The sequence below is a fragment of the Paenibacillus athensensis genome, from assembly GCF_004514475.2.
Taxonomy (GTDB): domain Bacteria; phylum Bacillota; class Bacilli; order Paenibacillales; family NBRC-103111; genus Paenibacillus_AL; species Paenibacillus_AL athensensis.
On record NZ_MYFO02000001.1, the window covers coordinates 345,365 to 576,050 of the forward strand.

At 52.2% G+C, this 230,686-nt stretch carries 222 protein-coding genes, 3 pseudogenes and 1 riboswitch (2 of these 226 cut by a window edge); of the genes and pseudogenes, 137 read left to right on the forward strand and 88 right to left on the reverse strand.

All coding sequences use genetic code 11. From position 1 onward, the window contains the following. Window positions 1–688: the 3' portion of a DMT family transporter gene (locus tag B5M42_RS01535; RefSeq protein ID WP_209280640.1), read on the forward strand. The gene continues 257 nt to the left of window position 1, outside the view; 688 of the gene's 945 nt are visible here — the last part of the coding sequence; its start codon lies off the left edge, out of view; it ends in the stop codon at window positions 686–688. 15 nt (window positions 689–703) lie between these two features. Here the strand turns inward: B5M42_RS01535 and B5M42_RS01540 are convergent, their stop codons facing one another. Next, a complete protein-coding gene (locus B5M42_RS01540) occupies window positions 704–1,882 on the reverse strand; it encodes a M20 family metallopeptidase (RefSeq protein ID WP_134748964.1) in 1,179 nt (392 codons plus the stop codon). A 147-nt stretch (window positions 1,883–2,029) separates the two neighbouring features. Here B5M42_RS01540 and B5M42_RS01545 point away from each other — a divergent pair, with 147 nt between their 5' ends. The 5 genes from B5M42_RS01545 (at window position 2,030) to B5M42_RS01565 (ending at window position 8,170) form a co-directional block, all read left to right on the forward strand. Continuing rightward, a complete protein-coding gene (locus B5M42_RS01545) occupies window positions 2,030–2,347 on the forward strand; it encodes a hypothetical protein (protein ID WP_209280639.1) in 318 nt (105 codons plus the stop codon). Window positions 2,348–2,473: 126 nt separating this feature from the next. Further along, entirely contained in the window at window positions 2,474–5,455 is a 2,982-nt protein-coding gene (locus tag B5M42_RS01550; protein ID WP_134748962.1) for an EAL domain-containing protein, read from the forward strand. A gap of 41 nt (window positions 5,456–5,496) precedes the next feature. Beyond that, window positions 5,497–6,243, forward strand: coding sequence for a metallophosphoesterase family protein (locus B5M42_RS01555; RefSeq protein ID WP_134748961.1), 747 nt, complete (start codon window positions 5,497–5,499; stop codon window positions 6,241–6,243). Window positions 6,244–6,528: 285 nt separating this feature from the next. Then, window positions 6,529–7,434, forward strand: a complete 906-nt coding sequence (locus B5M42_RS01560; protein ID WP_167689547.1) for a MerR family transcriptional regulator — start codon at window positions 6,529–6,531, stop codon at window positions 7,432–7,434. A 76-nt stretch (window positions 7,435–7,510) separates the two neighbouring features. Continuing rightward, a complete protein-coding gene (locus B5M42_RS01565; RefSeq protein WP_167689545.1) occupies window positions 7,511–8,170 on the forward strand; it encodes a GDSL-type esterase/lipase family protein in 660 nt (219 codons plus the stop codon). Between the two features lie 64 nt (window positions 8,171–8,234). Here B5M42_RS01565 and trhA read toward each other — a convergent pair whose 3' ends face one another. Next, complete coding sequence (gene trhA / locus B5M42_RS01570) at window positions 8,235–8,858, reverse strand: PAQR family membrane homeostasis protein TrhA (RefSeq protein WP_134748955.1); 624 nt, start codon at window positions 8,856–8,858, stop codon at window positions 8,235–8,237. A 98-nt stretch (window positions 8,859–8,956) separates the two neighbouring features. Beyond that, on the reverse strand, window positions 8,957–11,119 hold the full coding sequence (locus tag B5M42_RS01575; RefSeq protein ID WP_134748953.1) for a HelD family protein: 2,163 nt from the start codon (window positions 11,117–11,119) through the stop codon (window positions 8,957–8,959). Between the two features lie 183 nt (window positions 11,120–11,302). On the opposite strand from B5M42_RS01575, the gene B5M42_RS01580 reads away from it, so the two are divergent. The 4 genes from B5M42_RS01580 to B5M42_RS01595 all read left to right on the forward strand — a co-directional run bounded on the left by B5M42_RS01580 (window position 11,303) and on the right by B5M42_RS01595 (window position 13,798). Further along, complete coding sequence (locus B5M42_RS01580; RefSeq protein ID WP_134748951.1) at window positions 11,303–11,782, forward strand: glutathione peroxidase; 480 nt, start codon at window positions 11,303–11,305, stop codon at window positions 11,780–11,782. Between the two features lie 143 nt (window positions 11,783–11,925). After that, window positions 11,926–12,804, forward strand: a complete 879-nt coding sequence (locus B5M42_RS01585; RefSeq protein ID WP_134748949.1) for a prohibitin family protein — start codon at window positions 11,926–11,928, stop codon at window positions 12,802–12,804. Between the two features lie 15 nt (window positions 12,805–12,819). Further along, the gene (locus B5M42_RS01590; protein WP_134748947.1) at window positions 12,820–13,533 is read left to right on the forward strand and encodes a PIG-L deacetylase family protein; all 714 of its coding nucleotides are present in this window, start codon (window positions 12,820–12,822) and stop codon (window positions 13,531–13,533) included. 61 nt (window positions 13,534–13,594) lie between these two features. Further along, complete coding sequence (locus B5M42_RS01595) at window positions 13,595–13,798, forward strand: hypothetical protein (RefSeq protein ID WP_134748945.1); 204 nt, start codon at window positions 13,595–13,597, stop codon at window positions 13,796–13,798. Window positions 13,799–14,111: 313 nt separating this feature from the next. On the opposite strand, the gene B5M42_RS01600 is transcribed toward B5M42_RS01595, so the two are convergent. The 3 genes from B5M42_RS01600 to B5M42_RS01610 form a co-directional block, all read right to left on the reverse strand. After that, the gene (locus tag B5M42_RS01600) at window positions 14,112–14,999 is read right to left on the reverse strand and encodes a fructose bisphosphate aldolase (protein WP_134748943.1); all 888 of its coding nucleotides are present in this window, start codon (window positions 14,997–14,999) and stop codon (window positions 14,112–14,114) included. Window positions 15,000–15,266: 267 nt separating this feature from the next. Beyond that, on the reverse strand, window positions 15,267–16,994 hold the full coding sequence (locus tag B5M42_RS01605; protein WP_134748941.1) for a vWA domain-containing protein: 1,728 nt from the start codon (window positions 16,992–16,994) through the stop codon (window positions 15,267–15,269). A gap of 14 nt (window positions 16,995–17,008) precedes the next feature. Next, window positions 17,009–18,310, reverse strand: a complete 1,302-nt coding sequence (locus B5M42_RS01610; RefSeq protein ID WP_134748939.1) for an AAA family ATPase — start codon at window positions 18,308–18,310, stop codon at window positions 17,009–17,011. A 166-nt stretch (window positions 18,311–18,476) separates the two neighbouring features. On the opposite strand from B5M42_RS01610, the gene B5M42_RS01615 reads away from it, so the two are divergent. Next, on the forward strand, window positions 18,477–18,974 hold the full coding sequence (locus B5M42_RS01615; RefSeq protein ID WP_134748937.1) for a metallophosphoesterase family protein: 498 nt from the start codon (window positions 18,477–18,479) through the stop codon (window positions 18,972–18,974). A 163-nt stretch (window positions 18,975–19,137) separates the two neighbouring features. Here B5M42_RS01615 and B5M42_RS01620 read toward each other — a convergent pair whose 3' ends face one another. After that, the gene (locus B5M42_RS01620; protein ID WP_134748935.1) at window positions 19,138–19,860 is read right to left on the reverse strand and encodes a cupin domain-containing protein; all 723 of its coding nucleotides are present in this window, start codon (window positions 19,858–19,860) and stop codon (window positions 19,138–19,140) included. A gap of 110 nt (window positions 19,861–19,970) precedes the next feature. Here B5M42_RS01620 and B5M42_RS01625 point away from each other — a divergent pair, with 110 nt between their 5' ends. The 3 genes from B5M42_RS01625 to B5M42_RS01635 all read left to right on the forward strand — a co-directional run bounded on the left by B5M42_RS01625 (window position 19,971) and on the right by B5M42_RS01635 (window position 24,346). Further along, the gene (locus B5M42_RS01625; protein ID WP_167689543.1) at window positions 19,971–21,194 is read left to right on the forward strand and encodes a hypothetical protein; all 1,224 of its coding nucleotides are present in this window, start codon (window positions 19,971–19,973) and stop codon (window positions 21,192–21,194) included. Between the two features lie 122 nt (window positions 21,195–21,316). Next, entirely contained in the window at window positions 21,317–23,617 is a 2,301-nt protein-coding gene (locus tag B5M42_RS01630) for a type IA DNA topoisomerase (RefSeq protein ID WP_134748929.1), read from the forward strand. Window positions 23,618–23,653: 36 nt separating this feature from the next. After that, window positions 23,654–24,346 (forward strand): uracil-DNA glycosylase, encoded by a 693-nt coding sequence (locus B5M42_RS01635; protein WP_134748927.1) that lies wholly within the window; start codon window positions 23,654–23,656, stop codon window positions 24,344–24,346. A gap of 149 nt (window positions 24,347–24,495) precedes the next feature. Here B5M42_RS01635 and B5M42_RS01640 read toward each other — a convergent pair whose 3' ends face one another. Beyond that, complete coding sequence (locus B5M42_RS01640) at window positions 24,496–25,437, reverse strand: zinc dependent phospholipase C family protein (RefSeq protein ID WP_134748925.1); 942 nt, start codon at window positions 25,435–25,437, stop codon at window positions 24,496–24,498. 149 nt (window positions 25,438–25,586) lie between these two features. On the opposite strand from B5M42_RS01640, the gene B5M42_RS01645 reads away from it, so the two are divergent. Beyond that, window positions 25,587–27,983, forward strand: a complete 2,397-nt coding sequence (locus tag B5M42_RS01645; protein ID WP_134748923.1) for a PAS domain S-box protein — start codon at window positions 25,587–25,589, stop codon at window positions 27,981–27,983. Window positions 27,984–28,118: 135 nt separating this feature from the next. On the opposite strand, the gene B5M42_RS01650 is transcribed toward B5M42_RS01645, so the two are convergent. Next, the gene (locus B5M42_RS01650) at window positions 28,119–28,352 is read right to left on the reverse strand and encodes a hypothetical protein (RefSeq protein WP_134748921.1); all 234 of its coding nucleotides are present in this window, start codon (window positions 28,350–28,352) and stop codon (window positions 28,119–28,121) included. Window positions 28,353–28,544: 192 nt separating this feature from the next. Here B5M42_RS01650 and B5M42_RS01655 point away from each other — a divergent pair, with 192 nt between their 5' ends. From B5M42_RS01655 to rocF, 5 genes are all read left to right on the forward strand, one after another. Next, entirely contained in the window at window positions 28,545–29,600 is a 1,056-nt protein-coding gene (locus B5M42_RS01655; RefSeq protein WP_134748919.1) for a DUF3900 domain-containing protein, read from the forward strand. A gap of 322 nt (window positions 29,601–29,922) precedes the next feature. Next, a complete protein-coding gene (gene rocD / locus B5M42_RS01660) occupies window positions 29,923–31,122 on the forward strand; it encodes an ornithine--oxo-acid transaminase (RefSeq protein ID WP_134748917.1) in 1,200 nt (399 codons plus the stop codon). Window positions 31,123–31,133: 11 nt separating this feature from the next. Then, window positions 31,134–32,684 carry an L-glutamate gamma-semialdehyde dehydrogenase gene (gene pruA / locus B5M42_RS01665; RefSeq protein WP_134748915.1) on the forward strand — a complete coding sequence of 517 codons (1,551 nt, stop codon included), beginning with the start codon at window positions 31,134–31,136 and terminating at the stop codon, window positions 32,682–32,684. A gap of 76 nt (window positions 32,685–32,760) precedes the next feature. Then, complete coding sequence (locus B5M42_RS01670; RefSeq protein ID WP_134748913.1) at window positions 32,761–33,690, forward strand: proline dehydrogenase family protein; 930 nt, start codon at window positions 32,761–32,763, stop codon at window positions 33,688–33,690. A gap of 24 nt (window positions 33,691–33,714) precedes the next feature. After that, window positions 33,715–34,623, forward strand: coding sequence for an arginase (gene rocF, locus B5M42_RS01675; protein ID WP_134748911.1), 909 nt, complete (start codon window positions 33,715–33,717; stop codon window positions 34,621–34,623). Between the two features lie 173 nt (window positions 34,624–34,796). Here rocF and B5M42_RS25215 read toward each other — a convergent pair whose 3' ends face one another. Then, the gene (locus tag B5M42_RS25215) at window positions 34,797–34,931 is read right to left on the reverse strand and encodes a hypothetical protein (protein ID WP_268999023.1); all 135 of its coding nucleotides are present in this window, start codon (window positions 34,929–34,931) and stop codon (window positions 34,797–34,799) included. Between the two features lie 145 nt (window positions 34,932–35,076). Next, window positions 35,077–36,192, reverse strand: a complete 1,116-nt coding sequence (locus tag B5M42_RS01680) for an aminopeptidase (RefSeq protein WP_134748909.1) — start codon at window positions 36,190–36,192, stop codon at window positions 35,077–35,079. Between the two features lie 299 nt (window positions 36,193–36,491). Between B5M42_RS01680 and B5M42_RS01685 the strand changes: the two genes are divergently transcribed. After that, entirely contained in the window at window positions 36,492–37,040 is a 549-nt protein-coding gene (locus B5M42_RS01685) for a hypothetical protein (RefSeq protein WP_134748907.1), read from the forward strand. 101 nt (window positions 37,041–37,141) lie between these two features. Here the strand turns inward: B5M42_RS01685 and udk are convergent, their stop codons facing one another. Both udk and B5M42_RS01695 read right to left on the reverse strand, forming a co-directional pair. Next, window positions 37,142–37,771 (reverse strand): uridine kinase, encoded by a 630-nt coding sequence (gene udk / locus B5M42_RS01690; protein WP_134748905.1) that lies wholly within the window; start codon window positions 37,769–37,771, stop codon window positions 37,142–37,144. Window positions 37,772–37,945: 174 nt separating this feature from the next. Further along, a complete protein-coding gene (locus tag B5M42_RS01695; RefSeq protein WP_134748903.1) occupies window positions 37,946–38,263 on the reverse strand; it encodes a hypothetical protein in 318 nt (105 codons plus the stop codon). Window positions 38,264–38,573: 310 nt separating this feature from the next. Here B5M42_RS01695 and B5M42_RS01700 point away from each other — a divergent pair, with 310 nt between their 5' ends. From B5M42_RS01700 to B5M42_RS01750, 11 genes are all read left to right on the forward strand, one after another. Continuing rightward, window positions 38,574–38,954 carry a hypothetical protein gene (locus B5M42_RS01700; RefSeq protein ID WP_134748901.1) on the forward strand — a complete coding sequence of 127 codons (381 nt, stop codon included), beginning with the start codon at window positions 38,574–38,576 and terminating at the stop codon, window positions 38,952–38,954. Between the two features lie 56 nt (window positions 38,955–39,010). Continuing rightward, window positions 39,011–40,501 (forward strand): sensor histidine kinase, encoded by a 1,491-nt coding sequence (locus tag B5M42_RS01705; RefSeq protein ID WP_134748899.1) that lies wholly within the window; start codon window positions 39,011–39,013, stop codon window positions 40,499–40,501. After that, entirely contained in the window at window positions 40,494–42,086 is a 1,593-nt protein-coding gene (locus tag B5M42_RS01710) for a DUF3369 domain-containing protein (RefSeq protein WP_134748897.1), read from the forward strand. Before B5M42_RS01705 ends, B5M42_RS01710 begins: the two co-directional genes overlap by 8 nt. Window positions 42,087–42,156: 70 nt before the next feature. Beyond that, entirely contained in the window at window positions 42,157–42,294 is a 138-nt protein-coding gene (locus tag B5M42_RS01715; protein WP_167689541.1) for a hypothetical protein, read from the forward strand. A gap of 101 nt (window positions 42,295–42,395) precedes the next feature. Beyond that, window positions 42,396–42,641, forward strand: a complete 246-nt coding sequence (locus tag B5M42_RS01720; protein WP_134748895.1) for a TM2 domain-containing protein — start codon at window positions 42,396–42,398, stop codon at window positions 42,639–42,641. 122 nt (window positions 42,642–42,763) lie between these two features. Beyond that, window positions 42,764–43,627 (forward strand): patatin-like phospholipase family protein, encoded by an 864-nt coding sequence (locus B5M42_RS01725; protein ID WP_230632566.1) that lies wholly within the window; start codon window positions 42,764–42,766, stop codon window positions 43,625–43,627. 319 nt (window positions 43,628–43,946) lie between these two features. Next, window positions 43,947–44,990, forward strand: coding sequence for an ABC transporter substrate-binding protein (locus tag B5M42_RS01730; protein ID WP_134748893.1), 1,044 nt, complete (start codon window positions 43,947–43,949; stop codon window positions 44,988–44,990). Between the two features lie 36 nt (window positions 44,991–45,026). Further along, window positions 45,027–45,320, forward strand: coding sequence for a thiamine-binding protein (locus B5M42_RS01735; RefSeq protein ID WP_134748891.1), 294 nt, complete (start codon window positions 45,027–45,029; stop codon window positions 45,318–45,320). After that, window positions 45,317–46,078: an ABC transporter permease gene (locus B5M42_RS01740; RefSeq protein WP_134748889.1), complete on the forward strand. Its 762-nt coding sequence runs from the start codon at window positions 45,317–45,319 to the stop codon at window positions 46,076–46,078. Before B5M42_RS01735 ends, B5M42_RS01740 begins: the two co-directional genes overlap by 4 nt. Window positions 46,079–46,100: 22 nt before the next feature. Beyond that, window positions 46,101–46,877: an ABC transporter ATP-binding protein gene (locus B5M42_RS01745; protein ID WP_230632568.1), complete on the forward strand. Its 777-nt coding sequence runs from the start codon at window positions 46,101–46,103 to the stop codon at window positions 46,875–46,877. After that, window positions 46,864–47,649, forward strand: a complete 786-nt coding sequence (locus tag B5M42_RS01750; RefSeq protein ID WP_230632570.1) for a TatD family hydrolase — start codon at window positions 46,864–46,866, stop codon at window positions 47,647–47,649. Before B5M42_RS01745 ends, B5M42_RS01750 begins: the two co-directional genes overlap by 14 nt. Window positions 47,650–47,900: 251 nt before the next feature. On the opposite strand, the gene B5M42_RS01755 is transcribed toward B5M42_RS01750, so the two are convergent. Both B5M42_RS01755 and B5M42_RS01760 read right to left on the reverse strand, forming a co-directional pair. Continuing rightward, complete coding sequence (locus tag B5M42_RS01755; RefSeq protein ID WP_134748883.1) at window positions 47,901–48,197, reverse strand: hypothetical protein; 297 nt, start codon at window positions 48,195–48,197, stop codon at window positions 47,901–47,903. Between the two features lie 123 nt (window positions 48,198–48,320). Then, complete coding sequence (locus B5M42_RS01760; RefSeq protein WP_134748881.1) at window positions 48,321–49,298, reverse strand: YpdA family putative bacillithiol disulfide reductase; 978 nt, start codon at window positions 49,296–49,298, stop codon at window positions 48,321–48,323. 411 nt (window positions 49,299–49,709) lie between these two features. Here B5M42_RS01760 and B5M42_RS01765 point away from each other — a divergent pair, with 411 nt between their 5' ends. Together B5M42_RS01765 and B5M42_RS01770 are read left to right on the forward strand one after the other, a co-directional pair. Then, complete coding sequence (locus tag B5M42_RS01765) at window positions 49,710–51,140, forward strand: RtcB family protein (RefSeq protein ID WP_134748879.1); 1,431 nt, start codon at window positions 49,710–49,712, stop codon at window positions 51,138–51,140. Continuing rightward, window positions 51,141–52,421: an AAA family ATPase gene (locus B5M42_RS01770; protein WP_134748877.1), complete on the forward strand. Its 1,281-nt coding sequence runs from the start codon at window positions 51,141–51,143 to the stop codon at window positions 52,419–52,421. Between the two features lie 209 nt (window positions 52,422–52,630). On the opposite strand, the gene B5M42_RS01775 is transcribed toward B5M42_RS01770, so the two are convergent. Next, on the reverse strand, window positions 52,631–52,807 hold the full coding sequence (locus B5M42_RS01775; RefSeq protein WP_167689539.1) for a hypothetical protein: 177 nt from the start codon (window positions 52,805–52,807) through the stop codon (window positions 52,631–52,633). Between the two features lie 200 nt (window positions 52,808–53,007). Between B5M42_RS01775 and B5M42_RS01780 the strand changes: the two genes are divergently transcribed. Next, on the forward strand, window positions 53,008–53,313 hold the full coding sequence (locus B5M42_RS01780) for a Dabb family protein (protein ID WP_230632572.1): 306 nt from the start codon (window positions 53,008–53,010) through the stop codon (window positions 53,311–53,313). A 155-nt stretch (window positions 53,314–53,468) separates the two neighbouring features. Then, window positions 53,469–54,149, forward strand: a complete 681-nt coding sequence (locus B5M42_RS01785) for an NUDIX hydrolase (protein ID WP_230632574.1) — start codon at window positions 53,469–53,471, stop codon at window positions 54,147–54,149. Between the two features lie 122 nt (window positions 54,150–54,271). Here the strand turns inward: B5M42_RS01785 and B5M42_RS01790 are convergent, their stop codons facing one another. Together B5M42_RS01790 and B5M42_RS01795 are read right to left on the reverse strand one after the other, a co-directional pair. Beyond that, window positions 54,272–54,436 carry a hypothetical protein gene (locus tag B5M42_RS01790; RefSeq protein ID WP_167689537.1) on the reverse strand — a complete coding sequence of 55 codons (165 nt, stop codon included), beginning with the start codon at window positions 54,434–54,436 and terminating at the stop codon, window positions 54,272–54,274. A gap of 14 nt (window positions 54,437–54,450) precedes the next feature. Continuing rightward, entirely contained in the window at window positions 54,451–54,705 is a 255-nt protein-coding gene (locus tag B5M42_RS01795) for a DUF2533 family protein (RefSeq protein ID WP_134748875.1), read from the reverse strand. 176 nt (window positions 54,706–54,881) lie between these two features. Between B5M42_RS01795 and hrpB the strand changes: the two genes are divergently transcribed. The 18 genes from hrpB to B5M42_RS01885 all read left to right on the forward strand — a co-directional run bounded on the left by hrpB (window position 54,882) and on the right by B5M42_RS01885 (window position 69,694). Beyond that, complete coding sequence (gene hrpB / locus B5M42_RS01800) at window positions 54,882–57,647, forward strand: ATP-dependent helicase HrpB (protein WP_230632632.1); 2,766 nt, start codon at window positions 54,882–54,884, stop codon at window positions 57,645–57,647. 11 nt (window positions 57,648–57,658) lie between these two features. Continuing rightward, on the forward strand, window positions 57,659–58,372 hold the full coding sequence (locus tag B5M42_RS01805; RefSeq protein ID WP_134748873.1) for a hypothetical protein: 714 nt from the start codon (window positions 57,659–57,661) through the stop codon (window positions 58,370–58,372). 42 nt (window positions 58,373–58,414) lie between these two features. Further along, the gene (locus B5M42_RS01810; protein WP_134748871.1) at window positions 58,415–58,678 is read left to right on the forward strand and encodes a hypothetical protein; all 264 of its coding nucleotides are present in this window, start codon (window positions 58,415–58,417) and stop codon (window positions 58,676–58,678) included. Between the two features lie 425 nt (window positions 58,679–59,103). Beyond that, window positions 59,104–60,108, forward strand: a complete 1,005-nt coding sequence (locus tag B5M42_RS01815; RefSeq protein WP_134748869.1) for an aldose 1-epimerase — start codon at window positions 59,104–59,106, stop codon at window positions 60,106–60,108. Continuing rightward, a complete protein-coding gene (locus B5M42_RS01820) occupies window positions 60,108–60,326 on the forward strand; it encodes a hypothetical protein (protein WP_134748867.1) in 219 nt (72 codons plus the stop codon). Before B5M42_RS01815 ends, B5M42_RS01820 begins: the two co-directional genes overlap by 1 nt. Window positions 60,327–60,432: 106 nt before the next feature. After that, entirely contained in the window at window positions 60,433–60,771 is a 339-nt protein-coding gene (locus B5M42_RS01825) for an ASCH domain-containing protein (protein ID WP_134748865.1), read from the forward strand. Window positions 60,772–60,847: 76 nt separating this feature from the next. Continuing rightward, a complete protein-coding gene (locus tag B5M42_RS01830) occupies window positions 60,848–61,291 on the forward strand; it encodes a DUF2269 family protein (protein ID WP_134748863.1) in 444 nt (147 codons plus the stop codon). Window positions 61,292–61,406: 115 nt separating this feature from the next. Further along, window positions 61,407–62,219 carry an IucA/IucC family C-terminal-domain containing protein gene (locus B5M42_RS01835; RefSeq protein ID WP_134749093.1) on the forward strand — a complete coding sequence of 271 codons (813 nt, stop codon included), beginning with the start codon at window positions 61,407–61,409 and terminating at the stop codon, window positions 62,217–62,219. A 356-nt stretch (window positions 62,220–62,575) separates the two neighbouring features. Continuing rightward, entirely contained in the window at window positions 62,576–63,418 is an 843-nt protein-coding gene (locus tag B5M42_RS01840; protein WP_134748861.1) for a metallophosphoesterase, read from the forward strand. Between the two features lie 102 nt (window positions 63,419–63,520). Then, window positions 63,521–63,892 carry a DUF2500 domain-containing protein gene (locus tag B5M42_RS01845; protein ID WP_230632576.1) on the forward strand — a complete coding sequence of 124 codons (372 nt, stop codon included), beginning with the start codon at window positions 63,521–63,523 and terminating at the stop codon, window positions 63,890–63,892. A gap of 135 nt (window positions 63,893–64,027) precedes the next feature. After that, the gene (locus B5M42_RS01850) at window positions 64,028–64,231 is read left to right on the forward strand and encodes a hypothetical protein (RefSeq protein WP_134748859.1); all 204 of its coding nucleotides are present in this window, start codon (window positions 64,028–64,030) and stop codon (window positions 64,229–64,231) included. Between the two features lie 121 nt (window positions 64,232–64,352). Beyond that, window positions 64,353–64,607: a DUF1450 domain-containing protein gene (locus B5M42_RS01855; RefSeq protein ID WP_134748857.1), complete on the forward strand. Its 255-nt coding sequence runs from the start codon at window positions 64,353–64,355 to the stop codon at window positions 64,605–64,607. 94 nt (window positions 64,608–64,701) lie between these two features. Beyond that, entirely contained in the window at window positions 64,702–65,208 is a 507-nt protein-coding gene (locus tag B5M42_RS01860; RefSeq protein ID WP_134749089.1) for a ferritin, read from the forward strand. Between the two features lie 137 nt (window positions 65,209–65,345). Continuing rightward, window positions 65,346–66,170: a DUF5995 family protein gene (locus B5M42_RS01865; protein ID WP_134748855.1), complete on the forward strand. Its 825-nt coding sequence runs from the start codon at window positions 65,346–65,348 to the stop codon at window positions 66,168–66,170. Between the two features lie 42 nt (window positions 66,171–66,212). Then, complete coding sequence (locus B5M42_RS01870; RefSeq protein WP_134748853.1) at window positions 66,213–67,058, forward strand: VanW family protein; 846 nt, start codon at window positions 66,213–66,215, stop codon at window positions 67,056–67,058. Further along, a complete protein-coding gene (locus tag B5M42_RS01875; RefSeq protein ID WP_134748851.1) occupies window positions 67,058–67,819 on the forward strand; it encodes a cyclase family protein in 762 nt (253 codons plus the stop codon). Before B5M42_RS01870 ends, B5M42_RS01875 begins: the two co-directional genes overlap by 1 nt. A 36-nt stretch (window positions 67,820–67,855) precedes the next feature. After that, a complete protein-coding gene (locus B5M42_RS01880; RefSeq protein WP_134748849.1) occupies window positions 67,856–68,557 on the forward strand; it encodes a class I SAM-dependent methyltransferase in 702 nt (233 codons plus the stop codon). Between the two features lie 120 nt (window positions 68,558–68,677). Next, window positions 68,678–69,694: an SDR family oxidoreductase gene (locus B5M42_RS01885; protein WP_134748847.1), complete on the forward strand. Its 1,017-nt coding sequence runs from the start codon at window positions 68,678–68,680 to the stop codon at window positions 69,692–69,694. A 62-nt stretch (window positions 69,695–69,756) separates the two neighbouring features. Here the strand turns inward: B5M42_RS01885 and B5M42_RS01890 are convergent, their stop codons facing one another. Further along, a complete protein-coding gene (locus B5M42_RS01890) occupies window positions 69,757–70,308 on the reverse strand; it encodes a hypothetical protein (RefSeq protein ID WP_134748845.1) in 552 nt (183 codons plus the stop codon). Between the two features lie 204 nt (window positions 70,309–70,512). Between B5M42_RS01890 and B5M42_RS01895 the strand changes: the two genes are divergently transcribed. The 7 genes from B5M42_RS01895 to B5M42_RS01925 all read left to right on the forward strand — a co-directional run bounded on the left by B5M42_RS01895 (window position 70,513) and on the right by B5M42_RS01925 (window position 76,335). Then, entirely contained in the window at window positions 70,513–71,025 is a 513-nt protein-coding gene (locus B5M42_RS01895; protein WP_134748843.1) for an acyl-CoA thioesterase, read from the forward strand. Between the two features lie 28 nt (window positions 71,026–71,053). Next, complete coding sequence (locus B5M42_RS01900; protein WP_134748841.1) at window positions 71,054–71,482, forward strand: SRPBCC domain-containing protein; 429 nt, start codon at window positions 71,054–71,056, stop codon at window positions 71,480–71,482. Window positions 71,483–71,547: 65 nt separating this feature from the next. After that, window positions 71,548–71,817 (forward strand): YqkE family protein, encoded by a 270-nt coding sequence (locus B5M42_RS01905; protein WP_134748839.1) that lies wholly within the window; start codon window positions 71,548–71,550, stop codon window positions 71,815–71,817. A 49-nt stretch (window positions 71,818–71,866) separates the two neighbouring features. Then, entirely contained in the window at window positions 71,867–72,697 is an 831-nt protein-coding gene (locus B5M42_RS01910) for a sugar phosphate isomerase/epimerase family protein (protein ID WP_134748837.1), read from the forward strand. A 67-nt stretch (window positions 72,698–72,764) separates the two neighbouring features. Next, window positions 72,765–73,397 carry a class II aldolase/adducin family protein gene (locus tag B5M42_RS01915; protein ID WP_209280636.1) on the forward strand — a complete coding sequence of 211 codons (633 nt, stop codon included), beginning with the start codon at window positions 72,765–72,767 and terminating at the stop codon, window positions 73,395–73,397. A 319-nt stretch (window positions 73,398–73,716) separates the two neighbouring features. Further along, the gene (locus B5M42_RS01920) at window positions 73,717–75,018 is read left to right on the forward strand and encodes an ankyrin repeat domain-containing protein (protein WP_167689535.1); all 1,302 of its coding nucleotides are present in this window, start codon (window positions 73,717–73,719) and stop codon (window positions 75,016–75,018) included. 636 nt (window positions 75,019–75,654) lie between these two features. Beyond that, window positions 75,655–76,335, forward strand: coding sequence for a hypothetical protein (locus B5M42_RS01925; protein ID WP_209280635.1), 681 nt, complete (start codon window positions 75,655–75,657; stop codon window positions 76,333–76,335). Here B5M42_RS01925 and B5M42_RS01930 read toward each other — a convergent pair. Further along, entirely contained in the window at window positions 76,317–77,282 is a 966-nt protein-coding gene (locus tag B5M42_RS01930; RefSeq protein ID WP_134748833.1) for an SPL family radical SAM protein, read from the reverse strand. The two genes, B5M42_RS01925 and B5M42_RS01930, sit on opposite strands and share 19 nt — an antisense overlap. 240 nt (window positions 77,283–77,522) lie before the next feature. Between B5M42_RS01930 and B5M42_RS01935 the strand changes: the two genes are divergently transcribed. Both B5M42_RS01935 and B5M42_RS01940 read left to right on the forward strand, forming a co-directional pair. After that, window positions 77,523–79,187, forward strand: coding sequence for a M91 family zinc metallopeptidase (locus B5M42_RS01935; protein WP_134748831.1), 1,665 nt, complete (start codon window positions 77,523–77,525; stop codon window positions 79,185–79,187). A gap of 20 nt (window positions 79,188–79,207) precedes the next feature. Beyond that, entirely contained in the window at window positions 79,208–79,777 is a 570-nt protein-coding gene (locus tag B5M42_RS01940; RefSeq protein ID WP_134748829.1) for a hypothetical protein, read from the forward strand. A 151-nt stretch (window positions 79,778–79,928) separates the two neighbouring features. Here the strand turns inward: B5M42_RS01940 and B5M42_RS01945 are convergent, their stop codons facing one another. The 3 genes from B5M42_RS01945 to B5M42_RS01955 form a co-directional block, all read right to left on the reverse strand. Next, window positions 79,929–82,364, reverse strand: a complete 2,436-nt coding sequence (locus tag B5M42_RS01945; RefSeq protein WP_134748827.1) for a GH36-type glycosyl hydrolase domain-containing protein — start codon at window positions 82,362–82,364, stop codon at window positions 79,929–79,931. A gap of 120 nt (window positions 82,365–82,484) precedes the next feature. Further along, window positions 82,485–83,534: a LacI family DNA-binding transcriptional regulator gene (locus tag B5M42_RS01950; RefSeq protein ID WP_134748825.1), complete on the reverse strand. Its 1,050-nt coding sequence runs from the start codon at window positions 83,532–83,534 to the stop codon at window positions 82,485–82,487. A 421-nt stretch (window positions 83,535–83,955) separates the two neighbouring features. Then, a complete protein-coding gene (locus B5M42_RS01955) occupies window positions 83,956–84,213 on the reverse strand; it encodes a hypothetical protein (RefSeq protein ID WP_134748823.1) in 258 nt (85 codons plus the stop codon). A 238-nt stretch (window positions 84,214–84,451) separates the two neighbouring features. On the opposite strand from B5M42_RS01955, the gene B5M42_RS01960 reads away from it, so the two are divergent. The 38 genes from B5M42_RS01960 (at window position 84,452) to B5M42_RS02145 (ending at window position 125,858) form a co-directional block, all read left to right on the forward strand. Further along, on the forward strand, window positions 84,452–87,118 hold the full coding sequence (locus B5M42_RS01960) for an EAL domain-containing protein (protein ID WP_134748821.1): 2,667 nt from the start codon (window positions 84,452–84,454) through the stop codon (window positions 87,116–87,118). 227 nt (window positions 87,119–87,345) lie between these two features. Beyond that, a complete protein-coding gene (locus tag B5M42_RS01965; RefSeq protein ID WP_167689533.1) occupies window positions 87,346–90,027 on the forward strand; it encodes a carboxylesterase family protein in 2,682 nt (893 codons plus the stop codon). Between the two features lie 40 nt (window positions 90,028–90,067). Further along, on the forward strand, window positions 90,068–90,331 hold the full coding sequence (locus B5M42_RS01970; protein WP_134748817.1) for an acyl carrier protein: 264 nt from the start codon (window positions 90,068–90,070) through the stop codon (window positions 90,329–90,331). Further along, window positions 90,328–91,659 carry a hypothetical protein gene (locus tag B5M42_RS01975; protein ID WP_134748815.1) on the forward strand — a complete coding sequence of 444 codons (1,332 nt, stop codon included), beginning with the start codon at window positions 90,328–90,330 and terminating at the stop codon, window positions 91,657–91,659. The genes B5M42_RS01970 and B5M42_RS01975 overlap by 4 nt, the downstream gene beginning before the upstream one ends. Before the next feature lie 27 nt (window positions 91,660–91,686). Beyond that, on the forward strand, window positions 91,687–92,808 hold the full coding sequence (locus B5M42_RS01980; RefSeq protein ID WP_134748813.1) for a glycosyltransferase family protein: 1,122 nt from the start codon (window positions 91,687–91,689) through the stop codon (window positions 92,806–92,808). Window positions 92,809–92,828: 20 nt separating this feature from the next. Continuing rightward, window positions 92,829–94,004 (forward strand): radical SAM/SPASM domain-containing protein, encoded by a 1,176-nt coding sequence (locus B5M42_RS01985; protein WP_134748810.1) that lies wholly within the window; start codon window positions 92,829–92,831, stop codon window positions 94,002–94,004. A gap of 3 nt (window positions 94,005–94,007) precedes the next feature. Beyond that, a complete protein-coding gene (locus tag B5M42_RS01990) occupies window positions 94,008–95,006 on the forward strand; it encodes a Gfo/Idh/MocA family protein (RefSeq protein WP_134748808.1) in 999 nt (332 codons plus the stop codon). A 30-nt stretch (window positions 95,007–95,036) separates the two neighbouring features. Beyond that, entirely contained in the window at window positions 95,037–96,023 is a 987-nt protein-coding gene (locus tag B5M42_RS01995) for an ABC transporter ATP-binding protein (RefSeq protein ID WP_134748807.1), read from the forward strand. Next, the gene (locus B5M42_RS02000) at window positions 96,020–96,823 is read left to right on the forward strand and encodes an ABC transporter permease (RefSeq protein WP_134748805.1); all 804 of its coding nucleotides are present in this window, start codon (window positions 96,020–96,022) and stop codon (window positions 96,821–96,823) included. The genes B5M42_RS01995 and B5M42_RS02000 overlap by 4 nt, the downstream gene beginning before the upstream one ends. 3 nt (window positions 96,824–96,826) lie before the next feature. Next, window positions 96,827–97,639: an ABC transporter permease gene (locus B5M42_RS02005; protein WP_134748803.1), complete on the forward strand. Its 813-nt coding sequence runs from the start codon at window positions 96,827–96,829 to the stop codon at window positions 97,637–97,639. A 30-nt stretch (window positions 97,640–97,669) separates the two neighbouring features. Continuing rightward, on the forward strand, window positions 97,670–97,924 hold the full coding sequence (locus tag B5M42_RS02010) for an acyl carrier protein (protein ID WP_134748802.1): 255 nt from the start codon (window positions 97,670–97,672) through the stop codon (window positions 97,922–97,924). A 13-nt stretch (window positions 97,925–97,937) separates the two neighbouring features. Further along, complete coding sequence (locus B5M42_RS02015; RefSeq protein WP_134748800.1) at window positions 97,938–98,978, forward strand: BtrH N-terminal domain-containing protein; 1,041 nt, start codon at window positions 97,938–97,940, stop codon at window positions 98,976–98,978. Between the two features lie 187 nt (window positions 98,979–99,165). Further along, window positions 99,166–100,140, forward strand: a complete 975-nt coding sequence (gene msrB, locus B5M42_RS02020) for a peptide-methionine (R)-S-oxide reductase MsrB (protein WP_134748798.1) — start codon at window positions 99,166–99,168, stop codon at window positions 100,138–100,140. Between the two features lie 118 nt (window positions 100,141–100,258). Then, on the forward strand, window positions 100,259–101,578 hold the full coding sequence (locus tag B5M42_RS02025) for an MFS transporter (RefSeq protein ID WP_134748796.1): 1,320 nt from the start codon (window positions 100,259–100,261) through the stop codon (window positions 101,576–101,578). Window positions 101,579–101,704: 126 nt separating this feature from the next. After that, a complete protein-coding gene (locus B5M42_RS02030; RefSeq protein WP_134748794.1) occupies window positions 101,705–102,319 on the forward strand; it encodes a DUF2231 domain-containing protein in 615 nt (204 codons plus the stop codon). A gap of 390 nt (window positions 102,320–102,709) precedes the next feature. Continuing rightward, on the forward strand, window positions 102,710–104,209 hold the full coding sequence (gene abc-f / locus B5M42_RS02035; protein ID WP_134748792.1) for a ribosomal protection-like ABC-F family protein: 1,500 nt from the start codon (window positions 102,710–102,712) through the stop codon (window positions 104,207–104,209). A 139-nt stretch (window positions 104,210–104,348) separates the two neighbouring features. Further along, entirely contained in the window at window positions 104,349–105,242 is an 894-nt protein-coding gene (locus B5M42_RS02040) for an ADP-ribosylglycohydrolase family protein (protein ID WP_230632578.1), read from the forward strand. Window positions 105,243–105,321: 79 nt separating this feature from the next. Then, on the forward strand, window positions 105,322–106,086 hold the full coding sequence (locus B5M42_RS02045) for a DUF975 family protein (protein ID WP_167689530.1): 765 nt from the start codon (window positions 105,322–105,324) through the stop codon (window positions 106,084–106,086). A 111-nt stretch (window positions 106,087–106,197) separates the two neighbouring features. After that, a complete protein-coding gene (locus tag B5M42_RS02050; RefSeq protein ID WP_134748788.1) occupies window positions 106,198–106,980 on the forward strand; it encodes a helix-turn-helix domain-containing protein in 783 nt (260 codons plus the stop codon). Window positions 106,981–107,081: 101 nt separating this feature from the next. Continuing rightward, window positions 107,082–108,491, forward strand: a complete 1,410-nt coding sequence (locus tag B5M42_RS02055) for an MFS transporter (protein ID WP_134748786.1) — start codon at window positions 107,082–107,084, stop codon at window positions 108,489–108,491. A gap of 27 nt (window positions 108,492–108,518) precedes the next feature. Further along, a complete protein-coding gene (locus B5M42_RS02060; RefSeq protein ID WP_134748784.1) occupies window positions 108,519–108,818 on the forward strand; it encodes a DUF2277 domain-containing protein in 300 nt (99 codons plus the stop codon). A 173-nt stretch (window positions 108,819–108,991) separates the two neighbouring features. Beyond that, the gene (locus B5M42_RS02065) at window positions 108,992–110,017 is read left to right on the forward strand and encodes a BtrH N-terminal domain-containing protein (protein WP_167689528.1); all 1,026 of its coding nucleotides are present in this window, start codon (window positions 108,992–108,994) and stop codon (window positions 110,015–110,017) included. 179 nt (window positions 110,018–110,196) lie between these two features. Then, window positions 110,197–110,940, forward strand: coding sequence for a phytanoyl-CoA dioxygenase family protein (locus B5M42_RS02070; protein ID WP_134748780.1), 744 nt, complete (start codon window positions 110,197–110,199; stop codon window positions 110,938–110,940). Window positions 110,941–110,978: 38 nt separating this feature from the next. After that, window positions 110,979–111,782 carry a helix-turn-helix domain-containing protein gene (locus B5M42_RS02075; RefSeq protein WP_134748778.1) on the forward strand — a complete coding sequence of 268 codons (804 nt, stop codon included), beginning with the start codon at window positions 110,979–110,981 and terminating at the stop codon, window positions 111,780–111,782. A gap of 116 nt (window positions 111,783–111,898) precedes the next feature. Beyond that, window positions 111,899–112,612 (forward strand): polysaccharide deacetylase family protein, encoded by a 714-nt coding sequence (locus B5M42_RS02080; RefSeq protein WP_134748776.1) that lies wholly within the window; start codon window positions 111,899–111,901, stop codon window positions 112,610–112,612. 375 nt (window positions 112,613–112,987) lie between these two features. Continuing rightward, the gene (locus B5M42_RS25450; RefSeq protein WP_167689526.1) at window positions 112,988–113,659 is read left to right on the forward strand and encodes a response regulator transcription factor; all 672 of its coding nucleotides are present in this window, start codon (window positions 112,988–112,990) and stop codon (window positions 113,657–113,659) included. Between the two features lie 129 nt (window positions 113,660–113,788). Then, on the forward strand, window positions 113,789–114,310 hold the full coding sequence (locus B5M42_RS02090) for a MauE/DoxX family redox-associated membrane protein (protein ID WP_134748771.1): 522 nt from the start codon (window positions 113,789–113,791) through the stop codon (window positions 114,308–114,310). A gap of 13 nt (window positions 114,311–114,323) precedes the next feature. After that, window positions 114,324–114,896: a TlpA family protein disulfide reductase gene (locus B5M42_RS02095; RefSeq protein ID WP_134748769.1), complete on the forward strand. Its 573-nt coding sequence runs from the start codon at window positions 114,324–114,326 to the stop codon at window positions 114,894–114,896. A gap of 23 nt (window positions 114,897–114,919) precedes the next feature. Next, window positions 114,920–116,734: an ABC transporter ATP-binding protein gene (locus tag B5M42_RS02100; protein WP_167689524.1), complete on the forward strand. Its 1,815-nt coding sequence runs from the start codon at window positions 114,920–114,922 to the stop codon at window positions 116,732–116,734. 248 nt (window positions 116,735–116,982) lie between these two features. Next, window positions 116,983–117,294 carry a hypothetical protein gene (locus B5M42_RS02105; protein ID WP_134748765.1) on the forward strand — a complete coding sequence of 104 codons (312 nt, stop codon included), beginning with the start codon at window positions 116,983–116,985 and terminating at the stop codon, window positions 117,292–117,294. 65 nt (window positions 117,295–117,359) lie between these two features. Then, a complete protein-coding gene (locus tag B5M42_RS02110; protein WP_134748763.1) occupies window positions 117,360–118,070 on the forward strand; it encodes a YebC/PmpR family DNA-binding transcriptional regulator in 711 nt (236 codons plus the stop codon). Window positions 118,071–118,135: 65 nt separating this feature from the next. Further along, window positions 118,136–118,885 carry a class I SAM-dependent methyltransferase gene (locus B5M42_RS02115; RefSeq protein ID WP_134748761.1) on the forward strand — a complete coding sequence of 250 codons (750 nt, stop codon included), beginning with the start codon at window positions 118,136–118,138 and terminating at the stop codon, window positions 118,883–118,885. 22 nt (window positions 118,886–118,907) lie between these two features. Next, the gene (locus B5M42_RS02120; protein ID WP_134748759.1) at window positions 118,908–119,753 is read left to right on the forward strand and encodes an ornithine carbamoyltransferase; all 846 of its coding nucleotides are present in this window, start codon (window positions 118,908–118,910) and stop codon (window positions 119,751–119,753) included. 187 nt (window positions 119,754–119,940) lie between these two features. Then, window positions 119,941–120,339 (forward strand): SRPBCC family protein, encoded by a 399-nt coding sequence (locus B5M42_RS02125; protein ID WP_134748757.1) that lies wholly within the window; start codon window positions 119,941–119,943, stop codon window positions 120,337–120,339. 152 nt (window positions 120,340–120,491) lie between these two features. Then, entirely contained in the window at window positions 120,492–122,747 is a 2,256-nt protein-coding gene (locus B5M42_RS02130) for an ATP-binding cassette domain-containing protein (RefSeq protein WP_134748755.1), read from the forward strand. Between the two features lie 185 nt (window positions 122,748–122,932). Then, the gene (locus B5M42_RS02135; protein WP_134748753.1) at window positions 122,933–123,283 is read left to right on the forward strand and encodes a DoxX family protein; all 351 of its coding nucleotides are present in this window, start codon (window positions 122,933–122,935) and stop codon (window positions 123,281–123,283) included. Between the two features lies 1 nt (window position 123,284). Continuing rightward, window positions 123,285–123,833: a VanZ family protein gene (locus B5M42_RS02140; protein WP_134748751.1), complete on the forward strand. Its 549-nt coding sequence runs from the start codon at window positions 123,285–123,287 to the stop codon at window positions 123,831–123,833. Window positions 123,834–124,223: 390 nt separating this feature from the next. After that, a complete protein-coding gene (locus B5M42_RS02145) occupies window positions 124,224–125,858 on the forward strand; it encodes a P-loop domain-containing protein (protein ID WP_167689522.1) in 1,635 nt (544 codons plus the stop codon). A 943-nt stretch (window positions 125,859–126,801) separates the two neighbouring features. On the opposite strand, the gene B5M42_RS02150 is transcribed toward B5M42_RS02145, so the two are convergent. Both B5M42_RS02150 and tcmP read right to left on the reverse strand, forming a co-directional pair. Then, window positions 126,802–127,533 carry a DUF5131 family protein gene (locus B5M42_RS02150; RefSeq protein ID WP_134748747.1) on the reverse strand — a complete coding sequence of 244 codons (732 nt, stop codon included), beginning with the start codon at window positions 127,531–127,533 and terminating at the stop codon, window positions 126,802–126,804. Between the two features lie 55 nt (window positions 127,534–127,588). Continuing rightward, window positions 127,589–128,866 carry a three-Cys-motif partner protein TcmP gene (gene tcmP, locus B5M42_RS02155; RefSeq protein ID WP_167689520.1) on the reverse strand — a complete coding sequence of 426 codons (1,278 nt, stop codon included), beginning with the start codon at window positions 128,864–128,866 and terminating at the stop codon, window positions 127,589–127,591. A 116-nt stretch (window positions 128,867–128,982) separates the two neighbouring features. Between tcmP and B5M42_RS02160 the strand changes: the two genes are divergently transcribed. From B5M42_RS02160 to B5M42_RS02170, 3 genes are all read left to right on the forward strand, one after another. Beyond that, window positions 128,983–129,771 (forward strand): hypothetical protein, encoded by a 789-nt coding sequence (locus B5M42_RS02160; protein WP_230632582.1) that lies wholly within the window; start codon window positions 128,983–128,985, stop codon window positions 129,769–129,771. A gap of 533 nt (window positions 129,772–130,304) precedes the next feature. Next, the gene (locus B5M42_RS02165) at window positions 130,305–130,463 is read left to right on the forward strand and encodes a hypothetical protein (RefSeq protein WP_167689518.1); all 159 of its coding nucleotides are present in this window, start codon (window positions 130,305–130,307) and stop codon (window positions 130,461–130,463) included. A gap of 247 nt (window positions 130,464–130,710) precedes the next feature. Then, on the forward strand, window positions 130,711–132,180 hold the full coding sequence (locus B5M42_RS02170; RefSeq protein ID WP_134748741.1) for a protein kinase family protein: 1,470 nt from the start codon (window positions 130,711–130,713) through the stop codon (window positions 132,178–132,180). An 87-nt stretch (window positions 132,181–132,267) separates the two neighbouring features. Here B5M42_RS02170 and B5M42_RS02175 read toward each other — a convergent pair whose 3' ends face one another. Next, the gene (locus B5M42_RS02175) at window positions 132,268–132,612 is read right to left on the reverse strand and encodes a helix-turn-helix domain-containing protein (protein ID WP_134748739.1); all 345 of its coding nucleotides are present in this window, start codon (window positions 132,610–132,612) and stop codon (window positions 132,268–132,270) included. 136 nt (window positions 132,613–132,748) lie between these two features. Between B5M42_RS02175 and B5M42_RS02180 the strand changes: the two genes are divergently transcribed. The 15 genes and pseudogenes from B5M42_RS02180 (at window position 132,749) to B5M42_RS02235 (ending at window position 152,873) form a co-directional block, all read left to right on the forward strand. Continuing rightward, entirely contained in the window at window positions 132,749–133,738 is a 990-nt protein-coding gene (locus B5M42_RS02180) for a DGQHR domain-containing protein (RefSeq protein WP_134748737.1), read from the forward strand. A gap of 793 nt (window positions 133,739–134,531) precedes the next feature. Further along, window positions 134,532–135,206 (forward strand): hypothetical protein, encoded by a 675-nt coding sequence (locus B5M42_RS02185; RefSeq protein ID WP_134748735.1) that lies wholly within the window; start codon window positions 134,532–134,534, stop codon window positions 135,204–135,206. Further along, window positions 135,184–137,151 carry a hypothetical protein gene (locus B5M42_RS02190; protein ID WP_134748733.1) on the forward strand — a complete coding sequence of 656 codons (1,968 nt, stop codon included), beginning with the start codon at window positions 135,184–135,186 and terminating at the stop codon, window positions 137,149–137,151. The genes B5M42_RS02185 and B5M42_RS02190 overlap by 23 nt, the downstream gene beginning before the upstream one ends. Window positions 137,152–137,162: 11 nt before the next feature. After that, on the forward strand, window positions 137,163–138,158 hold the full coding sequence (locus B5M42_RS02195; protein ID WP_230632584.1) for an ATP-binding protein: 996 nt from the start codon (window positions 137,163–137,165) through the stop codon (window positions 138,156–138,158). Window positions 138,159–138,179: 21 nt separating this feature from the next. Further along, entirely contained in the window at window positions 138,180–139,745 is a 1,566-nt protein-coding gene (locus B5M42_RS02200) for a TniQ family protein (RefSeq protein ID WP_167689516.1), read from the forward strand. 175 nt (window positions 139,746–139,920) lie between these two features. Further along, complete coding sequence (locus B5M42_RS02205) at window positions 139,921–140,994, forward strand: hypothetical protein (protein WP_134748730.1); 1,074 nt, start codon at window positions 139,921–139,923, stop codon at window positions 140,992–140,994. A gap of 123 nt (window positions 140,995–141,117) precedes the next feature. Beyond that, window positions 141,118–141,447, forward strand: a complete 330-nt coding sequence (locus B5M42_RS25675; RefSeq protein ID WP_134748728.1) for an SAVED domain-containing protein — start codon at window positions 141,118–141,120, stop codon at window positions 141,445–141,447. A gap of 288 nt (window positions 141,448–141,735) precedes the next feature. After that, a complete protein-coding gene (locus B5M42_RS25680; RefSeq protein WP_167689514.1) occupies window positions 141,736–141,879 on the forward strand; it encodes a pPIWI-associating nuclease domain-containing protein in 144 nt (47 codons plus the stop codon). A gap of 104 nt (window positions 141,880–141,983) precedes the next feature. After that, window positions 141,984–143,048 carry a hypothetical protein gene (locus tag B5M42_RS02210; protein WP_134748726.1) on the forward strand — a complete coding sequence of 355 codons (1,065 nt, stop codon included), beginning with the start codon at window positions 141,984–141,986 and terminating at the stop codon, window positions 143,046–143,048. A 102-nt stretch (window positions 143,049–143,150) separates the two neighbouring features. Further along, window positions 143,151–143,403: pseudogene (locus B5M42_RS25845) on the forward strand (transposase); the annotation flags it as partial. A 316-nt stretch (window positions 143,404–143,719) separates the two neighbouring features. Next, complete coding sequence (locus B5M42_RS02215) at window positions 143,720–145,030, forward strand: hypothetical protein (protein WP_134748724.1); 1,311 nt, start codon at window positions 143,720–143,722, stop codon at window positions 145,028–145,030. A gap of 2 nt (window positions 145,031–145,032) precedes the next feature. Continuing rightward, window positions 145,033–146,991, forward strand: coding sequence for an McrB family protein (locus B5M42_RS02220; RefSeq protein ID WP_134748722.1), 1,959 nt, complete (start codon window positions 145,033–145,035; stop codon window positions 146,989–146,991). After that, entirely contained in the window at window positions 146,981–148,798 is a 1,818-nt protein-coding gene (locus B5M42_RS02225) for a COG3415 family protein (RefSeq protein WP_134748721.1), read from the forward strand. Before B5M42_RS02220 ends, B5M42_RS02225 begins: the two co-directional genes overlap by 11 nt. A 204-nt stretch (window positions 148,799–149,002) precedes the next feature. After that, entirely contained in the window at window positions 149,003–151,135 is a 2,133-nt protein-coding gene (locus B5M42_RS02230; RefSeq protein ID WP_134748719.1) for an ATP-dependent nuclease, read from the forward strand. Window position 151,136: 1 nt separating this feature from the next. Further along, window positions 151,137–152,873, forward strand: coding sequence for a UvrD-helicase domain-containing protein (locus B5M42_RS02235; RefSeq protein ID WP_134748717.1), 1,737 nt, complete (start codon window positions 151,137–151,139; stop codon window positions 152,871–152,873). A gap of 76 nt (window positions 152,874–152,949) precedes the next feature. On the opposite strand, the gene B5M42_RS25455 is transcribed toward B5M42_RS02235, so the two are convergent. Then, the gene (locus B5M42_RS25455) at window positions 152,950–153,153 is read right to left on the reverse strand and encodes an ATP-binding protein (RefSeq protein ID WP_167689512.1); all 204 of its coding nucleotides are present in this window, start codon (window positions 153,151–153,153) and stop codon (window positions 152,950–152,952) included. 70 nt (window positions 153,154–153,223) lie between these two features. Between B5M42_RS25455 and B5M42_RS02245 the strand changes: the two genes are divergently transcribed. From B5M42_RS02245 to xerS (B5M42_RS02270), 8 genes are all read left to right on the forward strand, one after another. Next, window positions 153,224–154,306: a coiled-coil domain-containing protein gene (locus B5M42_RS02245; RefSeq protein ID WP_167689509.1), complete on the forward strand. Its 1,083-nt coding sequence runs from the start codon at window positions 153,224–153,226 to the stop codon at window positions 154,304–154,306. A 195-nt stretch (window positions 154,307–154,501) separates the two neighbouring features. Then, window positions 154,502–155,203, forward strand: coding sequence for a hypothetical protein (locus B5M42_RS02250; RefSeq protein WP_134748713.1), 702 nt, complete (start codon window positions 154,502–154,504; stop codon window positions 155,201–155,203). Between the two features lie 89 nt (window positions 155,204–155,292). Further along, window positions 155,293–155,427 carry a hypothetical protein gene (locus B5M42_RS25225; RefSeq protein WP_268999024.1) on the forward strand — a complete coding sequence of 45 codons (135 nt, stop codon included), beginning with the start codon at window positions 155,293–155,295 and terminating at the stop codon, window positions 155,425–155,427. 60 nt (window positions 155,428–155,487) lie between these two features. After that, window positions 155,488–157,083 (forward strand): HNH endonuclease, encoded by a 1,596-nt coding sequence (locus B5M42_RS02255; RefSeq protein WP_134748711.1) that lies wholly within the window; start codon window positions 155,488–155,490, stop codon window positions 157,081–157,083. 39 nt (window positions 157,084–157,122) lie between these two features. Further along, window positions 157,123–157,728 (forward strand): DUF2441 domain-containing protein, encoded by a 606-nt coding sequence (locus B5M42_RS02260; RefSeq protein ID WP_134748709.1) that lies wholly within the window; start codon window positions 157,123–157,125, stop codon window positions 157,726–157,728. Between the two features lie 72 nt (window positions 157,729–157,800). Next, window positions 157,801–158,286 (forward strand): DDE-type integrase/transposase/recombinase, encoded by a 486-nt coding sequence (locus tag B5M42_RS02265; RefSeq protein ID WP_134748707.1) that lies wholly within the window; start codon window positions 157,801–157,803, stop codon window positions 158,284–158,286. After that, on the forward strand, window positions 158,282–158,428 hold the full coding sequence (locus tag B5M42_RS25685) for a hypothetical protein (RefSeq protein ID WP_407946108.1): 147 nt from the start codon (window positions 158,282–158,284) through the stop codon (window positions 158,426–158,428). Before B5M42_RS02265 ends, B5M42_RS25685 begins: the two co-directional genes overlap by 5 nt. 25 nt (window positions 158,429–158,453) lie before the next feature. After that, complete coding sequence (gene xerS, locus B5M42_RS02270) at window positions 158,454–159,539, forward strand: tyrosine recombinase XerS (protein WP_407946099.1); 1,086 nt, start codon at window positions 158,454–158,456, stop codon at window positions 159,537–159,539. A gap of 378 nt (window positions 159,540–159,917) precedes the next feature. On the opposite strand, the gene B5M42_RS02275 is transcribed toward xerS (B5M42_RS02270), so the two are convergent. The 9 genes and pseudogenes from B5M42_RS02275 to B5M42_RS02315 form a co-directional block, all read right to left on the reverse strand. Further along, window positions 159,918–160,244: a hypothetical protein gene (locus B5M42_RS02275; protein WP_134748703.1), complete on the reverse strand. Its 327-nt coding sequence runs from the start codon at window positions 160,242–160,244 to the stop codon at window positions 159,918–159,920. Next, window positions 160,238–160,561 (reverse strand): hypothetical protein, encoded by a 324-nt coding sequence (locus B5M42_RS02280; RefSeq protein WP_134748701.1) that lies wholly within the window; start codon window positions 160,559–160,561, stop codon window positions 160,238–160,240. Before B5M42_RS02280 ends, B5M42_RS02275 begins: the two co-directional genes overlap by 7 nt. A 19-nt stretch (window positions 160,562–160,580) precedes the next feature. Then, window positions 160,581–161,321: an ABC transporter permease gene (locus B5M42_RS02285; protein ID WP_134748699.1), complete on the reverse strand. Its 741-nt coding sequence runs from the start codon at window positions 161,319–161,321 to the stop codon at window positions 160,581–160,583. After that, window positions 161,308–162,051, reverse strand: a complete 744-nt coding sequence (locus B5M42_RS02290; RefSeq protein ID WP_134748697.1) for an ABC transporter ATP-binding protein — start codon at window positions 162,049–162,051, stop codon at window positions 161,308–161,310. Before B5M42_RS02290 ends, B5M42_RS02285 begins: the two co-directional genes overlap by 14 nt. A gap of 81 nt (window positions 162,052–162,132) precedes the next feature. Continuing rightward, on the reverse strand, window positions 162,133–163,068 hold the full coding sequence (locus B5M42_RS02295) for a hypothetical protein (RefSeq protein WP_134748695.1): 936 nt from the start codon (window positions 163,066–163,068) through the stop codon (window positions 162,133–162,135). A 271-nt stretch (window positions 163,069–163,339) separates the two neighbouring features. Beyond that, window positions 163,340–163,948 carry an undecaprenyl-diphosphatase gene (locus B5M42_RS02300; protein ID WP_134748693.1) on the reverse strand — a complete coding sequence of 203 codons (609 nt, stop codon included), beginning with the start codon at window positions 163,946–163,948 and terminating at the stop codon, window positions 163,340–163,342. Between the two features lie 89 nt (window positions 163,949–164,037). Continuing rightward, on the reverse strand, window positions 164,038–165,435 hold the full coding sequence (locus B5M42_RS02305) for a sensor histidine kinase (RefSeq protein WP_134748691.1): 1,398 nt from the start codon (window positions 165,433–165,435) through the stop codon (window positions 164,038–164,040). Beyond that, window positions 165,432–166,106 (reverse strand): response regulator transcription factor, encoded by a 675-nt coding sequence (locus B5M42_RS02310; protein WP_134748689.1) that lies wholly within the window; start codon window positions 166,104–166,106, stop codon window positions 165,432–165,434. Before B5M42_RS02310 ends, B5M42_RS02305 begins: the two co-directional genes overlap by 4 nt. After that, a pseudogene (locus B5M42_RS02315) lies at window positions 166,103–166,318 on the reverse strand (DedA family protein); the annotation flags it as partial. The gene B5M42_RS02310 and the pseudogene B5M42_RS02315, both read right to left, overlap by 4 nt. Before the next feature lie 196 nt (window positions 166,319–166,514). Here B5M42_RS02315 and B5M42_RS02320 point away from each other — a divergent pair. Continuing rightward, a complete protein-coding gene (locus B5M42_RS02320) occupies window positions 166,515–167,720 on the forward strand; it encodes a COG4705 family protein (protein ID WP_134748687.1) in 1,206 nt (401 codons plus the stop codon). Window positions 167,721–168,262: 542 nt separating this feature from the next. On the opposite strand, the gene cntE is transcribed toward B5M42_RS02320, so the two are convergent. The 3 genes from cntE to B5M42_RS02335 all read right to left on the reverse strand — a co-directional run bounded on the left by cntE (window position 168,263) and on the right by B5M42_RS02335 (window position 171,208). Next, window positions 168,263–169,456: a staphylopine family metallophore export MFS transporter CntE gene (gene cntE, locus B5M42_RS02325; RefSeq protein ID WP_134748685.1), complete on the reverse strand. Its 1,194-nt coding sequence runs from the start codon at window positions 169,454–169,456 to the stop codon at window positions 168,263–168,265. Window positions 169,457–169,577: 121 nt separating this feature from the next. Then, window positions 169,578–170,033 (reverse strand): Fur family transcriptional regulator, encoded by a 456-nt coding sequence (locus B5M42_RS02330; RefSeq protein ID WP_230632586.1) that lies wholly within the window; start codon window positions 170,031–170,033, stop codon window positions 169,578–169,580. 119 nt (window positions 170,034–170,152) lie between these two features. Then, window positions 170,153–171,208 carry a CobW family GTP-binding protein gene (locus B5M42_RS02335; protein ID WP_134748681.1) on the reverse strand — a complete coding sequence of 352 codons (1,056 nt, stop codon included), beginning with the start codon at window positions 171,206–171,208 and terminating at the stop codon, window positions 170,153–170,155. A 350-nt stretch (window positions 171,209–171,558) separates the two neighbouring features. Between B5M42_RS02335 and B5M42_RS02340 the strand changes: the two genes are divergently transcribed. The 3 genes from B5M42_RS02340 (at window position 171,559) to folE2 (ending at window position 174,045) form a co-directional block, all read left to right on the forward strand. Beyond that, the gene (locus tag B5M42_RS02340; RefSeq protein ID WP_134748679.1) at window positions 171,559–172,566 is read left to right on the forward strand and encodes a CobW family GTP-binding protein; all 1,008 of its coding nucleotides are present in this window, start codon (window positions 171,559–171,561) and stop codon (window positions 172,564–172,566) included. A 104-nt stretch (window positions 172,567–172,670) separates the two neighbouring features. Continuing rightward, on the forward strand, window positions 172,671–173,090 hold the full coding sequence (gene sufU / locus B5M42_RS02345) for a Fe-S cluster assembly sulfur transfer protein SufU (RefSeq protein ID WP_134748677.1): 420 nt from the start codon (window positions 172,671–172,673) through the stop codon (window positions 173,088–173,090). 55 nt (window positions 173,091–173,145) lie between these two features. After that, window positions 173,146–174,045, forward strand: a complete 900-nt coding sequence (gene folE2 / locus B5M42_RS02350) for a GTP cyclohydrolase FolE2 (protein WP_134748675.1) — start codon at window positions 173,146–173,148, stop codon at window positions 174,043–174,045. A gap of 368 nt (window positions 174,046–174,413) precedes the next feature. Here folE2 and B5M42_RS02355 read toward each other — a convergent pair whose 3' ends face one another. The 20 genes and pseudogenes from B5M42_RS02355 to B5M42_RS02450 form a co-directional block, all read right to left on the reverse strand. Then, entirely contained in the window at window positions 174,414–175,208 is a 795-nt protein-coding gene (locus B5M42_RS02355; protein WP_134748671.1) for a (2Fe-2S)-binding protein, read from the reverse strand. 16 nt (window positions 175,209–175,224) lie between these two features. Next, the gene (locus B5M42_RS02360) at window positions 175,225–175,734 is read right to left on the reverse strand and encodes a GNAT family N-acetyltransferase (RefSeq protein WP_134748669.1); all 510 of its coding nucleotides are present in this window, start codon (window positions 175,732–175,734) and stop codon (window positions 175,225–175,227) included. 41 nt (window positions 175,735–175,775) lie between these two features. Continuing rightward, window positions 175,776–176,915: a cysteine synthase family protein gene (locus B5M42_RS02365; protein WP_134748667.1), complete on the reverse strand. Its 1,140-nt coding sequence runs from the start codon at window positions 176,913–176,915 to the stop codon at window positions 175,776–175,778. After that, on the reverse strand, window positions 176,912–178,552 hold the full coding sequence (locus B5M42_RS02370; protein ID WP_134748665.1) for an ABC transporter ATP-binding protein: 1,641 nt from the start codon (window positions 178,550–178,552) through the stop codon (window positions 176,912–176,914). The genes B5M42_RS02365 and B5M42_RS02370 overlap by 4 nt, the downstream gene beginning before the upstream one ends. A gap of 51 nt (window positions 178,553–178,603) precedes the next feature. Next, window positions 178,604–179,440, reverse strand: coding sequence for an ABC transporter permease (locus tag B5M42_RS02375; protein WP_230632588.1), 837 nt, complete (start codon window positions 179,438–179,440; stop codon window positions 178,604–178,606). Continuing rightward, window positions 179,424–180,392: an ABC transporter permease gene (locus B5M42_RS02380; RefSeq protein ID WP_134748663.1), complete on the reverse strand. Its 969-nt coding sequence runs from the start codon at window positions 180,390–180,392 to the stop codon at window positions 179,424–179,426. Before B5M42_RS02380 ends, B5M42_RS02375 begins: the two co-directional genes overlap by 17 nt. Window positions 180,393–180,404: 12 nt before the next feature. Then, a complete protein-coding gene (locus tag B5M42_RS02385) occupies window positions 180,405–181,985 on the reverse strand; it encodes an ABC transporter substrate-binding protein (protein ID WP_134748661.1) in 1,581 nt (526 codons plus the stop codon). 50 nt (window positions 181,986–182,035) lie between these two features. Further along, on the reverse strand, window positions 182,036–182,833 hold the full coding sequence (locus B5M42_RS02390) for a class I SAM-dependent methyltransferase (protein ID WP_134748659.1): 798 nt from the start codon (window positions 182,831–182,833) through the stop codon (window positions 182,036–182,038). Continuing rightward, window positions 182,823–183,443 (reverse strand): Rossmann-like domain-containing protein, encoded by a 621-nt coding sequence (locus tag B5M42_RS02395; protein WP_230632638.1) that lies wholly within the window; start codon window positions 183,441–183,443, stop codon window positions 182,823–182,825. The genes B5M42_RS02390 and B5M42_RS02395 overlap by 11 nt, the downstream gene beginning before the upstream one ends. A gap of 224 nt (window positions 183,444–183,667) precedes the next feature. Further along, a complete protein-coding gene (locus B5M42_RS02400) occupies window positions 183,668–184,921 on the reverse strand; it encodes an ATP-grasp domain-containing protein (RefSeq protein ID WP_134748657.1) in 1,254 nt (417 codons plus the stop codon). Between the two features lie 181 nt (window positions 184,922–185,102). Next, the gene (locus B5M42_RS02405) at window positions 185,103–186,305 is read right to left on the reverse strand and encodes a GTP-binding protein (RefSeq protein WP_134748655.1); all 1,203 of its coding nucleotides are present in this window, start codon (window positions 186,303–186,305) and stop codon (window positions 185,103–185,105) included. 262 nt (window positions 186,306–186,567) lie between these two features. Continuing rightward, window positions 186,568–187,440 (reverse strand): AAA family ATPase, encoded by an 873-nt coding sequence (locus B5M42_RS02410; protein ID WP_134748653.1) that lies wholly within the window; start codon window positions 187,438–187,440, stop codon window positions 186,568–186,570. Window positions 187,441–187,442: 2 nt separating this feature from the next. Continuing rightward, window positions 187,443–187,934, reverse strand: a complete 492-nt coding sequence (locus B5M42_RS02415; protein WP_134748651.1) for a hypothetical protein — start codon at window positions 187,932–187,934, stop codon at window positions 187,443–187,445. Window positions 187,935–188,021: 87 nt separating this feature from the next. After that, on the reverse strand, window positions 188,022–188,171 hold the full coding sequence (rpmG, locus tag B5M42_RS02420) for a 50S ribosomal protein L33 (protein WP_134748649.1): 150 nt from the start codon (window positions 188,169–188,171) through the stop codon (window positions 188,022–188,024). 22 nt (window positions 188,172–188,193) lie between these two features. Next, on the reverse strand, window positions 188,194–189,408 hold the full coding sequence (locus B5M42_RS02425; RefSeq protein WP_134748648.1) for a GTP-binding protein: 1,215 nt from the start codon (window positions 189,406–189,408) through the stop codon (window positions 188,194–188,196). A 123-nt stretch (window positions 189,409–189,531) separates the two neighbouring features. Further along, window positions 189,532–190,500: a metal ABC transporter substrate-binding protein gene (locus B5M42_RS02430; protein WP_134748646.1), complete on the reverse strand. Its 969-nt coding sequence runs from the start codon at window positions 190,498–190,500 to the stop codon at window positions 189,532–189,534. A 48-nt stretch (window positions 190,501–190,548) separates the two neighbouring features. Beyond that, a complete protein-coding gene (locus B5M42_RS02435; RefSeq protein ID WP_134748644.1) occupies window positions 190,549–191,427 on the reverse strand; it encodes a metal ABC transporter permease in 879 nt (292 codons plus the stop codon). Next, window positions 191,373–192,080: a metal ABC transporter ATP-binding protein gene (locus B5M42_RS02440; protein WP_134749070.1), complete on the reverse strand. Its 708-nt coding sequence runs from the start codon at window positions 192,078–192,080 to the stop codon at window positions 191,373–191,375. Before B5M42_RS02440 ends, B5M42_RS02435 begins: the two co-directional genes overlap by 55 nt. 278 nt (window positions 192,081–192,358) lie before the next feature. Then, window positions 192,359–192,784, reverse strand: a complete 426-nt coding sequence (locus tag B5M42_RS02445; protein ID WP_134748642.1) for a Fur family transcriptional regulator — start codon at window positions 192,782–192,784, stop codon at window positions 192,359–192,361. 120 nt (window positions 192,785–192,904) lie between these two features. Further along, window positions 192,905–193,033 (reverse strand): annotated as a pseudogene (locus B5M42_RS02450) (L,D-transpeptidase); the annotation flags it as partial. A gap of 302 nt (window positions 193,034–193,335) precedes the next feature. Between B5M42_RS02450 and B5M42_RS02455 the strand changes: the two are divergent. After that, window positions 193,336–194,064: a YheC/YheD family protein gene (locus tag B5M42_RS02455; protein WP_167689507.1), complete on the forward strand. Its 729-nt coding sequence runs from the start codon at window positions 193,336–193,338 to the stop codon at window positions 194,062–194,064. A gap of 165 nt (window positions 194,065–194,229) precedes the next feature. Then, window positions 194,230–194,646, forward strand: a complete 417-nt coding sequence (locus B5M42_RS02460) for a VOC family protein (protein WP_134748638.1) — start codon at window positions 194,230–194,232, stop codon at window positions 194,644–194,646. Between the two features lie 76 nt (window positions 194,647–194,722). On the opposite strand, the gene B5M42_RS02465 is transcribed toward B5M42_RS02460, so the two are convergent. From B5M42_RS02465 to B5M42_RS02475, 3 genes are all read right to left on the reverse strand, one after another. Then, entirely contained in the window at window positions 194,723–195,148 is a 426-nt protein-coding gene (locus tag B5M42_RS02465) for an SRPBCC family protein (protein ID WP_134748636.1), read from the reverse strand. Window positions 195,149–195,224: 76 nt separating this feature from the next. Further along, window positions 195,225–196,184 (reverse strand): sigma-70 family RNA polymerase sigma factor, encoded by a 960-nt coding sequence (locus B5M42_RS02470; protein ID WP_134748634.1) that lies wholly within the window; start codon window positions 196,182–196,184, stop codon window positions 195,225–195,227. Window positions 196,185–196,266: 82 nt separating this feature from the next. Next, window positions 196,267–196,980, reverse strand: coding sequence for an SDR family oxidoreductase (locus tag B5M42_RS02475; protein WP_134748632.1), 714 nt, complete (start codon window positions 196,978–196,980; stop codon window positions 196,267–196,269). 173 nt (window positions 196,981–197,153) lie between these two features. Between B5M42_RS02475 and B5M42_RS02480 the strand changes: the two genes are divergently transcribed. Beyond that, the gene (locus B5M42_RS02480; RefSeq protein ID WP_134748630.1) at window positions 197,154–197,492 is read left to right on the forward strand and encodes a winged helix-turn-helix transcriptional regulator; all 339 of its coding nucleotides are present in this window, start codon (window positions 197,154–197,156) and stop codon (window positions 197,490–197,492) included. A gap of 374 nt (window positions 197,493–197,866) precedes the next feature. Here B5M42_RS02480 and B5M42_RS02485 read toward each other — a convergent pair whose 3' ends face one another. The 9 genes from B5M42_RS02485 to B5M42_RS02525 all read right to left on the reverse strand — a co-directional run bounded on the left by B5M42_RS02485 (window position 197,867) and on the right by B5M42_RS02525 (window position 210,815). Then, entirely contained in the window at window positions 197,867–198,526 is a 660-nt protein-coding gene (locus tag B5M42_RS02485) for a response regulator transcription factor (RefSeq protein WP_167689505.1), read from the reverse strand. Beyond that, window positions 198,495–201,707, reverse strand: coding sequence for an ATP-binding protein (locus tag B5M42_RS25460; protein ID WP_167689503.1), 3,213 nt, complete (start codon window positions 201,705–201,707; stop codon window positions 198,495–198,497). The genes B5M42_RS02485 and B5M42_RS25460 overlap by 32 nt, the downstream gene beginning before the upstream one ends. A 133-nt stretch (window positions 201,708–201,840) precedes the next feature. Further along, window positions 201,841–202,113, reverse strand: a complete 273-nt coding sequence (locus B5M42_RS02495; protein ID WP_134748625.1) for a hypothetical protein — start codon at window positions 202,111–202,113, stop codon at window positions 201,841–201,843. A gap of 189 nt (window positions 202,114–202,302) precedes the next feature. Beyond that, window positions 202,303–205,581, reverse strand: a complete 3,279-nt coding sequence (locus tag B5M42_RS02500) for a glycoside hydrolase family 44 protein (protein WP_134748623.1) — start codon at window positions 205,579–205,581, stop codon at window positions 202,303–202,305. Window positions 205,582–205,756: 175 nt separating this feature from the next. Next, window positions 205,757–206,770 carry a tetratricopeptide repeat protein gene (locus B5M42_RS02505; protein WP_134748621.1) on the reverse strand — a complete coding sequence of 338 codons (1,014 nt, stop codon included), beginning with the start codon at window positions 206,768–206,770 and terminating at the stop codon, window positions 205,757–205,759. 245 nt (window positions 206,771–207,015) lie between these two features. Then, on the reverse strand, window positions 207,016–207,945 hold the full coding sequence (locus B5M42_RS02510) for an NAD-dependent epimerase/dehydratase family protein (protein ID WP_134748619.1): 930 nt from the start codon (window positions 207,943–207,945) through the stop codon (window positions 207,016–207,018). 21 nt (window positions 207,946–207,966) lie between these two features. Next, window positions 207,967–209,679 carry a B12-binding domain-containing radical SAM protein gene (locus B5M42_RS25465; RefSeq protein ID WP_167689500.1) on the reverse strand — a complete coding sequence of 571 codons (1,713 nt, stop codon included), beginning with the start codon at window positions 209,677–209,679 and terminating at the stop codon, window positions 207,967–207,969. 82 nt (window positions 209,680–209,761) lie between these two features. After that, window positions 209,762–210,127 carry a hypothetical protein gene (locus tag B5M42_RS02520; protein ID WP_134748614.1) on the reverse strand — a complete coding sequence of 122 codons (366 nt, stop codon included), beginning with the start codon at window positions 210,125–210,127 and terminating at the stop codon, window positions 209,762–209,764. Window positions 210,128–210,464: 337 nt separating this feature from the next. Then, window positions 210,465–210,815, reverse strand: a complete 351-nt coding sequence (locus B5M42_RS02525; protein WP_134748612.1) for a hypothetical protein — start codon at window positions 210,813–210,815, stop codon at window positions 210,465–210,467. A gap of 217 nt (window positions 210,816–211,032) precedes the next feature. Between B5M42_RS02525 and xerS (B5M42_RS02530) the strand changes: the two genes are divergently transcribed. After that, entirely contained in the window at window positions 211,033–212,118 is a 1,086-nt protein-coding gene (gene xerS / locus B5M42_RS02530; protein WP_134748610.1) for a tyrosine recombinase XerS, read from the forward strand. A 5-nt stretch (window positions 212,119–212,123) separates the two neighbouring features. Here the strand turns inward: xerS (B5M42_RS02530) and mgrA are convergent, their stop codons facing one another. The 11 genes from mgrA to B5M42_RS02590 all read right to left on the reverse strand — a co-directional run bounded on the left by mgrA (window position 212,124) and on the right by B5M42_RS02590 (window position 224,470). Continuing rightward, entirely contained in the window at window positions 212,124–213,113 is a 990-nt protein-coding gene (mgrA, locus tag B5M42_RS02535; protein WP_134748608.1) for an L-glyceraldehyde 3-phosphate reductase, read from the reverse strand. A 154-nt stretch (window positions 213,114–213,267) separates the two neighbouring features. Then, on the reverse strand, window positions 213,268–214,323 hold the full coding sequence (locus B5M42_RS02540) for a phosphotransferase enzyme family protein (protein WP_134748606.1): 1,056 nt from the start codon (window positions 214,321–214,323) through the stop codon (window positions 213,268–213,270). A gap of 88 nt (window positions 214,324–214,411) precedes the next feature. Continuing rightward, a complete protein-coding gene (locus tag B5M42_RS02545; RefSeq protein WP_230632590.1) occupies window positions 214,412–215,752 on the reverse strand; it encodes a hypothetical protein in 1,341 nt (446 codons plus the stop codon). A 352-nt stretch (window positions 215,753–216,104) separates the two neighbouring features. Continuing rightward, a complete protein-coding gene (locus tag B5M42_RS02550; protein ID WP_134748602.1) occupies window positions 216,105–217,574 on the reverse strand; it encodes a hypothetical protein in 1,470 nt (489 codons plus the stop codon). A 178-nt stretch (window positions 217,575–217,752) separates the two neighbouring features. Next, on the reverse strand, window positions 217,753–218,259 hold the full coding sequence (locus B5M42_RS02555; RefSeq protein WP_134748600.1) for an ADP-heptose synthase: 507 nt from the start codon (window positions 218,257–218,259) through the stop codon (window positions 217,753–217,755). 165 nt (window positions 218,260–218,424) lie between these two features. Then, window positions 218,425–219,027, reverse strand: a complete 603-nt coding sequence (locus B5M42_RS02560; protein WP_134748598.1) for a ribonuclease H-like YkuK family protein — start codon at window positions 219,025–219,027, stop codon at window positions 218,425–218,427. Window positions 219,028–219,105: 78 nt separating this feature from the next. After that, complete coding sequence (locus B5M42_RS25470) at window positions 219,106–220,056, reverse strand: C40 family peptidase (protein ID WP_134748596.1); 951 nt, start codon at window positions 220,054–220,056, stop codon at window positions 219,106–219,108. Between the two features lie 169 nt (window positions 220,057–220,225). Beyond that, window positions 220,226–220,319: riboswitch (cyclic di-GMP riboswitch) on the reverse strand. Between the two features lie 130 nt (window positions 220,320–220,449). Continuing rightward, window positions 220,450–220,743 (reverse strand): hypothetical protein, encoded by a 294-nt coding sequence (locus tag B5M42_RS02575; RefSeq protein ID WP_134748594.1) that lies wholly within the window; start codon window positions 220,741–220,743, stop codon window positions 220,450–220,452. 83 nt (window positions 220,744–220,826) lie between these two features. After that, complete coding sequence (locus B5M42_RS02580; RefSeq protein WP_134748592.1) at window positions 220,827–223,130, reverse strand: thiamine pyrophosphate-dependent enzyme; 2,304 nt, start codon at window positions 223,128–223,130, stop codon at window positions 220,827–220,829. A gap of 36 nt (window positions 223,131–223,166) precedes the next feature. Next, window positions 223,167–224,177 (reverse strand): 2-oxoacid:acceptor oxidoreductase family protein, encoded by a 1,011-nt coding sequence (locus B5M42_RS02585; RefSeq protein WP_134748590.1) that lies wholly within the window; start codon window positions 224,175–224,177, stop codon window positions 223,167–223,169. A 113-nt stretch (window positions 224,178–224,290) separates the two neighbouring features. After that, complete coding sequence (locus B5M42_RS02590; protein WP_134748588.1) at window positions 224,291–224,470, reverse strand: hypothetical protein; 180 nt, start codon at window positions 224,468–224,470, stop codon at window positions 224,291–224,293. Window positions 224,471–224,739: 269 nt separating this feature from the next. Here B5M42_RS02590 and B5M42_RS02595 point away from each other — a divergent pair, with 269 nt between their 5' ends. Beyond that, window positions 224,740–225,993: a sensor histidine kinase gene (locus tag B5M42_RS02595; RefSeq protein ID WP_134748586.1), complete on the forward strand. Its 1,254-nt coding sequence runs from the start codon at window positions 224,740–224,742 to the stop codon at window positions 225,991–225,993. Between the two features lie 78 nt (window positions 225,994–226,071). Then, window positions 226,072–226,470, forward strand: coding sequence for a hypothetical protein (locus tag B5M42_RS02600; protein WP_134748583.1), 399 nt, complete (start codon window positions 226,072–226,074; stop codon window positions 226,468–226,470). A gap of 76 nt (window positions 226,471–226,546) precedes the next feature. On the opposite strand, the gene B5M42_RS02605 is transcribed toward B5M42_RS02600, so the two are convergent. The 6 genes from B5M42_RS02605 to B5M42_RS02630 form a co-directional block, all read right to left on the reverse strand. Next, window positions 226,547–227,020 (reverse strand): low molecular weight protein-tyrosine-phosphatase, encoded by a 474-nt coding sequence (locus tag B5M42_RS02605; protein WP_134748581.1) that lies wholly within the window; start codon window positions 227,018–227,020, stop codon window positions 226,547–226,549. Beyond that, window positions 227,017–227,751: a phosphonate ABC transporter ATP-binding protein gene (locus B5M42_RS02610; RefSeq protein WP_134748580.1), complete on the reverse strand. Its 735-nt coding sequence runs from the start codon at window positions 227,749–227,751 to the stop codon at window positions 227,017–227,019. Before B5M42_RS02610 ends, B5M42_RS02605 begins: the two co-directional genes overlap by 4 nt. 72 nt (window positions 227,752–227,823) lie before the next feature. Next, entirely contained in the window at window positions 227,824–228,291 is a 468-nt protein-coding gene (locus B5M42_RS02615) for a RicAFT regulatory complex protein RicA family protein (protein WP_407946100.1), read from the reverse strand. A 24-nt stretch (window positions 228,292–228,315) separates the two neighbouring features. After that, window positions 228,316–229,797: a tRNA (N6-isopentenyl adenosine(37)-C2)-methylthiotransferase MiaB gene (gene miaB, locus B5M42_RS02620; RefSeq protein ID WP_134748578.1), complete on the reverse strand. Its 1,482-nt coding sequence runs from the start codon at window positions 229,795–229,797 to the stop codon at window positions 228,316–228,318. Between the two features lie 125 nt (window positions 229,798–229,922). Further along, the gene (locus B5M42_RS02625) at window positions 229,923–230,492 is read right to left on the reverse strand and encodes a phosphate propanoyltransferase (RefSeq protein ID WP_134748576.1); all 570 of its coding nucleotides are present in this window, start codon (window positions 230,490–230,492) and stop codon (window positions 229,923–229,925) included. Between the two features lie 98 nt (window positions 230,493–230,590). Next, window positions 230,591–230,686, reverse strand: the 3' portion of a protein-coding gene (locus tag B5M42_RS02630) for a 2-oxoacid:ferredoxin oxidoreductase subunit beta (protein ID WP_134748574.1). The gene runs 771 nt beyond the window's last position; only the last 96 of its 867 coding nucleotides appear in the window; its start codon lies beyond the right edge, outside the window; its stop codon occupies window positions 230,591–230,593.

Genomic DNA, 230,686 nt, shown 5'->3' on the forward strand with positions numbered 1-230,686 from the left:
CTGGATGGATTCGCTGAATTACACGACGGTGGCCAGCTCGACGGCAATTCTGACGCTGGAACCGATTCTGGTAACGATCGGGGCGTATATGCTGTTCCGGCAAAAAACCGGCTTCGTGGCGCAAATCAGCATGACGGTGGCGATTATCGGCGCGATCTGCATCGGCTGGGGCGATTTCCGCTTTTCCGGCAGCGCGCTGCACGGCGACCTGCTTTCCTTTCTCAGCACGGTCGCGGTAGCCGTCCATATGCTGCTTGGCAAAAGCCTGCGCGCCCGCATCTCCGCGTTTGTCTACAGCTTCTTTGTCTTTCTGTATGCGGGCGGGGTGCTGCTGGTCTACAATCTCGCCCTCGGCTCGCCACTGCTTGGCTATCCGGCCCGGGAATGGGGCAACTTCCTGCTGCTGGCCATTGTGCCGACCGTCTTCGGGCATTATATTTTCAACTGGCTGCTCAAATATATGAAAACGGCCTCCGTGTCAATGATCGTGCTCGGCGAGCCGCTTGGCGCAACGCTGCTGGCGTATATGTTGCTCGGCGAGCGAATTACGCTGCTGCAGTTGGGAGCCGGCGCCATCCTGCTGGTTGGCGTGGCCTTCTTTCTGCGCAGCAGCGAAGGGGAGGAGCCGACGCCGGCAGGCTCGGCCAAGCAGGAGCCTGCGGCAGAGCCGCTGCGCCAGACCGACTGAGCCGCGCCCGCCGGTTCAGCTGCCGCTTTGGCCCGTCATCGCTGCAAACTCCGCGCGCACCGCTGCGAGAAGCCCCGGGTCGCAGAGCACGTCGCAGGCCGTACCGGCCAAAGCTTTGGCCGTCAAAATCATGTTGTCGAGCGCCGGCTCCTGCTGCGCCAAATCGCGAAACTCGCGCGTATGCAGCGAATGCCGCTCGCCTACGGTGCGCACAAACGGATGGATGGTCGCACAGCGCGTCGAGACGTTGCCCAAGTCGAGCGAGCCGTGATCATTCCCGTCGGCAATGTCCGCAGCCGGAATGCCCAAAGCCTCCAGATTGCGGGTAAACGCCGCAGATAACGTTTCATTCGTCCGCAGCTCGTCATACGAATATTCATAATTGGAAATCTGCAGCGTACAGCCGGTTTGCAGCGCTGCGCCCTCAGCGCAGGCTTTGACCTTGCGGGCTACAAGGTCCGTATAAGCGCGGGAGGCAGAACGCACGTAGAACTGCGCCGACGCATAATCGGGAATGATATTGGGCGCTTGACCACCGCTGTTGATAATCCCGTGAACGCGGGCGTCAGGCTGCAATTGCTGGCGCAGCGCATTCAGCCCGTTAAACAGCTGCAGCACCGCATCCAGCGCATTGACGCCTTCTTCGGGATTGGCTGCCGCATGAGCCGCCCGGCCGAAAAATTCAAACTGCAGCGCATCCATAGCCAGCGAGCTGCCAGACCGCTCATAGCGGTAGAACGGATGGGCCATCAGCGCAATGTCGACATCGTCGAACAGCCCGGCCTCGGCCATCGGCACCTTGGCGCCCTTCGTCTCTTCGGCCGGCGTGCCATAGACGCGCAAGCTGCCGCCGGTTTGCCCGATCACCGACTTTAATCCGACCGCAGCCCCGATACTCATCATGCAAATCAAATGATGACCACAGGCATGGCCAAGCTCCGGAAGCGCATCGTATTCCGCCAAAAAAGCGACGACAGGTCCCGGCTTGCCGGAATCGTAGGTCGCGATAAACGACGTTTCTATACCCAGAATGCCGCGCTCCACTGTAAAACCGTGTTCAGCCAGTTCATCGGTTAATCGGGCCGCGGCCAGAAACTCCTCATGCCCGAGCTCCGGATTTGCGCCGATAAAGCGGGAAATGGCTTTGAACCGTTCCGCGTGCCGGTCGATTGTCTCGAAAATGGTCGATTTCATGCTGCCAGCTCCTTGCTACGGTAATTTAGTTCCTATTGTAGTCGATTCGGCGGCAAACTGCCATAAGATCGGCTGTTTAGCAACGCATGCACGAGCCGTTAAAGCGGCAGGCAACACCTGAACTCACAACAAAGGAGTCGATTCGCGATGATGAAATATGGACAAGAGCCAGCAGAGCACCGCTTTTCCCTGCAGGTCATGGAGGTGGAGACGCGCGGTCAGTGGCTGGATATTTACCTCCGTCTGATTCAGGAACCGGACGCTCCGCTGCCGGAAGAGCTGGAGGACCCGGGCGTGCTGCTTATTTGCACCCGGCAGGGCGAGCCGGTTCAGCTCGTCGTGCAGGATGGGGGCTGCGACTGCGAATTTCAGCTGACGCCAAGCGAGAAGGAGCGAATCGAAAGCTTTGCAGCCGAAGCGCCGCTCGTACGCCAGACGATGGCGAGAAACACGGCTTCGCTGTAGCCGCGATTGGTTTTATGCAAAATTTTGCACTTACATACCTTTGCAAGCAGGGAAATTCTCTTTGGGCTGCGAAGTAATTAAGCTATCGGAAGGTTCAGATGCTCAAAAGAGGGTGAGAGCAGCACAATGAAAAAACGGACAATCGGCGTTTTGAGCCCGTTGCTGGACGGTTTTTACTTCAACGGCATTCTCCAGGGCATCCATCAAATCGCGGTAGAGCAGCATGCCAATCTCGTGCTGATTCAAACGATGGATTCCATCATGTCCAAGGTAACCTATCAATGGCATTTGGCCGCGGACTATATCGACGGCTGGATCATCATCCTCAACGCGGTAACCGACAAGGAATACGTCAAGCGAATTGAGCTGATGCAAAAGCCGATCATCTGCACGCCCAATCTGAGCGATTTCGGCGCAGCGACCACTTTTTTGCTGGACAACGTGCTGGGTGGGTATATGACGACCAAACATCTGATTGAGCACGGACATCGCGAAATCGCTTGCATTTATACAAAAATCAATCCGGAGAGCGTCGATCGCTTTCATGGCTACATTCGCGCGCTGGAAGAGCACGGCATTCCCGTTGATCCGATCCGCATTTACGAAGTCGACAGCTTGTGGGAAGAGAGCGGCGTCGCGGCTGCTGCAGAAATGCGCCGTCGCGGCTTCCCGCTCACGGCAGTGACCGCCAGTTCCGATATGGTCGCCATCGGCTTGATGGACGTGCTGCGGCGCTGGGGCAAGAGGGTCCCAGAGGACATCGCCGTCATCGGCTTCGACAATCTGGATCTGGCCCGCCGTATTTCACTATCGTCGGTCAATCAGCCGCTGTTCGGGCGCGGCATGCGGATGGCGTCCCGCCTGCTGGAGGAGATCGAAGGGCTGCCTACAGCGGGGGCGCGGCACATTTTCTCTGAAACCGCTTCGCTGGTGCTGCGCCATTCCTGCGGCTGCGAGCCGGTCAATCCGAGCGAAGGACTGGTCGAGATTCACCAGAACGGATTGGAGACGATCGACTACCTGTCGAGCGTCATCCAGCGCAATCATCAGATCGGACGCGATCTGGTCAAGGCCAATTCCCAGAATATCAAGGATTTGTCCTGGCTGTCGTCAACGGAATATACATGGGGCTGTTTGGCGTTATGGTCCGCAGAAGGACGGCTGCAGGTTGAGAGCGTTTACAGTAAAAAAATGGAGCCGGTGCTGCAAAAAGGAGAGCTGTACGAGGAAGGCACCTTCCCGCCGTCTTCCGTCTACGATATGCTGACCGACGAAGAGGTCTTGTCGATCTACACAATTCGCACGGAAGCTCGCAATTGGGGCTTTATCCTGCTGATCGGCAAGGTGAACGACAAAAACCGCACCAGCAATTATCAATACGATACGATGACGCATAGTCTCGATTTGCTCGCTTACGCGCTGGAGCGCGAAGTGATGTACGAAAATGCGCGCGAACGCGAAACCCGGCTGGAGATTGTTTCTTCAACGACGAACGACGGCATTTTTGACTGGGATCTGGCTTCCAATACGATAGCGTGGAATCGTAAAATCCTGCGCATGCTCAGCACGGGCGGAGATACGACGATGACCACTCGCGATTTTTTCGGGCGGATTCATGCTGATGATATCGAAGGGCTGCAGGAGCAGTTTAACCTGCACTTGTCCGACAACGAGCCGTTTCATACGGAATTTCGGCTGCTCAGCGATGAACAGTCGTACATTTGGGTCGAAGCCGCCGGTGAAGTCGTGCGCGACGCAGACAAGCAGCCCGTGCGGATGATCGGATCTATTCGCGATATCACCGAGCGCAAGGAAGCGGAAGAGCGCATCCGTTACATCGCCTATCACGACGCGCTGACCGATCTGCCCAACCGCCGTTATTTCAATGAGCGTATCGACAAGCAAATCGAGCGCACCGGGGCTTCATTTGCCTTGATGCTGCTCGATCTCGACCGATTCAAGCTGATCAACGACAGCCTTGGTCATACGGCGGGCGACTTGCTGCTGCAACGCGTTGCGGCCATTATTACGGAGCAGCTGCGGCCGGAGGATACCGTTGCCCGGCTTGGCGGCGACGAGTTCATCTTGCTTTGCCCGTATGTAACCGATCCGCAGGAGCCGCTGCGGATTGCCGAACGCATCTTCGCCGCCCTCAGCACGCGTCATATGCTGAATGGCCACTCCGTTCACGTCACCTGCAGCATGGGCGTGAGCTTGTATCCGGAGCACGGCCAAGATCACGAGACGCTGGTGCGCAATGCCGACATTGCCATGTACGAGGCGAAAAGCACCGGTAAAAACCGCATCCAGATTTACCGTGAGCAGATGAGCGTCGTATCGCGGGACAAGCTCCGCATGGAGAATTGCCTGCGCGGCGCGCTTGATTCTGGCGAATTCGAATTGTATTACCAGCCGCAATACGATGTCAAGGGCGAGCAGGTGATCGGCATGGAGGCGCTGATTCGCTGGTTCTCGCCGGAGCTCGGCGCGGTCCCGCCAATGAGCTTTATCCCGTTGGCCGAAGAAACCGGCCTGATTAATGCCATCACAGCTTGGGTACTCCGTACTGCGTGTCTGGACAATAAACGGCTGCTGGATGCCGGGTTTGCCCCGATGCTGGTGTCAGTCAATATTTCGGCGCTCGATTTCATGGAGGCGGATTTTGTCAGCCGGGTGAGGGAGATTGTGGAGGAAAGCGGCCTGCCGCCGCACCTGCTCTGTCTGGAGCTGACCGAAACGGCAGCCATTCAGAATCTGGAATTGACCATTCGGCAGCTGCGTTGCCTGATGGACTGCGGCATCAAAATCGCGCTTGACGATTTCGGCACAGGCAACTCTTCGCTGTCGCTGTTGAAGATGCTGCCTCTACATCGGATCAAAATCGATCGCTCCTTCGTCAAGGACATGGCCCAACAAGACGCCAACCGGGCGATTTTCAGCACAATCGTCGGACTTACCCGCGGCTTGAAGCTGGAAAGCTGCGCCGAAGGCATAGAAACCGAAGAGCAATACGAGATTATCCGCGAAATGGCGTGCAGCCTCGTCCAAGGCTACTACATTGCCAAACCGCTGCCTTTTGGCGATTTTCAGCGATTTTTGCAAGCCTGAGCAGGGGAAACCGGCATCTGAAGAGAAAGGGCGAAGCGCTTATGAAGAAAAAACAAAGAACGCTGGTGATCAGCGATATTCACGGCTGCTTGCAGCCCTTCCGGGCGCTGCTTGCGCGTTGCGGCTACGACCCGCAGCACGACCAGCTCATTCTGCTGGGCGACTTTGTCGATAAGGGCCCGCAGAGCAAGGAAGTCGTCGATCTGGTGCGGCGCATGGTCCGCCAGGAAGGCGTGGTCGCGCTGCGCGGCAATCACGATCAGCGGCTGCTGGATATTGCGCGCAGCAAGGACACAGCGGCTGTTGCCAAGTTCATGCAGCACGGCGGCAAAGCGACGGCTCAAAGCTATCTGGAGGACGATCTGTCGAATGAACGCGAGCTGAGCGAGCGGTTGCCCGATCTGCGGCGCACGCTGCAAACCGATTACGCCGAGCATATCGCCTTTTTACAGGGCTTGCCTTACTATTTTGAGGGACCTAACCATATTTTTGTACATGCGGGACTCGATCCGGCTTATCCGGATTGGCGCAGGCAGCCCGTCCGGCAGTTTATGTATATCAAGGAATCATTTTATCGCCACCCGACGCATGTGGCCAAAGTCGTCGTGTTCGGCCATACCAAAACGGTCGATTTGCACGGCAAACCCGATATTTGGTTCGGAGGCGACAAAATCGGCGTGGACGGCGGCTGCTCCAGCGGGCTGCAGCTCAACGCACTGGCCATCGGGGAGGATGGCGCGTACGACACGTTCGCTGTGCCGGCTAACGTCCGGGAACAGCGGAAGTAACGGGCTTTGATTCAAAAAAGCGCTGTCGCTCCCGCGCTGTGCTGGCTCCGCCGTCTGACCGATCCGGCTTATGAGGGGGGCGCATTTACGGCTTCGCGGCATGAACGGCTTGCGCCCGATCCACATAGGCGACCCGGAAGCCTCCCTTATCGGCGGGCTTTTTTTTATCAACTCTGTACAATCTTTGTACAATATTCGTAGAATTTAACTCCAAAACAGTCTATAATAAGCAAGATCAGGAAATTATCGTAAATGGTTAAAGCCGGAAGGAGAAGCTTGAAGCGAATGTACAACATCAAGGCAGTTTCAACTATGACCCACATTCCCGCAACGACAATCCGTGCCTGGGAAATGCGCTATGGGGCAGTGTCGCCGCTGCGTTCCAAAAGCGGTTACCGGCTTTACTCGGAAAGCGACATCGAAGATTTGCGCTGGCTCAAGCAGCAAACCGAGCTGCAAGGCATCACTATTAGCCAGGCTGTGCAGCAGCTAAGGGAAAGCAAGCAGAGACGCGAGCAAGGAACGCCTCCGCGGAAGTCACAGCCGCAGCCTGCCCTTTCCTTTGAAAAGCTGATCCAACAGCTCTACGAAGCGCTGGCCGCGTTTCGCGTCGATGAAGCGAATCGGCTGCTTGAAATCGGCTTTTCGATGTTTGCCTATCAGGAGCTGTTTATTCAAGTGCTCGCTCCGCTGATGCGGCGCGTTGGCGAGGATTGGGAGGGCGGACGGCTTAGCGTCGCGCAGGAGCATCTGGTCAGTCAATTCGTCACCCAGCGATTTTTCCAATTTTTCCGTCTCTTTCCCGTTGACCCGGCGCTGCCGCATGTGCTGGCGTTTTGCCCGCCGGGCGAGCATCATCAGATCGGGCTGCTGCTGTTCACGTTATTTCTGCGACAGAACCATGTCGAGGTGCTCTATTTGGGACCGGACACGCCGTTCGACGGACTGGTCGAGCTGATTGCCGCCAAGGACATTTCCATCGTCAGCATCTCCGTGACGCGCGAAGAAAGCGTGGCGGATTGCTTGCAAATCATTGAAGGATTAACCCGGAAGTTTCCAAGGCTGCGCTTTGTGCTCGGCGGGCAGGCGGCCGGCAGTTTGGGAAGCAAGCTGCAGCGCTTTGTGCTGGACGCAACTCACGAAAGCTGGCGGGAGTGGTTTGAGCAGCACGTGAAAAATTTCCGCGGCTAACTCGACCCGGACATTCCCAATCTGGGCGCTCCTGCATACACTGGTACTACGTCACAGCTTCGGGGAGAGGATTACGGTGGAGAAGACGATCCATTATGTCGCGTGGGGAGATTCATTAACCGTAGGCTACGGCGCGCCGCCGGGCGGAGGCTTCGTACCGCTATTTCGCAAGCAGGCGGAGCAAGCGCTCAAGACGCCTGTGCAGCTGGTGAATGCCGGCAGAACCGGCGCGACAACCGGCCAGCAGCTGGCGACGCTGGAGAATGACCCCAAGCTGCAGGAGCAAATCAAAGAAGCCAGCCTGATTACCGTGACGGCTGGGGGCAACGATTTGATCCAAGCGGCCATCCCTTATTTTTACAGCAATAATACCGATCATTTGAAGCATGCGCTGCACACGTATGCCGTTAACTACGCCAAGCTGCTCGCCCGCATCGAAAGCTTGCGCAATTCGCCCGCCCAGCCGCGCCTGATCGTGCTGATCGGCTTGTACGACCCGCTGCCGCAGGTCGCGGATGCCGCTTATTGGGTGGGGCGGTTTAACCTGTTTTTGCGCAAGCTGCGCAAGCCGCACGTCCGCGTCGTTCAGATCAAGCGGGCATTCGAAGGGCGAACGGGCGACTACTTATCCGAAGACTACATTCATCCGAATCAGTTGGGCTATGCGGCCATTGCCGACCGGCTCGCACAAGCGTTACCCGACGAGCTGCTAAGGCGGCTGCTTGGCCGGCTGTAAACAGCACAAAAGCACGCAAGGCTCCTGAAGCGGACCCGACGTGCTTTTTTGGTGTCGATACTTTTCAAACGTAGCAATAAATCGCGATAAAATGCGCAGCGCTGCCCGCCAGCACAAAAACGTGCCAGACAGCGTGATGATGCGGGACGCGGCGCCATACATAAAACAAGCTGCCAAACGTGTACAAAATCCCGCCGGCGACCAGCCAGGCGATACCGCCCGTAGGCAAGCCCGCCACCAGCGGCTTGAACGCCAGTACGATCAGCCAGCCCATCGCAATGTAGGCCAGCGTCGACAGCAGCACAAATCGTTTGACATAAAACAGCTTGAGCACAATGCCCGTTGCGGCCAGACCCCAGATGACGCCAAAAAAGCTCCACCCCAGCGGCCCGCGCAGCGTCACCAGCAAAAACGGCGTATAGGTTCCGGCAATCAGCACATATATCGCCGCGTGATCCAGCACTTCGAACACGTCCTTCAGCCGTGGGTTGCGCATGCTGTGCAGCAGGGTGGAGCATACGTAAAGCAGCAGCAGCGCTGCGCCGAACACAATCGCCCCGGCCAGGTGCCAGCCGTCGCCGCCCAGCGCCGCTTGTAAGGTCAACGCGGCCAGAGCCGCTGCGCTTAGCGGAACGCCGAGCCCGTGCGTAATCGCGTTTGCTTTTTCCTCGCGGAGTGTGTATTCCATGACCTTTCCTTCTTTCCGGCCGTTGAACACGGTCCTGACTAATTAGACGGCAAGGGAAGGGAGAGCCCTTCATTCATGGTGCATTTCGCCACGGCAGCCTACAACGCCGCCGGCCAAGGCTCCTGCACACAGTCCGCCGTGTGGACCAGCGGCGACAACTCGCCGGCAGCGACCAGCCACAGCTCGTGCAAAGCCCGCGTGCATCCGACGTACAGCAGCTTGGTGTCCAGCAGATTTAATGCATAGCCGCGCGCCGTCACATCGGCCAGCAGCACTGCATCAAACTCCAGCCCCTTGGCCAAATATACCGGGAGGACGGACAAGCCGCCGCGGTATTCGCGATGCGCCGCTGTGATCAGGTTCGCCTCAATGCCGGCCGCGGCCAGACAGGCGCTGATCTCCTCGCATTGTTTTTCCGTGCGGGCCATGACGGCAATCGTCGAAGCGCTGCCAGCGCGCAGCCGCTGAACGGCATAAAGCAGCGCATCAAGCCGTTCACCCGACGGCGAGACGAGCAGGCGGACCGGATCGCCGCTTCGGAATACCGGTACGGCGAGCAGCGGGCGATCTACGCCGCGCTGCAACACGCCGTTCGCAAACTGAATAATTTCCATTGTCGAACGGTAGCTGCGTTCCAGCTCGAAATAACCGCTTTCCCGGCCGGCAAACAAATCGAGAAATTCGCTCCAGGCAACGATGCCCTGATAGGCGTGAATCCCTTGGCTCAAATCGCCAAGAATCGTAAACGACTGATTTCGCGTGTATTGGTCGAGCACGGACACCTGAAAGGGCGAAAAATCCTGCGCTTCGTCGATCACCGTATGATCGAACATTGCGTCAGCGGAAATTCCGTGCAGACGGGTATGAATGTAAACAAGGGGAGCGAGATCCTCCAAAGCCGCCAGCTTCTTTTTCAGCCCCTTGGCCGTAGCTGCGGCAAGCTCGGGCGGAATAGCGGCGAACAGCTCAGCCGGCAAGCTGGCCGGGCGTCCGCTGCTGTCAAACAGCAGCTTATAAAAGCTAAGCGGCGTCACCTCCGGCCAAGCCTGCAAATAGGCGCGCAGTCGGGCAGAAGCTTTTTTCTTCAATTCCTTCTTGCGCGAAGCTTCCCTGATTTTATCCAGCTCCATCTCCAGCCAGCGTTTGATGCGGGCCGCGACGCGCTCGCGGCGCTTGGCCAGCGGATAGTGGCGATTCTCCACGAAAAACCAGTCGCGGATCGTCGCCAGCTTCAGTCTTGCGCCCTCCCAAGGCGTGAAATCGCTCTCCGGTGCATAAGCGGCTTCGAACAGGTCCAGGCAGCGCTCCACGAGATCGCGAAAAACGATCGAACCCTTGAAGCGGCCCGGGGCCGTATCGTCGAGCGGCGGGCGCTTGCTGCTTTCGGCAAACCAGACGGCCAGCGACTGCGCCGGATCGGCCAGCTTGACCTCGTGCTCAAGCAGCTCCAGCGCCCAATCCGTGAACGTGCTTTGCTGAATGCTGCCGACGCCCAGCTCGGGCAAGACGCCGGAAATATAGTCCAGAAACATCCGGTTCGGGGCAAAAATAATCATCCGTTCGGCACGTACCTGCTCGCGGTACTGATAGAGCAAATAGGCGAGCCGATGCAGCGCCACCGTCGTTTTACCGCTGCCGGCAACGCCCTGTATGAAAAGTGCTGTATTTTTGCCAGCGCGGATAATGCGGTCCTGCTCGGCCTGAATCGTGGAGACGATGTCCCGCAGCTTGTTATCCTTGTTTTCTCCCAGCCGGTAGAGCAGAAATTCATCGTGTGCGCCAAGCGAATCGCCGCTGCGGTCGAACGTGTCGACAACCCGCTGCAAAATCTTTTTGCGAATAACCAGATTGCGCTTTAAATAGACGAGCCCGGCCACTTCGCCGTCCGGGGATTCGTAGGAGGCCGGGTCCAGACCGCCGGTAAATGAATAAAACAAGCTGGCGACCGGAGCCCGCCAATCGACGACCAGCAGCTTGCCCGTCCGTTCGTCTTCGACGCCGGCTTTGCCGATATACAGCGGCGACGGCTCGCCCGCGCCTTCCTCGGCGAAATCCAGCCGGCCGAAATACGGCTCCTCGACGGCTTTGCTCAAGCTGCGCCGGCTATGCTCGCGCACCGATTCGAGCACCTGCTCAGTTAAATCCGTCCCGTGATAGACGGGCGCGGCATTCAGCTCGGCCAATCGCCGGTCGATTTCACGGCCGGTCGCTTCCAATTGCTGCAATTCCTCTTGATAGGCACTTTGAGTCTTTGTGTCCAAGATCAGTTACCTCCTAAGATTGCTCATATAAGGATCTTTTGAAAAGACAGAATAACAACTATAGCATAGAGGGCAGCCACAGGCAACTTTTTCCTGCAGCGCTTGGGGACCGGGCAGCGGGCATGTTATAATGGAAGCGAGCTTGACGCCTATTTTATGAACTGTGAAAAAGGAGACGAAACGATGTCTGTGTACGATTTTACTGTAACGACCATCGACGGCGGGAGCCAATCGCTGGCCGATTACAAGGGCAAGGTGCTGCTGATCGTCAATACGGCCAGCGCCTGCGGCTTGACGCCGCATTACAAGGGGCTTCAGGAGCTTTATGAGCAGTACGCCGATCGGGGCTTTACCGTGCTGGGCTTTCCGTGCAACCAGTTTGCCGGCCAAGAGCCGGGAACCGATGAGGAGATCAAAAGCTTTTGCGAGCTGAACTACAAAGTCAGTTTCCCCCTGTTTTCCAAAATCGATGTGAAGGGCGACCATGCGCACCCGCTGTACACGTATCTGGTCAATCATGCGCCCGAGCCTTACCGTACCGGCGATATTGAATGGAATTTCGTCAAATTCCTGATCGACGCCGAAGGCCATGTGGTGAGGCGATACAGCGCGCCCACCGAGCCTGCCGCCATCGCCGCCGACATTGAAGCACTGCTGCCTTAACCCCGAGCTTTGCGCTTGCAGGTGGAAGGAGCGCCGGAAAAATCCGGCGTTTCCGGCTATATTTGTCGCATGAAACAAACATGTCACCAATATGCTACAATGATCATGTAATCTTGAGCCCGATCAGGGAGAGGGGAGCGAATATGGAAACTCCATTAAACGCGAAAATACCGCGAAAGGCGCCGGTCGGACGGATCATCACGTCAGCCGCGATTGGACTGGTCGTACTGATTGTCGCCGTCAACAGCTTTTCTACCGTACAGTACGGCAATGTCGGCTTGTACAAAACGTTCGGCAAGCTGACTGACGAGGTGCTGAATCCGGGGGTGCACATCAAAATTCCGTTCGTGCAGTCGATTATTCAGGTCAATACGCAAGTCACCAAGGCCGAGTCGGACACCTCGGCGTCGTCCAAGGATTTGCAGCCGGTATCGACGCACGTCGCCGTCAACTATTCGATCAACAAGGCGTCGGCCTACAATTTGATGAACAATATCGGCGGCAATTTCGACGCAGTTATTATTTCCCCGGCCATTCAGGAAATCGTCAAGGAAGTGACGGCACGCTATGCCGCCGAAGATCTGATCGCCAAGCGCGACGTCGTCGCGACGGAAATTCATGACGCGCTGACCAAACGGATGCTGAAATATGATCTTGTCGTCAACGACATCAACATCGTCAACTTCAAATTCTCCGATGCGTTCAACCAGTCGATTGAAGCGAAGCAGGTCGCGCAGCAGCAGGCGCTCAAGGCAGAAAACGATTTGAAGCGCGTGCAGATCGAAGCGCAGCAAAAGGTCGCGCAGGCGCAAGCCGAAGCCGAGTCGCTCAAGCTCAAAAAGCTAGAGGTCACGCCCGAGCTCGTCCAGCTCAAGCAGATCGAGGTGCAGGAGAAGGCGCTGGAAAAATGGGACGGACGGCTGCCGACCGTTACCGGCGGCGCTACGCCATTCATTGACTTGAATTCTCTAGGCAGCGGCGCAGCCGGATCAAGCGCGTCGTCTGGCCCGAGCAGTCCGTAAAAGGGGAAGGAGCCGATGAGGGCTGCATCCATCGCCTTTGTTTATGCGCATCCTGATGACGAAACGTTTTTGAGCGCAGCGCTGATTCGCCGTCTCGCGGACCGTGGGGCGCAGTCGGCGCTGCTGCTGGCGACGAGCGGCGACGCCGGACGCAACGGTCCGTTTGCAGAGCTGTCGCCAGCCGAGCTCGGCGTGCGCAGGGAAGCGGAGATGGCCCGGGCAGCGGCAATTCTCGGCGTGTCGCGCGTCGACTACCTGCGCCGGCCCGACGGCAAGCTGGCCGAGGTCGACCGCGAGACGCTCGCGGAAGACGTTGCGGCATTTGTCAACGCCACGGACGCGCAAATTGTCGTGACGTTTCCCGCTGACGGCGGCAACGGGCATCCCGACCATCGAGCGATTTCCGCAGCGGCAACGGCTGCTGTAGTGTCCGGCCGCTGCCCTTGCGTGCGTGAGCTGTATCAGATCTACGCCGGCGCGCTGCGCGAGACAGACGTTCAGCCGGCCCTGCAGCTCGACACCGCGCCCGATTGGCCGATGAAAGCCGCCGCTCTGCGCGCGCACGAATCGCAAGCCGCAGCTATCGAGCGCTACTTCGGCCCGCTGGGCCCGGAAGCCCCTGAACGCGTACGTTATGAAGCGTTCGCTTTGCGCTGGCGGGACGGGCGCGACTGGCCGCAAGCCGATGAACCGGCGCTGCTCGCACAGATTTTGCAAGCGACCCCCTGAAACCGCCAATCGCCGTCGAATGCTTCTAGCAAAGAAGTCAGACGGACGGGGGGCGAGACGCATGTCGCTTTGCAACTGTATCCAATGCGGCCGAATATTTCTCACCGCTTACGAAAAACGCTGCAAATCCTGCTCGCAGCTTTTGCTGGACGATTCGCGCAAGGTGAAAGCGTATGTACTCGCTCATCCGCGGGCGTCACTGATGGAGGTTTACCATCAGACCGGCGTGTCACTCCTTACGATCAAGGAGCTGACGGGGCGTTGAACCGGCTGTGACGGATTTGCCGGTCGGCAAACCCGCTGCCCGTGAATCTCCGACAGACGGTTAGACGCATCGATCAAGATCAATAAGTAATAAATGCCCAAGCAGCGGCAGTCCAGGAAGCGAAGCATTTCCTTCCGGGCTGCCGCTGTTGTTGTTGTTCAAGCAGACGTTGCCCTCAGAGGGCGAAGAACTGCCGCAACAAACGCGCTTGCAGGCTGTGGGCCAAGCTGTGCGCGTGGAGAACCGGCCGCAAGCCGCGCAAAAACGCGCAAAAGCCCGCGCCATTGAGCGCGGGCCGGAAATACGGTTCTGATCAGGTAATCGACGCCTCATAAATCGAGCGGATCGTGCCGCTCAGCAGCTCGTTGAATTGCTCGTCCGATTGCTGATCGGACAAGCCCTCCGCCAATGCGCGGGAGAAGCTGGCAATCAAGCCATGATTGCGGGCCAGCAGCTCATTGGCTTCTTCGCGCTCGTAGCCGCCGGAAAGAGCGACAACGCGGGCCACATGCGGCTCGTCCATCAGCTCGCGGTAGAAATTATCCTCGCTCGGAATTGAAAGCTTGAGCATGACGGTGACATCGGGCTCAAGCGCAGCCAGCTGCTTGAGGATTTCGGCTTTCAAGAGCCGCTCCGATTCCAGCTTGTCGGCGCTGTGGATGTCGACTTCCGGCTCGATGATCGGGACAAGACCGGCTGCCCAAATTTGCTTGCCCAGCTCGAATTGCTGCTCCACGACCTGGCGAATGCCTTCCGGATTCGCTTCGTGGATGACGGAACGCATCTTCGTGCCAAATACGTTGCGCTGAACCGCACGCTGCAGCAAATCGTCCAGCTCCGGCATCGGCTTGAGCAATTGCACGCCGTTTTCTTGATCCGCAAGGCCTTTGTCGACCTTCAAGAAGGGCACGATACCTTTTTGCTCCCACAAATAATCGGCTGTAAACAACCCGTCGATCTGCCGGTCCATCGTGTTCTCGAACAAAATTGCGCCGAGAATGTATTGGGCATCAAATGCAGGGCTTTTGATGATGCGCGTGCGCATCGCGTGAACAAGAGCGTACATTTCTTCATCCCCGTTGTAGCGGTCCGACTCGATGCCATATTGCTGCAGCGCCTTTGGCGTACTGCCGCCGCTTTGGTCGAGCGCTGCAATGAAGCCCTGACCTGTACGAATACGTTCCAGTTGCTTGTTATTCATCTGCAAAAAACCTCCTTGAAATTTCCTTTTTTCAATAGTGTACATCAAATCGTGTCGTAATGGAAAACCTGCGCCGCTAGCTGGTCTTTCGCGCCGTGGGCAGCTTGCCCGCGCAGCCCCGGATTGCCGGCAGCGCACGGCTGTCAGAGCGCGCTGCATGAGCGGACAGCTGGGCGGGGAAGCGCAATGATCGACCCGCGCACCGCGAGCAGATCAGGCATACGGACCGGCAGCCACGAGCCGCTCGACGTGCGCGTCGCTGCTGCTTTAACGCGGTCGGACACCGCTGGCAGAAGCGAAGACGTCGAGCAGCAGCTCGTCCTTGGCTGCATCCTGCGTATCCCAAGCCGCCGCAAAGCGCACCTCGTGCGACACGCCGAGAATGTCGTAGCGCTGCGCCAGATGCTGGCGCGCCGAGCCGACAATCAGCGTATGCAACCGCACGTGCTGGCGCGCGCCCAACTCGGCAAGCTCCTCGCGGACCGGCGGCGTAATTTGCCCGACGCCGTCGGTCACCATCACGAAGTCGGCGCCGGCAAAGCGGCTGCTCGTCCGCACCAGCTCGATGCCGCGGCGGATGGGCGCATCAAAAAACGTGCCGCCGCCGAAAGCAAGCTGCGCAAACCCGTAAAAACGCTCCCAATCCGGGCGTTTATGGTACAGCACATGCTCGATCAGCTCGCCCTTGGCGCCGAACAGCAGCAGCGCGAAATCGCGCCGCTCCAGCAACGCAAACGAAGCGAACGTTGCGACAAACAGCTGGGCCAGCCGCAGCTTCGCGCCGCGCATCGAATGCGACGTGTCGAGCATGCAGATGACAGGACCCGTTTGCGGCTGCTCGTCGACGCCGCTGACGCTGTAGGTCATCAGCTTGCGTTCCAGCCATTTCACCAGAAAATACGGCTCGAAATCGTCGTCGGCCAGCAAACTGGCTTCACTGGGCAGCAGGTAGGCGATATCCCCGGACTGCCGCAAATCGTCAAACGCCTCAGGCGTGTAGGAAGTGCGTATTTGGCGGCGCTTCACCTTGAGCCGGTGGACAGTGCGGCCGACCTCCTGCAAAAACGCCAGCAAATCCTTGCTGCGCTTGAGCTTGTCTACCCACAGCATATATTGCTCGAACGTCTGGCGGCGCAGCTTGCCCAGCTCGCTGCCCCAGCGGCGGTTGGCCAGCCGCTGGCTAATCTGCATCAGCGCGTGCACGTCGAAGCTGTCGGCGTCCTCGACGGACAGCGACGCCTTCAGCGAACGGCTCAGCCAGTCGCCAAGCTCGTCTTCAATCGCTTGCATCGCCGCCGCTTCACGCTCCGTCATCCGCGCCATCTGCCGCTCGCGCCGCTCCAGCTCCTCCTCGGCCTTGCGGAGCCTGGTCTTGAGCTTGTCACGCTTCATGAATTCCGTGCGCATTTGCTCCTGCAGCTCGCGGATGCGCTCGCGCAAAGCGCGGATTTCTTCAGCGACAAGCGGGCGGGAGTCGGCTTCAGCTTGCTTGTCCTCGACGGTTTTTTTGCCCATTTGCAGCGTATAACCGACAAGCCTTAGCTTTTCCAGCTGCTTGTCCGTCAACGCGTCGCTGACGGTCGCCGCTTCGGCGCCGCTGGTCATCTGCTTTTGATCGAGGCCGATCCCGAGCTGCCGCTGCTCCTTGCTGCGCCGCAACGTCTCGGCTTCATACGATTCGGCCAGCCACATCAGCGCCTTGAGCGCTGTTTTGAAGGAAGCATTGACCTGTCCGACCGTTCGCGGATGAATCGTCATATAGAAGTGCTGCTTGAGCAGCGTCAGCACCAGCCAGCGGTGGAAGGGCGCATCCTCCGAGCCGCCGTCCGGCTCCGGCTTCACCAAATAAAAGCACATGAAAAAATCGGCAAACAGCTCCAGCCCGAACCACGGCGCCTGCCGGGCCGCTTCACGCATCCATTCCTGCGCCACGCGGGAGGAGTGGACATAGCCTTCAAACACATAGCGGTCAACGCGCGTGCTCCGAATGATCATGACGACCGCCCTTCTTACAGCGTGTAATCGTAGTGGATGCCGGGAATTTCCTTATCGAACAACGTGCGGTACAGCCCCTGTACAGCTTGCAGCTGCCGTTCGCCCTGAATGCGCAAATGCGTAAATTTGACCGCATACAAATCCGGATGGAGCACAAACACGCTTTGACCCGCAACCCACTGCGGCAGCTGCTTTTCCTTTTCCTGCCAAGCGATCAGCCTGCCGCGCAGCGAGCGCGCCGTCTCCTCCAGCTCCGACCGGCATGTCTCCAGCGAAGCCTTGAGCCGCTCCGCCGCGTCCTTGTTCAACGAACCGCCAACCTCGCGCTTGAACTGGAAGGCGTGCAGCTCGTCAACCTTGTCGAGCCATTTTTGCGTCGTTTGCTGATAGCGGGACAGCGGCAGCTCCTGTTCCATTTCCCGTTTCAGCAGCTCCTGAAAAACCCCATCGAACAACCCGGCAAGCTCCGGCAAATCCTCGGGAAAATCCCACAGCATGTGCGGCGTCAGCACCGTATCCCAAGCGCCGACCTCGGTGCGGCCGTGAATCGCCGCAGACACCTTCCAGACATGGCCGATCTTGTGCCAGCGCCGGTCGGAAATGACGTATTCCTTGGCTTCCATCGCTGTTTTCAGCTGGAACATCATATAGACGATCGATTCGGGAATCGTCACCTCCTCGGCCGCATAGCGGACCTGGCGGACCAGCTCGGGCGTAAACAACGCCGGCGGCGGGGAAGAGGGGGCTTGAAACATCAGCTCGAAGCTGGCGATTTGCTTGACGTATTCGACCTCGTAGCGGAACAGGAAGCGGTCGTACAACGCAGCCAGCTGCTCGTTGTCTTCAGGCAGTTCATTAGAAGCGGCCATCAAAAACAGCAGGGGAACCTCTTGCTTGAGCTTTCCGTTAAAAAACACCCGTTCATTCAATATCGACAGCAGCGAGTTCAAAATCGCACTGTTCGCTTTGAAGATTTCATCGAGAAAAGCAAACCGCGCCGTCGGTAAATACCCGTCCGTCTGCCGGACGTATTGATCCTCCTTGAGCTTTTGCAGCGATACCGGCCCGAACAGCTCGTCCGGCGTTGTAAACCGGGTCAGCAAATAATCGAAGCCGATATCGGCGCCGAACAGCTGTGAAGCGGCGCGGGCCAGCTGCGACTTGGCCGAGCCGGGAGGCCCGACGAGCAGAATGTGCTCGCCGCTCATCAGCGCCAACAGCAGCAGGCGAATCAGCTCCTCGCGCTCCATGAAGCGTTTCTCCAGATGACTGGCCGCTTCTCGCAATTTATTTTGAATGGCAATCGTTTCCTTCATCGGCAGCGACTCCTTCTGTAAAATGAATGGGGCTATACATAATTGTATCAAATTGCCACCCAAACATCGAATCGCGGGAACTATAGGCGCGTTCTGCCGATTATGGTATGCTGATAAAACATCACTTGATCTGTCAGCTTGGATCGAAAATAAAGGAGTGCGGCTCATGCGCATTGGCGTTATTGCCGATACACATTTATCGGCGCGGGCGGAGAAGCTGCCCGACGCTTTATTGAAGGGACTCGAAGGCGTATCGCTGATTTTACACGCCGGCGACTGGATCAGCCCGCACGTTGTCGGGCTCGTCGAGCAAATCGCCCCGGTCGAGGCGGTGGCCGGCAACAACGACGGCGCGGAGCTGATTGCGCGCTTTGGCCGAAGCAAGCTGCTGAACATCGGCGGCGCGCGGATCGGGCTCGTCCACGGCGACGGCTTCCGCAAAACGACGGAGGAGCGCGCGCGCGACACTTTCCTGGCGGAGAAACCGGACATCGTTGTGTTCGGGCATTCACATATTCCGTTCCTGCAAGACATCGCCGGCATGAAGCTGTTCAATCCCGGCTCGCCGACGGACAAGCGCCGGCAGCCGCGATATTCTTACGGATTGATCGAGCTGGGAGTGGAACTGCGCGCCTGGCATACGTTTTACGACGACAAAAGCTGAAGCTCAGTCCGTATGAAGGCTGCCGCTCGCTCCGGAAGAAAGCCGCCGGGGCCGCCGGACTGCGTGGTCGTGGCGAGTAAGCGACGGGCCGTGTGCCGCGAGGCGTCAATCTATGCGGCCGTCTGATGCATCGGCATGCGTAAGCCGCAGCCGTCGCCGCAGCTCACGGCTGCCCGTAGTTGAGGCCGTTGCCGATCGTCGGCCGCGCGACGCCTGAAGATGCGCCAGACGGCCGAACCGGCGGCGCGGCATACGGCGCATTCAAATCCCCGACCGCGGCATACGGCGCGGCAGGGGCGCTGCGCGGCTCCGGGACAGCCGGCGACGGCCAGTGCTGTGCCTGATGGCACGCGGTACAGCTTGCCGGCGGAGCGATCAGCGCCGATTCGGTCAGCGGCGCAAGCGCTTCGCGGATTTGGGCTTCATTGAGGCAATAAATGTGGGCCAGAGCGTTACGCGGGGCCAAGCGCAGGAAATCGGAGATGGCGATGTACTCAGGCGCGGGCGCGTCGAATATCGCCAGCACATGCGTATTGTCTTCCGTGGCCACCTCCCAGTGAATCCAGCCCTGAGGAATGCTCACGGCCTGCTGGGGCAGCAGCGTCTGATTGACGATCTGACTGGTGAACGGATTCAGAATCGAGATAGTCATGGCCCCGCTGACGCCATACACAAGCTCGGTTGCATTCTGGTGAAGGTGCGGCTCAACAACGTTGCCCGGACTGAGAAAAATATCGAGCAGCGACTGGTTGCCCAGCGTATTCAGCTGCCGGACGCCGAGTATGTTGATATAATTCGCCTGATCTTTCGTGTAGAATCGATTGTGACTCACATCGCTGAAAAATTGCACGTAAGGCGAGCTGAAATCCATATAAGAAACCGCCATTTTCATCCCTCCGTTTGCGAGACTCGAAACGAGGCCCGACATTCATTGTTCTAACATATTCGCACCGGGCATGGCCCATGATAGAAGCAGCCGAGAAGGAGCATCCGCGTATGCACATGACAAAAACCTGGGCGCTGCTGCTGGCGCTGGCCGCTGTATGCGGCTGTCAGGCGCAGCAGGAGACGCCGGCACCCGCAACAGCAACAGCAACAGCAACAGCAACAGCAACAGCAACAGCAACAGCAACCCCCCTTGCGACATCGTCTCCGCAGGCGACGACTACAGTTTCCGCCGCTCCGGCGACGACAGCGCCGCCTTCTGCGGATCCGCCAGCCAAGCAGACGGCTGCGCCCAGCGCCAAGCCGCCCGAAGCGTCCGGCGCGCCGATGGCTGGCATCTATAGCGGCGCGGCAGCCAGCGACTTGAATGTCCGCCAAGCGGAAGTCACGGACAAGGGCGGCGGCTTGTACCATATTCACGTTTGGGTCACTTGGGGCTTCGCCCACAACATCGGGGACATTGATAGTGATTTCCGGCTTGTCAACGGCATTTACACGGCCGTGGACCGGGAGCAGTATCCCGACGTTACGGCATCGTTTGCAGCAGGCAGCCTGACCATCGACTACCCCGATCTCGGCTACGGCGGCATGAACGCCGAGCCTAAGGGCGTGTACTACCTGTCGGCACAGCCACGAAGCCTGTCGCCCTATTGGACGAAGCTGACGGAAGCCGCTCATGTCCCTGCCGACTTCCGCAAGGAAGGTCTGGAAGCCGCCGTAATCGCCCTTAACGACAAGGAGCAGAAGCTTGTGCTGATGCGGTTCAAGGGAGCTGCGGACCAACCCGATTATTTCTGGGAAGCGATTGTGCTGCACGGTCCGGCACCCGGTGCGTTCGTGCCGCTCGGCGACGTCAGCGACATTACGCGCAAGGCGCTCGGGCCCAAGCTGGCCGCATACGGCTTCGACGCCGACACGCAATATGCCGCGCTGCGGCGCGACGAATATTTGCGCTTCATCGAGACGCTAATCATCCGCCGCGACAGCGGCGAAGCGCTGCCTGACGATGACGGCGGCCAGCCGCTTAGCGAGCAGGAGGCCTTTTATATTGCTACCGGCCATGCGAATACGACGTCAGTTGCGGTCGATCGCCGCGATGCAAGCAATATCGGCTCGATTTTCAAAAGCGAAGTCGACCATAGCGACGCAGACACCGTAGTCATTCATATCTACGAGGATGTGCGCAATAATGCAACCGACGAGCATACGGCCACGCTCGACTGGCTGCAGGTTGACCGCCGTACCGGACGGGTCAGCGGACAGTTCGACGAGTAGCCCGCAAGCGCGGTTGGCGAAGCGCAAGAGGGCGGCAGCCGACGGCAAGCAGGATTTTGCCGGTTACGGCGCGAATACAGACTTGTTACGAATCCATAGCATGATCGACAAGAGGGTTGCATGTGAAAACTTTGGTAATTGCCGAAAAACCGGATATGGGCCGCAATATCGCCGCGGCCATCGAGCCGAAGGCGGTCAATAAGCGCGCTTATCTGGAGGGCCAGGACTACATTATTACGTGGGCCATCGGTCATCTGATCGAGCTCGCCGAGCCGGACCAATACGACGATAAATATAAAAAATGGAGCATCGAGCACCTCCCGATCATTCCCGAGGAATTCCGGCTGGTTCCGAATCCGCGCACCTTCGATCAACTCAAGGTGATCGATGAGCTCGCCAAGCGCTGCGACCGGCTGGTCAATGCTTGCGACGCCGGGCGCGAGGGCCAGCATATTTTTTCCTTGATCCAGCGTCATCTCGGGCTGCGTCATCCGGTCAAACGACTGTGGATTTCCGATTTGACGGGCGAAACGATCAAACGCGGCTTCGAGACGATGAAGGACGGCGCGGAATACGACAATCTGACGCGGGCGGCGCGTTCGCGCAGCGAAGCCGACTGGCTGATCGGGATGAACGGCTCGCGCGCCTTTACAACGCGGCATAACGTGCTGCTGTCTGTGGGACGGGTACAGACGCCGGTGCTGGCGCTAATTTACGACCGGCAGAAACAGATCGAGGCGTTTACGTCGCTGAAGTTTTTTGAGCTGGAAGGCCATTTTACCCAGGAAGAAACGACCTACAAGGGGATGTGGCAGGGCGAACGGATGACCGACCGGACCAAAGCCGACGCGCTGGCCGCCAAGGTGAAGGGCAAGCCGGCGGGCATCGCCAGCTATGAAGTGAAAGACACGAAGGAATATCCGTTCAAGCTGTACGATTTGACGCTGCTGCAGCGCGAAGCGAACGGCAAGTTCGGCTTTTCCGCCAAAAAAACGCTCGACACCGCGCAAGCGCTGTACGAGAAGCACAAGGTCATTTCGTATCCGCGGACAAACTCCAACTACGTGACCGAGCAAAACATTCCCGAAATGCATCGCGCGCTGTCGGCTTTGCAGGGGACGGCTTATGACGAATGGGTCAAGGGCGCGGACCGTGGACTCGTTCACAAAAACAACAAATACATCTGCAATCCGGCCAAGGTTGAAGACCATCATGCGATTTTGCCGACCAACCGCAAGGCCAGCGGGCTGACGCCCGACGAAATGAAGCTGTACGATTTGATTGTGCGCCGCTTTCTATCGCAATTTTATCCGCCCGCGGAGTACAAGGTGCATACGGTGATGACCGAGGTCGAGCAGGAGCTGTTCAAGACAACGGTCAAGGAGCTGCTGCGCTTGGGCTGGAAGGTGCTGTACGCCGATCAGAAGAAGGAGAAGCCGAAGGGCGGCAAGGGCAAGGACGACGAAGAGGACGAGGAAATCGAGGTCAACGAGCCGTTTGCCGTGCAGGCGCAGCTGGCGGCGGTGTGCAGCGATGCCATCGTCAAGGAGAAGGATACGCAGCCGCCCAAGTCATATACGGAGGGCACGCTGCTCAAGGCGATGGAAAGCGCCGGCAAGCAGATCGAGGACGAGGAGCTGCGCGACGTGATGAAGGATTCCGGGCTGGGCACGCCGGCGACGCGCGCGGCGACGATCGAGCGGCTGAAGAAGGTCGGCTACATCGATATGCAGGGTAAAAAAATCGTCATCACGCAAAAGGGGCGAACGGCCGTCGAGCTGATCCGCGGCGCGGGGATTGAGCTGCTCACTTCGCCGGAAATGACCGGCCAGTGGGAGCGCAGGCTCAATGAAATTTCGCGCGGCAGCGCTTCGGACGAGCAGTTCATGTACAACGTGAAGCGGTTTGCGACCTTGATCGTCGACAAGGTCAGAAGGCAGCCGAAAGCGGCGAAGACCGCTTTCGAGGGGGCTGCGCCCGCGGCGGCAAAGCCGCGGGGCAAGGGCGCTGCCCGCGGCAAGGGGACGGACGGCGAAGCCGCGTCCCCGGCCGTCAGCGCCGGCTCCGGGGGCGGCCGCACGGCAGCCGCCACGGCGGCCAAGCCTCGCGGCGCGAAGCGCGAGGCGGCTGCAGCCACGACGGCGGGCGGAGCGCCGGTCGTGGCCGCTTGCCCCCGGCCGGGCTGCGGGGGCTCGCTGTTTATGGGCCGCAAGGGCTACGGCTGCTCGCATTACAAGGAAGGCTGCGGCTTCGTTATCTGGAAGGAAAGCTTCGGCCGCCAGCTGACGGACGCCCAGGTGAAGGCGCTGGCCGAGAAGGGCCGGACGGCCAAGCTGAAGCTGACGCTGCCGGACGGCACAGCGGCCGAGGGCCGTATTGTGCTGACCGATCCGGCTACAGGCGCACTGGGCGCAGAGACGTGAGGCCTGAAACAAGCAATAAGGAGAGACGTGACGTTTATGACGATTCTGAAAAACGACTGGGCGCCGCTGCTCGAAGCGGAATTCCAGAAGCCTTATTATTTGGCGCTGCGGCGCTTTCTTGTGGACGAATACAATGAGGGGACCGTATATCCCGACAAATTCGATTTGTTTAACGCGCTTCATTACACCTCCTATGCTGACACAAAGGTTGTCATTCTCGGACAAGACCCGTATCACGGTCCCGGGCAGGCGCATGGCTTGAGCTTTTCGGTCAAGCCCGGCGTCCCGACGCCGCCGTCGCTGCAAAATATGTTTCAGGAGCTGCAAAGCGATCTCGGCTGCCGCGTGCCGAATAACGGCTATTTGGTCAAATGGGCCGAGCAGGGCGTCCTGCTGCTGAATACGGTGCTCAGCGTGCGCAAGGATTCCGCCAATTCGCATAAGGGCAAAGGCTGGGAAACGTTCACCGATCGGGTGATCAGCCTGCTGAACGAGCGGGAGCGCCCCGTTGTATTTCTGCTATGGGGCAGCAACGCGCAAAACAAGCTCGGCTTGATCGACACCGCGCGTCACCGCGTCATCAAATCGCCGCATCCGAGTCCGCTGTCGGCGTATCGGGGATTTTTCGGCAGCAAGCCGTTTTCTCGCGCCAATGCTTATTTGCTGGAGCTGGGCAGCGAGCCGATTGATTGGCAGATCGAGGATATACAGCCCGCAGTTCAAGGGTAAAGATGAGGCGAGCTCGCCCATACCGCGCCGCAGACGGTGCAAAAACTGAAAAAAGCGCAAAAAAAAGGCGCAGCTTGATGTTTTTTTCAAGCCTGCGCCTTGCCAATTTATGGAAATTTTTGCTATAGTAAAAGAAAGTAAAGAGAGCTTCACAGAATCGGATTGACATAGACGATGCGTGCGCCGCTTTCGCAGGGTTTACCCGTTTCGTAAGAGCGGTTGCCAAGCGCTTGCATGAACGGCTCGTAATCCGTATCTGCTACCGGCTTGCCGCTTTGCAGCGCCCGCACCGCCTGCTCCAGCACCGTCCGCCCGTCGGCCAGCGCCCGATCCCATAAATCCCATATGCTGCTGTCGTACACCTCGTCCTGCGAGGTCGGACAGTTCCAGACGCTACGGGATTCGTTCAGGTAATCCAGACCAGGCAGCTTTCTCGTATACACCAGCGGGGCGATATAGCCGAAAGTCAGCGCCCGCTTGACGCCATGCGGATCGTGAAACAGCCGCTGCGCGCGAAGCATGTCGCGGTACGCCTCGTTCCAGTCCGCTTCAGTCAGCCCCGCCGCCAGCTGCGGATAAAGCTTGTGCGCAGCGGTATTCATCGCGGCGGCCAGGCCAAGCGGCAGTGCGGGACCGGCATCGAGCAGCTTCCAGACGGGCGTTTTCCACGTTTCCAAGCCGAGCCTGGCGCGAACGACAAGCGTATCTACAGCAATTTCAAAGCGCTGATGATTCCATTTTTTGAATCCCGATTTATAAAAAATGTACGGGTGCATGTTGCGATCCAGAATATGATGCGTAATAAAGCCGAGCGCAAAGACTACGGCCGGATTATACAGCGGGCGGCCCTGCAGCTGCTGAAGCAGCTCCAGCACGTACGGACCGCAGGCTTCCGCGTGCATCGCGCTGCCAAGCGCCGGGAGGCCCTTTCCCTTTTGCCAGGGCAAAAAGCGGTGATAAAACAGAAAATCCGGTCCCTGGCAGCCCATGCGGAACACGCGCTGCAGGTTGCTATCGCCGAGCATCCCCGACAAGCCCGCTTGCCCGACCAGTTCTTCTCCGAAAATCAAATGCGTCCAAATATTTGGCATGCGCCGTCCTCCTGTCAGCGGCCTGAGCCGGTGTGCAAGTTGATCTGCAAGCTATATTGTAGCATAAAGCCGGCCGCTGGCAACGGGCCTCATCAGCTTTCACCCGGTCGCAACGGCTGACGGGAACGGCAGAAGGAATTTTTTAGGAGATGTCGAATGATTATGGAATAGCTCTTGCAGATTCGGCAAGCTTTGAACAGATGGAGGAAACGATGATGAACCAATCTCCCGATTTGAGGACAAGCACGATCCCGCAGCCGACCGCCGGGCCGCTTCGCGGCAGTGAGCCTATGTTTGGCGCAGCCTTCGAATACGCCGCCATCGGCATGGCGCTCATCTCGATCGACGGACTGTGGATTCGGGTGAACAGCTGCTTCAGCGCCATTACCGGCTATTCCCGAGACGAACTGCTGTATACGAACATTCACGACATCTCCTTGGCTGAGGACGTCGAGCATCACAAAACCTGCATGGAGCAGCTGCTGAGCGGAACCATTGAATCATACCAGCTCGAAAAACGCTTTGCCCATAAAAGCGGCGCCGTTGTCATGGCCGAGCTCAGCATGTCGCTGGTGCGCGATACATTTGGCAGTCCGCTGTATTATGTCGCGCAAATCAAGGACATTTCCCAGCGAAAGCTGATGGAGCAGCGGCTGGCTGAAAGCGAGCAGCGCTACAAATCGCTGATTGCGCACAATCCCGCCGGTATTCTCACCTGCGACATGAACGGCTTGATCGTCAGCTTGAATCCGGCGATGGAACGCATCCTTGGCTATACGGAGCTTGAAATGGCCGGCTATACGATCAACCGTTTTTTCAATAAAACGGACATCGAAGGAGCGGAAGCCTGCTGGTTTTTGCTGGAAACGGACAATTATATGCTGCAGGTAGAGCACAAAAACGGCGATATCATCGATCTCGGCCTTAAAAACGTGCCGATCATTGTGAACGATACGATGGAAGGCGTCTACATCATCGCCAGAGACATCACCCAGCATAACAAGGACCGCGAATCCTTGCGCATCGCTCAGCAGGATTTGCGCGAGACCCTGCGCCGCCAGCAGGGCATGACCTTCAAATTTCGGCTGATTCAGGACGAATTCATACATACGTTATGCGACGGAGAGCTGCTGCATCGGCTCGGGTATAAGCCGGGCGATATGCTTGGCAACAGCTTGCAGCAAATTTGGCCCGAGCCGCTGGCGTCGACGATGGACAGCTATTACCGCCGTGCCTGGAACGGGGAAGAAAATGTGATGTACGAAACGACGTTTCGCAGTATTACATATCTGACATCGCTGCGTCCGATCAGCGAGCGGGGCTACGTATTCGAGGTGATCGGCTCCTCGGTGGACATTACCGAACGCAAGCGGATGGAGGTCGAGCTGTGCGAGACGAAGGAGCTGCTGGAATCATTTATTAACAACACGACCGATGCGATTTGCGTGACGGACGTGCAGGAGCGGGTGCTGTCGGTCAATGCGGCTTACGAGCGTGTTTTCGGCTGGAAGGCAGAGGAGCTGATTGGCCGGCGGCTGCCGATTTACCCGTCCTTTCTGGAGGAGCAACGGTTGGAAATTTACACGAGCCTGCGTGAAGGACGGCAAATTTCCGCGCTGGAAACCGTACGCGAGCGCAAAGACGGATCGATTATCAACGTCAGTGTGACCAAGACGCCGATCAAAAACGAGGAAGGCGACATTATCGCCTTTGCCGGTATAACGCGCGACATTACCGAACGCAAGCGAACCGAGGAGCTGCTGCGCAAATCGGACAAGCTGTCCGTAGCTGGTCAGCTCGCTGCCGGACTGGCTCACGAAATCCGCAATCCGCTGACCTCGCTGCGCGGTTTCTTGCAGCTGCTGCAAAACGAAATGCAAAGCAAGCAGTATTATTTTGAAATTATGCTGTCCGAGCTGGATCGGATCAACTTTATCGTCAGCGAGTTCCTCGTCATTGCCAAGCCCGAAGCGATTCAATACAAGCGCAGCAGCCTTGCCAATATTTTGCAGTCGGTCATTGCGCTGCTGGAAACCCAGGCGCTGTTATGCAACGTCGAGCTGAGTCTGGAGATCGAGGAAGCCATTCCCGAATTGATTTGCTCGGAAAAGCATCTCAAGCAGCTGTTTATCAATCTGGTGAAAAACGCCATTGAAGCGATCCAGAAGGGAGGTATCATCCGGCTGGCCGTGTCCATGCAGGATGCGTCGCATATACGCGTGCGCACGCGCGACAACGGCTGCGGGATTCCTGACGAACGGGTGCGGCAGCTTGGAGAACCGTTTTATACGACCAAGGAGAAGGGGACCGGGCTGGGACTGATGATGTGCTTCAAAATCGTCGAAGCGCACAAGGGCACCATGCACATTGAAAGCGAAATCGGCGTCGGCACGACGATTGACGTTCTTTTGCCCGTACAGCTGGATTTGGAAGCTGCAGGCCATACGGCTGTACAGCCGCCATTCGGACGGGGCCAGGAGAAGCGCAAAACGGAGACCCGCTCGAATCCAGAGCCGCTGACAGCGGCCGGGCCGTTCGCCCTGTAAATAGGCCGGGAGCATAGACCAAAAGCTCCGCAACCGGGGGGCAAGCCAGCCGGCGGGAGCTTTCGGGATCGGGCTTCATAAACATAAAGAGTCGGGGACGCGGCGATTGGGCTGGCCGCACCTGACTTTTGCTTTTTACACGGAGCGAATGCTGAATTCGCAAGATTCGCGGGGATAGAGAATCCGTTTGCCCGGCTCCTGCTCGCTGCGCACACGGACGTAGTCCGGGGTAAACTTCTCAATAATGCCGGTACCGACCTGGAAAAAAACGCCATAGGTGTCAAGCGACCATACGTAAACAGATGTTTGCGAAAGCGCGGCGGCAAATAGTTCAGTATCGGTGTCCAGCAGCTTAGTTCCGTAAATCATTATGTGCACCCCTGTAATTTTAATTTGTGGTCAATATCGAGCTCATTATGTATGACATCGCGACGCGGAAGGTTATCACGCAAACATTCGCATTTTTTGTAAATTTACATCGGATTGGCTGACAGGCGCTCATTTGTGCAGTACAATCGTTGGGTGTCTTGTTAATCCTATGCCCAGATCAAGGAGCCCAACATGAAATTTTCCGTGCAGTTTTTATCTTTTTTTGTCATACAGGACGAAGCTTCTTCAAAAACCTACAAGCACTTTCAGACGATGGATGAAGCGGATTACGAGGAAAGCGCGCTACAGCAATTTTTGGACGGCGAATTTGCGCGAATTGCCAAACGCAAGGTCGAACGCAACCCGCGCGTCGAGCAGGTTCCGACAAAAATCGGGCGATTTGCCCTCGAAGAAGGCTTTCCGCTGGAAAGCAATCCGAACTTCAACTGGTTCGCCAAGCTGCGTTTTGCCCCGGATAAGCAATCGTTTCTGAATGTGGCCGACGAGGTGCTGAACGCTTATTTGCATACAAGCGCCGTGCGGGGCGGTGTTTTTATTGTTGCCAGCGCCAAGCTGAATCAATATTTCGACGATCCGTTTGTTTTTATTCTCAAATGCGATTTTGAGCCGAAAATCGCCCGCATTACCGATGAGCGCAGCCTGTTGAATCAGGTGGAAATGGCGATTAACGCCAAGAACATGAAGTCGATTCAATATCCCTACATGCCGGAGGAAGGGATGCTGGAGGAAGCAGAGCTCAAGATCCACCAGTCCTCGCACGCCCGTTACTTCGAGGATTTTCTCAAATTTGTCGAATACGAGAAATCGATGCCGGAAATTTTGCAGCATCAGGTTCTGGGACTTGTGCATCAGCAGCTGGATGAACAATACGCTCATCTGCCAGAGGAACGGGAGCGCGAGGAGCGCGACATTGAAATGTGGGCGGCCAGCGACAAGCGCGAGCTGCAGGAGAAGTGGACGCCGGTGCAGGTGATGGAAGCTGCATCGTATCTCGTTGAGCAGAAGCCTGATCTGGAGCTGCGGCTGAAGCTCGATCATATGACCGTGCGCGCCCAACTCGCCGATTTTGGCCGTCAACTGCACATCGCCAGACAGGGAGACCGCTATTTCGTGCTGCTCGCCGGAGACTATTTGCATTTTGAAAAAGGCGTGTCGCCGATCGAGCTGCTGCGCCCCGACGATTTGCACGAGGTGCTGGAGCGGCTGAGCGCCGACAGGGACGAGTAGCAGGGCAGCTGACGCAGGGGTGGAGCGAGCGGGCGACAGTGGAGCGCTCGGACTGCGACAAGGCGCCGGGCGGGGGAGCGCAGACGCAGAGCAGAGCTCGTGGGCGCAGCGCAGAGGTTGCGGGCGGGGCCGCGGCAAAGGGAGCGCAGAGTGGGCGAGCGGTTAGGACTAGGCGCCTGGCCAAGCCGCGGCCGATTGCACGAGGCGGGGGCGAAACCGGAGCGCATTGCCGAGCCAGCCGGACGCAGGGACGCGCTTGCCGCAAGCGCAAGCATACAACGTCATTTCCGTTCGTACATATAGAAGAACGGGGGTGATGACGATGCAGCCGACGGAGGAATCGATCCGGCTAACCGAACAGTACGGCGCGCATAACTATGCGCCGCTGCCGGTAGCCGTCACAAGCGCGGCGGGCGCATGGGTCGAGGACGCAGAGGGGCGACGGTATCTCGATATGCTAAGCGCATATTCGGCGCTCAACCTGGGTCACCGCCATCCGCGCGTTATCGACGCGTTGCGGCGTCAGGCTGACTGCGTGACGCTGACGTCGCGGGCGTTCTATGATGCCCAGCTTGGCCCGTGGCTGGTGCTGATGTCCGGACTGACCGGCAAAGGCCGCATTTTGCCGATGAATACCGGAGCCGAAGCCGTGGAAAGCGCGATAAAAATAGCCCGGCGCTGGGCCTATGAAGTGAAGGGCATACCGTCCGAGCTGGCGGAAATTATCGTGTGTGAAGGCAATTTTCACGGCAGAACCTTGAGTGTTACGTCATTCTCATCGAACCCGGAGTATAAGCGGAGCTTTGGCCCTTTTACGCCGGGTTTTCGCATGGTTCCTTACGGCGACGCAGCGGCGCTGGCACAAGCGCTGACCCCAAACACAGCGGCGTTTCTCGTCGAGCCGATTCAGGGCGAGGCCGGCATCCGGCTGCCGCCGGACGGTTATCTGCGCGAGGCGGAGGCGCTTTGCCGGGCGCACGGCGCACTGCTGATTGCCGATGAAATCCAGACCGGACTGGGACGCACCGGCAAGCTGTTCGCTTGCCAGTGGGAGGGCGTCACGCCGGATCTGTATGTGCTCGGCAAGGCGCTTGGCGGCGGCGTGCTGCCGATCTCCGCCGTTTGCGGCGATGCCGCCGTGCTTGACGTGCTGGAGCCTGGCTCGCACGGCTCCACGTTCGGCGGCAATCCGCTCGCCTGCGCGGTGTCGGCTGCCGCCGTGCAGGCGCTGCTTGACGAGCGGCTGTGCGAGCGCTCGGCCGAGCTGGGCGCGGCGCTGCTGGCAAAGCTGCGCCGCGAGCTGACCCACCCGCGCATTCGCGAGGTGCGCGGGCGGGGGCTCTTCATCGGCATCGAGCTGGCGGAGCCGGCCCGGCCGATGTGCGAGCGCCTGCTGGCCGCCGGGCTGCTGACGAAGGATACGCACGTGCATACAGTGCGTCTGGCTCCGCCGCTCGTGCTCAGCGACGCCGACGCGGCGTGGGCGCTGGAACGGCTCGTGCCTATTCTCAATCAAGCTTAGGAGGGATGCGGATGATTCCTTACAGGCCCGAACCGTTAACCGACTTCCGCAGCGCCGACGCCGCTGCGGCGTTTGACACAGCCTTGGCTGCCGTAGAGCGCCAATTGGGCGTCGAAACGCCTCTGGTCATTGGCGGCCGGCGCATCATGACAGAGCGGCGGCTTCGCTCGATCAACCCGAGCGCTAGGGACGAGACGGTCGGCTTGTCCGCTCAAGCCGACGCAGCGCTGGCCGAGCAGGCGCTGCTCGCCGCAAATCGCGCGTATGCCGACTGGTCGCGGCGAACCCCGCAGTTCCGCGCCGACCTGCTGCTCAAGGCTGCGGCGCTGCTGCGGCGGCGCAAGCACGAGTTCTCGGCGTGGCTGCTGCTGGAAGCCGGCAAAAGCCGCGGCGAAGCCGACGCCGATACGGCCGAAGCGATCGACTTCCTTGAATACTACGCCCGGCAGGCGCTGCAGCTGGAGCTGCGCGCCGCCGCCGAGCTGGTGGCGCTGCCCGGCGAGAACAATCGGCTTAGCTATCTACCTTTAGGCGTCGGCGTCATCATCGCGCCGTGGAATTTCCCGCTGGCGATTCTCGTCGGCATGTCGATGGCCGCCGTCGTTGCCGGCAATACGGTCGTTGTCAAGCCGGCCAGCGCCACGCCGATTATTGCTGCCAAATGGCAGGAGCTGCTGGAGGAGGCAGGGCTCCCGGACGGCGTCGTGCAGCTGCTGCCGGGCAGCGGCAGCGAAATTGGCGACTACCTCGTCACGCACCCGCTGACGCGCTTTGTTTCGTTTACAGGCTCGCGCGATGTCGGCGTGCACATCGCCGGCCTGGCGGCACAGCTGACGCCCGGGCAAAAATGGCTCAAGCGCTACGTCGCCGAGATGGGCGGCAAGGACGGCATCGTGGTCAACGCCGACGCCGATCTTGAATTAGCTGCAGCCGGGATCGTGGCTTCGGCCTTCGGCTACTCCGGGCAAAAATGCTCGGCTTGCTCGCGCGCCATCGTTCACGAAGCAGTTTACGACGAGCTGCTGGAGCGCTGTACGGCGCTGACCGCCAAGCTGACTGTCGGCGATGTCCGCGATCCGCACGTCTATACCGGCCCCGTGATTGACGAAAGCAGCCAACGCAAAATCGCCGGCTATCTGGCGCTCGCTCCGCAGGAAGGGCGGGTCGTGGCCGGAGGACAACTGCTCGAGGGAACGGGATTTTTCGTTCAGCCGACCCTGGTTGCCGATGTTGCGCCCGATGCGCGGCTCATGCAGGAAGAGATTTTCGGTCCGGTGCTTGCGTTCGCCAAGGCGCGCGACTGGACCGAGGCGCTGCGCATAGCTAACGATACCGACTACGGGCTGACAGGAAGCGTGTATACGCGCAGCCGGGCAGCCGTCGAAGCAGCGATTCGCGAGTTTCATGTCGGCAATTTGTACATCAACCGCAAATGCACAGGCGCCGTCGTCGGCGCCCATCCGTTCGGCGGCTTTAACATGTCCGGCACCGACTCCAAAGCCGGAGGACCGGATTACCTGCAGCTGTTCACTCAGCTCAAGCTCGTATCGGAACTGCTGTAAGCGCGCTACCGCTCGTTCGCTGTGTTCCAGCGAAGCCTGCGCGCAAGTTGATCCCTAAGATAAGGGGGTGAGCCGTATGGCGTTCGACGCTTTTTTGCGCAGCCGGATTTTGTCCGCAGCGGGCAGACCCGGCGTCCGCAGCTGGTTCGAGCGAAACGGCGATCGTCTGGGCGTTAGCCGGTTTGTCGCCGGACCGAACCTGGAGGCGGCGGTTGCGCCGGTTCAGGCTCTCAATAGTCGCAAGCTGGCGGCTACGCTCGATTTGCTCGGCGAGCATGTCTATGAAACGGAGCAGGCGCAAACAGCGGCCAGCCGGATCGCCGCTGCCTTACAGGCCATCTGCGAGCTTCGGCTGGACTCGCACGTGTCCGTCAAGCTGACTCAGCTTGGTCTGTGCATGGACTTCGGCTACTGTCTGGAGCTGATGCGCGGGCTTTGCCGCGAAGCCCAATCGCGCGGACTTTTTATCCGGATTGATATGGAGGATTCCGGCATCACCGAGCTTACCGTGCGGTTGTTCCGCAGACTGCTGGAGGAATTCGGCCCGCGGACGATTGGCCTTGTGCTTCAATCCTGCCTGTACCGCTCATTGGCCGATGTTCGCGATCTTGGACGGCTCGGGGCCAATTTGCGCATCGTCAAAGGCGCTTACCGGATGACGTCCGATGTAGCCTATACGCGGCGCAAGGATATCGAGAGCAACTACATCCGGCTGGCCAGACTGCATATGGAGAGCGGCAGCTATACCGCCATCGCCACCCATGACCGGGGCATGATCGATCCGCTCCGGCGATACGCCGACGAAGCCGGCATTTCCCGGGACCGCTTCGAATTCCAGCTGTTATACGGCGTGGCAAGCCGTTTGCAGCAAGAGCTGGTCGATGACGGATACCGCGTCCGCATCTATACGCCATTTGGCGATTGCTGGTATCCGTACTTTACCCGGCGGATCGCCGAGCGTCCGGCCAATCTGATGCTTGCGCTAAAAGCCATTCTCGGCAAATAGCCGCTCACAAGGAGGTGCTGCAGGATGAATCCGCAGCAATACCCGGACATCGCCGTGATCGGGGTGCCGATGGATCTCGGCGCGGACCGTCGCGGCGTCGATATGGGGCCCAGCGCGATTCGCTGCGCCGGATTGGAACGGCGGCTCGCCCAGCTCGGCTACCGCGTCCACGACGAGGGCGATTTGTCCGTGCGGCGGCAGCCGACGGCTGCGAGCGCCGACAAGCTCAAATATGTCGACGAAATCGCCAAGGTCAACGCCGAGCTGTGCCGGTCCGTAGAAGCGTCGCAGCAAGCCGGACGCTTTCCGCTGGTGCTCGGCGGCGATCACAGCATCGCCATCGGCACACTCGCCGGGATGCGCCGCCGCCATCCGGCGCTCGGCGTCATCTGGTTTGACTCGCACGGCGATGTCAACACCGCCGACACGTCGCCGTCCGGCAACATCCACGGCATGTCGCTGGCCGTGGCGCTTGGCTTCGGCGACCCGCGGCTGACCGCGGTCGGCGGGGCCGCGTCCGCGCTGCGCCCCGAGCACGTCGCCATCGTCGGCGCGCGCTCGCTGGATGCCGGAGAACGCGACTTTCTCCGGCGACAGGGCATCCTCGTGTTCACGATGCACGAAATCGACCGGCTCGGCATGGCCAGCGTCATGGAGCAGGCGATCGATCGCGTGTCTCGCGGCACGAGCGGCATTCATCTGAGCCTCGACCTCGATGGGCTCGATCCGGCTGCGGCGCCTGGCGTCGGGACGCCGGTGCCGGGCGGGCTCACCTGCCGGGAGAGCTATCTGGCGATGGAGCTGCTTTGCGAATCGGGCCGGCTGGTGAGCGCCGAGTTCGTCGAGGTGAACCCGATCCTCGACCACTGCAACCAAACGGCGCAAATCGCCGTTTCCCTGATCGCTTCGCTGTTCGGTGAGCGCATTCTGTAGCGTTCACCAGTGCGCAACAGTCGGCCGGCGAATAAAGTTAACCACATTAAATACCCCCAACCGCCCGCGATACACGAGCGATTGGGGGTATTTGTCGGCAGCTGCGGCATCGTCGCTATCCGAACGAGACCTTCTCATCGGGAGCTGCCGCAAGCCCGTTCAGCAACATTTTGTCAGCAGCCGCCGGGCTTATTTCGGCGTTTGCTTTCCTGTTTTTCCTGCTCTTCCGCTTTTTCCCCGAACTGATCAAGCCGGGAAGGGCTGGCGGCAGGACCGTTGTTTTTCGGATGGTTGTTTCGGCCGCTCATCGTGATTCACCTCCCGTCGCTACACAGCTTGTGCGAGCGGTGAAAGGGACATACGCGGGATCATTTGCCAGCCGCTTCGCTCCGCCAACGACCGGATTTTCGTTCCTTGGTCATCGGACAATCAGCGCCTTGCGCAGCTTTCATTCTACTTCAACCGTTCGGGATTCAGCCCTTCCAGCTCCGGCAGAACAAAACGTCCGTCCCGGCGCACCAGCACGTCGTCAAAATAAATATCGCCGCCGCCGTATTCGGGCCGCTGGATCAGCACCATATCCCAATGTACCGAGGAGCGGTTCGTATTGTCCGCAGTTTCGTACGCCTGACCGGGAGTAAAGTGGAGGCTGCCGTCGATTTTTTCATCAAACAAAATGTCCTTCATCGGGTGTTGAATATAGGGATTGACACCGATCGCGAATTCGCCGATATACCGCGCGCCTTCGTCCGTATCGAGAATTTCGTTCAGCCGCTTCGTGTTGCTGCCCGTCGCTTCGACAATCCGCCCATTTGCAAAGCGCAGCTCGATCTGCTCGAACGACGTGCCGGCATAAATCGTTGGCGTATTGTAGCGAATGACTCCGTTCACGGAATCCTTGACCGGAGCGGTGTACACTTCGCCGTCGGGGATGTTGCGGCGTCCGGAGCAAGGCACGGCGGGAATATCCTTGATCGAGAACGACAGGTCGGTTCCCGGAGCGACGAGCCGTACCCGGTCAGTGCGGTTCATCAGCGCCACCAGCGGCTCCATCGCCGCAGCCATTTTGCTATAATCCAGATTGCACACTTGAAAATAAAAATCCTCGAACGCTTCCGTACTCGTGCCGGACAATTGCGCCATCGATGCGTTCGGATAGCGCATGACGCACCATTTTGTATGATTGATGCGTCGGGCGAACACCGGCCGCTGAACATAAGTTGCATACAGCTTCATCTGGCTCTCCGGCACGTCGGCGAGCTCGGTCACGTTGTCTCCGCTGCGAATCGCAACGTATGCGTGCATTTCGCGCATGCGCGTCAGCTCGAATTCGGCCCATTGGGCGAATTGCTCCGCGCTGCCTTGCAGCTGCAGGCTGCGGGTAAGGGAGGGGTGTCGCAGCTCCAGGAACGGTCGGCCGCCGGCTGCATAGGCCTCTTCAATCAGGCATTTGCCGACTTCCGGATCGGGGACGCCGATCAGCTCGATCAGAATATTTTCACCGGGCTGCAAATCGACGGAATAACGGATGATGTTGCGGGCGAACGTTTGAAGACGCGGATCTCTCATAGGCTGCTTCTCAGCTCCTTGTCTGTGGATGGCAGGATGCCTTTATTATAGCCAAACCGCCGAACGGAAGCGAATCAGGACAACCGCCCGGAAAGGATGGGAGGGGGTTCCGGGGTTCCAGGGTTCTGTACAGTACAAGCACCAGCGCGGCGGGTAACGCCATCTTGCAGGGTTTTCCCGACCCGCCATCGAATCAATAGCGTAAAGTCCGAGCGCCGGGTTGAATGGAGAACGCCGCGATTGCGGAACCTAACCAAAACGAAACGAAGCGCTGCTGCATGAAAGGGGAGTGAAACGCTATGGCTCACCGTCAAGAAAAGGTGCCTTTCGGCTACGAACCGCCCAAGGCGTCGCGCCGGGGATGCTTGTTCGTGTTTGAAACGTTCGAGGATTGGACGGAAGAGGAGGTCCTTGCGCTGGTTGCTTGGGCCGCATCGCGCAAATTCGCACGCGTGGTGCTGTATCCGCAGCATGAAGAAACGTTGCGTCGCATGGGCATAGCTTGCGCGAGTCCATTCTACAGCCGCGTCAAACAGCTGCAAACAACCATCGAAGCTTGTGCGCTTCCGATTCCCGTCGAGCTCGATCAATGGGAGGGCAAGCGCAAAAAATATACGCCGCTGGACACCTCGCTGCGCTTTTTGACCGAAAAACATCACGGTCCGTTTTTTCTGGCTTTAAGCGACCGTTATGCCAATTTGTTCGTGACGTATCCGAGCTTTCAGGAATGGATCAAGGAGCTGCGGCTGCTGATTGTTCCGCGATTCCATGTCCCGCTGCACCCCAAGCTGGAAGCGTGGAGCCATCGTTGGGAGCTGATCCTGCCGGGGGAGCCCTTGCATTCCTGATCATCCCTTTGCCGGACAGACGCACGCCAACAGAAAGCGGCCCTGACTTCTGCTTATGCAGGAGCCAGGGCCGCCAGCTATGTCGGTATGGAAAAAAGCGTTCAGGTCAGCTGCGCAGCCCGATCATCAAGCAGCCGCTCAGTCAATGAAGTCAACATGCAGATGCCGATTTCGTTTTGCCCGCCTTCGGGAATAATGATGTCGGCGTATTTCTTCGACGGCTCAATAAAAGCGTCATGCATCGGCTTTACCGTGGTCACGTATTGCTCGAACACCGAATGAAACGTCCGGCCGCGCTCTTCGATATCCCGGGCCACCCGGCGCAAAATGCGGATATCCGGATCCGTATCGACGAAAACCTTGACATCCAGCGCCTGCCGCAGCGCTGCATCAGTCAACACGTGGATGCCTTCGATTACGACGACAGGCTTGACCTCGATCCGGATCGTGTGACCGGCGCGCAGATGCCGGGAAAAGTCATACACGGGAATTTCCACGCTGCGCCCGGCGCGCAGCTCCTGCAAATGAGCAAGCAGCAGCTCATTTTCAAAAGCGTTCGGGTGGTCGTAATTAATCCGCTCGCGCTGCTCAAGCGTCAGCCCGTCGCGGTTCGCATAATAATTGTCTTGAGAGATCAGCGTAACTTGCGCTGGTCCCAGCCTGTCCATAATCGAACGGGCCACCGTTGTTTTTCCCGACCCGGTGCCGCCGGCAATACCGATCACGAGCATGCGCCCCTAAGCCTCCCCGCATTACTTGATTAAGCCACTCACTCAGTTTAACATAATCTTCATAAAGTGAAAACGGATTCCGCACCGGCGCTGCGGGCGTCTGAATGAATCTTGTACCGCCTGCAAATACGAAAAAAACGATCGCAAAGCGACCGCTTTTTCACCGTGTAGCTGTTACCGAATCTGCTTGGGCGTCGTGGATTTGGCTTGGTTGACGTCCAGATCCTGGGCGGCCTGATGCAGCTGCTCAAGCGTCTGTTTGATTTGCTGCGCGTATGGCTCCTTATTGTAGGCGTCCAGCTGGCTGTTGGCATCGGCAACCTGCCGTTTGGCGTGACCGAGCTCGGCTTGGGCCGAAGCAATCGCCTGCGGATCGGCTTGTGTCATGGCCGCCTGCAGTTTGCGCTCCGCTTCCTGAGCGAGCAGAATCGCATGCTCGGCCGCGTCCAGCGCATGCTGCAGCGGCTGCTGATGCTGTCGGGTATCGACCATCGGCGCTTCCTCCTCACGTCATTGTCATGATGTCGGGCATTACCTTACTACATTGCGCCAAAAGGGAGCAAATCATGCACCATTTCCCGAAAAACCGGCTATTTCCCGGGCAAGCGCAAAATCCGCCCCCGGCTCCGCAGATTCGACAGCAACGACTTGCGCTTTGGCGCAGATTGCGCAGGGATTTTGCCGAGATGCCGCGAATCAACAAGAGGATGGACAAATCGGACGATTCTTTTTAAGCTAATAATCATCTAATCATCTGCGCATGCAGTCTGCCGATTTACAAAACGACAAGGAGATGTTCCAAATGAAATGGATTTCCGCGATTTGCATCCTGACCTGCGGATTGACCATACTGACAGGCTGCAGCAGCACACCAACCAATGGCACTCAGGCCGGAGAGAAGAAGCCGTATCTTGAGGCAACCGTCACCGTGAATGGCACGACGGCTGCAATCGCCATCAAGACCGATCTCATTATTTCCAAAGAGCACTACAATCAGGAGCGCGTGCCCGGCGAAGGCCATATTCATATGTCCGTCGACAACGGCGAGAATATCATCGTGACCGAGGACCATACCGAGCTGACCGACCTGTCCCAAGGCCCGCATAACGTCAAGCTGTCGCTGCACAATAACGATCACACCCCGTATGACGTCAGCCAATCGATCGATTTTGAAGTAAAGTAGGGGAGCGCGTGCGAGTCTTTCATACAAGAACCAGTTTGCAAAAAAGGATCGTGCTCATGGTCACCGTCACGACGCTGCTCATGTTGTCCATCATCATGGGCGCGGATACGATGAGCTTGAACAATGCGGTCAAGCAAGCCAACGTCAGCCAAATCAGCGGCATGACCATCGCGATCAACGGCCGGTACGAGGAATCGCGTTCGGTACAGGACGTCCAGCAGATTTTTGATTACATCAAGTATAAAAACAGGCGCGTGCTTGCGCTAAAGCTTTATAACAAAGACGGACTCATTCTGGCTTCCTCCAATCGCAATGAAATCAACCGCTCGCTTGCTCCGGACGAGGTGCGGCTGCCCGAGCAGGACACGACGCTTGTCGATCGGCTGCCCATGAACATACGCGGCATTCCGACGATCCGGCTCATCGCGCCGCTGCTGGAGGACGGCCAGGTTGTCGGCGCCGTCGAGGTGCTGTTTGACAACGCCGAGGAAGCCGCGCTCCTCAAACGCCGTGTGACCAGCAACGTGATTGTCGGGGCCGTCTCCGCGGGCCTGCTGCTGATTCTACTCTGGCTGATCATCCGGCAAATCGTCATCGTGCCGCTGACCAAGCTGCGTCAAGCCGCGGTGCTCGTCAAGCAGGGAGAGGCGCTGCCGCGTCTGGCATTCGTAGCGTCGCCGGAAATCGAAGAGGTATCCGACGCCTTCAACGATATGGTGACGAACCTCAAAGATCGTTACCGCGAGCTGCAGCTGGCGCTCGATACCCTGCAGCATACGCAGGCTCAGCTGGTTCAGTCGGAGAAGATGGGAGCGCTGGGCAGTCTGGTCGCCGGCGTTTCGCATGAAATCAATACCCCGATCGGCATCGGCGTGACCGCTGTTTCCTATCTGGAGCAAAAAACGAAGGAATTCGCCGAGCTGTTTGCCGGCGGGAAAATGAAAAAATCCGATCTGGAGCATTTTCTGGCGACGGTCAAGGAAACGAACGATATGGTGCAAGCCAATCTGCAGCGCGCATCGGCGCTGATCCGCAGCTTCAAGCAAATTTCCGTCGATCAGAGCGTCGAGGTCAAACGGACGATCCAGCTCAGCGAATATCTGCGGGAAATCATTATCAGCCTCAAGCCGACGATCAAAAAAACCAAGCAGCGGGTCACACTGCAATGTCCCGACAACCTGACCGTTTATACGTATCCCGGCGCGGTGTCGCAAATCGTCACCAATCTGGTCATGAATTCGCTGAATCACGCCTTTGACCCGGAGGAAGAAGGCAATCTGACGATCCGCGTGCAGCTGACGCAAGATCGGGTTCATCTCGTATACGCCGATGACGGCCGGGGGATGAAGCAGGACGTGCTGGACAAAATTTTCGACCCGTTTTTTACGACCAGCCGTGCGCGCGGCGGCACCGGACTTGGCATGAACATCGTGTACAATCTGGTGACTCAATCGCTGGGCGGCTCGATTACGTGCACGAGCACGGTTGGCAAAGGAACGCTGTTTGATATCGATTTCCCGAAGGAGGAGGAACCCGCCCATGTCTAATGTCAACGATTCGCCTGACGACGAGCTGTTGTTTGCCGATGAAGAAGATACGCTGCTGTTTGCCGACGAGGATGCAACAGCGTTCGAGCCAAGCGACCGCGCCGACAAGGGCGTCTGGAAGGTGCTGCTGGTCGACGACGAAAAGCAGATTCATCAAGTCACCCGCATGGTGCTGCACGATTTTGAATTCGATGGCAAAAGGCTGATCTTCCACAGCGCCTATTCGGCTCAAGAAGCGAAAAAGCTACTGCACGATCATCCTGACGCCGCTTTGATCCTGCTCGATGTCGTCATGGAGCAGGACGATTCCGGCCTGCAGATCGTCAAATATATCCGCGAAGAGCTGAATAACCGCGCGATCCGTATCATTTTGCGCACCGGCCAGCCCGGACAAGCTCCCGAGCAGACGATTATCATGAACTACGACATCAACGATTACAAGGAAAAAACCGAATTAACCTCGCAAAAGCTGTTCACCACGGTCGTTTCGTCGCTCCGCTCGTACCGCGATATTCGAACGATCGAGAGAAGCCGGCTTGGCCTGGAGGAAATTATCAAATCGTCGGCTGCGCTGTTTGAGCTGCAATCGATGAAAAAATTCGCCTCCGGCGTGCTGCTGCAAATGACGTCGATTGTCGGCGTCAGCCAAAGCGCGCTGCATTGCGGACTTGCCGTCACCCGCGGCCAGGAAGACATCTATATCCTCGCAGCCAGCGGTGACTATGCCTGCCAAAGCGACCGCAAAGCGCGCGAGGTCGCGCCTCCGGCAGTTATGGAAGCGATTGAGCGGGCATTTCAGACGAAAGCCAGCTGCTACAGCTCCGACTGCGTCGTCATTTATTTTCAAAGCAAAATGGGCGTCGAAAATGTGGTCTATATGGACGGCTTCCAGCAGCTCGGCGAATGGGAGCGTTATCTCATTGACATTTATTGCGCCAACGTCTCGGTCGCCTTCGAGAATTTGTATTTGAACGAAGAGCTGGAAAGTACGCAAAAGGAAATTATTTTCACAATGGGTGAAATTACGGAAACCCGTTCCAAGGAAACCGGCCATCATGTCAAGCGCGTCGCTGAATATTCGCGGCTGCTGGCTTTGAAATACGGCTTGCCCGAATCGGAGGCCGAAGTGATCCGGCTGGCATCGCCGATGCATGATGTCGGCAAGGTAGGCATTCCCGATGCAATTCTCAATAAGCCCGGCAAGCTGACGGAGGAAGAGTTTGCGACGATGAAGACGCATGCCGCCATCGGCTACGAGATGCTCAAGCACTCCAACAAGCAGGTGCTGACGGCTGCTGCAATCATTGCCCGCCAGCATCACGAGAAATTTGACGGAAGCGGGTATCCGCAAGGGCTCAAGGGAGAGGACATTCATTTGTACGGGCGGATTACAGCGCTGGCCGACGTATTTGACGCCTTATGCAGCGACCGGGTGTACAAAAAAGCGTGGGAGCTCGACCGCGTGCTAGCACTGCTCCAGGAAGAGCGCGGCCGGCACTTCGATCCGGCGATTGTCGATTTGTTTCTCAACCATCTCGACGAATTTCTGGCCATCAAGGAGATGTACAAAGAAAATCCGTCCTGAAGCAGCGGCGCAAGCGGGATAAAAGGGCAATAACCATCTCATACTAAGCGGCAGCAACGGAGGTGAGCCTATGCCAAACAACCGCGCCGACAAAAAGGACAACCAGCAAAACAAAAGCAGCTTCAAGGAAGAAAGCCAGACGCTGCAGCCGCACAAAGCCGATTCTTTCCCGCCAAGCCTTAACAACATCAGCAAAAACGAGCAGTAGCTCCGCAAAGCCCCGCACGGGGCTTTTTGCTTGTTTGCAGCAAGCAGCCTGTGGTACTCTTTTACAAGACGAGAACTTTTTATGTAGGGGAGCAGGGAACGATGAAGCAACAGATGCAGGGCAAAAGTCGTAAAAAAGCGCTGCTGATATGGTATTTCTTGGGGTGGTTCGGCGGTCTCCGCTTTTATATGGACAAGCCCAGAACTGCGATCGCCCAGCTGGTGCTGTCGCTGAGCTTTGTGGGACTGCTGGTGACATCGATTTGGTGGATTGTCGATTTATTTCTGCTGCAAAAGTGGTTGGAAGAAGATAAAGTGTTTGCCCCGCAGCGCTCGGCCCGCAGCTAGGTCCGCCGACGCTGATGCGCGCTGCCGCTGTCGAAATACGGAGAATCCGACATTTATTTTCGCAGCCATTTCCTGTATGCTATTGGAGGGGCCGGAGCATTTTGAGGAGATAGGAAGGGAAGATGGTGTTAGTCATGAACGATGTCGGACTCGTGTTGGAAGGCGGAGGTATGAGAGGCGTATATACAGCCGGCGTACTGGACTTTCTAATGGATCAAAACATATATTTTCCGTATGTCGTGGGCGTGTCAGCCGGTGCCTGCAACGCCACCTCCTATATTTCGCGCCAGCGCGGGCGCAATCACAAGGTCACGATCGGGTACATTCACGATTCCCGTTATTTGAGCTATCGCAACTTGATTCGTTACAAGAGCATTTTCGGTATGGATTTTATTTTTAACCTGCTGCCCAACCAGCTGGAATTGTTTGATTATCAGGCTTTCTACGATTCGCCGCAGCAGTTTGCCATCGGGACGACGGACGCTTTTACCGGAGAAGCGGTTTATTATACGAAGCAGGAGCTGGGCGAACGGACGATGCAAATTGTACAAGCCTCCAGCAGCTTACCGTTTGTATCCGAGCCGATCCGGTTTCAGGAGCGCATCTTGTTCGACGGGGGGCTGGTCGATCCGATTCCGGTGCAGAAATCGATCCGGGACGGCAACAAACGGCATCTGATTATTTTGACCAAGGAAGCGGGCTACCGCAAACGGCCGTTCAAGCAGCGCTGGCTGGCCAAAACGGTCTATCCGCGCTATAACGGACTGCTCGATGTGCTGATCAGCCGCAGCGAGATTTACAACGGCACGCTGGAGCTGATCGACAGCCTGGAACAATCGGGACAAGCGCTGGTCATTCGACCGTCGGTCAATCCACTGGTCGGCCGCATGGAGAAAAACAAAGATAAGCTGCAGCAGCTGTATGAGCTGGGCTACAGCGACGCAAGCCGGCTTACCGGACGGCTCAAGGAATGGCTCGGAGGATAGCCGGCTGCCGGCGTGCTGAGACGGGCGGTGTCGAACGAACGCGGAAAATATGCGGGAAGCCATTGATTTCCCGCCACGTATAGTGTATGGTAATAACAAACCAAATAAGCCCACGGGAGCTTGAGAATCAGGCTGAGAGTGCGGATGAATCCGCTGACCGTCAGAATCTGTCTGGATAATGCCAGCTAGAGAATGTGCACGAATGAACCATCCGTTCGGGTAATTCCTGAACGGATTTTTGTTTTGCGCAAGCTGCTGCGCTCCCGCGAACCGGGGGCTTTTCGTTTGGGTTCGAACATGAGGGGAGAGACTGTACACAATGAAATGGAATCGAATTGCACCGGCGCTGCTGCTCAGCTTGGGCCTGATCGCGTCTGGCTGCTCGCAAGCAGGCGGCGAAGCTTCGTCATCGCCAGGCGCTTCTGCACAGCCAGCAGCAACCAAGGAAGCGGCCAAGCCGCTGACGAACGTAAAGGTCGTGCTGGACTGGACGCCAAACACGAACCATACCGGGCTGTATGTCGCCAAGGATCAGGGATTTTTTGAACAGGAAGGCTTGAACGTCGAGATCGTGCAGCCAGGCGAAAGCGGCGCCGATGCGATGGTGGCCAGCGGAGCGGCCGAATTTGGCGTCAGCTATCAGGAGGGCATTACCCAAGGCCGCATTCAAGGCGTGCCGATTGTGTCGCTGGCCGCTGTTATCCAGCATAATACCTCGGGCTTTGCTTCCCCGGCGGGCAAGAATATCAAAACGCCCAAGGATTTCGTTGGCAAAACCTATGGCGGCTGGGGCTCCCCCGCGGAAAATGCGATGATTGAATCGCTGATGCAAGCCGAGAACGCCGACCCGTCCAAGGTGAAAATCGTCAACATCGGTGAAGCCGACTATTTCACCGCTGTCAAACGCGACATTGATTTTGCCTGGATTTATTACGCCTGGACAGGCATCGACGCCGAGCTGCGCAACGAGCCGACCAACATGATTTATTTGAACCAATATTCGGACAAGCTGGATTATTATACGCCGGTGCTGGCTACAAGCGAGAAGATGATCAAGGACAAGCCGGAGATCGTCAAAGCGTTCGTCGCCGGTGCCGCCAAAGGCTACCAGTTCGCGATCGACAAGCCGGAGGAGGCCGCAAATATTTTGATCAAAGCCGTGCCCGATCTGGATCCGAAGCTCGTCGTCGCCAGCCAGAAATGGCTCAGCCCGCGTTACAAGGACGATGCGCCGCGCTGGGGCGAGCAAAAGCAAAGCGTCTGGGAAGGCTATGCCGACTGGATGCTGGAGCACAAGCTGCTGGACAAAAAGCTCGACGCGCAAGCGGCGTTTACAAACGATTTCCTGCCAGGCTCCAAGTAGCGGAGCGTTGCACGATCAGTGAAGGAGGGGTTACGATTGGCTAATGCTTTGGTCAGCATTCAGATTTTGCCGAAAACGAAAAATAATGACGATATCATCCCTTACGTAGACCGGGCGATTGAAGTGATCGCCCAATCGGGCGTGAAGTATTTGGTCAGCCCGCTGGAGACAACGATGGAAGGCGAATTGAGCGTGCTGCTTGGCATCATCGAGCAGATGAACGACGCCATGATTGCGATGGGCAGCCCCAGCGTCATTTCGCAGGTCAAAATTTATTTCAACCCCGCCGGCGCGTCGATGGACAAGCTGACGGAGAAATATCGTCCGTGAAGCTCAAAAAGTGGATTCAAGCAGGATGGCCGCCGGTAAGCGCGGTCATCCTTCTGCTGCTTGTATGGCAGCTTGCCGTATCGTGCGGCTGGGTGGAGGGCTGGCTGCTGCCCAGCCCACTGCAAATCATCGCCGAGGCGTCAAATGCGTTGCCTCGCATCGGCATGCATACAGCAGCGACTGTACGCATTGTGCTGCTGGGCTTTGTGCTGGGCGCCGGCATCGGCATTGCGCTGGCCTGCTTGCTGCATCTGGCTCCGCTGCTCAAAGCGGCGCTTTATCCGCTGTTAATCGTCAGCCAGAACGTGCCGACCATTGCCATCGGACCGCTATTGATCATCTGGTTCGGGTTCGGACTGCTGCCCAAGCTGATTCTGATTGTGCTCGTCTGCTTTTTCCCTGTTTGCATGAGCACGCTCGACGGCTTCGCGCGTACCGATCGCACGGCCTATAATTATATGCAAATGCTCGGCGCAGGCAAATATCAGCTGTTCGCCAAGCTGGAGCTGCCTTATGCGCTGCCGTTCGTCTTCTCGGGATTGAAAATTTCCGCCACCTACAGCGTCATGGGCGCCGTTATCGCCGAATGGCTTGGCGGTTCGGAAGGTCTCGGGTATTATATGATTTTGCAAAAATCGAGCTATCGGGTCGATCGGGAGTTTATTGCCATTGTCATCATCATCGCGTTAAGTTTATCGTTTTGGAGGTTGATCGTCTGGCTGGAAAAGCGCGTAATCCGTTGGAATGTCAAACGCTAGCGAAGCAGGGAGGAGGCTTGCCGTGAGCAAACTGGAGCTGAATGGAATTGAAATGGGCTTTGCCGGCGCAACGCAAACCGTCAACGTGCTCGGCGGCGTAACGCTGCATGTAGACGAAGGCGAATTCGTCTCGCTGATCGGACCTTCGGGCAGCGGCAAAAGCACGCTGTTCCACCTGATCGGCGGCTTGTACGAGCCGGACGCCGGTGAGGTGCGGCTGGACGGTCAGCGCATTAACGGCCGACGCGGACTTGTCGGCTATATGCCGCAGCAGCCGGCGCTGCTGCCGTGGCGCAGCGTCGAAGCCAATGCGCTGCTGGCGCGGGAAGTCGCCGGTCCGGTGACGGTCAAGGACAAGGCGCTCGCGCGCGAGTGGCTGGCGAAGGCCGGGCTAGGCGGCTTCGAACGCGAGTATCCGCATGCGCTTTCCGGCGGCATGCAGCAGCGCGTATCGTTCGTGCGCGCCATGCTCGGCCCGCACCGGCTGCTCTGTCTGGACGAGCCGTTTGGCGCGCTCGACGCGTTGACGCGGACGCAGATGCAGAGCTGGCTGCTCGATCTGTGGGAAACGAGCAAGCGAGCCGTGCTGCTCGTTACGCACAGCATCGACGAAGCGCTGTATATGTCAGACCGGATCTATGTGCTTTCCGACAAGCCGGCCAAGGTGCTGCGCGAAATCGTTGTGCCGTTCGCCCGCCCGCGCCGCGAGGACGTGCTGAGCGATCCGGCGTTTGGCCGGCTGCGCAGCGAGCTGTATGCGCTTTTACGTAAGGAGGAGATTAGCCATGCCAGCCATTGACGCTCATATTCATCTCGATCTCTATAACGAAGCCGACATCGCCGGCATTCTGGAGCGCCTCCCGCAGACCGGCGTCGAAGCGGTGATCGCCGTATCGCTCCATTTGACGTCGTGCCGCACCACACAAGCGTGGAAGCATCGCTATCCGGGACGTGTAGTCGCTGCATACGGCTATCACCCCGAGCAGGCCGTTCCCGCTGAAGCGGAGCTTAACGAGCTGCTGGCGTGGATGACCGCCAACGCCGCTGAAGCGGCAGCGATTGGCGAGATTGGCCTGCCGTATTACAGCAGGAAGGAAGCGGAAAGCAAAAACGAGCCGTTCGAGCTCGCTCCCTATGTGGAGCTGCTGGACAAGCAGCTGCAGCTGGCGAAAGAGCTCAACAAGCCTGTCGTGCTGCACGCTGTCTACGAGGATGCAGCTCTTGTCTGCGATCTGTTGGAGCAAAGAGGCGTAAGCAAAGCGCATTTTCATTGGTTCAAGGGCCCGCTGGAAACCGTGCGGCGAATGATCGCAGCCGGCTACTTCATTTCGATCACGCCCGATGTCCACAATGAGCCGGAAATCCGCGAATTGGTCCGCATCTACCCGCTGGAGCTGATGATGGTGGAAACCGACGGACCTTGGGCCTACGAAGGCGCTTATGCCCGGCCGCTGACCGAGCCGGCGATGGTCCTGGGGGCGATCGAACAAATTGCCGCCATTAAGGAGCTGTCTGTCGAAGCCGCAGCGGAGGCGCTCTACGCCAATACAAAGCGTTTCTACGCCCTTTAGGAAGCCCTCAGACCGGCGCCCTGCTGCAAGCTTTATCTCCTAGCGGCTCAAGGCTTGCAGCAGCGAAGAGGGGCTTGGCGTTTGAAGACAAGGACAGGGAGAAGGCCGAGCCGGCATGCCGCAGATGTGAAGCGCAGAGCCACGAAAGAAAATTGCTTTGCCGGGTTGTTGGGCGGGCCAAATCAAGCGATAAATAAAAAACGCAGTTTGCTCCGCCGTAAGGACGGACCACGCTGCGTTTTTTAGTTGGCTCATGCGTACTGCAGTTGCTTCTCCAGCAAATTGGAGCGAATTTGCTCAATTCGCTTGCGCACGTAGAAATCAAAGGCAGCGCCGGTCAAATCCCGCGGCTGCAGATGCTGATTCGTATCGTTGTCGACAATGAGCAAGGAACCGTCGTCGAAAAATTTAAACGTCAGATCGCAATAAGGCAAATCTGTTCGGTCGAGCATGTCGTCAATCTGCGACGGTGGGAGATTGCCGCCGCTGGATGCTTTCTTGTACCAATAATCGCGTTCGATAAAGCGGTAATTGTGACTTGTATTCATCGGGTAACAACCTCCTTCGTCTTGAGAACATGTGTTTGAATGTAACTTTAGTATACCAAACATTTGTTCTTAATGGAAGAGTTTGTCCGATAAAATCCCGATTTTTTCAATTGCGCCGCGCGACTATTTCCCCGCGATATGCCCGGCAATGCGCAAGCCGTGCAGACGGCCCGTTTCGATGAAAATTTCGTTGGCGTCTTCTTTGGCCGAGGCCACAACGCCGGCAACATACAAGCCCGGAACATCGGTTTCCATCGTGTCTGGATCGTACACCGGCGTGCCGCGCTCCTCGTCGATGCCGACGCCTGCATCGCTCAGCAGCTTGCGTTCCGGGCGAAATCCGGTCAACGCAAGCACGAAATCGTTATCCAGCTCCAGACAGCCGCCGTCACGGCCGCGAACGCGAACGAACGTTTCGCCGATCTGTTCGACTTGCGACTCCAGCAGCAGGCGGATACGCCCCTTGTTGACCATGCTTTCAAAAAGCGGCCGCACCCACGGCTTGATGCTCGGCGAATAGCCCGCGCCCCGATAAACAACCGTCACTTCGGCGCCGGCGCGCAAAAGGTCCATAGCCGCATCGACTGCTGAATTGCTGCCGCCGATAATCGCCACCTTTGTGCCTGTATACGGGTGAGCTTCACGGTAATAATGGGACACCTTGGACAGCTCTTCGCCGGGAATGCCCAGCCAGTTCGGTTGGTCAAAATACCCCGTGGCGACGACGACATGCCGCGCCTCGTATGTATGGGGCCGCGCGAAGCGGTCGGCCGTATGCACAATGTAGCCGCCTTCTGCGCGCCGTTCCAGCAGCAACGCCTCCTCGTAAGCGTGAATCCGCAGCTGCTCGCGCCGCGCCACCTCGCGGTAATAGACCAGCGCTTCCTGCCGATAAGGCTTGTCGTGCGGGCTCACAAACGGATATTCGCCGATTTCAAGCAGCTCGGCCGTACTGAAAAATTGCAAAAACGTCGGATACAAATAAATCGAATGCACGATATTATGCTTCTCAATCACAAGCGGGGAAAGCCCGGCCCGCTGCAGCGCAACGGCAGCAGCCAAACCGCAAGGGCCTGCGCCGATGACGATGACGTTTTCCATGCGAATCAACCTCCTGACCTAACACGTATCACCCCCATACTACCGCATCCGCTACTTGGTTACCATGAAAATCAATAGATTTTTTTTATATACTCAAACATTATTTTTTATCAAAATTATTGACAATTTACTCTGACAGCAGGTAATATTACGTTGTTGTCTGGATAACACAAACTTTAACCCCAAGGAGGTCGACGACCGTGACGATGCTTACACTGCTTGAACCTGTTTATTTCATTTCCATCGGACTGACCGAGCAACGATTCGGCAGCGCGGGAAGTCGGCTGACTGCCGATCCGCGCCGCTAGCTGCGCATGCACAGGCTTACGCATATGAAATCGTTCAACCACGGCCGATGAAGGCTCGTGGTTTTTTTGTTATATCCATAAATCGAGAGGAACCAGATCTTATATGAACAATTCATCGCTTTACAACAATCATATCCGCTTGCAGCTGCCAAACGGCGATCTGCACGTATATGCCAATGAAATTATTTACAACAGCTTGGAAGGCCGGATCTTTGAAATGGCCGACAACAACCTGCAAATTCCTCATCACCGCTACATGAGCTACACGCCCGACGTCCATGTCGGCGAAGGGACGTGCATCGGCACAACAGCCGTCTGGGACATGGCTGACGGATACATATCGCCCTCCATCGTCGGCTCCGATATCGGCTGCGGCATGCGCGTGCACAGGACGAATCTGCATGCCGAGGAGCTGCGCGATCCGCAGCTTCGCCGCAAGCTGGTCAAGGAAATCGGCAAGCGGCTGCCCGCTGAAGACCGGCGGCGCGGCGAATGGTCGGACATCCGGCTGGAGGATGTCGTCGTCAAAGGGTTGCATGGCTTGCCGAGGAAATACATGCCGGACGTGTACACGCCGAAAAAATCCACCTCTCTCAGCCATGTCGAGCACGCCAAATTCAGCTTTGACCGCGAATTTCTGGAGCGCTTGCCCGATAAGTTCTGGCATCGCGGCCACAGGCAGCTCGGCACGCTCGGAAGCGGCAACCATTTCTGCGAAATCCAGACGGTCGAGATTGTGGCAGAGCAGCGCGAGCTGGCCCGGCAATGGGGATTGTTCGACGGACAGGTCGTCGTTATGATTCACTCAGGTTCGCGCGCATGGGGCGGCTTGATCGGCAGCGATGCGCGCGCCGCCTTTATCAAATACATGCGGGCGCACAAGCTGGCCAGTCGCGATCCGAAGCTGCTGTTTGCTCCCATCGACAGCGACGTCGGGCGCATGTATCTGGCGCGCATGTACTCCGCGCTGAATTATGCCGTAGCCAACCGCCATATGATCGCTTACAGCGTGCATGAAGCGTTCAGCCTCGTATTCGGCGGCAAATTCCAGATGCCGGTGCTATACGATCTGATGCACAACTACGCGCTGGAGGAAGAGCATGAGGGAAGGCGGATGCTCGTCCACCGCAAAGGCGCGACCCGGGCGCTGCCGGCCGGCCATCCGGACAATCCCGGCCCGTATGCGGCTACCGGCCATCCCGCGCTTATTCCAGGCTCGATGGGTACAGCTTCCTTCATCATGGTCGGCAAGCAGGCGGGGCAAAGCAACTACTATTCCATCTGCCACGGCGCCGGCCGCCTGCGCTCGCGCAGCGCGACCAAAAGGCTGATCAGCGTCGAGCAGTTCGCCGCCGCGCTTGGCGTCGGCACCGACAACGAAATTATCGTCAACCAGCGGGCGCTGGAATCGATCCTCGATGAATGCCCGCAAGCTTATAAGGATGTAGATCAAATTATTGACAGCGTGACTGGCGCAGGTCTTGCCGATGTAGTGGCTCGCTGCCGGCCGCTTGCTGTCGTGAAAGGTGTTTAGATGAACATTTTATTCCGTTATACCGAATCCTTGGGGCAGCAGTTGCCGCATTACCGCGATTATGCTGTCGTTCTGCACCAAATGCTCCGCACCCTGCATCAAGCCGCCGATTGCGACTTCCGCCTGTTTCTTGACGAACAGGGGGGAGACGAGATCTGGCATACGTTGCAGGAGGACCTGTGCCGGCCGCAGCCGCAGGTGGAGCGGCTGGCACAAATTTTTGCCGAAGTGGAAGCAGACACATTTCTGCTGCGCAGTGGTACGAACACACCGGAGATCACCTTGAGGCCGGCCATCCGCAACTCGCTGTTTTATTACCCGGCGTTCCGGGTGGGCTTGGCGAAGGCTCCCGTGTTCCAAAGCCACAGCGACTATGATCAAAGCTTTATTTTCGCACCGGATGAAGCGGCTATCCGCGCATTTTTGCAATATGTACAAGACAGCCAGCGGGAAAGCGACCGCCAGACGGCAACGATGTTTACCGACACGGCGTACGGTCTGAAACGCAGCAAAATCAAGCTGGCGCATGCCGTAGCCCGCGAGCATGTATTCATCGCCGGAGACATGAAGGAGCAAATTTTCCGTTCGCTCGACGAGTTTTTTGCGGAGGATCGCGAGTTTTATACCCGTTACGGTCTGCCGCACAAGAGGGGCATTCTGCTGTACGGTCAGCCGGGCAACGGCAAAACGACGCTCGTCAAATCCATTGCCGCCAGCATCGACGCGCCGGTTGCCTACTGGCAAATTACCGAACATACGGAAAGCAGCTCGATTAAGGAGGTATTTACAGCCGCGGCCAAAATGGCGCCGATGGCGCTTGTGATCGAGGATATCGACTCGATGCCGGAGTCGGCTCGTTCCTTTTTTCTCAATACGCTGGATGGTGCGGACTCGCCGGAAGGCATCTTCCTGATCGGCACGACCAATTATCCGGAACGGATCGACCCGGCCCTGATGAACCGCGCCGGACGGTTTGACCGCGCCTATCAAATCCAGCGTCCCGATGAGGAGCTGCGGCTGGCGTACCTGCTGCACCGCAAGCTCGACGAGCTGGTTTCACGCAGCGAGGTTGAGCGCATTGCCCGACAAGCAAAAGACCTGTCGCTTGCGCAGCTGGGCGAGCTGTATATGATGGTGGCCATGCAAGCGCGTTACGGTCAAACGCAGGAGCTCGAACCGCTCATTGCCCGATTCCAGCAGGATTTGCGTAAAGACGCCCGGCAGCGCTGGGAGCCGGAAGAAAGCCATCAACGCCGGGTAGGCTTTGTTGTCGGCGAATAGCTGGGCCTCTGGAATCCAAGCGCGGGCCGCTACTGGGCTTTATTGGTAAAGCAGCTTGCCCGCAGCGAGGCAGCGAGGCCGGGACAACGGAACTTGCGCTCCACAGATGCCGATCCAGACAGGACGAAAACGCCGAAATCCAGGCATAGCACGCAAAAAACGCGGCGACCGCCGCGTGCTCCGGCAGCCCCGCGTTTTCCGCAGGCCGATTACGATTGCTGTAACGTTTGTTGCTCGTTGCCTTCGTTCAAATCGTCCTTGGCCAAGTTGACGGCCGACGTATTCGGCGCGTTTTCCAGCTCGTCGTTGACGAACTCCAGGTCCTGATTTTCCGCTTTCATGTTGGCAGTACCCGTATAGTTGCCGGCATGCTTCTTATTTTCCATCGATGGTTGCCCCCCTTTGCACAGGATGCGCTGCGGCTTTAGCTTGTGCGGGGGGAGCGCTTTTTATACGGCCAAGCCGCAGGCAACCGGCCTTACTTACCTCAAGGTAACTTGATGCAGCTATTTTCAGTGCTTCTGTGAACGCGTGTTTTTCGGTATAATGACGTAGGTAACTATCGACGACAAAGGAGCGTGTAAGCATGAGCATCAAGCACATGGTCATTTTTAATCTGCATGCCGGCAAAGACAATGCGGAGGCCGAGACGTTTTTACGGGAAAGCAAGGCTGAGCTGGCCCCGATTCCCGGCGTTCAGCAATTCGAGGTATTTCGTCAGGTGAGCGCCAAAAACGATTACGATTACGGTTTTTCGATGGTGTTTGCCGATCAGGCCGCTTATGACGCCTACAATGCGCATCCGGTCCATCAAACCTATGTGACGGAAATTTGGCTGAAGCAAGTCAGCCGGTTCCTGGAAATTGATTTTGTCCAGCACGAAGGCGTGTAAGGGACAAGCTGCCGGTTATCCGGCGACCAAAGCACCCTGCGGGGTGCTTTTTGCATACAGCGAAAAGCACTCCGGCGCGGCTGATGAAAATTGGCCGCCGTCGACTGCTTGCAGGTTTTTGCGGCTTTGTCGCTACACGTTTCGGTGATATACTGGTGAATAAAGCCAATCAGGGCGAGGGGAGTCAGGCAGTGGCGGACTTGGAGCTTTTTGATATTTATGACAGCGGGGGCCGCTGGCTCGGCACCGCGCCGCGTTCGCAGGTCCATGCGCAGGGGTTCTGGCACCGCACGTTTCAATGCTGGATTGTCAGCCGGGCAAACGGCGTTCCCAGACTGCTTTTACAGCTGCGTCATCCCGACAAGGACACGTTTCCCGATTTGCTCGATATCTCGTGTGCTGGACATTTGCAGGCAGGCGAAGACGTCGCGGACGGCGCGCGGGAGCTCGAAGAGGAGCTGGGATTAAGCGTAGCGTTCGAACAGCTCTGGCCGTGCGGCGTTATTGCCGAAGAGGACGTCATCGGCGATTTGATCGACCGGGAGTTTTGCCATGTGTTTGCGCTGATCTGCGAGCAGCCGCTTGCGGCCTATACGGTTCAAAAAGGTGAGGTCAGCGGGCTTTTCACGGTGCCGCTGGATGCGTTTCGCCGCTTGATCGCGGGAGAGGCGGAGCAGATCGAGGCCCAGGGCTTCGTCGTAGACGAAAGAGGCAGTCGTTGCTCACTGGAGCGCCGGATCGGGCGCAGTGAGCTGGTGCCGCATCCTGCGGCGTATTATGAAATGCTTTTTGCAGGCATCGACGCGATGCTGGCGCTGGCCGACGCCGGGGCTTAAGACGGAAGCTGCGCGCAGATGCGATAAAACCGGATTTCGTTTCACGGAGCAGTTGCCGGAAACGACAAAAAACCGCGCGAGCTTCACTCCGCGGTTTGCCGTCCGTTCATCGTCCAAGCCCTTTACGCAAAATAGCGGGTAGCGATGACGACATAAGCAATGTAGCAAGCGACGGACAACAGGACAAAGACGGCTCCGAACGCCGGCTTGCGTTTGAAAAACAACAAACAGCCGGTGCTGAAAATCGAACCGATCACAAGCAGTGAAAGAAAAGTAAACACTCCCATATGTGCAAGCTCCTCTACGAACGCTCGACGTAGTCGCGCACCATTTGCTCGGTGACGAACGGCCGCAGCGGAGAGATCCCGGCTTTGGCGTGGGCGTGAATGCGTGCGGTAGCTTCATTAATCGCATCAACCGTAAAAGGCAGGCCGCGACGGCACAAATCGACGCAAGCCTCAATCGCCTGCTCGCGCTGCTCGTCCAGCTCCTGAAACCGGGCCAAATGCAGGTGCTGCGAAGTGGAGTGACGGGTAATTGCTTCATGGACGTTCATGATACATTCTCCTTTTATACACAATTCCTGTCTAGTATACACGATCAGGCCGCAGATGGCATCGTTTGCTAGCAAAGTTGGCAATAAGCCGATGAAATCGGCCGGATTCGACAATTTTCACCATTAATTATTAATGATGTTAATGATCTAAAAGCGAAACGCGGAAAGGAGGCACGCTGATGGCTTTACCTATTGAAGCGGCGCTGCCGGAGCTGCTTGCCGCATTGCGGCAAAGCTCGTGCGCCGTGCTTGTTGCTCCGCCTGGAGCGGGCAAAACGACCCGTGTGCCGCTCGCGCTGCTCGGCGAGCCGTGGCTGGCCGGCAAACGCATTGTGATGCTGGAGCCGCGGCGGCTTGCGGCCCGGGCAGCGGCCGGTTATATGGCGGCTTTGCTGGGCGAGCGTGTTGGCCAGACGGTCGGCTATCGCGTCAAGCATGACACCCGGATCGGACCGGACACGCGCATCGAGGTCGTAACGGAAGGCGTTCTGACGCGCATGCTGCAAGCCGATCCGTCGCTTGAGGACATCGGCGTCGTGCTGTTCGATGAATTTCATGAACGGAGCATTCATGCCGATCTGGGGCTGGCGCTTTGCCGTCAGTCGCAGCTGCTGCTGCGCGAGGAGCTGCGGCTGGTCGTCATGTCGGCGACGCTGGAAGCCGAGCCCGTTGCGGCGCTGTTGGACGGCGCGCCGATTATTCGCAGCGAGGGGCGCTCCTTCCCGGTCGAAACCGTGTACGCGGAACAGACCTCCGGCAGTGAGCGTATGGAGCTGGCCGTCGTGCGGACGATTCGCCGGGCGTTAGCTGCGCATAGCGGCAATGTGCTGGTCTTTTTGCCGGGCGCGGCGGAAATCCGCAAGGTCGAACGGCTGCTCGGCGAGCTGCGCCGAATGGGCGGAGCGGGCGCTGCCGGCACTCAAGGAGCCGGCAGCGGAATGGGAAGAGGAGCAGACCCGGGAACGAGCGCAAGCGCGAGCGGCGGAATAAATGGGGAAACAGGGATGCGGTCGGGGGCAGGGGCGAAGCCGGACGCGGGCGGTGATGCAGGAACAGCAGGCGCAGGAACGAATGCGTCAGCGACGGGTAAGGCGACCGAAACGGAAGCGGCCAAGGGATTGGCAGCAGGCGCGACGCCAAATGTCCGCGCCGAAGAGACGTTCGAGATTGCGCCGCTTTACGGCAGTATGCCGCAAGAGGCGCAGGATCGGGCGCTGGCGCCAGGCCGGCCGGGCGTGCGCAAAATCGTGCTGGCGACTTCCATCGCCGAGACCAGCCTCACAGTGGAAGGCGTCAGCATCGTTGTCGACAGCGGCCTGATGCGCGTGCCGCGCTTTTCGCCGCGCACGGGCATGACGCGGCTTGATACGGTGCCGGTGGCGCAGGCGTCAGCCGACCAGCGGCGCGGCCGGGCGGGACGACTTGGCCCGGGCGTGTGCTACCGGCTGTGGACCGAGGCCGAGCACCGCCGACTCGCGCCGAACCGCACGCCGGAAATCCGCGAAGCGGATCTCGCGCCATTGGCGCTGGAGCTGGCGGCATGGGGCGCCGATCCGGGCGAGCTGCTCTGGCTCGACCCGCCGCCGGAGGCCGCCTATGCCCAGGCGCGCACGCTGCTGACGCAGCTCGGCGCGCTGGGAGCAGACGGCGCCTTGACCGCGCACGGCCGCGAGCTGGCCGGCCTCGGCGCGCACCCGCGGCTTGCGCACATGCTCGTGCAAGCCCGCGCGCTCGGCCTCGGCGCCACGGCGTGCGAGCTGGCGGCGCTGCTCAGCGAGCGCGATCTGCTGCGCGGCGAAGCGCGGCGCGACGCCGATTTGCGCACGCGGCTGGCCGCGCTACGCGACGCGGCGAGGCCGGGGGCGCAGCCGGACGGCGGCGTGGACTTGGCGCTGGCCAAGCGGGTGCTGGCCGAAGCCAAGTCGTGGCAGCAGGCGCTGGGCATCCGCGCCGCAGCCGGCAACGCCGGCGGGAGCCGCGCCGACGATTGCGGCGCGCTGCTGCTGTACGCGTATCCGGACCGGATCGCGATGCTGCGCGCCGACGGCCGCTTCCTGCTCAGCAGCGGCCGCGGCGCGGCGCTGGCGGACAAGCAGTTGCTGTCCGGCGAGCGGTTTCTCGTCTGCGCCGAGCTCGACGATCACGGCGCGGACAGCCGCATCGAGCTGGCTGCGCCGATTGCCGAGCACGAGCTGCTGCGCCACGCCGCGGCGCAGCTCGCCGAAGAGCGCGACGTCCGCTGGGACGCAGCCGGCGAAAGCGTCAAAGCGCGCCGCCGCGTCAAGCTCGGCGCGCTGACGCTGCTCGATACGCCGCTGGCCGCCCCCGACGCGGAGGAGGTCGCCGCGGCGCTGCTGGGCGGCGTGCGCGCCAGCGGCCTCGCGCTGCTGCCGTGGTCGCGTGCCGCGCGCCAGCTGCAAGAGCGCGTCGTCTTCCTGCACAGGCTCGACACCTCGTGGCCGGACCTGAGCGACGAAGCGCTGCTTGCGGGGCTGGAGCAGTGGCTGCTGCCGCACCTGAGCGGCTGCCGCAGCCGCAGCGACCTGCAGCGGCTTCCGCTGCACGGCCTGCTGGAAGAGCTGCTGCCGTGGGAGCAACGCCGCAAGCTTGGCGAGTGGGCCCCGACCCACATCCAGGTGCCCAGCGGCTCGCGCATTCCGGTCGACTACAGCGATCCGGAGGCTCCGGCCTTGTCCGTGCGGCTGCAGGAAATGTTCGGCCTGCTGGACACGCCGCGCATCGGCGGGGGCCGCATGCCGCTGACGATTCATCTGCTGTCGCCGGCGCAGCGGCCCGTGCAGGTGACGCGCGATTTGGCGAGCTTTTGGCGTCATGCTTATTTTGAGGTCAAGAAGGACCTCAAGGGCCGCTACCCCAAGCACTATTGGCCGGATGATCCGCTGATCGCCCAACCGACCAGCAGAGCGAAGCCGCGCGTATGAGAGCGGTTCCGGTGATGATCGCTGCCGGTATCGCCACGTCGCCGCAGTTCCTCGACCGCCTCGCCGAACGGCTCGGCGCGGAGCTGCTGCCCGACGGCGTCGCCCTTGCGCCTGAGGTCGCGTATCCTTACGGCGACTGGGCACGCGGCAAAGCGGCCCAAGTGCGCGAGCTGGCCCGCGACTGGTGGCTGCCGCCCGTACGGACCGCCGCAGCCGCCTTTGCCGCCGCGACCCGAGGCGCCGATTGGCTCGCCGTCCGCACGGCCGAGCGCTGCCCGGCGGGATCGCCGCGGCCGCTGCTGATCGGCCACAGCGGCGGCGGCGTGGCCTGCGTCCGCGCGGCCGAGCTGCTGCGCCGCCAGGGCATCACGCCGCGCGGCGTCGTGCAGATCGGCTCGCCGAGATGCGCCGTGCCCCGCTGGCTGACAGCTCGCACGCTGTTCATCCGCGCGGTCGGTATCCATAGCGGGCGCATCGATCCGATCACCCGACTCGGCGGGTGGGGCGGCTGGATACGCGGGCGTTCCGGCGTTCCGCGCTGGAGCGCTGCGGCCCGCGCGCCTGGATGTGTGACCGTCGTGCCGATCGTCGGCGGCCATGCCGATTATTTTCGCGATCACGCGCCTTACATACAAGGAACCAAAAGCAATCTCGACATAACGCTCGATGCGGTCAAGCTGTGGCTGGCCGAGAAAGACAACGATGAGAAAGAAATCGATCAATAAGACGACGATCAATCAAACAATGAATAACAGGGAGGAAACAGCATGATTGAGATCCAGCGCGCAAGCATGAGCTTTACTAAAGGAGACGGCTACGTCGGGCAGGTCGAATTTCGCGTCGAAGGGCATGAGATGCCCTATGAAATGACCTTGCACAGCACCAACCGCAAGGAGTGGAGCTACGGGCTGCACTTTTTACAGCAATCCGGTCGGGAGGAGGATATTCTGGCTGTCGAAGACATGCTGGAGGAAGACGACGAGCTGTTCGACCGGCTGGTCGAAGCAGCGGAAAACACACTGGTCAAGTAGCCGGTAGGCGCGCAAAAGCGGACGGAGGCCAAGAAGGCTCATGCTACCGGGGGTGACGGCAGACCTCAGATTAGCAGCAAGCTGCGGATCGCAGCCGTACCGCAAAGCGCAGCAACCGCACAAATGCAGACGTAAACCAGGCAGACTCACGCTGCCGGAGGTGACCGCAGAAAGCAGGTGGCAGACGGCAGATTCAGCAGCAAGCTGCGGGTCGCAGCCGTCAAGGCATCTACGCCGCCATTCGAATTGGGGGAGAATTCACACCGGATTCCCCTTGAAGCACCGCCTGAACGCGCGTCTATACACGAAACGCGGACAATGCTATAATACGCTCAGCGTAAGCGCATGAACGCATGAACACATACAAGGCCGACGGAGAACCCTGCGCCGACGGCCATCCATTTTTGACCGCACAGGAGGCATTTATGACTTATTCCACAGCAGCTTTTGAAGGCGATTATCAAGGCGAGACGGCGATCTGGCTGCGCGCCGGAAGCTATGAAGCGGCCGTACTGCCCAACGTCGGCGCAAACCTGATCGCGCTGCGCGACATCACAAAAGGCTATCGGTTCCTGCATGAACCGACTGCCGAGGAGTTCGAAGGCTTCAAGGCGGCGCCGGTCATTCACGGCATCCCGATCCTATTCCCGCCCAACCGCTATGAAGACGGCAAGCTGCCCTGGAACGGCAAGGTGTACGAGCTGCCGGTCAACGAGGAAGCGACGGGCAATCACATTCATGGCTTTGTCCACTACATCCCTTGGGCCGTCGAGGCGTATTCAGCCGATGCCGAAGCGAGCCGCGTCACGCTGGCGCTGCGCGTCCGCAAGGGCCATTCGGTCTACGAGCATTTGCCGCATGACTTTACGATCCGGCTGATTTATACGCTCAGCTCGCTTGGCCTGCATCAGCAGGTGACGGTACATAATGAAGGAAAAGATGAGATGCCGTGTCTGCTCGCTTTCCACACGGCTATCAATGCGCCGTTTGCCGACAATGCGACCGCTGCAGATTACCGCTTCCGGCTGACGATTGGCCAGCGTTGGGAGCTGAGCGAACGCATGCTGCCAACCGGCAACCATCAAGCGCTTACCGACGAGGAGGCGAAGATGAAGGGCGAAGGTCTGTCGCCGTTCTGGGCGCCGATGGACAACCACTACACCGCGCAAGCGCAGAACGGCTCAAACCGCATGGAGCTGACCGATGCCAAAAACAACATCAAGCTCATTTACGACACCGGAACCGCATTCAAAATGTGGATGATCTGGAACAATAACGCGACAGAGGGCTTCTTCTGTCCGGAGCCGCAGCTCAATCTCGTCAATGCGCCAAGCGTGGCGCTGCCCGCCGAGCAAACCGGACTTGTCTCGCTGAAGCCGGGCGAGGTGTGGGAGGCGTCCAGCCGTTTGTATGCCGTGGAGCTGGCGTAATGAGCGACAACCGTTACGATCAGCTACGAGCCGAGCTGCTGCGCCTGGAAGCTGCCGGGCAAGCGGCGTTTACCGCCGACGTCGGCGAAATCAGCCGGCTGCTCGCCGATTACGACCACCTGCATAGCGAGCTGCAGCGGCTGCGCGGGCTGGTGCGCGCACAGTCGCGCCCGGCCTCCGGCATGTCCAGCAAGCTCAAAGAGGCGCTGCGCGAATAGCCGGCGCCTTGGCTTTTTTTTTACGCAGATGCTCCACGCTGCCCGGCAAAATCGACATGACCCCGCGGCTGCGCTATAATGGATACGCTAAAGGAGGGATTTTCAAGTGAGCACAAACGAAACACTGCCACCAAAAACGTGCAGTATCGACCGGCTCGTCACTAAAGAAGCCGAAGTCGCCAAAGTTCTGGCTGGCCGAAAAACGGCTTGCCGCCGCAACGGCCGTTATGCCGATATCGATGAAATCATGGAGCTTGAAGGCAAGAAATTCAAGGTTTCCAACGTTTATCAGCAATCGCTGGGTGAGCTGAGCGATGCCGATGCCGCAGCGGAAGGCTTCGACAACGTAGAGGCGTACAAAGAAAGCATTTTGTCCATTCATCCGGGCATGCCCTGGCTGCCGCAAATGAAGGTCTGGGTTCACGAATTCAGTCTGGCCGAATAACCGGCGTCGGCAGTATGGAGCGACTTCTCCATACTGCCTTTTTTCTCGCAGCTCGCAAGAAGGGAGGAGAAAACGAGTGTCGTGGTATGCTTTGCTGTTGTATCTTCATATTTTTAGCGTTATCGCCAGCATCGGCCCTTATTTTGTGCTGTTTCCGCTGCTCGCCAAGCTGCGCAAGGCCGAAGAAACCGCGCTTGCCGATCATCTCGACGCCTTTCGCTTTACGGTCCGGCTGACCAAGCATGCGGGCCATGTGCTTGTCGCTACAGGCATCGCCTTAACCTGGCTGACGGGCTGGACGTGGAAAACGCCGTGGATCGTCATGACCGTGCTGATTATGGTGCTGTCGCTGTATTTCATCGCTCGCGCCTTTTCACCGCTCGTTCGCCGGCTGGCCGCCCCGCATGACCATCGCAACGAGCTGGTCGACAAGCTGCAGCGCGCCGTCATTGCTTATTTGCTGATCACGTTGTCGATGATGTGGTTCATGGTCGCCAAGCCAACCTTGTGGGGCGAATAGCAGCAGAAAGCCGCAGAACGTTTGACAGACGAGCCCGCGCTGATCTATAATGAGAATCATTATCAACCATTTAATAATCATTCTCATTATATAAACAAGTAAAGGTGGAGCTGTGATGACTTTAATGCCGTCTTCTGCATCGCCAATCGATTGGAGCAAGCTGGCTTTGCGCCTGCAGCTGCATACGGAATGGCAGGGCGCGTCTGAGCTGGAGCTGCAAGCGGGCGAGCTGACCGACCCCGAAGCTATGCGCCGCTGGCTGGAAACCTACGCATCCATAATCCGCGCACAGGAAACGCAAGTCGCTGCGACGTATTTCAGCGGATTTTTGCGTGCAGCCGCACTTTCGTTTCAATACGCCATGTCGATATGGAACGAGGCGCTGCCGCTGACGTTGGACCGGCTGACCGTGCGACTTGTCGAGCAGGGGGGCCGTCGGTATCCGATCCTGCAGCTTGACAAGCCGCAAAGCGAACCGGGGCCGACCCGCATCGACGAACGCCGGCACTGGCGGCAAATTCGTCTTGAGGCGCTATACGGCCAGACGCTGCGGCCATTGATTGACGCGATGTCGCAAGCAGCGGGCATTTCCGCCGGACAGCTATGGAGCCAGCTTGTGATCGGCGGCTATTATTACTTGCAGGACGCGCTGCAAACCGCAGACGGCGATAGCGTGCTGCAGGCGCGCATCCGAAGCGACTACCGCTTTTTGACCGAAGAGCTCGCTTCCGAAACGTTTGGCCGTAAGACCAATCCGTTTGCCGTCAAGCTGCGGTTTGTCGAGGACGTGAAAAACCCCGCCGAACAAATTCCGTTGAAGGCGGCTTGCTGCCTGTATTACAAAACAGATGGCGGAACGTACTGTTACACCTGCCCCAAGCTGAACGACGAGCAGCGGGCGCAGCGGCTCGCGGAGCTTCGCGCCTGACCGGCGCTTGATCCTTGCGTTCACGCTATAAGCCGGCTTGCGGCCATCTTGCCGGTAGGGTGCAAGCCGTCAGCGCTTTCCGGTTTGCCGGTTTGCCGGTGATCGTCAGTCGGTTGTCGGCCACGGCCCGGTGGTCTTCCTGCGAAATGGGCTGCTACCTAAGCAGCGCCGGACAGCGGTCCTTTGCAGACTGCTGTCTTTTTGCTTTTGCCGCTGTTGCCGACTGGGCCGGACCGCTTTTTTTCACAAAACGCTCGCCGTGTCAGGCCGAATCTACTATGATAGAAGATAACCTGCAGTCGGGCCGGACCGCACACGCGGTTCCACGCCGGCCCCGATGACGGAAAGGAGCCGCCATGATTCAATTTGATCTTATTTCGGATATCCATCTCGATTTTTGGATTAAAAACGAAGGCGACGTCCTCAAATTGAAGCGGAACATCGAAAAATTTGTCGAAGCGATTTTACCGGAAACGCCCTGCGATACGTTGCTGATCGGCGGCGACCTCGGTCACCATAATCGACAAAACTACATTTTGCTCAAGCTGCTGAAGGAGCATTACGCGCACATCCTGCTGGTGCCCGGCAATCACGACTACTATTTGGAAACGCGCTCGATTTCGCATCGATACGGCCACGACTCGATCGAACGCCTGAACGAAATGAAACGACTGGCCTCCCAGCTGCCGCAAGTCTCCTATCTGGAGGGGACAACCGAAACGATTGGTGGCGTCACTTACGGCGGCTGCGGCATGTGGTATGATCTGCAATACGGGCTGCAGGTCCTTAATTCCAGCTATGACGCCATCTTTGAGCATTGGCGCTCCGTGTCCAACGACGCGGTGCTGATCAAGGGCAGGCCGAGATTGACGCTGGACATGTTTAAACGGGAAAAAGCGCATCTGGAGCAGGTGCTGGATCGCTGTGACGTCGTGCTGACGCACTTTTCGCCCGATTGGAGTCATGTGCCGTCAGCGCGCAAGCTGGAGCTGACCACAAGCTTTTATTATTTTGACGGCGCTGCGCTGCTCAAGCGGGCGGCGGGCAAAATCTGGTGCTTCGGCCATGTGCATGCCCGCGCCGATTATGTGCGCCAAGGCTGCCGGCTGATCAACGCCGCACTCGGATATCCAGCCGAGAATCGGCGCGTGCCGCAGCAAATCGTCCGCGTGCTGCAGCCCCGGTCCGAAACGCGCTAGCCGCAAGTCAGCCGCCCGGACGGCTTGCGGGCTCCTGTGCAAATCGCGTAAGATTAAAGCTACAGCATATTGAGCGAGCGTCAGCTCAAGGAGGGATTGGCATTGTATTCGGAACCTTCGTTTTGGGGCGGAATGCCCACAGCCATGATGGCAGGCATCATCTTGTTTGTGATTATTTTCATTACGGTAGTCGTTGTTTCCATCGGAGGCGGCTTGCGGACGTGGAGCGCCAACAACGCGGCACCGCAAATGACCGCAGCCGCCGTGATCGTCGCCAAGCGTACCGAGGTGTGGGGCGGGTCGGGAGACAGCAGCGCCAGCACAAGCTACTATGCGACCTTTGAGTTTGCTGACCTGCGCCGGGTCGAGCTCGGCGTTCCGGCCAAAACCTTCGGCTTGCTGGCCGAAGGCGACCGGGGACAGCTTACCTTTCAAGGCACACGGTTCAAGCATTTTGAACGGGAGCTTGCATAAGCGGCAGACCGCGCCGGCGGGATTGCCGGGCGGCTCTTTTTTCCCCGAAACTCAAACAATGCTAAAATCCGGCTAAAACATTCCTAACACGCCCGTCGTAAGCTTAAAGTAACAATTTTGAAATGGGTGAAGCCGATGAACGGATACTTGAATTTGATCAGCTTGTACGAAGCGATGGGGCGGCGGAAAATGGTGGGGGTTTGGCTGGACGGCAGCCTGCTGGAGCAGGGACTGATCGAAAAGATGGATCATGAGAGCGTTCGCATCAACGGCGGCTATTACTTGATCCGAAATTTCAGTTTTACCTGGAAGACGGAATCCAAGGAAAAAGTATCGTGACCAAGTGGCACTGCAACCGATTGCAGTGTCTTTTTTTTGTTTTTTTATTGACAACGATAATGATTCTCATTATTATTAAGAATGTGATTTTAACAAGCTTTGCAGGAGGAGATACGCTTCGATGAGGACGATCAAATACTGCTGCAGGAATGAAAAATTCGGCTCCAAGTCGATTTATAAAACGCTGAAGTCGGAACACCCCGAGCTGAAGCAAAAGAAAAAGGACTGTCTGAGCAATTGCAAGCTCTGTAAAAAGCAATGCATCGTGATGGTCGGCAAAAAAGAGGTGCTCTGTGCGGAATCGGCAGACGCGCTGTATATGCAGCTCAAAGAACTGATTGCTGCCGCCTCGGAGGAGCGCGTACCGGTGATGTAACCGCGGACGTGCTTCTTCTTTTAATTGCCCTCTTGTATTCTCCCGGCTTTTTTTGGTAAACTTAACGACAAAAAGAGAGGTGTGTGCTGCAATGCTGAACGAAGCGCTGGTAGAAGCTTTAAATGAACAAATGAACTACGAATTTTATTCGGCACACGTCTATCTGGCGATTGCCGGCTATTGCTCGGGAGAAAGCCTGGACGGGTTTGCCAACTTCTTTATGGTTCAAGCCGAAGAAGAGAAATTTCATGCGATGAAAATTTACAAATATTTAAATGACCGCGGCCGCCGCGTTACGCTCAAAGGGATGGACGATCCGCTGAATGAATACGAATCCGTGCTCGATGCGTTCGAGCATGCCTATAAGCACGAACAGGAAGTGACCCGCCGCATCTACCATCTGTCCGACTTGGCCCTGAACGACCGGGAGCATGCGACGATGCAGTTCCTGAAATGGTTCATCGACGAGCAGGTGGAGGAAGAAGCGATGTTTGACAGCATCATTCACAAGCTCAAGCGGATCGATCACGACAGCAACGCCTTCTTTATGCTCGACGCGGAGTTTGCGCAGCGTGTGTTCACGCCGCCGGCCGCTGAATAAGCTGGACATGCAAGCGAGCTTGCCTGATTCGCCCGGACAACCGGGAACGAACGGGCAGGCTTTTTTTATGCCCTACCTACTGCCAATTTGCGCGATTACATGGTATAATATGGGAAAACCGTCAAGGAGCTGAATGAATGGGAGCTGTAGAGCCCAGTTATGGCCGTGCGGCCACGATCGACGGTGTGATCGATCAAATGGACGAGTTCATCGCCCGCTGCGTCAAAAAAGCCGACAGGCTTGGGTATTTCGCTTCGCTCTATCGCATGGTAACCATCGAGGTCAAGGCGGGAATCGCCAGGGGGCTGTTCGAAGACGGAGCGCGGATGGAGCGGATGGATGTCATCTTTGCCAATCGCTACCTCGATGCGCTGAACGGGTATTTGCATCACGAGCCGGTCAGCCGGAGCTGGCATGCGGCTTTTCAGGCCGCCCGGTACCGCAAGCCGCTGGTGCTGCAGCATCTGCTGCTAGGGATGAACGCGCACATCAATCTCGATCTCGGCATCGCCGCCGCCCAGACGGGCGAGGGCTTGCATTTTCCCGAGCTATATAGCGATTTTACCCTGATGAACCAGGTGCTGGCTTCACTCGTCTATGAGGTAAGTCATGATCTGGACGTCATTTCTCCGGCTATCGGCATGCTCGACCGCTTGCACCCGCCAACTTCGCAAGCCATCATCCATTTCAGCATGGAAAAAGCCCGCGAATGTGCCTGGAGCTTTGCCAAATCGCTGAATGCGATGCCGGTGTCGCAGCGCAATCAGCATATTCGCGAGCGCGACCGCGAAGTGGCGCGGCTTGGCCGGAGGGTTGCGCATCCGCGCACGCTGCTGGGCAAGCTGCTCGCGCTCTGGGTGCGGCTGCGCGAATCCGGCGATATCGCCGGCAACATCCGGCTGCTCAACGAACGTTGTCAACAGCCGGAGTACGGCGACGGCGCTTCGACAATGGCGCTCTAGTTTCATGCGACAATTCCGCATGACTTAGGAGAGCTGATTCGCATGTTCACAAGAACACTAGCCCGGCGATTTCCGATCTTGTACCGCGTACGCGTGCAGCAGCTTCAGTGGAAACGCCGCTGGGCGGACGCGACGGGCGGGCTGCGCTTTGCCAGTCACAGGCAGGAGCCGCTGCCTTACGTGTACAAGAAGCATAAATCGCTGCTGCGCCGGCATCTGGCGGGCAGCGATCCGCAGCTTCAAGAGAACAAGATCGTCAATCTCGGCTTATGTATGCCGCTTATTGACGGCGTCGTAATTCGGCCGGGGGAAACCTTCTCGCTTTGGAAGCTTATCGGACGGCCGACCGCAGCCAAAGGCTACTTGAAGGGGCTGGCCCTCGCCAACGGAGAAGCCGTAACCGCCGTTGGCGGGGGCTTGTGCCAGCTGGCCAACCTATTGTTCTGGCTGGCTTTGCATACGCCGCTGACGGTCGTCGAACGTCACCATCACAGCTTCGATCTGTTTCCGGACCACGGGCGTACGGTCCCGTTCGGCAGCGGAACGAGCATTTTTTATAATTATGTCGACTTGCGGTTTTATAACGGCACGGCGGCGACGTTTCAGCTGCACACACAGCTGACCGATGAATTTCTTGTCGGCAGCCTGACCAGCGATTGTCCGCTGCAGGCTCTGTACCGGATCGAGGAGCGGGGACATCATTTTGAACAGGTAGGCTCCCGTTGGTACAGGGAAAATGAAATTTGGCGGCTGACGCTGGATGCCGCAAGCGGCGAGGTGCTCGGCGAAGAGCTGCTGATGCACAATCGGGCAGAGGTTCGTTACGCAGTCAGCCAATCCGGCATGGACAACAAACCAGCAATGACAACAGAGGAGATCCGAATTTGATGAAAACTTTTATCGATTTAAGCGTCCCGATCACACCGCGAGTGCGCGAGCCGATCCCGGCTCACGTACATTATGCCTCCCACAAGGACGGCGCTTTGCAGGCGGCGGCTGCGCTCCAGCTGGAGCCGCACAACTTTCCCGAGTCCCAGGCTTGGGCGACCGAAACCGTCACGCTGAACACGCATACCGGCACCCACGTTGATGCACCGTGGCACTACTGGCCGACCTCGGAGGGCAAGCCCGCGCGGACGATCGACGAGCTGCCGCTCGAATGGTTTTTCGGCAACGGCGTGCTGTTTGATTTTACCGGGAAACCGCCGGGCTACGAAGCGACGGTAGACGATTTTCAGCAACAGCTCGAAGAGATGGGCTATGCGCTCAAGCCGCTGGATATCGTGCTTGTGCGCAGCGACGCCGATAAATATATGTACGAGGAGCGTTACCCGATGATGCATGTCGGCGTGTCCGCGCAAGCGACCTGCTGGCTGATCGATCAAGGCATCAAGGTGATGGGCACAGACGGCTGGGGTTGGGACATTCCGCTGCCGCTGCAAGCGGCCGATTATCGGCGCGAGCCGCGCGAAGGCGTGTTGTGGGCCGCTCATTATGTCGGTATCGACAAGGAATATTGCCAGATCGAGAAATTGGCCAATCTCGACCGGATTCCGCAGCGCTTCGGCTTTCAAGTCGTTTGCTTCCCGGTCAAGGTTGAAAAGGGCAGCGCCGGGTGGGCCCGGCCCGTAGCGATCATCGAGGCGTGAACAGGCTTATCGGCTTTCCAACTTGAAAGGGGCTTGATGATGAACGACTTCGCTTTTTTTGATTTTGAGGCCGACTATGGCCAAACGTACGATGCACTGATCCGCCGGGTCTTCCCGTCTTACGAGCATATGCACGAAGCGGCTTGCGCGCTGCTCGGCGCAGCGCTGCCGTCCGAAGCGAATGTGCTGGTGGCCGGAGCGGGCGGCGGCATGGAGCTGTGTACGTTGGGCAGCCGGCAGACGGGCTGGCGGTTTACCGGCATCGACCCCAGCGGTCAGATGCTGGAATTCGCCCGGCGCAAGCTGGAGCGCGCCGGTCTGCAGCAGCGCGTGAAGCTGCTGCAGGGGTATGTTCACGAGCTGGAGGAGCAGGCCGTCTTCGACGGCGCTGCCTGTCTGCTCGTGCTGCATTTCTTGCCGGATGACGGCGGCAAGCTGGGGTTGCTCCAGCAGCTAGCCGCCCGCTTGAAAAGCGGGGGGGCGTTGCTGCTGGTGAGCGCCGCAGGCGCGCGGGACAGCGACGCGTACCGCGTGATGCGGCGCGCGCTGGCGATGCGGCTCATGTATGACGGCATGAGCGGGCTGGAGGCGGAGGCGCTGCTGCACAAAGCCGAAGGCGAGATGGCGCTTGTGCCCTCGTCGCGGATTGAGGAGCTGCTGCGCGAAGTTGGCTTTAGCGTGTATTCGCCGTTTTTCCGCGAACTGCTGTTTGAAGGCTGGATTGCTTTTCGCGACTGATTACGAACGGGAAAAAAGAGGAAGTGGCGCCAATGCGGCGAATGTATGTAGAGAGAGTAGGAAAACGTTATCCGAAACCATACTTCCACGCTTCTTTAGCTAAAGGAGAGACTATCCCGCATGAAGCTTTTATTTATCGGCGGAACCGGCCTGATCAGTGAAGCTGTGTCCCGTTATGCCGTTGAGCAGGGCCACGAGCTTGTATTGTTCAATCGGGGAGGACGCAGCGAATTTGTGCCGCAAGGGGCCAAGGTGCTGGTCGGCGACATTCGCGACCGGGAAGCCGCTGCCGCCGCGCTTCAGGGCAGCGAATTCGACGTCGTCGTCGACTGGATCGCTTTTACGCCTGAGCATGTGCAGCTGGATATCGAGCTGTTCAGCGGGCGGACGAAGCAATTCGTATTTATCAGTTCCGCTTCCGCCTACCAGAAGCCACTACAGCACTACATCATTACCGAGCAGACGCCGCTGGTCAATCCGTATTGGCAATATTCCCGCGACAAAATCGCCTGTGAGCTGCTGCTGATGGACGCTTATGCAGCAAGCGGCTTCCCGGTGACCATTGTCCGACCGTCCTTCACCTATGGCGACACGATGATTCCCGCGGCGCTGAACAGCTGGCATCATCCGTGGTCGATCATCGACCGGATGCGCCGCGGTAGTCCGATCATTGTGCATGGCGACGGCGCTTCGCTGTGGACGATGACGCACAATAGCGATTTTGCCAAGGGGTTCGTCGGGTTGCTGGGCCATCCGCAAACGATCGGTGAAGCCTACCATATTACATCCGATGAAGTGCTGACGTGGAATCAGATCTACCAAGCGATTGCCGATGCAGCAGGCGCCGAGCCGCCGTTTGTGCATATTTCCTCGGAAGCAATTTGCTCGTTTGATGAAGAGGCTGTCGGCAACCTGCTGGGGGACAAGGCAGTAAGCGGCGTTTTTGACAACAGCAAAATCAAAAGCGTGGTGCCAGATTTCAGAGCTACGGTGCCGTTTGCAGAAGGCATTCGACGGACGGTTGCCTGGTTCGAGCGTCATCCCGAGCGCTGCACGGTCGATGCAGGCTGGAACGAGAACTTGGACCGTATCATCGCCGCCTATGAGTCGGGACTTGGACCGTATCGGATCCGTTAAGCAAAGAAAAAAGGATGTCCCGGCAGCGGGTTCATCCTTTCTTTACATTAGGAAACGATTCGTCAAGCTGCTTTGTTCGTTTGCCCCCGCCGCTGAAGCCGGCGTATGCCCGCTGCGATGCTTCCGCCCAGCAGCACCAGCATCACGAAAGCAAAGCCGCACCATTTCAGCGTGGTGCATACGCTGGCGTAGCGCACAAGCAGCGCGCTTGGCTCGGGATAGGCTGCAAGCATCCCGACAATGCCGGCATTCTCGGCCAGATCAAAAACAATCGGCGCAAATGCCGTCCAGCGCAGCCATCGATAGCTGCGGCTGCTTCCATACGCAAGTGCCATCCATGAAGCGAACCACAACGTATAGCTAAGCGGAAACAGCAGGTCAAGCGATAGCTCAACTGTGCGGTAGGCTTGACGTCCGTCTGCTCCCAGTGCGGTAAAGATCTCATTTACCTTCTGCGGACCATAGCCAAACAGCAAGTCGAGCGGACCTGCGCCGCCGTATTGATTGAGCGTTGCAGTCGCTTGGGGCAGCAAATACAGTTCAAATAACAAAAATAAAGCGCTGCCAATTGCAAACAGCCAGCCGGTAAGACGGCGATTGCGAACATTCGACATCGATACACCCCTTCCTGATTCGTCAATTTATTATAAATCTGGATTCGAAAGGTTGGGGAGGGTGAAAAAATTTCACGCCCTCCCGGACACCAGGTCTGGCGCATCTTTTTTTGCAAATATGCCCTGCCTTCATATACAATAAATCGAGGGACCCGGACAAGCCGTGGAACCGCATTATTTCGCCAACGAAAGGTAGAAAAACCGATGGAATCCCGATTTTCACGCGAATCTCGTTGTTATAAAACCTCCAGGGTGTTTCCGCCCGATGTGAACAACCATCATACGCTGTTCGGCGGGAAGCTGATGGCTTATATCGACGATATCGCTTCGATCGCCGCTACCAAGCATTGCCGCCGTTCGGTCGTCACCGCCTCCACAGACTCTGTAGACTTCTTGCTGCCCATTCGACCAACGGATTCAGTGTGTCTGGAATCGTTTGTTACCTGGACGGGCAACTCGTCGATGGAAGTATTCGTCAAGGTGATAAAAGAGGATCTGTTAAGCGGTACGCGGGCGATTGCCGCAACGTCGTTTTTGACGTTTGTCGCGCTTGACGATAACAAAAGGCCGGTTGCCGTGCCCAATGTTCTGCCGGAAACCGAAGAAGAGAAAAAGCTGCACGAAACCGCTCCGCATCGCGCCGAAATGCGCCGGCTCCGCCGCACAGAAAGCAAGAAATTCGCAGGATTTTTAACCGTGCAGCATCCTTGGGATTAGATACTCTTTTTACGTCAGGAGGTTATCCATGGTGACGGAACGAATAACCGGACAAACTGCTGCGGCAGGCTTTCAAATCGGTGTCAGAAAAACGCTGGCCGCTACCCGCGAGCAGTTGTGGAATTGGCTGCTTTCGCGGCAGGGCCTCGGACATTGGCTTGGCGAGCTGGATGAGCTGCCGCTGGAAAGCGGTTTACGCTATGAAACAGAGGAAGGCGTCACAGGAGAGGTACGCGTCGTCAAATTGCAGGAGCAGCTCCGCTTGACTTGGCAGCCGCCAGGCTGGCTTGCGCCCTCTACGGTACAAATTCGTTTGCTGGCCGCCGCCGAAGACAAAACCACACTTAGCTTTCATCAAGAGAAGCTCCGCGATGCCGCAGCGCGCGAACGGATGAAGCAGCGCTGGGAAGCAGCGATTGCAGCCGCCCAAGCCGCCGTAACCGAAATGAACGGGTAATCGGGGTATCGCAAGCCCTGCGAATCCATTAACCTATGAAACCTTTCAACACGGGAGTGAACCCTATGACCAAGAAAAAAGCACATACACCGTCAACAGCCAAAACAAGCGCCGCAGCCGAGCCGGCCGGAGCCAGCTTAAAGGAGCTGCTGCGCCCCGAGGTTGCGGCCAAACTGAACGCCCAAGCGGCGGCTTGGAAGGCGGAGGAGGCAAACCGCCGCGAAGAAAGCCGTAAATCGGCCGAAGCTGCGCGCAAAGCTGAAGAAAAACGCCTGGAAAACGACTTCGAACACCTGCTTAATACAAGCAAGCTCGATTGGCGCACCCACAAATAACCTGGGGAGTGCTGTTTGTCTACTATTCTGAATACCGGAGTGATTGTTGATGTTGGCAAATCGTTTATCCATCAGCAGCTGGAGTCTGCACCGCTGCCTTGGCCCGTTACGCTGGACCTATTGGAACACCGAGACCAAGCGGCAGGATACGCATATTCAAGACCAGCCGCAGGAGCTGGAGCTGCTTGCATTGCCGCAGGAAGCGGCGCGGCGCGGGTTGCGTTATTTAGAGTTGTGTCATTTTCATTTTCCCTCGACCACGGACGAATACTTGAGAGAATTAAAGCAAGCATTTCTTGCTGCGGATATCGTGTTCCATACGCTGCTGGTCGATTACGGCGATATCTCTTCTCCAGATGAGGAACGCCGAGCCTCCGACATCCGTTACTTGACAGAGTGGGTGGAAATTGCCGCCAAATCAGGCGCACGCGCGATCCGTATCGTGGCCGGAGAGCAGCCTGCCGGAGACGTTGAAGCTACTCAGCGCTGTGGCGAAGCCCTTCGCCAGCTGCAGCAAGCCGCAGCGCAGCTGGGCGTCGAGATTGTGACGGAAAATTTCCGCGAATTGACTTCTACGTTGGAGAGCTGGACCCGCGTGATGGACACGATGGAGCCCGGCTTCCGCACGATTGTTGATTTCGGTAATTTACACTTTGAAGAGAAGCTCTCCGGAATTGCATACGGCGCTCCTTTGGCCCATTCTATTCACGCCAAACCGGCGTACGATGAGAACGGGGAGCTGGACACGGAAGATTTCGCACGCCTGCTGGCTGTGCTGCGCGAGACCAACTGCGACGTGCCGATTTCCGTGATTTTTGACCGAGAAGGCGATATGTGGGCGGGTATTGAAAAAATCAAACAAGAAATTCTAAAAAATTAGTAGAGTTAATTATTAATCCCATAAACTAATTTGCGTCTAAAGCCTTTTTTTGGAGGAGGAACCGATCTTGCGGCAGCAGCAGGAAGTTGTTGAAACCGCCCGCCGGATGTATGAAGCCGGGCTGACAACAGGAACGAACGGCAATGTCAGCGTGCGTGTCGATGCCTCGACATTTGCCATTACGCCAAGCGCCACCTCGTATTTATCGATGACTGCCGATGATGTCGTTGGCATTAACGCCGATGGCGAGCGAATCTGGGGGCATCGCAAGCCGTCGAGCGAATGGGCTTTGCATACGCTGTTTTACCGCAGTCGCCCCGATGTGGGCGCTGTCATCCATACGCATTCGCCTTATGCAACGGCTGCAGCTGTCTTGGGCGAAGAAATTCCCGCTATTTTGGCGGAAGCGGTGCACATTCTTGGCGGCGCCGTACCTGTGGCGCCTTATGTCACGTTCGGGACGAAACAGCTCGCAGAAGCTGCTGTTGCTGCTTGCGGCTCCATGAATGCCGTCCTGCTGTGCAACCACGGCGCAGTGGCCGTCGGCAAGGACCTTGCTTCGGCGCTGCAATGCGCTGCGGTACTGGAGGAAACGGCAAAAATTTATTTGCTGGCCAAATCCGCAGGCACACCTAAGGTTATTCCCGCTGACAAACTGCAAGCCATCTACCGTGCTTACGGGGGTTATAAGCCGGAATAAGTCGGTTAATGTGAGAAAAACAAACAAGGAGTCGTATCATGGATACAACATCGGGTAGAAGGGACGACAGTGGACCCGCATCGCTTTTCCGAATATCAGCACGGGCATTTACCGTTTTCCCAAGCCGTTAGCCGCGCAAATCGCCGTTGAGAGCGTGCTGGAGACTGCCGAACAACTGCAATATGTGCGTGAAGTCGCATTCGTTTGTTGGGATGAAGATATTTCAAAAGTCGACTGTATTTTTAGCGGGCTGCCTTTCTTTATTTTCTCGCCGGCAATGCGTCCCCAACCAGCATCCTTTAACAGGAGTGATAATGTTATGACCGATCCGAACAATAATTCCAATCTATCGAGGAGTGAGCCGGAAGCGATGGTCATTGAACAGTTCAAACAAGCAGTTAATGATAAAGACCCGGAAGCAACAAGTCGCTTATTGCAAAGGCATCCATCGCTTGTCGCACGGATTGATGAACCATGGTTTGCTTTTGACACGCCGGCGATTGTAAATGCTGCAAATAGAGATAACCGCCAATTGGTTGACGTATTGCTACATTACGGGGCGGACGTCAACGCTAAAAGTAGCTGGTGGGCGGGAGGATTTGGTGTTCTGCATCATGACCATCATGACTTATCCCGTTACCTTATTGAGCGGGGAGCCCGTGTCGATCCGCATGCTGCAGCTGCGTTGGGAATGCTGGATATCCTGCAAAAGATGATGGAGGAGGATCCAAACATTGTCAATCAGCGCGGTCCGGATGGTCAAGTACCATTGCATTACGCTGTTTCAACGGAGGTCATCGATTTCCTGCTCGATCAGGGGGCGGACATCGACATGCGGGATATTGACCATAACAGTACTCCGGCGCAATATGCGGTCAATAACGCGATCAAATGCAGGCATTTGATCGAACGCGGCGCCCAGACGGATATCTTCATGGCATGCAAGCTTGGAGATACCGAACTCGTCGGTACAATATTGACTAAGGATTCGAAAGCCCTTCAGGCACAGGTGGGGAAAGAGGGGTTTACTGCTCCTGGAGGTCATATCTATGCTTACCATATCGGTGAGGCTGCGAAGCCGATCTTTCTAGCGGAAAGCTTGGGTCATGAAGCTATTGTAGAGCTCATGCTGCGGTATAGTTCAATTGAACAGAAATTTCTGCTTGCATGTATGCGTGCGGATACCGAAGCCGTGCATACCTTATTAAGGGCATATCCTGGGATTGTCCAATCTCTGCCGCAGGAAGACCAGAGTTTAATAACCGATGCAGCCTGGGTTCATAAAGCGGATGCAGTGCGACTCATGCTGGATGCTGGATTTAATGTGGATGTACGCCGCAATGCCCATTCGTCGACAGCCCTTCATCATGCCGCAGGACAAGGGGACTTGGATATCGTCCGCATGCTAATTGAACACGGTGCGTCTTTGGAAATGCAAAATGGATTCGGGGCGACGCCAATGAATAGCGGTATCTGGGGATCGGTTCATATTCAAAATCCGAAAGGAGATTATGCTGCGGTTGTGGAGATCCTAATCGAAGCAGGGGCTCAACTTCCAGATCGGGCATGGGGTAGTGAGAAAGTGAAGCATGTTCTGAATCGGTACGGCGTGTCGGAGTAAAGAAAGAGTGAATACCTCAGTTATCTTGCATCTGGAAGCACCTATTATGTTAAAGTTCGTAACTTTAGTAGCGGTAGTGCTGTTTACTGTTAAATGAAGTAAGCCTTGTCGTATGCGGCAAGGATCACTTCATTAGTCATAGAAGAAGTTTATATCTTCATCAATTTAGAACCCATATTTCTCAATACGCAATTTAAAGGCTCGCTCCCCACCTTCCATTATTGATTTAATTGCTTCTTTGATTTCAAAATTATCAATCGATCCAATATTTTTTATTTCTCCTGATGATTGGTCATCATTTGTTGTATAACCAAACTGTAGGACCAGTTCAGCATCGCCATTTACAACTAAATTAGCGTTATGGCTTGCAAAGATAATTTGGCGTTTGTTTTTTACACTCCAAATATCATTTGAAATTTTTGCAACTATTTCGTTATCCAGATCATCTTCGGGTTGATCGATATTAAAGGACCTTCGCTGGACAAAAGTACTCTCAATAGAGCACTTGCTTGCTACCCTACGGAAGCATTTTCAAAATCTATTTGCTCTTGTTCTGAGATACAGTACTTTATGAAGAGAACTATCGGCTTTATGAAGAACGGCTGAGCAGCGGGTAATCCAGAGGAGGAGGCTCACATGAAATTAGCATGCCTTCATGCCCATTATTCAAATATTGAATATATCCAAAAGGCGGCCAGCGCTGTGCAAGACTGCGAGCTCATCCATTACGTAGACCCCGGCTTGATCCATCGGATGAATCATGATCCGGGCTTTACGCTGAAAGAAGCTCGACATCGAATGAAAGATCAGCTTGAATGGATCATTCAAACAAAAGCCGATGCCCTTCTGATTACTTGCACGCAATATATTGCGCTACTGGAGGAAAGCAAAATACATATGCCGATTCCTCTAATAAAAATTGACGATCCGCTTTTCGCAAACATCTGCTCCTCGACAAAGCCGCAAATTCTGGTTTTCACCAATCCGTCTACGGTTGATGCCACCATGAAACGATTGCAAGCATTTGCGAAACAGCGAAATCAAAGCTTCCAACTTCCTGAAACACGCATCATTCCTCACTCTTTCGAGTTGCTTATGCTCGGCGAAAAGCATGCTTATCTCCAGCTTGTTAACCGATACATCAAGCAACTGCTTGCTGCTGAAGCGGACAAACGAGTCATTGCTGCGCAATTATCGATGAGCGGCGCTGCAGACGAAATTGCAAAAGAAAACAGCCAAGCCATTATCACTCCGGTCGACTGTCTCACTCCGGTTATACAAAATCTTCTTCACCACATTCAAAATAGCGACAGCTGAACCGGCTGCGCATCCGACGCTTCATTTGCAGCTGCTTGCGGCCGGGCGTGAGAAGGTCCGCGCATCGCCGAAGGCTCCGGGTCAAAGCCGCAGCGTGCCAGCTCGGCCCGGATAAACGGCATACGCCGCTCTTTGTAGGCCGGAGGGAGCGAGCCGGTGCCGCCTACATACAACTCGGCATAAGCCTCCACCAGATGCGGGAACGCAGCTTGCAGCGTCTGAAAAAACCACACCTTGACCGCTGAAGTGCTGAGCCGCAAAAACGACGGAGCGACGAAACCCGCACGATGACAGGCCGCTTGCTCGATAACGTTGCGAATATCGTCGTCTCCGTCCGACAAATAAGGCAGCAGCGGTGCCATAAAAACGCCGACGCGAATACCGTTGTCCGCCAGCTCGCGTACCGTTTCTAGCCTTTTGCCCGGCGGAGGCGTAGACGGCTCCAACCGCGACCACAAGCCGGCCTGCAGCGTGTTGACGCTAATGTTGACCGAACAGCCCGGCGAACGGCGCAAAATATCGAGGTCGCGCAAAATGAGCGGGGAGCGGGTCGTGATGCTGTAAGGTACGCCGTACGCTTGCAGCACCTCCAGACATTGCCGCGTCAGCTTCCATGTGCCTTCGATCGGCTGGTACGGATCGGTCGCCGTGCCGATCGCTATGGTGCCAAGTGCGGCCAGTCCGCGCCTTGAGCGGGACAATGTCTGAAGCTGGAGCTCCAGAGCAGCAGCGGCATTTTCCTTGATCATAATATGGTTCTGGAACGTATCGTCCGTTTCCATACCAAGAAACGAATGCGTCGAACGCGCATAGCAAAAGCTGCAGCCGTGCTGGCAGCCGCGATACGGATTCAGCGAACGCGAGAAGGGCATGGAGGGAGCTTTGACTTCATTCAGAATCGTTTTACAGGAAAGCGGTTCGTAGCGAATCGAGCGTTTGCTGGTCATTGCATAGTTCCCCCTGAATTGGCCAAGCACTCAGCCGCAAATTGAATCGAACATGTGTTCTATTTAATGACTATATCACACCTTTGTTCTCATTCCAATTGTCTTTGCCAATGCAAAAAGGAATTGACGAAGTCTATTTCAATATCTGAGAAATTGTGACATACTTAATTAGGGCTTGGAAGTCAATTCCCGGCACACAATAACCCCGATCATGCCCAATCCTCGCCTGGAGGTTCAGTAATGAAAACGCATGCTCCCAAGATTCCCAAAATTCAAAAAAAAGCGGCTACCCCTGCGGCAGAGCCTGCTGCTGCCGATAAAATTCCCGCGCATGAGCGCGATTCAACGCAGACTTGGCAGCCAACAGCCCCGGGCAGCTCGCTAAGCGGCAGGCTTCAGCAGCAATCCGCTTCCGTACCGGGGATTCTGCAGTTGCAACGTTCCTTGGGCAATCGGCTAACCGCTTCGCTGCTTGCGCAGCGTCAGCAGTCGAACTCAGACTCTTCTCCGACCCACCCTGGACCCGGTTCGATGGTTATTCAGCGCAGGCTGAGCACGTCCGCCGATCAATTCAACACGAACACGACGATTCCCAAACCGCATTTTTTGGGCTCGGAATCCAAACTTACCGACATCGTGAAAGCGTTAACCGATTACGAAAATTCGCTTGGCACCCCATCTGTAGAAGTGACCAAGCTATTAAAGATTTATAAACTATGCAGCTCAACCATTTCCGAGCATAAAAAACAGCTCGAGGGCATGCAAAACTTGAAATTTGAAATCTATCAGGAGGCATTAGGTCTGATGCCGGCAATCGTCAAAGAAAAATTCGGCAACGGCGATCCGACGGAAAGCTTGTATCAAAGCACATTCAACGGAAATTCATTCAGCGGGTTCAGCATCAGCGATCTGGAATATCAGAGCGCCGTATTGAGTCAATCCTACGACCTGACGCGCATCGACGAGGCCTTTCAAGGGTTTATGGCAACCACGCCGGCACTGGGCACCAAAAACGAAGAGTGGCACACGGCATGCAAAAAATGGATCAATCAGACACAAAAGCGAGTGATAACCAAGGAAGCGTACGACCAGCTCAAAACCCGGCTGAACGTGGAGCGCAAGCGGCTGCTGGATCGGGAAGACGACAAAAATAAGCTGAAATCGATGTTCGACGTGACCGATCAGCTGGATTTCCTGACGGGTGCACCCAACCAGGTTTCCCACAAGGAATTTGGAGAAATTACCGATCTGTATAGCAATATTCGCGAAGGGAAAAGCCATTTCAAAATATCCGATCAGCAGCGCGACCGCTCGGGCGATACAATTACGGATAGCGCAATGAACGATGTAGATTCAGAGGATTTCAAAGGAAAAGCCCTCGATGACATTGCCAAAATATTGCAAGTGCCGAACGGACGCAAGCTGATGAAATTGCTTGGCAGCGGTGGCAAGTCAGGCACCCTCGATTTGACGCTCGGCAAGTCGACAGATCCGATGAAGGCGCATCATCAGAGCCTCGACGATACGACCTCGTCCGATGGGACAGGCTCCAGCAGCAATGTATTTTACACGGCGGGCGCAAGTATCGATTTGCCTTTGCACGATGGCAACGTATCAACGACCAGCGACACTGCGTTATTTCATGAATTAACCCACGCCTATCATAGCTTTGAAGGCAAAAAGAAAAAGTCTGACGACAAAATTGATCTGGTCGATGTTTTGTCTCAAGACGATCTCAAATTTAAAGATATCGGTGTCAAAAGAGAAGAACACGCAACGGTTGGTTTAGGCACGTTCAAGGATGACGAGGTTACGGAAAACAAATATCGCCAATACCATCGGGATTTGGTCTATGGCAATTCAACGGAAGAAGATAAGTACAAGCACCGCGGCTCTTATTTATAAATCGTCAGGAGGAAATCTGGATGGATCGCAGCGCCCGGATCGAACAAATCAAACAACAGCAGATGGAAGCGGGGGAGATTGCGAAAGCGGTAGAATGGAATTGGCGGATGGAGCAAACGGAAGACCAGCTTCTGATTCATTATGAGCTGAGCCACACAGGAAGGACATCTGTGCATGTGCTTGACAAGGTGATCGTATTTGCCGCCGGACAAGGCTTTGCCGAAGCGCCGCAAGCGATGATTCGACTTGCTGGCAAGGAGCAGCCGCACAAGCTGGTGCTCAGCCGCGGTTACGTCTCTCCGCCGATATCCGAGGTAGCCTACGAGCTTCTTCCTGCCGCCCGGCTGCTGGAGCCAGGTCAGACGCTGCAAGGACAAGCCCGCATTCCGCTGCCGCTGACGGCCTGGCATCCGAACGAGGCTCAACTACCACCGCTGCGCGAAGTGAAAGAGTGGGAGCTGCGCATTGGCTTGTTGCCACTCTTCTGCCAGTTGGAGGAACTGACGCTGGAGGATGGAATAACCGTACAAATTCCGCGGCGAGAGGAATTGTTTTTATTTCAGCAATGGCTGGCTCAAAGCCGTTCCTGAAAGGCAATGCTTTACATGGCTTCGGTACTTTTCCGTCGGATAACGGGGAGGACCGGGGCTTTTTTTCGCAACAAAAGCAAAGAAAAACGGCTCCGCCGTCGACGGAAACCGTTTTACGATAAGGGGATGCCAATTATTCCGTAAGCTCGCGTTAACCGAGCACAACCTCAACTTCATGCGTTGCGCCGTCGCCGAACACCGGCAGCACGTTGCCTTCAATTGCTTTGCCGTCAACAGTCACGCTGGCTACGCCTTTGTTCACGCGATTCGGATTCGTCACGCGGATGCGGTACGTATCGCCGCGGTAGGTGCGGCTGATCGTAAAGCCTTCCCAGTCCTGCGGAATGCACGGGTTGACGCGCAAACCGTCAAATTCCGGCTGAATGCCGAGAATCGCTTGCGTAATGGCGACGAAGTTCCAAGCGGCCGTGCCGGTCAACCAGGAGTTTTTCGCTTCGCCTTGGCGGACAGCGTCTTTGCCAGCGATCATTTGCGCATAGACGTAAGGCTCCATGCGATGAATTTCGCTGATCTCTTCGAGATAAGCCGGCGCGATTTTTTTGTACAGCTCAAATGCGCGGTCGCCGCGGCCCAGCACGGTTTCGGCAATCATGATCCACGGGTTGTTGTGGCAGAAAATACCGGCATTTTCTTTATATCCCGGCGGGTAGGAGGAGATTTCGCCGAGATTCAGATAATATTTGGAATACGGCGGATTTTGCAGCACGATGCCGTACGGCGTTTCCAGACGCTCTTGAACGGCGTTCAATGCACGCTCGGCTGCGCCTTCCTCGACGCCGATGCCGGCCATGACGCAGAAGCCTTGCGGCTCGATGAAGATTTGCCCCTCGGCGTTTTCCTTGCTGCCGATTTTGCTGCCGTAATGGTCGTAGGCGCGCAGGAACCAGTCACCGTCGAAGCCGTGCTTCATCGTCGTTTCGCGCATTTGCTCGATAAATGCCTGCGCTTTGTCCGCTTCTTCGGTCAAGCCGCGGCGTTTGCACAGCTCAACGTAATCCGGTCCGACGAACACGAACAGGCCGGCGATAAAGACGGATTCAGCGACGCGGCCTTCGATATTTTGCGTCGTTTGGAACGATTCGCCCGGTTCTTTGGAGAAGCAGTTGAGGTTCAAGCAGTCGTTCCAGTCGGCGCGGCCAATCAGCGGCAAGCCATGCGGGCCGAGATTGTGGATGACGTGATAGAAGGAACGTGTCAAATGCTCGAACAGCGAGCCGGTTTTGTCCGGGTTGCAGTCAAATGGCACTTCTTCGTCCAAAATGCTGAAGTCACCTGTTTCCTTGATGTACGCAGCCGTGCCGAGAATGAGCCACAGCGGATCGTCGTTAAAGCCGCCGCCAACTTCATGGTTTCCTTTTTTGGTCAAAGGCTGGTATTGGTGATAAGCGCTGCCGTCCTCGAATTGCGTCGAGGCGATGTCGATGATCCGCTCGCGGGCGCGCTCCGGAATTTGATGCACAAAGCCGAGCAAATCCTGGTTGGAGTCGCGGAAGCCCATGCCACGGCCGATGCCGGATTCGAAATACGACGCGGAACGCGACATGTTGAACGTCACCATACATTGGTACGGATTCCAGATGTTCACCATACGGTTCAGCTTCTCGTCGGAGCTTTCAATGGTATATTTGGACAGCAGCTGATTCCAGTAGGCGCTCAGCTCATCCAGCGCTTTTTGCACGTCGGCCGGGGTGGCGAACTGCTCGATCATCGCCAAGGCGCGTGTTTTGTTGATCACGTCGAGCGCTTCCCATTTCTCTTCTTCCGGATTCTCCACATAACCGAGCACGAACACGAACGTTTTTGATTCGCCCGGAGCGAGATTCAGGTTGAGGCAATGCGAAGCGATCGGCGACCAGCCGCTGGCGACGGAGTTGGAGGACTGACCGGCAGCGACAACTTGCGGATGATCGAAGCCGTTATAAAGACCCAGGAACGATTCGCGGTCCGTATCGAAGCCGTCGATCGGCGCGTTGACCGAATAGAAGGAGAAGTGATCGCGGCGCTCGCGGTATTCGGTTTTATGGTAAATGACGGAATCCTTGACTTCGACTTCGCCCGTGCTCAGGTTGCGTTGGAAGTTGGTCATGTCGTCATGGGCGTTCCACAAGCAAAATTCAATAAAGGAGAACAGCTTCGCTTGTTTGGCAGCCGCGGACGTGTTCGTGACCGTCACTTGATAGACTTCGCCGTTATAATTCAATGGAATAAAGGCCAGTTGATTGACTTTCAGTCCGTTGCGTTCGCCGGTAATCGACGTGTAGCCAAGGCCGTGGCGGCATTCATAGGAATCGAGGTCGCGTTTGACCGGCATCCAGCCCGGCGTCCAGAAGTCGCCTTCGTCGTGAACATAGAAATAGCGGCCGCCGTGATCGATCGGCACATTGTTATAGCGATAGCGGGTGAGACGGCGCAGGCGGGCGTCGCGGTAGAAGCAATAACCGCCGGCAGTATTGGAGATCAGGCCAAAAAACTTCTCGTTCCCCAAGTAGTTGATCCACGGGTAGGGAGTTTGCGGGGTGCTGATGACATACTCTTTGCTGGCGTCATCAAAATAACCGAATTTCATTTGCGAAAGTCTCCTTTCAAAATGGGAAAATAAAAGAATATATCGCACGTTTTGACTAACGCGCGTTAGGAAAGCCCCGTGAGGGGCCGCATCCTCACTGTTCCGGCAAAACCAACGGCTTTAGCGCAAGCTGCGGCACGAATCGCGCTGAATCAGCTGCGTCGGAAAGCTCGACGTGCCAAAGGAGCTCAAGCCCGCTTCGCACATGCCGACAATCTTGTTGACCGCTTCCCTGGACATGTCGTAGATAGGGAGGCGGACCGAGCTTAAACTGGGCACGATCTGTGAGGCGACAGGCACATCGTCAAAGCCGATGACCGAAACGTCGTCAGGCACGCGTACCCCGTGCTCCTTCAGCGCTTCCATCGCCGCAATCGCCATATCGTCATTGGCGGAAAAAATCGCCGTCGGCAGCCGCCCGCTCCGAATCAAGCGAATCGCTTCGTCGTAAGCGTTCTGCTTCAGGAACTCGCCCTTGAGCCGGAACGCCTCCTCCACCGGCAGCCCGTGGCGCTGCAGCGCGTCTTCGTAAGCCTTGGCGCGCTGGCGGCCGGAAAAGGTCGTCAGGCGGCCTGCGATAAAGCCGATCTCGCGATGACCGAGACCGATCAGGTATTCCATCGCCGCGGTAGCGCCTTCATAATCCTTCGAATTGACAATCGCCAGATGATTCTGATCGAGATGGTGCTCCATAATTTCGCCGATGTCGTAATCGATCAAGACGAGCGGCATGCCCAGCCCGCCGATATCCCGCACGGTATCGATGTCCTTCTGCGTGCCGACGATGATGCCGCCGTCAATGCGTTTTTGCAAGAAAGCCTGCTTGACCTTGACAAAATCCTCTTTGGAGTACACCGTATGCACGAGCACATAGTAGCCGGCGGCGTTGGCGGTATCGATGACGGCGTCGACGAACGGGGCGAAGTAGTTGTTCTGATAAATCCGGTTGACGTTATGCTGCTCGGCCAAACTGACGACGAAGAAGCCGATGGTGTTCGTGCCCTTACCGGCCAGCACGCGAGCGGAGGTATTCGGCTCGTAGTGGTACTGCTCGATAATTTTCAGCACTTTGTCCCGCGTTTTCTGCGGAATGTCGGGATAGTTGTTAATGACGCGTGAAACCGTGCTTCTGGATACCCCGGCCAGCTTGGCAATATCTTCGCTGCGCATGATTTCCTCCTTCGGCGCGAACGCGCGTTAGTTAAATTATATGCCAGCCCCAGGGCAATTGCAATGACCAAAAAGTCCGCTTCCCGGCCCGAAGGCCAAGCATCTGGCAGAGGAATCCGGCGGCGTGTTGCTGACGAATTGACCCGTACGACCCGTACGAGCACCACCAAGTCCAATGGACATTACCAGACCAGCTGCGTCCAGGTCTCCAGCGCCGCTTCGACTGCCGTCAGCGCCCGACGCGTACAAAAGCAAATAGCCGATTGCAGCCCAAAGTTACCCCCGCGGGTACTCGATCTACCCAAGCTGCACGACCATGACGCCCAGCAGCAAGACGGAGGCCGCCTTAATAAATGAAGGGAAGCCTTGGCGCCACCCCCGGTCGTTCGGGGCGAGGCAACGCAAGGCTTCCATGATCGGGTTAGCGGCGGCGAGCTTTCGTCCGTGCTGTGGCTTTGGTTCTCACCGATTGCACAACGGCGTCGCCGGGAAGCGCTTCGCCGCAAAATTCGTCGCGTTCCGTTACGGTGTATACATGACAGGGTACAGGAACGCAATGATGCCGGTTGACAATTTCAATCGGATGAATAACCTCAACGATTTGCGGATGATAGTAGTCCCGGAATACGACGTTTGGAGGATCGACAACCTGACGGGCCGGACATTTTGGACATGACATGCGAATCACCTCATAGGCGGAAGTTTTTTCTGACATTATTGTATATGACGGCATTTGCACGATGGCTTGGATACTTGCCCTCCTCGATTGTCCCTCGAGTACAAGCGCCCGCCGCTAAACAGAATGTCTTCGCATCATTAAGGCAGGAGATTGCAGGCAACGCGGGGAATGATCATAGTAGCGATTTTTCTTTGCAGGACACAGGGAATTTTGACAAAACGAGAAGGCAGGGGAAGCGATGGCTAACGAATTCCGCATCGGTGTAATGGCGCCTCATCTGGACGGCGAATATTTCGGAAAAATCATCGAGATCGTGCATAGCGCCGTGCGGAAGCAAGGCGGCCAGCTGCTTGCCTTGCATACGATGATCGAGCATCGGCCGGATTTTACGATCCGCGATCCGGTATCGCAGGACGTGACCGACGGCTGGCTTGTCGTGCTGGATACGGTGTCCGACAGCGTCCTTCGCCAGCTGAAGCGCTCCGGCAAGCCCATCGTGGGCCTCGCGCATTACCGCAGCGAGGTGCCTTGGTGCCATGTGCGCATGGACAACCGCCAGGGCATGAAGGAAGCGGTGCTGCATTTGATTGCCCACGGCCACCGTAATATCGCTTTCGTCGGGCAGCTGCGTGAAGCCGAGCTGGCCGAACGGTTCGACGGGTATCGGGACGCGCTGGCCGAACACGGCATCCCGCTGCGCGACGAACTGATCATCAACGTGCCGGACAATCTGTTTACCGGCGGCGCCGAGGCGGCCCAGCGGATCAACGAGCTGGGCACCGCCATTACCGCCGTAGCGGCTGGAACCGACATGAACGCGCTCGGACTCATCGATACGCTTCGCCAGACGGGCCGACAGCTGCCTGGAGAGCTTGCCGTCACTGGCTTTGACAACATCGCATTGGCTGCAACCCATCAGCCGCCGCTTACGACTATCGAGTACCCGGTAGTCGAGCTCGCCCAGCGAGCCATCGATGAGCTGTTGGCGCTGATTGCCGGACGCCGACCCGCCGAGCGCATCCAGCGGCTCCCGGGGCGGCTCGTGCACCGCAGCTCCTGCGGCTGCGCGCTGACGCCGGCGCGGACAGCCGACAGCTTCGAAGCGTACGAAACGCTGATTGCCGAACAGCGCGAAGCGCTGAATCAAATGTTCACCAACAATTACCATTTGATCAAAGGGCTGGTGCAAGCGAGCACCGGCGAGCATATGCATATTTCCAAGCTGTACTGGAACGAATGTCATCGCGGCATCATGGCGCTTTGGGACACGGACGTTCACGGTCAAAGGCAGCTCGTCGTCAAGCAGGTGTTCAGCACGCGGGGCGATCCGCTGCCGGAGCTCGGCGCGCGCTACCCAGCCGAGGCGTTCCCGCCGCCGGAATTTTTGCCGGTGAACACCGGGGAAGGACGGGACGATTACGCGGTGGTGCACCCGCTCGTGTCCGATCAGCTGGAATGGGGCTTTCTCGCGTTGGTCGGGCCGTTCCACCCGCTTAACCTGATCACCTTTGCCGATATCAGCCGGCACAGCTACACCATTCTCGCGACGCATTTGGAGCGCGAATCGCTGTTCCGGCACATCCGCTTTATCGCCGAGCATGACAGCTTGACCGGGCTGCCGAACCGGGCGCATTTCCACCAGCGGCTGGAAGAGGCCATGAACGAAGCCGACCGCGCGCGGATCAAGCTGGCTGTTCTGCTGATCGATCTCGACCGCTTCAAGGATATCAACGACGCGCTCGGCCATCAGTTCGGCGACCGGATGCTGCAGCATATCGCCCAGAAGCTGCGGGCTTGCGTCCGCGACAGCGATACCGTAGCCCGGCTTGGCGGGGATGAATTTATCGTCCTGCTGCCGCAGCTGCGCGACGCGGGCGAAATCTGGCCGATTGCCGGCCGCATCATGGACAGCCTGAACGAGCCGTTCGTGCTGGGCGGTCAAGAGCTGCGCGCAGTCGGCAGCATCGGCGCCAGCTTGTACCCCGACCATGCCGTTGACGCCGAAGCGCTGATCAAATACGCCGACATCGCCATGTATACCGCCAAGGAAAACGGCGGCGGCTTGCTGCAGATGTACACGGATGAGCTCAGCTCGAAAGCTGTCAAACGGTTTACGCTGGAGGCGGGGCTGCGCAAGGCGCTGGAGCGCGGAGAGCTGACGCTGCACTATCAGCCGCAAATCGCGTTGCACAGCGGCCGGCTATTCGGCGCCGAAGCCTTGCTGCGCTGGCATTCGCCCGAGCGGGGGCTCGTCCCGCCGATGGAGTTCATTCCGCTGGCCGAGGAAATGGGGCTGATCGTCCCGATCGGCACGTGGGTGCTGCAGGAGGCCTGCCGGCAAGTCAAGGCGTGGCAGGAGGAGGGCCGGGCGCCGCTGGTCATGTCGGTAAATATTTCCGCCCAGCAGTTCCGGCATCCCGATTTTGTCGAGCAGGTGCGCAGAACGCTGAAGGAGACAGGCGTTGGGCCGGAATGGATGTGCCTGGAAATTACCGAGACGATGGCGATTGGCGACATGGAGGGAAGCGAACACAAGCTGCAGCAGCTGGTCAAGCTGGGCCTGCAGATTGCGCTCGACGATTTTGGCACCGGCTATTCGTCGCTGGCGCTGGTCAAGCGGCTTCCGATCCACGCGATCAAAATCGACAAATCGTTCATCCGCGACATGACGGAGGACAGCGACGACGCAGCGATTGTCAAAGCGATCATTGCGATGACCCACAGCCTTGGCCTGACGGTTGTTGCCGAAGGCGTAGAGGACCTGGATCAGCTGCGAAGCCTGCAGCAGCTGCGCTGCGACTTTGCCCAAGGCTTCCTGATCGGCAAGCCGATGCCGGTCCCCGAATTCGCTGCATTCACCCAGATGCATCAGGCAGCGGCCTTCAAGCAGCCGCCAACCGCATAACGCGCCCGCACCATGAAACATGCGTGGAAAGCGAGAAGGGAAGGTCCGTCGGGCCTTCCTTTTTTGACGGCTTGATGCGACAAAGCAACGCGAGAAAAGCGTGGACGACACGGTTCTGCAAAATTGGCGATTTTTCCCGATTTCTTTTCTGTTACAATTAGGAAACAAATCGAGAATGTTGTTGAAATCTTAAAATAAATGCTATTATAATGAAAAAAAGTATAGTCATGACAACTATTTTCATAGAGGAAAAGGAGGGAATTTATACGTATATTCGCTTGGAAAATGTAACCGTCGACTTGAATCGTCAGCCTGTTCGGCTTCATGCCGCCTGCGTACTCGGCCCCGTGCCCAATCCCGCAACGAACGACCGCTTCAATTCGGATTTGCGTAACATTTTTCAGACGGACCCGGCGGCGTTCCACGAGACGGACGCCGTTGTGCTGCAAGGCGGGCAGGTGTGCCCGCGTCGGCTTGTCGAGCGGATCGACCCCGATACCGATGAGCTGATCTTGGACGATTACCGGCCAGGCGACGGGGAGCGGCTGTTTCTGGTCGCCGCGCTTCGCTGCACGGAAAGCCGGGACGTCAGCTTTCGCACCTTCCAGATCGAAGGTAAAATCTGGATCGACGGACAGCTCGTCTATCATCGTTCCGGCCCGTTCCGCTGCCGGCTGGCTCCCGGCGTGCATCCGCTCGTCATGGAGCTTGACGCGCTGCCCAAGGTGCGCTCGCTGCGCATCAGCGATACGCAAGCGGACCTGCAGGCGTGTCCCGAGCTGATCGGGCCGTATCTGGCGCGCTGGACAGACCGTCACGCTGCGGTGGTCCGCCCGCATGCCGGACGCCCCGATGAGCGGCTGCACCGCTGGCAGCTGCTGCCGCGCGACTGGACGAAGCTGGCAACGGGCGCGCCCGTTGCCGTCACCGTCTGCGACGAGCGAGGCAAGCCGCTGCACCGCATGACCAGCGCGCTTGGCGCTACAGCAGCCGTGCCGGTCGGCGAGCTGCGCGTTGCGCTTCCCGGCGAGACGTCGTTTCTGCTGCGCCTGCAGCTGACGTACGCCGACGTGGACGGCGGCCGGCAGCGCACCGACGCGCTGCTGCTGGCGCGCTCGCCCAAGCGCTGGCTCGCCGACGCCGCCAGCCGGCTGGATGCGCTGGCCGCCGCCGGGCGGCTCGACGGCGACGACCGCTGGCAGCTCGAGCAGCTGCTGGCGCACGCCGGCGCGCTGGGCGCGGACGCAGACGCCGGCATCGCCGCAGAGCAGCTGCAGCAGCTCGACGCGGTCTGCAGCGCGCTCAGCGCCGGTCTGGCCGATGCCGCGAGTGGCATCGGCTGGCAGCAGACGCTGGAGCGGCGGGGAGCCGCCGAGCTGTTTTTCCGCTCGGCGCTGGACGGGCAGACCGAACGCTACAGCGTGCTGCTGCCCGAGCGCTACGGCGACGAGCCGCAGCGGCGCTATCCGCTCGTCGTGCTGCTGCCGGTCGGCCGCCACGAGTTGGACGCGGCAACGCTCGCCGAGCGGTTTCGCGGCCAGCTCGATGAAGACGCGATCGTCGCGACGGTATCTTGCCGGGGCGTCACGCTCGGCAGTTACATCGGCGAAGCCGCGTTTCTCGAAGCGCTCAGCCAGGTATGCACGCGCTTTCGCGTCGACGAGAGCCGGATCAGCCTCTCCGGCTATTCGAACGGCGGCTATGCCGCATGGGCGATGGCGCAAGCGTATCCGCACCGCTTTGCTTCGATTGCCGTATACGGCGGCGGAGCGGCCGCCGACAAGCTGGGCAATCTGCGGCATGTCGCGGTGCTGAACGTTTGCGGAGCGCGCGATTTTTTGCTTGCTTCCGCGTTCGAGGCGCCGACAGCAGCGCTGGCCGGCTTCACCTACACCGCCATGCTGGAGCCCGGCTCCGGCCATTGGGATACGCTTTATTTCCATCATCATCCGTCAGCTGTCAACTGGCTGCTCGGTCACAGAACGCCGCAGGAGCCCGCCGAGCTGTTCTACCGCACGGACAAGCCGCATCACCGGCACATCTATTGGCTCGAAATGACCCGCTTTACGCCGGGCTGCGCCTTCGCGCAGGCGGAAGCGGCCGTGACCGGCCCTTCGCAGCTGGAGCTGGTTTTGCACAACGTCGAGGAAATCGTTTTATCCGTGCCCCTTACGCTGCTGGACAGCAGCAACGGTAGCGAGCGGTTTGACATTCTCGTCAACGGCCAGCCGGCCGGCTCTTGTGCAGCGAACGCGCAGCAGCTCGTGTTGCGCCAAAGCTCCAACGGCTGGGGTGCGGGCGAATGCGACGCTCCGCCGCCGGTCAGCTTCAGCGAGCCGCTGAGCATGGGCCTGCTGCAAATTTATACGAAGCCCGTGATCATCGTGCTGCCGAGCAGGTTTCGCTCCGCCGAGGAAGAACGCCAGCTGCGACGCGCAGCCGACCAATACGCCCGTCCGCACACCGCTTCGTGGGACCCCGACATTTATGTCAGCTATCCGATTGTCGGCGCAGACGAGCTGACGCCCGAAGCAACGGCGGGTTGTCATGTGATCGTCTTTGCCTGCGATCCTGATGATCACGACTATCTGGCGGCTATTTCCAGCAAGCTGAAGGTTCAATTGACCGTTGACGGATGCAGATGGGATGCGCAAAGCCGCGAGGCGCCTTATCTCGTTCAGTTTATTCAGAACAACCCGCTGCATCCGGCCGATAAGCTGCTTATTGTCGCAGCCAGCCATCCTGATTTGTTCGTGCGCAACGTATTCACCCGCAGGCTGGTCATTCCGTCCTATGCCAGCGGCGCGCACGGCTATTTGAATAAAGAGCTTCTCGTATATGACGGCAACCTGCACGCCTACAGCTTTGCGCCGCCTCCCGTTGAAGTCCATGCTAGTTCCCATAGATGAGGATTGGACTTGTCACACACACATAAAAGGAGTGAGATTGATGAAAGAAAGAATTATCCAAATGATCAGCGACATTAAAAAGGACCCCGAGCTGGTCAACAAACTAACGGGCGCTTCCAGCATTTTGCACGAGTCGGGCATGGAGTCCCTGCAGATCGTTCATTTCATTTTGCAGGTGGAGGACGAATTCGGCGTACAAATTGATTTCGACGAATTCGACATGAACCATCTCGATTCCATCGATCATTTCTGCGCGTACATTCGCCAAAACAACCCGGCCCTGAGCGAGAGCGTCAACTCATGACCGAGCAAGTACCGGGCCGGCTCCATTGCGGTACGTTCGACGCCGAGCAATTTTGGCGGGACCCGGAGCTGTCCAAGCTGCCGGGACTGGCCGATCCGGAGAACCTGCGCATCGTTTCGACGATGGACGAGCTGCTGTTTGCGTTTTGCCGGCCGGAAGATACGCTGATTACGCGCAAGGCGCTCCATCCGGCCCATCGCAGCTACTTATCCGAAATCGGTTTCGGTTTTCGCAGCAACCGCACCGATCTTGACGGCCAACTGGAGCAGCGGCAGAAATGCATGCTCCAGCTGCTGGCGGAAGCCGAGCCGCAGGCGTTTAGCGATATCATAACGCCTGGCAGCGAGCTGGAAGCCTTTGCCGCCATCCCGTATATCCGCGACGCCAGCGAGCGCCACGGGCTGCGCTGCCGGATTCCGGACATGGACGTCATCCGCCGGGTGAATACGAAAGCCTATTCGACGCATATGAAAGCGCGCGTCGGGTTGCCGAACAGCAGCCTGATCGTCGGCAGCGCGGCCGAGCTGCAGGCAACCGGCAGCAAGCTGCTGGCCGATGGTCCGTTCCTTATTAAAGACAATTACGGCGTTTCCGGCAAAGGCAATTTGCTGATCGACGCGCCAGGCATTCTTGAGCGCGTTGTTTCCTACACGGACATGCAGGAGAAAAAAGGCAAGTCCACCGAATTCATCATCGAGCCTTATCTGCAAAAATCATGCGATTTTTCCTGCCAGTTCCATATCGACCCGGCAGGCGAAGTGAGCATCCTGTCGCTGCAAAAGCTGGCTAACGACGAGTTTGCTTACCAGGAGTCGTACACGCCGGAGCCGGAATTTATCGAGCTGCTGGAGCGCGAGGGCTACTTCGATCTGATGAAGTCGATTGGCCGCGAGCTTTATCGCGACGGCTATTTCGGACACGTCTGTATCGATTCGATGCAGCTGACAAATGGCGTGCTGGTGCCGATGATCGAAATTAACGCCCGCAAATCGATGAGCCTGATCAAGCATCACATCGACCGCTATCTGCAGCCGCACGGCGTCGTCGGCAATCTGCGTTATTATTCGCTGTCGTGCGCCAACGAGTCGCTGCGCTTTGAGGACGTGCTGGATGAGATGGAGCGTTCCGGACTGCTGTTCCGCCCCGGTCAGACGAGCGGCATCCTGCCGCTGACGGCCAATACGCTGACCATCAACCGCCGGGCCGATAAGCCGTACAAGGGACGTTTGTACGTCTCCGTTATCGGACGCGACGCTGCCGAGCGGACTGAACTGGCCGCAAGGCTTGGCCGCATTTTCCATCCATTGTTTTTGCAAGTGATGAACTGAACGAAGCTCTGTCGGAGCTTCCATTTCATGACGAAGGCGGTGTCCCGATTGTCCAAAACGATTACCATTCTAAGCTCCGGCTTTGGCCTTGGCTTTTATATCCCGGCGCTGCTCCTTGAGCGGCAGCTGCAGGAGCGCGGCGTGAACGCAGAAGTCGTCGTGTTCGAGCAATATATCGTGGCGGACAAAAAAGAGCGGATCGCTGCCAACCGCCAGGACTATCACGAGAATTTCGCGGTCGCCCTGGTGGCGCAAAAGATGCCGACCGATATCCGCTCCAGCATCGATTTTCCCGCCGTGGAAAAGCTGCTGGACCGCTGGCAGCAGGAGGAGCGGCGCGATTTCATCATTTTTTCCGGTCATTGGGTCTACGTGATCGATATGTATCGCGAGCGTCTGGGCGGGGCGGGGCTGAATGCCGACCTGCTGTACGTCGATGCCGGACTTTCGCCGTCGTGGAAGGGCATCAAGCGGTTCGTGCCGGACTATGCCGCGCGCTATCGCGAGGTGTGGCTGTTCGATGCCGAGGCGCAAGACGTACGGCTGCGCATCCCTGTATCCGGCGAGCCGGTTGTACCGTATGAAGCCCGCGAGCCTCGTCTGGTGCTGCATGGCGGCGGATGGGGCATGGGCACGTATTTAAGCAAAGCGGAGGAGCTGGAAAGCCGCGCCTACGGGCTCGACATCGTCATCGCCCATGCCGACGAAGCAAAGCTCTCCGAATCGAATCGCTATTATATGAACGATCCCGCTTGGGAAGCGTGGGAGAAGGATCCTGAAGCGGGCGCCTATATTTTTCCGAAATTCGGTCAGATTGTTCCCGGTCAAACGCCGGAATTCACCAGCCAAAGCAGTCATCACCGCCTGTATGACGTCATCCGTCAGGCAAAGGCTGTCATCAGCAAGCCAGGAGGCGCGACGCTGATTGATTCGCTTTCGTCGGCGACGCCGATCGTTTTTCTCGACCCGTTTGGTCCGCACGAGCAGAAAAACGCCGATTTGTGGATTCGTCTGGGCTTTGGCGTTTCGTATGAAACCTGGCAGCAAAGCGGCTATGCCCCCGAGCTGCTGGAATCGCTGCACCAAGCGCTGCTCGCGCATCGCACGCTGTATCCGCTATATTTGGACACGCTGCTCCAGCAAGCCTAAAATCCAGAAGAGGTGAATTTATGCAACCGAAAAGCAGTATCGCGATTGACGATAAAGCGTTTGAGCTGATGAAGCGCACGATGAGAAACATGGCCGTTCCTTACCGGGAGCGCGTCAAAAATCCGAAGTATCGCACACCCATTCCCGAGTCCATCGGCATCAAGCTGACGAACCGCTGCAACCTGCGCTGCATTCACTGCTTCCAGTGGAATGAAGACGGCTATCACCAGAATATGGAGAAGGAAGAACAAAATAAGGACATCGATCTCGACGTATTCCGCCGCATTATGGAAGAGACGTCGTCGATCAAGTCCCGCTTGTATTTGTGGGGCGGCGAGCCGATGTTCCACAAGCAGTTCGATCAGATCATCGACATGCTGGCTGCCGATCCGCGCGAAATGACCATTTGCAGCAACGGCCTGCTGCTGGACAAGTATCTGGACGGGATCATCAAGATTTCCCCGACGCTGGAGCTGCTGATTGCTGTGGAGGGCATGGAAGCCGAGCACGATTTCATTCGCGGCAAAGGCACCTTCGCCAAGACGATGCAGCAAATCGAGCGGCTCGTCGAGCTGCGCGAGCAAGGCATTTACAAAGGGCGGATTTCGGTGCATTCCGTCATTAACGACAGCATGATCCCCAAGCTGTATGAGCTGCTGGAATATTTCGAATCGCTCAAGCTCGATCTGGTGATTATGTGCTTCCCGTGGTATATTTCGAAGGAAACGTCGCAGCAGATGGATACGTATTTTGCCGACAAGTTCGATTGGCTGCGCAAGCTCGATGAAAGCCATATCAGCTCGTGGCACGCCTTCAAGTATCAAATGAATCCGGCGCATGTCGAAAAGCTCGTCAGCGAGCTGCAGCGCATCAACGATCGCGTCTGGAACATTCGCGTCCGTTACCAGCCGGGCCTCGACTACGACGAAATCCAGCAGTTCGTGCAAGGCGAAGCGATGACAAGCCGCTGCGCGACGACGTGCATGGCGCTGTCCACGCGCGTGGATATTTTGCCGACCGGCGATGTGACGGCCTGCAAGTTTTTCTCCGAATTTACCGTCGGTAATTTAAAGGAGCAAAGCTTGCAGACGATTTGGGATTCCGACGAATACGACCGGATTCGCGAAATCATCAACGTCGAAGGCTTGACGCCGGCCTGCTCCAAATGCAGCGTGCTGTATTTGCACGGGATTTAGACCATGATCCAGCGGACCAACAAACGCATCGGCGTTATCGGCTGCGCGGCGATTCTGCCGCGCGTGCTGCTGGATCCGGTCAAGGACATCCCGCATCTGCACGTATATGGCTGCGCCAACCGGACGCGCAGCAAGGCGGAGGCCTATGCCGCCGAATACGGCATTCCGGTGGTGTTCGACAGCGCAGAAGCGCTGCTGGCCAGCGATGAGATCGATTTCGTCTACATTTTGCTCAGCAACGAGCTGCATGCGGAATGGACGATCAAGGCGATTGAAGCGGGCAAGCACGTCATGGTCGAAAAGCCGTTGTGCCTGACCAGCGGGGAAGCCGAACGCATTGTCGAAGCAGCCCGCAAGGGGCGCGTGCACGTGCTCGAGGCGCTGATGGTGCAGCACCATCCGTGGCAGGAGCAGGTGCGTCAATGGGTGGCGGACAGCACCTATGGCGCGTTGCGTGAAATCGACTCGCGCATCAGCTTTACGCCCAAGGCGTCGTTCGAGGGCAACTACCGCAGCTTCCCGGAAAAGGGCGGCGGCTCGTTCTACGATCTCGGCTGCTATTGGCTGCAGTTTCTGCAAAGCACGGTCGGGCTGGAGCCCGTTGCTTACGAGGGGCGCTCGGCTTTTGCCGGTCTGAATGGCTGCGACTGGACGTTCGATACCGAGCTGCGCTACGAAAGCGGTCTGACCGCCAGGCTGACGACTTCGTTCGAGCAGGCCTACAAGGCGTCGCATACGCTGCATTTCGAAGCTGCCACTGTAACGGTTGTCGATTTTTTCCGCGCCAATCTCGGCCCATACGCCATTACGCTCAAGATCGAGGACCGGACCACCGGCGCAACGAGCAAATGGGTGTCGCCGCCGCAGCATTATTATCAAAACCAACTGCTGTTTTTCAGCGACGTGCTGGACGGCATACGGGACAATGTGCCTCTCACAGCTTCCCTGGAGCGTATTCGCCTTCAGGAGCTGATTTATCAATCTGCCCAGCAGCCGGTGTAAGCCCCGGCTCGGAAAGGATGACGGTGTAACGTGTCGGCTATCGTCGTACAACAATTATCGAAATCGTTTCAATACTACAAAAAGGAAGTCGGTCTGAAAAACTCGATTCGCAACCTGTTTCACCGGCACATGCTGGTGAAGGAAGCCGTCAGGGATGTCAGCTTCGAAATCGCCAAGGGCGAAATCGTCGGCTTCCTCGGGCCGAACGGGGCAGGGAAGACCACGACGTTAAAGATGCTGACCGGCATCCTGTTTCCGACCGGCGGTCATGCCACCGTGCTCGATTATGTGCCCTGGGAGCGCAAAAAAGCGTTCAAGCGGCAGTTCTCGATCGTCATGGGGCAAAAAAGCCAGCTCTGGTGGGATTTGCCCGCCAACGAATCGCTGCATCTGAACAAGCACATCTATGAGGTGGAGGATAAACAGTTTCAGCTGACCGTGCAGGAGCTGGCCGAGCTGCTGGACGTAACGGAGCTGCTGAACGTTCAGGTCCGCCGGCTGTCGCTTGGCGAACGGATGAAGCTGGAGCTGATCGCAGCGCTGCTGCACAGCCCGCAGGTGCTGTTTCTCGATGAGCCGACCATCGGCCTCGATATTTTATCGCAGCGCAAAATCCGCGACTTTTTGAAATATTATAACCAGCAGCGAAAAACGACGATTGTGCTGACCAGCCACTACATGAACGATATTGAAAATCTGTGCAAGCGCACAATTATCATCAACAGCGGCAAAGTCGCCTACGATGGCGATCTGGCGCGGGTGAACGAGCTGCTGGACCAGAAAAAAATCGTCAAAATCAAGCTGTCCGCCGAAACGCCGGTTCGCGAGCTGGAACGCTTCGGCACTGTGCGCGAGCATAACGGGCTGGAAGCTTGCTTGGAGGTCGAGAAGGCGCGGGTGAAGGAAATTTCCAAAGCGATTCTGGACCAGCTGCCGGTTCTCGATTTCAACATCGAGGATATTTCGATTGAAGAAGGCATCGCCCAGCTGTATCAAAAGGACGCGGTCCTCGTATGAGAGGCTGGAGGAAATACGCCAAAACGATGGGCATGGGCCTGCAAAGCTCGATGGAATACCGGGTCAACTTCCTGCTTGGCCTGCTGAGCTGCCTGTTTCCGATCTTGATTCAAATTTTCCTCTGGCACGCGATTTTCCGCAGTACGGGAGAGGGTGGCGTGTTTGGTTACACGCAGGGCGAAGCTGTCGCTTATGCCGTGCTGGCTGCTTTGTTCTCCAGAATGGTGGCGACAGGCTTCGAATATGAAATTGCCGGCGATGTCAAAAACGGCCAGTTGAGCAAGTTCGTCGTGCAGCCGATTCATTATTTTGCCTTCCGTCTGTGCTCGTTTCTTGGCGAAAAGCTAATGCACGTTACGGTGATCGGCTGCATCATTGCCGTGGCCGTCGCGATTATGCACAGCGTCATCGTCTGGGACGCCGCCCGGTTCGCTGCAGCGCTGCTGGCGCTTGTACTCGCGGTCGCGATCAATTTTCTCATCTACTACAATCTGAGCATGATTGCGTTCTGGATGGTTGAGGTGTGGGGCGTATTCCTCACGTTCAGCCTGCTGGCCAATGTGGCGAGCGGCGGCATCTTTCCGCTGGACATGTTCGGAGCCGGCGCCCAAGCCGTGCTGAACGTGCTGCCGTTCAAGTACATCGTCTTTTTTCCGGTTCATGTGCTGCTGGGCAAGCTCGCTCCCGGCGAGCTGCTCCCCGGCCTGCTGATCCAGGTGGTTTGGATCATCGCGTTATACGGCGTCTCGGTGGCGCTCTGGCGGGTCGGCATGCGCAAATATGAATCGGCGGGAGGATAACCCATGCGGCTCTGGTGGAAGGAATGCAGACGTTACGCGCACATTTACGGCTTGTTCATGAAAAACAGCATCATCTCGATGATGGAATACCGGGTCAACTTCCTGTTCGGGATGTTGATTGAACTTGGTTTTCTGTGCATCAAGCTCAGCTACGTGTATGTCATTTATCGCATCGGCGTGCAAATTAACGGTGTGTCGCCCGATCAGATTTTGCTGTTCGTCGGCGTCTATACGATTATGGCTGGCCTTTATTCGACGTTTTTTTACAACAATTTCGTCCAGTTGCCCGAGCACGTACGTACCGGAACGCTCGATATCATGATGACGCGTCCGATCTCGCTGCAATTTATGTCCACGCTGCGCACGATCGACATCGGTTTGGCCGTGCCGAACGTCATCGGCGGCTTGATCATGGTCGCTTACGGCTGGCACAAAGCAGGCGTGCCGTTAACGGCCGGTCATGTCATCGGCTTCGCCGGCTTTATTCTCATCGGACTGGCGCTGACATATTCGGTGTTCCTGCTGCCGCAGCTGATTGCCTTCTGGACGATCAAGACAGGCGGGGTCAACGATTTGTCCAACGCCATGTTCGATTTCAATCAAATGCCGATGGCGATTTATCACAAAACGATTCAGCGGGCAGGCACCTTCGTCATTCCGATCTTTCTGATTACGAATTTATCACCGCTTTACGTGCTCCAGCAGCTCGATACCGCTCACCTGATTTGGGGACTGCTGGCTCCGGTGCTGTTCCTGCTGGTGGTGCGGGGTGTCTGGAAGCTGGCGATTCGCAGCTATACGAGCGCCAGCAGCTAACGCTTTAGCGGGAAAGGGCAGGTGAACCTGATGGCTGTAACGATGGAAACGCTGCGCCGGCTCGCCGCCGGCGTTCTGCAGCTCGACAGCGCTGCCGTCGAGACGCTGACGCCGGACACCGACTTGCGAGGTCTTGGCCTCAGCTCGATTTCGGCGATGGAGCTCGTCGTCGCCCTGGAAAACGAATACGGCTTTATCGTTGAAGAGGACGATTTGCTGCTTGATAGTGTGAATACGTTGGAAAAGCTGGAAAAACTGGCCGTAAAACACCTGACAGCCGTGTAGGAGGAGCTTTCATATGCAGATCATTATTCCGCAAATGCGCATTGAAGCGGGCGCACATTGTCTGTTTGCCAGCTTGCGCAATCTGCTCGCCGCCGGCTTTGGCATCCGGCTGTCTGAGGCGGACATTTATTTCCGCTGCGACGGCATGAATGTCGAATACTTGCCGCTGTCGCGTCCTTACTGGATCGGCCGCTCCGGCGACGCGATGATGCGCCAGTTCGCCGCGCTGGGCCCCGTGCGGACGCGTTATCATTTCGGCGTTCCCGAGCCAGCCGCACGGCTGGCTGTGGCCGAAGATATCGCCCGCGAGCTTGCTGCCGGACGGCTCGCGCTGCTGTTCGCGCACAGCGGCTGCCTGACCTACCATCAGGTATACCGCGACAATCCGAGCCGTCCGCACGTAATCGGCATCTACGGCATCGATCTGGCCCGGGACACGGCGTATGTGATCGATTCGTTCCTGCTCGACATCGGGGGAACCGTCCATACGTATCAGGGACCAGCGCCGCTCAGTTCGTTGCTCGCCGGGATGTACGGGCTCACTTATCTGGAAGGGCCGCACGCAGCAGGCGAATGGGCCGATGCCGACGAGCCATCGGTTAACGAACCGACCCCGATTGCTTATGTCCGCGACGGCATCGGACGCTTTCTCGGCGGTTCGGTCGGCGAGTGGGGCAATGCGCAAGGCTTGGCGGCGTACCGTTCGTTTTTCGAGCGGCTGACCACCGTGCCTGAGCTGGATGACGCCACGTTCACACAAACGTGCAAGGAGCTTTATTACTGCTTGCGTATCGGCACGGTGATGCATCAGTGGGCCTATCTGCAGCAGATCGTGCGCGAAAATACGTCGGCGCTGCGTTCCAGTGCCGATGCGTGGCTGGAGACGTTCGCTGCGGAAGAGCAGGAATGGCAAAAGCACTTGCTCGGCTTTTACAAAAATGGACTGCGGGCCTACAAGGCCAATTGGGGCGTGGCGCTTGAGCGCAGTCACAGGCTCGTCGACCGCCAAGCGGCTGTACTGCGGCAATTTGCCGACGATCTGATCATCGATTAGCCCGCAGCGCAGCAACAGCAGCTAGCCCTAACGACCTCCGTATAAGACCTTGTCTGCCATTGGCTGTGGCGGGCAGGGTCTTTTTCCCGCAGGCAGGGCAGAACAGCTGTTTTTGGCAGCAGACGGCGGATTCTGCTATGATGGAGCTGTGAACATACCTCTAAATGTGAAAGGATCGGTGAGCAGGATGGAAGAGCAGATTCAGGACAAACCGCGGCGGGAGCTGGCGACGTTCGCCGGAGGCTGTTTTTGGTGTATGGTGACCCCGTTCGAGCAGTTGCCGGGGATCCTTCAGGTAGAGTCCGGCTACACCGGCGGACATACGGAAAACCCGACTTATCAGGAGGTTTGCTCGGAAACGACCGGGCACGCCGAAGCGGTGCAAATTACGTTTGATCCCGATGTTTTCCCCTATGCCAAGCTGCTGCAGCTGTTCTGGCGGCAAATTGATCCGACCGATGCAGGCGGGCAGTTTCATGACCGGGGCTCGTCGTATCGACCGGCGATTTTTTACCATAGTGAAGAACAGCGCAAGCTGGCGGAGGCGTCCCGCAACGATTTGGAGCTGAGCAAACGATTCAACCGGCCGATTGCTACGGAAATCGTCCCGGCAGGCCCGTTTTATCCGGCTGAGGACTATCACCAGGGCTACCATCACAAAAACCCGCTGCGCTACAAAATGTACCGCAAGGGCTCGGGACGCGACGCGTTCATCGCTTCGCATTGGAATACCGATAAGGACAAAGAGGAGCGCCGGAAAAAGCTGACCCCGCTGCAATACGAGGTGACGCAAAACAATGCGACCGAACGGCCGTTCCAGAACGAGTTCTGGGACCACCACGAGGAAGGCATTTATGTGGATATTGTCTCCGGCGAACCGCTGTTCAGCTCGCGGGACAAATTCGACTCGGGCTGCGGCTGGCCAAGCTTCACCCAACCGCTGGTCAACGGCTTTGTTGTCGAGAAGCAGGACCTGAGCCATTTCATGGTACGGACCGAGGTCCGCAGCCTGGATGCCGATTCGCATCTGGGGCATGTGTTTACGGACGGTCCCGGACCAAACGGGCTGCGCTATTGCATCAATTCCGCCGCGCTGCGCTTCGTGCCCAAGGCGGAGATGGAGAAAGAGGGCTACGGCGCTTATTTGAGCATGCTGGATTAACGCCGTTCCGTGACGCATACGCGGATTGAGGACGCACCCCCGAACGAAAGGCCGGGACTGCGTCTTTTTTACGCCGAACCAAAGACGAGGTATAGACAGGAAGGGCGGCTCGAAGGCAATGAGTCATGAATCCGGTACACCGGTCAACAGGTTTCAACGATACACAGATTCACCCGAGCTGCAAAAGAGATTGTATAAGCGCACCTTATGGATCGTCGTCATGTCGCAAATTTTCGGGGGCGCGGGTCTGGCCGCAGGCGTTACGGTCGGGGCTCTTTTGGCCCAGGAGATGCTGGGCTCGGAAAGCTTTACCGGCGTTCCCGCCGCCTTGCTTACGCTCGGTTCGGCCGGAGCGGCCTGGCTGGTGGGCCGGCTGACGCAACGTGCCGGACGCCGGCTCGGTCTGGCTACCGGATTTTTGACTGGCGGACTTGGCGCTTTAGGCATTATCGCAGCGGCCCTCAGCAGCAACGTTACCTTATTGTTCGTCTCGCTGCTTGTTTACGGTGCAGGAGCGGCCACGAACCTGCAGGCGCGTTATGCCGGAGCCGATTTGGCTCAGCCGAATCAGCGGGCCAAAGCCATCAGTATGGCAATGGTATCCACCACACTCGGCGCGGTTGCCGGCCCCAATACAGTCGCAGCCACCGGCAGCTTGGCCGCTGCCCTCGGAATTCCTGCGCTGGCCGGACCGTTTATCCTCGCTGCAGCGGCTTATCTGCTGGCGGGAGTCGTTTTTGTCCTGTTTTTGCGGCCGGATCCGTATCTCGTAGCCAGAGCGATCTTCGAAGCCCGGCAAGCTGTACAACCCGCAGCAGGGTCGGCGCCAGAGCCTGCGCCGCGAACGAGCGGTAGCAGCGGGCTGCTTGTCGGCGCTACAGTGATGGTTTTAACGCAAATTGTGATGATTGCCATTATGACCATGACGCCAATCCATATGAAGCATCACGGCCACAGTCTGGCGGAGGTCGGCTTCGTCATTGGCGTGCATATCGGCTCGATGTATTTGCCGTCGCTGGTCACAGGCGTGCTGATTGACAAAATCGGCCGCAAGACGATGTCGATTGCATCCGGAGGCGTATTATTGCTTGCAGGCGTTACAGCGGCTGCGGCTCCGCCGGACTCGATGCCGGTGCTGGTAATCGCGCTCTCGCTGCTCGGAATCGGCTGGAATTTGGGCTTGATCAGCGGTACCGCGATTATCGTAGATGCGACAACGCCCGCGACGCGCGCCAAGACGCAGGGGACCATCGACGTATTAGTGGCGCTGGCCGGAGCCGCAGGCGGCGCATTCTCAGGAATGGTCGTCGCACAGACCAGCTATGCGATGCTATCGCTGGCCGGCGGCGGTTTGTCGCTGCTGCTCATTCCTGTCGTTATCTGGTCGCGAAGCCGCTCCATAGCGGATCAAGCCGCGGCAACAAAATCCGCGAATTAGTTAACATAATTTTAGTTATGTAATCATATCTATTTTAAGCTAATTTTAAATTTTCCTTCATATTCCCTTCATAATTGCCAATTACACTGAGAGGGCAACGGAAATTGGTCAAGGTGGGGGAGTCCGGTGAGCTACATAGTTAAAAATTTGCACTTTTTGGTGATTCATGTCCCGATTGCGATGCTGCTGTTCAGCTTCCTCTTCGATCTGGTCGCCAAGATTCTGAAGAAAGAGCAGTGGCACATCGCCGGTCTGCTTTGTCTGATCATCGGGACGCTTGGAGCGATCGCCGCCGTCATCACCGGCCCGGAGAACGAGCGTAATCCGCTGTTTCCGCAGCACGAGCTGTATGGAAAAATCACCATGTTTTTCTTCATCGTGCTCACGCTGATTCGCATCGGCCTGCTGTGGCGCAGCAAGCTGGAGCTCGGACGCAATTGGGTATATTTGGTCGGAGCGCTGATCGGCGTTGTGCTGGTGTCTTACACGGGTCATCTGGGCGGGCAGATGGTTCACCCCGATTTCAGCAAATTTAACGGCCAGTTCAACAATGGCCAAATGCGCCAGGGACCGGGCGAAGGCGGCATGAACGGTCAGCCTGGCGGACGCCAGCGCTTCCAGCAGGGAGGCGGGCAACGCCAGCAGCAAGGCGGCGGCAAAGCCAACGGCAGCGATTCAAACAATCCGAATCCGCCGGCCAATGCTGATGCCGGTTCCGAGTCGGGAGCGGCCGCGAATTAGCGCGAAAGACAATCCTCAGCTTGCGGGCGACAGGATTGTCTTTTTTTGGCCCCGATGTCGGAAGATTCAGCTATAGTTGTTTTTTCCATTGCCAACAGGCGGCGCACAGGTTAATCTTACAGTGCGCTGATCTTCAAGCGCGATCCACTGAGGACAGGAGCTGAGCGGTATAATGGATTTTTCTTGCTAATCGGAGAATATAAAACGGCAGGACGCGTATTTGCGTCTGTTTTATCTCTTGGTGCGCAGGAAAATTTCATAGGCTTCCCGCTTGGACATACCGATAGGCAAGGACCCGCTTCGCTTGGCGAGGAGGGCTAACTGTTGGAATAAATCGAGCTGCGGGAAGCCATTCCTGCGGCTTTTTTTGCTTACAGCGGAGGATATTTTATGTCATTAATTAAAATCACGAATTTGACGTTTGCTTATCCGGGCAGCTATGATCCTGTTTTCGAAGATACGAGCTTTCAGATCGATACGGACTGGAGGCTCGGCTTCACGGGACGCAACGGGCGGGGGAAAACGACGTTTCTCCAGCTGCTGCAAGGCAAATATGCGTATAGCGGACATATTACTGCTCAGGTGAGCTTTGACTATTTTCCTTATACGGTGCCGGACAGCCGGCTGCCGACGCGCGAGGTAGCGCAGCGCATTGCGCCGGATGCCCAGATGTGGGAGATTGAACGCGAGCTCAATCTTCTGCAAATGGCTGACGACACGCTCGAACGACCGTTCGCGACGTTGTCCAATGGCGAGCAGACCAAGCTGCTGCTGGCGGCTTTATTTTTGAAAGAGCATCATTTCCTGTTGATCGACGAACCGACTAACCATCTTGATCTTCACGCCCGAAGACTGGTTGCCGATTATTTGCGGAGCAAGCGCGGATTTATTCTGGTCTCGCACGACCGCGAATTTCTTGATCGCTGCGTCGACCACATTCTGGCGATCAATAAGACGAATCTGGAGATCCAGAAGGGCAATTTCTCGGAGTGGCTGGTGAACAAGGAGCGGCAGGACCAATACGAGCTGGCTGAAAATGCCAAGCTGCGCAAAGACATCAAGCGGCTGGACGAAGCCGCCCGCCGGACGAGCGACTGGTCGGATGAAGTCGAGAAAACCAAAAACGGCTCGCGCAACTCCGGCTCCAAGGTGGATAAAGGCTACATCGGCCACAAGGCGGCTAAAATGATGAAGCGCTCGAAGTCACTGGAGAAGCGGCAGCACGCTGCGATCGAGGAGAAATCCGGGCTGCTCCATAACGTCGAGGAAGCCGACAGTCTGAAAATCGTCCAGCTTGCGCATCACACGAACCGCTTTGTGGAGCTTGAGCGCGTGGCAATTGCTTACGGGGGACTTACGGCCTGCGCCGGCATCAGCTTCACGATAGAGCGTGGGGACCGCGTTGCGCTCATAGGCCCGAACGGTGCGGGCAAATCGAGCGTGCTGAAGCTGATCTGCGGAGAACCGCTGGCCTATGGAGGCACGCTGAGGCTGGCCAGCCGGCTGAAGATTTCCTACGTCTCGCAGGATACCTCGCATTTGCACGGCAGCTTAACCGACTACGCGCGGCAATTCGGAATTGACGAAAGCCGGTTTAAAGCGATCCTGCGCAAGCTGGATTTTGCCCGGGTGCAGTTCGAGAAAGACATGGCGTCGTTTAGTGGCGGACAAAAAAAGAAGGTGCTGCTGGCCCGAAGCCTGTGTGAGCAGGCGCACCTGCACGTATGGGATGAACCGCTCAATTTTATTGATGTCATCTCGCGCATGCAAATCGAGGAGCTGCTGCTGGAAAGCGCGCCGACGCTGCTATTTGTCGAGCACGACAGCCGCTTTTGCCACAGTGTGGCCACCAAGCTTGTGGAGCTGGCTCCGCCGTCGGGACACGAATAAAGCCAATGTTGCCCGCGAAAGCGGGCTTTTTGCGCTGCTGCGTGATAAGCTGGAACTGAAAGAGACCGTTCATGCGGTGCGTTAGTGCCGGGAAGCTGATCCAAGACCGGACGGTCGCATCGGGAAAGAGGGGAATTTCATGCTGGACATGCTGGATCGCATCAAAGGCGGTTTGTACGGCGTCGCTGTCGGCGACGCGCTGGGCGGCACGACAGAATTTATGAGCGCGGGGGAAATCAAGCGTCAGTACGGCTATTTGACCGAAATTGTCGGGGGCGGCGTTTGGCAGCTGGCGCCGGGCGAGGTCACAGACGACACGCAGATGACGTTATGCGTCGCCGAGGGCATTCTGGCAAATCCGGCAGATCCGGTTGCTGCGATCGGCGATCGCTTTTTACATTGGTATAAAAGCAATCCCAAGGATATCGGCAATATTATCCGCCGCGTGCTGGCCACCTACGAGGGCAATTGGTTCGCCGCTTCTTTTCTGGCTGATCAGGATTTGGGGCAAAGTGCGGGAAATGGCTCGTTAATGCGCTGTCTGCCGGTTGCGCTGATTTACCCTGATCTCGAGGAAGTGGAACGTGTGTCCCGCTTGCAGTCCAAAATGACGCACTATGACGAGCTTTGCAACGACATCTGCATCCTCTACAACCGGATCGCCTATCGGCTTCTTCAGGGTGAAGATTTGCATCGCGCGTTGGATATTGAGCTTGCTGCCACGCCATTCGCCGCATATCCAGAGCAGGAGCCGGCTTGTGAGCCGAGCGGTTATGTCGTGCACAGCTTATCTTGGGCGGTCCATCACCTCAGCCGGGGCAGCTCGTTTGCCGACACGGTGCAGCGAGCTGCCAACGGGGGAGGGGACTCCGATACGATTGCCGCGATTGCCGGCGGCTTGGCCGGCGTTTATTACGGCTTCGAGCAGATGCCGGCTGCGTATCGCGAAGCGATTTTGATTCGCACGCAATTGGATGAATTGGCTCAGCGGATGACAGACGCCAGACGGCGGCTTGCGCTAGAGACGAATTAAGATAAAACTGTAGAAATTGTCATATATTACATTACAATTAGCTATAAGAGAACATACCGCTCATCAAGGAGGAATGCCTATGTGGACACGCGCCGATTTGAAGGCACGAGCTTGGCACACGCTGCGGACATCTTATTGGAAGGGATTTTTGGCAAGCATCATTTTGCTTGTAATTACGGGAAGCTGCTCTTACCGAGCGTCGACAGGCGGCGGCAAAGGCAGCGATTTGGGGCTATCGCAAATGGGAGCCGCGGAACTTATCTTTGTGCTTGTCTTTGTGGGGATTGCATTTCTGATCTTTTTTGTCGTGTGGCTGGCTTGGCGGTTTCTGCTATGTGCTCCGTTTGAAGTAGGCGTGCGCCAGTATTTCAAGCAGGCTGCGCAGGGCGACGACGATCTGCGGCATCTGGTTTACGCGTTTGGCGGCAGCCGGTATATGACCATTGTCAGGGCCATGCTGTGGCGAGCGTTATGGAGCTTTTTATGGTTTCTGGCCTTGGTTATCCCTTATTTTGTAAAATCATACGCCTACAGCATGGTGCCTTACATTCTGGCCGACGATCCCCAGGTCGGAGCCAAAAGGGCGCTGAAAATCAGCATGCAGTTAACCCGCGGGCACAAATGGCGGATGTTTGTGCTCGATCTTTCCTTTATCGGCTGGTATCTGCTTGGCCTGCTGGCGCTGTTGGTTGGCATTGTGTTCGTGCTGCCTTATGTAAATGCAACCAAAGCAGAGCTGTATCTGGAGCTGCGCAGCCGCTACAGCGGAGGCGGTCGGTTGGCCGATGAAATTCCGGGGCCGCTGGGGCCTGTCGGACCTCCCGGTCCGCCTGAATGGGCCTGATTTCCAGACTTTGCAAAAAAACGCCCGTTATGCTATCATGAATCGAACAAACGTTCTTAAAATATAAACAGAACATATCCCGGCTCGATGAATGAAAAGGAAGGTGCGGCGTTGGCGGAGCGGTATCCGGAAATTGACGCGTTAATCGATTATATTCAACACAATATCTACGAGCCGCTGCCGCTTGCCCACCTGGCCAGCTTTGCCGGTTACAGCCAATATCATTTTGCGCGAATTTTCAAGGAACGTATCGGGCTTTCGCCGCTTTATTACGTGTCGGCCATGCGTTTGCAGAAAGCAAAGGATTTGCTGCTGCAGACGAATCTGAACATCCGCGACATCGGACTTGAGATCGGCCAGCAAAGCCTCGGAACGTTCACTACGCGCTTCAAGGAACGGGTCGGCGTCAGCCCTGCCGAATTTCGCCAGTCGGCTCAGCAGGCCGATCGTCATTTGAGCGCGCTGCAAAAGCTCACCCGCTGGCAGACGCCGCAGCAGCGCTCACCGCTCTGCGGGATCGTCACAGGCACGCTGCACGCCGCGGCGCCCTTTGAAGGCGTCGTGCTGGTCGGCTTGTTCGCCAAGCCGATCCCCGAAGGATTCCCGCTTTACGGAACGCTGGTATCGTCGCTGGACTCCTTTGCCTTTACCAACGTAAAGCCGGGTATCTATTATTTGATGGCAACCTCGATATCATGGGGCTCGAAGGCGCTGGACGTGCTGCTGCCGCAAACGACGCTGCGCACGCGGAGCAAGGAACCGATTGTCGTGGCATCCGGTCATCCCGTACCGCCGCTGCGCGTGGAGCTGTTCGAGCCGCGCGCGGACGATCCGCCGATCCTCATTTCTTTGCCGCTGCTGATGAACAACTTCCTCCGTAGAATGCGCGAATAGCAATCGATAAGAAATCGCGGCTTTCCGCAGATGCTACAATACGAGGGTAGCGCGCGACTTGCGCGCACGTATACCAGAAGAGGAAGGAAGAACCTTTTATTATGAATCCCGGTACAAGCAGCAATGGCAGCACCTCCGTCATCGAGCATACAACGATCAAGAAAAGCGTCGTTTGGATTTACTTTGTGATCTTTTTCGCTGTTTTGAACGAATCGGTTTTCAACGTGTCAACGCCCAATATTGCAGAGGAATTTCAGTTGTCCGCTTCGCAGGTCAGCTGGGTGGTGACGATTTTTTTCATTGTTTTCGGTATGGGCACGGTCATCTTCGGCAAGCTGTCCGATATGTTCAGCATCAAACATCTGATCACGATTGGCATCAGCGTATACTGCATCGGGTCGGTGCTTGGCTTCGCGCTGCAAAGCTGGTATCCGGGCGTCATCTTGAGCAGAGCGATCCAGGGAGCGGGCGGATCGGCGATCCCGGCGCTCGTTTTCGTTATGGTGGCGCGCTTTTTCACCCAAGAGGAGCGCGGCAAAATGTTCGGTATCATCACGTCCATTGCTTCATTTGCTGTCGGCATCGGTCCCGTGCTGGGCGGATACATTGCCGGTTCGCTGCACTGGACGTATTTGTTCCTGATTCCGCTGCCAGTCGTAATCGCTATACCTTATTTCCGCAAGCTGCTGCCTGATGAACAGCGCGGTACGGGTACGCTGGACATGCTCGGCGCTGCGCTGCTTGGAGTCGTGGTGACGACGCTCGTTTTATTCACAAGCGAAGGCAGCTGGCTGTATCTGGTCGGCGCGCTCGCCGCGCTGCTTGTGTTCATTGTCCACATCCGCCGCGCCAAGGAACCGTTCGTGGATCCGTCGCTATTCAAAAATCCGCTTTATCGCAGCGCGCTGCTGATTGGCTTTCTGATTTTCGGCACCGTCATGTCTGTCATGTTTGTCATTCCGCTGATGCTCCGTCACGTCTATGGACTGGAAACCGACGATATCGGTCTGATTATGTTTCCGGGGGCGTTCAGCGCCGTCATCTTCGGCGGGATTGCCGGCCGCTTGACCGTCAAGCGGGGAAGCCACTTCGTTGTGTACCTCGGGCTTGGACTCGTTGCGCTCAGCCTGCTGATGCAATCGTCGGCCATCGGCCTGTGGGTGTGGTATTTGGGCGAAGCGCTCGTTCTGATGTATATCGGATTTTCCTTCGTGCAAACCGCTTTGACGGAAAGCGTCACGCAAATTTTGCCGATGGAGCAAATAGGCGTCGGAATGGGCTTGTTTAATATGACTTCAATCATTTCCGGAGCTGTCGTTACCGCGCTCGTCGCCAAAACGATGGAAAAGAAGCTGCTCGATTTTCCGCTACACCCGCTGCTTTCCGACTCCGGGCTATGGGTTTACGGTAATTTGATTCTGCTGCTGGCCTTTGTCGTCATCGGCAGCGCCGTGTATTACTTGACGTCCTTCGGCAGACAAATGCCGCGGACAGCCAGCAAACCTGCCTAATTTAGCTACAGATAAGGAGAATCTCCCATGTGTCGCAGTATCAAGCCCTTGTTCAACTTTGATCCTCCGGCCAGCGAGGCCGATATCGAAGCGGCAGCCCTGCAGTTTGTGCGTAAAATCTCCGGCTTTACTGCACCTTCGAAAGCCAATGAAGCCGCCTTCCATCAAGCCGTGCAGGAGGTGGCCGCAGCCGCTCGCCGCTTGATGGACACCCTGGTTACCACGGCCGAGCCGCGCAGCCGCGCAGTCGAGATCGAGCGCGCTCGCGTTCGCTCCATCCGCCGGTTTGGACCCAAGCCCGGCGCCCAGCCGGATTCCCCGACCTAACGATGCGAGGATTCACAAGGAAAACCAGCCGGTTTTCCTTCTTTTTTTGTCCCGACATGGATAAGTTTCTCTTATATTGGGATAATTTTCTATTATTGCGATTTGTCCGACAGGAATCGTTTCAACACCGTCGAAATAGTAAGCTACATTCCCGAAAAGGGAACACATGTTTCATGACTTACTTAAACTTTCATGGTGAGGTGTTGGGCGTGCTGCACATAAGTCCAAAAAAAGACGATGTCAGGTGGGATTGTTTTGAAGGATGCTACATTTCGGTTATCGGCTGGTTAAACCGCGACTACCGCTGGATGGACGTTAACAGCTGGCAATTTGGCTTTGACGAAGCGATGATTGGCACGCGTGAGCGAATTTCGGAGTTGATTACGTACAACTGGCGTTCCAAATTCGATATGCTCGACCGTTACGTCGGCGTGCGAATGACACCGCACCGGACCAATGATCCCCAGGAGCGCATCGCTTTACTGCAGCGCGAGCTCCGACAAAACAAACCGGCGATGTCGGTAATCGATTCCTATTGGTGCCCGTGGGACGACGGCTACCAGATATTTTCACGCCCGCACTTTTTTATTGTCACCGGCATGGACGAGGAGCGGGAGATTTTTTACTGTACGGACACGTTTTATGAAAAAATGGATCAAGTGCTCAGCTTTGAGCAATATATCAACGGCTCCATGCCGCGTGAGCTGCCCAGCGTCCATACGTTCGACATTACCGAGCCGGCCGCGCCGCAAACGGAACCGCAAGAAATCGCCGCTGCGTCGGTTCGCGAAGTGCTCCGTCTCGACGTCTTTGGCCAGGTGCGTTGCTTTGCTCGCGCGGTTGGTGCCTATTTTGATGTAGACTGTGAAATCAAGCAATTCGCCAATATTGAATTGGCGCCGGTCATCCGGCATGTGTACGAGCGTAAACGGTTTATTTACCGCTATACGGACTGCATCAGCATGATTTTCGGCGACGAGCCGGGGGAAGAGGTCCGGCAGTTGCTGGGCGAGCTGCGGCACGTCGCCGATCAATGGGAAGTGGTCAAGCAAATGTTCGTCAAAAGCAGCAAAATGAAAAATCCCGCTCCGCAGCTGCAGCACATTAGCACCCGACTGCTGGAGCTGGCCGACCGCGAGGAAGCCGTCGCACACGGGCTGCTTGCTTTATGGTCCACGAATGAAGCGGTTACGCTTTGATATGCCGGACGGCGCGGCTGTCAGGCTTGCGTTGAGCAGGCGATGTCATCCGTTTGAAGGCAAAGATCAAGTGGAGACACAAAGGCGCTAATTGCAGCCATTGTCCGAGGGGCTTGCAGGCCGTATGCTTGAGATATCCGCTTCTCACATACCGCTCAAGCGAAAGGGGCACTCCACCGATGCAAACGGCCAAAGACTACCGATTGTCGCCAATTACCGCCGCGCAATACGAGCAATTCTGCACAGACGGCTATTTGCTGATCAAGCAAGGCGCAAGCGCCGATCTGATCGATGCGTTCAACAACCACATTTACGACATTCGCGAGCAAGCCGAGGTGCCGGAATGGGCCGCATGCGATCCGCACAAAAAATTTTCGCTGCGCTTGTTCAATCCTCACAAGCATGACAGCTTTTCGCGTCAATTAATGAAGCTGCCGATCATTCGCGGTACGCTGGCCCAGTTAATGGGCCGGGAAGCCAATTGCGTGCAAAGCATGTACTTTTATAAAGAGCCGGGCTCGCCCGGGCAAGCTGCGCATCAGGACTACTATTATATCAAAAACGATCCGATGACGATGATTGCTGCCTGGATCGCGATGGAAGAACGCATCGATACGGAAAACGGCTGTCTGTGGGTCATTCCGGGCACACATAAGCTCGGCTTGCTGCCGCACGGCGCCGTGACCAACATCGAAGAACACGAGCCGTGGACCGAACAAACGGAAGGAGCCGATCTGACCCGGCAAATTCCGGTGGAGATGGAGAAAGGCGATATCTTGTTCTTCAGCGAGCTGCTGATCCATTCCTCGACCAAAAATCGCAGCAAGGATCGCTGGCGGCGGTCGTACGTCTGCCATTATATCCGCGAGGATTCGTTCGTCACCCAACGGGAGGACCTGCGCGTCAAATATCCGTTGTATTAATCAGGGCAAGCTTAACTCAGGAAAAGGAGTGGTGCGCGATGCGCAAGGACGCAGCGTTGCCGGCTTATCCGTGCGTTCGCGGCTGCCACGCCGGCACCGTGATCTATCCCCCTGGCGGCCGCTACGGCCCGCGCTGGCAGCAGGATTATCAGCTGGTGCTGCTTCATGCCGGCGAGATGACCGTCACGGTAGACGGAGAAGCCTATCCGATCAAACCCGGATATGCAATCCTGCTGCGACCCGGCCATCAGGAGTCGTTCCGCTTTGCCGAGCACCAGAACACCTGGCATCGCTGGATCGCGATACAGCTGCTGCCTGCGGCTATAGATTGTGACGACGCGAGTCCTGACGCGGGGCCACCGGTTTGGACGCCGATTCCCGATGAGCTGAATCGTCTGACCGATCTGATGCTGGCGCTCAAGCCCGAGCATACGGACGAAAGCGAAGTCATGCGTTCGCTGGGCTATGCGGCGTTGCAGCTGTTTGCAGCGCAAACAGGCCGCGCCGGGGCATCTGCCGCCCATCCGTCCGTCGCGCTCGCCAAGCAGCTCGTACAGGAGCGCTATGCCGACGAGTTGCAGCTCCAGCACCTGGCCGAGAGGGCCGGTGTCTCCGCCGAGCATCTGGTGCGCTTGTTCCGGCAACACGACGACACGACGCCGATGCGTTACGTGTGGCGGTACCGCGTTGATCGCGCAGTGGAGCTGCTGGCGCAAACCGGGCTGTCGATGACGGAAATCGCCGATCGCTGCGGCTTCAAAACGACGTTCCATCTGGCCCGGCTGGTCAAAAAACAAACCGGCAGCACGCCGTCAGACATTCGCGCAGCCACGCGCGGATAAACCGCTCGCAATTTTCAGGCCCAATATGAAGGGATCAGCGCTCGACTTGTCGTCATATCTTGTGGGTACCCGGCTGTATATACCTGGTTGTGATCTCAAGCGATAAGGAGGCCGTCATGATCCTTTCTTTTTCCTGGTTGAAGCTTGGCGGATTCGCCGCTATTTTCTTTTCCGTCTACACGCTGCTGCCGACGCTGATCGTGCGCTTGTGTAAATTCGGCGTGCCCCCCAGAGGGCAGAGCCGGGCTGGCATTGCCCTAACCTTCGACGACGGTCCCGATCCTGCGCACACGCCGCAGCTGCTCGATCTGCTGCGGCGGCATCAGATCAAGGCCACTTTTTTCGTGCTGGGCAGCAAGGCAAGCCAGCATCCGGAGCTGATCCGGCGCATGCATCGGGAAGGTCATCTCATCGGCATTCATAATTACGAGCATTGGACGAACGCTTTGCTTACCCCGCGGAGAGTCCGACGACAGCTGGAAAAAACCGCGCAGATCATCGAGCGGCTGACCGGAGCGGCTCCTGTGCACTATCGTCCGCCTTGGGGCGTCATCAATGTGTTTGATCTGCTGCTGCTCAAGCGCTTCCGACTTGTGCTCTGGTCGCTCATGGTCGGCGATTGGCGCTGCCGCGGCGGGAAGGATCAGCTGCGCGCCAAGCTGCTTACGAAGCTGAAAAACGGCGACGTGCTCGTGCTGCACGACAGCGGCCAGACGCTTGGTGCCGAGCGCGACGCGCCTGCGTATATGCTGGAGGCGTTGCGGGACGTGCTGGATGAAAGCCGGCAGCGGGGCTATACCTTTTTGCGCATCGATGAAACCTGCGGGTGATGCCGCACCCAAATACCCTTGATTCGACAAAAACCGCCACAAGTGAAATGGAGAGCGCCTAAGCTCTCCATTTTTTTGTATTTTTACACATGATCGGCATAACAAACGACATCGCCGTCCGGTGCCGCACTTCTTATAATGGCAGGGATACCTGTTTCACGGAGGGCCAATTGACCGGAAAGCGAGGGGAATCATGATGTCAGGCAACGCAGATTACGGCGGCGGCCTGTAGTACAAGCAGACAAGCCGCCTGATGTGCACAGCATGGGGCGGCTTTTTCAGTTTCAGGTGAGCGGGGCTGCTGAGCCTCCCCGGCCCCGGGAACGTTCATGCGCCACATACCGCTCAACAGCTCCACGAACGAGGAGGATCAATGTGAGCATTCATGTGCTGATTGGTGAAGAGGATGCGGCCTTTGGCCGCTATATGGCCGAACGGCTGCAGCGGGAGCCTGGCCTGCAGGTGGTCGATGTCGTGTGCGGTCAAGAGGTGATTGGACGATGTCGCCAGAACCGAGTGGATGTTGTACTGCTCGATCTGCTGCCAACCTGCGGAAGTTATGTTGGTATCGATGTGTCAATCGAGGTTCATAGCCTGAATCAAGGGATTCGCACGATCTTTATGTCGAATTTAAACGACGAGGAAATCGTACTTCATGCCATGACGTACGGCAAAGCGGTCAACTGCATCGCCAAAATGTATTGCGGAGATATTCCCGAAGCGGTCCGCTCCGCCTATGCCGGCCGTTCCAGCATTCATCATTCCACAGCCGGCGTGCTGGTTCGCAAGCTAACCGAAACCAACAAGGAAGCGCTCGCCGCGCAGATTACGGAACGGCAAATTACCATTCTCAAGCTGCTTGAAAAAGGCTACGACAAGAAACAAATCGCTGAAAAGCTTCATTACACCGAGCAATCCATCAGCAATGAGGTGTACAAGGTGTCGACGGCGCTGAAAAGCCAATTGCCTTATCTGGCGGCTGTGCGAGCCAAAAAGCTGCTGACCAAGGAGCTGGTGTCCATCGTCAAAAAAATGGATATCATATAGTTTTTATAGCTGTCAATATCTACTTTTACTCAAAATTCCAATTATAGAAACGATCAGACGTATTCACTATAATCAAGCTATCAAGTCAAGCAAAGCAACAAGGCACGATACGAGCAAGGGAGGGACGCTATGAACGCAACAAGCTTTATACAAATCGGATTCGCTTTCATATTCGGCCTTACCGGCGTGTTGAAGCTGCTGGCGCCTTCCGCGATGAAACATACGCTGCAGGCGGTCGGCATCCCCAAGCCGCTTAGCGCGGCGGGCGCTTGGCTCGTTCCGCTGCTGGAGATTGCCGCCGCTGCGCTGCTGCTGTGGCCGTCTACGCTCAGGGCCGGGCAATTGCTGGCGCTTGCTTTGACAGCAGGCTTCGCATATGCCGTCATCGTCGCGCTGGGCAGCAAGCAGAAAATCCGGTGCAGTTGCTTCGGCCAATTTATGGAAGAGCATCTGGGCTGGGGAACCGCGGTGCGCATCGCTGTCTTGCTGACCATGAACGGCGCGCTCACCTGGGCGGGGCCGCCGGCAGCGCTTGACAGCCTGCCGGCTCAGGAATTGATTTTATGCGGCTTGTGCTGGATCGGCGTGGTTGGCTTATATGCCGCCGCGTCCTATATAACCCGGCTGATGATGCCCACACGAACCGAATAAAGGAGGACTTGTCGTGTCACTGGTATTTTTTGTATCCTATCTGATTTTATGGTTATGGACGATTATGCTGACTGTCGCCTGCGTCTTTTTGTTAAAGAAGAAACCGGCCATGATCGCATCGAACGAGCTGAACAACAGCGATGCGGGGCTGCCCAAAGGGATGCCGTTCCCCAACGACGGCCGCTTGACGCTCAAAGGCGAACAACCGAATTTCAGCAATGCCCTCGTTATTTTCTCGCTGTTCGACTGCGGCACCTGCGAAATGCTGTACCCACATTTGCATCGGTTTCAGGAAAAGCATCCCGAGATTCCGATCAACGTCATGCTGTTTGAGGAACAGGAAGGACAAGCCCGGCAAAACGCCGAGAAGTATCAGCTAAAGCTGAACGTCATTGCCTGCAATGTGTCGGATATCGCATTGTTTCAGACGAATATGTTCCCGTTTGGCTATGCGCTGAATGAAGCCGGCGTTGTCGTCTACAAAGGAAATATTAACGATGAAGCCAATCTGGACATGCTGGCAACGCCTATCACCGGACACAAAAGCGAGAAGGGCAAAAAACGCGGCTTGTCCAAGGCCGGGTAACGGCAGCGGATATGGCGGATTCGATGAAACTCATCTGGCATCAAACACGATTGACGCTCGCGGTAATGACGCGAATGCTGGGTTTGCTCTTCCGTCAGACCCCGTGGACCATGCTGCTGCTAAGCGTCGTGCAAATCGCCGCAGCCGGCATTCCGGTCGGGCAAATTTACGTCACGATGGCGCTGGTCCAGCGCGCCGAACGCGTGCTGCAGGAAGGGATGTCCCAGCTGGAGCCGGCCCTGATCGTCCTGCTGATTCAGTTGCTGCTGCTCTTGCTCCAGGTGGTGCTGGAAGTGGCGGGCGAGCTGCTCGTCAGCCGCATCAAAATTGCCGCGCTGCTCTATTTCGGGCAGGAGGTCGCAGCCAAATCGGCGCGCTTGTCGCTGCTGCATTTTGAACAACATGAATTCTTCGACTTGCTGCAGCGCGTTTCATCCGGTCTGGAGCACCGGGGCTTGCAATTTTTCCAATCGTTTTTGCAAATTTTGAAAAGCGTGGTGACGATTGGCGGATTTTTCGTCGTCCTGTTCGGCTTCCATTGGCTGCTGGCGTGCGGAGTGCTGCTGTTCATCGTTCCCTCCGTGTACGTGGACATCAAAGAAAGCAGCTTCAAGGTCGCTCAGGTGATGCGACAAACGCCGGTCAAGCGCCGGGCGAGCTATTTGACATCTTTGCTCTCGGAGCGCGAGTGGGCGAAGGAAGTACGCATTTTCGGCTTATCCGACTACTTCTTGAACCAGTGGCGAACCTACATCTTGCGAAATGGCGAGGAGCAGCTGCAGCTGGAGCGCAAAATGTCGCTGTTCAAAATCGCCGTCAACGCGATCACACTCGTGATCATGACGCTGATCGGTGGGCTGCTGCTGCGCCTGACTGCAACGGGCGCCATGACCATTGCCGGTTTCGTTGCCTTGCTGCAAACGATTTTTTCGGTACAGGCGAGCTTGAAGCTGACAGCTTCTTACATGGCCGGTATTTACGAGGAATCGCTGTATACGAACGATTTGTTCCAATTTCTTGCGATGAAGGAAGAGGAGCCTGTATCGGCCAGCGAGCTGCCCGCTTTGCCGCTTCCGGCACACATCTCGCAAGGCATATCAGTCAGCGGCTTGTCGTTTGGCTATCCCGGCCGCGATCATGCCGCGCTGCAGGACATTTCCTTTGAGGTCGCAGCAGGCGAGACCATCGCCATCGTCGGAGAGAACGGCGCCGGCAAAAGCACGCTGATCAAGTGCCTGCTCGGGCTATACCCGGCAACGGGTGGAACGATCACCTACGACGGCGTACCGCTTGAACGCGTCGATCCCAACGAGCTGCGCGAGCATGTAACGGCCATCTTTCAGGATTTCGTTCAATACCATTTGACGCTTCGCGAGAATATCGGGCTGGGCCGCATCGAATGGCTGCATGACGAAGCCCGGCTGCAAACTGCGGCTGCCCAATCGGGCGTCGACGAATTTCTCGACGAGCTGCCCGGCGGGCTCGATACCGAGCTGGGCTACAAATTTTTTGGCGGCCACGAGCTGTCTTACGGCCAATGGCAGAAGGTTGCCATCAGCCGGGCCTTTTTCCGCGATTCTGATATTCTCGTATTTGACGAACCGACCTCGGCGCTTGATCCATTGGCCGAAGCCCAGCTTTTCGAACGGATCGCCGAGTTATCCGCCGGCAAAACCGCGTTTTTCATCTCGCATCGCTTGGGAATCTGTCGCGCCGCCGACCGCATTCTGGTGCTCAAGGACGGTACGCTCCACGAGCAGGGCAGTCACGAAGAGCTGATGAAGCTCGACGGCGTCTACGCCCACATGTTCCGCACGCAAGCGGAATGGTATCAATAAAATGCACATCTTGTCTTATGAAAGGAGGTGAACATTCATGTGTAGCTACTACTGCTCTTTCGGCGCATGCCCGGTTTCCCGTGCATACTTCAAATCCTGCCCGGGCCAAGGCTCCTGGCAAGTCGGCTGCTGCTAATTCGCAGACAGCAACACCCAAGACTGGTATCCTTTGCGGATATCAGTCTTTTTCCTTTTTACGGATCGTGGTAAGATGATAGATAGCCTGTAACAAGCAAGGAGAGGACGCCATGACGATTCAACGCTATCGGCTGACGCGCGCTTTGTCGGAGCCTGCTTCTGCCGCGCCCGTCATTACGCTGGAGGAGTGCCAGCAGTATTTTGCCGACAAGCCCGATTTTGTGTACAGTCGCGTCTATACCGTCACCGGCTCGACCACGATGTCGATTGAAGGGGATTTTTTCCTGTGGAACCACAACGGGACGCAAATTCCGTTTCGTCACTATCAGGGAGACCTGTATGTTTCGGGAACAAATCCCGCCGTACTTCCGGTGATGCGGGCTGCAGCCGAGGCGCTGGGCGCCGACGTGCTGGAGGGTTAGCATGCTATTTGCACGCGATTATGGTATGATGAGTAATAAAATCCAAACAGAAAGTAGGATCAATTGTGGGTCGTAAGTGGAATAACATTAAGGAAAAAAAAGCATCGAAAGACGCCAACACGAGCCGGATTTACGCCAAATTCGGTCTTGAAATTTATGTCGCCGCCCGGAAGGGCGAGCCGGACCCGGAAGCAAACCGCGCCTTGAAGGTCGTGCTGGAGCGGGCCAAGACGTATAACGTCCCCCGGGCGATCATCGACCGCGCGCTCGACAAAGCCAAGGGCAACGCCGATGAAATTTACGAGGAGCTGCGCTATGAGGGCTTCGGACCAAACGGCGCAATGGTCATCGTTGACACGCTGACGAACAACGTCAACCGGACCGCATCAAGCGTGCGCGCGGCGTTCAGCAAAAATGGCGGCAACATGGGTGTGAACGGCTCTGTCGCTTATATGTTTGACCAGACCGCCGTTATCGGCCTTGAAGATAAAAGCATGGACGAGGTCATGGAAATTTTACTGGAAGCCGACGTCGATGTGCGCGACATTGTCGAGGAAGACGACATCGTGCTGGTTCATGCCGATCCGGAACAATTTCACGCCGTCCAGGAAGCGTTCAAGCAAGCGAACATTCAGGATTTCGCCATTGCCGAGGTTACGATGCTGGCGCAAAACTACGTTAGCCTGCCGGATGACAGCCAAACACAATTCGCCAAGCTGATCGACGCGCTGGAGGATCTTGAGGACGTGCAGCAAGTGTATCATAACGTTGAATAGCCAAGATCGCTTTTCAAGACGGCCAAGCCATTGGCCGTTTTTTCATGGAAAGGAGCGCGTTGCGAATGAAACAGAACAAATATGACGAAGCGGAGTTTTTTGGCAAATATAGTGAGATGCCTCGTTCCGTTGGCGGATTGTCGGCGGCTGGTGAATGGGAGACCTTCCGTTCTTTATTACCTGACCTGCAGAACAAAGCCGTGCTGGACCTCGGCTGCGGCTTCGGCTGGCACTGCCGGTATGCCCGCGAGCAGCAGGCGCGACGGGTTGTCGGCATAGACCTGTCGGCGAATATGCTCGAACGCGCCCGCGCGATGACGGATGATCCGCAAGTGGCGTATCGGCAGTTGGCCGTCGAGGATATCAATTTTGCCGATGAGGAGTTCGATGTGGCGATCAGTTCGCTGACGCTGCATTATGTGGAGGATTTTGCTGCCGTTTGCCGGAACGTATACCGGAATCTGACGCCGGGCGGCTCGTTCGTGTTCTCGGTGGAGCACCCGATTTTTACCGCGTTGGCTGCTCAGGACTGGCACTACGGCCCGCAGGGCGAAAAGCTGCACTGGCCGGTTGACGACTACCACCACGAAGGGGCTCGTCAGGCCCATTTCCTGGTCCTTAATGTCATTAAATATCACCGAACCGTTGCGACATACCTCAATACGCTGCTGGCTAGCGGCTTCCGTCTGCGTCAGTTGTCGGAGCTGCAGCCGACACCGGCTAATCTGGACAGTAACCCGGCATGGCGGGAGGAGGCTCGCCGGCCGATGTTCCTTTTGCTGGCCGCGGATAAACCGGACCGGGTGACCGCCTAAACCATAAGGAGATGAGAACTTTATGCATCTGATTGAGCTCAAGCATCTGACGCCACAGCAGATCGCCGAGCTGTTCGCATGGGCGCAGAGGCTGCAGCTGAGTGAAGCGGGACCGCTGCTGGAGGGCAAGCATTTCGCGTTGTTTTTTCCGGCCACGAGCGTACGGACGCGGCTGACCTTTGAGCAAGGCATTCGCAGTCAAGGCGGGGCGTGCACCTTGTTTCCGCCGGAGACGCTGGATCGCGCAGAGCAACTGCAGGATACCGTTGCTTATCTCGCCAACTGGGCCGACGGCATCGTCGTCAGGCACAACGATTTCGCTGTCATGCAGGAAATGGCTGCGCATTCGCCCGTTCCCGTGATCAACGCGATGAGCGCACACAACCATCCGTGCGAAATTCTCGCCGATTTGTATGCGATCAGTCAGCTGAGAGCCGACTATCGGGAGCTGACGTACACGTTTGTAGGTCCGGCCGGCAACATCGCCCGTTCGTGGGCCGACATCGCGCAAGTGCTCGGGCTGCGCTTCAACCATGTGTGCCAAGCAGGCGAGGAGCTGGCCGAGCCGTCCGCCAGCTATACGTTCCGGACCGACCTCGACGCGGCGCTGGCCATCAGCGATATCGTATTGACCGATTCGCTGCCGCAATCGTTCCTCACCGAAGACTACCTCAGCCGTTATCAGATTACGCACGATCGGATGAAGCTGGCCAAGCCCCACGCTTTGCTGAATCCGTGTCCGCCGTTTTTTCGCGGCGCCGAGGTCAGTGAAGACGCTGTCGCGTCTGATTATTTTGTCGGGTATGCGTTCAAAAAACCGCTCATGTACGTGCAGCAAGCGATCTTGTTCTATTGCTTGTCCCGCTGACGGCAGGTGGACAGCAAGCAGTAAGCCACAGCGATGTGGCTTTTTTTGTCGGCTCCTCCGCAAGTTGATTTACGGGATTGACACGACACCATAAGGTGTCATATAATCGAAATGTCACCAAATGGTGTCTAATACGTGCACCTATCATATTGGAGCAGAATCGGACGCTTCGAGGAGGAAATCAAGGATGAGTTCAGCATTATCGATGGATTTTCAGTACACAACGTCAATTGAAAAAGCATGGTCGGCTTTAACCGATTCCGGCAAGCTGGCCAAGTGGATCATGGCCAACGATTTTAAGCCGGTTGTCGGACATCGCTTCCAGTTCCGCACCGAACCGACCGAATGGTGGGACGGCGTCGTTTCCGGTGAAGTGCTCGTCGTGGAAGAACCCAACCGTCTGTCCTACACGTTCGCCAGCGGGGGAGAAGAGCATACGGTCACCTGGACGCTGCAGGAGACAGGGGATGGCAAAATCAATCTTCACTTAGAACAAACCGGCTTCTCAACTGCACAAGGTCTGGAAGGCGCCCGATACGGCTGGGGCCAATGGTTCGGCCGGTTTGAACAAGCGTTGGAGCAATAACCGCATAGTGAACGGATCTAAGCCGGCTGCCCATTCGATGCAGCCGGCTTAGATCCGTTCGCGCGCCTTGCGATAACTATTCTGTTTTCCGCCCAAGCAATGGTACAATGTGGATATAAAGCGCAATAATAACGAATGAAAGGATTGTGGGCATGAACGAAACGAATCAGGAATACATCGTCATCTCCGGCGCCAGAGAAAATAATCTCAAAAACGTGTCCTTGCGTATTCCCAAGCGAAAGATTACCATCTTCACGGGTGTATCCGGTTCAGGCAAATCATCGATCGTCTTTGATACCATCGCGTCCGAATCGCAGCGACTGCTGAACGAAAATTTCAGCATGTTCGTGCGTAATTTTTTGCCCCGCTATCCGCAGCCCGATGCCGATGCCATCGAAAATCTGAGCATGGCCGTCATCGTCGACCAGAAACGGCTGGGCGGCGGTTCTCATTCTACGATGGGAACGATTACCGATATCTCGCCGATCCTGCGACTGCTTTTCTCCCGCATCGGTCAGCCGCACGTTGGACCTGTCAACCTGTTCTCCTTTAACGACCCGCAAGGCATGTGCCCGGAATGCAGCGGCCTGGGCCGCAGGCTGGGGGTGGACATGAGCAAAGCGCTGGACCTCTCCAAGTCGATGAATGAAGGAGCCATCATGCTGCCTGACTACGGAGTGGGCGGCTTCGATTGGTCGATGCTCGTCCAGTCGGGAGATTTTGATGTCGACAAAAAGCTCAGCGATTACTCGACTGAAGAGCTGGAGCAGCTGCTGTACGGCAAAGCGAAAAAGGTCGAGGTGCAGTTCGGCGGCAAAGGAGTCAATATTACCGTTGAAGGCTGCATTGAGAAATTCACGAATAAATATATCAAACGCGACCTCAAAACCATGTCTGAGCGAACGCAAAAAAACGTGGCGCCTTACTTGTCCGAAGGGCCGTGCTCGAGCTGCCGCGGCGCCAGACTCAGCCAAGCAGCGCTAGGCTGCAAAATCAACGGCCGCAACATTGCCGAGCTGGCCGCGATGGAGGTCGGGCAGTTGATCCGCGTCGTCCGGGAAATCGACGATCCCAACGCAGCGCCCATCGTCAAATCGCTGGCCGAGCGGCTGCAGCACCTGGTCGACATCGGGCTGGATTATTTGACGCTGGACCGGGAAACCGATACGTTGTCGGGCGGCGAATCGCAGCGCGTCAAAATGGTCAAGCACCTGAGCGGCAGTCTGGTCGATGTGACCTACATCTTCGATGAACCCAGCGTCGGCCTGCATCCGCGCGATGTACATCGCTTGAACGGCTTGCTGCAAAAGCTGCGCGATAAGGGCAATACCGTTATTGTCGTCGAACACGATCCCGATGTGATCAAGCTGGCCGACCACATCGTCGATGTCGGTCCTCATGCCGGAAGCCGCGGCGGAACGATTGTGTTCGAGGGCAGCTTTGAGCGCTTGCTGGAATCCGGCACGCTGACCGGCTCATTTATGAAGCGGCCGCTGCAATTGAAGACCAACGTCAGACAGCCTGCGGGCAAGCTGGCGATTCGCAAGGCATCTCTGCACAACCTCAAGGATGTCAACGTTGATATTCCAACGGGCGTCCTGACTGTCGTTACAGGAGTTGCCGGTTCGGGTAAAAGCACGTTGATTAACGAAATTTTCCTCAGTCAGCATCCCGAAGCCATCGTCATCGATCAATCTGCCGTAGGCGTGTCAACGCGCTCGAATCCGGCAACGTATACCGGGATCATGGATGATGTACGCAAGGCATTCGCTTCTGCAAACAAGGTCAATCAAGGCTTGTTCAGCTTTAATTCCAAGGGAGCCTGCGAGAACTGTCAGGGATTAGGCGTTGTGTATACGGACCTGGCCTTCCTCGACAGCGTAAAGCTGCCGTGCGAGGTATGCGAAGGCCGGCGGTTCAAGGAAGAAGTGCTGGCCTTCAAGCTGAACGGCAAATCAATTGCCGATGTGCTGGCGATGACGGTCGAGCAGGCTCTGGAATTTTTCCAGCTCAAAGAGGTGGTACGCAAGCTGCAGGCGATGAGCGACGTCGGGCTGAACTACATCACGCTCGGTCAGCCGCTTAGCACCCTGTCGGGCGGGGAATGCCAGCGAATCAAGCTGGCGAGCGAGCTGCACAAGAACGGCAGCATCTACGTGATGGACGAGCCGACGACCGGCCTGCATATGTCCGATATCGGGCATTTGCTGGAAATCATGAACCGGCTGGTGGATGCCGGCAATACCGTGATCGTGATCGAGCATAACCTCGACGTGATCAGCCAAGCGGACTGGATCATCGATATGGGGCCGGACGGAGGCAGCAAGGGTGGGCAAGTCGTCTTTGAAGGCACGCCGGCGCAAATCGTTGAAGCGCAGCAATCGATTACAGGCAAATATTTGACTTAATTTCCTTGCTCAAGGCAGCCGGCAGCCACGCCAAGCTGTCTTGGGCGTTGCATCTGATCGCGGCCCCGAAAAAGCGTTTGACACGACACCCAAAGGTGTCATATAATTCATTCAGACACCAAATAGTGTCCAATTAAATCAAAGCCAAACCGCAAGACACGAGGGTCAAACGAAAGGGGATTTCTATGCCTATCATTTTTATTGTTCTGCAAAGCTTTCTGCTGCTGACGATGACGTTTGCAGGCGCCAGCAAGCTGGCCGGAGCGAAAAATCATGTGGACATGTTCAACTCGATCCAATTGCCGCAATGGTTTCGCGTCGTGACTGGCATCGTACAATTGATCGGGGCAGCCGGACTCGTCATCGGCTACTGGCATCCCGCCATAGCGGCGTGGGCAGGCGTGTGGATCGGCGTAACTATGCTGGTGGCGTGCTTGTCGCACTTCAGAGTCAAACATCCGATCGGACAGGCTGTGCCCGCTTTCATCATTACCCTGATCGCCGTTGCCTTGATCGTCGTTCATAATTTCATCTAAAATGAAAATACGAGCACGAATTGAAACTGTCTTGCTGTACGGTATTTTTATATGTTATTTGATTTTTCTGATGAAATTATTGTTTTTATCGCGAATTTCATACGCGGAGCTGTTCCACAGTGAACGAACATGGACCCGTTCTGTCAATCTGATCCCTTTGTCCAGTATCCTGGAATACGTGCGCGGCGATTCAGAGACACTTCAACAATTCGCCTTCAGTAATGTAGCGGGCAATATGATGATCTTTTTTCCTCTGGGGATGTATATCCCGCTATTCAGAAGAGACAAACGTATGCGCGCCAATCTGCTGATCCTGCTGCTGACAAGTGTGGCTGTTGAATTCATTCAAGGATTGCTCGCGCTCGGAACGGCGGACATCGACGACATCCTGTTAAACACCTTGGGCGGATGGCTTGGTCTATTGGGCTACATGCTATTAAAGCGTCTATGTCGCAGCGAGAAGAGAGTGCGTACGGTAATTACGCTCCTGTCTGTGGCGGGATTGCCATGTATTTTATATATCCTGTTTATGGTGAGATTGCGTTTATAGCCTTTCGGCACGTCTGCCGCCGTCGGCGACGTAGTTGATTATAATGATTCTTTCCCTTCCCCGGGGCAGCGGGGCATGCTATGATCAACCTGTCAAACAAATTCATTCAAATGAGGTGAGGACCATGTTCACACAACCGTATATGTCTTATCCTCATCTTGCTGCGTAGTTATGTTTTGCCAAATATCAGGCTCTGGGGGTAAGCTTACTCTCAGGGCTTTTCTTTGTTGATGACTGGCAGAAGGAGCGATTCCGCTTCTTCGCGCCGATCTGTAGCAGCCACTCTGGAGTGGCTGTTTTTTTGTGCCCATACTTTGGAAAGGAAGATGCTTTGTGAAAAGACTCGCTCAATATTTCCGCACCATGCAGTCCGGCCAATCCTCTTACAGCTTGATTTATGAAGGGGCTTATTACGACCAAGGAGGGATGGTCTCTGACCCCACCTATTGGAACGACGATGTCGCCTATCACATCGAGCGGACGCATAAGCTCACGCTGGATAAGCCTTGTATCACCATCCGCATACCGTTTGACCGTCTCCATCTGGAGGACGACAGGAACCCGCTGGTTCTCGCGGACTTTGCTTGCAGGCAATGGGTAGCTCATTCCCGGTCCTTGAATCAAGCGCTAGCTAACCGCTCGCGATCGGACAAAGAAAATGGGGCTTTCTATTGCTTCCAGCCCACCAACGCGGTGCTCCAGCGCAATGCTGCTTATGTCGACATCATTTCGGAAAAACCGTATGTGTGCCTGATGATAACCGCGCAGCTTCCGTTCAAAAATAACGATAAAGCCATGCGCATGCTCTGCAAAATGCTGCCCAAGGAAGTCGAGGCGTTTATTGCCGACTTTGATCTGAACCGGCTGCATGCTGCCTATGAATTGGCAGACACACAAAATCGGATTCGCGAGTGGCTGCAGTCCAGTCCGTATTGCGCGTTTGTGGCTAATGGCAGCATCCTGCCGCGAAATCAAGACAACAGCGGTCCACTGGAGGACGCCTTGCCGTTTACATCCCCGGAAGACATGGAAATTGAAATAAGCGGGGTGCGGGGAATGGGGATCAAAAAAGGGGTAACTGTGATCACCGGCGGCGGCTATTCTGGCAAAAGCACATTGCTGGATGCGCTGAATGCAGGAATTTACAATCACATCCTGGGCGACGGACGCGAATTGGTCATTACCGATCCCACTGCAATGGAGATTGCGGCAGAGGAAGGCCGGTCCATTCAGAACATCAACATTACGCCGTTTATCAAATGGATTCCCCAGGGCTCGGCAGCCGAATTTTCCACGAGCTACGCCTCTGGCTCCACCTCGCAAGCCGCGAATATTATGGAAGCCATCGACATGGGCTGCAAGCTGCTGCTGATTGACGAAGACAGAAGTGCAACGAATTTTATGATTCAGGATATGAAAATGCGCTCATTAATCAAACGCGAGCCGATTACGCCTTTTACCGAACGCGTCCGGGAGCTGCATGAAGCCATTGGCGTATCTTCCGTTTTGGTCATCGGAGGGAGCGGTGAATTTCTGGCCGTGGCCGATCAAATCATACTGATGGACAATTATGCGCCAATCAACGTCACGTTGGAAGCCCGGCTTTTATGCGAGCAGGATCAGCCACGCGAACGTATCGCTTGGACTCAATGGGAAATCGAAAGAAGCATGACAACCCAGCTTTTTTCCAGCTATCCTCAAAACAGCGGTACCGAACAGCTAGCCGTTTCCACGATGGGCTACATCACCATCGGTGATCAACAAATGGATATCCGCGGGCTTTACAATATCAACTCGCAAGCTCAACTGGCAGCCATTGCTTTTTTGCTTCGAAAAATCGCGATAGCCAACCAGGGGCGGCGAGCCGTGCTTCGTGAACAAATTGAAAAAACGCTTGAAGACATGAAGAGAGAGGGTCCCGACGCGGTTTTTTCGTCCTTTTTCCCCGGCTTCGAACGCTGGCTGGAATTGCCAAGAATTCATGAAGTGTTGGCTGTCGTTAACCGAATGAAACGAAAAAAATAAATATTCGAGCAAAAAAAATGGAAAAATAGTGTTGACATAACATCTATTGTCGATTATATTTTAATTAGACACTAAATGGTGTCATATAAAATCGGGCGGAAATAACTTGCAGCAGAATGATGAGAATTATTCTCATTGTAATTTAAAGTAGGGACCAAAACAGATGAAATGAATGATTAAATGAATGATTGGTAATTTTACAGTAAGTTTGAACAAGTTTATAAAAACGACTTGGGCTTGATGATCAGATGATTTCGGCCGAAATGGCTGGATCAATCGTGAGTTATTAGAACAAAAAATCCTTCGTTAATTTCGAAGGATTTTTTGTGTTTTTAGAAACCAATTGAGTTGTATAGACAGTTGTAGAACTAACAATTACGCACAGCTAATTCAATTCATAAATAAAGCTAAGTAAACAATCACTACACATAAGAAACAATTAAAACAACAAATCAATACAATAAACAAAGTTCAGCCTTACAGGACCAACAACAAGAAGAAGCAACAACAGCAGCTGCTGTAAAGCGACAATAAAATAGGATCATTAAATCCCTTGATTTATCAAGGTTTTTAACTTTAAAGGGAGTAGTTTATTGTCACATCTCAATGACATTAGACTACTCCCTTTAAAAGTTATTGACATTAATTTGGCATTATCCACCGTTGCGGTGAAATTTTACACCGTTTAAGAAAAATGACAATCACCACCAACTTGTACCCTTGAGCAGTATTAGTTTCTTTTGTACCGATTACAGCACATACAAAGACATCGTGTCCATAAAAAAACAAGGATCACGTCCCCGCATTGAGCAGAGCAAGTGATGGCGGCTACTCTAAATGCAGTTGCCTTGTGTTCTATGGTTTGTGACACAAATAAACCCGTAAAAAACCAAAAAAGGCCCTCGGGAGCTTCAAGGACCTCAATCAGATATGATGGGTAGAACTAAATTAAAATTTCGCGATTTATTATTTCAGGATAATCATCCCACGTTCGACCTTCTAAGAGCCGACCCGTTCTATGCTTTTGCACGCCCCCCCATTGTTTAAAAAAGAAAGCAACGTTTTGGTTCATGCATTGATTCTTAATGGAAACTACCCATTCTTCATTCATTGGTCTAGCGCCAAAGCCAGATTCCCCACCAACAATAACCCAATGTATACCGTCAAGATTCAGTTCATCGATTGGACCAATTAGAGGTTCGATGGAGAGAAACTTAACTGCAGCAGGTGTATTCCGTAAATGATCTATCCGATAAACAACTTGATTATTTTCCACACTAACTCCCTGCCAAATATTTGGTGGCCAAGGGAGATGTTCTGATAATTCAAGTAACCGATCAGATCGTTTAGTTAGGATCTGAAAGGTATGCCAATGTGCCTGTTCCATTGTTTCGAATACCCTCTGGATGAAGTCTAATGGAACATCTTGATGAAATAGATCAGACATAGAATTAACAAAGATTCGTCGCGGTTTTCTCCATGTAAGTGGAAGCTCTATGAGATCATGATGTAAAGTTAGATTAAATCCATCTTGATATCGAGGGTTTCCCATAGCGTGGAGACGACGGGCCATGGTAGCTGCATAACAGTTCCGGCATCCTTCAGATATTTTAGTACAGCCTGTGACCGGATTCCAAGTAGCTTCAGTCCATTCTATACTTGAATATGTTGCCATATTGTTCCCTCCTCAGTAGTAAGTATAACACAGTTGAACAACTTCAGCGGGAGGATTAAAATAACTCCAATTGTCCTCCATCGTCCTTGTCATCGAATAATTGATCGAGATAGGCCAAAGGTAAATTTGAATGGATAATATTATTTTCAGCATCATGTTTAGTATTCATAAATGCTTTATTTGTCGATCTAATATATATATTATTGGAAAATAGCTTTTTTGAAAAATCATAAATTGATTTGTTATCTTCTTCAGATTTAAACGGTAAGGGAGTATTCTGCAAGTAGAAATCTATAATAGTTGCATAAGTAGTCGGGATTTTATTAAAATTGTCGATGAAATCTCCTACGAAATCTCTATACTCGTAAGAAAACTGTTGGATATCATCAGAAAATAAATCATTGTTAAAAATATAACCCCCCAGCTTATTTTGAATAATATAATGATCCTCAGCTTGTTTTCTCTTTTTTTCAAATTCCACCATTGATTTTTTCATTTCAATTAACCCTTTACGATTCCTTGTAACAAACACGAGATGAAAATAAATATTATTGTTTATTTGACTATGTATTCTTTTACTGAGTGTATATGTGCCAGGTTGTCCTTTTTTTATTTGCTTTTTATAGAATTCAATAATGTTATCCTCAAGCTTTAATAAATTTCCGAAGTGCTGCTTGGAGCTGCTAGGATCTTTCGAAGCTAATTTCAGATATTCTGGAATATCAGGTGGAAGAGTGTCTACTCCAAAGAATTTACACAACTCTTTTTCATTAGATTGAATAGTAACATTCCGCACAATTGAATAACTCATTACATTGATTAATATCTCATGAGAAGGTTGCTCAATTATCTTTTGCATATTCTCCATTAATACGCCTTTGTACCCAAAAGGATCAATAAAATATAATGAGGGACTACCTTTTGTAGAGGTAATTAAAGTATCCAAATGATCTTCAAATTTCCCTAAATAATTTTTAATTTGATGTGAAAGACGGGATTGGTTCTTAATATTATTCAGTTCTTGAAAATATCCAGAGTCGTATTCGACATTATAAATATTAAATTTCAAGTCATTTCCGTATTCATTTTGCAGGAAGTTTTGAAAGTTTAATAGTCTATTCATTGCGATCTGTGGAGAACCGATATTTCCATCGTCAAAATATCCCCGGCCGGCAAACCCATCTACAAAGTTAACTCTTTTAATTTTCGAACCAATTGAGGCGTTCGCAAAAACTTGACTCCAATTCTTAAGATAATCCTCAAGCAAAATATGTTTTAAATGAGTTTGAATATCCTTTTTATCAAAGTGGCTTTTGTTTTTAATATCAGACAAGGCGATCACCTCAATAATCATTTTATCCTATATTATACTATGTCTAACTCACGTGATGTACATAATATGTATTTTGAAGTAAAATTTATAAATATTAATGACAAAAATTTGGGAGGATGGAATTTATATTGAAACTACATGAAGTATATATTCAAATAATTAATTTAGATCCTGCAACAAAATTTATAATCACTTTTTTGATCGGTCTGGGAGCCTTTCTATATAAAACTTTTTTGAACTTATATTCAGAAAATGATAAACAAACTCAACCAATAAAAATCAAAGAAGGGGAGCTGTTGGCCAAGCTCGAAGCAGCTATAGCTATATATGAAAAAGGTACAAAAGATCTTATAGCGCAGGACAAACTAGTAGAAAAGCTTGGAGAATGCTACTGTTACCTTTCTACGGAACATAAACAAAAAGTTCGATTATTTTACGAAAATCGTTCAGATTCAACCCTTGCTACATTAAGGAAATTAACCTGCGATAGAGTAGACCAGATCTCTACATTCGGGGAAAAACCTTTACTTATAGATCAAATTTCTTCTTATATTAAGAAAATCTGCAGGCCATTAGCACCATTAATTTCTATCTCCATATTACTGATTTTAATAGCCGTTAATTACTCAACTTATCTACAGGAAAATTCTTTTTGGGGAAAGTTAAATGTAACGGCCAGTTGGACATCTGGAATGCTTTCGCTTGTATTGTCTCTTTCAATGATAAACATTCTCATTGAAAACAGATGGATTCGTGGTCTGGGGTTTAAGCCGTGGGCATACATAACTATTATTATTTTGTGTCCGTTGATTGCTTATCTAATTCAACCCCAACTAACTGCTTTCGCAGCAATCGTGCAGATAGGATTTATGATTACATTGTCCAAATCGAGGAATTCAGCATAAGCCACTACGGAAAGCATTAGGGTGAACAAAATTCCGATGACCGTGTCTTCCAAAGTGCCCACTTGGAAAAAATAGCCGTTGGAGCACTTGCACACGTTAAGCAGGAAGATATTAGAAAATTCGCTTAATAGGTTAAGGTGGGGGTTAGAATTGATTAATGAGTGGTATCTCAAACCATGGTCTGATCATGGTCAAAATACTTTTATCGTAAAACTCGACTCAGAAAAGATTCATGCCGGCCGAGGCACTTTCGGCTCATATTTGTCATTATATTTTGAAATCATTCCACTAATGTGACTTGAACTATTTCTTTGCCACAATTTGAATCAATTTATTGCCTAAAATCATTTAATTTTAGGCTATTTTCATTCCAACAAATTCAATTATGAAGCATATTTTTGCCGTAAGTTCTGAATTTGAAGCATTTCCTTGCCGCCAGTACTATGTCGTGTCCCCGTTAAATAAAGTTGTAGGCTGGTCAATATGGTGTATGGTAAAATTTATGTATATGAAAATATAGGGGAATGAATGAAATGGCTGAAGAATGTTTTGCGTGCGGAAACAAAAATAAAAAAGAGATTGAGTATAAAAAGGTAATTCTTGACGACGGTGAAAAAGAGGTTGCGGAAATTAAATTGGTATGCAAGGATCAATATGAGTGTGGCATGAGAATGCATGGACCCAAGAAGTAGTTTATAGAATTTTCAATAATAAATTATTTCTCCGTGCGCGTTAAGTACAGGAGTTTTTTTCCACGAGGTTTTGATCCGATTAGAAGCGATGCAAAATTTTTAATTGAGTTGATAGCTGCACTCTTTATGTACATCGGTAATATCATTGAACAAGAATCGTTAACTTGAATGGTGTTCATTTGCAACTCCGATCAAGCGAAGATATTCTCTGGCTTGGATCACATCATTATCTAAGGTGGAAACAACCATGCTTTCAGAGCAAAATTATGTAAAGATACTAGACTACTTTGATAAGAATTTGTGGGGGGATAAAACATCAGATTCAGGTTGGAACTACTACGGTCTGCTTCTCGATTGGTATTTTGAAAATTCTGTGCTGTGTGTTGATTACTTAGATATTAATGACTTTTTTGACCATAATGGTGGTTTTGGTTTTGTAGAGAACAAATATTTGACGAAGCAGTATGAGGCTCTTCCAGCCGATCAATGCCTAAAAATTATAGAAAATATACTGAATCTCCTTAAACTTAGTACAATTTATAAAGATCAAAGCAATCATATGATTGAAATGGTTACTAAAGTTTTAAAAAGGGATCATGTAAAAGTGATTAATCCTGAAGCTGGATTTATTACTGTAATAGCAGATGACATCCTTGACTCGGGTTCGTACTGTAACATCGTTCGTGTTAAAAACGGAATTTTAAGAAAGGAATTAAAACTCGTACATCAGAACGACGAAAATTTAAAACATCGTATGAAGTATGAGTTTGAAAATACACAAAAGCTTCATGGATGTCCCGCAATATTAAATGTTTTTGACTTTGATCCGGATAGTCATTCTTATCATATGGAAGAATGCGAAAAAAATCTTTATAGACACTTGGAAGATGAAATGGATTTGCCTTTTGAAGAGAGATTAAAAATCGTTATGGACATCTTAACGGGAATGGCGTTTGCACATAAAAAAACGATTATTCATAGAGATTTACACTTGGGAAATATCCTGAAGATAGGTAATGATTATGTCATAGCCGATTTTGGTTTAAGTAAAGATTTGTCTATCGAACGGAGTATGAAATCATCAGTTACGGAGAAAAACAATCACGTATTCGTTGATCCGCTGGCCATGAACGATTTTACAAAGCTCGATCAAAAAAGTGATATTTATTCGATCGGTAAGATCATCGATTATGTGTTCACGCACCATGCGGCTGACTCTAATCACATTTTTAAAACAGTGGTCGAGCGTTGCACTTCCCGAAACAAGGATCTGCGATATGCTTCAGCTCAACTCGTTAAAAATGAAGTAGATCGCATTCTAAAGAATCAAGCCCAAATTGAAGATAAGCAGTCTGTAATTAACAACATTCTGAATAATCATTATGATGTACAGGTGCATCAATATATTATGGATTTAGTCGATACGGAAAGGATCAGCAAGTTTATAGTCGATCATAAACTGTCATCCTTTTGGCAAATGATTTTGAAATTCGAGGTTGGATACCAAATCAAAATACTGCAATCAATTATCCGTAATTATTCCGAGGCAACAGGATACGGAGGTTGGGCCAACTATGATATTTTCGCCCAAATCGCCTATTATCTGTGCTTGAATTTGGAGGATTTAGAGGCAAAGACAATTGCCAGAGAGCTTCTGCAAGGGTGTGCCAATATAAGATACAATGCGAAAAAGCTTTTAGAAAAGCTACCTGAATAATTGTTAAGTAAACCGAGATTATGAATACGACTTCATCGTTCAACATGAATTCAAAAATGAAAAAGAGGCAAAGGATCATGATCGTCATCATTCCTTGCCTCTTTGTAGGATTTTATAAATTTCGAAAATTTTCATGACATCTGAAAAATCGCTATTGTAGAGCTTATCGCTGAAAACCTCAATTAATTCTTCTTTAGAAAGCTTGTCCGATAAGCCAATCTCGCCGAACCTAAAAAATTCGAAAAAAGAAATATTGAATGCTTGAATGATCTTCTCCAGAGTTTCTAACGAAACGTTACGTTCCCCGCGCTCTACGCCCCCGATATAAGAACTCTGCAATTGAGCTAGTTCACCAAGTTCCTCTTGACTCAATTTTTGTTCCTTACGTAGTTGTCTAATTCTTTCACCGACTAACTTTGCCAAGCTGGCCAAATATTATCACCACCTAGCTTATACATTAGGCAAATGAATGCATGATATACAGACTACCTAACTATAAATTCCATTGATTATAGAACTTATAAGTTCTATAATTGAAAATGACAAACTTCATGGAGATGACACCACGATGGATAATTTACCTATCAATTATGTGATTGAAAATGTCCTGCAGTATAAAATGCGGGGTAAAGTTGCTTACCAGAGCTACTTACCCGCGGCCATCGCCTTACATATAACATTTGTAAAGCCGTATGATGACCCTAACGGTAAAGGCTATCAACGACCTGTCGATCCCAAACGGTGCCATGACTTCGCAGTGTATTTGTCTAAGGGGGAAGATGCGTTATTTACTCCCGTACTGCTCAATGCCTGTGGGAATTGGGAATTTACCAGCTACGACAAGCTGAGACCTAACTTTGGAAGACTTATTTGCAAAGGGAAAGCTTCCCTCATGGATGGGCAGCATAGATTGGGTGGTATCAAAAAATATGTTCAAGAAACGAATTCCGATATCACCATTCCGTTTTTGGCGTTCCATGCGCTTGATGATGATGAAGAAATTAAACTGTTCGATACGATAAACACGAAAGCGAAGGGGATCGGTCCCTCCTTAAGCAAGTATCTTCGAAGAGACACGGACGATCTTAGCTGGGTCGCTACAGAATTATTGATGCGCAAAGAGAGCCCTTTTCTGCTTATCGGCAGTATTATTGGAAAACGCGTTAAGGGTAGGCATATTACGCTGCAGAACCTGTATCGTACCCTGCATTTTCTTTTTAAAGATGAACAGTTAGCTGTGCTCTCTAAAGAAGAGAAACTGAACATTGCGCTGAAATACTTCACGGCCATTAAAGAAACGTTATCATCAGAATGGCTGGATTACTCGGGACACAGGCTGACACATATCGTTTGTATGGATGCCCTGTCTATTGCGGCAGGGAACGTGCTCTCCAGACATATGAGCAACAATAAAAAAACAATCGATTCAACGCTCATTAAATCCGTAAATAAGCTTAAAGAAATTGATTGGTCTGTCACTGGACCTTTAAGATTCATTAAAGGGTTAACCGGCTCCCGTGCGTTATCGCAAGAAATCACAGAATTAATGATTAGTTGATCATAAAAGAGGACCATTCAAGGTAATTGAATCGTCCTCTTTTGCTTGGATATATTTACATATCAATCACGCGGAATTAGATGGAGTGTTTTACACCGTAAAAATGGGTGGAGGCTCGATTCTCGAGCAGGAATATTACAGATGGGGCGAGTAAACCAAGCTGCCCGCGAGAAGCGTGTTGCTTGCAATGTTATGCCTGCTGTGGACCGTGGTATCCGTTGAGCTTGCGGTATGAATAAGGGAGAAGGATAAACGCGGTTACTGAGCAGTTGTTGGAAGCAAGCAGATACCCAAGATGATCAAATGGGCGATGCTGTTACAATGCTGCTTTCTGAGCGCAAAGAAAGGCCAAATTATTGTGCAGCGCGGTAATAACGGGGCGAAGTAAGCAGGCTGACGCGCATGATCGCCGGCATCTTGCAGCGATCGCTGGGAAGAGTGCGAATCTGTAGGCTACATGGGCGGAGAACAGAGGGCGTTATGCTGATTCCATCGGCTATATGTGGAGATGATTTTGAATAGCTGTCATCAAACTATTTGAAAAAACATATGTGCATACTATTGTATGGGGGTCATTATTGTCTCATTCCGTTGACAATAAATCGACCTCCTATTTTCATTATATAAAATCTCATTGATTTGGGTGTGGAATTATTTCTCAATAATTTAACTTTCACCCAACAATTGAATTCGTCGAAATATATATTGGATCAAATTCAAATATATGGTATTATAATAGCAAATAATGTAATAATATGGTGTTTTATCCTAGTTATTTTATTGAGGTGTTTGGATGTATACTCCAGTTACTAAAGAAAATTTAGCAAGCAATAGGTGGCATGTATATAGCAAAAAGATCCGAAGGGAGGTTCGATTACAGGGTGATTTAGAATATGATCATTGGGTTTTAATTGAAACAGACCCATTGGTTCAAACCTTCTGTGAAAAACCTCGAGAAATTATCCATTTTTTTGATGGTAAGCCTATTAAGTCCGTATTTGATATGTGGATTAAGAGGAGAGACGGCGCAGAAGAATTTGTTGCCGTACATTACTCTTACGAGATGGATACTCACCATAAACGTAGGAACGCCAGCGCAGTAGAGAAGGTTAAATCTCAAGAACAGTGGTGTCAAGAACATCGTTATTTGTACAGTATGAAACGGGAAAATGAAATTAGAAGCAATCCAATACTATTGGAAAACAAGAAGCTATTGTTACCCTATATAAGGGAATCCGCATTTTCCAACATGGATGAGACCGTCGTAAAGGCTATTAAATACAAAATCAACAACGGATGTACGAACGTACGTCAGATTGAGAATGAACTGCATTCCTTTCAAAAAGAAAAAGTAAGAAGACTCATCTTTACATTAATGGTCGAAGGCCTTCTGAATAGTAATATTGACCAAATTCCTATCGGCCACCATACGGAGGTGTTTCTTAATGGCAATGAAACGTCTTCTTGAGGATTTAAGAATCGATGAACAGAATCTTAATCCCGAATATTGGCCAACTGTGAATAAAACTTTACTTTCCAATGAGAATCTGGAGATCTATGAGAAAAGGGAAAAGGCTATCTTGATGTATCTACGCGGCCATAAAAATAGTGAAATTTATGAGCAAACACAAATTTCCGCAAAAGAGCTACGACGCTTTATCCGAAGATGCTTTGAAGTAGATGGAGCAACAGGATTAATCTGGGGATTCCGAGCGATAATACCCAAAAAAAGAATCTCTGAATATTACAGAAAGGCATCTACCACTCGTGCTCCAGGAGCCAGCACAACGACTAAGGGGTTGAACGGAGCCTTTTCCAAATTACTTGACACCAATCCTCATATCAAAGAACAAATAGATAAAGCTTTTCTACAGCGCAGAATTATTATTGACGAGATTCCTATCGTCAAGGGAAATCTCATTCATCGACACTTTGTTGATTTATGTAAAAAATCGGGAATAGGATTACAAGATTACCCCTTTAATACAAAAGATATGGGAAAAAGATCGCTTTATAGATATTTGAAAAGTCTTAAAAATATTCATTTTAGTGCAGCAGCCAAAAGTTATGGCAAGGAAGCAGCTAGGCGCTCTAAATTAATGCATGACAATGTTGACCTGCAATCGCCCATGATAGTCAGGCCATATCAAAGGGTTCAGTTTGATGGACACCGTATCGACGCCCTATTCTCAATTACATTTACTACACTTGAAGGAGATACGATCACGGAAATTCTTGACCGGGTATGGTTGTTGATTATTATCGATGAAGCTACACGTGCAGTTCTAGGCAAACATTTAAGTCTGAACAAAGAATACACTGCAGATGATGTTCTCTTGTGCATAAAAGACGCCGTGGTTCCTCATACAAAAAGAGAATTGACGATTTCTGGACTTACGTATTTAGAAAGTGGGGGGTTTCCATCTTCAGTGATTCCAGAGGCAGAGTGGGGATTATGGGATGAACTCAGTTTTGATAACGGAAAATCGAACCTTTCAAAAATGGTGAAAGATCGTTTGCATCATATTGTAGAATGTAGAGTAAATCCTGGTCCTGTTGGTTTTCCAGAAAAGAGGGGAATCATAGAGAGATTTTTCCGAACCCTAGAAGATCGAGGATACCACAAGACAATAACTACGACTGGAAGTAATCCCTCGGACCCTTTAAGAAATAATCCAGAAAAACAAGCGAAGAAATTCAACATCTCCATCGATGAGCTAGAGGAAATCACGGAAGTCCTTATTTCTGACTATAATGGCATACCACACGGCGGGATCAATAATTTTACACCACTAGAATTGATGAGACAGCGAATAGCAAGGGGAATGGAGCCACGTGTAATGGAGCCAGATAAAAGAAAGGAAGCGTCTTTCCTTACGATACAAACGACACGCACCGTTCAAGGCAGTATAACGAAAGGTAAACGTCCCTTGATCCATTTTTTCGGTGTCGATTACCGTAGTGAAGTTTTATCGCGTTCTCCAAACCTTATTGGTAGCCAATTAACGCTGGTAGTGAACGTAGAGGATCTTCGAGCGATTCGAGTATTTTTAAAAGATGGCAGCGACCTTGGATATCTGACAGCTGCCGGACATTGGGGGATAAGCCCCCATACCCTCAGGGAGCGAAAAGCAATACTTAGAGCTAAAGAAAAACGAGAGATCTTTTTTACAAAATATGATGACCCTATGAGTGTTTTTCGACAGCATATCAAAGCGAAGGCAAAAACGAATAAATCCGCTCGCAGCCTTTTGGCACAATTAAATCGAAGGTTAGATCATTGGGAGCAGAAAGAACCTGCCTCTACCCAACTCCCTGGAGACCTGCAGCGCGAGCCTAAAAAACATTCCTCGCCCCTTACAGAATCAGAAGAAATAAAAACGAAAAGGATATTTAAGACAATATTCCATTAGTATGAGGGCTGGTGGAAACAGTGGAAATCGTTCTGAATGAACATGAACGACCTTTAATCCCTTCGGGGTGCCATCCCATCGAAGAGAGAAGGTACACGATCGGGACTGATGAAATAGCCAAAATGTATGATGAAATTAAACAATGGGTGGAAAACAGAGCGCCAGGGGGAATGGCTTACGGACGGCCGCGGTTAGGAAAAACGTACGCAGTTAGATATTTAAAGCATGCACTACCGCTCGATTTTGGGGATAATCTCCCTATCTTTCATTACAGTTGTGAACAAGGTAAAAAGCAAGCCAACGAAAATAAATTCTATGAAGACTTATTGGTGTCCGTAGGCCATGGATTACCCTTTGCGGGAAAAGTCCCCATGAAAAGTAATCGATTGATCAAATATTTTATTGAAAAGGCCCAAAGTTCCGGAACAAATCGGGTCTTATTATTTATTGATGATGCACAAAGCCTTCTGGAACTTGAATACAAAATATTAATGGACATTTATAACAGACTCGAATTAGCTGCTGTGAGTTTAACAATCATTTTGGTAGGGCAAGAGGAGCTCGTACATCAACGAACAGCATTTCTAGCATCAAAAAAGGCCCAAATAGTCGGAAGATTTATGGTTCATGAGTACAAATTTTCAGGCTTAAAGACGTTATCCGAATTGGAAACTTTACTGGATGGATACGATATAACATCTGAATACCCTGCTGGCAGTGGCTGGTCCCCTACCAAATACTTTTTCCCTCAAGCTTATTTGAATGGCTTCAGATTGAAATCCTACGCGGTGGATTTACTAGATATTTTCAAAGAGTTAAGAGCAGAAGCCGGCCTACATAAAAATATGGAAATCCCTATGCAATACTTAACATTAACCATCGAATACATATTAAAGAAATTTGGAGTAAACGGATTGGATCAGGAATTTCTTACAAAAATCAATTGGATCGAGGCTATTCGTAAGTCCGGTTATATTGAAAATGAGATTTTTATGGAAATGTTGTAGTTGGAAGAGGAGGATCTATACGTGAATACGCTTCATTCCAATCATGGAGTATCGAAACACTTCGCTTGGAATTCTAACTGGATACAAGAGTTTGAATCTTTTTGGAGTATCGTTGAAAAATTTAAATTTGCGAACAGCGCGAGCAGTTGGGACTTTGTACAATTATTTGGTAAACATGATACAAAGAAACTCGCGTTTACCAAATTACATAGAGATTTATATGAAGTAACTGTTGTAGATGAGGACAAAATACAAGCCGAAATGCAAATAAACATGGACCAAATTAATCTCTCATCCATACACACACTATTTGGAACGTTGGGCGAACCACAAAGGGCGATGAAACCGAAGTCCATCAATCGGCATTTTCTACGAAGTTACTTATGTTATTGTCCCCAATGTCTTCAAAACGGATATCACAGTATCCTACATCAGATCAAACTGATCACGATTTGCCCGTTTCACTGTACCCCTCTTATTACGGCATGCCCATCGTGCCAAGAACCAATTCCCTACGAATTACTGGTGAAGAAGTCAGCAGGCCCCTATTACTGCAAGTGTGATCATATACTCGTTTCCTGGGACCCTGCATCTTTCACAGCGCAATGGAAAAACCATCATTCAAAAATCGTCAATAATCTTGTGTTAGATTGCCTGCATCTCAATCTTTCGCAAAGGAACCGATTAGAGAACGTAGTTTTTTGCGATTTGGTCGATTTAGACCAGCTAGATGATGGTATCCAGTTATTCCTGAAAGTTTCAGACCCGAAATATCCATACGATCAGCTTGGCAAAGCAACACATCCATGCCCCAAACCTACGAACTTAATGAGGCGGGAACAGTATGATGATGCAAAGGAATGGTCTCCCATAACAGGTGTATTCCAATTAACTTCAAGATATAGCGGGCTTGAAACAAAAGCAATTACCAAAGAACTAGGGAAATCTGCGCAAAATATCATCCACTCTATTGAAAATCACCTAAGAAAAACACTATTAAAGGATCATAAGACATGCATCCATCGTCTTGTTCGGGTTACAAAAGAAGAAAATGAATCGCTTCCCCCGATATGTCCCTACGCCTTTGCATTTGCTTTTTGGAAAATGTCGATGTACAAGATTCCCCATTATTACGACGTTGATAATCCAACCTATAAAATGGGTGATTTGCAATTACTTGAGTTCGGGGAAGAGCAAGATGGAAGTTTTTTAAGAAATATCGTGGATCTGTTGCTAAAGAAATATCCAATTTTTCACCCACGTAAATTTCATCACCTCAGATGGGTATTAAATCACATAATAGCGCGGTTGGCCTATGCGCATTTTAAGAATTGGTTACACGTTGCAAACGAATGTGCACCTAAACAGGAACTTCCGAAAAAATATAATCTTCTTTATAAGCCTGAAGATTTTTTTATTATGCATTTCCCATATAACAGGGCAGAGGATATGGAAATTTATTGGCCTATTCCAGATAATAACGGGTTGAGAATGGACTTGCAATGCCCTTATACAACCATTCGATCCAGACGAAAGAAAGGTACCGAAACTTCCTTCCGGCCTTTGTTGGTGGCTATTAATGAGTAAACTCATGTGGATGCCAGAAGAAAATAAACTATTAAACTGGGAAATAAAGCAATATACTAATGTGGAAATATTGGGTATGTTATAATGAAACTGATAACCATAGTGGACTTGTATATAGAGTCATGCCACGGTGTATGAGTCATCGAATATGCAAATCAAAGTGGAGGAACTTGGTATGAAGATGTACAACTTATCTGTACCACTCGACTATACTCGGATGGGATTCCTGGACGAACCTGATTTTACGACTGACCTTGTAATCAGATTCGCGGAGCAGATAACAGACACATTAACACTGGTGATTACAAAAGGGGATTTTAAGACGAGTGAAACCTGCACTATCGAAGTAATCGAAAGAGAAAACAATGTCTTTTTTGAAGTCTCCAACATGTTTGCGGATAATAAGAATTATGCTGTTGATTTGGCTACGAAATTACTCAACCACTATGTCCCAGCTTTATCATTCATGATTCAACAGCAAAATGACAACCAGCACCGATTTCATACACAGCTAGGGTTCAACCCGCGAAACATTATAGTGACGGAATACAATTATAAAAAGTATGACGAATTTACACAAAAGTTTCGCAAAGAGATTGATGCGGATGGGAATGTTACCATTCATCTACAGAGTAGCATTCTGTTTATTGATTCTGCCCATAGCGTCCTCACAGCAACCTTTCAAACCTCAACCTTTCCGCAAATCTATAGGGCTGCTGCCAACGATACAGATGTGAATTTTATGTTGAACAGTTTTTATCGGGCACTCGGATTCCAAGATTATATCAGCAAATTTTTTAATCTCTTTATTATTATTGAATCACTTGAAAGAGACTATTCTCAATTGATCGAGGCTAAAAAAGTATTTCAACCAGATCAAGCGAAACAGATCGTAGAATCATTTAATGCCATAATTCAAACACACACATCGAACAAAGACTACCGATTAAGAATCGGCAGCATCGTTTCAAATGCGGTAAAAAATATGACGGATAAGCCTCGTTCGGCCAAACTTGTACTAATTCTGAAAGACTACTTTGGGATTAAAGAAATCAAAAAAGGTGCGATTCAGTATGAAATCACGGATACAGTGGTCGAAGGTTGGCTAAGCATTCGGAATGGATTGTTTCACGCTAAAAATTTGGGTGAGGCCGAGAAGGAGAAATTGAGAAATTTGACGAATCAATTGCTGGTTCTTTGTGAAACGATCATTGGTAAAATCATTGATCGGCACTCAGAAACCAAGTAAAGTGGCAGCAGTCTAGGAATGTTTTCCGGGTTGCCGCTTTTATTGTCAAATATGTTATTTCAGAAGACAGCGGTAGTCTAAGACTTTATTTTCGAGTCCTAGACCGCCGCTATTTCATTTTGCATGATCAGTTTAATACTTACCGATATCCAAGATATAAATGAAGTTGCTCATTTTGAATATGATCTATTGGACATTAGTATACAAAATCCAGGTATCAATCGAGTGCTTTACCGCGAGGATGTACTGGCTATTCGAAAGGAATTTAACAACTTGATTGAGCAGCAGACCCAACAAAAACGATATAAAGAAATTCATTTGTTTTATAGCGGGCCAGCAGGTCTTGCTGTTGAAATCGGCAGAAGCATTAATACAAGGATTTGGCCAAATATCTACTTATATAGTTATAATGTTCGGCATACACCTCATCATCAAATGGCATTTTCCGTTTAAAAAGATAGTTCTAGATCTGTAAGCTCTTAGACTTGCTCAAAGCCGGGCAGGATGCCCAGAATGCCTTGAAAGAGCAACGATCATGGAGATTGCTGGGGAGGAGCTGGATAAACATTTATTAGGGTTCGAGCTTTGGAAGAAATAACGATTTAGCTTTTACCACTTTTGAGCAACATGCTAAAATACATTAGTACCAGTTAACCTCTGAGTCTAATGTGGAGCTTAGAAAGACTTCTTCTGCATGAAGCGATCTCATCAGCCACAATTGGCATATTGATGTCCAAATAAGTGGTAATTGATATCAAGCATCAACACGGTTCCGACGGGGGCTACAAGCGGGGAGATGGCATTCGAATCGAAAGTTCCTATCCGTATGTTGTTTATCTTCAACTAGATGTCAATGACCCGTCGATGAGGTGGAGGAAAACATGATGGATGATGATAGGGGAGCCTTTTAATCCAATTGAGCATTTTTAAGCTAACGGAGAACGTAAGTTCAAAAAACGGTCTAGGACTAGTTTTTATGGAGGGATAGGATGCTTGAGTGGTTAGAGGATCAAATATTAAAAGTAAGGCATTGGATTGATTCGATGAGTGAAGATACGAAAGATGTTATTCTTTATCTTCTATTTGGCTACATAGCTTTGATGATTGTTTTCTTTTTATTCAAATCTACTCTTAAAACGTGTTTGAAACTTTGGAAAAAAGGGAGAAGGTTATTCATAAAGACAAAAACGGGTTTCACTATTCTAAAATCTTTTAACGAAAGTGGAATTCTAAATAATCGAAGCTTGTTTTTATTCCCTGAAGGAATGTCTGATCTTCTATCCCTAAGAAAAGCAAGGTTTCTTAAAATAGGTAGGCTGCTTCTAATTCCCAAAAACCTTCGGGAACAATGGTATAGTGGCTCTATATTATTGGATTCCATATACTTAAGCGGGCAAAAAGGAAAAAACGTTGACCAAGAGATAAAGTTAGAGCTTAAAGAAGTGCTGGTTATACCTCGGAAAATCACAAAAATCATCTTCAAGTTATCAAATATAGGGGATTCAGATAAAACTGTGCAGCTTATTAAGCCTGATGCTAAGAAAGAAGAAAATCAAGTTGATGGTGAGAATTTTGAAGACGGGTTAAAAAAGAAGATAAATCGTGGATTGAAAAATAATATTCAGTTATTTGTTAGAGATCAATCGGTTGAAACCGAAAGGATAATACAGGTAAGCGATGTGTATGAGTATTTTATTAAATCTCAAGAGTCTAAGGATATTGAAGTTATTTTTGAATCACTTAGAAAATCTGAAGTGAAGTATCCCTGCTTAATCATCTTAAGAGTAAAAGTACGTTCTATTAAAGATGGCAATGTTAATGCAAAAAATGCAACTTTAGAAACGAAAATTGAAATACCTAAAAATGTTACAACTCCCATTCATGAAATCATAGAAAAACAAGTGTCACTCATTCATATATTTAAATTTCTAAGTTTAGGTGGTTTTTTCTTATATGGGCTTCCTGTTTGTTTATTAATGGTCTTTTTTGGCGTTCTATTTCATTTAATGCTGATCTCATTATTGCTTACAATTCCGCTATTAATTTTATGTTAAAATCTGAACGGGAAATTGGCACAGTTATATTGGGATATGACAAGACCAAACTAATTGACGAATCGCATTTGAGTATAGCGGCGAAGATTAAATTTCTAACTAGTGACGGCGCAGGTTGCGCAGAACGCATTGAAAGACCTGTTGCCGCGACGTTGCAATAGATGCTGTAGGGGCGCTAGACACGCATCTGGGTTTCAAGAAGCATGAAGTTAAAGACAAGACCAGGCTGAACAGCAGCTATGGGAAACGCAAGAAAACCGTCGTGAGTGAGTACGGTGAGTAAGAGATTATCGTCCCTCGTGATCGCCTCAGCGAGTTTGAACCTACAGTCGTCAAGAAGCACCAATCGAACGTAATAATCGGTTGACTTCCTGCTAAAATGTCGTCGTTGTAATAACAACACTGTCGGGTGACAAGAACATGATCCCATTAATTGCTGCGTAAATCGCGGCTTTTTTTATTTATGGGATAAGGTTATTGTCAAAATCCAATGATAAGAACTTTATCTCATTCCCGATTTTGACAAGGACATTATCCCAATTCCGATAACCTGCCTACCCCTTACAGAGCTATATCATTGCTTTTCCGCCTCGTAGTCCTCGGCTAAGCTGGGATTTATTCATTGTCGAAATCCGCCGAAATTGGTAGACTTATGGGAGGGAGGTAGAGATATGCATGAGAGTGAGTGGCTTCCAAAAATCCTACTAAAGACCGATCTGGTTCATATTTGTACAGTACTCAATTTATCGGTTGACGGCTTTCGGATCAGCAGTTTAGCGAGCCGTCCGGTGGAACAACTCCGGGGGCTTGTAGGAAGTTCCTTGCGAAGCGGCATTGGCAAGAAGAAGCGCTTAAAGAATAGTCCTAATGCGATACCCTTGGATATTTTTTACGAAGAATTGGCAGCAGATGCGAGAAAGGAACAAAGTACTTTACCAGTTGACGACTACGAAGCGTTTATGTCAGTATTGGTATCCGACGGAAACTGGCGGCCCTATCAGAAATTGGCCCTGTTGTATGATCAATACCGAGAAACGTACACCACCCATTACGATAAGCTCGTCCAAAATGCACTAAACAAGACGGATCTGTTTGCCGGCATCTATGCGGTGAATGAAAGCCAGATCATCGAACAGCTCCAATATCAACTGCAGATGCCTTCCATGGCACACTATATGGACTTCGTGGCATGGGCAGGCTGGGAAGCACGTTATGCTTCGATAAAGGACCTGTTACAAGAAAAACCGGACGGGGTATCCAAACTACTGGCTGTAAACGGACTAAAAGCGGCAGAGGAACGGTTTTTAGGGCAGCTGGCTCTACTGCCCGATTACCCTCAGCTGGCACAAGGGGTATTCGCATATTGCATCGAAACCCTTCTTTCAAACCAGCAGGAAGCAGGAGAATTGAAAGGTTTGCTGCAGAGCGAAGGGCATAAGAGCATTGTCATGTTAGAATCTATTCAGAGTCTAAAGAGAACGCTCAGTGAGACAGAACAACAAAAAGCAGATATGCTATCAGTCTTGGATCACATGAAACAGCAGCTAAAAAAAGCAGAAAATGAAACTGCCGCAGCAGAGACGGCCAAACTTGTTTCCCTTGAGCAGACTAGTGAGCATATCCAAAAGCTCTCGCAGCAAATCGAGTTGTTTGCCGGGTATAAAGTGTTATGGGAAACCTTCTTGCCCCATACGAGTGATGCATTCATTGTGACGGAACATCTGGACCCCTGTTTGCAGGAGCTATTTCGTGGACTGATTTATTCGAAAGCCCAGTTGCTCCATCATATCGAAATGAAACCGGAGATTTTACAAAATAAAACCATATTTGTGGACCGCAGCCTGTTTACCAACTCAAAAGAGTGGATAGAACTGCGACACTTTTTTAAGAGTCGTGGGATTACTTACGAAGAGTTTACGGATGACGCCGAACTGATACTGGGATACGCAACGAACCTAAAGGACAGTGTGACGGAGGAATAACGATGATAAACCCCAAAACGATGCGTGAATTAAGCAGCTGTTATATCTTGGCAAGGCTTGCTGACGACAGTGAGACGCAGTACATTCCGGGATTGGGCACGGAACGAAAAAGCGTAGCCCGCAACCAGCGCAACGGCAGCGACATTGTATTTTATCTGCAGACTCTTGTAGATGAACCTAAACCCATTAAAGATGTCGGTAAACATGCCAAAGAGTGCTATGTTTCCTTTGACGACCGTAACGTCCGGCACCTTCAAACGATTAAATATTACGAACAGCAGGACAAAATCACCTTTTTACGAGAACACCTGGAGAACAAGCTCATCCTCATTAAACCTAAGTTGAACCACCGACACGATAACTCTAGCCACTTGTACCATTACAATTTTGATATAGTGATGGTTTCCGAGGACAAACAGGAAGCCAACTATTATATTCCAGTCCCCCAAGCGAAAAAAGGGGTGCCCTCCGTACGCTTTGAAAAGGCGCTTATGGAAGGGACCCCGATTACATTACCGGATTACCCAAATCATATGGAGACGCCGGAATTTATACTGTGTGACGGCTATTTGTACTACATTCCGGACCAAGACAGCATAATAGGCAGTGAGGTAAACATGACCATCTACTACGCTGTTAAACCCAACGGGATTAAACGGGTTGCCTTGACCGATCTGGATGATTTCTGGAGCAAATTAAAATGCGCTTACCGGGATATAGGCTTTATTACAGACAATTACGCTGCAGAGCTACGGGACACGTTGGAGAAGAAAGGCGTATCACTGTTCCAGCAGGAGCAGCCTAAAAAAGATGAAAAAAAGCAAGCTCAGCCCGATCAAACCCCGAGCAACCTTACAGAGATGGAGTTTATTGCCCGATTGAAAAAGCTGGCCCAAGAAGCGGAGTTGGTTTATCCGGAAGAGGATTTGATTAACTTGCACACCTCGCTGAAAACCGGCGGAATGGCCGTTCTGGGTGGTATGAGCGGTACCGGGAAAACTCGATTAGCCCTTTTATACGCCGACGCCCTGAAATTAAAAAAGGACGAAAATCTGCTGTACATTCCCATCTCTCCTTCGTATACGGAACCGTCAGATATATTGGGTTATTTAAACCCTCAAATGGGCCTGTTCATGGAGAGTGAAACTGGACTGGTATCGTTTTTGGAACGGGCCAGCAAGCACACCAACGAGCTATTTATGGTTCTGTTTGACGAGATGAATTTAGGGCAGGTGGAGCACTACTTTGCTCCATTCATTTCCTTGCTGGAGCTGCCCAAAGATCAGAGGGAGCTGCGAATTTACAGCCAAGGAGCCATTTGCCACAATAAACCGCTTCCAAAGGGGTGTATTCCGGTTCGCGATAATGTGTTGTTTGTCGGTACCGCAAATTTTGACGAAACCACTAAAGATTTCTCAAATCGAATGCTGGACCGAACCAATGTGATTTTCCTTCAAAAGCTGACCTTCGGTGAGGCATCGGTGCCTAAAGAAGAAAGCCGCGAGGATATCAATACGACAACTCCTGTTACCCGTAGCCTTTACATTACCGACTGGACCAAAGTAGGTGGCGGTATGGAGGAACCTGAAATCCTGTTGTTGGACCGCCTTCACGACACCATGCAAGAATACGATGCCCAGATTGGGGTCAGTTTCCGGATCTACAAGGGGATTGGAAAATATTTGGCCAATATCCCTAGCGATGCCGACGGCAATGCTTTGATCACTCGTAATACGGCGCTGGATTACCAGGTCAAACAACGAATTTTGACCAAAATCCGTGGCCACCGGGAGCAGGTGCAGGACTTGATCGGATATTTTGATGCAGAAAACCGTTATCATGTAGGTTATATCGGGCGTCTTTTAATGGAGGAAGTAGAAGGGGAAGATGGATTCAACTCTTCTCTGGCCTTTCTAAAGCAGAAAGCCAAGGAACTGACGAGGAACGGTTATGTACTATAATGCCGAAGACGTTCCTTTTGTCCTGGAGTTTTTTACGAGCCGATCTTCAAATGATGCTCAAAAGGCGTTGTACTTTTGGGCGCCACACCAGATGCCGGCCTCTTTTTCTCACTTCACTTCGGTTAAAGAAAACATTCCTCTCGGTATCCGATTGTATGCCAAGTCTGGATGCTTGCCTGGTGGGGCAAAAGTGGTGCTGGAATCGAGCACCTATGATGAGTTCGGAAAACAAAAAAAAATTACGATCCCGGGGACGACTCTGGATTATTATGAATATGTGTTCATGCCGAATTCCAGAGATGAATTCCCGTGGCGTCTCGGGGTATATTTTCTAGAAGTTCACATAGGCCAAGATGTGTATGGATCAGGCATATTGGTTTGCCCCATCCATTTGTCCCCAGAGCAGGTGCAACACATGCATCATTTATTGGAGCAGGAAATCGAGGGCATGATTTATGACTTGATTTATACCCAAACCTCCACAAGCCAAGAGCATGAAATACTCAAAGCCAAGTCCTATTATGATTATGTGCTTCGTCTCATTAACGAAAAAGAACTCTTGAACGCAAGCCTTATGCAAATAGAGCGAAATCCGCTATCCGTCATTGAAACGTCATACAAAGCGGGGCCATATCAAGAAAAGCAGGATCAAAAAAGCCTACGGATGAAGGAAGTCCGAGGACATGCAGTGGAAGTGAACAAGAAAAAACGGCTGACTATGGATCTTCCGGCAAACCGGTGGATGAAGCATGTACTGTTGACTTGGAAGAATGTTCTCTTATCCGTGGGAGCTGCCATTGAAACCGACTTAACCCAGTCATTGGCTGTTATGGCCAAAAAAGAAGAAGAAAAAAGGGCCAGCGAAATACGCAAACAGCAGTACTATAATGCCCGCGACATTTCCTCTGAAGCCCAAAATTCCATGAATGGCCGCATTCATCGACTGGCTACCGAAATTACCATAGCACAAAGGGAAGTTGGCGTATTGTCTCGTTGGCACGAGACCGTCCAACAGATGATCGGCCGGCTTATTTATATTTTGGTGTCCACTGACTTCAAGGATATTCCCCGCGGTCATCACAAACCGCCCTTAAAAGAACGACATTACCGGACCATTAGCGAATGGGTTGAAGAAGGGAGACGGGTGCTGCACGGCCGAGAGTCGACCAGGCACATTGTCCGTGTCTTAAAACCAACCTGGAAGGTGTACGAGCAGTTTGCTTATTTCCAGGTGGTGGAGATTCTAAAGCGAATGGGGTTTCGGGCGTCTTCGCAGACCGCTCTGGACCAACTGCGTGAGCTGCGCTCTGGCACCCAACTGGTGTTGGAAAACGAGGAGTACATCATTCATGCCTGGTATGACCGGGTGGTGGACCTTCGGGAGGACGCACTTCGTGCAGGAGACTTTTTTTTCTCACGTCAAGTGATCCAGCCAGACATTCGTCTTGACTTGTATCAAAAAGGAAACGACCCATTTTTGCTGTCTTCTGTTGCCATGGATGCCAAACACCGAAAATACAAATCGTTATATAATCAGTCTTATACGAACGAGGTGTCCACCCAACTGTCCAAGTATTTAAACATCAACTACGCCGGACAAAATACAACGAGCCGAAACCGTCGGAGTTCCGTCGTACACCGTGTTATTTGCTTATACAGCAAAGACGATGATGCCGAAGTGTTTCATGATGAGCAGCCGCTTCTGTACATCCAGTTATTCCCTAACATCGAAGATGGTCTTATTACCGGCCAGGATGAGCTCTATCGGGAGCTGGCCGCTTGGTTCGAAGAAACGGTTATGGACTAGAGGGGAAGGGATGCCGCCAGCGAGGCGCTAAATTTGCATTGTTCAATAACGGTATCACACTGTCTGAAAACATTGCTGACTTTTTTGGGGATCCTTTTTCTGACAATTTGAGAAAAACTGCGGGACGCAAGTATACAGCATTAAGGCACTCAAAATTAAAGCATTTGGCTTAATAAGAAAAAACATATTTGAGGTGGATCAGCATTGTATATTTCCCGTATCGATATTCGAAATTTTAGAAACTTTCAAAATGCATCCTTTCATTTTACCGATGGTGTAAATACACTCATTGGTGAAAATGGTTCGGGTAAAACTAACGTATTTTTTGCAATGAGATTACTTTTAGATGACGAACTTCCAAGATCGATAAAGTTTACTGAAAGTGATTTTAATCGAGCGATCCCCCACAGTTGGAAAGGTCATTGGATTATTATTAATATGGAATTCGCCGAATTGGATGCAAGCGAAGGAGTTCAAAACCTTGCACACGGCATTCGACATATGGATGGCTCATCTAGAGGCACATATTCTATGTATTTCCGCCCTCAGAAAGCAATCAGGCAAAGGCTTTTTGAACTAACTAATAACGGCGGAGCTCGTGCCGAACTAAACGCGATATTATCAGGAATCTCGATTGAACATTATGAAGTAGTAATTTCTTGTAGAAGTACGGCTAATTTTAGTGATGATGCCGTATATAAGCGTTTTGTAGGGGATTTTGATCGTATTATTTTTCCAGATCCAGCAATTGAAGCTCAAGATCTTCTTGGAGTTACTGCAAACAGATTTTCCTTATATAACGAAGTAAGCTGTACGTATATAAAAGCCTTACGAGATGCTGTATTTGAACTTCGTAATATTAAAAATAATCCATTGCTCAATTTATTGCGAGGGATGAGTGATGGTATTGAGGGAACGCATATACTGGACCAAGTAACTGCACTTAATTCTACAATTAGTACTTTGGATGAAGTACAACAAATGAAGGACAGAATTAGAACTACACTACAGAATACGGTCGGCATTACCTACTCGCCAGTAATCGACATCAAATCGCAGCTGCCATCCGATCTAGAGAAACTGCTCCAATCTCTTACTTTATGGGTTGGTGATTCGGATGATGATGGTTACCAAGGTCAACTAAGTGAGTTAAGCTTAGGAGGCGCAAATCTAATTTATATTAGTCTCAAATTACTTGAATATGAATTAAAAATATCGACGAGCAAAGTAGCTCACTTTTTATTAATTGAAGAACCTGAAGCACATATCCATACCCATATTCAAAAAACTCTGTTTGAGAAATCAAGTTATCAAAATACACAAGTTATTATTTCCACCCATTCTACACATATTTCAGCAGCCAATAAAATACGATCGGTTAATATTTTGGCAAAACGAAAACACGAAGCAGCCGTTTTTCAGCCAAGTAACGGATTGGGTGAAGATGAATGCAAAAGAATTGAAAGATATCTAGATGCTGTTAGGTCAACGGTCCTTTTTGCAAAAAGTGTGATTCTTGTAGAGGGGGATGCAGAGCTGATCCTGATCCCTGCTATGTTTAAGGCTGTATTTGATATTAGTCTAGATGAAATTGGAATTAGCTTGGTTAGTGTGAGTAGCACTGTTTTTAAACATATTGCCAATTTGTATCATGAAGAAAGAATTCAAAGGCGATGCGCAATCATTACGGACCTTGACCAATCTGTAATATCATTACCGGATGATGCAACCATGGATTCCCTCGCCCAGAAGAAATGTCGTGCATCTCAAGAGTCAGGTGCACTAAGACAAACAGAGTTAATAGCTAAATTCCAAAATAATACGTGGGTAACACCATTTTTCGCAAACTATACTTTTGAAGTAGATTTTTTATTGAGTAGTAATTCATTTGAGATTAAAAACTGCCTTGAACATATCTATGAAAGGGAGGTCGATCGTACAAGATCAAGCAAGCGTTTAGATGACTCGAATGTAAGTGTTTCCGGAGTCGAAATTCTGCGACTTGCTAAAAAGGAAGGAAAGGGCTGGTTTGCTCTACTGGTTGCTGAAGAATTATTCTATCTAACCAATATTCCAGATTATATAATGGAAGCCGTTTCTTTTACTTGCACTCATTTGTCCGACCGCCATTTTGAAAAGATGGCTGATTTCAGAATTAAATCAGCAATAGAGGGGGATTTTGATTCGGAGTCGTTTCAAACTGTATTTGATATAAAGGAGTGTTTAAAGGAACAGAACCTTGATTACTCCACATATATACGTGAATATATGAACGCTTATAAAGAGGAATTAAGAGATGATCAACTAACACTACTGCTAACTAAGATGGGGTTATAGTATGCAGCTTAATTCTGAACAACAGAGAGTTATTGATTTGGATGGCAATATTTTAGTCACAGCGTGCCCAGGGAGTGGGAAGACAAGAACCCTGACTCAAAAAATCGCGTATGAGCTTGCAAGTATTGAACCAAAGAAATACTTAATTGCACTGACGTTTACAAATCGTGCTGCAGATGAAATACAAAAAAGAATTGACTTAATGAATATTGAAACAAATCAATTATGGACCGGTACAATACATGCTTTTGGTTTAGAATGGATCATTAAACCCTATGCAGGCTATCACGATAAAGTGAAAGATGGTTTTACCGTTATTGATGAACATCGGCAAGATACTCTTTTGACACAATTAAAGTCTGATTATGGATATAGGTATTTTGAAGAAGTTAATACAAAATTTAATCGCAATGGTGACGTGGTTAATGCCTCTTCGAATAAAAGACAAATCATCGCTCGTTATCATTCTTACCTCGATCGTAACAAGCTCATTGATTTTGATATGATTCTGTATATTGCATATCGAATTATTATTGAGCGGCCGGAAATTGCAACTACATTGTCAGCGCTATTCTCAAGGATATTTGTTGATGAGTATCAGGATACACAAGATTTACAGTACGGGATCCTTGGCCAGATCATTCGATTAGGCCAAGGACGGACGAAGGTACTGTTTGTAGGTGATCCCGATCAAGCAATATTTGATACTCTAGGGGGTGTTGCTAAATCATTAGAAGAGATTTCTGAGGAAATCGGTGGTTATGCAATTACACACTGTAACTTGTCAGGAAATTATAGATCGTCTCAAAGAATTATTGATCTATATCGAAATTTTCAGCTTACTGACATTGAAATAACCGCATTGGGTGAAAGTGCCAACGATCATGGAGAAATTACTTTTAATTCAAGTATTGAAGTTGAATCAGTGACAGAAGAAATTGCGCAAATAATTGATCGAAATATTCAATCTGGAGTACCTATGCATGAAATATGCGTAATTGCTCCTCAATGGATGTTGTTAATCCCCATGGCGAGAAGATTAAAGGCAATCTTACCACATATTGATTTTGATGCACCAGGACTATCACCCCTACCTAGACGACCCGAAAACTTTTGGTTTAAAGTTGCACGATTATTTTTGACTGAACCTCTGCCAAGTTTATATCTGAATCGTGTTCGCTGGGCAAATGAAGTAGTTCGAGAAATTAATCAATTTACCGGCAATCAACTTGACTTGCAATCAAGGGAACTTCTTAAAATCATAAACTCCATACACTCTGAGCAAGTAGATGGAGAACTGTTTTTAAGAGAGTCATTCAATGAATTTCTGAATAAAATAAATATCACAATAACGGAACATCCGAATCTAGAGCAACATCATGCGGCGTTCTTTAGTGGATTGAGACAGAGGATACAACGAGAACTTAACCAAGAAACCCAAGAAATAAAAAGTTTTAAAAATATGTTTAAGCAACACAAAGGGGTGGTTGTAAATACATGCCAAGGAGTCAAAGGTGAGGAGTTTACTACAGTAATTGCATTTGGATTACTCGAAGGATATATTCCCCACTATTCATTAAGGAACGACATTCAAGCTTCTGAAAGATCTTCAAAGAAGTTACTTTATGTGATTTGCTCAAGATCAAAGAAAAATCTTCATTTAATTTCAGAGGTGGGGCGACAGTATAACACGGAAGTAAATAGGCAATTACAACAATTGGATTTCCTTTATGACTAACAATAATATGCAAAAAATCAAAATTTGATGGATCTGATCAAGACACAGGACTTGATAACGACGCCGGTCAATCGTATCACCAGATCAGCAACGTGTTGAACTTCACCATCATGCCGAACTCACAGGCGCGAAGCCCCGTCTCAATAGCCAGGTGCCTCTTGCCGGAACCCACCGGACCGTAGAGCACAAGATTGCGCCGTTCATGGCAGGCGTACGGATTGCAGAAGGTGAGCTGGAAGCCGTCGGCAAGTCGCACATGCTCACTGACGCGGCGGCCCACGCCACTGACGTTATCGAAGATGAGTATTGGCTACGGTCAAATTTGTTACTGGAGTAAGGAGAATGGTCCTATGCATCTCAAACATTTAGAATTACATGGCTTTAAATCGTTTCCCGATCGTACAGTTATTGAATGTGCAAATATAGGCTTACAAGTTTTCACAGGCAACGACAGTTCGGATTTATTTAATATATTTCGCTTCGCGCTAATGGAAACCAGAGTGCGCAATCTTGATTGTAATAAACTTGTTGAAATGATTTGTGACGAACACGCTTACAACGAAGCCAATATTAAAATTGAACATGCTGAAACTATTTATGATGGATCAACTTCAATTCATATTAGACGCAGATATTTTCGTTCTGGTGAAAGTGAATATTTAATTAACTGGTTGCCGTGTAGATTGACTGATATCAAAAATTTGCTTGATAAGCAAATTAGTGTAGAAAGTATTTCTGTTTGGGGGAGCTATGATCGAAAAAGATTTGTAGATTTAGCTCCAGAAATTCGCAGACGACTATGGGACATCCCTCTTGGTGTTAAAAAGAAAATGAAAAAGCTTTCTTTACAGTCAAAAAGTATTTGGGATAAAAAGTTTGAAATGGAATGGATGGAGAAGCAGCTAAAGGATTTGTCTAAACAACTCTATACCTCAAATAATAAAGCATCAATCGATTGGCCTGAAAACCAAGTCGAATACATAAAAAAAATTCAACATCGACGCGATTCTATAATTGAAGAGTATAATACATTTCGAGAGTCGCTCGAACGTATGGAAAAAGAACATGCAGAACTTCAAGGTGAAGTTGTGTTGCTTATAGAGACAGAGTTTCAACGACTAAATCAAGTTTTCATTCAACAAATGAGACATTGGACCGGTAAGTCTGCAAAGTTAGTTTTGGACTTGAATATACCCCTAATATCGGGAATTTCTATCGATGGTCTGCCTGATTCAATGAGCCTTGAGGAAAGAAATGCTGTTGGCTGGGCATTTTGGACAGCATGCATGACTGTTGCAAAGCCGCCAATATCACTCGTACAAATAGATTCAAAGCTAGACGAACCTCATAAAGAGCAAATTTTAACCATTTTAAATGAACTTTCTCCCAATACGCAAATTTTAGTTTTCAATAATGGAAGTTGGACGTTATAAGGCAGTTATCCAAAAAAAGCAATTTCTCATCAAGAAAGAATTCATGTGAGTCGCAGATAATCAATAATGTTTGAGGTCGCACCAAGGAGCATATGTGTAGTTTTAGGGCTTGTTGAACGAAAATTACAAAATAAATCATCTGTAGGCGGTACGGTTTCTGCAGCATGTTGAAACCATTTTACATAGGAGAATCAGATGTTCACAAATATCAAATATTATTGTAAAAGGCTCGCTAAAATACTTATTCAAGGGAGAGTACAATTCCTCCAACTTATGTTTTTTGAACTGCTTGTATTTGGGGTAATGTTTGGACCATCAAAGATGCATGAAGCATTTATGGTGCTTGTTTTTCTTGGACCAGTTTTATTTCTTTTAAATATAAGAATTTTATTAAGTAAGAACATATTATTTATGGCATACTATACATTTTTTTCAATACCAGCGTGTATTGCTTATTTTATTGCGGCTTCATTTAAAATTCACATGATTACAATGCTTGTTATTACTTTTATTGTTTGTTTATTATATTTTTATGTTCTTTTGTTAAAATATAAACTGGACGAAGCTTTTCTTGACAATGTTAAAATATCACTGGATTTGGTGAGACTATTTTTTATATTAGTTTTGGCATGGGTTGGGATTTATGCTAACTTAAGCAGTACTCTGGGGGATTTTTCTGGATTTCTAAATGTCTTTGCATCGTATAAGGCACTTTCATTTGCTGATGTTAAGAGTAAGTTCTTAATTAATTTTCAAGCAATGTCGTTGCCGTTTATTGTCTCTGCGTCATTGATAAGAATATTGGTAGATGTTATTTTGTTAATAAAAAAGCATCACAAGAATAAAATATATTTTATTGCTTTGCAAAGTCTAGTATTTATTAAAAAGCAAAAGTAATTTTAGGCTAAATGATGATAAAATCAAAGCCGAACATTCTTGTGGAACAAAGAGCAACTGCGAGCGTTCATCAAGGAGAATAAGCTGGGGTGACGGCTCAAGATGCTCAGGACGCCTTTGAAGAATCTATTTACGGAATCCAAGAGATGCTCGAGGTGGATTTGGACAGGCACTTGAGTTATGAGTTGAAGACCAAGACAACGCCGAACATTCGCTACGATTAAGGAAGAAGAACGACGTCAGCGAGTACGGTTATGAACATGGGGGAAATGGGGGTGTGAGATATGGATAGTGATTCACAAATCATACGTGATCGGCTCACATATTTGTATCCTAACAAAATTGTAGATGGGCTAAGCGGGAAAGATCGTTCGTTTTACAGTGTCATATACGGATATCTCAAGGAAAACCATCCAGGAGTTGGTTTAGAGGAGTATGTCCGCTCTCTTGGATTTGATTACATACGTAGAAGCGCAGGCAATAACGTGGTGAACGATTTTGATTTTGCCTCGGTTCATTATCTGATTGAAAATTTCGAAGATATCAACCAAACTGTAATAGCTCAGTTGATTGGTATTTCCCGGCAGCGAGTTTCCCAGCGTCTACACGAAGCTACACAGGGAGGACGAGACTGGAGGGCATCCGGACTTACTGACGAAGAACGACTCATTATACAAATCATGATCGAAGAGGACCTTTATGTTTTTGAATATGACGACAACAGTATTGCGATATTAACCGCTTCACCAAAAGGACCTGTATTTTTACATCGAAACGTCGAATCGATCAGGTTTCATTTCGATTTTGATCACGAAATACTTCAATTGCTCGCATCAAAGGATCGGAATCGGTTCAGTGAAGTGAATCATGATCATCGTCGTGCTTTTGAACAAGTGAGCGTGGTTAACCAGTTGTATTTTCGTCCAACCTCAAATGACAGCACTCTGAACATAAGATACTACTGCTACAATCGTGGAATTGAATTTGAAGAGTATTTAGAGGAACTTGGTATCCATCCTATTATTGATGGAAGAGTGTTGACAGATGAAGATTGGTTTAATAGATTATTGCCCTATGTAGGAAGCGACGGGGTTCTCCGGGTTCCTCACCGGTCTAGCGCTCAAACAGGTCTGGCGAGGCGTGCAAGGGAGTTTGGGATGAGTGCGCAGGAATATGCTGAAATACTTGGGTTTCAATGGAGACATCGTGATTTTGCTTCTGAACACCAACGGCATTTGGTAAGATATGAGGAACTTATAAAGGAACAATCGTTTGATGGGTTTGTTTACTTGCCTTCGGACGGCGGACTTTATCGGGCGTTATACCACTTCTTACGAGGCCGCTACGAAACCATTCAAACGTTTTTAGAAAGAATCGGCTTAGAAAGGCTTAATAAAGAAGAATACCGATCTCGTTTTGGGATTGCAGGCGCGATTTTAGAGAAACTAAAAGAACTACAGTCGGATTCTCAATATGAAATAGGCTCTGATGAACGGATTGCAAGAAACAAAAAAATGGTGACACTGCTCAAAAAACTTTATGACTACCATTGCCAGATTTGCGGTACAGATCTTCCCTTAATTCCTCGCATCGAAAAAGATGACGGTACTTATTATTGCGAAGTCCACCATGTGACCCCGCTCGGAACGGCGGAGACAGCTGCTGATGTCGAGACGTTAGATCATTATTTAAACGCCCTTTGTTTATGTTCATATCATCACTCCTATGTCCATTATTACAAAGGGGGGTATTCTGATATCATCATAGATGGAGATCAGATTTGTCTGTTGTCGGTCCACGGAGAGAAATTGCCGCTACTCTTAAACAAGCACATTAATCTCGAAATAAGAGAGTGTGTAGAATCCTGTGAGGAAATATAAAAACAATGAAGAATAGTTTTTTAAGTAGGAGTGATATTTGTGCAATATGTCAATGAAGCAGAATACTACCACATTCAAAGAAATAAACGCTGGGGAGATAGGGATAACTGGAATGTCGGTGATGTCATTGAAATTGGAAAGATTCAAAATAAGTTTATGGAAAGTCGTTATTCTACTGATTATAAAATTGATCCTGAGCTAAATTTTGAATCGGTTATACTTAAATTGCAGGGAAAACCACTAGATAAAATGGATCGCCGTTTCCTCCAAGATATTAGCAATGTATGGAGAGAATACATTACAAAAACTAGGGAATATATTTTTGAATACGAAAGGGTTAGAATTAATAATAAATTGCCATCAAGGTTCAGGTGCTTATTTGTAACGGATAAAGAAGGGATTAAGTATTGGTTACCGTTACTAGGGAATGCAGACGAAGCAAGTATTTACAAACTCGCTCTTACAGGAATAATTCACAAAACTAATGAAAAATTCGTTCGATTAAATACAAACAGCCAAGAATTTAATCATGAACAAGCAAGAAAATACTGGGCTGGGGAAGATGCTGAGCAACAAGGTTATGAATACCTTTTTGAAGGTAAAGTCAAAGTGCTAGATGTCGTTAATAAAGTGTATCAGGTTTAATGCAGTTTAAGGATAGCCGGAGTTGCCCTTGATTTCGTGGTGAGGTACTCAAAAAAGTTTTTGAAGAATTGTATGGTGACATTCGGACTCGCCAACATAGAGAATGAACGGATCAGGTCAAGGAAGTCTACGAGGAATCCCCGTCAGCTCTATGGCAGTCCCAAGGTCACCGAGAAGCTCCATCAGCAAGGAGTGACGATCTCAGGAAGGCTGGCTGTACTTGGCGAGCTAATGGACTTGTACTCCCGCAAAATCGTCGGCTGGTACACGAGAGACCACATAACCAAGGAGTTGGTGTTGCAGGCGCTGCGACAGGATTACGGTCGTCAGCGTCCCGATGGTGCGGTCTTACACCATTCCGACCGTGGCAATCAGTATGTCGCACACGAGTACCAGGAGTTGCTTCAGGTTTACTTCATGACCGGCAGCATGGCCCGCAAAGGCAACGATAACGCTTGTATTGAATCCTTTCACAGTATCATCAAAAAAGAGTTGATCTATTTGAATAAATACGCAACCCCATGCGGAGGCTCAGCGAAGCATTTTCGAGTACATTGAAGTTTTTTACAACAACGCGCGCATTCATTCGTCGATCGGGTATCAAACGCCCACTGAGTTCTTGTCATTTGATCAACGTTTCAAAAATTACGTAAAATATAAATTTGACGAAGTTTTACTCAAAAGGTATAATCAGGGATAATATAAGATCGGCGGAGGGGATGCTCGTGGATTTTGAAAGCAGGCAGAAGCTCAATCGACGAATAAATGAAAAGCTTACAAATCTACCTTGGTTTATCAAAGAATATGTTGCAAAAAAACGGAGGAAGCTTTCAGCTGCAACATTATTAAATTATTGCCACGATTACATCATCTTCCTTGAGTGGCTGACCAAAGAAAAGCATTTCGAAGGAGCGATGTTGGAGATCCCATTGACCGTGCTGGAGACTTTGACCACACAGCAAGTAGAGGATTTTTTAAACTACTTAGATTTAGAGTTAGATAACTCAAAATTAACTGTAAATCGTAAATTGTCTGCACTAAAGTCTTTATTCGGCTATCTACAAAATCAAGCTGAGACTAGGGATCTAAAACCGTATATAGAACGTAACGTAATGGCGAAAATCGAACTGAACTCAATAAAAGAGGATCAGGAAACCATAGCCAATCGAATTGGAGGGAAAATTTTAAAGGGAGACGAGTTTGAACAATTCAGGCTATTTGTAGCACACGATTACGGAGAAATATACAGAAAAAATAAAAAAATATATAATTTTCATCAAAAAAACCGGGAAAGAGACACCGCAATCATCTCATTAATACTTGGATCTGGGTTACGATTATCGGAGATCGCCGGCTGTGACACTCAGGATCTAGATTTGAAGAAATGTTGCATCCGGGTGATTAGAAAGGGAAATAAAGAACAATATGTATTTTTTAGCGAGCAGGCGTTGCATGATCTAAAAGAATATCTCACGATCAGAGAGAGCCGGTATAGCATAGACAAAAATAACAAGGCTCTGTTTGTTGCAGCTGCTATCGGGCCAACGGGGAAGACCAGGAGGTTAACCCCACGTTCAATTGAAAAAATGGTTGAAAAATATGCAGTGGCAAACGGAAGACCGTCCTTGACAGTTCATACGCTTCGTCATTCATTCGCAACGAGGTATCATCAGGAGAACAATGATGTGCCCAAACTCAGAAATCAACTTGGGCATTCTGCAGTTCAAACAACGATGATTTACACACATCTTACAAACGATGAATTAAAGCAAGCCGTCGATAGGATGGATGAGGTTGCTGGAGAAAAGTGAAACAGTAGCGACATTAAAATATCCCTAATCAAGAAATGGCGACATTAAAATAGCATCATTCACGGTAATTGACATTAAAATAGTTCCATTACATAAGCCACTGTCCTTGCTGATTAAATTTGACATTAAAGTGCCCCTAAAGAATAAAACAATTGCGTTCACAGCAAATCGACGGATACCTTTTTAGTGTCACAAACATATTTTTATTTTGATGGCCCTATTCTAATGTCAATTAAAGGAGTACTTTATTGTCGCTTAACAGCTGCAGCAAAGTCCAGCAGTGGCGCGGCTTTGTTATATATATATGTACAAAATACGGGTTTTGTGAAGTAGTAATGATGACAAATAGCTCACGTTACAAAAGCCGCAAATTTCTGTCTAGCGACCTGCTTTCAAAATACGTTTGATGTCCATCAAAATTACGACACAAACATACTCGGTTTGATCTAAGAAACCTGCTATGATTGTGTCGCAAAAATTAAAGTTCATTTTTAAATAAGTGCTATATGGACAATCGAGCTTTATAGTCAAAAGCGTTTCGATCTCGCCCGTAGGTAACTCCACTTTTATTACGCGTAATTGAATCTTGGTTCCTGGACGTCTTGCTGTTTCAGTTGCCTTCGTGATTTCAATCGTGACGATCTCATCCGGACTTGTTGTATTCAGAATCAGATTTCGAATAGATAACGATTGCAAACTCAGCATATGCTCAATGTTTCTTTCGTTTCGCCAAATCGCCGTAACAGTTCGTTCCCGTTTTTTTCAATTTTACCTCTACTATAAGTTGACAACATTGCCGGTAGCCCCCCCCATACCGTTTCAAAGAACTTAGTTTTCGGATGGCCATCTCCCAGCAACCTTCGGATATGCACAGTCACTCTCCCGTCCTGCCCATTGCTGGCAAAGACTGTGATCGTCGCGCGGAACACAACGATCAACAAAGCCGGCGTAATCACCATGATCACTAGCGAGACGACCAGCATTGCGGCATAAGAAAACAGCAGCTTGAGCCGAATCGACATGCACGTAGTCTCCGCTTGGTTAGACTTCTTTTCTTTCAAATTTATAGTAACCTAGCGAAAAAAAGAAAAGGCAACTAGATAAGAGGAACGCTCCGGCTGTCAGCAGCCGACCTGCAGGCACCGTCGAGCTCAGCCAAAGCATATGCCAATCTGTATAGGCAGTCGGCGAAAAAGCGGCGAAGGTGCTGGATAGAAACGGGGCTAGTTTCGCCAAGGCATACAGGATGAGAGCAAATACCATGAAGCCGCCGGCGGATTTGAAAAACTGGGCAGCAAAGACAAATACCGCGGAAAGTGCGAGCATTGCAACAAAAGCGGCGGTGTATGCTTTAAGCATGCTCCACAAGTCTGCTCCATTGGTCGGTATACCGGCAAACAAGCTACACAACAATGTGACCACGGCTAATACAGCCAATAGCCCGCCAACCGCCGTTCCCAACACAGCAGCCTTGGCCACGAACACGTGTAGCCGCGAATTCGGCCGTAGCAGCGCCAGTTTAAGCGTGCGCGACGCATATTCGTGCGGAAACAAATCGCCGATGACAGTTAAAAGGAACAGCGGAATCCAAATGCCTGTGTAGATGGACAGCAATTCGATTGGGAACGAAGACCCGACCGCCAGCAGGCCAAGAAACGGTTGCAAGGCTTGCAGCGAAACGGCAAGTACAATCGGCAGGACCGTCGAGGTAACGGCGAATGCGATCATTTTTTTACGGTGCCACATCAGAGACCATTCGTTCAAATAACTAGCTTTCCACATGTTCGGCCTCCTTCTTCATCCACTCCAGTTGGTCAATATAGAAGGACTCCAACGACTGGCCGCTTTGCAGCAGAGCCGATACGTTTCCTTCACACTGCAGCTTACCTTGCGCCAAAATACCAATCCGGTTACAAAGCTGCTCCAGCTCATGAATCATATGGCTTGAGATCAGGAAGGAGGTTTCGTTTCGAGATGCAAATTCTTGTACCAGCTTGCGAAACATCACTGTACCCTCAATGTCCATGCCGTTCGTAGGCTCGTCGAGAATAACTAATCGAGGCTTGGGGAGCATTGCGGCAGCTAACGCAAGCTTTTGCTTCATTCCAGTGGAAAAGCCACGGATTTTTTCTGACCGCACTTTGTTAAGTCCCACTTGCTCCAACATCTCATCGATCGCCTTGTCCGTAACATCCGGATAAAACCGTGCCACCATTTGCAAATAATGTCGGGCTGTCAGAAAATCGTAAAAATCGGCTGATTCGATCATACAACCAACATTCCGTATGGCCCGGGCAAAATCGTCGGCGATATCGACACCGAACAGCTGTACTGTTCCCCGATCCGGTCGCAGCAAACCGGTGATCAGCTTCAAAAAGGTTGTCTTCCCCGCCCCATTCGGCCCGAGCAAGCCGTATACGTCGCCCGCGAACAGCTGCAGGCTGACATCCCGAATGCCGCGGCGATTGGGATATGATTTTCCGAGTTGCTTGGTTTCCACTATCGTCTCCAAGATGAACGCCTCCTCTTGTCATTGATTCAGGGAGTGGACAGGCTATACGCGACAGTCTGCCCACTGGCCTATTTCCTGACGTTAATTTTCTGTTGACTCGCTGTCCTCATTATGACCGTGACCGTGGCCGTGTTTGGCCAATGTCTGAACGGTTTTGCCGGTCAAGTCGATCGTATCTGGCGTCGTGCTGTTATATTTCGACAAATCCGCCTGCACGTGCAGCGTCACCTGATGGACGGTGCCGCCGTCATCTTTGCCTGATACCGTAAGATCGGCTTCCTGGTGCTCAATGTAATTTGTTGTGTTCAACTTCGCTTTGACAGTAACCTGTTCAATTTTGATATCCTGCGTCAGTTGCGGCAGCGCGTCTTTAAAGATATCTTCTTTAAAAGGTAGCTGACCCTTTTCCTGATCGTCGTTTTGTTCGCCATCATGCTCTTGTTTCGTCACTTCCTTGATGACAATTGGAGCAATCGCATTGACCACTGCCGGAATTTGCGGGTTGGTCAGTTGCAGTGAAATTTCTTTGGAGCCATCTGTTTGCGGATTAACTGCCACGTAATCCTTCAAGTTGCCCACAAGTGCATCGATGACGGTTTCGATTTGTGCAGAGAATTGAGCGTCCGCCGGATTTTCCGCCTTGTCGCGCTTGCCTTTACCCTCTTGCTCCACATAATAAACATCACTGTATCCCGCCTTGAGCACTGTCTGCTTAGCTTGTTTGTAGAAGCTGACCGACTGCTGCGCGCCGTTAACGGTGAAGTCGGCGTGTCCGCTAGCGCTGTCGTTGCTAGTGTCGACTTTGAATTCACCGCTAGCGTTGGCGAGCGCCTTGGCGTTGTCCTGTAGCGCCGCAGATGCTTGAATGGTCACATTTTGCAGAGATTTTGTTGTTTTCAATGCTGATTTGTAGGCGTCATAGCCAGAAGCGCTTGCCATGGCGCCAATCCCCGTCGCCACCATTACGATGCTGCTGAGTCCAAGTGCTCCGCCGAGTACGATCCATTTCTTTTTCATTGCTTCTCCTCCTGAATACTTGAATTAGGCCTTTCAATGTCATCATAGGCGGAAAAAATGAAACCCCAGTGAAGTGCTTCTTAAATTTTTCTTAACTCGCCTCATCATAGGTAGGGATTGCTGATGTGGATGTTTTATTGATTTTTCTTCCAGCTTGATCCAGTTCAATAACAATAAAGCGGCCTCGTATCCCAGTAATTCAGGATAAAGACCGCTTACGATTTCCTTTATATGTTCCAGCTACTTGACGGATAGCCGTTCAGGAAGTTTTTCATTTATTTAAGGATTGATTTGTGCGTGACCACACTTTTCCTTCAAGTGTTTCATAGATGCCTATGCAGAATACGATCAATTTCTTCATTCGGTCGGAACGTTGCAATAGCTGGTGGACACCGACAGCAGTAACCATGCCTAGTACTGCGCCTGCGAAAACATCTATCGGATAATGGACACCCACCCATACGCGAGAGAAGGCGATACCTCCGGCAAGCGTTAGCCAAAGTGCTGAGCCCTTTTTCCGATACAGGCAGAACGCAGTCGCAATCGCAAAGGCTCCGGTTGCGTGATCGCTAGGGAATGAAGCATTAGCCGAGTGCGCGACAAGCTGGAGCACATGATGAGTAACAAACGGCCGATCCCGGTAAAAGAAATGGCCAAGCAAGCCGCTGGCTCCGAGCGCGATGCAGGCGGACAACACAGCCTCGACCACCATGTTACGAGTCGTTGCTCGTCTGGAAAACCAATAAATAAGCATGCCTGCAAAAAATACGTATTCCCCATCCTGTGCAAAGAAGCGCATCAAGGGATTTAACATGGGGATCGCGTCTCCCCACGCATTCATTTGGCTAAATAGCTGATAATCGATTTCATTGAGGTCCATATTCATCATCCTTTTGTGGTCTGATCACCGCGCAAAGAAGTACGGCGTACATTCACTTTACAAAAGGAAAATGAAAATCTCATGAGAGATTAAGAAATCGGCAACGTAATTGTAACTTTCGTTCCCTTATTTTCTGTGCTGTCAACCGTCATAACGCCTCGATAGTTTTGCACGATTTGCTTCGCGATCGCCAGCCCGAGCCCCGTACCGCCGATCTCCCGGTTGCGAGCCTTATCTACGCGATAAAATCGGTCGAAAATAGAGGGCAAATCTTCGGCTGGAATACCGATCCCGTGGTCTTGAACGGTTACGGCTGCCTCCCCGTTCTCGCGGCGCAATTCCACCTCAATTCGTTTGACTTCCGTCGAATATTTAACGGCGTTATCCAGTACGATCAGCAAAACTTGTTCCAATTGCAACGAACTTACGGCCAATGAAACGTCTTCCAAATCGCATGAATGAACGGCGAACAAAACTTCCGGATGCAATGCCTCCATTCTTTTGACTGTTTGCGCAACGAGTGGCTCTAGCTGGATAAGCTCAAGGGCCTCCAGAATCGGCCGGGACTCCAATTTCGTTAATGTTAATAATTGCTCAGTGATGCCCTTGAGTCTGCGTATTTCATGAACGGACGCTTCTATGGATTCTTCAAGCACAGCCGGATCGTCTTTTCCCCATCGGTTCAGCAAAGACAGATGGCCATCCAGAATCGTAATTGGGGTCCGGAGCTCGTGGGAAGCATCTTCAACGAACTGCTTTTGCTTGCGAAACGAAGCTTCCAACTGATCCATAAGATCATTAAACAACTGTGCCAAATTAAATAATTCATCGCCGTTTTCAAGTGTCGCCACGCGTTCGCGCAGTCCGTTCCTCTTCACATTCCGTATGGCATCGGATAAAGCTCGGATCGGCCGCATGAACTGCCGCGCAATCGTCAGACCGCTTATCGCGCTGATCCCAGTCGCTACAAGAAAGCCAATGCCCATCACCCAGAGTAGCGTTTGACTAAAATGATCGAATGTTTCCAAATTGCTGGCGACTTCAATAGTTCCAAGACCGGGATACGGGGTTCGGTTAACTAATATATGTTCTTCGTTATAACCTGTTTCACCCGACTGTGGTTCACTCACGACGCGTGGCGCCAGCCAGTCCGCATGAAACCGATTCGTCACAACAACCAATGGATTACCCGACGAATCGATAATACGGATCATTTCATTTTGTCCCATGATCGATTTCAAGAACGCTTGCGTTTCAGCACTCTGGACAGTGTCCGTTGTTAGCCCTTTATCTTGAATTCGCTGCTCCACTTGCCCCATTGCCATTTGCAGAGCCGTTTTTTCCTGCTTGAGCATCCACTGCTTCAGCACCAAATACTGCGCAAAATTATACGAAGCAAACAGGATAAAAATCAGACAAGTCGCCCCTAACATGAGCTTCCATTTAATCGGCAGCCGTTTGATCCAATTCCGAAGTGTTGTCATCATCGCATCACGTAACCAATCCCGCGCACTGTTTGAATGAAGCTCTCTCCTTCTGGCTTGTCCAGCTTATTTCTCAAGTATCTTACATACACATCCACGACGTTCGTTTCTACTTGCGAATCGTAGCCCCATACATGATCCAACAGCATATCTCTGGTCAAAACCAAGTTCGGGTGCTTCAAAAACATCACCAACAAATCCAACTCCCGTCTGGTTAAATCGATGATTTGCTGCTCCTTGTATACCATTCTCGCTTCCACATCAACCCGGATATGACGAAACGTTAATGTAGAATGGGGAAAGGCTTCTTGCGTATCGACTCTGCGGAACAGTGCACGCATCCGAGCGAGCAGCTCTTCAATGGCAAAAGGCTTCGAAATATAATCGTCAGCTCCACTATCCAGTCCCAATATCCGATCTGATAACCGATCCCGTGCTGTGATCATGATGATGGGCGTTTTCTTGGCCGTACGCAGCTGACGGCAAACCTCAATTCCATTCACAAACGGCAGCATAACGTCCAACAAAATTAAATCCCAATCCTGCTGCAGCGCAAGCTCTATGCCGCTCCTACCGTCGTAGGCGGCCTGCACAAAGAAATGCTCATGCTCCAATTCGAGCTGTATGAATCGAACTAAACTTTTTTCGTCTTCAATGATTAATATTTGCTTCATGAGGTCTCCTTTACAAGTTTTTCCACTTGGAATGCATGCGATTGACCTTTGACATCCCCAGTTTCCGCCAGCTGCATGCCAATTTTAATAAAAATGGTTGACCAAGGCAAGCTTGCAAGTAACGTGTACAAGCTGAATTTCCATATATTCATCTTCGCGATGCCCACAGGAATCGAGATCGCATGTTGCACAACGGAAATGACCCGTGCGAAAAATACAACTGGGTTGAATGTATGAAAAACAGCCTTCCTTCATAGCAGCCAACCTCGTTTGCATACCACCTACTCTACATGCACGACATGAAAAAATGATGAGAAAGAAAAAAGATCGAACCCGTTACATAAATCTCATGGATTTTTAATGTACAACCCCTACAGTAAGAAATATTACAGGTGAAGGAGTTGTAAAATGAATACTGCCCCTGCAAAAGACTTCAAGCAGTTGTTAAGCAAAGTCCCAGAGGTCACCATCTACTTTTGGATCATCAAAGTATTATGTACAACCGTAGGAGAAACTGCAGCTGATTTTCTCAATGTAACCTTAGGTTTGGGTCTGTCCGTTACTTCGCTCGTCGTTGGTGTACTTTTGGTATTTGTGCTATTCATGCAATTCAGAGCACACCAATATATTCCTGTCATCTATTGGCTGTCCGTATTCTTGATCAGTATCTTTGGAACACTTGTGACTGACAATTTGACAGATAACATCGGCGTGCCGCTTGAAATAAGCACACTTGGTTTTAGTGTCGTTTTAATACTGCTCTTTTCACTGTGGTTTAAAAAGGAGAAAACTCTTTCCATTCATTCTATTGTCACCAGGTCAAGAGAAGCTTTTTATTGGCTCATCATTCTTTTTACTTTTGCCTTGGGAACAGCCGTTGGTGACCTCATGGCAGAGAGCTTGGCTCTAGGGTATCTTGGCACTGGTCTTATCGTTATTCTTGTTGTCGCTTGCATGGCGCTCGCTTGGCGTCTTGGTTTGAATGCCGTCTTAACCTTCTGGATCGTGTATGTTTCGACTCGACCACTTGGTGCTTCTATTGGCGATTACCTCTCTCAGCCCAAGGAATATGGAGGATTAGATTTGGGGGCAACAATCACTAGCGCAGTTTTCGTTGCGGCCATCGCGTTGATTGTCATATTCCTGTCTATTACGAAACGTGATGTCATTGAATCCTCAGCTGTTGTACGGTCCGTCGAAACGAATAAAACTCCATTTGTTCAAGTTGCTGTCGTTCTAAGTGTGCTTGTTATTGCCGGAGGAGCAGGGTATTATTGGCGTCAAGATCGCATTGACAGTGCGGCAACGCAGGTGGAAACGTCCGGTTCCGTCAGTCCCAGTGATTCGCTGGGTGATTTATCTAACTTCCGTTCGATTACGGAAGACACGCTCAATCTTGTGAACGCCGACAAGCTGCCCGCGGCAAAGACGCGCGTCGCCGACTTGGAACATGATTGGGATAGTTCGCAAAGTAAACTGAAACCTAAAAATAAGACGAAGTGGAATGAAGTCGACGGCGCCATCGATCATGTTTTGAAACAACTTCGGGCATCCAAGCCGGATTCGCAAAAATGCAAAACCGCATTAGAAGACCTGCTTGTTGTTCTTCAATAAGCTCACAAGATTTGCACGACGGTATCATTTACGAGAATATTTTTCGACTGCATTTTTATCGTAGCACTCCAGGACGCGATGTCTTTGTATATGCTGTAATCGGTACAAAAGAAACTAATACTGCTCAAGGGTACAGGTTGGTGATGATTGTCATTTTCTTAAACGGTGCGAAATTTCACCGCAACGGTGGATAATGCCAAATTAATGTCAATACCTTTTAAATGGAGTAGTCAAATATCATTGAGCCGTGACAATAAACTACTCCCTTTAAATGTCGCTTTACATCTCATGCCTTTCGAACTGATCTCACAGTGCATATCACGACTCGCCATAGATTGGATCGTTCTGCTTTTTCATGCAACAGGTTAACAATTTGATTTCTAAGGACAATCGTTTGAATCACAAAAAAGCAGCAGGACGGTACGCTGTGCATCCCCTGCTGCTTTTGATCTTGCGTAGATATCTTTGCCAATTGCATATATCTAGCCTTCATAACGCTCATCCTTTTGGTAACGCTCCATAAGTTCAAGTTCCTTCAAAGATTAAATGTCTTTTAGTCCACCAACTACCTTGTTTCTTTCGTAGGCAAACAGGATCATCAGTACGCCTAGAATGGCGCATATCATATACATAAATGAATAGGAGGAAAGGTCCGCGACCGGGCCCATAATGACTCCGCCTAGAGATACACCCAAGTCAGCCATGGCAATAAATAAGCCAACTAACACATTACGATTCATCTGCGGCAATACAAAAGTCAGATACGTGGTTAACGTAGGATAGAGGACTGCCTGAGCAATCCCCATTAGAAGGGCGCCGACATAGAAAAATACAGCTCCTCCCATTGCAGAAAAGCTTACACTTTGAGCCGCTACAGCTACAATAAGCATCATTGACATGATAAAAGTTGAATGCCATTTGCCATCGGAGGGGATTTTCTTTCTCAACACAAACCGGGCAACGACGACCGTCCCTGCTTGTATCATGAGATAAATGGCTGCATGGCCGCCTTCAATTTGAGGCGCGTATAGCGGTATAAAAGTTGTCACCGCTCCAAAAACCAGGGAAGCCATCAGCATCAACATACTGCATTTGAATAAATGCGGGTTTTTGACCAGTTGGCTGAAAGACTGAAGCATCGTTGTATGCTGCCCTGACGGACTGGAATTAGGCTCCGCCCCCTTTTTGTCCATTTTGGCACTATAGCCCACTATTCCTGTTAGAATGGCAATTCCAAACATACCAGCTGTAAAAACATTCATATCCCCTGTTTGCCAAATACCTATAGCCAGTAAAGGACCAATAATTCCCGGTATCGAAGCACATAAGGAGTACAACGAAATTCCTTGTGAACGATCCTTATCCGGAAGTGCGTCGATAATGCCCAACTGTAAGGTCATGGAGAAAAAAGCCGTGCACACGCCTTGCAATATACGAGCAACGAAATAGCCCTCCAATCCAGATAAGGTGTATATTATGAGAGCGAATCCATTAATAGCAAGAATTGTGCGCAAAACTTTAATTGCCCCGTATTTATGAATCATTTGGCCTGCCCACGGCCGAAACAACATCGTTGTAAACAAATACGCCCCCATAATGATCCCGATCGTCGTATTCGTAGCTCCTAGTGATTCGCCTTTCAAAGGAATGATGACATTCAATATGGAGTTAGCGCTAAAGTACAAAATCGTCAATACATATAGCCGCAAAAAAGGCCACGACAAAGCTCCTCTCAAAATGATTGCTCCTTCCCCACTTCTATTTAATAATGCTCTTTGCTTTATCGCTACGTAATAATCATCTGAAACAGTTTCCTTGAATACGCGGACTGTACGTCTTTTAACTGTTCGATCCTGACTACGCCGATACCACTTGTGTTGCCAAGTCTTGTTTTCTGCATTTCTCACAATACCCATATACTTCAAAGCTATGCCTTACGATCTGAAATGTATCCGGTATCTCCATATTATGCATAGGACAGAACTCTAACGGAATAATGGTGTGGCAATCCAGACAAATCATATGATGGTGATGATGATGTCTTCCGTAACATCCCATTCTGAATTTCACGCCGTCCTCGAAGAGGAATTGCTCCAATATGCCCATTTCTTGTAATATTCTCAAATTTCGATAGACGGTATCATAGCTTAGACCAGGATGCTTCAATGCCAATCCAAGGTACACATCTTTGGGATTAAGAAAGCCAACTGCATCAGCAAACAAGCGAGCTAGTGTACGTCGTTGCTCTGTAATCCGTAAACCTTTGGATGACATCGCTTGAATCATACTTTCTGAACTATTATGGTCAATCACTGTTATGCTGCCTCCGATAAAATTATTGTAAAATTTACGATTAATAAGCATGAAAAATTAACTAAACGTAATTATTACATTTAGTTAATCTTAACAGCCATTCACTGTTTCGTCAAACCTTAAACAAGCAACTTTTCCTGTATGGCAGCTATCACTTCTTCTTGGGAGAAATTTTCACCTATAAAAACAGCTACATTAGGAATTTCTGCTCTAGGTCTGAGCTTCACTATTTCTAGCTCTCGATAAGCGTATTGAAACAAATGGGGTTGATCTTCATTGGCAAACGTTAATATCCCTTTGGCCCGGTACACTTCCTTCGGCAAAAGGCTGATGAAATGCTCAAATTCGTCCCTGTCGATCGGAGCTTGAAAATAATGGGTATACACCATGACATGATCATAGGAATGATGATGTTGAACGCCATGATGATCATGGCTGTGTGTATGTTGATCGTCGTGACTATGATGATGGTGGTCACATCCGCTGCTATGGACGTGTTCCTCTTTGTCCTTGTCAAATATCACCTGTTCCGCCTGTCGTTCTCTCCTTTGGTAGGAAGTATCCTCTGTTAGTTCCACATTCATGAAGTCAAGACTCCCTATACAATGTACGGTAGCCTTAATAGCCGCATACGCGTTCAATCGTCTAACAATTTGCTCAGCTTGCCGTAGTTCATCCGGAGTAACTTGATCTGCTTTGTTCAATATGAGCCAGCCGGCACATCGAATTTGATCTTCCATCAATCGCAGTGTTCTTCGCGTACCCGCGGCATTCAATTCAAGCAAATACTTGATGTTTACTACCGTCACAATGGTTTTAAGCTCCACCTCAGTCAGTAGGGAGCTTTCTGTTATGCTATCGATGACCTCTATCGGATTCGCTACTCCTGTAGATTCAATAATGATGACATCAGGACTATAGGTGCGGCAAAGGTCTAGAATTGTCGCTCCAAGATCCCCGCTGATGGTACAGCATATACAGCCGCTCAGCATTTCTGCCATCGGAATTTCGATATCAATCACTTGTCCATCTATATTGATATCGCCAATTTCATTCATAATGACTGCCGGCTTGAGACCCGATTCCTTGCAGTAGTCTAATAGATTGTTTAATAAAGTTGTCTTGCCGCTGCCCAAAAAACCGGACAATAAATATATGGGAATGGTTTTGTTCATGTTTACGCCCCTTTTAACGTAATAATTACAATTAATTTGTTGAAAAATATATCTTTTTCCTCGCTTTGTGTCAAGAGTTTTACATTTGCTCCTGGCATTCCACCTATCGTACATTTAAGTTAGTCGTAAATTTTACTTTTAAATGTAATCTTTTCGGTAGTCTATGAATATGGAAGGAAAACCTATCTTCTATTCAGGAACACCATATGTAGTCCTCATGGGTATCGAAATGAATGAACAACGTCTGCAATTTGGCATGGAATTTCAGTTTGAAATGATCTTATTTGACATTAACCAGAAGACATTTTATAATTTATAATTGTAATATTTACAATTAAGGAGTGTGAACCATGTCAAAAACTGAACAAGTCTCCGATCCACGAATTCCCGTTACCATTCTTACCGGATTTCTAGGCGCTGGAAAAACAACCCTGCTTAATCATGTGCTTACCGCAAATCATGGACAGAAAATTGCTGTTATCGTAAATGAATTTGGTGAAGTTGGCATTGACAATCAGCTCGTTGTTGGCGCTGATGAAGAAATTTTCGAGATGAACAACGGCTGTATTTGCTGCACGGTTCGGGGTGACCTGATTCGCATTCTCGGTGACTTGATGTTCGCCAGAGAAGGTGCTGCTGGCAGTAAGAAAGTCGAATTTGATCGTGTCCTCATCGAGACGACGGGATTAGCTGATCCAGCACCGGTTGCCCAAACCTTTTTTGTAGATGAAGAAGTAGCCGATATGTATAAACTCGATGCGATTGTTACCGTCGTTGACGCCAAGCATGCCGGACAGCATTTAGACGATGGACATGAGGCCCAGGAGCAGGTTGCTTTTGCCGATGTCCTTCTCCTTAACAAAATCGACCTCGTTTCTGAGGAAGATGCTGCCAAATTGGAAATTCGACTGAAATCTATGAATGGCGCAGCCAAGATCTATCGCACGCAACAGTCCCGGATCGATATCAACCATATCTTAGGAATTGGCGCATTTGACTTAGAGAAAAAGCTGGAAATTGATCCCGGCTTCCTTGAAGAAGAAGCGCATGAGCACGACGATGAGGTCACATCGCTGTTCTTCCGTGAAGAGCGTCCGCTTGATTTGATGAAAATGGAACGATTTCTACAAGTATGGTTGTCGGAGCATGGTACGGATACATTCAGATACAAAGGCGTGTTACACATCAAGGGTGTGAAACAACGCGTTATTTTCCAAGGTATTCATATGCTTTTTACCTCGGCGCCTGATCGGGAATGGAAAGCGACAGAAACCCCTCATAATGAATTTGTCATCATTGGGCGCAACTTGGATGAAGCATGGTTTCGCGAACAGTTTGCAGCATGTGTCGCTGACTAATCTCTCCCTCTACCCTCTAATCTGTCTGCTTGCCGCTTCAGGCATCTGGACTAGTTACGAGGGTTTTATGTTACATAAAGAAAGAAGTAAAGGGGGGTTGTCCAGTGCTGGATGAACTCTATCGAAAGATGGTTATGGATCATTACAGGAACCCCAGGAACAAAGGGAAATTGCCTGAAGGGACGGTTCGGTTAGCTTATAAAAATCCAACCTGTGGTGATGTGATGGTTCTCTATCTGGATGTTGGAGAAGATCGTATTCACGACATTCGTTTCGAAGGCGAAGGCTGCTCGATTAGTATGGCCTCCTGCTCCATGATGACCGAACTCGTAAAAGGGAAATCTCTAACGGAAGTACAAGTGCTGATCACTCAGTTCACCAAGATGATAAAAGACGGGAATCCTGAGGATATAGACTTGCTCGAGGATGCGGCCTCCCTCTCTGGCGTACATGCCTTAAGAGCTCGACATAATTGCGCACTCATGGGCTGGCAAGCCTTGCAAAAGGCCCTTCAAATTCAGTAAGCAGCTAGACAAAACATACCCATGATCTCATCTGCAAAAGGAGTCCATTTATTCCATGAATGACAAACCAATCATCAATCTTCCTTCAAAAATAGAACGTCACAAGCGATTCGGCTCTGTGGACCCCATTCAAGGAACCAAACCGACAACCAAAGCGGAAATGGCAGATTTGCAGAATACCCCTCATGATTATCTGTTTCAGCTGGATAGCGTGGGGATCTGTCAGGTGCAACATCCGATCACAGTCTATTCCGATATCGAACCCATCGAGCAAACAACAGTAGCGTCCCTGCAATTGACTACAAGCCTGCATCGGGAAGCCAAGGGGATCAATATGAGCCGTTTGACGGAACAACTGGAAGTATACCGTCAAGAAGGCTGGTCAACGGAACTTGCTACGCTTGCCAAGTTCACCAAAGAATTGGCAGTGAGAATGAATCAAGATAAAGCCGAAATTAAACTTTCCTTTCCGTGGTTCTATGAAACAGCCTCGCCTGTGATGAATTTAAAAGGACTTAACCATGCTCAGGCAACGGTTCAAATGACATACCAGCAAGGTCAGTTGTTTACGAATGTTGGACTTCAAGTTGCTGTAGCCACTTTATGCCCCTGCTCCAAGGAAATTAGCGAGTATAGCGCTCATAATCAGCGAGGTATCGTGACGATATCCGTTGAACTTCATGCTGATTTTGAAGGTGACTGGAAAGTGCTGCTGCTAAGTGCCGCCGAGTCCAATGCCAGCAGCGCCTTATTTCCGATCTTGAAACGTCCCGATGAGAAAGCAGTAACCGAGAAAGCATATGAAAACCCCCGTTTTGTCGAGGACATGGTCAGACTTGTTGCAGCTGATTTATACGAGATGGACAGCGTGAGGTCATTTACGGTGGAATGCAGAAACGAGGAGTCCATTCACTTGCATGATGCTATCGCTAGAGTATCATATACCAAGGCATAAGCCAGCGTTTTTTATTTGAGTGGGAGGTAGTTAACGATGTTAACATCTGTAGAGCTCCATCGCCAAGAATCCCCAGCTACGGTTCGATGTATGATTGTGACTGTTTCAGATACACGAACACCGAATTTTGGCGAAGTCTTTCGATATTTAAGTTTTGCTGAGGATATTGGCTCCGCTGCGATTCTTAGTCGCGCTATCGCCGGAGTTACGATCTCCCGTTCATCTTGAATGGCCCCGTTAGAATACACATTGCGAAAACTCCTTCAGCTGATGAGAAAAGGTCGCCAGATGGCGACCTTAGTTTAATTCAACTTTTATGTTGATCCCCTCAAATTTAAATGTAAATATTACGATTTGAAAAGATGCTTTTAACCTGCTCGAACTGCCTCACGTCTGGCTTCTCGCTCCTGTTCACTCATTTTAGGACAACTGTAACAAAATCCCTTGCCTGTGTCCGTCTCATAAGCTAAACAGCACGTTGCTCTTTGGCGGATTTGCTGCTCTTCTTCTGTAAGGTGTGGAATGAAGCGGAACGAAACGTTGAATGGATTTCTAACCAAACCTAAGGATTCCAAATCTAACTCGTTCAAAAGCGCATCAAAATCAGCCAATATCGTATCTTTCCGGGCAGCTGAATTCTGTTCGAGCAAGATGTCCTTTTCATTGTGCAGCCTCGTTGTAAATTGCGCCCAGAGCTGATTCGCGGTTGCACCGCTGACGGTAACCAGAGATAAGATCAGCGGCTTCACTTCCTGGCTATAAAATTCATTTAAGATGCTTGTACGCCATGCAGAACGGTTCTCATCTGATTTCAGCGTGCTGAAGGGATCCTGAACATGAAGAACAAATGATGTCTTTCGTTGATTTCCTTCAAAATAAAGCTGAAATGAGAGATTAGCAAGTCTCACATCCAAAGCGGCATCGGTTAGAGAGATTCCCGCCTGGAAAGCCGCACAGACACTGCCAAACCAGCTCATAAAATGTGTAGCAGCCACCACAGGATTGTTTGTATGTATAAAAGGCATCAGCTTATGCAGGAAATCTTGAAGCGTGGTCTTACTTTTTAATCTCGAAAGTTGAATGCTCAACGATGCATCTTCTCTTCCTTTATCAACCAAATGATAATGTTTGAGTATTTGGCTGCTAATACCTTCTTGGTTCATGGGCCCTTACCTCCTGCTATTGAAAATTTTTGCTCATGTGCACAACGGTTTCTGATTCCCAATAGTATTCGACGTACCCGCGAGACTTCCAGAATGGATAACCGCCCGGCAAGAAAGTGGACGTATGCAAATAGCTCATCTTATAACCAGCTTCTCTTGCAAAATGCTCGGCGATCGCATAGAGACGACTTCCGATTCCCTTTTTCCGATGATCCGAATGAATATAAAACTTGACGATTTCACAAACCGGCTCGCGCCCGAATGCGGCTTCCACTTCGGGAAATCGTCTGTCATACGGTCTGACGGCAGCTGTGCCTATGATTTGGCCACTTGCATCTGTGGTAATCAAAAACAGGGCATTGGAAGGCTGAATATACACTTCGTCAAAGAATGCCAGATCATGCGGATCCTCATAATAAGTACCTTGCGGGTATAAATCGCTCATCACCGTTAATACAAAGCTTTTAATCTCGTCAATCCTGTCGCTGTCTGCTGGCACTATGCGATACGCTGTTTCTTGGTCCATTTGTACATTCCCCTCATTTTTTCTTCTGAATTCTGCTTCCCTCAGTCCATATAAATGGAACTCCCTTGACTAAAGTCCGCTCGTTGCTGTGCCTCGGCATTCATATGCAAAGTAGAATCGGGAACTTCCAGACTTTGAATCAGGTCTGATCTGTGATTGGCATGGTCAGCAGGGTTTACACTCCAAGGCTGCAGCTGCCAAGCCATCGTGCGAATGGTTTCCATATCTGCCAACGTCGCAAAGCCTTGCTCTTCCATCCAGTCATCATTAAACAAGGTTTGGATATAACGTTCCCCCCCATCGGCAATCATGCAGACAATGCGCTGATTCGGCGTAAGTTCTTGCGCAACATGGAGAGCAACCAGTGCACAAGCGCCGCTAGAGGGACCCATAAGGATGCCCTCATGACGAGCAAAGGCACGGGCTGTGAGAAAAGCCTGCTCATCCGTCACTTTATAAGTACGGTCAATATAGTCCATGTTCAGATTAATCGGTGTCCAACCAAGACCTACCCCGGGTATACGATAGGAATCCATATGACCACCAAAAATGGCAGAACCAACTGCGTCCACACCGATGATTTGCACATCCGGCGCAAAGGTTTTGAGGTACTTGGAAATGCCGCCTAGCTGCCCGCCCGTACTAACGGCTGCGATAACTACAGCCAGGTCAGATGGGCAATTATTCAGGATTTCACGCGCCGTGCTTTTAAAATGAGCTTCACTGTTAAGCAGATTAAAGCACTGGTCAGGACGATAACAATTCGGGATCTCTTTGGCCAGCCTGTTGGCAAGCGAAATTCTTGTTTTGTGATAGCTGCCACTGTCATCTTGCTCGGTTACCACAATAACCTCGGCCCCGAACCCTTTCAACAGCGCCAGATTAGCATTCGTTGTCTTGGGATCAACCAATACGATGACACGGTAGCCTCTAGCAGCACCAATCATGGCAAGGGAAATGCCAAAATTCCCGCTTGAAGACTCAATGATGGTGCCTCCAGGCTTTAACAATCCTCTGCGCTCAGCTTCAGTAACTAGATACATCGCAGCGCGATCCTTAATGCTTCCTCCGGGATTGTAGCGTTCATATTTCAACAAGACTTGGCCTTCATTCGCTTTATTACTGTTAGGTATCGTGATGAGCGGTGTATTGCCAATTGTCTCCAGAATACTGGCGATCATAGCTTAACCATCCTTCCTTCATAAAGACGCTGTTCCAGATCACCTGCACATTTGAGCAGCAATTGCGTATGCGGTTGACTGCTTTCATGAAGCAGCTCGCTAGGGCACTTAGTTTCACTAATGCTTCCATTATTCATCAAAGCGATATGATGGCAAAAGTTGCGCAGAACATGAATATCGTGTGATATCATCAGAATGGCGAAGTCAAACTGCTGATGCAGACGTTGGAGCAAGGCCAAGATCTGCGCTCGTACGCTCATGTCCAGGGCAGATACCGCCTCATCACAGATCAGCACTTCCGGCTCCAGCACCAACGCTCTAGCAATCGCAATGCGCTGACATTGTCCAGTACTTAACTGAGGAGGCCTCCTGTTGAGAAGATCGCCGGTAATGCCCACTTCATTCAGATAATAAGTTGCCTGCTCTTTTCGTTCTTTCCTGGTTCCGATCTGCAAGTATTGCAATGGTTCTTGGACCAACTCGAGCGCACTGCGCCCCGGGTGAAGACTAGCTCGGGCATCTTGGAAGACCAATTGAATTTTCCTACTCATCTCCCGTCTATACTTGCCTTGTATTCGGTTAATATGGTCCCCGCGGTACAACACACTTCCACCGCTTGGAGACTCCAATCCGACGATACATTTGGCTAACGTTGATTTGCCGCAACCGCTCTGCCCCAATATACCCAAGATTTCCCTGCTATTTAATGTAAGATCGATATCGTGTAATACACATTTCTTTGAATGAAAAGTCTTCTCCAACTTGCGAATCTGGAGTAGAGGCTCGCTATGACGCAGCAGTTCAGCACGATCATTAGAAGGCTTTACGATTTGAAGACGGGAAGCGAGCAATTGCTTTGTATAAGCGGTTCGAGGCTTCGACAATACGGCACTGGTATTGCCTTCTTCTTCAATGATTCCTTTATTCAATACGATTACTCTATTGCTTATCGCATTCGCCACTGCGATATCATGGGTAATCAAAAGAATGGTTAAACCCAGCTCTGCCTGCATCTTTTTTAATAAATCAAGCACTTCTTTTTGACTCACCGTATCTAACGCTGACGTAGGTTCGTCTGCAATAAGGACGGATGGCTTCAGACATAGCGCAAGCGCAAGGCAGACGCGCTGACACATGCCGCCACTAAGCTCAAAGGGATAACACTCCAGAATGCTTTTACTTTGCGCTTCTGTGAAATTAAGCATGCTCAGCATTTTTACCGCGATCGACATGACTTCATCCTTAGCAGCCATGCGGTGAAAGAGAAGAATTTCTTTGAAATTTTCTTTTATTTTAAGAACCGGGTTAAGCGCCAGCTGGGCATCCTGAAAAAGCATGGAGATGCCTCTTCCACGAATCTGATCCCACACTTTAGATTTAATTGTCATATCCACATGCCATGTGGAGCCAATCTGCAGGGTTCCGCTAGCGATATTCGCAGAAGGCGGAAGCAGCCCTGTAACCGCCTTGGCAATCGTTGATTTTCCGGAACCGCTCTCCCCTAAAAGGGCGAGGATTTCGCCTTTTGTCATATCAAATCCAAGCTGATCCAGAACGGCAATTGTGGCTTGGTTTTGCCTGTAAGTCACTTGTAAATTTCGAACCTGCAGGATCGCCTCACTTTGTCTTTCCAGCATGTATACTCCTCCCTTTGCGAAGCAATACCAGCTCAGTAAGCATGGGCCTGGCTACAGCTCCAATTTTTCATAAGGATCTAACCGGTCTCGCAATCCCTCACCAATCAAATTAAAGGCAAAGACGGTAAGAACGATAAACAGAACAGGTCCGATCAAAATATGCGGGGCTTGCATGAAATGCGCTCGCCCATCCGCCAGCATGCTGCCCCATTCAGGCGTAGGAGGCTGTGATCCTAATCCAAGAAAAGATAGTGCCGCAATGGATAAAATCAGGCTGCCCAGCTCAAAAGTAGCCAAGATGAGAACCGGACTTATCGCTTTAGGAAGTAATTCGCGAAAAATAATTGTCCGCGTTCTGGCTCCGAGTATTCTGGCCGCTGCAAAGGAGGTTTCACTCTTGGCATGCAAAACTACACTCCGGGTTAAACGCGCAAAGGAGACCCACCATACAGAAACTACAGCTATTAGAAGATGAACCAAGCTTGTGCCGAATAAACCGGCAATGACCATGGCGAGCACCATAAAAGGAAAGGCTAACAGCACATCAATAAGCCGCATCAGGATGCTATCAACGATAGAGCCATGAAACAAACCGGCTATAAGGCCAACCAAAAGTCCAGCCAAGAGGGCCGTACTTAAAGCCATCATGGAAGATACCAAGGTCGTTTTTCCTCCGTAAAGCGTTCGAGCGAACACATCGCGGCCAAATCGATCCGTGCCCATGGGGTGCTCAAAGCTTGGTTTCTCCAGTCGCTCGCTCACACTCTGTTTTAAAGGATCATAAGAAGTAAATAAGGGCGCACCCAAGATGAGTATGGCCAACATACTTAAAATAACGATTCCAACAATCAAGCTGATCGGACTTTTGATGCTACGCAACTTCTTCAACGCTTGCTTCTCCTTTTCGTTGGATTCGAGGATCTACCAACGCATACACAACATCAACGAATAAATGAATGAAGATCACTAACGCTACTATAATCAACGCATACCCCTGAATAACCGGATAATCTTTCAGCAAAATACTGTCAAGGGCATATTTGCCAATGCCAGGCCATGAAAAAATGCTTTCCGTGACCACAGCGCCGCTCAGAAGCCCCGTCAGGGAAAGGGCAATCATGGTAATGATAGGCAGCAGCGCATTTTGCAAGGCATGCCTGACGACCCTCTTGCGATCCAGCCCTCTGGCTTGAGCAGAGAGGATGTAGATTTGACCAAACTCGGACAGCATATTAGCTCGCATCATTCGTATGAATTGCGGTGCACCCATACAACCTAAAGTTAATGCGGGAAGCCATAGTCTTCCCGCGTTAACTTCACTACTTATTTCATAAACACCCACGGTTACGGCAAAGAAGGATAACAGGAAAAGCCCAACGACAAAAGCAGGTATCGAAGCCATAGCCACGCACGCAAGACGAATGACATGATCGGTCGGTCCCCCCGATTTAATCGCTGAAACTGCCCCAAAAAACAATCCCAGCACGACTTGAATGAGTAGAGCAACGAAGGCTAGCATGGCCGTTGCCGGGAGTCTTTGGGCAATTTCTGCGACAACCTGCCCCCCTGTTTGGATGGATGTACCCAAGTCAAATTGCAGCACCCGCCCAATCCATGCCGCATATTGAACGGCCATGTTCTGATCCAGCCCCAATTGCTCGCGCATCTCAGCTGCTTTGTCCTCATAGGCCTGTTTATCCAAAGCCGCCTCTGCAGGATGCCCTAGAAACAGTTCCACCGGATCGCCCGGAGCCATACGAATCAAGGCAAAAATAAGAATCGTTGCACATAGCAGCGTGAGCAAAGCTTCTAACAATTTTTTCAGTATGACCTTCAGCATTCGGATACCTGCCTATTGGGAGCTTATGGTCAAGTTGGCATTCACCACATTCTCATATTGTCTGAAATGATCTTCGAAGCCTTGAAGCGATTTACTTACCGCTGAAATTTGCGGACGCGGGAATAAACTAATGACAGGGGCTTGCAGCGCGACTCGCTCATTGATTTTGAGGGCCAACTCATGACGTGCAGCCTGATCCGGGGCTTCGGCCAATTGCGCCAGCAATTTATTTGTTTCTTCATCCTTGTATCCGCCAAAGTTTGCGCTTCCTTCTGGCGCAAATTGACCTTTTAGCAGCGCATATTCATCTCCGAACGTGTTCCATGCCTCAATAGAAGCGTCCCAGTCACCCGATTTCCGAGCCGTTTCGATTAAACTGTAATCCCCATGCTGAACACTAGCCTTGATTCCGATCTTGGTCCATTGGCTTTGCAAAGCTTCACCTAAAGCCTTATCGCCACCCCAAGTCATCAATCGCAGGGTTAAAGGATTGCCGTCCTTCGTTCGAATGCCATCCGAACCTTTTTTCCATCCCGCCTCATCCAACAGCTGCCCTGCTTTGTCCAGGTCCGTCTTCGTGTATACGGCATTTCTGGCTTCTTGGTAAGCCGGGTTGGAGCTTAGCCATGTCGTAATCGGTGTACTTTGCCCCTCTGCTGCAAGCACGACGAGTTCACTTCGATCTAGCGCCCAGGATAGAGCCTGCCTGACTTTCACATCGGCGAACTGAGGTTTGTTCAGATTCAAATAAATCGTTTGCGTATTAGCCGCCGGCGTAGCCGATAACCGGACCTCTTTATTATCTTTGAATTGAGCCAAGCTTGTTGCTGGTATATTTAAGACCACCTGGCTTTTTCCGCTTAATGCGGACAGCACCCTCGTTTGCTCATCGCTGATCGCTTGATAAACAATCCTTGGGATGACGGGAGCTTTCCCCCAATAGTTTTTATTCAGCTCCAGCACCATTTTTTGTTTAGGGACAAATTCAACCACTTTATACATACCGGAAAGATCCATCGTATCTACAGAATCCTGTTTGGCATCGGCATTAACAATCAAGGTCTGATAGTAAGAAAGATTCAGCGGCACTTGCAGATGGCTGCGCTTGGTCTTCACACCGATCGTGAAATCGTCCACCTTCGAGAAGGTTAAGTCATCCAAGTATGGCTTCGCCGTCAGATCCAGGGATCTCGAGCGTTCCAGCGAGGCGATTACGGCAGCGGCATCAACGGCTTTTCCACTCCAGAAGCTCGCTTTCGGTCTTAATTTAATTTCCCATGTCGTCGGATCGATTTCTTTGGCGCTTTCTGCCAGAGAGGGTTCGATCGCTCCCTTCGCATTGACTCTAAACAGTGCTTCACCGGCCCCTATGCCTCTTAAATAGCTGGACGTAAGCGGCTTCACGGGGTCCAAGCTTGCGGCAATGTCTTGCGCTGCCACATTGAGCTCTTTATTCATCGCTGGGTCAGTTGTACTGACTGCCATACTGGTTGCTGTACTGGTTGCCGTGCCGCTTGGTGTACCCGTTTTATTCGTGCACCCCATTACTGTCATGATTGCACCTACGAAAAGGATCAATAATAGCTTTTTCATCGACGTCTCACAAACTCCTTTGTCCATAACGTATAATTTTTATGTTCCTCCTAGATGGCTTGTGCAATGACCTGCATGCGTCTTCCTCGCAAGCTTTGGCTATAAATGAAAGGACTTTCCGGATCATAGGTGTCAATATGGGGGGCCGGTTTATCAAATAGCTGCAGAAGGCGAAAACCGCTTGATGTAAGATATTGTACGAATTCTTGAGGGAATAGAAGACGATGTCTCAGATGTTCGACAATGGGGGTTTGGCCTTCGATGGTCCAGCGATAATCCCGCTCGAGCATTTGATTCGGCAGGTCGATGCTAAAGCGTGTTTGCAGGGATACAACCGTATCGTTTACTTTTCTCTGCTCTACGAGATCTTCGGTCAGCCATCGCTGTCCCTCTGGGGTCAGGAAAAAGGCCGCATTTCGCATATCCAGGTACAGCAATCCCCCCGTATGAAGATGCTTGCGAAAACACTGTAAACTTGCGAGTACCTCCTCGTTGGTGAAATTGTACAAAAACGTGCTTCCCACGCAATAAAGAGCGTCAAACTGTTGCTTAAGTGAAAAGTCAGACTGATTCCCATAGACGAAGGACAAGTCAGGATAGTGATCTTTTGCCCAGGAAAGCATCTCTTCAGAGTTATCCAGACCCACAGCCTCATAACCGGCACGATTCAGATACGCCACCTCGCGCCCAGGTCCCGAACCGATATCCAGCACTCTCTTCCCTACCTTATATTCAATCAAAAGCTTATGTATAAATTGGGCCATACTTTGGTCATGCTCCCCGTTAAATACCAGGTAAAGCGAAGGATTCGTATGTAAAAAGTTATCGGTATCCGTTTTAATATGCATCCGTTTCTTCCTTTCCCTTGTTGCTGGTGTAACAATACAGCTCAGAGGATGAGCCGCTGAACTGCGTGAAGGGGAAGGGTTCAGCAATTAGCGCCGTCACGCCATTATTCATGAATTGAGCTACTACGGCACTTCCCGTTTGGGCATAGACGGTTAATGGGATCTGCCTTTCTCTGACACGCTCAAGGATAAGGTCAAACGTGCCATTGCTTAACGTCATCGCTGTGCAAATGACACTGTCGGCCTGATCCAGCACGATGTTCATGTCCTTCTCAACAACGTGTCCCGCTTGTGTCTTTTCCATCTGCAGGTCACAAGGCAAACAGACTCCCCCTCGTTCCTGAATGGCTTCTACCAAGGGGTTGACCACACCGATAAGCGCAACTTTTTGTGAGGTTTGAATATCAGCAACCTGCGCAATCAGCGCATCACGCTGTTTGGCTTTCTGAATAGGAGTTCCCGCCGAAAGCTCAACCACCTTCGTGCAATTCGATTTGTGTGGATAGATGACGCCCAAGTACGCATCCATCGCTGCAATTTGTGCGGGCAGCCTCTCATCTTGTAAAACAGCATCCAGGAAAAGCCCTGAAAACTCAGCTGCTACTTCCATATTCAACTGGGCGGAGGTATGCGAGCAGGCTCCGAAATAAGATTCTACTCTTAGCAGTAAATAATAATTGTGATATTTGGTCGTAGAGGATGGAAATTGTGTAGTCTGATAAATATAGGAGGATCCGGTTACGGGCAATGTATCAGGCTTGGGGCCAAGTTTACCCTCTAGTATAGCTTGTCGTAAATTTGTTACGGTCAATTGAGCTTGCGTTTGCAGATGAATCACTCCTTTATAGGATCGAAACCCAAGATAATTCGTTTAAGCGCTTCTTCGCCATAGTGCCTGGCATTAAGACCTTCCGTGTCTTGCGAGATCACGTGGCCCAAGTAGCAAGCATTATCAATAGGAGTCTCAACGGACTTACCGATAAAATCCTCCATCTTGTAGCGGGCAATGTGTTCATCCGACGCGAGAGATTCTATTCCTTGGACGTGCGTAATGGTACCGCACTGCGGGGGAACGAGAAACAGCGCAGCAGCACTGATGATTCCACGATCTTTTCGGGCTAAAGCAGGCTTTATGCCCAAAGAGAGTTCAACAAAGGCTTGGAGTAAATCTAAGCCCGTTACGCGTTCAATGAGTTCCACAATATAATTGCCAGCCGTTCTGGGATTGATCTCAACAATTCTAGGGCCATCGACCGTGAGCTTCACTTCGGTATGGGCAATCCCGTGATCGAAGCCAACTGCTTGAAGTGCATCACGTACAAATCTCGTTACATCCTCATACATCCCCTCTTCCAACTTTGCCGGGAACATGTGACCATTTTCGATAAAGTAAGGGGTTCCTGTAATGGATTTGTCCGTAATGCCGATTATTGTGGTCTCGCCATTATAGGAAACACTCTCCACACTGACCTCCTCTCCGCTCATATACGCCTCAAGAAGATAGGTGCATTCTCTCTCTTGGTCTCGAAAATTAAGCGGAAAAGCTTCAAGCGCATCATAAGCTTTTCGTAATTCCTCGGGGCTTTGGATGAGGCTGACAAAGGCGCTAGATGCAAGGTCTACAGGCTTTACAACTAGCGGATACCCAATTTCCTTCGCAGCCTGTTCGACTTCCTCCCAACGATGTGCAAGCCGATAGTTCGGGTTTGCCAGATCAGCACGGTCAAGCGCTTGTCGCATAAGATGCTTCTGGCGTACCGTTTTCACTTCATTGGGGAAAGGGGATGGCAGATGAAACGCTTTAGCTACTTCTCTCACGATTTCAATGTAATAGTCACAGACTGTAATAACGCCATCAAATGGATAGGGTCGCAGGAATTCAATCAAACCTTCACAGTCATTCGTCTCCGTAACGAGAACCGCGTCGGCATATCTCAGAACGGGATGCTTCTCTGTACCAAATCCACTGTCATAATGCCCCGGCTTGCGAGTAACAAAAGTGTACGTGTGTCCCATTGACTTCAGGAGTGGCGGCAATAAATTACCGCTAGCCCCCACCCAGCTCTCAATCATCAAAATATGTGCCATAACAACCTCCAACACTTAATAATAGTATTCATTCTCAATTATGGTGCTACTGTTTGCTTTCTGGCTCCCCTCATCATCAAGTATAAATAACAATCCACATCCATTTTAATTGTAAAAATTACAATTAAACAGAATATACTATACATACTTATCCAGTGTCAATCATTTATAATTAACCATTTTATTTAAAAGTAGGAAATGGATCCTTGAATACCCTCCAGTTCATGTTCATCTCTTCGGCTGTTAACAACACTTCATCCAAGGTGCGCGTAATTTCATCTCGATTCATCTCGATACCGATTAAAACAAGCTTGGTCACTCGATCTCCCCAAGTCTCATCCCAATCGGGGGATTTCGGATAGTCTTCTCCGAAATGCATGAATCGTTCTTCAGGCGATAACACAGCTACCCACAGGCCTGCTGGTGACAGCTGTTTGGAAACACCAGCTTGACTGAAGGAAAGCGCCGTATTGTTCCGCGTAGCCAACCAGATTAACCCTTTAGATCGAACAACCGATTTCGGCCATGCAGCCAACCATTTGGAGAATCGCTCAGGATGAAAGGGGATTTTGCGCGTATAGACAAAGGAGGAGATGCCATATTCTTCTGTTTCCGGGGTATGCGCCTCCTTTTGCAGCTCCTGAATCCAGCCTGCCGATTGACTCGCCGCCTCAAAGTCGAATAAGTGGGTGTTCAGGATTTCCTTTGGATTCACTTGACCATGAGTTGTTCGAATAAGCTTAGCTTTGGGCTGCAAGCCCTTTAAAGCCTTCTGCAGTTTTTCAAGCTCAGCCTCTGTCACCATATCGCATTTATTTACAATCAGCACATCACAGAACTCTACTTGCTCTGTCAGCAGCTGAACCACTCTTCTATCATCATCACTTCCTGCTTCCTGTCCGCGGTCCTTCAGAGTATCACGCGTATGATAGTCCTGCCAGAAGTGATAGGCATCAACAACGGTTACCATACAATCCAGTCTAGTCAGCCTCGCCAGATCGATCTCGTTCTCTTCATCTACATAGGTGAAGGTTTGCGCGACAGGAACAGGTTCTCCCACGCCGGTCGATTCAATGAGAATGTAATCGAATCTCTTCTCCAGCGCTAGCCGCTCGACTTCCTTCAGCAGATCATCGCGAAGTGTGCAGCAAATGCAGCCATTAGACATTTCCACGAGCTTTTCCTCGGTGCGGCTTAGTCCCCCGCCTTCACGAATCAAATCAGCATCGATATTAACCTCACTCAGATCATTGACAATGACCGCTACCTTCAAGCCCTCGCGATTATTCAGTACATGATTAAGTACAGTCGTTTTGCCGGCACCCAAATATCCGCTTAACACGGTAACCGGAATTCGTTCACTTTCAGCTATAACGTTTTTCATCGTTTTGCACGCTCCCATTTTGTATTAGATCAACCCTGCAAGGCATAATACACTTAACGCAGAAGATTTGACGAGCATACGCAAAATAGAGAAAATAATACCTTTTTCATGCGAATGCCAGGCAAATCGACCACATTGTACTCGGAGGTCAACCTGCTCCTGCGATGATGCAATCACATGATTTCATTTACACACCTCGTTTGATTAAAATGTAATTATTACGATTAAAAGGCGCGACTATAGAAACTATAATCGTTTACATCTAATTCCAAACCAGCTGATCTTCCTCATTCCCGGTGGTACGACTGCTCATCTCAAAATCTCCTTGCTGTGCTTTAGGATTGTAGGCCTTATAAGCGTCGGCAATTTTCTCATAGCTCATTTCGCTGTCTTCAATAATCACTTTGCGTTTAGCCTTGAGGATAATTTGCTCAATATCCGCGAAGCTGCATCCGCGGAGAATCGGGGTTGACTGTTCAATAACTTGCAGGCTTGATTCCGATTCTCCAAGCAAATTGATCAAAAACTGCTTGAGCTCCGCTAGTCCCGGAAGGCCATACGTCATCCTTGTATCAAAACGGCGCCATACCGCATTGTCTAATTCTTCCTCCAGATTCGTCGCGGCGATAAAGGTACTGTCACCTTGGAACTCATCCAAACATTGCAGGAGCGTATTCACAACGCGCGCCATTTCTTTGACCTCATCGATAGCATCTCGTGCCCTGGCGATGGCATCAAACTCATCTAGAAACAGAACACAGGTCGCAGCTTTGGCAAACTCAAAAATTTTCCTAATGTTGCTCGCCGTTTCACCCAGATGACTATGAATAATCGCATCCAAACGAACCACAATCAGTGGCAAATTCAATTTATGGGCTAAATAAAAAGCTGTCAAGGTTTTACCTGTACCTGGTGGACCGAACATGACGATTTTGTTTGGAATCGAAACGTCAGCTTCCATAAACTTCTCTTTCATCCCTTGAATGATAAGAAATTCATCAATGATTTGTCGATTGCTCTCTTGCAAAACCATATGTTTGATTTTCTTTGCACATTCCATTGGTGAATACACTGTGGCGGTTTCAATCCCTTTGGACTTGGGCATTCGATTGTAGTTCTTACTGTTTTTATTCATCTTTACTTAACTCCTTCGTTCCTACTGCGTTCTATATTGTTAAATAAGTCAGCACTTCTCTCCAGCAGTAGACAAAATGACCGGTTATGACCTATGTAAAAGGAAGATAAATCGTACCTGTTGCGTTCAGGTTCATAAGTGACCATCAGACGATGTTTCATCCTCATCATGGCTAATTGAACAAAGTGATCTGCTTCCTTGGAAGCGCATATGGTTAAATAGGCATATAGGGAGTGATCTTCGGGCTCATCCAGTACACTGACTCCCGCACAGGAATATTCCGTCTTGACCTGCTTTTGGTTTAACAGCCAAAGCGCTTTATGAAGTTCAGCATCGACATGCACCTGATCCAGCAGCATGGTTTGTTTCGGACGTCTACGTAGCTTGACGTTTGAAGTCCATCTTACTAGCTCCTGCTCTCGTCGATTCCACTGTGCTTCTGAGTGTCTGCTCAGTATAATCTCATCGGATCCATTAACGTTCAATTTTGACATGTGCACATTCCTCAACACCTGTAATTTGACCCTATTTGCAAAAGAAGGCAGGGCTCATCAGCCCAACCTCCCTTATGAATAGTAAGATTAGCGCGTTTCACGATGAAGCGTATAACGCTTCAGACGTGGGCAATACTTGCGCAGTTCCAATCGAGCCGGTTGATTTCTCTTATTCTTTGTTGTTGTATAATTACGATCACCGGTCTCTGTACAAGCTAATGTAACGACAACTCTCATGGGATTCACCTCCTGTTTGTAATTAGCCTACCGCTACTTCTTCCATTGCTGCATTGGGCAGAATGTCCTCATATTGGGTCCAGTCTTCCTGCATCTCCGTATCCGTCAATAAGCAAGCATCCAGGGATTGAATGATCTCATTCTTATCCATGTCCATGCCGATAAACACGATTTTATTGATCCGATCGCCGTAAGTCTCATCCCAATGCTTGATTTGATCAGCATCTTCTAGGAGAACAGCCTGCTTCTCTGCTTCCGGGAGCGCAGCGACCCAATAGCCTGCGGGTCCGAAACGTATAGAGGGCCCAGCTTGACTCATATTTTGAGCAAAATCGTTTCGCGTAGACAACCACATGATTCCTTTCGCTCTTACGATTTCCGCCGGCCAATCCTCCATCCACTGCATTAATCGTACTGGATGAAACGGCTTCACTCGCTCATAGACAAAAGAACCTATCCCGTATTCTTCCGTTTCAGGCGTATGTGCTTCTTTCTCCATTTCTTTCATCCAACCTGCTGATGTACTTGCTTCGTCGAAGTCGAACAAATGCGTGTTCAAAATATCCGCAGGGGCTACTCGCCCATGTACAGAGCGAATCAGCTTGGCTCTTGGCTGCAGCGAGCGAAGCACACCCTCCAATTCCTTCAGATCTTCTTCACTTACCATATCGCATTTGTTCAAAATAAGCACATCACAAAACTCGATTTGATCTATGAGCAAATCAACGACATCCCTCGTGTCGTTCTCATCGACAGCTTGGCTGCGATCGAGCAGCGTCTCTCCGGAAGCATAATCATGCCAAAAACGATAAGCATCTACAACCGTCACCATACAATCCAAACGACAGAACTGGGAAAGATCGATACCTTGTTCCTCATCGATGTATGTAAATGTTTGTGCCACTGGCAGTGGTTCGCCAACACCCGTTGATTCAATCAAGATGTAATCAAACTTATCTTCTTTGGCTAGCTTCTCGACTTCCTTAAGCAAGTCTTCCCGAAGCGTACAACAGATGCAGCCATTGGACATTTCCACAAGAGATTGACTCGTTCTTGAAATTCCGCTGCCATCTCGAATAAGGTCTGCATCGATATTCACTTCGCTTAAATCATTGACGATAACCGCTACTCTTAGACCATCGCGATTGTTTAAAACATGGTTAAGCAAGGTCGTTTTCCCTGCTCCCAAATAACCGCTTAAGACGGTTACTGGTATTTTCTTTTCTGATGTTAACATGCAAGACACCTCTATTAGTTGTAATTATTACGCTTTTATCGGAGGATAAAAAGCAAACCAAGGTTTGCTTTTAGTTGTAACTTTTACGATTACAAGCAACAGTTTACTCACTTTATTATCATTTTATTCATTTAATGCTTTCTTCAGAGCTTTTAAATTGTTCTCCATAATGCCAATATAATCAAGGTTATTCTTTTTATCGTCGTCGGTCAAGCCTTCGATTGGATTCAGTACATCCGTTTTCGCACCAATTTCCTTGGCAATGGTTTGCGCAATCTTAGGATCAACCAATGTTTCAAAGAAAATCGTTTTCACTTGATTTTCTTTGGCGAATTTTATTACTTCCGCCATTTTTTCCGGTGACGGCTCTTGTTCTGGAGATAAGCCGGAGATTGGAACTTGTTTTAAACCGTAGTCCTTGGCCAAGTAGCCGAACGCCGCGTGCTGTGTTACGAAATCTTTGGATTTTACATTTTTCAGATCTGATTTAAAAGCCTCGTCCAATTTTTTTAACTTAGCCATGTATGCATCTGCATTCTTCTGGTAGTCATCTTTGTGGGCGGGATCGGCTTTTGTTAATCCTGCTTGTATGGCTGCAACTTCTTTCTGAGCTAGTGTCGGATCAAGCCACACATGAGGATCAAGAATCTTGCCACCCTCTTCTTGTTTGTCATGCTCAGCCTCTTCTTCCTCTTCAGGTAAGCCTTCCATAAGATCTAAACCTTTGCTGGCTTCCACAACAACACGCTTATCGTTAGGTGTGCTTTCCAGTGCTTTCTCGGCCCAACCTTCTACGATCCCATTATAAACGAATAGGTTCGCATCCTTAAGCTGCGCCATATCCTTTGCGCTAGGCTCCCAATCATGCGGCTCAGCTCCTGCCGGAATAAGTCCAATCACATCGGCATGATCCCCGGCAACCTGCTTGGTGAATTCATACATCGGATAAAAAGTGGTTACGACTTTTAATTTGGACGCACTACCTGCAGCAGGATTTGTGCTAGCTGGGGACGACCCCGCGGAACACCCTGATAATAGAACGGCAGATAAAGCTGTAAATGCGAGAGATTGTGCAACCCATGTTTTTTTCATTTTAATTTAATCCTCCTAAAAATATAATAATGGATGTGAAAGCGGGCATTATTCGGACAAACCAGGCATGCTATTGATAGGGGCAACTTCCCCTTCCAAACTTTTTGAATTTCTTACTTTTCCCCATTTAACTAAAGCCTTCTTTAAGCTAATGCCGGCAATAAGGAAAAACAGCAGCAAAAGAGCGATTGTTCCTCCAGGTGGTGTACTCAGCTGATAGGATGCCGTCAGACCAGAGAATACGCCGAGAAGTCCAATTCCCATAGCGATAAATATGGCTGAATAAAAGCTTGAAGCAATGCGAATAGCTAATGCAGCTGGAAGTACAACTAGTGCAGATACGAGTAAAACACCTACAATTGGCATCGCCGCCGAGACAATCATGCCAGTTATCACACTAAACCCAAGGGATATCCATGAAACCGGCAGTCCGCTTGTTTTAGCGGTATCCTCATCGAATGTGATTTGATAAAGCGGCCGCCGGAAGACAAAGAAAAACGTTCCGCCTATCATTGCAACAGCAAACATAAGAATCAACTCGGTCTGATTAACAGCCACTACGGAACCAAAGAGGTAGGCGGAAAAGCCCTTGTTAATGCTTTGATTAAGATTCATGAGTACCACCGCAGTCGATAAACCACCGACCATGATGATAGCTACTGAGATTTCACTGTATGTCTTATAAGATCTTCTGACGTATTCCACTGCCACCGCACCTAACGTCGCTACAACAAATCCGGTTAGGGTAGGATTCATGTGCAAGTAGGCTCCGCCAGCTACGCCCGCAAGAGAAACATGGGAAAGCATGTCAGCCATTAAGGCTTGCCGTCGCAGCATAAGGTATACGCCAAGCACAGAAGCTAGAAGTGCGATTAGCCCACCGGCACAAAATGCCCGCTGCATGAAGTCGTAGTGCAACATTTCCATCCGCCTTCCTCCTTTCGTTCCAGCTCAATGATTCGATCCAGGTAGGGTTTTACTTCAGATAAGCTGTGAGTAACCATGATTACCGTTCTTCCGTGTTCCTTTACTTGATGATTCATGAGTGCGTAGAAGCCCATACGACTTTCTTGATCCATTCCCGTTGTGGGCTCGTCTAATACTAGCAAGTCCGGTTCTTGAGCAAGAGCTCGTGCAATACAGATCCGTTGTTTCTGTCCACCGGATAGCTCCCCAATCTTCCGATCACGTAATCCCCACATCCCTACCTGCCGTAATGCCTTCTCTGTCTGATCCATATCTTCCTTTTGTAACCTGCGGAACCAAGAACCTCGGGCTGCTCTTCCTGATTTTACAAACTCAAGAATCGTGCTGGGAAATCCACTGTTAAAAGCAGCGATTTGTTGAGAAACGTAACCAACTCTGAGCTTGTTCCCATCACTATTCTTAGCTGATAAATAAACGTTGCCTTTCCAAGGCGTATATAGGCCCAATAACAGCTTAAGCAGTGTTGACTTTGAAGCTCCATTCGGCCCTGTCACCGCAACAAATTCGCCTGATTGAATCTCTACATTCGCATCTTGAATGCAAGGCGTTTCGCCATAGCCGTATTCAACCTCTTTCATTGAGGCAACTAGCATCTTCTCAGATCCCTTCATCATATCACGTGTCAAGTAATAATTACGATTAATGAATGTAATTTTTACGCTTAAATGATATAAACAATCATTCAATTATATTCTTATTCGTTATCGAATATATCTTAAAGTTTATCGCTTTTCTCAAATAGTAAACATTACATATTACATCGTAAAATATATCTTGTTTTATTTCTAATGTCAATACTTCAAAAAAAGAGATAATCCACAACCCTATTGATGGACTGTTGAATTAACCCTTTGATCAAGTAACTATCCCCCTAATTCCGGCACTCTTCACAAATGCCATACACTTCAAATCGATGACTGACAATCTTAAAATTGCCAGGAAGCTGCAGCGCTTGTTCCATCGGACAATAATCAAATGTAAGCGTTTTTTCACAATTGGTGCAGATCAAATGATGGTGATGATGATGCACGCAGCTGGCGCGGAATTTCAAACCACCCTCCATAAAATAAAACTGCTCCAAAGCACCCATATCGCTCAATAAGCGTAAATTTCGGTATACAGTATCGAAACTAACACTGGGATAGTCCAGAACCATTTGATCATATACGTATTTAGGCGATAAGTAACCGTCTGATTTGGAGAAAATTTCAGCTAACGTTCGCCTCTGCTCTGTAATCCTCCAGCCATGCCTAACCATACTATCAATCATCTCTTTGACCGTTGTTTTTTCTGACATTTATCATACCCTCTTCGCTTTTATATATATGTATAGTGAAGGATATTTTTATGTTAGTCAAGTAAGCAGCGCAATGCCAAATTTGCAAAACAAGGGTATATTTTCAAGTCAAAAATGCCATTAATCGTGAATGACTACTTTTGTTTTTACCGGAATATTTTCGTAAATCCCTTTTGCATCTGGAACGCTTAGACGGAAACACCCGTGCGAAGCTTTTTGCCCAAGTTTGCGTGCTTCATCCTCTAATACATTCCCATTAAATCAGCTCAGCTCGCAGCTCGCTCAAAGTAATATTGAGATTACCGCTAAAATTATCCTCTTTAAGTAGACACTCGGCAAAACCCGTCATGGTATGATGGGAGCGCGTGAAAGCATAAGGGGGATTTTGTCATGAAAAAAAAATGGACAGAAGCTCAATAATTATTCAAGAATAGATGACTATCCGTTTCTAGGAGCCAAAGTCATTCATATGTTAGGTTTGTGTATCGCCAATGCCCTAGGCAGGTCTGAATCAAGGCTTCGATAATGAAAAAATGAGGGTGGAATGTTCTGTGAGTAAAATTAATTTTCATCGTACATTTAAGAAGGTGTCCCAGTTAAGAGCGTATTTGCCGGATACCGCGAGGGGCAGAGAACCCCAAATTGCATGGTATCTGGAGCGTTACCCTGCCATATTCATTAAACCTAATGGAGGAGGACGTGGGATCGGCGTAACGAAAGCCTGGAAAAAAGGGGCCTTGATCTATTATGTAAAAGAAAAAGGAACGCCTAGAACCGCCAATTCTGTCCGTTCCCTATCGAAACAATTAGGCCTAAAAAAGAATCCGCACATTGTTCAACAGGCTATTCATCTCGCCAAGGTCGATGGACGCCCCTTTGATATTCGCCTCATGATGATGAGAGATCAGTTAAAGCGATGGAAATATATAGGCATGATTGCAAAAGTAGCAGGAAACCAAAGCGTTATAACCAATGTCGCCAGGGGAAAAGGATATGTAATGTCTATTGATCACGCTTTACAAAAGTCATTGGGCCTTACAGGGGCGAGAGCTTCAGAGAAAAAAAATGAAATGATACGGCTGGCGAAGGTATGTACACGTATCTATAGTAAAAGCAGATACGATTGGCAGATCGGATATGATCTGGCGATTGATAAGGATGGTAAGGTATGGTTCATCGAAATTAATCCCACTGTTCCCGCTCATGGATTGTTTCGAAATGAAACGAGCACTTATCGTAGGATTAAGCAGATTGCGGCTTTCCATAAACGACAAAAATAAATATCTTAAAGTCAAGTCGAAGTCACGTATGTTTTTCTATGTACTTCGACTTTTTACAATGTGGTCACCATCCAGAACACCGATGAATTCCCGGACCGGCTGTCGTCTATATAAACGAAGACACAAAATGAACACAAACTAATTCGACGAAGAGGTGTTTTGAAAATGGCATTAACGTCCACATTCACAAGCTTCAACCTGCCTGTAAAAAACGTAGAACAATCGAAAGCATTCTTTACCGGACTCGGCTTCGCGCTCAATCCGCAATATCCCGATAACGAGACTTCGGTGGCTATCGTGATCAGCGACAATCTGCAGGTCATGCTGATCGATCAAGCATTTTTTAAGACGCTCACGGAGAAGGAATCCGTCGATACAAGCAAATATGCGCAGATGACGATCGCCTTGGCCTTTGAAAGCCGGGAAAAAGTCGACGAAATCGTCAATACCGCGCTCGCCTTGGGCGGAAAATTGCACGCTGATCCTGAAGATCATGGGTTCATGTATCATTGGGGCTTCGTCGACCTGGACGGCCACCTGTGGGCCATTAACTATATGAATACAGATGCGGCACAAGGTTAAGGCTATCGGAACGCACGCTCGCAATAAGGTTTAAAAAGAAAGACGCCGGGCATCTTCCCCAGCGTCTTCTTCGTGATTAGTTTTGTTCGGTATAGGCTTTGAAATTGTTCAGGATGGCTTGCCAGCCTGCTTGCTGGAACTCGACGGGATTGGAGTTTTCCGCGTCGAACGTTTCAATGACCTCCGTCTCATTGCCTTGATCAACGAAAGTAATATCAACTCTTCTTCCGTCTTCCATGGCGTAGCCAATCGCCTCATGCCGATTCACGACATCGTAGACACCGCCAAACTCAAAGCCCATGCTGCCATCCTTCGCTTCCATCCGTGTCACAAACTTGCCGCCGACCCGCAGGTCGTTTTCGGCTCTCGGCGCATGCCAGTCCTCGGACGCTTGATTCCACTTTGTGATGTGCTCCGGCTCGCTCCAATAGCGCCATACCTTCTCGACAGGGGCTTGAATGACGGCTTGTACGGTTACTTTCGTCGGTTGATTGGTTTCCATTTTAAATCGACACCTCTTTCATCCTATTCGTCGTTTGGTTACTTTCAATCATATAGACGTAAACCAATGACGAAATTCATCGGTCTATTCGCTCAGGCAGCCCAAATCGCGAAAATAATGGCGTATGAATGAAGTTTTGAACGTGCAGGATTTGATTTTCTTTGGTTTCGATGACATGGATGCCCCAGGGGACCAGGCCAGAGCCCATCTCTTTGTCCGGCATATACTGGGCCAAAGCCGGATAACCGCCATTCACCGCAACGGGTACAAATCGCGAACCTTCGCAATGCCAGCGGGTAAGCGAATAAAAGGCGGACAAATCTTCCTTGCCGCGAATCCACATCTCGAAGGGCGGCATCGACATGCAGCCTTCCTCGTGGAACAACGCGACGAGCGCAGCAATATCGAATTGCTCGAAGGCCTCCACATATCGGGCCAGCAGCTGCTGCTCCGGTTGAACGTCCATGCTGCTAAGCTCATCCGAGCGTAGCTGCGCCCGATCCATCGTCTCCCGGGCTCGTTGCAGGGCACTGTTCACTGCGGCCGGCGACATCGCCAACGTTTCCGCGATCTGCTTGGAGGACCATTCAAATACATCCTTCAAAATAAGCACCGCGCGTTGCCGCGGAGGCAAGGTCTGCAAAAGAGCGATGAAGCACAATTTAAGGGTATCCTTGCGGACGAGCCGATCCTCCGGATTGCCCCCAAAGTCGGGAGACGGCCAGATCCAGGCAGAGTCCGGCAACGTGTTGCGCGGCTCGACGATAGCGCCAGCCGGATCGAACAAATCCACAGGGAGCGCGCGGCGTTTGGATTGCCGCAGCTTGTCCAGGCACAGATTGGAGGCGATCCGATAGACCCAGGTTTTAAACGAGGAATCTTGTCGGAACGTGCTCCAGCTCTGCCAGACTCGAATGCTCGTCTCCTGAACGGCATCATCCGCATCGTCCATGGAGCCTAACATACGGTAACAAAACGAGGTTAAGCCCGGCTTCAAGCTTGCAAATAAGGGTTCGTCAAATGCGGTCTCGTTCATTGCGGCCTCCCATAACGATCGCCCCGAGGGGCAGTACCTTCATTATATGCAATGAAACGGACAACCTCAATAGGACGGCGATCTAAATTAAAGTGTGGCCGCCTTCCACATGCAGCACGGTTCCGGTCACAAAGCTATTTTCGATCACATATAACACGCTTTGCGCGACGTCTTCCGCTTGTCCCACTCGTTTCACCGGGAGCTTGCCGGCCACGGTTGCATAAAATTGCTCGCGGGCGTCTGCGGCCATCTTGCTGCGTGAAGGCGTATCGATAATACCGGGTGAGATGATATTCACTCGGATCGGCGCCAGCTCCAGAGCCAGCGTCTGGCCAAGATTCGATACGGCAGCATTCACTGCGCCAAGTACCGATGAACCGGCCATTGCTTTGTAAGCAACAACACCTGAGAATAAGGTGATCGAACCGAGCGGCGAAATGCAGGGTGCGCCATATTTCGCTGCATAATATTGGCCCCAGAATTTGTTTTCAAACAATGTCCGGGCTTGGGCGGAATCCGTATGCAGGAACGAACCGCCCGATGTTTCAGCGGCGCTAACGACCAGATGATCGAAACGACCGATTTTTTCAAAAAAAGCTTGCACTTGCGCCTCGTCAGTCATATCCAGCTGAACCGCGGTTATTGGGCCCTGCAGCTTCTCTTTCGCTTGTTGTAATTTCTCTTCAGAACGGCTGGCGATGACCACTTCCGCCCCGCGCTCCATCGCTTGCTTGGCTGTCTCCAAGCCGATACCGGAGCTTCCGCCGATAATGACCACTCTTTGATTGTGTAACATGAGATGACCTCCATCCTTTTTCTGATTGGCTTTGCGTTAATCTTACCCTGCTATTATATATACAGTAATTTCATTTAGGGAAGTAGTGATGTTTTTTTCATATAGTTTCCGAAATGATACTATTGTGATACAATAAGCTCCATCAGAAAAAAATTCGGTTGGAGGCTATGCCGATGAGTATGCTTGAGCCCATAGAATTGACAAAAGGAACTCCCGGCGAGCCTTGTCCCATTGCCAAAACGCTTGACGTGATCGGGACCAAGTGGACGTTTCTCATTATTCGCGACCTGCTTATTGAAGGAACGCTGCGATTCAGCGATCTGCTGAAATCGATGGAGGGGATAAGCCCCAAAACCCTCTCGCTCAGGCTGAAGGAGTTGGAGACTCATGGCGTTGTGGAGCGCAGGGTATTTCCGGAGGTTCCGCCGCGCGTGGAATATACGTTAACGGAAAAAGGGGAACGATTAAAGGGGATTTTTATCGAATTAAAGAGATTTGGTCTGGATTTATAAAATAAAAAAAAGCTCACGAGCCCGGAGCTTTATATTTCAGCAAATACAAGCATACCAACGTTGCGCCAAACGCCCACATCCATAGCAGATTAAAGCCGACAAAAAACAAAAATGTCATTGTGGCACCACCTTCAGTATTGAATCAACCACGTATGCACCGTGAACTGTGCAGCTGCGTACAGCAGGATCAGCCCGGCCCACAATAAGATAGGTCTCGTCCAGTGAAGTTTCATTCTCTTATTCCCCCTCTTATACGTTTACTATACCGATAAATCGCTGCCCGTTGTACCCTTAATTCATGCCTGGAACCAAACTAAAAACTCCTATAACCGGTATAGGAGTTTTTCCTTGCTGCGGCACCCGCAGGATATGATCTAGGACGGTTCCGCTTCGTCAAGCAAGCCCTTGCGTTGGGCGAATTGGGCGGCTTCCTTGCGGTTTTTCGTGCCCAGCTTTTTGTTAATATTCGTGATATGATTGGCCAGCGAATGCTCCTCAATCTGCAGCAGCTCCAGAATCTGCGCCGTGGACCGGCCCTCGGCAACCAGACCGAGCAGCCGTTTCTCCTGTGCCGTCAGCAGCTTGTTCATCCGCTCGCGATGGATGCGCATAAACTCGGAGCGGACGATCCGCGCCGAAGAAGGATGTATGCCCGCATCGTCGCGATACGCTTGGCGAATCGCCTGCGGAATATCGTGATAATCGCTGGACTTGACAATATAATTATGAGCGCCCCACAAAAAAGCTTCGCTTACCCACGCCCCGTCCTCCATAGAAGACAGCATGATCAGCTTGGCGTCGGGACGCAGCTCCAGCATGTCGCTGATCAAGGAAATGCCGTCCGGCCTTTGGTCCAGCATAATATCGAGCAGCACGACATCGACATCCAGCAGCTGGATCAGTTGGAGCGCGGCTGTACGATCGCGAGCTGCGCCGAGGAACACCAGGTCGTCGGCTTTTTCAATCATCCAGCGAATCCCCTCTATCCAATCCTCGTCGTCTTCAACCAGAAGCACGCGAATTTGTCGGCTCATTCTGTTCCTCCCTTCCCTCATCTGCCCGGGCAAAGCGCAGCGTGACCGTCGTCCCGACGCCCTCCCGGCTGCTAATATGCAGCGAGCCGCCGTGCTTGTTGATAACCCGTTCGCAATAGTGCAAGCCGAAGCCAAAATGCTGCTCGCCCGACTTGGTCGAGTACAGCATTTCGCGTACGTGGGGCAGATGCTCGCTGGGAATACCTTCGCCCGTATCGGCAAATTGCAGCAGGTCGGCATCGGGCAGCCGAATCGCTGTTACGCGCAGCTCGCCGCCGTCAGGCATGGCCTCCATCGCATTTTGCACCAGATTATGAATAACTTCCTCCATATGGACGGGATCGAAATCCAGCAGCAGCGGCGTTGGGTCCGATTCGTCCAGCAGCAGCCGAATGTCCAATTTAGCCAACAACGGCTCAAAGGCGGCAAGCACCGTTCGCACCAGCTTGATCGCATCGCCCCGCTCCGGCAGTAGCTCGATATCGGAGGTCAGCACATTCACCCGCTTCATCATTTCCATCAAATGGCTGCTGCGCTTGATAATGATGCCACTGTCCCTGATCAAACCTTCGGCTGCGCTGCGCACGGCGAACTCCTGAATTTTCTCGGAGAACAAGCGAATGGCGCCCAAATCGTTTTTCATCGCATGGCGCAGATGGCCGGCGCCGACCTGCACCGCTTCCTTGATCGCCCGCATCTCCTCGGAAGCGGCCGCGACTCGCGCATGAGTCTGCACCCGGGCCAGCAGCTCCTCTTTGGCAAACGGCTTGGTCAAATAATCATTTGCGCCGGCAGCAAAAGCTTGCAGCACCCCCTTATCCGCATTCTGGGCAGTCAGCAAAATAATCGGCAGCTCGTTCACATCGTACGTGCGGCGAATCGTCCGGCATACATCGAGCCCGGTGAGCTTGGGCATCATCAGGTCGAGCAGAACCAGATCGGGCTTGGGGCCGTCCGCCAGCCGTTCAAGCGCCTCTGCGCCGCTTTGGGCATAGGTCACTTCATAATGCTGCAGGGTCAAATAATTGATCAGCACCTGCACGTTCACAGGCTCGTCGTCGACCACGAGAATCGATATCACCGCCGCCGTATCCCCGTGATCCGGCTCCGCTGCCGTCCAAGCGACGGGTGCCGTTTCGCTGGCGATGGCTGCAGCAGGAACATACGTGCGTTCACCCGCATATTCAGGCGGCAAGTCAGCCTGCTCAGCCAGTGGCAGCGTAAAGCAAAACGTGGCGCCGCGTTGGCCTTCCGTATGCTTAACCCAAATCTGTCCGCCATGCAGCTCCACAAGCTGCTTCGTAATGGATAAACCCAGCCCGGTTCCTCCATACTCCCGTGAGATGGACGCTCCAGCTTGCTGGAACATTTGAAAAATCATGTCCGTCTGATCGGCGGCCAGCCCGATCCCCGTATCGGTCACTGCAATTTCCGCAAAGCCGTCATGCTTTACTGCACTGAGAACGACCGAGCCCGACTCCGTAAATTTGATCGCATTGCCGAGCAGATTATATAAAATCTGCTGCAGCCGGTTTTCATCCGCAACAACTGGCGGCAGATCAGGCGCGATCTCACAGGCTAACGTTAACATCTTGCTCCCGACGAGCGGCTTGACCACCTCCAGGGCCAGCTCGACAGCTTCCTGCAGACGCATCGGTTTGAGCTGCAGGGCCATTGCTTGATGCTTGAGCTGCGAAAAATCCAGGATATCGTTGACCAAATGGAGCAGCCGGCGGCCGCTGTTCACAATCATCCGTAAATTGCGCTGCAACGGCTCTGTGACCGGCCCGCCCGCTCCGTCCAGCAACGAATCGGCAATCCCGATCATGCCATTCAGCGGCGTCCGCAGCTCATGTGAGGTATTCGCCAGAAAATCATCCTTGAGCCGATCCAGTTTTTGCAAAGCTTGCGTGCTTGCCGCCAGCTCCTGCGAGTACCGCTTCAGCTGCCGCTGGTTGTCCATGATCCGTCGAACCAGAATCCAGGCCAGCGCGCCGATAAACACCAGATAGCCCAGCGGAAATAACGGCTGCCCGCGGAACAAGTGCATTTGCCAGCGAAACGAGACGCCAAACATCACCTGATACAAATCGATCATGCCAATCGCAACAAGCACCAACGAAGCCGCAAAGACCATTCGTGCCTCCGGCAGCCGACTCCGCAGCGCCGAATAGCCGATTACCGCAAATACATGCACAAGCGCGGCCAGCGCCAGCAGCATCACAAGCATATAGGCAGCGGAAGCTTCCGCGAGCTCAACATTCACAACTACCGCATAAGCCGTGACGATATAATACGCGCGCCGTCCCCATACCAAATGTCGTTCCGCCCGATCTCCAAACGTATGCAGCGCTTGAAAAAAACCATAGGCAGCAACAATCATCACATGATAAACCAGATAATAAATAAAATGAAGCGCTATTGGCGCATCGATCATCAACAGACTGATATCGGTATACGAAAATACCCAGAGCGCGGCACAACCCGCCAGCAAAGACAAATAACCGTAAGCTTGATTACGCGGAAAAAACACAAAAAACAACAATCCGGCCAATGCGATAAAAGCAAAAAACAACGCAAACACGCACAATAACCAGCCCTCTGCAATAAAAGCGCGGATCACCTCGGCTCGCGCACCCACAAACGGATGAAACCGAATGCTGGCCTGCTCATAAGGCATGCCGTAAATCCGAATATATAAGGGCTTGTCCGCCAATTCCGCCGGCAAAGCGATCATCGTCCAGCGGTCGCTGTAAAATTGCTTACGTCCATTAAACTCACCGCGCTGGTATAACAGCCGCTGATCTGCGTATACAGCAAATACTTGATAAAAATCCTCCAAAACGAGCACGGAATCGGCCTCCAGCCGCTCCGGCAGCACGATTTTGTACCACAGCATCGAGGCGTCAGCTATGCTAGCTTGCGGTGCCGTTTGCCAGTCGTCCCTGATCCAGACCGGAACGCCATTCGCATCGACAGGCGAATCGCCCTTGCGCATTTGCCAGCCTTCGTGCAAGGTCTGAATAGCAGCACCGGATGCCCGCAGCTTATCCCCCGCATCGATAGAAGCACCCGCACCCGCGACGGAAATCGGCAGCAGACAGAGGATGGCCAGCAGCAGCACAGAACGGATCGTCCAGATTGTCCAGCCCGGACCATGTCTAAGGGTTGCTCGTTGCACAGAAACTCGTCCCTTCGCTTGCAAGATTCTTCTATTATAACGCGAAAAGGACATCAGCATAATAGCTCGCCCAGATGTCCCAACAGCCTGTCGCACGCATAGGCCGAATATTCGCTCCCCGGCGTTCTTCCTGCTACCAGCTTGCTATTATCAGCAAAGCTAACGCCAAGGCCGCCACCAGCAGCGTTTCCTGATCGCTGCCCAGTCGCCAGCCCTCCAACTGACCCGCCCGCTTCCGGTCGACCAGCTCCAGCAAACGGCCTGCAAGCAAGCCTGCAGCCGCCACCGCAAAAAGCATCGTCTCCAGCTCCAGGGTGCCGGTCAAATAAGAACAAAGAAGCCCGGACCACGCTATTGCCAAGCCAATCCCGTAACACGCCAGCTTGCGTATTGCTCCACTTCGCATCCCCGATCGTTCCTCGCCAATTTGTTTTCGTTTCTTCTATTATAGGGCCATGACAATGGGCTGAACATCCTTTTCATTATAAGATTACATAATATAAGTTATGTATACATAATTCCTTTTCCTTGCTGCCAAAAGCAAACAATCCCCGACCGCCTTCCGGCATCGGGGATTGTGCAAAGAGCGATTTGCTTACGGTTGGGCGTCAAGCACGATATGACAAACCGTCAGCGGCGGAATTTCATAATTGAGCTGGTTGCCGCTAATCGCCGTAATCGGCGCGCGCTCCGTGATCGTTGGGCTGCTTTGATCGAACGCCCAGACGCGGCCCGACGTGTACGTCTGGCTGCCTCCAATTTGCAGCTGCGCCGTCATCGGATAATCGTAGTTTTTATTGATCACAATCAGATGCAGCTTGTTGTTGCTATCCTTGAACACCGAGCCGTAGATCGAGCTGTTATCGATGTCCGACGTATCGGCTTTTACTTTCGTATCGCCGTATTTGGCGCCGGAGCCGTCGTAATTGTTGTAAATTTTGAACGCAGCCGACGTATACGGCGCAGCCGAAGTATTGTTGACCATTTTCCAGTAGCTGCCCAGATAGACGCCGTATTTGCCGAAAATCCCCAGCACGTCGGCAGTGGCCATCCCTCCGGATACATGGCTTTCCCCACCGTAATTGTATTCCGTAATCGCCAGCTTCGTCCCCGGATTGAAGGCGTCAATCGATTGCTGCATCCGCGGAATCAGCGGCAGGAACGCGCTGTACCAAGTGCCAATCCAGCTGTTTTCCGTGAAGCTGGGGTCCCACAACGAACGCGGCGCTTGAATGCGCGCTTTGTTCGCTTCGATATTGTCATTGGCGTCGCTGCGCGTGATGCGGATGCCACCGCCGCTAATTTCCGGATACCAGTGCAAATCGAACACATCGAGCAGGCGCTTGCCTTCTTTTTGCGATTCAACGCGCATTTTATCGAGGTAGTAGTCGACATACCAGGCATAATTGCCCTTGACCGTGTTCCAGTCGTCAGAAGCCTGCATGTTGAGCATTTCGCTCAAGCCATAGCTGACCGGACCGAACATTTCCGCAGCCGGGTCAACAGCTTTCACGGCTTTGGCCAGCGCAATGCCTTTGTTCAATACTTCGGCGCTGCCCGGTTTGTTCGGATGCATCAGCGGATGCGTATCGTTCCATAAGCCCGGTTCATTGTCGATTTCATAACCGTGAATGCCTGTCGGCGAGGTCGCATCGCCGAACTTGCTGACGAGCAGGTTAACCAGCTCATCCTCGTATACAACATTATCGTTCAAATCAGGCGTCAGACTGAACGGCGCACCTTTAGCCGGCTTCACTTCCACCCAGCGGCTCGAAGGCGCCTTCTCGGAAGCGTCGACCGGACCGTTCAGGTCGTTGGCAACGTAACCGGCAGTTGGCAGCGTAATCAGCGAATACGCCTGTTTTTGCAGCGATTTCTCGTGAAAAGCGGTGATGCCGATGCCGGGAATGCCGACATCCGACGTCGGAACTCCGCCATAGTACCACGGCACAAAGCCATCGCTCGATTGCATCCAGTCCGTTCCGGCATTGGAAGCATTGTTTTCCCAGTTGTACGTCGACAGCCTGTTGCCGCCGATCCGGCGGGCCGTAAAGCCTTCGGTATCGGTCAAATCGTCATTCGTTCCGTAAATGTAAGGACTGATCGGCGCACGTTCCGCTTCCGGATCCACGGTGAACGATACGTTGAACGGACCGCTTGGCGTGAACACCGTGTTCAACCGGAGCAGCTCGCTCCAGACGCCGGACGTCGCGCCGTCCTTCGCCCGAACGCGATACGTATGGGAGGTGCCGCCAGTCAAGCCGCTATGCATATAGCTTGTTGCCAGTCCGTTATCCACCAATTGACCGTCGACCTCCAGCTCATAGCCGGTGATCTCTTCGGGCACCGCATTCCAGCTCAGCGCAATTTGCTGTTCGCCCGTCGTCGCCCGAACATTGATCGGAGCGGGCAGGTTTTGCTGGCCGGTCGTTTTGACAGTCAAAGGTTGACTCCACAAGCTGACATTCGCGCCCTTGCGGCTGCGCACCTGATACGTATGGCGCGTGCCCGATTTGAGATAAGCATCGGTGAACGCAGCGGTCTGCACATTCTCATTCAGCGTCCCGTCGGCCAGCACCTCATAGCTGTCTGCACCAGCCACCGCATCCCAGCTCAAGGTGACGCTGGTGTCAGCCGGCACTGCAGCAACATTCACCGGAAAAGCCGGGATATCCAGCAGCTCCGGCTCGCTGCCGCCAACGAGCGTACCGTTCATATACACCGGCGTGCGGCTCGTTTCGGCATAAGTCGCGCTGTTGATAAACGAAAAGTCATCCGTTTGCGTAAAAGAGGTCCAGCCCTCCTTGTTGATCCACGTGTATACGCCTGCTTTCGCCCCGGGGTTCAGTTGGCCCGCCCCCTCAGTAAAGCCGATTTCCAGATAATAGTCGGCGGCGGCTGAAGGAATCGGCATTTTGACGAACCGCGTCGTCACATTCGCAGCAGCTGTCGTGGCCCAAAAGCCGATCGCCAGCGGCTTCTCGCCATTGATGGTGAAGTAGTAGCGCAGCTTGAGCGTATTCAGCGCAATCGGCTGTCCCGTGATGTTGTAAAACTCGAATTCGGGACTGATCATTTGCGTGCTTGCGCTCGTGCCCGTCTTCACCGTCATCTTGACCGGCGAGCTGCCCGGCGCGAGCGCCGTCCGCACAGCCAGCGGAGCCGACCAGGCTCCGGGACCGCCGGCGTCGACAGCGCGTACGCGATAGCTGTGCGCTGTGTCCGGCGTCAGCCCGCTGTGCGTATATGCCGCATCGGCCACCTGTGCCGCGACCGTGCCGTCGGCTTCCACCTCGTAGCCGGTCGCGCCGCTGACCGCGTTCCAGCTCAGTGCAACGGCATCGCTGGCCGCTGCAGCAGTCAGCCCGCCGGGAGCCGGCAGCGTCGGATTGCCACCGCCGTCTCCTCCCGAATTGCCGCCGCCATTGCCGGCGCCGACCTGAAACGTCGCCGCTCCGGCGTGCCAGTCGTACATGCCGTTCCAGCCCGCCCCGAAAATTCCGATGCTGATGGTATACGTTCCTACCGCCGCTTGGGCCGGAACCTGCCACGTAAATGGCAGCGAACGGGTCACGCCCGCTTCCACCGCGATGTTATCGATAAAAGCTTGATGCACCTTGTTCATCTGCGGATCAAAAATTTCCACATCAACCAGCAAATCAGCCGCTTGCTCCATATCGATCTGGACCGTCACTGACGCAGAGCCTCCTGCATCGACCGATCTCGCGCTGACTGCAGCCGTCGTCACGACTGCGGGAGCCGTATCGTCTGCGGAAGCGTGCGTTCCGCTCAGCCCCATGCTGCCGAGCAGCAGGACCGCAGCCAGCATCAGCGCCGGCCAGCGTCCTTTTTTCTTTTTTTCAAAACCAGACATCGTTTGTCTCCTCTCCGTATCGGAACTTTCTAAACAACGGTTCCCATTGTAACAAAAAACTTCCGCGAGGTATGTGTGATCTCACACATTTGATATAGGCCGAAAGAACTAATTATCCAATGGTTTATTTTAAAAACAACAAAAAACCTCTTGCGAGGTTTCCTGTCCGGCGGCTCTACAGCTCTTGCTCGTCCATCGCATACGCTTCCTGGTCGATCCGCGCATTCAAATGACGCGCCCGCTGCAAATCCAATTTATAGCTGACAAAATCGCCCAGCTCCTTGTGGGCCTGACTGCGAAAATAATACAGCCGCGCATCCGTTTTCAGCTGCCGCTCGGCCGTGTTCAGCCGCTCCAGCGCAGCGCGCGCGTGCTTCAGCGCTAGCTCCGTGCGCCCCATATACAGCAGCAGCCGGGTTAATGGCGCATAGCCAAGTTCAAACGCCTGCTGGAAATCGGCCAGCGCAGCTTCATAACGCCGCAGCCGGAAATGGGCCACGCCCCGGCAATACGCATAGCGGCTGTCTTCAGGCGCCAGCTCAAGCGAGCGGGTTAAATCGAGCAGCGCCGCTTCATCCCGCCCCAGCCGCAGGCACGCTTCGCCGCGCAGCCCATACGCCCGAGCCGATGCCGGATGATACGCCAGCAGCCGGTCCATCGACGCCAGCACCTGCTCATAACGCCCCGCTTCCGCATGCAGCCGGCCGAGCCGGTAAATCAGATCCGGATGCTCCGGCTCCAGCTCCAGTGCCCGCAACAAATCGGCCAGCGCCCGCTCCACATCACCCTTGCGACTGTAAATATCGGCGCGATAAGCGAACATGTTGCACACATCCGCGCTGTTTGAACACTCGAAATCAGCCAAAGCCCGGTCGTAATCGCCGAGCAGGTAATAGCACATCCCCCGGCAATTAATCACATGCCGCATCCCGGGGTCCAGCCGCAAGCAACGCGTAAAATCAGCCGCCGCCCGGTCATACGAGGAGCTGTCATACAACGCCAGCCCGCGAAAGTAATACGCCTGGGCATCCGTGGGATGCAGCGTTATCGCATGGGTAATCCGCTCGATCTGCACAGCAGCCGGTTCGGTTTCCCGCAGCTTGCTGAAATAAAGAAACGAATTTGCGTGCACCTGCCGGGACCATTCATATTTCATGATTTCCACTACAGAAAGGAGCCGATCCTTCATTAGCGTTACCCCTTCCACTATCCGACTTGACGCAGCCGGCCCGATGCTGTTGATCGTCTCTGCTTACTTTCATTATAGCGATTTAGTGGAGGTTTGCCATTGTGTCCATCCGTAAAATCGATAAAAATCACAAAAAAGCACGTTACCAGGTAACCTGCCTTTTGTCGTTGTCGCATTCGAGATACAAATAAACCGCGCTCGCCTGTAGCCAGCGCAAGCAAACCTCCGAGCAAACACAAGCCGTATCATACCCGGCTGCCCGGCCGCTCCAGATACGGGTCCAAGCCGATATACTCTTCAAGTATGGCCTCGACGGAATCGGCGGGCGCAAATTTCGCGATGCCGTTAAATCGCGTCGTATCCAGCAGCGATACGGATTGCGGAAGTCGAAATTCGTCCGGCTGCGGACCGCCTGCGCGGCGTACAGCCCACCGGGCCCGGGTGCCGGCCCAGCGGTTGATTTGTTCAATCAACGTTTTCCACGTGCAAAATCCGCTCGCCACATTGTACACGCCCGATTGCTGCACATCAAGCGCAGCAGCAAAAGCGCGGCCGCAATCCGCTTCTCCGATAAACGACGAGCCGTATGTTTCCAGCCCCTCCTCCGAATCGAAGTAAAAGACGCCGTTGCGCTTGCAATGCTGGTACACATACAACAAATATTGTCGATTGAACCGCCCCTTGCCGGTTCCGTACAGCAGCGGAATGCGCAAGCTGATTCCTGTTTTGGGCGCAGCTCCTTTTGCTCCCTGCGCAGCTGCCATCGCCAGCTGATGCTCGTTGCAAATTTTCCCCAGATCATACCAGCTGCCTGGGTCGGTGCTCGCGCCCTCCCTGAGCACCTCCTGGGGAATACCGTACACGGTTTGGCTGCTGGCCAGCACAAACGGCCCCCGACGCCACAGGTCCAGCAGTTGCCCCGTCCCCAATATATCTTCAGCCACCACCTGCTCGCGCTCTGTCGAACGCGGACTCGCCAAATGGATGACTGCTTCGGCCTTGCCCAGCTCCTTGTCCAGCTCGCGAGCCTGCGCCAGATCGCCGTATACGAGCGAACAGCCGGGTAGCATCACATCTCTGCGCACGAGACAGACCGGCTCATGATGCTGCCGCAGCAATTCCTCTACCACCGCGCGTCCGATATTGCCGGAAGCCCCGGTTACAAATATTCGCATAATAACCTCCTGTCCGCATGACTACGGCTGCAAAGCCTGTGCAGGATTTTGAAAAAAATGCCCCGCCTGCTTTTTCAATATCGCTCCGTGTCCGGTCGCAAAATACAAATACACCGTCGGGTCCATGCCTCCCCCGGCGCCAAAGCGCAGCCACCCAAGCTCGTTGAGCAAAACCGCCGTATAGTCTTCAATCGCTCGATGCGTCCGCAGCGATGCCTCTGCGATCTCCTCGGCAAACGAATACGGATAATAGGAGGGCATATCGCCTTCCGGCGGATGCAGCCGCAAACCAAATGCCGCAGGCTGCCGCTGTACTGGCGTATCGGGAAATACAGTAAACCGGTTTAACAAAAACGTGACGTTATCGATCTCCCGAACAGCCGAAATCAGGAATTCGACCGATGTCTCCAGCTCTTCCAACTGCTCGCCGGGAAACCCGCCGATCAGATTCATGTGCAATCCGACTCCCGCGTCTCGCGCATAGCCCAAAATCCGGCGCACAGCCGCTTCGTCAAGACCGGGCGTGTACTTGTCCATCAGCTTTTGAATCCGGGGCACGATCGACTCCAGTCCGAACAGCACCTCATAACAGCCCGCTTCCCGCAGCAGCTCGAACAGCTCGCGCGTATGCGCCAGCTCCAGCTTCGAGCGGCACGCCCAGCGAATGCGCAGCTTGCGCTCGATCAATACCTCGCATAACGTTCGCAGCATGGCCGGCGATAACGCTTCATCCGCAAAAATAAACGTTTCGTATCCCGCTTCGACATACGCCGCAAGCCGCTGCACCGCCGGCTCCACTTCACTGCGCAAAGGAACGAGCGAACTTTCATATTTGGCATTTTGCGTACAGAACGTGCACTTGCTCCAATAACATCTTCTTTCGCTGATTCTTGTCCATAATACAGGCTCCGGCGAAAAAAGGCGCGTTCGTTCCGGGGCAGCATAACGCTTGGGGCTCAGCTTGTAATCGGCGTCGGCCAAATCGGCTCTGGTCAGATAACCGGATGCGCGACGCCCTTGCGCCAGCTCCTCAACAAGCAGCGGCACCAGCACATCGCGGTCGTCGCGCGACGCAATGACGCTGTCGAACAATCGTTCCAGCTGCCCGCTGCGCTGCAAGCTCGCCATATGGGCGTGCAGGGAATAATTTTCATAACCGTGATCGATCAGACACGCGTACAGACCGGGCACCCGTTCCTTGAGCAAACGGACACAAATCAACGCGTTCAGCAGCTCCTCCGACGAGGCGACGGACACAAGCAGGGCGTCAAACTTGGCAGGCACGATATCCAGAGCCAATTCGATCGAGCGCGACAACACCGTCTGTCGGTACGCATACTCGACCAGCGAACGGCTGTCATGATAATTAACGTCGTAAACAATCGCTCCGGCAATCAGGTTGAAGATCAGCTCCGGCTGCGCTTGCTGCAGCAGCTCCAAATGCCGGACGACAGCGTGCACGGCTTGCCGATAATCAATAAATTCCTTGTATACGCGGGAATCACACAAATCGGCTAACGCCGTCGCAGCTTCCCGAGCGCTTGCAGAAAGCTGCTCGTCACAGACGCCAAGCCAGGTATTCGTCGTTGGGTCGAGGATAACCTCCCACCAGCGCGGATTGATATTGCAGCGCTCCACCTTATGTGGCGTTGTATCCAGCAAATGCCGCCACATGCCCGGATCATGAATGACCGTAGGGAAGCGTCCCGGGGCGCTCAGATGAACAATATGCACGTCAACGATACTCCTTTGTGTAAGAATAGCCCCCCATGCCAAATGGCATGAGGGGCGCATGAACCTGCCAATCACAATCGAGCTAGCCGCGAACGCCCATAATCGCCGTCGGCGTTTCCAGACAAAACTCGCCGCAGTTATTAGCCGGCTTTGGTACAGTATGCGTCGTATAAGGGAGCACAGTGTACGTGTCGCCTTGATTGTTGATTTTGTAAGTCAGCGTTCCGTTGCCGGTAACGACTTTGTCTCCTTCGTACAGGCTCAGCCCGACGAAAGGCGTGGAAGATTTGCCTGTTGACACTTTCGTTACTGTGACCGTCCCGTACACATACGAAACGACACCCGATTTTGAAGCTTCGGCGCCAGTAACAAGCCCAGTTGCACCTACTACAACCGCTGCGCTGGCGACAATCGCCGTATTTTTTGTAAATTTCCCCAAGTTGGACATCGACAACATCTTCCTCCTTTTACATGTGAAAAACCGGGGCGGGAACCGTCAGTAAACGCTTTCAAGCCCATCTTGCCTATATATTGATGCTGGCCAGCGATCAACCTCTGTTGTACCTTGTATATTACAAAAATTTTTAATCGATGTCAAACCCATACTACGAACCCAACCTTCCGCCCCGGCCCCGGCTGCCTTCACCGCAACAAAAGCGTGCCTCCCCGCCCGGCCAAACACAGCTGGCTAAAAGCAAAATGCGCAAGCCGGAAAAGCAAATCGCTTCCGACTCACGCATATAGGTCCCGCTTCCAAATCAGGCTTTCCCTGCACTAAACAAAATCTACAAAAATGCGCCAAAAGAAGGATACAACGGCATCGGCGATTGCGACGACATTGTAACGGTGCGGCTTTCAATCCGTCTGAGTACATCCCGGCCCCATGAACCCGTTTCGACTCGCTCCAGCAGCTCATAGACGGTAATATCGTCCATGTCCGCCATCATCCGCTGTTCCTTCAGCGGTAGCGTGCCCACCAACACGGAAAAATAATTCAAGGATATCGACCAGCAGGACCTTCCTTCATCCGTCATACGTTCGATCAGCTGATTAAAACCGATTTCCGACTTCGGATTCACGCACGTTCCGTTCATGAAGAACTCACAGGTCCGGCAATTCAATTGTAAAGTTTGCATGTTTCATCTCTCCATATAGTTCTGATCTCTCTTGATTATACTTGGTGCGGGCATAAAAAACTGTGCATGGCGTCACAAATTCACGATTAATTTCTAGGGCCTTCGTGATAGTGATGACATAATTATTTTTATGTTAACAATTCACGCAATCTATGCTTTTCCTGTGCGGACTGGTATACTTACACCTGTAAAGGCTGATAAAGGCAGGTGCCGCCCGGTGAATATTATTAAAGTAAAAGACCGTCAGGAGCTGGACAAGAAATTGCCGGCCATGCCCTGGTACGTGGAAAAATTCATCAATTACAAGCTCCCCGACCTCTCGCCCTCTTCGCTGCTGGAGTACGTGCGCGATTACGATACGTTTTTCTCGTGGATGCTCGCGGAAGGGCTCTCGTCCGCAGATCGCATTTCGCAGGTGCCGATTGAGGATTTGGAAAAGCTGCGCATGGACAGCGTCGACAATTTTCGCATGTTTCTGGCGACGCGGCGCGAGCAGGCCAATGTCAAAACGACAATCAACCGCAAGCTCTCCTCGCTGCGTTCGCTGTTCCATTATTTAAGTCAAATCGCCGAAGACGATAACCTGTATCCGCTGCTCAAGCGCAATGTGATGGCCAAGGTCGAGATCAAACGGGCGCACAAGCCCAAGGATTCCGCTGCGCGGCTGGAGGGCAAGCTGCTGCAGGAGCAGGAAATCGCCGAATTTATTGATTATATTCGCAATGGCGGCTATGAAGCCGACGTCGCAGGCAACAAGCAGGCGCTGTACGCCTATGAAATCAATAAGGTGCGCGATGCCTGCATCGTCAATCTTGTGCTCAATTCGGGCCTGCGCGTCTCCGAGGTATTCAATTTGAATGTCGACGATATCGACCTCAAACGCAAGCTGACCTATGTATATCGAAAAGGTAAAAACGACGACACGTTCAAAACGCCAGTTTACTTCCGCCATGATGCCATTGCCGCCCTGAACGAATATCTGGCCCTGCGCCAATCCCGCTACAAGCCGGCCAAACGCGAAAAAGCCCTCTTCCTTGCCATAGCCAATGGCAAAAAAGAAGGCGAACGCATGACCAAGCGGGCGATTCAGGAAATGGTCGTCAAATACGCCAAGCGATTCGGCAAGCCGTATTTGTCCGTCCACAAGCTGCGGCATTCCTTCGCCACCGACTATTATCTGCGCAATGATCTGTATAAAACGCAAGAGCAGCTCGGCCACGCCTCGCCGGAAACGACGCAAATTTATGCGCACCTGACCGACAAAACGATGGCCGAAGCGATCGACCGCCGTATGGAATCCTGAAGGATCTACTTCAGGATTTCTTCAATTTCAGCCAGCTCTTCCGGGGCGAAATCCAAACGGCGGATCGTCTCCACGTTATCTTCGATTTGCGACACCTTGCTTGCGCCGATCAGCACCGACGTGACGCGCTCCTCGCGCAGCACCCAGGCCAGCGCCAGCTGGGCCAGGCTTTGACCGCGACGGGCGGCGATTTCGTTGAGCTTGATCGCTTTGCCGATTTTGTCATCCGTCAAATCCTTGCTGTTCAGAAACACACTGGAACCCCCCGCGCGCGAATCGCTGGGTACCCCGTTGAGATAACGATTTGTCAGCACGCCTTGCGCCAGCGGCGAAAATGCAATCGTACCCACGCCGTTTTGCGCCAGTACATCCTGCAGACCGTCTTCAATCCAGCGATGGAACATGTTGTAAGCCGGCTGATGAATGAGCAACGGTGTGCCAAGCGCGTTCAAAATTTCAATCGCTTGCGCCGTTTGCTCGGCCGAATAGTTGGAAATGCCGACATACAGCGCTTTGCCCGAGCGGACGATCTGATCCAGCGCGCCCATCGTTTCTTCCAGCGGCGTCTCCGGGTCTGGACGGTGGGAGTAGAAAATATCGACATACTCCAGCCCCATGCGTTTTAGGCTTTGGTCGAGACTGGATACCAGATATTTGCGCGAGCCCCACTCGCCATACGGGCCTTCCCACATGTAATAGCCGGCTTTGGTTGAAATGACGAGCTGATCGCGGTACGGCGCGAGGTCCGACTTGAGCACCTTGCCAAGCATTTCCTCGGCCGAGCCTGGCGGCGGCCCGTAGTTGTTGGCCAAATCGAAATGCGTGATGCCCAGGTCAAATGCGCGCAGCAGCATCGCTCTGCCGTTCTCGTGCAAGTCGACACCGCCAAAATTGTGCCACAAGCCGAGTGAAATCGCCGGCAGCTTCAGACCGGAACGGCCGACGCGGTTATATTTCATTTCTGCGTATCGTGTTGGGTTCGCTTGATATACCATGTACTTATCCTCCTTCAAAGACCGACTGACTCGGTCATTCGTCACAAAGCTTAGTATAGGCCAAGTCCGCTGCCAATAAAAGGACTGAAATGAATTTGCATTAGTTACCCTGGCGTTAGTAGCTTCCGGTCCGCATCTGATTTCGCCGCATTTTTCAGCCAGCCGAGAAATCTCGTGCGCTTGAGATCGCTGCCCGCAGCCGATCCGTCCGGCTGTCAAGCCAAGTAAGCCGCTTGGCCGAAGAGGCAATAATACGCTGCAGATCACCTGCTTCGTCTGTCCCGTCCAGATACCGGCCCAGAAAATGAATGAACACATCCAGCCGCCGCAGTGCGACCAACAGCGGCAGCTTGCTCAGCTCTTCTGCTGTCAGACCGGCGCGTTCGCTGAAGGCGCGGATGCAGGCTTCGGCTGTCTGCCACATCGCTTCCTCGTCCCCCTCCGGGGCCTGGGCGGGAACCAGCAGATCAGACAGCAGCACCGCCAGCTCCATCACGCGCACATCATACGTCACGAACTCGAAGTCGAGCAGCGCGCACAGCCGCCCGCGCTCGTCCACGAGCAGGTTCGAGGCGTTCAAATCGCCGTGCACGAGCTGATGCGGCAGCTCGCGCAGCCCAGCGGCTTGCTCCGCAAACGCCGCCACCTGCCGAGCCAGCGCCTGCAGCTCGGCTTCCAACTGTGCGAACGCGGCCGGCGGCCGTTCGCACCACGCGGCCACGGCCGGAAGCGGACAGCTCGGGTGCGTTTCCCCGAGCTCGTAGTACGGCCGATACGCCGCTGGCGCTGCGGGCTGCACCCTGCGCAGCGCTACCGACAACGTGGCGGCGGCTTCCGCCAGCTGCCGCCACGTATCCGGCTGCAGCCGTTCCGGGCTGCAACCTGGCAGGCAGACGAACAGTGCCGCCAGCTTGCCCGTTTCGCTGCAGCGAACAAACGTGCCGCCCCCCGCCGCTTCCAGCGGGCGCGGCACGTCAAATCCGAGACGCTGGTCGGCCAAGGCCAGCAGCGTCTCATGCTCGAAGCGCACCTTATCGGCATCGCGGTGGGTGTTATACACCCGCAGCACATAGGTGCGCCCGTCTTCCGCTTCCACGAAGCGGGTCGTATTGTTCATTCCTTGACCGCCGATGCGCAGCGTAAAAGGAATGCCTGGAAGCCACGCCGCAAGAAGTGAAGCGAGCTGTTGATTTTCCACTCGAAGAGACATAACCCACCTTTTGTTTACATCATTTTATTTATGTATACTTAATAAGCTCCCGCTGTAGCCCGATCCCGGTCCCTGTACGTTTTCGCTTTTAATTTTTCAATTTATTTTTGACCGCGTTTTTCTGCAACCCTTTGCCTTTGCTGTTTCTGGCATTGTCAATCCAGCCCTCGGAATTGGCCACTTCCAAATCCCGCGTTGTCTCCAGAGCATGCTCAAGTTGAAATCCATTGTGAAAGCCGCTTTTGGCCTGTGGATACATATCCCAACGCGCCAGTGTTATGCCGCCCCGATAAGCATGCGGCCTACGGTCCGCAGCGGCGCCCGTTTCAATGGTAACGTGGAACGCCGTGAGTCCGTTGCCCAGAAGATCGTTTTTCAACGTCACAGCGCCGGTGTTGACCGAAGGATTATCGGGTATGCCGTTTGCATAACGCGTTACATGCGCTGGGAAATTATCGATTTGGGCAATATTTCGCATATACGCACCACCGTGACCGGGAGCAAGTCGTAGCACCTTTCTCAGCCAAATATCTTTATCGGGCGCATGCTGCAAAGTCAAGGCGCTGGCGATGTACGTATCGACCTGCGCAGGCTTGAGCTGCTTTTCAAATAATACCGTTACAATTTCGTCAACGGCGCCTTCCACATCCAGCAGCCGATTGTTATCGGCCACGGCCGCTTCGAGCTTCGTCTGTATCGACGTTTTGGCTTTATTGTCCAGAGTCGTCTTCAATACTGCTGCCTGATCTTTGTAGTCCTCGTTAAAATTGGCTAAAGGAACCTCCATTTGAATGTTTTCGATTTGTGAAGTCAGATTTTTTCGAAATTCCTTTACATCAAAGTCGCGTAATTCCGTAATTTCGGCTATAGACGCCAGTAGCGGCTGCAGGCGCTGCACGAACGAATCGCGAGACGAAGACGCCGGATTAAAATTGTCGTGTATCGTAGTCATGGTGGCTTTTTCTCCCGCGTCCGCATAGCTGCGCAGCCAGGAATCCGGCTTAAAATCGGTGACGACTTCTTTTAACGGAGCGCTTTTTGTGTTGACCTTTGTTATTTTGCTTTCGATCTGCCCTGACATTTCCTCCAACTTTATGCAAATTCGAAGATACTTGATCAGCTCAGCGCTGCACTCATCGACATTCGCTTTCTGTGCCGCGTAATCCTTCCACTGGCTGACAGCATCTTGAAAATATTCAATGAACGGCTGGAGCCGCGCTTTTCGTAAGGGATTCTCCTCAAACTCGTTCTTCTTGCCCGCAAACCATTCTTCGGCTTCACTGACATCGTCAAAATCTCCCTCCGTCCTTTGGATCCGCACGGCTGGAGCTGCACTCAACGACCGTGCAGGCAGCATGAAAGCCGCTGCGTTAGCCTGACGCTGGACTAAGCCTCTGTCGGACAAGCTCGTTTTGACCATTTGTTCCATTTGCTTATTTCCCAACGTTCTTTGCAAATACGTCACAGGGCTGGCTGGCGCTGGCATTCGGTCTGTAGCAAGCTCCCGTCGAACGGGCTCGTTAACAGCAGCTTGCCATCCGGGCGTAGAGGAAGACACCTCTTTATGAACGGTCATAGCGCAGAATCACATTCCTTTGCAGCATATTTTTACGTTCCAGAATTGTCCATATAACCAATTATACGTAAAAAACAGGCTCGGGAATAGTCCGCCGTTCAGCAAAAAACCGACGTTTCCTACAAAACGCCGGCATCGGTCCAGATCTTACGCGTAGACAACACGTAATGGTACTCCCTACTATGAAGCTCTTTGCAGCACGCAGCTAATTTTTCAGCCAGCCTCTTACAGCTTGCGTCTGCAGCCCTTTGCCTTTATTCGTCCGGGCCGTGTCAATCGCATTTTCTGCTTGCGTCACCTGATGAGCCAAGCTGTTCTCCAGAGCTGTTTGCAGGTCGCCTGCATTGGCAAAACCGCTGCCTCCTTGCGGGTACAGGTTCCAGCGCGTCAGTGTGATGCCGCCCCGGTACGCATGCGGCTTCTCATGCGAAGCGCCGCCGGTTTCAATCGTGACATGAAACGCCGTAACCCCGTTGCCGAGAATATCGTTTTTCAGCGTCACTCCGCCAAGCAGCACCGAAGGCTTGTCCGGTACCCCGTCGGCATAACGGGTCACGTGCGTATCCTTGTTATCGATTTTCGCGATATTTTTCATGTAGGCGCCGCCCAAGCCAGGCGCAAGCCCTACGACCTTGCGCAGCCAAATGTCCTTGCCCGGATTATGCTGAATCTCCAGCGCCTTTGTAATCAGCGTATCGACCTGGTCGGAAGCCAGCTCCTTTTTGAACACCGCCGTCACGACCTCCGGCACGGCCCCTTCGACGTCGAGCAGCTTGGCCCCGTCGTCCCGCGCTGCTTCCAGCTTCGTTTTGATTCTGTCCTTCGCCTGATTCTCCAGCGCTATTTTCAAGTTCGCGGCATCTTCTTTGTAACCCTCGTTAAAAGCCGACAGCGGGGCCTCTTCCTTGGCCTTGGCGATATCCTCTTTGATCTGATTGAAAAAGGGAGTCCAGACAAACTCCTGGATATCCGTAACATCTGTCACTTTTTTGAGAATGGGCTGCAATTTCTGAATATATAATTGGCGCGATGAAATCGCCGGATTGAAATTGTCTTTAATGGTGTTCATCGTCCCAATTTGCTCTTCGGTCGCATAGCTGCGCAGCCAGGAGCCCGGCTTGATGATCTCGACGATTTCCTTCAGCGGAGCAGCTTTATCCTTGACGCCATTGATCTGGGTGTTGACTGCTCCTTCAAGCTCCTCCAGCTTCAAGGCCAGCTTGTACTTCTTGATCAAATCCTGCTGGTACTCCTTGGCCGTCAATTCCTGCGCTTCGTAATCCTTCCACATGCCGACCGATTCCAAAAAATACTCCGTCGCCTTCTGCAACCGCGTTTTACGCAGCGGGTTCGCTTCCAGCTCACCTTTCTCGTCGTTATACCATTTCTCTGCAGCGTCGGCATCGGCAAAATCCACCACATCCGGCGCCCGTTGAATCCGCGGTCCGGACGTCTTGGCGCTCGGCCGCAGCTTAGGCTGAACCCGGCTTGCGACTCCGCCGCCTTGCAGTACCGCCAATGGTCCGTGCTCCCGGATCAGCTCCCCGGTTTGCCGATTGCCGATCGTACGCTGCAATTGAACCGCTCCTTGAACCTCCGTTTGCTCGACCGGCTTGACGGAAGGCGCACTCGCTTGCGGCGCGGAGCTTTTTTTCTTGCGTAATGTGCTTTGCATCTGCTCACCTTCCTTCTGTCAATTTCGCCAGCAATGGCCCATTACCTCATCTTCTATTATACGTGAACCGGCAAGACCGGACTAGTCCAAAAGTTGCGCAAGTGGGCGCTTTCTATTCCGGGCAAAACAAAACCGGACCTCTCTTTCGGTCCGGTTACATCAGATCTTGACCCTGCCGCTACACCTGAAAATCTCCCTCGACAGCAAACTCAAAATCCTCGACATCATACGCTTCTACCGGCACAGACGCCTCAAGCAGACGGTCGAGAAATTCCAATTGGTCGGTCAGCAGCGCCGTTTGCTCACGATTCGCCGTCACAATCAGCTCCGTTTCGATCGGATCGAACAGCTCACCATATTCCGCTTGGTCCAGCGCATAAATGATCGTCAAGGTTACATGCTCGTTGATCGGCAGCGGCGGACTTTTACGCCAAGGAACCTGCAGTGCCCGCTCGATTTTCTTTTTATTCAGCGGCTCTTCGAAAAAAGCAATCAGCTCGCGAATAATTCCTTTGACATGCTCGTCTTCTTGAGACTCCATCATCAGCGGCTCGTTCGTATCCTGAAGCTCGTACAGCTCCTGAATGGTCGAGTAAGGAATTATATATTCGACAGGGCTGGCCGGCAGCAGCAATTGTCCGTGTACGGCCAGCATCACAGCTTCAATCACAAACGTGCGGGACACGGTGAAACCTCCCTTTTTATGAACTCCATGCAGGTATTCTCTATTGTGACGTAAAATCCTTCTTTTGCAAAGCGACATGCCGTCAATCGGAGCAAAAAACCGCCACTTCCGCTAGCGAACTCGCTTCGCTGGCGAAAGGGGCGGCTATTGGAGCGGATCGGGCAGCTAGAGCGGCCGCTGTTCGAGCTTCCTTGCAGCGAACACGCCGGTAAACGGCTTCTTCGAATGGCGGTTGGCATAAGCGGATGCCACGTAAGCGTCCGGCTTGATAACGGGTACCATACCTAACGATTCCACCCGTCCGGCCATCTCCTCGACGAAAGCCGCCGTCCGGTTGCGCAACGTGTCGGAGCCGGCATCGATATGAATGAACAGCTCCAGCGCCGCACCTTCGTACCGGAACGGCAACACGATCTCTTCCAGCTTGCTGCGCCGTTGCCGATCAAAAAACAAAGCAATCTCTTCGCTGTAATCCGTCTCGGCCGACAGCTTTTCCTGGATGGATACGACCGTTCGCGGCCATACCACCTGACGGTAGCACGCCCAAGCGCCCGCTCCCATTCGTTGAATGACCACGCCTGTGATAAACTTCGTATGTCCCGGATGAACCTGACAATCGGTGCCGATCATCAGCTTGTATCTCGCGCAAGGCGTCAGCTTCATAAAGCGCACAATCCGTTCGAACACCTTGTGCAAGGTCAAACCGCTTTCCGTTTTGCTGCGAAATTCCAGCTCGTTTACCGGTGTCCACTGTGTCTGTCTTTTCATAAGGTTCTCCTATCTTTCCGGAAATAGGGCCTGCCTTATGATCAGTATATGGCGATTGCCGCCGGGTTCGAACCTGAATTATTGCAAAGCGCTGCCGCCGTAGAGGAAGCGGTTGTCCCATTGCTTGCCGGCAATGGAATCGATGCGGACGCCGCCGGATTCCGGCGAATACGTGTGCAGCATCATGCCGTTGCCGAGATAAATGCCCACATGCGTAATTTCTTCAGTCAGCGGATTCGTTCCGGCGTAGTCAGAAGCCTTCGAGCCTTTGTAGGAACTGAAGAACATCAGGTCACCACGCTTGAGCTTCGACCAGTCCGTGGAAATCGGTCCCAGTGATCGAACGTAATTGCCTTGAGCTGAGGAATCGCTTGGAATTGTCGTTCTTGTCGCATCCCAGATTGCCTGCAGAACCAGATCCGAGCAATCAAATGTCGTCTTGTCGTAACGGGTGGAACCAAATTCATACGGCGTACCCATGTAAGCGCCTGCTGCGGCAATCACGGCTTCAATCCGGTCAGACAGCGGAAGCACCGGCTTGGCGACGCTGAAATCGGTTACCAGGTACTTGCTGCTGCTGCTGACGTAACCAACCGCGCCAGCCTGATCCTGCACCTTGTACCAGCTGTCATTCACCTGTTCCACCACATATACTTCTTCACCCTTGCTCAACATCCGAATGACCTTGGAGCCGTCGGTTGTTGGCAGCGTGCGTAAATTAACGCCATAAATTACTTTTGCATTGCTCGACATTGCTATGTATTTGGAGCTGGAGGACACATATCCGGTTACGCCTTGCGCATCCTGCACGTACAGCCAGTTCGGATTCGGCCAGTCTAGCACGGTCACCGTTTCACCCGTTTTCAGATAACGCATGACATTGCTTGACGTGGTCGGCTGATCGCGGAAGCTGACGCTCGCTTGAATCACCGCTTTCGTTGTTACGCCATCCTCGGCAAAAGCTGCCGCAGGAACGAGCGCGCACAATACCAGCAGCAGCATCCCAGTAACCAAAGCCCATTTTTTCATCGTCTTTACCTCCGATTATGTAAGTTAATCCTGCTGTTAAGAATGAAAGACCGACTTCCGACGATGTGCAAAAATTGGTACAAAAGATAATGTGTCCGCTTCACCTCCATGATTTGGAAAAAGGATGACGCGTGCCGCGGCACGGTCATCCTTTGCAGGAAACCTCACCTTCGGCAGCTGGCTGGCAAGACGCCATGATGCCGGCGTCAGAAGCCCCTCTAGCTTTGCGTCGCGGATTTTCATCCGGTTTGCCTTTCTCGCGTTGTGAAATGAATGGCTGTTCGTAGCTTTATTATAGTTTGAGGGGGTACCTGTCGAAAATAGGCGTTTTGTGCTGTTTCTGCACGCAAAAAAATGGTATCGTCCTGCCTATTGACCCGCTGTGAGATATTGTCAATTTGGGATTTTGCGGATGTCCGGCTTGCCGTCGCTTCCCCAGAACAACATCAGACCCGGATCGTTTTTCAAGCGCACATTACCTATTTTCATTTGCTGCTCCGTAAGCTCCAGCACGAGCCACGGCGCCGGATCGTCGATGCCTTGCGCAGTCAAAAAACCGGACGCCTGCTCGGTCGCCTCAGCTTCGCTTTCCCAGAATTTCACGCCGTAATAGGGCAGCCGATAGTTGTTGACCAGCATGCAGGTATAGATTTGCCCGCTGCCGGCATGATGTAAGACAAATGGCATGGGTAGTTCCTCCATCATCAAAATGAAACCTCCAGCCCCGTGCGTTTGCCCGGGATTGGAGGTCATGTGCCTTGAGACGATTGTTACAGGTATTCGTTCTCGTGCTTCGCTTTCAAAATGTTCCAGCGGCGTTCGACTTCGTGCTCGAACGATTTGAGCGATTCGGCATATTCCGGCTTCGTCATATGCTTCGTTTTGCCCATCGTTTTCAACCAGTCGGACAGCGGAATCTTTTTGTTCTTTTCTTCCGGGTTGTAAGTCAGCGTGGTCACGCCGTGTTCAACCTCGTAAAGCGGGAAGAAACAGGAGTCGACAGCCGCACCGATGATGTTCGTGCCGTCCTGATCCTCGGAAAGCCAGTTGAGCGGACACGTAATCAGGATTTTGCCGTACACAAGACCTTCATGCTGCGCATACCACTGGGCTTTGGCTGCTTTTTTAACCAAGTCCTGCGGATACGCCTCCGAGCCTGTAAACACATACGGAATATGCGTAGCGGCCATGATTTGTGCCGTATCTTTATGATGGAACACTTTACCGCCTTGCTTCGCGCCGACGTTGGACGTCGACGTTCTGTGACCGAGCGGCGTCGAATACGACAGCTGAGCGCCTGTGTTCATGTAGCCCTCGTTATCGTATTCCAGAATGATCATTTTATGATTGCGCAGCGCAGCGCCAATGGCAGGTCCCATGCCGATGTCCATGCCGCCGTCGCCGGTAATCATGACGAACGTAAAATCGTCCTGCAAATTGTACGCGTCAAGCTCGCCGCGACGCTTGCGCTCCCAGAACATTTCGACGACGCCGGACAATGTCGCGGCACCGTTTTGGAACAGGTTGTGAATGTAAGTCGCTTTGTGGGCGGAATACGGATAGCCGGTTGTCACAACCATTGCGCAGCCGGTGTGGAACAGCGCAACGATGTCGCCTTCAATCCCCTTGAAGAACAGCTCCAGACCGGAGAAAATACCGCAGCCCGGACATGCGCCATGCCCTGGAGCGATCCGCTTAGGCTTCTTCGTCAGCGCGCGCAGCGGCGGAATGCGGACGTTCAGCTTGCCGGTTTCTTCATCCGGCTTCACTGTAATCAGCCCCGTCTTCAATTCCTCGAATTTCATCGGATTGAGTACGCGCTTCGGCGCTTTATTCGGGTCGCCTGGCGTGTGGCCGTAATAGTCGAACGGAACTTCGACCTTGCCGGCGTTCATCGCATCGATAGCGAACTGGAACATGTTATGGCCGTCTTCGGCATAGAAGTCTTTGCCGCCTAAGCCGTAAATCCGGCTGATGACGAGCGTGTCGCGGTTGCCATGCGTGAACAGGGCCGCTTTGATCTCGTTAACCATGTTGCCGCCGTGGCCGCCGTACGAATCGGCGCGGTCGCCGACCGTAATCGCTTTGACGTTTTTCAGCGCTTCGGCGATTTGCTTGGCCGGGAACGGACGGATCATGTTCGGCGCGATCGAGCCGGCTTTGATGCCCTTCTCACGCAGTTGGTCGACGACGTCCTTGATAATTTCGGAAGCCGAGTTCATCAGGAAAACCGCCACCTCGGCGTCTTCCATGCGGTACAGGTCGAGAATCGGATAATCGCGTCCGGTCAAGTCCGCATATTCCTGGCGGATGCGGTCGAACACTTCCTCCGCATTGTACATCGCCACCGATTGCTGGTAGCAGTTATTGATATAGTCCGGTTCGTTCATGTAAGGACCGACCGTAATCGGATTGTTGCGGTCAAGCGTGTCCGGGAACCCTTGCGGCTTCTCGCCGACAAAAGCCTGCACGTCCGCGCGGTGTGCGAACGTCTGTACACGACGTTTTTGGTGCGAAGTGAAATAGCCGTCGGAAGCGACCATGACCGGCAAACGAACCGCCGGGTCTTCAGCCAGCTTCAACGCCATAATGTTCATATCATAAACCGCCTGCGGATCGCGGCACATCAGAATCGGCCAGCCCGTATTCAGCGCGTAATACAAGTCGGAATGGTCGCCGTGAATGTCCAGCGGTCCCGAGACGGAACGGCATACCAGATTCAAAACCATCGGAAAACGGGTACCGGATTGTACTGGCATTTGCTCCAGCATGTACAGATAGCCGTTGGCGCTTGTCGCGTTGAATACGCGGCCTCCGGCTGTCGACGCGCCGTAGCATACGCCGGCGGAGCCGTGCTCGCCGTCGGCCGGAATCAGCACGATGTCATGCTGTCCGTTCGTTTTCATCAGATCGAGAAATTGGGCAACCTCCGTGGACGGAGAAATCGGAAAATAGCCCATAATATGATAATTGATTTGATGCGCCGCATAAGCAGCCATCTCGTTGCCGGACTCATAGACGATGCGCTGCTCAATCTTGGCTTGACCCAATTCCTTTTTGACATCAATGGCCATGCGTGTGTATCCACCCTTCTCCCATTTTTTTCTTTATCAGGCGTTAATCGCCAAATCAAAACGGTGCGGCATGCGGTTCGCATCCGCATAGCCTTCTTCTTCGCGAGCGCTGGTCAAAGCTTCCGTCGGACAAGCCATCACGCATTTCAGACAGCCCTTGCAGTATTGATAATCAATACCTTGCAGGAACATTTGCGGACGGCCTTTCTTGTCGGCCTGCTCATCCCACACAAAGCAGAAATCCGGGCAAACGTTGTCGCAGGAGGCGCAATGAATACATTTATCTTCATGGAAATGCGGCATCATGCCCGCGCGGGAAATGCTGAGATCCTTCAGGATGCTGTTGCCGGGATTCGTGATGACGCCGCCCATTGGTTGCGTTTCAAAACCGAGCACAGGCGTGTCCATGCGCACAAATTCAGGCATCGATTCGCCCTCGGGCAGCGCGTAGGTCTGGAACTGCACCTCGCTGTAGCCGCGGTCGAACGTACGCAGCGCCGGAGCTACCGCTTGCGGGTATTTTTTCTCCAACGATTTGCGGATAACACCCTTCATGACTTCAGGATCAAGGAAATCGCACAGCCGGAACAAAGCGCCCAGCATCGCCATGTTGACCCTGTTCTTTTCTTCCAGGGAAATGCCGATGGCGTCGACGACGGCAATGGTGCCGCCCTTGAGCTTCATCTTTTCCTTCAGCTCGTCCGGCGTTTTCGTCGAGTTCACCAGCACCGTGCTATCTTCGTAGATTCCACTGATAACGTTTACAGTTTTTGAAAGTGACTCGTGGAATACCCCCACAACGTGCGGGCGCTCAACCGGCGAAGTATCGCGGATGTTCGTTTCCATATCGCAAAAACGGATATGCGCCTTCACGGCCGAGCCTTTTTTCTCGGAACCATAGGAAGAGAAGCTTACCCCGTTGAGCCCAACCCCTACAACCCCCGCTTCGGCAAGCATTTTACCCGCCAGGTTCGCGCCGAGACCGCCAATGGATTCAAGTCTTATCTCAAAAAAGCCGAGATCGTTAATTTTGGGCAAAGTAACCATTCAATGTCTCCTTTCAAAAATGAGGTACCGTTAATTAGAATAAGAACAAAACTGTAGCTACTATCATTGTATCAATAAATTCGAGCTAAGCAACAGTTTTTTGCCTAATGAAACTAGAGAAGATAGTCGATGATCAGGCCGCAGCTGCCCAAATAAAAGCCATGAGCGTCTTCCCGCCCTTCATTTCCCTCCGTTTCCGCCATGCATTCGTCTTTGCAGCTATCGCAAATGTCGACAAATCCTTCCGCCAGCGGATCGAATACGACTCCGCGCACATGTGGGCATACCTTCATGGACCCTCGCTCCCTTCCGGCTCCAGCGAAGCGTAATGTAACCGCTTGCAGACATATATGCTCTTATTATACTGCGCCTAAAGCCGATTGTCTCTGGAATTATCCGCAAGCCGGCAAAGGTGCCCCCAGTGGCTAAACAAGATTTGATTCGATCTTTGTCAAATCTTTATGAAACAAAATGTAGCGCATTACTTGAACTACTCCCATTTTGTGAGATAATGTAGAAAAAACACAGCTTCTGTCGAGCGGGTGGAAAGGATGGTACATATTTGCTCCATTCAGTCGTTTATCATGAGCTGCAAGGCCTTTTATACATATTAAGCGCCATGTTGATGTATTTGATCCTGACGCCGGTTCTCGTTCAGACCGATGCGATGCGCAAGCTGCTGTTCCTCATCATCCTGCTGGGCCTCTCCGCATTGTATTTGAACGAAGGCGGTCACGATCCGCTGATCTACACGCTGCAGCTGACCCCGATTTCGATCAGCGTCGCGCTGCTGACCGAAGGCAGCTTGCCCGCCATTGCGACCTGGCTCGCGTTTAATGTCGGCAGCGTCGTCTTTATGAACAATCCACCGCTGCCCACGCTGCTGGCAAGCGCCCTCATCCTTGCTGCCGGCCTGTATGCCAAGCGCAAGATGAATCATGATTCGTTGTGGGCCAAGCAAATTTTCGGCATCGCCCTACTGTCTGCTTATACCGGCATGTACTGGACAATCGAGCAAAGCATCAACGCCGCAAGCCCCGAACGCTCGGCGATTATTCTCACCGGCTCCTTTCTGAGCAGTTGCATCGTGATGTATGCCTGCCACCAGGTACAGAAGCATGAATTGAGCCGCGAAAAGCTGTTCCAGCTGGAAAAGGACCGCATGGTCGGGCAGCTCGCCGCATCCGTTTCGCACGAGATTCGCAATCCGCTTACGACAACGCGCGGCTTTTTGCAAATGATGGAGCGCATGGAATTTTCCGAAGAAGACCGCAAGCGTTATATAGCGCTGGCTCTGAGCGGCATCGACCAAGCGAATGCCATCATCACCGATTATTTGAATTATGCCAAGCCTGCCACCGATCAGCGCGTGCTGCTCGACGTATGTGAGGAGCTCGGCTCCGTCACCCGCTTCATCACCCCGATGGCGCACGAAGCGCGCATTGCGGTCCATCTGCAGTTTCATGCTGCCGGACCTGTGTATATTCGCGCCGAATCGAAGAAGCTGCGGCAATGCCTGATGAATCTGATCAAAAATGCCATTGAATCGATGCCCGAAGGAGGCAAGTTGACGATTAAAACCCAGCAGGTCGACGATAAAGTCCATATTATGATCTGCGATACCGGCGTTGGAATGAGCAAGGCGCAAATCCATTCGCTTGGCGTTCCTTTCAAAACAACCAAGCAGCACGGCACCGGACTGGGACTGGTCGTGGTGCTTGGTCTGGTCAAAACGATGGGCGGCAGCATCAAATTTACGAGCCAGCCCGGCAAAGGCACGCTTTGCACCCTGCAATTTGACGGGGAATCCGCTTAACAAGCCTTTCAAACTATGGTATTCTGATAGAACAACTCAAATGAAGCGTTCGTCAGATGCTGGGAAGGAGGGCTGGTCTTGAATCCGGACTTTATCCAGATCAAATCGCTTGAAGGCGAGCTGAAGATGTCGCACAAGAAACGGGATTACGGATTGACCGTATCCACCAAAGAGCTCGTATTGCACAAGCCCCACGTCAACTATTACATGAAGCTTGAAGATATTATAAGCATCGTTCCTTACGACAGTACCGGATTGAAGAAAATCAGCTTTGTCAATTCCCGCTTCGCGAATCAGGAATCGGCCACGCTGTCGCCAGGCTCGGCTCATTACAAGCTGTACGTAGCAGCAGCGACGATGCATAACCGCAGCGGCATCTTCAGGCTGGGCGCGATCGATATGATCATTCCGATCCGTGAGCAGATGCTGCGCGCCATCTATGAATGCGCGGCGCAAACGGGTTTGACATCCCTGTGAACCGTACAAACCAAAAAGCAATCGGGCGTAATCACCCGGTTGCTTTTTTGAGTTGCCGCCAGCCGCGTTCAGCCGGCTACAGCCCCTCCCTTTCGCGAATAAAGGCAAGCAGTTGCGTGCAGCATGCCTCCACCATTTCGTACACCTCATCGAAATTGCCGGTGTAATACGGGTCGGGCACATTGCGCTCCTTACGATCAGGCGCAAAGTCAAGCAATCTGCGCACTGTCGCATGGCTGTCGCGGTCCGGCGCAAACGACAGCAGGTTACGAACGTTGCTGTCGTCCATGGCAATCAAATACTGAAAATCGCCAAAATCGTCGCGCTTCACCTGACGGGCGCGAATCCCGCTGTAGTCAACGCCATAGCGGTCCAGAATGCCGCGCGTCCCGTGATGCGGCTTCTCGCCCGCGTGCCAGTCGCCCGTACCGGCCGAATCGGTGCGGATCTGTGCAGTCAGACCGGCCTTCCGGACCTTATCGCGAAACACGGCCTCCGCCATCGGGGAACGGCAGATATTGCCCAAGCAAATAAACAAAACGCCGATCATGCTTCGCCGAACACCAGCTGTCTTTCGCCATACGTCAATCTTCTGGCCGGAATATCCAGTACGATCTTGCCGTCGCGGACTCCCCAAATCCGCGTCGCAAACCGTTCCGCCAGCTCCAATTGATGCAGCGTCGCGATGACGGTCATTTGACGTTCGCTGCACAGCTTGCGGAAATCCTGCAGAATCGCTTCTGTGGCTTTCGGGTCCAGTCCGGTAACCGGCTCATCGGCAACCAGCACCTTGGCGCCGTGAACCAGCGCACGCGCAATCGCTACCCGCTGCTGCTCGCCTCCGCTCAGCTGCCCGACCTTTTGCTCCCCTTTGTCCAGCAAGCCGACTTGCTGCAAATAATCCATGCCGATCACATGCGCGTCGCGTCCAAGCGTGCCGGTCAGCATGCGCAACGGGGCTTGATAAAGACGGCCCTGCAGCACATTTTTAATCGCATTTTTATTCCGGCTCAGCGCCGGCTTTTCATCCAGAAATGCAAAGTCCTTGGCGAGCTGCCAGCGTTTGAACAGCCCAGGGGACGACCAATCGCGACCGTGATAAATCAGCTGTCCCGCCGTCCATGCTTCCTTGTGCGCCATACAGCGCAGCAGCGTCGTCTTGCCGCTGCCGCTGCCGCCGATCACGGCAACGAACTCTCCTTGATCAACCTGAAAGCTGATCTGCGAGAGCACCCGCTGATCGGGAGGGTACATTTTGCTCAAGCTTCTGACGGTAATCATGCCGGTTCCTCTCCTTTCGCACAAATCGCCGCTCCCGGCCATAAAGCCTGATGAACGGCGATGGGAACTGCTCTACTCGCTGCAGCCGCCCGGAGCGGTCGCTGTGCCTGCTTCTACGTTAATTTTATCGGATATCGTATCGCGAATGACCGACATCACCAACTGCAGCAAGTAATTGATATCGGCTTGCGTTTGCTTGAATTCGCTGACAACCGGAATTCCGTCAAGCTCATCTTGCAGCGTGTCGATTTCCTTTTCGATTTTCTCCACCATTTTGGCGTTTTGAAACTTTTCAAAAGCCACGATTTCTTTCTGCTTCTTTTTAATTTGCGCAATCAGCCCTTGAATGTGCTCATTCGAGCTGATTTGCTTTTCCGCCTGCTGGTAGAACTGAACTTCGCTGGAGGTTGTCAGCAGCTCGGCCAGCTCCTTCGCCTTGCTCAAAATGTCCTCGCGCACAATCAGCTCGGTATTCGTAAAATGCTCCATTTCAAAAGCATGCGGTTCGTTTCCATGATGATGGTGATGATGCTCCGACATGATTAACACTCTCCTGTTTGTAAACTACATCGACATTTGCAGCGGCTCAGGCACGATTTCACCCTTCAGCACCCACGTCTGCGCATGCGTGACCTTGACATACGCCATCTTGCCGATCAGGTCCTTCGAAGCTGTGAAATGGATCAGCTTGTTCGTCCGCGTGCGTCCTGACAGCACGTCCGGATTATTCTTGCTTTCGCCTTCCACAAGCACCTCGACGATTTGCCCGTTCAGCCGTTCGTTGCTAGCCTTGCTGTATTCATTCAACGCTTCGTTCAAGCGGTACAAACGGGTCTTTTTGACCTCCATCGGCACGTTATCTTCCATTTCCGCAGCAGGCGTTCCTTCCCGCGGTGAATATATGAACGTAAACGCCATATCGTAGCCAACCTCGCGCACCAAGGAGAGCGTATCCTCGAACTGCTCGTCCGTTTCGCCCGGAAATCCAACGATAATATCTGTCGTCAGCACGACGTCGGGAATCGCCGATTTGATTTTGCCGACAAGCTCTAAATAATGCTCGCGGTTATACTTGCGGCTCATTTTCTTGAGCACCTCGCTGCTGCCCGACTGGACCGGCAGATGAATATGCTCCACCAGGTTGCCGCGTTTGGCCAGCACCTCGATCAAATGATCGTCAAAATCGCGTGGATGCGAGGTCGTAAAACGAATCCGCGGCACGTCGATTTTACGGATGTCGTCCATCAAATCGCCGAACTTGTAGTCGATATCGTCGAAATCCTTGCCGTAGGCGTTCACATTTTGCCCCAGCAGCGTAATCTCCTGAAAACCCTGGCGCGCCAGCTCGCGCACCTCGGCCAGCACGTCCTGCGGACGGCGGCTTCGTTCCTTGCCGCGCGTATACGGCACGATGCAATAGGTGCAGAACTTGTCGCAGCCGTACATGATGTTCACCCAAGCGCGAATGCCTTCCCGCTTCTTGGGCAAGTTCTCGATGATGTCGCCTTCCTTTGACCACACCTCGATCACCATTTCCTTGTTGAACGCGGCATCCTTGAGCAGCGCCGGGAGACGGTGAATATTGTGCGTACCAAAAATCAAATCGACAAACGCATGCTTTTGCATAATGCGATTGACGACTGCTTCCTCCTGCGACATGCAGCCGCACACGCCCAGAATCAAGCCGGGCTTCTGCGCCTTGAGACCCTTCAAGTGGCCCAGCTCGCCGAACACCTTGTCCTCGGCATTCTCGCGAATCGCGCACGTGTTCAGCAAAATCACGTCGGCCTGCTCTTTATCTTCGGTCGCTTGATAGCCCATTTGCTCAAACAGGCCCTTCATCACTTCCGTATCGTGCTCATTCATCTGACATCCATATGTGCGAATCATGTAAAATTTATCGTTGCCGAACCCCTGCATATCCTCGGGAATCATAAAATCATAATGAACGGCGATTTCTTCTTTTCCGCGTTTTTTGGCGTCTGTCAGTGAAGGAGGTTGAAAATATTGGGAATAATCCTTCTCGGATTTCACTTGGTTAGCCACTTTACCTTCCTCCTATACATCGATCCAAGCATGTACACATGTAAAGTTTATTATAGCATTACCGGGCCGGATAGTTCAAAAGGAAAATGGCGTATTGGTGAAATCTGCCGGATGCCGAACGTCTGTCAATCCAGAATTTCGGCGACTTCGCCCGTCTTGACCCCTGCCGCGTTCCCCTCGTCGGTATCGATATGCATATCCAGCGCAAAATCCGCCGAAACGCGGGCAATCACATCTTCAAAAATAACCGGCCGCTCGCCCTGCACCTTCACGCGCAGCCGCTGCTGGTCGGCAATTCCCCAGCGTTCGGCGTCGGACGTGTGAAAATGAATATGACGCGCCGCTACAATGACGCCTTGTGTCAGCTCGACCTCGCCGTTGGGACCGGCCAGCCGCAAGCCCGGCGTGCCTTCGATGTGGCCGGATTCGCGAACCGGCGGGCTGATGCCAAGGCTGAACGCATCGGTGCGGGAAACCTCCACCTGGGAACGGCTGCGCGCCGGACCCAGAATGCGCACTTTGTCAAATCGGCCTTTAGGTCCGATCACCGCAACCGTCTCCTCGGCTGCGAACTGTCCGGGCTGGGACAGCGGCTTCAATACGTTCAGCTCATAACCTTTTCCAAACAAAGCCTCAATATGCTCAGGCGACAAATGAACGTGGCGAGCCGATACGCCTACAGGTACTTGCTTCATCTTGTATTCCTCGCTCTCATCTCGGTTGGTGGTCTATTTCCAGTATAGCCGTGCAGAAAAAAGGGCATACGGATTCGCATCCCTATGCCCTGCAGCGATTATTTGAATTCCGCGAGCAGTTTTTCGAATTCCGCTTCGGAAATTTTCATATTTTGCTTGTTCAAGCCTTCTTGTGCAAAATTCGGTACCAGGCT

Bases quoted from the DNA above. Each gene is read 5' to 3' on its own strand.
- B5M42_RS02585 (WP_134748590.1), bottom strand. From the start codon at position 224,177: ATGGTTACTTTGCCCAAAATTAACGATCTCGGCTTTTTTGAGATAAGA.
- B5M42_RS01955 (WP_134748823.1), bottom strand. From the start codon at position 84,213: ATGTCATGTCCAAAATGTCCGGCCCGTCAGGTTGTCGATCCTCCAAAC.
- B5M42_RS02235 (WP_134748717.1), top strand. From the start codon at position 151,137: ATGCAGCTTAATTCTGAACAACAGAGAGTTATTGATTTGGATGGCAAT.
- B5M42_RS02480 (WP_134748630.1), top strand. From the start codon at position 197,154: ATGAGTATGCTTGAGCCCATAGAATTGACAAAAGGAACTCCCGGCGAG.
- B5M42_RS02170 (WP_134748741.1), top strand. From the start codon at position 130,711: ATGCTTTCAGAGCAAAATTATGTAAAGATACTAGACTACTTTGATAAG.
- B5M42_RS01605 (WP_134748941.1), bottom strand. From the start codon at position 16,994: ATGATCATTCGGAGCACGCGCGTTGACCGCTATGTGTTTGAAGGCTAT.
- B5M42_RS02445 (WP_134748642.1), bottom strand. From the start codon at position 192,784: ATGTCAGAAAAAACAACGGTCAAAGAGATGATTGATAGTATGGTTAGG.
- B5M42_RS02010 (WP_134748802.1), top strand. From the start codon at position 97,670: ATGGCTGTAACGATGGAAACGCTGCGCCGGCTCGCCGCCGGCGTTCTG.
- B5M42_RS01890 (WP_134748845.1), bottom strand. From the start codon at position 70,308: ATGTCGAATGTTCGCAATCGCCGTCTTACCGGCTGGCTGTTTGCAATT.
- rocD (WP_134748917.1), top strand. From the start codon at position 29,923: ATGCAGCCGACGGAGGAATCGATCCGGCTAACCGAACAGTACGGCGCG.
- B5M42_RS01905 (WP_134748839.1), top strand. From the start codon at position 71,548: ATGACCAAGAAAAAAGCACATACACCGTCAACAGCCAAAACAAGCGCC.
- B5M42_RS02580 (WP_134748592.1), bottom strand. From the start codon at position 223,130: ATGGCCATTGATGTCAAAAAGGAATTGGGTCAAGCCAAGATTGAGCAG.
- B5M42_RS01760 (WP_134748881.1), bottom strand. From the start codon at position 49,298: ATGGAAAACGTCATCGTCATCGGCGCAGGCCCTTGCGGTTTGGCTGCT.
- B5M42_RS02025 (WP_134748796.1), top strand. From the start codon at position 100,259: ATGAGTCATGAATCCGGTACACCGGTCAACAGGTTTCAACGATACACA.
- B5M42_RS02185 (WP_134748735.1), top strand. From the start codon at position 134,532: ATGTATACTCCAGTTACTAAAGAAAATTTAGCAAGCAATAGGTGGCAT.
- B5M42_RS01595 (WP_134748945.1), top strand. From the start codon at position 13,595: ATGTCGCTTTGCAACTGTATCCAATGCGGCCGAATATTTCTCACCGCT.
- B5M42_RS02165 (WP_167689518.1), top strand. From the start codon at position 130,305: ATGGCTGAAGAATGTTTTGCGTGCGGAAACAAAAATAAAAAAGAGATT.
- B5M42_RS01885 (WP_134748847.1), top strand. From the start codon at position 68,678: ATGAAGCTTTTATTTATCGGCGGAACCGGCCTGATCAGTGAAGCTGTG.
- B5M42_RS01580 (WP_134748951.1), top strand. From the start codon at position 11,303: ATGTCTGTGTACGATTTTACTGTAACGACCATCGACGGCGGGAGCCAA.
- trhA (WP_134748955.1), bottom strand. From the start codon at position 8,858: ATGGAATACACACTCCGCGAGGAAAAAGCAAACGCGATTACGCACGGG.
- B5M42_RS25215 (WP_268999023.1), bottom strand. From the start codon at position 34,931: ATGAGCGGCCGAAACAACCATCCGAAAAACAACGGTCCTGCCGCCAGC.
- B5M42_RS01940 (WP_134748829.1), top strand. From the start codon at position 79,208: ATGGATCGCAGCGCCCGGATCGAACAAATCAAACAACAGCAGATGGAA.
- B5M42_RS02440 (WP_134749070.1), bottom strand. From the start codon at position 192,080: ATGCTAGTTGCCTCAATGAAAGAGGTTGAATACGGCTATGGCGAAACG.
- B5M42_RS01645 (WP_134748923.1), top strand. From the start codon at position 25,587: ATGTCGAATGATTATGGAATAGCTCTTGCAGATTCGGCAAGCTTTGAA.
- mgrA (WP_134748608.1), bottom strand. From the start codon at position 213,113: ATGGTATATCAAGCGAACCCAACACGATACGCAGAAATGAAATATAAC.
- B5M42_RS02400 (WP_134748657.1), bottom strand. From the start codon at position 184,921: ATGGCACATATTTTGATGATTGAGAGCTGGGTGGGGGCTAGCGGTAAT.
- B5M42_RS02500 (WP_134748623.1), bottom strand. From the start codon at position 205,581: ATGTCTGGTTTTGAAAAAAAGAAAAAAGGACGCTGGCCGGCGCTGATG.
- B5M42_RS02000 (WP_134748805.1), top strand. From the start codon at position 96,020: ATGAGAGGCTGGAGGAAATACGCCAAAACGATGGGCATGGGCCTGCAA.
- B5M42_RS02590 (WP_134748588.1), bottom strand. From the start codon at position 224,470: ATGAAGGTATGCCCACATGTGCGCGGAGTCGTATTCGATCCGCTGGCG.
- B5M42_RS02135 (WP_134748753.1), top strand. From the start codon at position 122,933: ATGCCTATCATTTTTATTGTTCTGCAAAGCTTTCTGCTGCTGACGATG.
- B5M42_RS02220 (WP_134748722.1), top strand. From the start codon at position 145,033: ATGATAAACCCCAAAACGATGCGTGAATTAAGCAGCTGTTATATCTTG.
- B5M42_RS02125 (WP_134748757.1), top strand. From the start codon at position 119,941: ATGAGTTCAGCATTATCGATGGATTTTCAGTACACAACGTCAATTGAA.
- B5M42_RS01710 (WP_134748897.1), top strand. From the start codon at position 40,494: ATGTCTAATGTCAACGATTCGCCTGACGACGAGCTGTTGTTTGCCGAT.
- B5M42_RS02390 (WP_134748659.1), bottom strand. From the start codon at position 182,833: ATGCATATTAAAACGGATACCGATAACTTTTTACATACGAATCCTTCG.
- B5M42_RS01610 (WP_134748939.1), bottom strand. From the start codon at position 18,310: ATGAAGGAAACGATTGCCATTCAAAATAAATTGCGAGAAGCGGCCAGT.
- B5M42_RS02505 (WP_134748621.1), bottom strand. From the start codon at position 206,770: ATGAAGGATCGGCTCCTTTCTGTAGTGGAAATCATGAAATATGAATGG.
- B5M42_RS02335 (WP_134748681.1), bottom strand. From the start codon at position 171,208: ATGAACAAAACCATTCCCATATATTTATTGTCCGGTTTTTTGGGCAGC.
- B5M42_RS02225 (WP_134748721.1), top strand. From the start codon at position 146,981: ATGTACTATAATGCCGAAGACGTTCCTTTTGTCCTGGAGTTTTTTACG.
- B5M42_RS02005 (WP_134748803.1), top strand. From the start codon at position 96,827: ATGCGGCTCTGGTGGAAGGAATGCAGACGTTACGCGCACATTTACGGC.
- B5M42_RS01720 (WP_134748895.1), top strand. From the start codon at position 42,396: ATGAAGCAACAGATGCAGGGCAAAAGTCGTAAAAAAGCGCTGCTGATA.
- B5M42_RS01730 (WP_134748893.1), top strand. From the start codon at position 43,947: ATGAAATGGAATCGAATTGCACCGGCGCTGCTGCTCAGCTTGGGCCTG.
- B5M42_RS01590 (WP_134748947.1), top strand. From the start codon at position 12,820: ATGAGGGCTGCATCCATCGCCTTTGTTTATGCGCATCCTGATGACGAA.
- B5M42_RS01755 (WP_134748883.1), bottom strand. From the start codon at position 48,197: ATGAATACAAGTCACAATTACCGCTTTATCGAACGCGATTATTGGTAC.
- B5M42_RS02550 (WP_134748602.1), bottom strand. From the start codon at position 217,574: ATGCAAAGCACATTACGCAAGAAAAAAAGCTCCGCGCCGCAAGCGAGT.
- B5M42_RS02470 (WP_134748634.1), bottom strand. From the start codon at position 196,184: ATGAACGAGACCGCATTTGACGAACCCTTATTTGCAAGCTTGAAGCCG.
- B5M42_RS01865 (WP_134748855.1), top strand. From the start codon at position 65,346: ATGGGAGCTGTAGAGCCCAGTTATGGCCGTGCGGCCACGATCGACGGT.
- B5M42_RS01670 (WP_134748913.1), top strand. From the start codon at position 32,761: ATGGCGTTCGACGCTTTTTTGCGCAGCCGGATTTTGTCCGCAGCGGGC.
- B5M42_RS01985 (WP_134748810.1), top strand. From the start codon at position 92,829: ATGCAACCGAAAAGCAGTATCGCGATTGACGATAAAGCGTTTGAGCTG.
- pruA (WP_134748915.1), top strand. From the start codon at position 31,134: ATGATTCCTTACAGGCCCGAACCGTTAACCGACTTCCGCAGCGCCGAC.
- B5M42_RS01810 (WP_134748871.1), top strand. From the start codon at position 58,415: ATGATTGAGATCCAGCGCGCAAGCATGAGCTTTACTAAAGGAGACGGC.
- B5M42_RS02265 (WP_134748707.1), top strand. From the start codon at position 157,801: ATGGTGACATTCGGACTCGCCAACATAGAGAATGAACGGATCAGGTCA.
- B5M42_RS01820 (WP_134748867.1), top strand. From the start codon at position 60,108: ATGAGCGACAACCGTTACGATCAGCTACGAGCCGAGCTGCTGCGCCTG.
- B5M42_RS01920 (WP_167689535.1), top strand. From the start codon at position 73,717: ATGACCGATCCGAACAATAATTCCAATCTATCGAGGAGTGAGCCGGAA.
- B5M42_RS01635 (WP_134748927.1), top strand. From the start codon at position 23,654: ATGACGATTCTGAAAAACGACTGGGCGCCGCTGCTCGAAGCGGAATTC.
- B5M42_RS02425 (WP_134748648.1), bottom strand. From the start codon at position 189,408: ATGTTAACATCAGAAAAGAAAATACCAGTAACCGTCTTAAGCGGTTAT.
- B5M42_RS02055 (WP_134748786.1), top strand. From the start codon at position 107,082: ATGAATCCCGGTACAAGCAGCAATGGCAGCACCTCCGTCATCGAGCAT.
- B5M42_RS02430 (WP_134748646.1), bottom strand. From the start codon at position 190,500: ATGAAAAAAACATGGGTTGCACAATCTCTCGCATTTACAGCTTTATCT.
- B5M42_RS02255 (WP_134748711.1), top strand. From the start codon at position 155,488: ATGGATAGTGATTCACAAATCATACGTGATCGGCTCACATATTTGTAT.
- B5M42_RS02015 (WP_134748800.1), top strand. From the start codon at position 97,938: ATGCAGATCATTATTCCGCAAATGCGCATTGAAGCGGGCGCACATTGT.
- B5M42_RS01640 (WP_134748925.1), bottom strand. From the start codon at position 25,437: ATGCCAAATATTTGGACGCATTTGATTTTCGGAGAAGAACTGGTCGGG.
- B5M42_RS02525 (WP_134748612.1), bottom strand. From the start codon at position 210,815: ATGCAAACTTTACAATTGAATTGCCGGACCTGTGAGTTCTTCATGAAC.
- B5M42_RS01705 (WP_134748899.1), top strand. From the start codon at position 39,011: ATGGTCACCGTCACGACGCTGCTCATGTTGTCCATCATCATGGGCGCG.
- B5M42_RS02560 (WP_134748598.1), bottom strand. From the start codon at position 219,027: ATGAAAAGACAGACACAGTGGACACCGGTAAACGAGCTGGAATTTCGC.
- B5M42_RS01815 (WP_134748869.1), top strand. From the start codon at position 59,104: ATGACTTATTCCACAGCAGCTTTTGAAGGCGATTATCAAGGCGAGACG.
- B5M42_RS01935 (WP_134748831.1), top strand. From the start codon at position 77,523: ATGAAAACGCATGCTCCCAAGATTCCCAAAATTCAAAAAAAAGCGGCT.
- msrB (WP_134748798.1), top strand. From the start codon at position 99,166: ATGGAAGAGCAGATTCAGGACAAACCGCGGCGGGAGCTGGCGACGTTC.
- B5M42_RS01930 (WP_134748833.1), bottom strand. From the start codon at position 77,282: ATGACCAGCAAACGCTCGATTCGCTACGAACCGCTTTCCTGTAAAACG.
- B5M42_RS02120 (WP_134748759.1), top strand. From the start codon at position 118,908: ATGCATCTGATTGAGCTCAAGCATCTGACGCCACAGCAGATCGCCGAG.
- B5M42_RS02160 (WP_230632582.1), top strand. From the start codon at position 128,983: ATGGAATTTATATTGAAACTACATGAAGTATATATTCAAATAATTAAT.
- B5M42_RS02075 (WP_134748778.1), top strand. From the start codon at position 110,979: ATGCGCAAGGACGCAGCGTTGCCGGCTTATCCGTGCGTTCGCGGCTGC.
- B5M42_RS02495 (WP_134748625.1), bottom strand. From the start codon at position 202,113: ATGCGAAGTGGAGCAATACGCAAGCTGGCGTGTTACGGGATTGGCTTG.
- B5M42_RS01840 (WP_134748861.1), top strand. From the start codon at position 62,576: ATGATTCAATTTGATCTTATTTCGGATATCCATCTCGATTTTTGGATT.
- B5M42_RS02460 (WP_134748638.1), top strand. From the start codon at position 194,230: ATGGCATTAACGTCCACATTCACAAGCTTCAACCTGCCTGTAAAAAAC.
- B5M42_RS02090 (WP_134748771.1), top strand. From the start codon at position 113,789: ATGAACGCAACAAGCTTTATACAAATCGGATTCGCTTTCATATTCGGC.
- B5M42_RS01615 (WP_134748937.1), top strand. From the start codon at position 18,477: ATGCGCATTGGCGTTATTGCCGATACACATTTATCGGCGCGGGCGGAG.
- B5M42_RS02610 (WP_134748580.1), bottom strand. From the start codon at position 227,751: ATGATTACCGTCAGAAGCTTGAGCAAAATGTACCCTCCCGATCAGCGG.
- B5M42_RS02305 (WP_134748691.1), bottom strand. From the start codon at position 165,435: ATGATGACAACACTTCGGAATTGGATCAAACGGCTGCCGATTAAATGG.
- B5M42_RS01765 (WP_134748879.1), top strand. From the start codon at position 49,710: ATGAACAATTCATCGCTTTACAACAATCATATCCGCTTGCAGCTGCCA.
- B5M42_RS02320 (WP_134748687.1), top strand. From the start codon at position 166,515: ATGAATACTGCCCCTGCAAAAGACTTCAAGCAGTTGTTAAGCAAAGTC.
- B5M42_RS02140 (WP_134748751.1), top strand. From the start codon at position 123,285: ATGAAAATACGAGCACGAATTGAAACTGTCTTGCTGTACGGTATTTTT.
- B5M42_RS02545 (WP_230632590.1), bottom strand. From the start codon at position 215,752: ATGGAACAAATGGTCAAAACGAGCTTGTCCGACAGAGGCTTAGTCCAG.
- B5M42_RS01700 (WP_134748901.1), top strand. From the start codon at position 38,574: ATGAAATGGATTTCCGCGATTTGCATCCTGACCTGCGGATTGACCATA.
- B5M42_RS01780 (WP_230632572.1), top strand. From the start codon at position 53,008: ATGAGCATCAAGCACATGGTCATTTTTAATCTGCATGCCGGCAAAGAC.
- B5M42_RS02365 (WP_134748667.1), bottom strand. From the start codon at position 176,915: ATGATCGCCAGTATTCTGGAGACAATTGGCAATACACCGCTCATCACG.
- B5M42_RS01560 (WP_167689547.1), top strand. From the start codon at position 6,529: ATGTACAACATCAAGGCAGTTTCAACTATGACCCACATTCCCGCAACG.
- rpmG (WP_134748649.1), bottom strand. From the start codon at position 188,171: ATGAGAGTTGTCGTTACATTAGCTTGTACAGAGACCGGTGATCGTAAT.
- B5M42_RS02190 (WP_134748733.1), top strand. From the start codon at position 135,184: ATGGCAATGAAACGTCTTCTTGAGGATTTAAGAATCGATGAACAGAAT.
- B5M42_RS01970 (WP_134748817.1), top strand. From the start codon at position 90,068: ATGAAAGAAAGAATTATCCAAATGATCAGCGACATTAAAAAGGACCCC.
- B5M42_RS02280 (WP_134748701.1), bottom strand. From the start codon at position 160,561: ATGTCGATTCGGCTCAAGCTGCTGTTTTCTTATGCCGCAATGCTGGTC.
- B5M42_RS02310 (WP_134748689.1), bottom strand. From the start codon at position 166,106: ATGAAGCAAATATTAATCATTGAAGACGAAAAAAGTTTAGTTCGATTC.
- B5M42_RS25675 (WP_134748728.1), top strand. From the start codon at position 141,118: ATGATCAGTTTAATACTTACCGATATCCAAGATATAAATGAAGTTGCT.
- B5M42_RS01715 (WP_167689541.1), top strand. From the start codon at position 42,157: ATGCCAAACAACCGCGCCGACAAAAAGGACAACCAGCAAAACAAAAGC.
- B5M42_RS02215 (WP_134748724.1), top strand. From the start codon at position 143,720: ATGCATGAGAGTGAGTGGCTTCCAAAAATCCTACTAAAGACCGATCTG.
- B5M42_RS02040 (WP_230632578.1), top strand. From the start codon at position 104,349: ATGCTGGACATGCTGGATCGCATCAAAGGCGGTTTGTACGGCGTCGCT.
- B5M42_RS02105 (WP_134748765.1), top strand. From the start codon at position 116,983: ATGACGATTCAACGCTATCGGCTGACGCGCGCTTTGTCGGAGCCTGCT.
- B5M42_RS01960 (WP_134748821.1), top strand. From the start codon at position 84,452: ATGGCTAACGAATTCCGCATCGGTGTAATGGCGCCTCATCTGGACGGC.
- B5M42_RS01695 (WP_134748903.1), bottom strand. From the start codon at position 38,263: ATGGTCGATACCCGACAGCATCAGCAGCCGCTGCAGCATGCGCTGGAC.
- B5M42_RS02070 (WP_134748780.1), top strand. From the start codon at position 110,197: ATGCAAACGGCCAAAGACTACCGATTGTCGCCAATTACCGCCGCGCAA.
- B5M42_RS01775 (WP_167689539.1), bottom strand. From the start codon at position 52,807: ATGGAAAATAAGAAGCATGCCGGCAACTATACGGGTACTGCCAACATG.
- B5M42_RS02605 (WP_134748581.1), bottom strand. From the start codon at position 227,020: ATGATCGGCGTTTTGTTTATTTGCTTGGGCAATATCTGCCGTTCCCCG.
- B5M42_RS01850 (WP_134748859.1), top strand. From the start codon at position 64,028: ATGAACGGATACTTGAATTTGATCAGCTTGTACGAAGCGATGGGGCGG.
- B5M42_RS01655 (WP_134748919.1), top strand. From the start codon at position 28,545: ATGAAATTTTCCGTGCAGTTTTTATCTTTTTTTGTCATACAGGACGAA.
- B5M42_RS02485 (WP_167689505.1), bottom strand. From the start codon at position 198,526: ATGAGCCGACAAATTCGCGTGCTTCTGGTTGAAGACGACGAGGATTGG.
- B5M42_RS01770 (WP_134748877.1), top strand. From the start codon at position 51,141: ATGAACATTTTATTCCGTTATACCGAATCCTTGGGGCAGCAGTTGCCG.
- B5M42_RS01835 (WP_134749093.1), top strand. From the start codon at position 61,407: ATGACTTTAATGCCGTCTTCTGCATCGCCAATCGATTGGAGCAAGCTG.
- B5M42_RS02625 (WP_134748576.1), bottom strand. From the start codon at position 230,492: ATGAAGCAAGTACCTGTAGGCGTATCGGCTCGCCACGTTCATTTGTCG.
- B5M42_RS01625 (WP_167689543.1), top strand. From the start codon at position 19,971: ATGCACATGACAAAAACCTGGGCGCTGCTGCTGGCGCTGGCCGCTGTA.
- B5M42_RS02395 (WP_230632638.1), bottom strand. From the start codon at position 183,443: ATGGAAGTAGCAGCTGAGTTTTCAGGGCTTTTCCTGGATGCTGTTTTA.
- B5M42_RS02340 (WP_134748679.1), top strand. From the start codon at position 171,559: ATGTCAAAAACTGAACAAGTCTCCGATCCACGAATTCCCGTTACCATT.
- abc-f (WP_134748792.1), top strand. From the start codon at position 102,710: ATGTCATTAATTAAAATCACGAATTTGACGTTTGCTTATCCGGGCAGC.
- B5M42_RS01870 (WP_134748853.1), top strand. From the start codon at position 66,213: ATGTTCACAAGAACACTAGCCCGGCGATTTCCGATCTTGTACCGCGTA.
- B5M42_RS02410 (WP_134748653.1), bottom strand. From the start codon at position 187,440: ATGAATAAAAACAGTAAGAACTACAATCGAATGCCCAAGTCCAAAGGG.
- B5M42_RS01795 (WP_134748875.1), bottom strand. From the start codon at position 54,705: ATGAACGTCCATGAAGCAATTACCCGTCACTCCACTTCGCAGCACCTG.
- B5M42_RS01910 (WP_134748837.1), top strand. From the start codon at position 71,867: ATGTTGGCAAATCGTTTATCCATCAGCAGCTGGAGTCTGCACCGCTGC.
- B5M42_RS02510 (WP_134748619.1), bottom strand. From the start codon at position 207,945: ATGCGAATATTTGTAACCGGGGCTTCCGGCAATATCGGACGCGCGGTG.
- B5M42_RS01925 (WP_209280635.1), top strand. From the start codon at position 75,655: ATGAAATTAGCATGCCTTCATGCCCATTATTCAAATATTGAATATATC.
- B5M42_RS02205 (WP_134748730.1), top strand. From the start codon at position 139,921: ATGAAGATGTACAACTTATCTGTACCACTCGACTATACTCGGATGGGA.
- B5M42_RS02380 (WP_134748663.1), bottom strand. From the start codon at position 180,392: ATGCTGAAGGTCATACTGAAAAAATTGTTAGAAGCTTTGCTCACGCTG.
- B5M42_RS01750 (WP_230632570.1), top strand. From the start codon at position 46,864: ATGCCAGCCATTGACGCTCATATTCATCTCGATCTCTATAACGAAGCC.
- B5M42_RS02475 (WP_134748632.1), bottom strand. From the start codon at position 196,980: ATGTTACACAATCAAAGAGTGGTCATTATCGGCGGAAGCTCCGGTATC.
- udk (WP_134748905.1), bottom strand. From the start codon at position 37,771: ATGCTCGTGATCGGTATTGCCGGCGGCACCGGGTCGGGAAAAACAACG.
- B5M42_RS01725 (WP_230632566.1), top strand. From the start codon at position 42,764: ATGGTGTTAGTCATGAACGATGTCGGACTCGTGTTGGAAGGCGGAGGT.
- B5M42_RS02065 (WP_167689528.1), top strand. From the start codon at position 108,992: ATGACTTACTTAAACTTTCATGGTGAGGTGTTGGGCGTGCTGCACATA.
- B5M42_RS02385 (WP_134748661.1), bottom strand. From the start codon at position 181,985: ATGAAAAAGCTATTATTGATCCTTTTCGTAGGTGCAATCATGACAGTA.
- B5M42_RS01975 (WP_134748815.1), top strand. From the start codon at position 90,328: ATGACCGAGCAAGTACCGGGCCGGCTCCATTGCGGTACGTTCGACGCC.
- B5M42_RS02415 (WP_134748651.1), bottom strand. From the start codon at position 187,934: ATGTCAAAATTGAACGTTAATGGATCCGATGAGATTATACTGAGCAGA.
- folE2 (WP_134748675.1), top strand. From the start codon at position 173,146: ATGAATGACAAACCAATCATCAATCTTCCTTCAAAAATAGAACGTCAC.
- B5M42_RS02275 (WP_134748703.1), bottom strand. From the start codon at position 160,244: ATGCTGAGTTTGCAATCGTTATCTATTCGAAATCTGATTCTGAATACA.
- B5M42_RS02285 (WP_134748699.1), bottom strand. From the start codon at position 161,321: ATGTGGAAAGCTAGTTATTTGAACGAATGGTCTCTGATGTGGCACCGT.
- B5M42_RS02150 (WP_134748747.1), bottom strand. From the start codon at position 127,533: ATGGCAACATATTCAAGTATAGAATGGACTGAAGCTACTTGGAATCCG.
- B5M42_RS02180 (WP_134748737.1), top strand. From the start codon at position 132,749: ATGGATAATTTACCTATCAATTATGTGATTGAAAATGTCCTGCAGTAT.
- B5M42_RS01950 (WP_134748825.1), bottom strand. From the start codon at position 83,534: ATGCGCAGCGAAGATATTGCCAAGCTGGCCGGGGTATCCAGAAGCACG.
- B5M42_RS01875 (WP_134748851.1), top strand. From the start codon at position 67,058: ATGAAAACTTTTATCGATTTAAGCGTCCCGATCACACCGCGAGTGCGC.
- B5M42_RS02360 (WP_134748669.1), bottom strand. From the start codon at position 175,734: ATGGACCAAGAAACAGCGTATCGCATAGTGCCAGCAGACAGCGACAGG.
- B5M42_RS01540 (WP_134748964.1), bottom strand. From the start codon at position 1,882: ATGAAATCGACCATTTTCGAGACAATCGACCGGCACGCGGAACGGTTC.
- rocF (WP_134748911.1), top strand. From the start codon at position 33,715: ATGAATCCGCAGCAATACCCGGACATCGCCGTGATCGGGGTGCCGATG.
- B5M42_RS01555 (WP_134748961.1), top strand. From the start codon at position 5,497: ATGAAGAAAAAACAAAGAACGCTGGTGATCAGCGATATTCACGGCTGC.
- B5M42_RS01880 (WP_134748849.1), top strand. From the start codon at position 67,856: ATGATGAACGACTTCGCTTTTTTTGATTTTGAGGCCGACTATGGCCAA.
- B5M42_RS02045 (WP_167689530.1), top strand. From the start codon at position 105,322: ATGTGGACACGCGCCGATTTGAAGGCACGAGCTTGGCACACGCTGCGG.
- B5M42_RS25470 (WP_134748596.1), bottom strand. From the start codon at position 220,056: ATGAAAAAATGGGCTTTGGTTACTGGGATGCTGCTGCTGGTATTGTGC.
- B5M42_RS02405 (WP_134748655.1), bottom strand. From the start codon at position 186,305: ATGAAAAACGTTATAGCTGAAAGTGAACGAATTCCGGTTACCGTGTTA.
- B5M42_RS02465 (WP_134748636.1), bottom strand. From the start codon at position 195,148: ATGGAAACCAATCAACCGACGAAAGTAACCGTACAAGCCGTCATTCAA.
- B5M42_RS01965 (WP_167689533.1), top strand. From the start codon at position 87,346: ATGACAACTATTTTCATAGAGGAAAAGGAGGGAATTTATACGTATATT.
- B5M42_RS01550 (WP_134748962.1), top strand. From the start codon at position 2,474: ATGAAAAAACGGACAATCGGCGTTTTGAGCCCGTTGCTGGACGGTTTT.
- B5M42_RS02435 (WP_134748644.1), bottom strand. From the start codon at position 191,427: ATGGAAATGTTGCACTACGACTTCATGCAGCGGGCATTTTGTGCCGGT.
- B5M42_RS01895 (WP_134748843.1), top strand. From the start codon at position 70,513: ATGGAATCCCGATTTTCACGCGAATCTCGTTGTTATAAAACCTCCAGG.
- B5M42_RS01545 (WP_209280639.1), top strand. From the start codon at position 2,030: ATGATGAAATATGGACAAGAGCCAGCAGAGCACCGCTTTTCCCTGCAG.
- B5M42_RS02080 (WP_134748776.1), top strand. From the start codon at position 111,899: ATGATCCTTTCTTTTTCCTGGTTGAAGCTTGGCGGATTCGCCGCTATT.
- B5M42_RS01685 (WP_134748907.1), top strand. From the start codon at position 36,492: ATGGCTCACCGTCAAGAAAAGGTGCCTTTCGGCTACGAACCGCCCAAG.
- B5M42_RS01680 (WP_134748909.1), bottom strand. From the start codon at position 36,192: ATGAGAGATCCGCGTCTTCAAACGTTCGCCCGCAACATCATCCGTTAT.
- B5M42_RS01855 (WP_134748857.1), top strand. From the start codon at position 64,353: ATGAGGACGATCAAATACTGCTGCAGGAATGAAAAATTCGGCTCCAAG.
- B5M42_RS02245 (WP_167689509.1), top strand. From the start codon at position 153,224: ATGCATCTCAAACATTTAGAATTACATGGCTTTAAATCGTTTCCCGAT.
- B5M42_RS02060 (WP_134748784.1), top strand. From the start codon at position 108,519: ATGTGTCGCAGTATCAAGCCCTTGTTCAACTTTGATCCTCCGGCCAGC.
- B5M42_RS02300 (WP_134748693.1), bottom strand. From the start codon at position 163,948: ATGGACCTCAATGAAATCGATTATCAGCTATTTAGCCAAATGAATGCG.
- B5M42_RS02520 (WP_134748614.1), bottom strand. From the start codon at position 210,127: ATGTCCAACTTGGGGAAATTTACAAAAAATACGGCGATTGTCGCCAGC.
- B5M42_RS02540 (WP_134748606.1), bottom strand. From the start codon at position 214,323: ATGTCTCTTCGAGTGGAAAATCAACAGCTCGCTTCACTTCTTGCGGCG.
- B5M42_RS01585 (WP_134748949.1), top strand. From the start codon at position 11,926: ATGGAAACTCCATTAAACGCGAAAATACCGCGAAAGGCGCCGGTCGGA.
- B5M42_RS01600 (WP_134748943.1), bottom strand. From the start codon at position 14,999: ATGAATAACAAGCAACTGGAACGTATTCGTACAGGTCAGGGCTTCATT.
- B5M42_RS02615 (WP_407946100.1), bottom strand. From the start codon at position 228,291: ATGTCGGAGCATCATCACCATCATCATGGAAACGAACCGCATGCTTTT.
- B5M42_RS01945 (WP_134748827.1), bottom strand. From the start codon at position 82,364: ATGAAATTCGGTTATTTTGATGACGCCAGCAAAGAGTATGTCATCAGC.
- B5M42_RS01650 (WP_134748921.1), bottom strand. From the start codon at position 28,352: ATGATTTACGGAACTAAGCTGCTGGACACCGATACTGAACTATTTGCC.
- B5M42_RS02250 (WP_134748713.1), top strand. From the start codon at position 154,502: ATGTTCACAAATATCAAATATTATTGTAAAAGGCTCGCTAAAATACTT.
- B5M42_RS01900 (WP_134748841.1), top strand. From the start codon at position 71,054: ATGGTGACGGAACGAATAACCGGACAAACTGCTGCGGCAGGCTTTCAA.
- B5M42_RS02210 (WP_134748726.1), top strand. From the start codon at position 141,984: ATGCTTGAGTGGTTAGAGGATCAAATATTAAAAGTAAGGCATTGGATT.
- B5M42_RS01790 (WP_167689537.1), bottom strand. From the start codon at position 54,436: ATGGGAGTGTTTACTTTTCTTTCACTGCTTGTGATCGGTTCGATTTTC.
- B5M42_RS02130 (WP_134748755.1), top strand. From the start codon at position 120,492: ATGAACGAAACGAATCAGGAATACATCGTCATCTCCGGCGCCAGAGAA.
- B5M42_RS02575 (WP_134748594.1), bottom strand. From the start codon at position 220,743: ATGCCATTTGTCTTACATCATGCCGGCAGCGGGCAAATCTATACCTGC.
- B5M42_RS02115 (WP_134748761.1), top strand. From the start codon at position 118,136: ATGAAACAGAACAAATATGACGAAGCGGAGTTTTTTGGCAAATATAGT.
- B5M42_RS02295 (WP_134748695.1), bottom strand. From the start codon at position 163,068: ATGAAAAAGAAATGGATCGTACTCGGCGGAGCACTTGGACTCAGCAGC.
- B5M42_RS01980 (WP_134748813.1), top strand. From the start codon at position 91,687: ATGACGAAGGCGGTGTCCCGATTGTCCAAAACGATTACCATTCTAAGC.
- B5M42_RS02100 (WP_167689524.1), top strand. From the start codon at position 114,920: ATGAAACTCATCTGGCATCAAACACGATTGACGCTCGCGGTAATGACG.
- B5M42_RS01620 (WP_134748935.1), bottom strand. From the start codon at position 19,860: ATGGCGGTTTCTTATATGGATTTCAGCTCGCCTTACGTGCAATTTTTC.
- B5M42_RS02370 (WP_134748665.1), bottom strand. From the start codon at position 178,552: ATGCTGGAAAGACAAAGTGAGGCGATCCTGCAGGTTCGAAATTTACAA.
- B5M42_RS01990 (WP_134748808.1), top strand. From the start codon at position 94,008: ATGATCCAGCGGACCAACAAACGCATCGGCGTTATCGGCTGCGCGGCG.
- B5M42_RS02355 (WP_134748671.1), bottom strand. From the start codon at position 175,208: ATGAACCAAGAAGGTATTAGCAGCCAAATACTCAAACATTATCATTTG.